The 210,287-nt window shown below is 70.3% G+C and carries 157 protein-coding genes and 1 pseudogene; 81 read left to right on the top strand and 77 right to left on the bottom strand.

Annotated elements, in window-relative coordinates:
• Nucleotides 1-588: 588 nt before the first annotated feature.
• From LXT23_RS12795 to LXT23_RS12780, 4 genes are all read left to right on the top strand, one after another.
• Nucleotides 589-987: a VOC family protein gene (locus LXT23_RS12795; RefSeq protein WP_253980408.1), complete on the top strand. Its 399-nt coding sequence runs from the start codon at nucleotides 589-591 to the stop codon at nucleotides 985-987.
• Between the two features lie 365 nt (nucleotides 988-1,352).
• On the top strand, nucleotides 1,353-1,787 hold the full coding sequence (locus tag LXT23_RS12790) for a hypothetical protein (RefSeq protein ID WP_253980407.1): 435 nt from the start codon (nucleotides 1,353-1,355) through the stop codon (nucleotides 1,785-1,787).
• Between the two features lie 111 nt (nucleotides 1,788-1,898).
• On the top strand, nucleotides 1,899-2,786 hold the full coding sequence (locus tag LXT23_RS12785; RefSeq protein ID WP_253980406.1) for a dienelactone hydrolase family protein: 888 nt from the start codon (nucleotides 1,899-1,901) through the stop codon (nucleotides 2,784-2,786).
• A gap of 155 nt (nucleotides 2,787-2,941) precedes the next feature.
• Nucleotides 2,942-3,970, top strand: coding sequence for a helix-hairpin-helix domain-containing protein (locus tag LXT23_RS12780; protein WP_253980405.1), 1,029 nt, complete (start codon nucleotides 2,942-2,944; stop codon nucleotides 3,968-3,970).
• A 133-nt stretch (nucleotides 3,971-4,103) separates the two neighbouring features.
• On the opposite strand, the gene LXT23_RS12775 is transcribed toward LXT23_RS12780, so the two are convergent.
• Complete coding sequence (locus tag LXT23_RS12775; protein WP_253980404.1) at nucleotides 4,104-6,011, bottom strand: M23 family metallopeptidase; 1,908 nt, start codon at nucleotides 6,009-6,011, stop codon at nucleotides 4,104-4,106.
• Nucleotides 6,012-6,218: 207 nt separating this feature from the next.
• On the opposite strand from LXT23_RS12775, the gene LXT23_RS12770 reads away from it, so the two are divergent.
• Nucleotides 6,219-8,369, top strand: coding sequence for a DUF4082 domain-containing protein (locus LXT23_RS12770; protein WP_253980403.1), 2,151 nt, complete (start codon nucleotides 6,219-6,221; stop codon nucleotides 8,367-8,369).
• Between the two features lie 155 nt (nucleotides 8,370-8,524).
• Here LXT23_RS12770 and LXT23_RS12765 read toward each other — a convergent pair whose 3' ends face one another.
• From LXT23_RS12765 to LXT23_RS12755, 3 genes are read right to left on the bottom strand one after another with little or no spacing between them, the layout of a single operon-like run.
• Complete coding sequence (locus LXT23_RS12765) at nucleotides 8,525-9,970, bottom strand: DUF6896 domain-containing protein (RefSeq protein WP_253980402.1); 1,446 nt, start codon at nucleotides 9,968-9,970, stop codon at nucleotides 8,525-8,527.
• Nucleotides 9,971-9,977: 7 nt separating this feature from the next.
• Nucleotides 9,978-10,532, bottom strand: a complete 555-nt coding sequence (locus LXT23_RS12760; protein ID WP_253980401.1) for a hypothetical protein — start codon at nucleotides 10,530-10,532, stop codon at nucleotides 9,978-9,980.
• 47 nt (nucleotides 10,533-10,579) lie between these two features.
• Entirely contained in the window at nucleotides 10,580-11,686 is a 1,107-nt protein-coding gene (locus LXT23_RS12755; protein ID WP_253980400.1) for a hypothetical protein, read from the bottom strand.
• Between the two features lie 212 nt (nucleotides 11,687-11,898).
• Here LXT23_RS12755 and LXT23_RS12750 point away from each other — a divergent pair, with 212 nt between their 5' ends.
• The 6 genes from LXT23_RS12750 to LXT23_RS12725 all read left to right on the top strand — a co-directional run bounded on the left by LXT23_RS12750 (nucleotide 11,899) and on the right by LXT23_RS12725 (nucleotide 16,479).
• A complete protein-coding gene (locus LXT23_RS12750) occupies nucleotides 11,899-12,336 on the top strand; it encodes a DoxX family protein (RefSeq protein ID WP_253980399.1) in 438 nt (145 codons plus the stop codon).
• A gap of 240 nt (nucleotides 12,337-12,576) precedes the next feature.
• A complete protein-coding gene (locus LXT23_RS12745) occupies nucleotides 12,577-13,476 on the top strand; it encodes a hypothetical protein (protein ID WP_253980398.1) in 900 nt (299 codons plus the stop codon).
• A gap of 5 nt (nucleotides 13,477-13,481) precedes the next feature.
• Nucleotides 13,482-14,030 (top strand): hemerythrin domain-containing protein, encoded by a 549-nt coding sequence (locus LXT23_RS12740; RefSeq protein ID WP_253980397.1) that lies wholly within the window; start codon nucleotides 13,482-13,484, stop codon nucleotides 14,028-14,030.
• A complete protein-coding gene (locus LXT23_RS12735) occupies nucleotides 14,027-15,196 on the top strand; it encodes an NnrS family protein (RefSeq protein ID WP_253980396.1) in 1,170 nt (389 codons plus the stop codon). Before LXT23_RS12740 ends, LXT23_RS12735 begins: the two co-directional genes overlap by 4 nt.
• 187 nt (nucleotides 15,197-15,383) lie before the next feature.
• Nucleotides 15,384-15,887, top strand: a complete 504-nt coding sequence (locus tag LXT23_RS12730) for a CBS domain-containing protein (protein ID WP_253980395.1) — start codon at nucleotides 15,384-15,386, stop codon at nucleotides 15,885-15,887.
• A gap of 178 nt (nucleotides 15,888-16,065) precedes the next feature.
• Nucleotides 16,066-16,479 carry a peptidase inhibitor family I36 protein gene (locus LXT23_RS12725; protein ID WP_253980394.1) on the top strand — a complete coding sequence of 138 codons (414 nt, stop codon included), beginning with the start codon at nucleotides 16,066-16,068 and terminating at the stop codon, nucleotides 16,477-16,479.
• A gap of 65 nt (nucleotides 16,480-16,544) precedes the next feature.
• Here the strand turns inward: LXT23_RS12725 and LXT23_RS12720 are convergent, their stop codons facing one another.
• Both LXT23_RS12720 and LXT23_RS12715 read right to left on the bottom strand, forming a co-directional pair.
• Nucleotides 16,545-17,165, bottom strand: a complete 621-nt coding sequence (locus tag LXT23_RS12720; RefSeq protein WP_253980393.1) for a glutathione S-transferase family protein — start codon at nucleotides 17,163-17,165, stop codon at nucleotides 16,545-16,547.
• 35 nt (nucleotides 17,166-17,200) lie between these two features.
• Nucleotides 17,201-17,542, bottom strand: coding sequence for a winged helix-turn-helix transcriptional regulator (locus LXT23_RS12715; protein WP_253980392.1), 342 nt, complete (start codon nucleotides 17,540-17,542; stop codon nucleotides 17,201-17,203).
• A gap of 102 nt (nucleotides 17,543-17,644) precedes the next feature.
• Between LXT23_RS12715 and LXT23_RS12710 the strand changes: the two genes are divergently transcribed.
• Complete coding sequence (locus LXT23_RS12710) at nucleotides 17,645-18,499, top strand: NAD(P)H-dependent oxidoreductase (protein WP_253980391.1); 855 nt, start codon at nucleotides 17,645-17,647, stop codon at nucleotides 18,497-18,499.
• A 48-nt stretch (nucleotides 18,500-18,547) separates the two neighbouring features.
• Here LXT23_RS12710 and LXT23_RS12705 read toward each other — a convergent pair whose 3' ends face one another.
• A complete protein-coding gene (locus LXT23_RS12705) occupies nucleotides 18,548-19,114 on the bottom strand; it encodes a MarR family winged helix-turn-helix transcriptional regulator (RefSeq protein WP_253980390.1) in 567 nt (188 codons plus the stop codon).
• Nucleotides 19,115-19,230: 116 nt separating this feature from the next.
• Between LXT23_RS12705 and LXT23_RS12700 the strand changes: the two genes are divergently transcribed.
• Nucleotides 19,231-19,767: a carboxymuconolactone decarboxylase family protein gene (locus LXT23_RS12700; protein ID WP_253980389.1), complete on the top strand. Its 537-nt coding sequence runs from the start codon at nucleotides 19,231-19,233 to the stop codon at nucleotides 19,765-19,767.
• A 12-nt stretch (nucleotides 19,768-19,779) separates the two neighbouring features.
• Here the strand turns inward: LXT23_RS12700 and LXT23_RS12695 are convergent, their stop codons facing one another.
• From LXT23_RS12695 to LXT23_RS12670, 6 genes are all read right to left on the bottom strand, one after another.
• Nucleotides 19,780-20,958 (bottom strand): bifunctional methionine sulfoxide reductase B/A protein, encoded by a 1,179-nt coding sequence (locus LXT23_RS12695; protein WP_253980388.1) that lies wholly within the window; start codon nucleotides 20,956-20,958, stop codon nucleotides 19,780-19,782.
• Nucleotides 20,959-21,082: 124 nt separating this feature from the next.
• The gene (locus tag LXT23_RS12690; RefSeq protein ID WP_253980387.1) at nucleotides 21,083-21,580 is read right to left on the bottom strand and encodes a hypothetical protein; all 498 of its coding nucleotides are present in this window, start codon (nucleotides 21,578-21,580) and stop codon (nucleotides 21,083-21,085) included.
• A gap of 161 nt (nucleotides 21,581-21,741) precedes the next feature.
• Nucleotides 21,742-22,002 carry a hypothetical protein gene (locus LXT23_RS12685; RefSeq protein ID WP_253980386.1) on the bottom strand — a complete coding sequence of 87 codons (261 nt, stop codon included), beginning with the start codon at nucleotides 22,000-22,002 and terminating at the stop codon, nucleotides 21,742-21,744.
• Between the two features lie 85 nt (nucleotides 22,003-22,087).
• The gene (locus tag LXT23_RS12680) at nucleotides 22,088-25,189 is read right to left on the bottom strand and encodes a CHAT domain-containing tetratricopeptide repeat protein (RefSeq protein WP_253980385.1); all 3,102 of its coding nucleotides are present in this window, start codon (nucleotides 25,187-25,189) and stop codon (nucleotides 22,088-22,090) included.
• Between the two features lie 71 nt (nucleotides 25,190-25,260).
• The gene (locus LXT23_RS12675; protein WP_253980384.1) at nucleotides 25,261-30,171 is read right to left on the bottom strand and encodes a kelch repeat-containing protein; all 4,911 of its coding nucleotides are present in this window, start codon (nucleotides 30,169-30,171) and stop codon (nucleotides 25,261-25,263) included.
• Nucleotides 30,172-30,276: 105 nt separating this feature from the next.
• Nucleotides 30,277-34,218 (bottom strand): bifunctional serine/threonine-protein kinase/formylglycine-generating enzyme family protein, encoded by a 3,942-nt coding sequence (locus LXT23_RS12670; protein WP_253980383.1) that lies wholly within the window; start codon nucleotides 34,216-34,218, stop codon nucleotides 30,277-30,279.
• A 91-nt stretch (nucleotides 34,219-34,309) separates the two neighbouring features.
• Between LXT23_RS12670 and LXT23_RS12665 the strand changes: the two genes are divergently transcribed.
• Complete coding sequence (locus LXT23_RS12665; protein ID WP_253980382.1) at nucleotides 34,310-35,233, top strand: sigma-70 family RNA polymerase sigma factor; 924 nt, start codon at nucleotides 34,310-34,312, stop codon at nucleotides 35,231-35,233.
• A 22-nt stretch (nucleotides 35,234-35,255) separates the two neighbouring features.
• Here LXT23_RS12665 and LXT23_RS12660 read toward each other — a convergent pair whose 3' ends face one another.
• Nucleotides 35,256-36,311, bottom strand: coding sequence for an ADYC domain-containing protein (locus LXT23_RS12660; RefSeq protein ID WP_253980381.1), 1,056 nt, complete (start codon nucleotides 36,309-36,311; stop codon nucleotides 35,256-35,258).
• Between the two features lie 155 nt (nucleotides 36,312-36,466).
• Between LXT23_RS12660 and LXT23_RS12655 the strand changes: the two genes are divergently transcribed.
• Nucleotides 36,467-37,615: a hypothetical protein gene (locus LXT23_RS12655; RefSeq protein ID WP_253980380.1), complete on the top strand. Its 1,149-nt coding sequence runs from the start codon at nucleotides 36,467-36,469 to the stop codon at nucleotides 37,613-37,615.
• A 33-nt stretch (nucleotides 37,616-37,648) separates the two neighbouring features.
• Here LXT23_RS12655 and LXT23_RS12650 read toward each other — a convergent pair whose 3' ends face one another.
• Together LXT23_RS12650 and LXT23_RS12645 are read right to left on the bottom strand one after the other, a co-directional pair.
• Nucleotides 37,649-39,727: a right-handed parallel beta-helix repeat-containing protein gene (locus tag LXT23_RS12650; RefSeq protein ID WP_253980379.1), complete on the bottom strand. Its 2,079-nt coding sequence runs from the start codon at nucleotides 39,725-39,727 to the stop codon at nucleotides 37,649-37,651.
• Between the two features lie 158 nt (nucleotides 39,728-39,885).
• Nucleotides 39,886-40,782: a DMT family transporter gene (locus LXT23_RS12645; RefSeq protein WP_253980378.1), complete on the bottom strand. Its 897-nt coding sequence runs from the start codon at nucleotides 40,780-40,782 to the stop codon at nucleotides 39,886-39,888.
• Between the two features lie 107 nt (nucleotides 40,783-40,889).
• Here LXT23_RS12645 and LXT23_RS12640 point away from each other — a divergent pair, with 107 nt between their 5' ends.
• The 4 genes from LXT23_RS12640 to LXT23_RS12625 all read left to right on the top strand — a co-directional run bounded on the left by LXT23_RS12640 (nucleotide 40,890) and on the right by LXT23_RS12625 (nucleotide 45,612).
• Nucleotides 40,890-41,774, top strand: coding sequence for a LysR substrate-binding domain-containing protein (locus LXT23_RS12640; RefSeq protein WP_253980377.1), 885 nt, complete (start codon nucleotides 40,890-40,892; stop codon nucleotides 41,772-41,774).
• A 457-nt stretch (nucleotides 41,775-42,231) separates the two neighbouring features.
• Nucleotides 42,232-43,605: a DarT ssDNA thymidine ADP-ribosyltransferase family protein gene (locus LXT23_RS12635; RefSeq protein WP_253980376.1), complete on the top strand. Its 1,374-nt coding sequence runs from the start codon at nucleotides 42,232-42,234 to the stop codon at nucleotides 43,603-43,605.
• A 9-nt stretch (nucleotides 43,606-43,614) separates the two neighbouring features.
• Nucleotides 43,615-44,763 carry a macro domain-containing protein gene (locus LXT23_RS12630; RefSeq protein ID WP_253980375.1) on the top strand — a complete coding sequence of 383 codons (1,149 nt, stop codon included), beginning with the start codon at nucleotides 43,615-43,617 and terminating at the stop codon, nucleotides 44,761-44,763.
• Nucleotides 44,764-44,895: 132 nt separating this feature from the next.
• The gene (locus LXT23_RS12625) at nucleotides 44,896-45,612 is read left to right on the top strand and encodes a hypothetical protein (protein WP_253980374.1); all 717 of its coding nucleotides are present in this window, start codon (nucleotides 44,896-44,898) and stop codon (nucleotides 45,610-45,612) included.
• A gap of 134 nt (nucleotides 45,613-45,746) precedes the next feature.
• Here the strand turns inward: LXT23_RS12625 and LXT23_RS12620 are convergent, their stop codons facing one another.
• The 3 genes from LXT23_RS12620 to LXT23_RS12610 form a co-directional block, all read right to left on the bottom strand.
• Nucleotides 45,747-47,039 carry a serine/threonine protein kinase gene (locus LXT23_RS12620; protein ID WP_253980373.1) on the bottom strand — a complete coding sequence of 431 codons (1,293 nt, stop codon included), beginning with the start codon at nucleotides 47,037-47,039 and terminating at the stop codon, nucleotides 45,747-45,749.
• A gap of 177 nt (nucleotides 47,040-47,216) precedes the next feature.
• Nucleotides 47,217-49,040 carry a serine/threonine protein kinase gene (locus LXT23_RS12615; RefSeq protein WP_253980372.1) on the bottom strand — a complete coding sequence of 608 codons (1,824 nt, stop codon included), beginning with the start codon at nucleotides 49,038-49,040 and terminating at the stop codon, nucleotides 47,217-47,219.
• A gap of 10 nt (nucleotides 49,041-49,050) precedes the next feature.
• On the bottom strand, nucleotides 49,051-49,905 hold the full coding sequence (locus LXT23_RS12610) for a DUF2381 family protein (protein ID WP_253980371.1): 855 nt from the start codon (nucleotides 49,903-49,905) through the stop codon (nucleotides 49,051-49,053).
• A 191-nt stretch (nucleotides 49,906-50,096) separates the two neighbouring features.
• Here LXT23_RS12610 and LXT23_RS12605 point away from each other — a divergent pair, with 191 nt between their 5' ends.
• The 4 genes from LXT23_RS12605 (at nucleotide 50,097) to LXT23_RS12590 (ending at nucleotide 53,248) form a co-directional block, all read left to right on the top strand.
• The gene (locus LXT23_RS12605) at nucleotides 50,097-50,426 is read left to right on the top strand and encodes a hypothetical protein (RefSeq protein ID WP_253980370.1); all 330 of its coding nucleotides are present in this window, start codon (nucleotides 50,097-50,099) and stop codon (nucleotides 50,424-50,426) included.
• Between the two features lie 107 nt (nucleotides 50,427-50,533).
• Nucleotides 50,534-52,264, top strand: a complete 1,731-nt coding sequence (locus tag LXT23_RS12600) for a M55 family metallopeptidase (RefSeq protein ID WP_253980369.1) — start codon at nucleotides 50,534-50,536, stop codon at nucleotides 52,262-52,264.
• Complete coding sequence (locus LXT23_RS12595) at nucleotides 52,261-52,686, top strand: hypothetical protein (protein WP_253980368.1); 426 nt, start codon at nucleotides 52,261-52,263, stop codon at nucleotides 52,684-52,686. Before LXT23_RS12600 ends, LXT23_RS12595 begins: the two co-directional genes overlap by 4 nt.
• Before the next feature lie 106 nt (nucleotides 52,687-52,792).
• Nucleotides 52,793-53,248 (top strand): hypothetical protein, encoded by a 456-nt coding sequence (locus tag LXT23_RS12590; protein WP_253980367.1) that lies wholly within the window; start codon nucleotides 52,793-52,795, stop codon nucleotides 53,246-53,248.
• A gap of 114 nt (nucleotides 53,249-53,362) precedes the next feature.
• On the opposite strand, the gene LXT23_RS12585 is transcribed toward LXT23_RS12590, so the two are convergent.
• The 3 genes from LXT23_RS12585 to LXT23_RS12575 all read right to left on the bottom strand — a co-directional run bounded on the left by LXT23_RS12585 (nucleotide 53,363) and on the right by LXT23_RS12575 (nucleotide 54,776).
• Nucleotides 53,363-53,560 carry a hypothetical protein gene (locus tag LXT23_RS12585; RefSeq protein WP_253980366.1) on the bottom strand — a complete coding sequence of 66 codons (198 nt, stop codon included), beginning with the start codon at nucleotides 53,558-53,560 and terminating at the stop codon, nucleotides 53,363-53,365.
• A 69-nt stretch (nucleotides 53,561-53,629) separates the two neighbouring features.
• Entirely contained in the window at nucleotides 53,630-54,265 is a 636-nt protein-coding gene (locus tag LXT23_RS12580; protein ID WP_253980365.1) for an IS630 family transposase, read from the bottom strand.
• 13 nt (nucleotides 54,266-54,278) lie between these two features.
• Nucleotides 54,279-54,776, bottom strand: coding sequence for a helix-turn-helix domain-containing protein (locus tag LXT23_RS12575; protein WP_253980364.1), 498 nt, complete (start codon nucleotides 54,774-54,776; stop codon nucleotides 54,279-54,281).
• Nucleotides 54,777-55,036: 260 nt separating this feature from the next.
• Here LXT23_RS12575 and LXT23_RS12570 point away from each other — a divergent pair, with 260 nt between their 5' ends.
• On the top strand, nucleotides 55,037-55,531 hold the full coding sequence (locus tag LXT23_RS12570; RefSeq protein WP_253980363.1) for a hypothetical protein: 495 nt from the start codon (nucleotides 55,037-55,039) through the stop codon (nucleotides 55,529-55,531).
• Nucleotides 55,532-55,685: 154 nt separating this feature from the next.
• Here the strand turns inward: LXT23_RS12570 and LXT23_RS12565 are convergent, their stop codons facing one another.
• A complete protein-coding gene (locus LXT23_RS12565; RefSeq protein ID WP_253980362.1) occupies nucleotides 55,686-57,758 on the bottom strand; it encodes a hypothetical protein in 2,073 nt (690 codons plus the stop codon).
• Nucleotides 57,759-57,932: 174 nt separating this feature from the next.
• On the bottom strand, nucleotides 57,933-59,540 hold the full coding sequence (locus tag LXT23_RS12560) for a CocE/NonD family hydrolase (protein ID WP_253980361.1): 1,608 nt from the start codon (nucleotides 59,538-59,540) through the stop codon (nucleotides 57,933-57,935).
• Between the two features lie 368 nt (nucleotides 59,541-59,908).
• Here LXT23_RS12560 and LXT23_RS12555 point away from each other — a divergent pair, with 368 nt between their 5' ends.
• Nucleotides 59,909-61,741 (top strand): serine hydrolase domain-containing protein, encoded by a 1,833-nt coding sequence (locus tag LXT23_RS12555; RefSeq protein ID WP_253980360.1) that lies wholly within the window; start codon nucleotides 59,909-59,911, stop codon nucleotides 61,739-61,741.
• 74 nt (nucleotides 61,742-61,815) lie between these two features.
• The gene (locus LXT23_RS12550) at nucleotides 61,816-63,009 is read left to right on the top strand and encodes an App1 family protein (protein WP_253980359.1); all 1,194 of its coding nucleotides are present in this window, start codon (nucleotides 61,816-61,818) and stop codon (nucleotides 63,007-63,009) included.
• 108 nt (nucleotides 63,010-63,117) lie between these two features.
• Here the strand turns inward: LXT23_RS12550 and LXT23_RS12545 are convergent, their stop codons facing one another.
• Together LXT23_RS12545 and LXT23_RS12540 are read right to left on the bottom strand one after the other, a co-directional pair.
• Nucleotides 63,118-63,972 carry a class I SAM-dependent methyltransferase gene (locus LXT23_RS12545; RefSeq protein ID WP_253980358.1) on the bottom strand — a complete coding sequence of 285 codons (855 nt, stop codon included), beginning with the start codon at nucleotides 63,970-63,972 and terminating at the stop codon, nucleotides 63,118-63,120.
• Between the two features lie 16 nt (nucleotides 63,973-63,988).
• Entirely contained in the window at nucleotides 63,989-67,231 is a 3,243-nt protein-coding gene (locus LXT23_RS12540) for an eCIS core domain-containing protein (protein WP_253980357.1), read from the bottom strand.
• A gap of 541 nt (nucleotides 67,232-67,772) precedes the next feature.
• Between LXT23_RS12540 and LXT23_RS12535 the strand changes: the two genes are divergently transcribed.
• On the top strand, nucleotides 67,773-68,753 hold the full coding sequence (locus LXT23_RS12535) for a pirin family protein (protein WP_253980444.1): 981 nt from the start codon (nucleotides 67,773-67,775) through the stop codon (nucleotides 68,751-68,753).
• A 112-nt stretch (nucleotides 68,754-68,865) separates the two neighbouring features.
• Nucleotides 68,866-69,924, top strand: coding sequence for an SMP-30/gluconolactonase/LRE family protein (locus tag LXT23_RS12530; protein ID WP_253980356.1), 1,059 nt, complete (start codon nucleotides 68,866-68,868; stop codon nucleotides 69,922-69,924).
• A 59-nt stretch (nucleotides 69,925-69,983) separates the two neighbouring features.
• Here LXT23_RS12530 and LXT23_RS12525 read toward each other — a convergent pair whose 3' ends face one another.
• Nucleotides 69,984-71,447, bottom strand: coding sequence for a glycoside hydrolase family 6 protein (locus tag LXT23_RS12525; protein ID WP_253980355.1), 1,464 nt, complete (start codon nucleotides 71,445-71,447; stop codon nucleotides 69,984-69,986).
• Nucleotides 71,448-71,613: 166 nt separating this feature from the next.
• On the opposite strand from LXT23_RS12525, the gene LXT23_RS12520 reads away from it, so the two are divergent.
• Entirely contained in the window at nucleotides 71,614-72,702 is a 1,089-nt protein-coding gene (locus LXT23_RS12520) for an ankyrin repeat domain-containing protein (RefSeq protein ID WP_253980354.1), read from the top strand.
• Between the two features lie 76 nt (nucleotides 72,703-72,778).
• On the opposite strand, the gene LXT23_RS12515 is transcribed toward LXT23_RS12520, so the two are convergent.
• The 7 genes from LXT23_RS12515 to mutS all read right to left on the bottom strand — a co-directional run bounded on the left by LXT23_RS12515 (nucleotide 72,779) and on the right by mutS (nucleotide 85,540).
• Nucleotides 72,779-76,015 (bottom strand): HYR domain-containing protein, encoded by a 3,237-nt coding sequence (locus LXT23_RS12515; protein ID WP_253980353.1) that lies wholly within the window; start codon nucleotides 76,013-76,015, stop codon nucleotides 72,779-72,781.
• A 239-nt stretch (nucleotides 76,016-76,254) separates the two neighbouring features.
• Nucleotides 76,255-78,093, bottom strand: coding sequence for an N-acetylmuramoyl-L-alanine amidase (locus tag LXT23_RS12510; RefSeq protein WP_253980352.1), 1,839 nt, complete (start codon nucleotides 78,091-78,093; stop codon nucleotides 76,255-76,257).
• Between the two features lie 85 nt (nucleotides 78,094-78,178).
• Nucleotides 78,179-78,943: a DUF3592 domain-containing protein gene (locus tag LXT23_RS12505; protein WP_323378913.1), complete on the bottom strand. Its 765-nt coding sequence runs from the start codon at nucleotides 78,941-78,943 to the stop codon at nucleotides 78,179-78,181.
• A 333-nt stretch (nucleotides 78,944-79,276) separates the two neighbouring features.
• Complete coding sequence (locus tag LXT23_RS12500; RefSeq protein ID WP_253980350.1) at nucleotides 79,277-80,329, bottom strand: DUF3616 domain-containing protein; 1,053 nt, start codon at nucleotides 80,327-80,329, stop codon at nucleotides 79,277-79,279.
• 198 nt (nucleotides 80,330-80,527) lie between these two features.
• Nucleotides 80,528-81,499 (bottom strand): formylglycine-generating enzyme family protein, encoded by a 972-nt coding sequence (locus tag LXT23_RS12495; protein ID WP_253980349.1) that lies wholly within the window; start codon nucleotides 81,497-81,499, stop codon nucleotides 80,528-80,530.
• A gap of 17 nt (nucleotides 81,500-81,516) precedes the next feature.
• Nucleotides 81,517-82,698 (bottom strand): SH3 domain-containing protein, encoded by a 1,182-nt coding sequence (locus LXT23_RS12490; protein ID WP_253980348.1) that lies wholly within the window; start codon nucleotides 82,696-82,698, stop codon nucleotides 81,517-81,519.
• Between the two features lie 70 nt (nucleotides 82,699-82,768).
• Nucleotides 82,769-85,540, bottom strand: a complete 2,772-nt coding sequence (gene mutS / locus LXT23_RS12485) for a DNA mismatch repair protein MutS (RefSeq protein WP_253980347.1) — start codon at nucleotides 85,538-85,540, stop codon at nucleotides 82,769-82,771.
• A 151-nt stretch (nucleotides 85,541-85,691) separates the two neighbouring features.
• On the opposite strand from mutS, the gene nhaA reads away from it, so the two are divergent.
• Together nhaA and LXT23_RS12475 are read left to right on the top strand one after the other, a co-directional pair.
• Complete coding sequence (gene nhaA / locus LXT23_RS12480) at nucleotides 85,692-87,035, top strand: Na+/H+ antiporter NhaA (protein WP_253980346.1); 1,344 nt, start codon at nucleotides 85,692-85,694, stop codon at nucleotides 87,033-87,035.
• A 24-nt stretch (nucleotides 87,036-87,059) separates the two neighbouring features.
• Nucleotides 87,060-88,754 carry an ABC1 kinase family protein gene (locus tag LXT23_RS12475; RefSeq protein ID WP_253980345.1) on the top strand — a complete coding sequence of 565 codons (1,695 nt, stop codon included), beginning with the start codon at nucleotides 87,060-87,062 and terminating at the stop codon, nucleotides 88,752-88,754.
• A 15-nt stretch (nucleotides 88,755-88,769) separates the two neighbouring features.
• Here LXT23_RS12475 and LXT23_RS12470 read toward each other — a convergent pair whose 3' ends face one another.
• Both LXT23_RS12470 and LXT23_RS12465 read right to left on the bottom strand, forming a co-directional pair.
• Nucleotides 88,770-89,234, bottom strand: a complete 465-nt coding sequence (locus tag LXT23_RS12470) for a DUF2267 domain-containing protein (RefSeq protein WP_253980344.1) — start codon at nucleotides 89,232-89,234, stop codon at nucleotides 88,770-88,772.
• Between the two features lie 438 nt (nucleotides 89,235-89,672).
• Nucleotides 89,673-90,941 (bottom strand): amidohydrolase family protein, encoded by a 1,269-nt coding sequence (locus LXT23_RS12465; protein ID WP_253980343.1) that lies wholly within the window; start codon nucleotides 90,939-90,941, stop codon nucleotides 89,673-89,675.
• 231 nt (nucleotides 90,942-91,172) lie between these two features.
• Between LXT23_RS12465 and LXT23_RS12460 the strand changes: the two genes are divergently transcribed.
• On the top strand, nucleotides 91,173-92,264 hold the full coding sequence (locus LXT23_RS12460) for a right-handed parallel beta-helix repeat-containing protein (protein ID WP_253980342.1): 1,092 nt from the start codon (nucleotides 91,173-91,175) through the stop codon (nucleotides 92,262-92,264).
• Between the two features lie 68 nt (nucleotides 92,265-92,332).
• Here the strand turns inward: LXT23_RS12460 and LXT23_RS12455 are convergent, their stop codons facing one another.
• The 3 genes from LXT23_RS12455 to LXT23_RS12445 are packed head-to-tail and all read right to left on the bottom strand — an operon-like array spanning nucleotide 92,333 to nucleotide 98,057.
• A complete protein-coding gene (locus tag LXT23_RS12455) occupies nucleotides 92,333-95,455 on the bottom strand; it encodes an efflux RND transporter permease subunit (protein ID WP_253980341.1) in 3,123 nt (1,040 codons plus the stop codon).
• Nucleotides 95,452-96,666, bottom strand: coding sequence for an efflux RND transporter periplasmic adaptor subunit (locus LXT23_RS12450; protein ID WP_253980340.1), 1,215 nt, complete (start codon nucleotides 96,664-96,666; stop codon nucleotides 95,452-95,454). Before LXT23_RS12450 ends, LXT23_RS12455 begins: the two co-directional genes overlap by 4 nt.
• Nucleotides 96,667-96,671: 5 nt before the next feature.
• Complete coding sequence (locus tag LXT23_RS12445) at nucleotides 96,672-98,057, bottom strand: TolC family protein (protein ID WP_253980339.1); 1,386 nt, start codon at nucleotides 98,055-98,057, stop codon at nucleotides 96,672-96,674.
• Between the two features lie 204 nt (nucleotides 98,058-98,261).
• On the opposite strand from LXT23_RS12445, the gene LXT23_RS12440 reads away from it, so the two are divergent.
• The 7 genes from LXT23_RS12440 (at nucleotide 98,262) to LXT23_RS12410 (ending at nucleotide 107,080) form a co-directional block, all read left to right on the top strand.
• Complete coding sequence (locus LXT23_RS12440; protein WP_253980338.1) at nucleotides 98,262-100,217, top strand: MopE-related protein; 1,956 nt, start codon at nucleotides 98,262-98,264, stop codon at nucleotides 100,215-100,217.
• Nucleotides 100,218-100,222: 5 nt separating this feature from the next.
• The gene (locus LXT23_RS12435) at nucleotides 100,223-100,921 is read left to right on the top strand and encodes an ATP-binding cassette domain-containing protein (RefSeq protein WP_253980337.1); all 699 of its coding nucleotides are present in this window, start codon (nucleotides 100,223-100,225) and stop codon (nucleotides 100,919-100,921) included.
• A 109-nt stretch (nucleotides 100,922-101,030) separates the two neighbouring features.
• Entirely contained in the window at nucleotides 101,031-101,804 is a 774-nt protein-coding gene (locus LXT23_RS12430; RefSeq protein WP_253980336.1) for an MlaE family ABC transporter permease, read from the top strand.
• Entirely contained in the window at nucleotides 101,801-102,547 is a 747-nt protein-coding gene (locus LXT23_RS12425) for an MlaE family ABC transporter permease (protein ID WP_253980335.1), read from the top strand. Before LXT23_RS12430 ends, LXT23_RS12425 begins: the two co-directional genes overlap by 4 nt.
• 8 nt (nucleotides 102,548-102,555) lie before the next feature.
• Entirely contained in the window at nucleotides 102,556-103,317 is a 762-nt protein-coding gene (locus LXT23_RS12420; protein WP_253980334.1) for an ATP-binding cassette domain-containing protein, read from the top strand.
• Nucleotides 103,310-104,320 (top strand): MlaD family protein, encoded by a 1,011-nt coding sequence (locus tag LXT23_RS12415; protein WP_253980333.1) that lies wholly within the window; start codon nucleotides 103,310-103,312, stop codon nucleotides 104,318-104,320. Before LXT23_RS12420 ends, LXT23_RS12415 begins: the two co-directional genes overlap by 8 nt.
• A gap of 9 nt (nucleotides 104,321-104,329) precedes the next feature.
• Nucleotides 104,330-107,080, top strand: a complete 2,751-nt coding sequence (locus LXT23_RS12410) for a phospholipase D-like domain-containing protein (protein ID WP_253980332.1) — start codon at nucleotides 104,330-104,332, stop codon at nucleotides 107,078-107,080.
• A 136-nt stretch (nucleotides 107,081-107,216) separates the two neighbouring features.
• Here the strand turns inward: LXT23_RS12410 and LXT23_RS12405 are convergent, their stop codons facing one another.
• Together LXT23_RS12405 and LXT23_RS12400 are read right to left on the bottom strand one after the other, a co-directional pair.
• Nucleotides 107,217-107,498 carry a hypothetical protein gene (locus LXT23_RS12405; protein ID WP_253980331.1) on the bottom strand — a complete coding sequence of 94 codons (282 nt, stop codon included), beginning with the start codon at nucleotides 107,496-107,498 and terminating at the stop codon, nucleotides 107,217-107,219.
• 69 nt (nucleotides 107,499-107,567) lie between these two features.
• Entirely contained in the window at nucleotides 107,568-107,855 is a 288-nt protein-coding gene (locus LXT23_RS12400) for a thioredoxin family protein (protein WP_407692881.1), read from the bottom strand.
• A gap of 1,100 nt (nucleotides 107,856-108,955) precedes the next feature.
• On the opposite strand from LXT23_RS12400, the gene LXT23_RS12395 reads away from it, so the two are divergent.
• From LXT23_RS12395 to LXT23_RS12375, 5 genes are all read left to right on the top strand, one after another.
• Nucleotides 108,956-110,134 (top strand): RNA polymerase sigma factor, encoded by a 1,179-nt coding sequence (locus LXT23_RS12395; RefSeq protein ID WP_253980330.1) that lies wholly within the window; start codon nucleotides 108,956-108,958, stop codon nucleotides 110,132-110,134.
• Nucleotides 110,135-110,217: 83 nt separating this feature from the next.
• Nucleotides 110,218-111,207, top strand: coding sequence for a viperin family antiviral radical SAM protein (locus tag LXT23_RS12390; protein WP_253980329.1), 990 nt, complete (start codon nucleotides 110,218-110,220; stop codon nucleotides 111,205-111,207).
• A complete protein-coding gene (locus LXT23_RS12385) occupies nucleotides 111,204-111,773 on the top strand; it encodes a deoxynucleotide monophosphate kinase family protein (protein WP_253980328.1) in 570 nt (189 codons plus the stop codon). Before LXT23_RS12390 ends, LXT23_RS12385 begins: the two co-directional genes overlap by 4 nt.
• A gap of 20 nt (nucleotides 111,774-111,793) precedes the next feature.
• Complete coding sequence (locus LXT23_RS12380) at nucleotides 111,794-112,072, top strand: type II secretion system protein GspG (protein ID WP_256560807.1); 279 nt, start codon at nucleotides 111,794-111,796, stop codon at nucleotides 112,070-112,072.
• Between the two features lie 70 nt (nucleotides 112,073-112,142).
• Nucleotides 112,143-113,882, top strand: coding sequence for a DEAD/DEAH box helicase (locus tag LXT23_RS12375; protein ID WP_253980326.1), 1,740 nt, complete (start codon nucleotides 112,143-112,145; stop codon nucleotides 113,880-113,882).
• Between the two features lie 50 nt (nucleotides 113,883-113,932).
• Here LXT23_RS12375 and LXT23_RS12370 read toward each other — a convergent pair whose 3' ends face one another.
• The 5 genes from LXT23_RS12370 to LXT23_RS12350 all read right to left on the bottom strand — a co-directional run bounded on the left by LXT23_RS12370 (nucleotide 113,933) and on the right by LXT23_RS12350 (nucleotide 120,167).
• The gene (locus LXT23_RS12370; protein WP_253980325.1) at nucleotides 113,933-114,613 is read right to left on the bottom strand and encodes a Fe2+-dependent dioxygenase; all 681 of its coding nucleotides are present in this window, start codon (nucleotides 114,611-114,613) and stop codon (nucleotides 113,933-113,935) included.
• Between the two features lie 43 nt (nucleotides 114,614-114,656).
• Nucleotides 114,657-116,954, bottom strand: a complete 2,298-nt coding sequence (locus tag LXT23_RS12365) for a TonB-dependent receptor (RefSeq protein ID WP_253980324.1) — start codon at nucleotides 116,952-116,954, stop codon at nucleotides 114,657-114,659.
• A 205-nt stretch (nucleotides 116,955-117,159) separates the two neighbouring features.
• Nucleotides 117,160-118,581 (bottom strand): PepSY-associated TM helix domain-containing protein, encoded by a 1,422-nt coding sequence (locus LXT23_RS12360; RefSeq protein WP_253980323.1) that lies wholly within the window; start codon nucleotides 118,579-118,581, stop codon nucleotides 117,160-117,162.
• A gap of 61 nt (nucleotides 118,582-118,642) precedes the next feature.
• Nucleotides 118,643-119,542, bottom strand: coding sequence for an energy transducer TonB (locus LXT23_RS12355; protein ID WP_253980322.1), 900 nt, complete (start codon nucleotides 119,540-119,542; stop codon nucleotides 118,643-118,645).
• A gap of 136 nt (nucleotides 119,543-119,678) precedes the next feature.
• Nucleotides 119,679-120,167: an NUDIX hydrolase gene (locus tag LXT23_RS12350; protein WP_253980321.1), complete on the bottom strand. Its 489-nt coding sequence runs from the start codon at nucleotides 120,165-120,167 to the stop codon at nucleotides 119,679-119,681.
• Between the two features lie 293 nt (nucleotides 120,168-120,460).
• Here LXT23_RS12350 and gltB point away from each other — a divergent pair, with 293 nt between their 5' ends.
• From gltB to LXT23_RS12305, 9 genes are all read left to right on the top strand, one after another.
• Complete coding sequence (gene gltB, locus LXT23_RS12345; RefSeq protein ID WP_253980320.1) at nucleotides 120,461-125,026, top strand: glutamate synthase large subunit; 4,566 nt, start codon at nucleotides 120,461-120,463, stop codon at nucleotides 125,024-125,026.
• Between the two features lie 2 nt (nucleotides 125,027-125,028).
• Nucleotides 125,029-126,489: a glutamate synthase subunit beta gene (locus tag LXT23_RS12340; RefSeq protein ID WP_253980319.1), complete on the top strand. Its 1,461-nt coding sequence runs from the start codon at nucleotides 125,029-125,031 to the stop codon at nucleotides 126,487-126,489.
• Between the two features lie 142 nt (nucleotides 126,490-126,631).
• On the top strand, nucleotides 126,632-129,448 hold the full coding sequence (locus tag LXT23_RS12335; protein WP_253980318.1) for an ELWxxDGT repeat protein: 2,817 nt from the start codon (nucleotides 126,632-126,634) through the stop codon (nucleotides 129,446-129,448).
• A gap of 61 nt (nucleotides 129,449-129,509) precedes the next feature.
• Nucleotides 129,510-129,926: a nucleoside diphosphate kinase regulator gene (gene rnk, locus LXT23_RS12330; protein ID WP_253980317.1), complete on the top strand. Its 417-nt coding sequence runs from the start codon at nucleotides 129,510-129,512 to the stop codon at nucleotides 129,924-129,926.
• Nucleotides 129,927-130,094: 168 nt separating this feature from the next.
• A complete protein-coding gene (locus LXT23_RS12325; protein ID WP_253980316.1) occupies nucleotides 130,095-130,811 on the top strand; it encodes a hypothetical protein in 717 nt (238 codons plus the stop codon).
• 169 nt (nucleotides 130,812-130,980) lie between these two features.
• Nucleotides 130,981-132,291, top strand: a complete 1,311-nt coding sequence (locus tag LXT23_RS12320; protein ID WP_253980315.1) for a YncE family protein — start codon at nucleotides 130,981-130,983, stop codon at nucleotides 132,289-132,291.
• Nucleotides 132,292-132,302: 11 nt separating this feature from the next.
• Entirely contained in the window at nucleotides 132,303-133,649 is a 1,347-nt protein-coding gene (locus LXT23_RS12315; RefSeq protein WP_253980314.1) for a fibronectin type III domain-containing protein, read from the top strand.
• A 359-nt stretch (nucleotides 133,650-134,008) separates the two neighbouring features.
• On the top strand, nucleotides 134,009-135,145 hold the full coding sequence (locus tag LXT23_RS12310; RefSeq protein WP_253980313.1) for a zinc metalloprotease: 1,137 nt from the start codon (nucleotides 134,009-134,011) through the stop codon (nucleotides 135,143-135,145).
• A 169-nt stretch (nucleotides 135,146-135,314) separates the two neighbouring features.
• A complete protein-coding gene (locus tag LXT23_RS12305) occupies nucleotides 135,315-136,685 on the top strand; it encodes a serine/threonine protein kinase (RefSeq protein WP_253980443.1) in 1,371 nt (456 codons plus the stop codon).
• A 78-nt stretch (nucleotides 136,686-136,763) separates the two neighbouring features.
• Here LXT23_RS12305 and LXT23_RS12300 read toward each other — a convergent pair whose 3' ends face one another.
• The 3 genes from LXT23_RS12300 to LXT23_RS12290 all read right to left on the bottom strand — a co-directional run bounded on the left by LXT23_RS12300 (nucleotide 136,764) and on the right by LXT23_RS12290 (nucleotide 139,574).
• A complete protein-coding gene (locus tag LXT23_RS12300; protein WP_253980312.1) occupies nucleotides 136,764-137,723 on the bottom strand; it encodes a hypothetical protein in 960 nt (319 codons plus the stop codon).
• Between the two features lie 521 nt (nucleotides 137,724-138,244).
• Nucleotides 138,245-138,736, bottom strand: coding sequence for a GNAT family N-acetyltransferase (locus LXT23_RS12295; RefSeq protein ID WP_253980311.1), 492 nt, complete (start codon nucleotides 138,734-138,736; stop codon nucleotides 138,245-138,247).
• A 127-nt stretch (nucleotides 138,737-138,863) separates the two neighbouring features.
• The gene (locus tag LXT23_RS12290; protein WP_253980310.1) at nucleotides 138,864-139,574 is read right to left on the bottom strand and encodes a type 1 glutamine amidotransferase domain-containing protein; all 711 of its coding nucleotides are present in this window, start codon (nucleotides 139,572-139,574) and stop codon (nucleotides 138,864-138,866) included.
• Between the two features lie 109 nt (nucleotides 139,575-139,683).
• On the opposite strand from LXT23_RS12290, the gene LXT23_RS12285 reads away from it, so the two are divergent.
• Complete coding sequence (locus LXT23_RS12285; protein ID WP_253980309.1) at nucleotides 139,684-140,601, top strand: LysR family transcriptional regulator; 918 nt, start codon at nucleotides 139,684-139,686, stop codon at nucleotides 140,599-140,601.
• Between the two features lie 84 nt (nucleotides 140,602-140,685).
• Here the strand turns inward: LXT23_RS12285 and LXT23_RS12280 are convergent, their stop codons facing one another.
• A complete protein-coding gene (locus LXT23_RS12280; RefSeq protein WP_253980308.1) occupies nucleotides 140,686-142,314 on the bottom strand; it encodes a glycoside hydrolase family 2 TIM barrel-domain containing protein in 1,629 nt (542 codons plus the stop codon).
• 199 nt (nucleotides 142,315-142,513) lie between these two features.
• Nucleotides 142,514-142,891, bottom strand: a pseudogene (locus LXT23_RS12275) (SDR family NAD(P)-dependent oxidoreductase); the annotation flags it as partial.
• A 176-nt stretch (nucleotides 142,892-143,067) separates the two neighbouring features.
• Here LXT23_RS12275 and LXT23_RS12270 point away from each other — a divergent pair.
• The 5 genes from LXT23_RS12270 (at nucleotide 143,068) to LXT23_RS12250 (ending at nucleotide 150,157) form a co-directional block, all read left to right on the top strand.
• Complete coding sequence (locus tag LXT23_RS12270; protein ID WP_253980307.1) at nucleotides 143,068-143,886, top strand: hypothetical protein; 819 nt, start codon at nucleotides 143,068-143,070, stop codon at nucleotides 143,884-143,886.
• Between the two features lie 107 nt (nucleotides 143,887-143,993).
• Entirely contained in the window at nucleotides 143,994-144,974 is a 981-nt protein-coding gene (locus LXT23_RS12265; RefSeq protein ID WP_253980306.1) for a hypothetical protein, read from the top strand.
• Between the two features lie 211 nt (nucleotides 144,975-145,185).
• Nucleotides 145,186-146,019 (top strand): MBL fold metallo-hydrolase, encoded by an 834-nt coding sequence (locus LXT23_RS12260; RefSeq protein ID WP_253980305.1) that lies wholly within the window; start codon nucleotides 145,186-145,188, stop codon nucleotides 146,017-146,019.
• Nucleotides 146,020-146,032: 13 nt separating this feature from the next.
• A complete protein-coding gene (locus tag LXT23_RS12255; RefSeq protein WP_253980304.1) occupies nucleotides 146,033-147,625 on the top strand; it encodes a sigma-54-dependent Fis family transcriptional regulator in 1,593 nt (530 codons plus the stop codon).
• Between the two features lie 159 nt (nucleotides 147,626-147,784).
• On the top strand, nucleotides 147,785-150,157 hold the full coding sequence (locus tag LXT23_RS12250; RefSeq protein WP_253980303.1) for a hypothetical protein: 2,373 nt from the start codon (nucleotides 147,785-147,787) through the stop codon (nucleotides 150,155-150,157).
• Nucleotides 150,158-150,203: 46 nt separating this feature from the next.
• On the opposite strand, the gene LXT23_RS12245 is transcribed toward LXT23_RS12250, so the two are convergent.
• Nucleotides 150,204-151,085, bottom strand: coding sequence for a LysR family transcriptional regulator (locus tag LXT23_RS12245; protein WP_256560722.1), 882 nt, complete (start codon nucleotides 151,083-151,085; stop codon nucleotides 150,204-150,206).
• A 143-nt stretch (nucleotides 151,086-151,228) separates the two neighbouring features.
• Between LXT23_RS12245 and LXT23_RS12235 the strand changes: the two genes are divergently transcribed.
• A complete protein-coding gene (locus tag LXT23_RS12235) occupies nucleotides 151,229-152,440 on the top strand; it encodes a serine hydrolase domain-containing protein (RefSeq protein WP_253980302.1) in 1,212 nt (403 codons plus the stop codon).
• Between the two features lie 6 nt (nucleotides 152,441-152,446).
• On the opposite strand, the gene LXT23_RS12230 is transcribed toward LXT23_RS12235, so the two are convergent.
• The 5 genes from LXT23_RS12230 to LXT23_RS12210 form a co-directional block, all read right to left on the bottom strand.
• A complete protein-coding gene (locus LXT23_RS12230; RefSeq protein ID WP_253980301.1) occupies nucleotides 152,447-153,376 on the bottom strand; it encodes a hypothetical protein in 930 nt (309 codons plus the stop codon).
• A gap of 196 nt (nucleotides 153,377-153,572) precedes the next feature.
• On the bottom strand, nucleotides 153,573-154,325 hold the full coding sequence (locus tag LXT23_RS12225) for a VOC family protein (RefSeq protein ID WP_253980300.1): 753 nt from the start codon (nucleotides 154,323-154,325) through the stop codon (nucleotides 153,573-153,575).
• 39 nt (nucleotides 154,326-154,364) lie between these two features.
• On the bottom strand, nucleotides 154,365-156,536 hold the full coding sequence (locus LXT23_RS12220; RefSeq protein WP_253980299.1) for a serine/threonine-protein kinase: 2,172 nt from the start codon (nucleotides 156,534-156,536) through the stop codon (nucleotides 154,365-154,367).
• Entirely contained in the window at nucleotides 156,533-158,194 is a 1,662-nt protein-coding gene (locus tag LXT23_RS12215) for an adenylate/guanylate cyclase domain-containing protein (protein WP_253980298.1), read from the bottom strand. Before LXT23_RS12215 ends, LXT23_RS12220 begins: the two co-directional genes overlap by 4 nt.
• A gap of 132 nt (nucleotides 158,195-158,326) precedes the next feature.
• Nucleotides 158,327-159,259 carry a hypothetical protein gene (locus LXT23_RS12210; protein WP_253980297.1) on the bottom strand — a complete coding sequence of 311 codons (933 nt, stop codon included), beginning with the start codon at nucleotides 159,257-159,259 and terminating at the stop codon, nucleotides 158,327-158,329.
• 71 nt (nucleotides 159,260-159,330) lie between these two features.
• On the opposite strand from LXT23_RS12210, the gene truD reads away from it, so the two are divergent.
• The 7 genes from truD (at nucleotide 159,331) to LXT23_RS12175 (ending at nucleotide 167,827) form a co-directional block, all read left to right on the top strand.
• Nucleotides 159,331-160,959, top strand: coding sequence for a tRNA pseudouridine(13) synthase TruD (truD, locus tag LXT23_RS12205; RefSeq protein ID WP_253980296.1), 1,629 nt, complete (start codon nucleotides 159,331-159,333; stop codon nucleotides 160,957-160,959).
• A 108-nt stretch (nucleotides 160,960-161,067) separates the two neighbouring features.
• Nucleotides 161,068-161,640: an RNA polymerase sigma factor gene (locus tag LXT23_RS12200; protein ID WP_253980440.1), complete on the top strand. Its 573-nt coding sequence runs from the start codon at nucleotides 161,068-161,070 to the stop codon at nucleotides 161,638-161,640.
• Nucleotides 161,637-162,140: a hypothetical protein gene (locus LXT23_RS12195; protein ID WP_253980295.1), complete on the top strand. Its 504-nt coding sequence runs from the start codon at nucleotides 161,637-161,639 to the stop codon at nucleotides 162,138-162,140. The genes LXT23_RS12200 and LXT23_RS12195 overlap by 4 nt, the downstream gene beginning before the upstream one ends.
• 7 nt (nucleotides 162,141-162,147) lie before the next feature.
• On the top strand, nucleotides 162,148-163,665 hold the full coding sequence (locus LXT23_RS12190) for a bactofilin family protein (RefSeq protein WP_253980294.1): 1,518 nt from the start codon (nucleotides 162,148-162,150) through the stop codon (nucleotides 163,663-163,665).
• 228 nt (nucleotides 163,666-163,893) lie between these two features.
• The gene (locus LXT23_RS12185) at nucleotides 163,894-165,240 is read left to right on the top strand and encodes a 2Fe-2S iron-sulfur cluster-binding protein (protein ID WP_253980293.1); all 1,347 of its coding nucleotides are present in this window, start codon (nucleotides 163,894-163,896) and stop codon (nucleotides 165,238-165,240) included.
• The gene (locus tag LXT23_RS12180; RefSeq protein WP_253980292.1) at nucleotides 165,237-166,724 is read left to right on the top strand and encodes an FAD-dependent oxidoreductase; all 1,488 of its coding nucleotides are present in this window, start codon (nucleotides 165,237-165,239) and stop codon (nucleotides 166,722-166,724) included. The genes LXT23_RS12185 and LXT23_RS12180 overlap by 4 nt, the downstream gene beginning before the upstream one ends.
• A 308-nt stretch (nucleotides 166,725-167,032) precedes the next feature.
• Nucleotides 167,033-167,827 (top strand): trypsin-like serine peptidase, encoded by a 795-nt coding sequence (locus LXT23_RS12175; protein ID WP_253980291.1) that lies wholly within the window; start codon nucleotides 167,033-167,035, stop codon nucleotides 167,825-167,827.
• Between the two features lie 34 nt (nucleotides 167,828-167,861).
• Here LXT23_RS12175 and LXT23_RS12170 read toward each other — a convergent pair whose 3' ends face one another.
• Nucleotides 167,862-168,734, bottom strand: a complete 873-nt coding sequence (locus LXT23_RS12170; RefSeq protein ID WP_253980290.1) for an SDR family NAD(P)-dependent oxidoreductase — start codon at nucleotides 168,732-168,734, stop codon at nucleotides 167,862-167,864.
• A 185-nt stretch (nucleotides 168,735-168,919) separates the two neighbouring features.
• Between LXT23_RS12170 and LXT23_RS12165 the strand changes: the two genes are divergently transcribed.
• The 3 genes from LXT23_RS12165 to LXT23_RS12155 all read left to right on the top strand — a co-directional run bounded on the left by LXT23_RS12165 (nucleotide 168,920) and on the right by LXT23_RS12155 (nucleotide 172,317).
• The gene (locus LXT23_RS12165; protein WP_253980289.1) at nucleotides 168,920-169,381 is read left to right on the top strand and encodes a universal stress protein; all 462 of its coding nucleotides are present in this window, start codon (nucleotides 168,920-168,922) and stop codon (nucleotides 169,379-169,381) included.
• A 153-nt stretch (nucleotides 169,382-169,534) separates the two neighbouring features.
• Nucleotides 169,535-170,323 carry an alpha/beta fold hydrolase gene (locus tag LXT23_RS12160; protein WP_253980288.1) on the top strand — a complete coding sequence of 263 codons (789 nt, stop codon included), beginning with the start codon at nucleotides 169,535-169,537 and terminating at the stop codon, nucleotides 170,321-170,323.
• 14 nt (nucleotides 170,324-170,337) lie between these two features.
• Entirely contained in the window at nucleotides 170,338-172,317 is a 1,980-nt protein-coding gene (locus tag LXT23_RS12155; RefSeq protein WP_253980287.1) for a PAS domain-containing hybrid sensor histidine kinase/response regulator, read from the top strand.
• Here LXT23_RS12155 and LXT23_RS12150 read toward each other — a convergent pair.
• A complete protein-coding gene (locus LXT23_RS12150; protein ID WP_253980286.1) occupies nucleotides 172,292-173,290 on the bottom strand; it encodes a hypothetical protein in 999 nt (332 codons plus the stop codon). The two genes, LXT23_RS12155 and LXT23_RS12150, sit on opposite strands and share 26 nt — an antisense overlap.
• A gap of 213 nt (nucleotides 173,291-173,503) precedes the next feature.
• On the opposite strand from LXT23_RS12150, the gene LXT23_RS12145 reads away from it, so the two are divergent.
• The gene (locus tag LXT23_RS12145; RefSeq protein ID WP_253980285.1) at nucleotides 173,504-174,031 is read left to right on the top strand and encodes a bactofilin family protein; all 528 of its coding nucleotides are present in this window, start codon (nucleotides 173,504-173,506) and stop codon (nucleotides 174,029-174,031) included.
• Between the two features lie 18 nt (nucleotides 174,032-174,049).
• Here LXT23_RS12145 and LXT23_RS12140 read toward each other — a convergent pair whose 3' ends face one another.
• The 6 genes from LXT23_RS12140 to LXT23_RS12115 all read right to left on the bottom strand — a co-directional run bounded on the left by LXT23_RS12140 (nucleotide 174,050) and on the right by LXT23_RS12115 (nucleotide 184,204).
• A complete protein-coding gene (locus tag LXT23_RS12140) occupies nucleotides 174,050-174,832 on the bottom strand; it encodes a lysophospholipid acyltransferase family protein (RefSeq protein ID WP_253980284.1) in 783 nt (260 codons plus the stop codon).
• Between the two features lie 18 nt (nucleotides 174,833-174,850).
• Nucleotides 174,851-175,633 carry an exodeoxyribonuclease III gene (locus LXT23_RS12135; protein WP_253980283.1) on the bottom strand — a complete coding sequence of 261 codons (783 nt, stop codon included), beginning with the start codon at nucleotides 175,631-175,633 and terminating at the stop codon, nucleotides 174,851-174,853.
• An 83-nt stretch (nucleotides 175,634-175,716) separates the two neighbouring features.
• Nucleotides 175,717-177,765: a lamin tail domain-containing protein gene (locus tag LXT23_RS12130; protein ID WP_323378907.1), complete on the bottom strand. Its 2,049-nt coding sequence runs from the start codon at nucleotides 177,763-177,765 to the stop codon at nucleotides 175,717-175,719.
• Between the two features lie 171 nt (nucleotides 177,766-177,936).
• On the bottom strand, nucleotides 177,937-178,905 hold the full coding sequence (locus tag LXT23_RS12125) for a hypothetical protein (RefSeq protein WP_253980282.1): 969 nt from the start codon (nucleotides 178,903-178,905) through the stop codon (nucleotides 177,937-177,939).
• 502 nt (nucleotides 178,906-179,407) lie between these two features.
• The gene (locus tag LXT23_RS12120; RefSeq protein ID WP_253980281.1) at nucleotides 179,408-183,478 is read right to left on the bottom strand and encodes a protein kinase domain-containing protein; all 4,071 of its coding nucleotides are present in this window, start codon (nucleotides 183,476-183,478) and stop codon (nucleotides 179,408-179,410) included.
• 84 nt (nucleotides 183,479-183,562) lie between these two features.
• Entirely contained in the window at nucleotides 183,563-184,204 is a 642-nt protein-coding gene (locus tag LXT23_RS12115; protein WP_253980280.1) for an alpha/beta hydrolase, read from the bottom strand.
• 499 nt (nucleotides 184,205-184,703) lie between these two features.
• On the opposite strand from LXT23_RS12115, the gene LXT23_RS12110 reads away from it, so the two are divergent.
• The 4 genes from LXT23_RS12110 to hflX all read left to right on the top strand — a co-directional run bounded on the left by LXT23_RS12110 (nucleotide 184,704) and on the right by hflX (nucleotide 189,897).
• Nucleotides 184,704-186,044, top strand: a complete 1,341-nt coding sequence (locus LXT23_RS12110) for a hypothetical protein (RefSeq protein WP_253980279.1) — start codon at nucleotides 184,704-184,706, stop codon at nucleotides 186,042-186,044.
• 120 nt (nucleotides 186,045-186,164) lie between these two features.
• Nucleotides 186,165-186,794, top strand: a complete 630-nt coding sequence (locus tag LXT23_RS12105; RefSeq protein ID WP_253980278.1) for a hypothetical protein — start codon at nucleotides 186,165-186,167, stop codon at nucleotides 186,792-186,794.
• A complete protein-coding gene (locus LXT23_RS12100; protein WP_253980277.1) occupies nucleotides 186,791-188,353 on the top strand; it encodes a GMC family oxidoreductase in 1,563 nt (520 codons plus the stop codon). Before LXT23_RS12105 ends, LXT23_RS12100 begins: the two co-directional genes overlap by 4 nt.
• Before the next feature lie 143 nt (nucleotides 188,354-188,496).
• Nucleotides 188,497-189,897, top strand: a complete 1,401-nt coding sequence (hflX, locus tag LXT23_RS12095; RefSeq protein ID WP_253980276.1) for a GTPase HflX — start codon at nucleotides 188,497-188,499, stop codon at nucleotides 189,895-189,897.
• Between the two features lie 69 nt (nucleotides 189,898-189,966).
• Here hflX and LXT23_RS12090 read toward each other — a convergent pair whose 3' ends face one another.
• From LXT23_RS12090 to LXT23_RS12080, 3 genes are all read right to left on the bottom strand, one after another.
• Nucleotides 189,967-192,045 (bottom strand): endo-1,3-alpha-glucanase family glycosylhydrolase, encoded by a 2,079-nt coding sequence (locus LXT23_RS12090; RefSeq protein ID WP_253980275.1) that lies wholly within the window; start codon nucleotides 192,043-192,045, stop codon nucleotides 189,967-189,969.
• An 86-nt stretch (nucleotides 192,046-192,131) separates the two neighbouring features.
• Nucleotides 192,132-193,334: an alpha/beta hydrolase family protein gene (locus tag LXT23_RS12085; protein WP_253980274.1), complete on the bottom strand. Its 1,203-nt coding sequence runs from the start codon at nucleotides 193,332-193,334 to the stop codon at nucleotides 192,132-192,134.
• A gap of 79 nt (nucleotides 193,335-193,413) precedes the next feature.
• Entirely contained in the window at nucleotides 193,414-193,821 is a 408-nt protein-coding gene (locus tag LXT23_RS12080; RefSeq protein WP_253980273.1) for a YciI family protein, read from the bottom strand.
• Nucleotides 193,822-194,029: 208 nt separating this feature from the next.
• Between LXT23_RS12080 and LXT23_RS12075 the strand changes: the two genes are divergently transcribed.
• Complete coding sequence (locus LXT23_RS12075) at nucleotides 194,030-195,322, top strand: alkaline phosphatase D family protein (RefSeq protein WP_253980272.1); 1,293 nt, start codon at nucleotides 194,030-194,032, stop codon at nucleotides 195,320-195,322.
• Nucleotides 195,323-195,358: 36 nt separating this feature from the next.
• On the opposite strand, the gene LXT23_RS12070 is transcribed toward LXT23_RS12075, so the two are convergent.
• The gene (locus LXT23_RS12070; protein ID WP_267146690.1) at nucleotides 195,359-197,308 is read right to left on the bottom strand and encodes a carboxypeptidase-like regulatory domain-containing protein; all 1,950 of its coding nucleotides are present in this window, start codon (nucleotides 197,306-197,308) and stop codon (nucleotides 195,359-195,361) included.
• Between the two features lie 161 nt (nucleotides 197,309-197,469).
• Here LXT23_RS12070 and LXT23_RS12065 point away from each other — a divergent pair, with 161 nt between their 5' ends.
• On the top strand, nucleotides 197,470-198,513 hold the full coding sequence (locus tag LXT23_RS12065; protein ID WP_253980271.1) for a glycoside hydrolase family 43 protein: 1,044 nt from the start codon (nucleotides 197,470-197,472) through the stop codon (nucleotides 198,511-198,513).
• Nucleotides 198,514-198,619: 106 nt separating this feature from the next.
• Nucleotides 198,620-200,572, top strand: coding sequence for a WD40/YVTN/BNR-like repeat-containing protein (locus LXT23_RS12060; protein ID WP_253980270.1), 1,953 nt, complete (start codon nucleotides 198,620-198,622; stop codon nucleotides 200,570-200,572).
• Between the two features lie 57 nt (nucleotides 200,573-200,629).
• On the opposite strand, the gene LXT23_RS12055 is transcribed toward LXT23_RS12060, so the two are convergent.
• The 4 genes from LXT23_RS12055 to LXT23_RS12040 all read right to left on the bottom strand — a co-directional run bounded on the left by LXT23_RS12055 (nucleotide 200,630) and on the right by LXT23_RS12040 (nucleotide 204,688).
• Entirely contained in the window at nucleotides 200,630-201,205 is a 576-nt protein-coding gene (locus LXT23_RS12055) for a DUF4256 domain-containing protein (protein WP_253980269.1), read from the bottom strand.
• Nucleotides 201,206-201,262: 57 nt separating this feature from the next.
• Entirely contained in the window at nucleotides 201,263-202,066 is an 804-nt protein-coding gene (locus tag LXT23_RS12050) for a VOC family protein (RefSeq protein ID WP_253980268.1), read from the bottom strand.
• A 17-nt stretch (nucleotides 202,067-202,083) separates the two neighbouring features.
• Nucleotides 202,084-203,988 (bottom strand): coiled-coil domain-containing protein, encoded by a 1,905-nt coding sequence (locus tag LXT23_RS12045; RefSeq protein WP_253980267.1) that lies wholly within the window; start codon nucleotides 203,986-203,988, stop codon nucleotides 202,084-202,086.
• 106 nt (nucleotides 203,989-204,094) lie between these two features.
• A complete protein-coding gene (locus LXT23_RS12040; protein ID WP_253980266.1) occupies nucleotides 204,095-204,688 on the bottom strand; it encodes a biotin transporter BioY in 594 nt (197 codons plus the stop codon).
• A 165-nt stretch (nucleotides 204,689-204,853) separates the two neighbouring features.
• On the opposite strand from LXT23_RS12040, the gene LXT23_RS12035 reads away from it, so the two are divergent.
• Nucleotides 204,854-206,035 (top strand): amidase, encoded by a 1,182-nt coding sequence (locus LXT23_RS12035; RefSeq protein WP_253980265.1) that lies wholly within the window; start codon nucleotides 204,854-204,856, stop codon nucleotides 206,033-206,035.
• A 51-nt stretch (nucleotides 206,036-206,086) separates the two neighbouring features.
• Here the strand turns inward: LXT23_RS12035 and LXT23_RS12030 are convergent, their stop codons facing one another.
• Nucleotides 206,087-206,731 carry a hypothetical protein gene (locus LXT23_RS12030; protein ID WP_253980264.1) on the bottom strand — a complete coding sequence of 215 codons (645 nt, stop codon included), beginning with the start codon at nucleotides 206,729-206,731 and terminating at the stop codon, nucleotides 206,087-206,089.
• Nucleotides 206,732-206,981: 250 nt separating this feature from the next.
• Here LXT23_RS12030 and LXT23_RS12025 point away from each other — a divergent pair, with 250 nt between their 5' ends.
• Together LXT23_RS12025 and LXT23_RS12020 are read left to right on the top strand one after the other, a co-directional pair.
• Nucleotides 206,982-207,587, top strand: coding sequence for a TetR/AcrR family transcriptional regulator (locus tag LXT23_RS12025; RefSeq protein WP_253980263.1), 606 nt, complete (start codon nucleotides 206,982-206,984; stop codon nucleotides 207,585-207,587).
• A complete protein-coding gene (locus tag LXT23_RS12020; RefSeq protein WP_253980262.1) occupies nucleotides 207,584-208,165 on the top strand; it encodes a DoxX family protein in 582 nt (193 codons plus the stop codon). Before LXT23_RS12025 ends, LXT23_RS12020 begins: the two co-directional genes overlap by 4 nt.
• 14 nt (nucleotides 208,166-208,179) lie before the next feature.
• On the opposite strand, the gene LXT23_RS12015 is transcribed toward LXT23_RS12020, so the two are convergent.
• From LXT23_RS12015 to LXT23_RS12005, 3 genes are all read right to left on the bottom strand, one after another.
• A complete protein-coding gene (locus LXT23_RS12015) occupies nucleotides 208,180-208,593 on the bottom strand; it encodes a hypothetical protein (RefSeq protein WP_253980261.1) in 414 nt (137 codons plus the stop codon).
• Nucleotides 208,594-208,757: 164 nt separating this feature from the next.
• The gene (locus LXT23_RS12010) at nucleotides 208,758-209,324 is read right to left on the bottom strand and encodes a hypothetical protein (protein ID WP_253980260.1); all 567 of its coding nucleotides are present in this window, start codon (nucleotides 209,322-209,324) and stop codon (nucleotides 208,758-208,760) included.
• A gap of 13 nt (nucleotides 209,325-209,337) precedes the next feature.
• Entirely contained in the window at nucleotides 209,338-210,225 is an 888-nt protein-coding gene (locus LXT23_RS12005; protein WP_253980259.1) for a LysR family transcriptional regulator, read from the bottom strand.
• Nucleotides 210,226-210,287: the final 62 nt, after the last annotated feature.

Raw genomic sequence — 210,287 nt, 5'->3', positions numbered from 1 at the left:
CACGTACGAGGTCGCAAGCGAGCCGAAGCGGCCTGGTTGCTCGCACTCGTCGCCCACAACCTCCTGCTCGCCATCGCGCAAGGGTGGCTCGGCGAGCCGGAAGACTCATTTTTTCTCACGCCCTGAGCGCTCCCCGGGCGAGGGGGGCAGGCGACAGGAATTTCTGACCCCCCTCGCGCCACCAACTCGAATCGAGCGGCAGCGCTACAAACGCAGATCGGCCGAGGAGAGCGCTGCCGCGCGCAAGACGAAGTCGAAGCGCTGAGCCGGATGCAGGGGCGGCGGTATCGCGGAACCCGTCCGCCGTCCCGCTCCAGCTACCCGCGCTTCCTCAGCCCATTTCGATAGGGAAGATGGAGTGGAGGGTGACGCGGCCCAGTTTTTGCGTGGCCGGCGGGCTGTTGGCGCCCCCCGCCACCGCCACCACCCTGCTCCTGCGAGAACTGCCGGCGTGGCGCAACAGCGAAGCGGTCTGGTGAGCGCCCTCGCAGCGAAAATTCTCTTCGCGCGCCTGTCGATCTCCTGCGTCACCGTTCGTCGTCCGGAGGCAGGACCCGTTTTTCAACCCACCTTTCGACACGGGACGTCATGAACAAGCAGATCATCTTCAACCTGCCGGTCAAGGATCTGGACAAGTCCAAGGCCTTCTTTTCCGCGCTCGGCTTCAGCTTCAATCCACAGTTCAGCAACGAGAGCGTTGCGTTCATGGTCATCGCAGAGGGCAGCATTCATGCCATGCTGATGACCGAAGCGTTCTTCAAGTCCCTCATCGACAAGCCCGTCGTGCAGGCGAAGGAGGCCAACGAGGTCATCATCGCCCTGAGCTGCGAGAGCCGGGAAGAAGTGGACCGTCTGATCGCCAAGGCCGTCGCCTCCGGCGGCCGTACTCCGCATCCGCCCGAGGACCGCGGCTTCATGTATGACCAGGGCTTCGAGGACCTCGACGGCCACCTGTGGAACCTGGTCTGGATGGCGCCGCAGGCCTGATGCGGCCGGCCGGGCTGCTCAGCGCCCGTCCCAGGAGTGCCCCACGGCAGCTTGACCGTGGGGCGCTCGGTGGTCCGGGCGCTTCTGTCTCGCATGGCAGGCGCCCGATGTGAGGCCGCTCAGCGTGCGGTCGTGAGGGCTCTCGGCTCGAAGCGGAGGCGCCTCGCTGTAAGAGCCGCCCGCTGATGCCGGCCGCCTGCTCCCTGCGACGCCTGGCGCCGGATTTCGACCGCTGGCCCTGACCGCCCCGCCGCCCTCGCGCGGAGGTGCCACCTTAGGTGTGCCTCATGGGGGCCCGACCCAACCAAGGGTCACCCCTGACTCACACCGTGGCCCTTTCCATCATCGCCACCGGAGACACGCCCATGCGAACCGCGACCCCCACCACCGCGTACCGGGCCGCCCTTGGCCTCGCTCTCTTTGCCTCGCTCAGCCTCATCTGGCTGGGCCTCGGCGTCGGCATCATCGGCGCGGACGGCGACCGCACCAACCTGCTCTACGGCGGTGTGCTGCTCGTCGGCCTCTCCGGTGCCTTCATCGTGCGCCTGCGCGCGGCCGGCATGGCCCGCACCATGGTTGCGATGGCCGTCACCCAGGCCGCGATCGCCGTAATGGCGGTGCTCGCCGGATGGGGGATGCCGTGGAGCCCGCCGGCCGAGGTCCTGACGCTCAACGCTGGCTTCATCGCCCTGTTTCTCGGCGCCGCCTGGCTGTTCCAGCGCGGCGCGCGCGGGCGCTTCCAACCGGCGGCGTCCGACACGATGCTGCGGACCGGGGAGGGTTCGGGTTCACTCCGCTAGGAACTGAACGCGCCCCCTTCTCCAGGGACGTCAGGCCCGACGAACGCTGTATTGGCCGACCTCGAAGTTGATATGGCCGGCAGCGAAGGGCTCACGTCCACGGAGGAGCACATGGAGATGAAGCGCGCTGAAGATTTCGACCAGGACCTGCTGCTCCTCTTCGATGCGTACGTGCACGGCGACATCGATCGCCGCGGCTTCCTCGAGAGGGCGGCGCGCTTTGCCACCGGCGGCGTCACCGCCGCCATGCTGCTGGGCCTGCTGTCGCCGAAGTTCGCGGAAGCGCAGCAGGTCCAAAAGGACGACGCGCGGCTGAAGACGGAGTACGCGGAGTACGACTCACCGAAGGGCTACGGCAAGATGCGTGGCTACCTGGCGCGTCCGGCGAAGGCCAAGGGCAAGCTACCCACGATTCTCGTCATCCATGAGAACCGAGGCCTCAATCCGCACATCGAGGACATCACGCGGCGGCTGGCGCTGGAGGACTTCATGGCGTTCGCTCCCGACGCGCTCTTCCCGCTCGGCGGCTACCCCGGCACCGAAGACGAAGCGCGTACGCTCTTCCAGAAGCTGGACCAGACGAAGTCGCGAGAAGACTTCGTCGCGGCCGTCCAGTGGCTGATGAAGCGGCCGGACTCGACGGGCAAGGTCGGCGTGGTCGGGTTCTGCTACGGCGGCGCCATGGCGAACATCCTCGCGTCGCGGGTGCCCAAGCTCGCGGCAGCCGTGCCCTTCTACGGCACCTCACCGGCGCCCGAAGAGGTAGGGAAGATCAAAGCGCCGCTGCTGATCCACTTCGCCGAGACCGACCCGCGCGTCAACACGAGCTTCCCTCCGTACGAGGAAGCGCTGAAGGCGAACAAGGTGGACTACCAGGCGTTCACGTATCCGGGCACCCAGCACGGCTTCAACAACGACACGACGCCGCGCTACGACCCCAAGGCCGCGAAGCTCGCCTGGACCCGGACGCTGGAGTTCTTCAACAAGCACCTGCGCTGACGCCTCCTCACGCCGAGGCCCGACGAGGAAGCCTGACCTGCAACGGTGTTACCAGTCTGTGACACCGCCTCCGGGGGCAGTGCTGGGATGGCGCGAGCCGCGTGCGCTAGCATGCCGGCCGCCTTCCCCTCGCCGTGTCCACCAGGAGTCCCCAGATGCGTCGTCTCGGCTCAGCCCTACTCGCCGTGAGCCTGTTCGCGGGCTGCGGTGCTTCCGAATCCGAACCCTCCTCCGAAGTGCTCGGACGCCAGCAGGCGCCGCTCACCGTGACGGACGTGGACGTTGCCCCCGAGTGCCAGGGCATCATCACCTTCGTCAACACGGCTTCGCTCCAGACGCTGGGTGCGTACGTGCCGGGCGACACCGCCAACAACCTCGTCACCCGGCGCACGACGTCGCCCTTCGTCACGCTGGCGGACGTCGCCTCGGTCCCTGGCGTCGGCTCGGCCCGCCTCCAGCAGCTCGAGGGCGGCGCCCGTGCCGGGGGCCTCATCGGCCCCAGCTGCGTCGGCATCCAGGATGAGCTGGCCATCTCCACCGACGACGAGCACGCGATGGTGGCGCTGGTCAACAGCATCAACCCCGGTGAGCTGCATGCCATCCTCCCCTATGCCTGGAATGGCGCGACGAACCTCCTCAACCTGCGCCCGTTCACCTCGGCCCAGGGCATCTCCGGCACCTCGGGCATTGGCCCGGTGAGCTTCCGCAACATCCGCAACGCCGCCACGCTGGGCCGCGCCCTCGAGGCGCTCGTCGACCAGGTGAACGCGACGCCGCTGCCCGTGGGCAATCGCACGGACATGGCGCTCGACTTCGACTGGCAGCAGATCGTGTGGGACCCGACGCACCTGCGCTACCTCGAATCCCTGGAGTGCTTCGGCATCGACCCGGCACTCCTCCCGCACATGCAGGAAGTCAGCATCCGCCCGAACCTGGCGGACGCCGCCGAGGTGCGTGCCGACGTCGAGCACGCCGTGTCCTATGCCAACCGCCAGGGCCACATCTCCCAGAGCGTCATCGACAGCGGCCTGGCGGACCTCGATGCGCGCATTGCCGGGCGCACGTTCAAGGGGTGCTACCTCAGCTGGTCCGTGTGGCGGTACTGGGGCATGAACAACATCGCCTTCTTCATCGACACGCAGTCCGGCTTCAGCGTGATGACCGAGACCTCGTGGAGCGAGTGAGGGCCACGCGCCCTCGGGGACTGATACTCCCCATCAAGCACGGCATCCTTCAGTAGCGCGCCATGACGTGGTCGCCGCCGGGCGCATCCTCGCCTCATGGCGGAGAGGCACCCGGCGGCAGGGCAGTGCGCGTCTACGGAAGGTTCGCGTCCCAGGCAATCAACCGCACGTCGCCGCCCGAGGCCAGGCGCACGGCGGTGATGACGAAGCGGGCGCCCACATAGGTGGAGGTGACCGCCGTCCCGTCCAGGATGTCCCCCGCGAGCTCCTGTCCGGTGCGGTGCAGCTGGCTGTCCGCGTCCACGTCCCAGGTGTACACGCGCAGGTTGCCCGCCGAGTCACGCAGCGAGGTCACCAGGTGCTGGCCCACCACCCGCGCCGACTGCACGTCCGCGATGCTTCCGGCGTCCTCGTCGTCACGGCGCACGAGCTGGCCCGCCGCGGTGACGTCGAAGGAGATGTTGCGCAGCGCGCCCGTGGGCAGCCGGGCGCTGACCACCACCACGTCCCGCACGTTGGAGCCGATGGTGAGGGTGCTGATGGCCACGTCCGCCACGTCGCCGCCCACGTAGGTCCCGCGCTTGAAGACCACGCCCGTCGAGCCGATCTCCCAGGCCGTGACGCTCAGCTTGCCCGCGGGCGTGCGCACTGCCGTGACGACGCCCTGGAAGACGCCTGCATCCCCCGCCACCCGGCCGAAGGCGACGGGCGAGAGCGCGACCTGGGTGGCGTCCTCGCCGAAGCCGTTGCCCCGGCGGGTCATCGTGTCCAGGGTGGAGGAGGTCTCCCAGGTGCTGACCTTCAGGCGGCCCGCCGCATCGCGCACGGCGCTCACCACGCCCAGGCTGCCGCCCGGAATGGACGCGAGCGCCAGCTGGCTGGAAATCTCATCCCCCCCCGCCTCGGCCTTGCGGGTGAAGACGCCCGTCGAGGAGACGCGCCAGGCGATGAGCTTGAGCTTGCCGTCGCCGTCCCGCGCGGCCGTCACCACGTCGCGGCCCAGGCCGGGGTTCGCCACGCCCAGGTAGGTCGCCGCTTCGCCGGTGGAGACTCCGGAGAGCTTCGTGAAGGTGCCGTCCCCGGCGAGCCGCCAGGACCCCATCACGAGCCGCCCGGAGATGTCGCGCGTGGCCGTCACCACCGTGTCGCCCGCGGCCTCCATCGCCACCTCCATGGCGGCGTCACCGGTGATGGAGCCCCGGCGCAGCAGGGGGTCGGGGTGGATGGCGGAGGGGAACTGGTTGAGCGCCTCGGCGCGCAGCGGAACGAAGTCGAGCGACGAGTCGTACGTCACCGCCCCATCCTTCTGCCAGGCCTGGGAGAACGGCAGCGGCAGGGACGGCCCCATCGTCGTCTCGCTCAGCATCGCCTTCAGGTGCACGTGCAGGTGCGGATTCGAGGAAGCGCCGGAGCTGCCCACGCGTCCGATGAACTGCCCACGCTTCACCTTCGCCCGCTGCGTGGCGGGCACCATCGTCTCGCGGGGAAGGTCCCCTACCCGGTCCTCCGCGTTCGCCACGTAGGGGTCGTTGAAGGGGCACAGCGCCTCCGGGATGCTGCCCGGCTGCATGTGCGCGTAGAGGATGACCTTCCCGTCGTTCGTGAGGACGTTCAGGTGGTTGCCGGAGCGAGGGATGATGGGCGGATTCGCGGCGCGGCCCGGGTTGGGCACGTCGTCACCGCCGTGCACCATCGGCTTGAGGCCCTCCGGGGCGTTGCGCCAGCACGTCAGCACCTCGCCGTCCGCGATGGCGGAGACCGGCAGTCCGTAGATGACCCAGTCGGAGTTCTTGGGGTTCACCGCGTAGTCCGCGAAGGGAATCTTCACGCGGGTGAACCGCTGCTCGGTGGCGTCGAAGCGCACGGCGCTGAGGTCGCGGTTCTCCGTGCCGGAGTGGTCGCTGGAGATCCACCAGTGGCTGCCCTCGGGGAGGTCCGAGCTGCTGCCGGGAAAACCGTAGGTCTGCGCGGAAGCACCGACGCTGGCGGTGGCGATGGCCGCGGCGGCGAGCCGGGCGGCGGAACGAAGACGGGACGACATGGGTACTGCTCCTTGGAAGGGGCGCGCCTTCGCGCCTGTCCCCACCCAACGCAATCCCCCCTTTCTTCCCCTCACCCCCCCTCGCAGGGATGCACCGGGAACGGACAATCACGCTTCACACGAGATTCGCATCTTTCACTTAATTTCAGGTCGTCGCCGGGTTACTCAACGCTTCTGCAACAGACACTTTGTTACAGGAGCTTTGACATGCTTCAGCCTCACCATCACCTGCGCTCCCTCCTTGGACTGCTGGCGCTGAGCCTGTTCACCAGTTGTACGGGTGGCACCTCGGACGCGGACTTGAAGGCCGCTGCGTCCAGTCCCCTCGCGGCCGAGGTCAGCATCTTCGGCGCGAGTGTCACCCCCACCACCCTCGCGGACCCGGACACGGCGTCCGTCGAGCTGGGCGTGAAGTTCCGTTCCAGCGTTCCGGGCACCGTGGCGGGCATCCGCTTCTACAAGGGCAGCTCGGCGAACAGCGGGACGCACGTGGGCAGCCTCTGGAGCCGCTCGGGACAGCGGCTCGCGTCCGCGACGTTCACCAACGAGACGGCCACGGGGTGGCAGACGGTGCGCTTCGCCACGCCGGTGAGCATCTCCGCCAACACCACGTACGTCGCCTCGTACCTGTCGCCGCGCGGCCGCTACTCGGCCACGGGCAACGCCTTCGCGAGCCAGGGCACCACGAACGGCCCCCTGACGGCGCTGGCCTCCGGCGTGGACGGCGAGAATGGCGTCTATCTCTACGGCAGCGGCGGCTTCCCCACGCAGAGCTACCAGAGCACCAACTACTTCGTGGACGTGCTCTTCACCTCCACCGCCGACACGAGCGCGCCCACCGCTCCAGGCGCCCTCGCCGCGGCGGCGTCCACGGCGGGCGCCATCCAGCTCACCTGGACCGCGGCCACGGACAACATCGGCGTGACGGCCTACGTCATCTTCCGCGGCGGCACGGAGGTCACCTCCGTCTCCGGGGGCACGCTCGGCTACAAGGACATCGGGCTCACGCCGTCCACGCTCTACTCGTACTCGGTGAGGGCCCGTGACGCCGCCGGCAACCTGGGCCCCGCGTCCAACACGGCCTCGGCCACCACGTCCTCGGAGCCGCCGCCCCCCGGGCTGAGCCTGCCGCGTGTGCCGTGGGAGGGCGGACCGTCGTACTACGCGCGCTTCCCGGCCATGGCGGGCACGCCGTGGACCTCCGAGGACTTCTTCCCCATCGGCTACTGGGGCGCGTACTCCGAAGCGGAGTGGCGCTTCAGCACCGACGCGGCGCATGGCATCAACACGTTCCTCGAGACGTACAACGTCAACGAGAGCTCGGCGGGGTGGATGCGGCAGTACGGCATCTGGAACCTCGCGGGCAACGGCCTGGGCGGTGAGGCCGTCGGCGCGAGCTTCGACGACGAGACGGACATGTGGGGCGGGCCGGGCTGGAATCCCTGGACCGGCTACATCAACCATCCGGAGCACGACACGTGCGTGCCGGACCAGCCGCGCCGCTGCGGCTTCACCGTCTACAACACCCTCTACGAGCGGTTGAACAACCCGAACGCCCTCATCTACGCCAACGTCGGCAAGGGCGCGCTGATGTGGGAGTCGGACGACGAGCGGGCCACGTTCCTCTGCGGCGCGGACGGGCCGGACCCGCGAGCGAAGTGGCGGCTCGGCGTGGCCACGGGGGACATCTACTTCTACACGGACGAGAACATCGGCGCCGAGGCGGTCACCTGGTTCGGCATTCCCGCCGGCGAGGTGCGCCGCGCGGCGAACTACGGCGAAGTCCTGATGACCGGCCTGCGCTCCGGCGCGTCGTACGGCAACAACGGCGTCCCGCGAATCCCCCTGGGCGTCGTCGTCGAGCTCGGCGGACAGGCCACGGGGCGCCTCATCAACGCCAACCAGGTTGAAGGCGCGGTGTGGTCCACGCTCATCCACGAGGCGCGCATCGTCGCGTACTTCTCGCACGTCTTCTCCAACACCACCGCGAACCCGTCGACCTCGGACGTGCTCAATGACACGCGCCCCGCCTACCAGGCCACGCGTGACCGGGTGAAGAAGCTCAACGCCGAGGTGAAGTCGCTCGCGCGGGTGCTCAACACGCAGTCCTACGTGTGGCAGTTCAACCCGAACCTGAGCACGATGCTCAAGTACCGCGACAACGCGGCCTACGTCTTCGCCATGCAGAAGCGGCAGTTCGCCAGCGGGACGTACACCTTCACCCTGCCGCCCGAGCTGCCCGCGAGCGGCACCATCGAGGTGATTGGCGAGAACCGCTCCATCCCCTACTCCGGCGGGAGGTTCACCGACTCCTTCGCCGCCGAGTACACGCACCACAACTACCGCATCCCGGACTGAAGCTGCCGGACTCGGGCCCGTTCCTTCACGAGGGACGGGCCCGCTGGAAGCGCCTCGTTCCTTCCTGGGCGAGCCCTGCCATGGTGTATCTGCGCTACCGCGTCGAGAGCCCGCCCGGAGCGCGGCGGACCTGAGCGACGGGGGGCGCTGCTCTTTCAGGGAAGCGTCTGGGGAACGTGGGCTCCCGCCCGCTCCACCCACTTCCGCGCCTTCTCCACCTCCACGTCGAACCAGCCGGAGGCGTTCGCCTCCTCCACCTCCGCCCAGGTGAAGCCCGGGCCTTCCGACGGAGGCAGCGGGTGTTCCCTGCGCCAGCGCGCGGCGAAGGCGCGTGCCAGGTCCGAGGGGCTCCGGGACAGCGCCACCGCAATCACCAGCGAGCCCGGCTCCCGGTCCGACTCATGAAGGGCCGCCGCCAGCTCATGGTGACACCAGGGCCTGTCCAGCACGAAGAGCACGGCCGCCACGAGCTGCCGCGCCGCGGGCACGCTGGAGCGCAGCGCCAGGCGGACCAGCTCTCGCGCGTGTTCGTGCGCATGCTCCAGCGCGAGCAGCGCGAACTCTCCGATATAGGGGTTGCCCCGGTAGCCCTTCACCGGGTCCACCCGGGCGAAGGCCAGCATCGCCGCGAGCACGCGCTCCCGCTCCACGTTGCGCCGGAGCAGGTACCTCGCGGCGGCGTGCATGGGATAGGGGTGGTGCTGGCAGGGGGACAGCCGGTGCAGGGCGAGGTGCAGCACGGCCTCGCTCCCGGCGGCCCCAGGCATCGCATCCAGCCGGTTCACCGCATCCCCCGTCGCGGAGGACACCGGGCCCTCGAGGACGCGCGTGCAGGTGCGGATCAGCTCCTCGTCCGTGGCGAGCCCCCGCAGGGCGGAGAAGGCCTCCCTCGCCGTCCCGGGCGTCCCGGAGTGCGCGAGGAGCCAGTCGCGCCTGGACCTGCGCATGAGCTCGGCCTTCGCCTGGAACACCTCGCCGCCAGGGCGCGACGCCAGCGCCTCGAAGTCCCGCAGGTGCGCCAGGCACCGCGCGGTGGCTTCATCGCTCGACAGGTCGAGTGCCTCGGCGGCCTCCGCGAGCGCCTCCAGACCGGGTGGCAGCCGGAGGGACATCCCCGGCTCGGGCCGTCCGAAGAGCCCGCCGGCGCGCAGGTCATCGATGGCGTCCACCAGGAGTGCCTCACCGGGCAGGAGCGTGCGCAGGCGGGCCTCGGGGAGCGCGGGCTCGGCGAGCGACTGGATTCGCCGGGCGAAGAAGTACGCGTCGATGGACGCGCCCTCCTCGTCATGGAAGTCCATGTCGATGAGCTCGCCCGGGCCCTCGAAGCAGCAGCCGATGCCATGGAAGCTGTACTGCCAGCCCGCGTAGCCCGGCACGGGGCCTTCGTCCTCGTCGAGCCCGCGGCCGGTGATGCGCTCCCTCACCATCCGCAGCACCCACTGCTGCCGGCGGACCTGCCTCAACAGGCACAGCAGGAGCCAGCCATGCACTGTCGGCAGCACGTCCTCGCGCAGGAGCTCCACCTGCGTGGGCGCGGGAGCCTCCGACACCACGGCACGCACCGCCGCCTCGAGTCTCCGCGCGCTCTTCGAGTCCGTCACCCTTCTCTCACTTCGGCCCCCACGGATTCGGAGACAGGTCGAGGGGCTTCTGGGGCTGCTTGAGGCCCTCCATCTGTTCGGCGGCCCTCACCCTCGCGGCCTCCCCATGGGTCGGCAGGCTCTCCATGGACTTGGACATCCGGTCCAGGTCGTCCTTCTTGCGCTGCTCGGCACGCTGGGAATTGTAGCCCGACATCATCTGCGCCTGCTGCTCGGCGTAGAGCTCGTCGGAGGTCTTCCCAGCGGGCTTCCGGGCAGCGGCCGCCGCTTCCGCCTGGAGTCGCGCCTCCTCCGCCCGGTCGGCACGGTGCTTCATCCAACCGCCACCCGCGAGCACCAGGCCCCCGAGCACCAGCACCGGGAACGACAGGCCTCGCCCTCCCGGTGACTCCAAACCACCCGCCGGCTCCACCGGGGTGGCACCAACGGGCGCCGTATCGAAGCGGGTGCGACAACCCACACACCACTTCGCCTGCGCGGAACACTGCCGGCCACAGCTGGGGCACTGCATCTGCAACTCCTCGTTTTCGTGAAGCAGCTCTCCGTCACGATACCGAGGCATGGCAATTTTTCAACCTGGGTGGATTCAGACCACCCAGGTGCCGGGCGCTACTTCGGCGTGTTGACGACCGTCAGCCGCTGCGGCTCCGGCGTCGCCCAGTTGTTCGGGGTGTTGCCCGACATCTCGATTCCGTCGATCGTCACGTTGCTGTCGAAGAAGTAGAGCGCCCCGCCCGCGTGGGCCCGGTTGTTGCGGAACTCGCCGCCGCGGAAGGTCCAGTTGTTGCTGGCCGGGAGGTGCGCGGTGTTGACCGCCCCTCCCACGCCTCCGAACTGGGTGCGCGGACCGGTGACCGAGTTGTCATGGAAGTTGTTCCCGGTGGCGACGCCCGAGCTGGTCGGCGCGATGAGCATCAGCGCGCCTGCATACGTGGGCGCCTTGTTGAAGCGGAACTCGTTGTAGTTCACGTTCACGTTCGCGCGGGAGCCAATCCAGAGCGCCCCACCGGCGTCCTCGGAGTACGAGCCGTCCTCGCCCATGCCGTTCTGACCGCCATCCTTGTTGCCGTACTCGAAGATGCAGCGCTCGAGGAAGTCCGCACCGGCATCCGACGTCGCCGCCAGCCGCATTCCGGCCCAGCCGGTGGTGGGATTGGCGGCGGTGAAGACGATGGGCCTCGCGGTGGTGCCCTGCGCGGTGATGCGCCCGTACACGGCAAGCTTGAAGTGCCCCGCGAAGACCAGGCGGACGCCGGGCTCGAGGGTGAGCCGGCTCCCCGCCGGCACCGTCAGGTCTCCCGTCACCCGGTACGGCGAGCCCGCGAATGTCAGCGTGCGCGTCGTGAGGCTCCCGGAGATATCCGTCCCACCCGCCGTGCTCACGGCGACGGTGGTGTTCGCGGTGGTGCTGCCACGCTCGTTGGTCGCCGTGAGCGTGTACGTCGTCGTCGCTTCCGGGCGGACCTGCACCGACTTTCCGCTCACCTCACCCACGCCTTCACTGATGGAAACCGTCTTCGCGCCGGTGACCTCCCAGGACAGCTCGGCGGACTCGCCCGAGGCGATGGTCGCGGACGTCGCGTTGAAGCTCACGATGCTTGGAAGGCCCGGCACCGGGTCCGACGGACCGTCCGGGACCGGCTCCGACGAGCTGCAGGAGGCGGCGACTGCCACCGTTGCCGAGAGAGCCAGGACGACGAGAGACGAGCGGATCATGTGTTCCTTACCGTTGCTCAGGGGGCCGTCACCCACGAGGAGTTCAAGGGCCGGGCCACCCTGGAGCCTAGGTCACGAAGCGGGCTCCCAGCCAGCGGCCAGATGTCCGAGGAGCCAAGATATGGTTGCGCACAATTCAATTTGAAACAATATATCCACCCCGCGGCTCACGTCCCGCCGGCCCGCATCCACGAACTGCTCCTGGAGGAGTCATGACTCAAGACGTTGCCGTGGCACGTCCCAGTCTCCTGAAGACCGTTGCACGCATCTGGCTGGGAGCGACCCTGCTCCTCGCGGGCGCGGGCCACCTCACGTGGTCCCGCACCGAGTTCCTGGCGCAGGTCCCGAAGTGGGTCCCCGTCGATGCCGACTTCGTCGTCCTCGCCTCGGGCGTGGTCGAGTTGATGCTCGGCGCGGCACTCATCTTCGCGCGCCGCTGGCGCACCCAGGTCGGATGGGTGGTGGCGGCGTTCTTCGTCGCCATCTTCCCGGGCAACATCTCGCAGTACACCCAGGGCATCAGCGCGTTCGGGCTCGACACCGACAGGGCGCGGCTCATCCGGCTCTTCTTCCAGCCCGTCCTCGTCGCCTGGGCCCTGTGGTCGACCGGCGCGTGGGCCGCCTATCGCGCGTCGAAGCGCTCCCGGTAGCGCCGCGCAGCAGCCGGAGCGCGGGGGCCGTTCGAGCAGTGCGCCTGGCGGGGGAGCGGAGTGGCCGCCGTGGTGCCCGGCGAAGCGGGGCCTGCTCGCTCCCTCGCTCCCGCACATTCTGCGGGGTGGCACTCGGGCTCGCACATCCTGCGCCTCGGAGGTGGGGCGTGCGGGGCAACGCGCTCCCGGGCGACTGGCACGCTCCCTGCTGTGTGACGGGGAGTGCCCCTGGAGAACCGCATGCCCCACTTCGCGCGCCCTTCCCTCCGCCTCGCCATCGCCCTCGCGGCCCTCGCGCCGCTGGCGGCTTCCGCCGCGCCGGCCCCCTACTCTCTACCCTGGCAGCTGCGCCCCGCCGCGCCCGCGAACGTGGCGCGGCTGGACACCTCCGTCGCGGTGTCGCACCCGACGGTCGGCGTGCCGGACACCGTCACCACCGCCTCGCTGTTCCTCCTCAGCTACAAGGTGACGCCGAGCTTCGCGCCCCTCGTGCGCGTGGGCGTGGTGCACAACGCGCCCGGCGCGGGCGACTCTGGCACCGCGTTCGTCAACCCCGTGCTCGGCGGCACCTACGGCATTCCGCTCAGCGAGTCGCTGCGCCTGGCCCTCTTCCTGGGCGTCACCGTGCCGGTCGGCATGGGCGGAGGCGACACGCCGGACGCGACGGCGGCGGCGGCCGCGCGCTCGGGCATCCTCGCGCGCTCGGCCATGGACAACGCGATGTTCGCGGTGAATGACTTCACCGTCTTCCCCGGCGTGGAGCTCGCCTACGTCAGCGACGGGCTCACCGTGCAGGCGGAAGCCACCGTGCTGCAGCTCACGCGGGTGCGGGGCGAGGCGGTGCAGGCGGATGCGTCGCGAACCAACTTCACCGCGGGCGTCCACGTGGGCTACTTCGTCGCCCCCTGGCTGTCGCTCGGCGCGGAGGTGCGCCACCAGCGCTGGCTGTCCACCCCCACCACGGTGACCACGGAGGCCCTGCGCGACAACACCACCGCGGCGCTGGGCACGCGCTTCCATGTGAAGCTCGGCGACACGCTGACGCTGCGGCCCGGCCTCTCCTACGCCCTGCCCTTCGATGCGCCCATGAAGCCGCAGCACTACGGCATCGCGCAGCTGGACCTGCCCCTGAACTTCTGACGGCCATGCTCGTTCCGCTCCGCCTCGCCACGGCCGCGTCCCCCACCGCCCCCGAGACGCCCTTCGACATGTTGCGGGACTGCCACGGCCGCATCCGCACCTTCCTCGCAATGGGGCAGCGGTTGGCGGAGGCGGACGGCGCCCGCGACGAGGAGGTGGCGGACGCCGCCCGGCGCCTGGTGCGCTACTTCACGCTCGGCCTGGACAAGCACGTGGCGGACGAGGACCTCTCGCTCGCCCCCCGCCTGCGTGCGCTGCCGCTGCCCCCGGAGGCCCGTGAAGCCCTGGAGGCCATGCAGGCGCAGCATCGCGTCATCGACACGCGGGTGGAGAGGCTGGTGGCGCGGTGGCGGCAGTTGGAGGCCCCCGCGGCCTCGCGGCCCACCCCGCTCTCCGCCCTGCGCGAGCCCACCGAGACCCTGACCCAGCTGATGGAGACCCACCTCCAGCTGGAGGAGCGCGTCCTCTTTCCCCTGGCCAGCCGCATGCTGGCGCCCCAGGAGCAACAGGCCCTGCGCGCGGAGCTGCGCGCCCGCCGAGGAATGCAGCCATGAGCCCCACGCCCGCCAGCCCCTCGCCTCGCCTTGCCACGCTCCGCCGGGAGCCCTACCGCCTGCTCTTCCCCCTGGGCGCGCTGCTCGGCTGGGCGGGCGTGGGCCACTGGCTGCTGTACGCGGTGGGGCTGGACGTGGGCTGGCGCGCGGCCTTCCATGCGCTGACGCAGGTGCAGGGCTTCATGATGTGCTTCGCCCTGGGCTTCCTCTTCACCTTCATCCCGCGCCGCACGCGCACGGAGGGGCCCGCGCTCTGGCAGCTGGCGCTGGCCCTGCTGCTGCCCGTGGCGGTGACGGCCTGCGCGTGGGCCGGGGCGTGGGCAGTCTCGCAGGGCTTCTTCGTGGCCATGCTGGCCCTGCTGCTGGGCTTCGTGCTGCCGCGTGTGCTGCGGCCCGGAGGCGGCCTGGGCATCCCGGAGGGGATGGTGTGGGTGCCCATCTCGGTGGGGCTCGGGCTCGTGGGCTCGCTGCTGCCCGCGTTCGGGATGGGCTGGCAGCACGCGCTCGGCTCGGCGCTGCTGACGCAGGGGCTCTTCACTGGATTGGTGCTGGGCGTGGGCGGGATGCTGCTGCCCATGTTCCTGCATGGCCAGCCTCCGAAGGTGGAGACGGGCGCGGAGCGGCGGCTGCTCCAGGGACTGCACCTGGCGGCGGCGGGCCTCTTCGCGCTCTCCTTCGTGCTGGAGCAGGGGGTGTCCTCGCGGCTGGGGCACGGCGTGCGCGCGGCGGTGGTGGCGGCGGCGCTGGTGGGCCCGACGGCGCTCTGGCGTCCGCCCTCGCAGCCGGGCCTGCACCGCTGGCTCATCTGGCTGTCGGCCTGGCTGGTGCCCGCGGGCTACGCGGTGGTGGCCATCGAGCCGCTCTGGCGCACGGCGGGGCTGCACGTGGTGTTCCTCGGAGGCTTCGCGGTGATGGCCCTGGCGGTGTCGGTGCACGTGGTGCTCTCGCACGGCGGAAGGCCGGCGCAGCTTCTCGGGCGCCCCTGGCAGGTGGGCACCATGGGCGGCCTGCTGGGCGTGGCGGTGGTGGCGCGCGGGCTGATGGCGCTCGCGCCCGCGCACTACTTCCTGTGGATGGGCCTGGCCGCGGCGTGCTTCCTCGCCGCCACGCTGCTGTGGGCCCACCTGCTGCTGCCGGCCATGAAGGGCGAGCCCGTTCCCCACTGAGGCGGCGACGCCTTCCCGCAGCATCTGCGGCGCTGCGCTCCGGAACGCATGACCTGCGCACCCCGGAGGCCGCCCCCAGGGGAGAAGGGCCCGGCACGATTCCCGCAGTGGATGAAGGAGGTGCCAGACAGGCCCGTCGCCGTGGTGGATGACGCGCCGTCCCTGGCCCGCCGTGAAGGAGCACGCCATGCAATCCATCGCTCAGCCCCAGTCCATCCCCGGTCTTCCCCGGTTCGACGCGCGCCCCGACGCGCTGCCCGCGCCGAGGCTGTGCACCGTGGAGGAGGTGATGACGCGCAACGTGGTGACGGTGCCCTACGACATGCCGCTGCAGGCCGTGGCGGATGTGCTGCTCGACTGCGGCATCAGCGGCGCCCCCGTGGTGGACGACACGGGCCGGGTGCTGGGCCTGGTGTCGAAGACGGACCTGGTGCGCTGGCAGATGGATGGCGGCGACGGCGAGGACCCGAGCGACGCCGATTCCGAGCAGGACGTGGAGGCCGCTACCACGGCCGCGGATGTCATGACCAAGGGCATCGTCGTCGTCCAGGCGGGCTCCTCCCTCCCGGAGGCCGCCGGAGTGATGGCCCGCGCCAGCGTGCATCGCGCACCGGTGGTGGACTCGGCGGGCATGGTGGTGGGCCTCGTCACCAGCATGGACTTCGTGCGCTGGGTGGCCGCCCTGCCGTGAGCCCCACCGCCAGACAACTGCAATAGCAATCCGGTTGAAAGTTTGTCAGGACAATAGATCCGGGGCGTTCACCACAGTATGGATGCCGCGCCCCGTTCGAATCTCCCCGTTTGTTGTTCGCGTGCCGTGCCAGCATCGACTGGCAGCACACGTCCATCTGGGCAGAGGAGACACCTGAATGAACTGGCACACGTTCCGGCAACAGTTTGGCAGCTTCAAGCGTTCCACGGTCCTCGGGCTGGGCGCCGCGATGACGGTGGGGCTCTCCGCCGCGGCGCTGTTGACGCCCGCGGAGGCTCAGGCAGACGAGGACAATCCGTGTCCCTTCTCCGGCGTCCTCTGTCTGTTCGACGGCCCGGACTTCACCGGCGCGGTGTGGAATGTCATGGCCTGGCCGCCGGGCGGCGGAGGGACGTGTGTGAATCTTCCCGAGCACGGCTGGGAGGACCGGGCCGTTTCCGCCATCAACACCGGCGCCTACACCGCCTCGCTGTTCCTCAATGAGGACTGCAACGGCGGCCCCCACCCCATCGGGCCTGGCGAGTGGGTCGGCTCCCTCCCCTTCGCGCCCAAGAGCGTCTGGGTGTACTGAGCACCCGAGCCGGGGGGGCCGACGCGCTCGGCCTCCCGGGCCCGCGTTGCCGCTGAAGCGTGTCGTCAGGGCGTGCCGGGACGGCAGTACTCGGCATGGCCGGGAATCGCCTCCAGGCGTTGCAGGTAGCGCTCGACGGCCGGGAGCTGCGCATGCGCGATGGGCGTCATGCGCCAGCGGTGGACGGACAGCGCCAGCACGACGTCCGCCAGCGTGAAGTCGCCGCCGCAGACGAAGGCGCCCGTCCGGCTCAGCTGGTCTTCCAGGATGCGCATCTTGCCATTCCACTCCCGCGTGCTGGCTTCGACGGCGCTCGCATCCACCTGGGCGCTGCGGCGAACCAGGGCCAGGAAGGCGGGACGCCACGCGGGATTCAGCTCCGTGGCCTGCCAGTCCATCCACTGCTCCACCCGCGCGCGCCGCAGCGGTTCGGCCGGCAGCAGCGTGCTGTCGCCTTGGCGTGCCGCGAGGTAGCGGCAGATGGTGTTCGACTCCCACAGCACCGTGTCGCCCTCGCGCAGCACGGGCACCTGCGCGTTCGGATTCAGCGCGAGGAACTCCGGCACGTTCGGCTCGCGCACGCCGCTGCCCCAGGGCTCCAGCTGCCAGGGCACGCCCAGCAGCCGGCACGTCCACAGCACCTTGCGCACGTTGATGGATGATTCCTTGCCCAGGATCGTCAGCATGTCTTCCCCTGTATCAGCAGGCCACGGCACGCGCATCAGCCGCGCTGCAGCCGGCGCTTGTACTTCTCGCCCCAGTCCCGCAGCCCCAGGAGCACTGGCTCGAGGGAGCGTCCAAAGGCGGTGAGCTCGTACTCCACGCGTGGCGGCACCTCGGCGTAGACGGTGCGCTTCACCAGCCCGTCTTCTTCGAGCTCGCGCAACTGCAGGGTGAGCATGCGCTGGCTGCAGTTCGGCAGCCGCTTGCGCAGCTCGCCGAAGCGGTGGGTGCCCCTCAACAACCAGTACAGCACCACGCCCTTCCAGCGCCCGCCGATGACGCCGAGGGACGCCTCCACCGCGCAGTTGGTCTTCGAGTCGTCGTCGCGCTTCCGTGCCATGGTTCTCTTTTTGTGCGTACTGACCAAACTTGTGCGTACTTGCGAAGCTGCATGCTGAATCGTACCACTGGGCCATGACGGCATGGAGCCGCAGACCTCCCCATGCCGGACCTGAAGGACGTGCCCATGAACATCCTGATTGTCTACGCCCACCCCGAACCGAGGTCGCTCAATGGCGCGCTGAAGGACCTCGCGGTGCGCCACCTGACCGCCCAGGGCCATGAGGTCCGGGTATCGGACCTGTACGCCATGAAGTGGAAGGCGGTGGCCGATGGAGCTGACTTCCTGAATCACGCTTCCGGAGAGCGGCTGTCGTACGCGAGGGCGTCGAGAGACGCCTTTGCTGGCGGGCTGCAGAGCCCGGACATCGTGGCCGAGCAGGAGAAGCTGCTCTGGGCCGATGCCGTGCTCTTCCAGTTCCCGATGTGGTGGTTCTCGATGCCGGCCATCCTGAAGGGCTGGATTGACCGGGTCTATGCCTACGGCTTCGCCTATGGCGTTGGCGTGCACGACGGCGACCGCTGGGGTGACCGCTACGGCGAAGGCACGCTGAAGGGCCGCCGCGCCATGCTTTCAGTCACGATTGGCGGGCGGGCGCCGCACTACACCGACCGCGGCGTCAATGGGGCCTTGGATGACCTCCTCTTCCCCATCCAGCACGGGGTGCTCTTCTATCCCGGCATGGAGGTCCTGCCGCCGTTCGCGTCCTATATGACCGACCGGCTGAGCGAAGCGCAGTGGCCGTCCGTGGCAGAGGCCTTCCAGGCGCGGCTGGACGGCTTGTTCACGGACGCCCCGCTCCCGTTCCGCCTGCAGAATGGTGGGCACTATGATTCCCAGCAGGTGCTGAAGCCCGGCCTCGGCCACGGCGCCTCCGGCACACGCATCCACCTGGTCCTGCCTGGCGAGCCGGAACAGCTGCCCGTCGGCCTGGGGAGCCCCGCTCCGGACGCGTGACCGCTCCCAGGACGAGGCCAGGCCGCACCCCTGGGGAGCACCGGCGCGTCAGGCGCCCGCGGCCTCGTGCTCCCTGCACAGCTGCTGGCTCTCGGCCTGCGTCAGCGGCTCGTCGGTCAGCCCGCAGCGGAAGCGCTCCGGCCCCTCGCGCCGGAAGTGCCTGCATGACGCGCACGCGCCGAAGCTGCGCTGCGTGTTCGCCACCTGCATGGAGCGCAGCAGCCCGGTGAGCGACGCCTCGAGCGTGTCTCCACCGTCGGTCAGCCCGCCCAGCGCCTGGGTGAGGAGCTCGGGAGGGAGCGTGTCACGCAGCACCGCGCGCCCCGCGTCCGTCAGGTGCAGGTGGACGACGCGGCGGTCCTCCGTGCTCGCCACCTTGCGCAACAGCCCCTTGTCCTCGAGCAGCAGCAGCGTCTGGGACACCGTGCCCTTGGTGAGCCCCAGGTACTCCGTCAGCGCGGCGGGCGTGTTGCTGTAGCGGTTGCACGTCGCCAGGTAGCGCAGCGCCTGGAGATGGACCGGCTGCAGGCCATGGCGCAGCCCCGCCGCCCGCTCCTCGGTGCGGAGCAGGTTCCCGATGCGCTCGAGCAGCGCGTAGAGCCGGTCGGTGGCCATGGACAGAAAGGTATCGGCCCGACACGGACTTGACAAGGCGGGGGCGTCCGGCGCATTTAGTATCGAGTCGATACCAGTTCGACGCGCCGTCCAGACCCGCAGTCCAGGAGCACGCCATGACCGTCCCCACCATCGCCCCCGTCACCGCCACCACCACGCCCGCGGCCTCCGAGCCCACGCTCGCCGCGCTGAAGAAGAAGTTCGGGAGCGTCCCGAAGATGTTCTCGACGTTCGCCCACTCGCCCGCGGCGCTGGAGGCCGTGGCGGGCTACTTCAACGCCATGGGCGGCGCGAAGCTGTCGCCCCGGACGCAGGAGGCCATCGCCATCGCGGTGGCGGAGCTCAACCGCTGCACGTACTGCCTGTCCGCGCACACGGCGCTGGCGAAGGGCCACGGGGTGACGGCGGATGAGCTGAGCGGCTTCCGCACCGCCCGCTCCCCGGACGCCCGGGAGCAGGCCATCCTGGACCTGGCCGTGGCCATCGCCCGCACGCGCGCGGCCGACGTGGGCCCGCAGCTCGCCCAGGCGCGCAAGGCCGGCCTGAGCGACGCGGAGCTGGTGGAGGTGGTGGCCGCCGTCGCGCAGAACGTGCTCACCAACTACCTCAACGTCGTGGCCGGCACCGAGGTGGACTTCCCCCGCGTGGGCTGACGGGCGTGCCGCTCAGTCCCGCATGTAGTGGCACGTGTACCCGCCGGGGTTCTTCTCCAGGTAGTCCTGGTGGTAGTCCTCGGCGGGAGTGAACTCGCCGGCGGCGACAATCTCCGTGACGACGGGACGGGGCCACTTGCCGGAGGCATTGACGCGGGCCTTCACCGCCTCGGCCGTCTTCCGCTGCGCGTCGCTCAGCACGAAGATGGCCGAGCGGTACTGGGTGCCGACGTCATTGCCCTGGCGGTTGAGCGTCGTCGGGTCGTGCATCCGGAAGAACCACCGCTCCAGCAGCGTCTCGTAGGTCAGCACCTTCGGGTCGAACACGATGCGCACCGACTCGGCGTGCCCGGTGCTGCCCGAGCTCACGTCGGCGTACGTAGGCGCGCGAGCGCTGCCGCCCGTGTAGCCGACGTCCGTCCTGATGACGCCGGGAATCTTGCGCAGCAGGTCCTCCATGCCCCAGAAGCAGCCGCCCGCCAGCAGCGCGGTCTCCGTCGCGCCCCCGGCGTTGGCGAGGATCTTCTGGGTGCCGGGGTCCGCCGCCTTCGGAGCGCTGGCTGCTGCCGTGCGGCCGAAGTGCGGCAGCCACGCGCCGTACCCCTGCGCCTCCAGCTCGTTGACGGGGATGAAGCGCAGCGACGCGGAGTTGATGCAGTAGCGCAGGCCCGTGGGCTTGGGGCCGTCGTCGAACACATGGCCCAGGTGGGAGTCGCCGTCCTTCGAGCGCACCTCCACGCGGACCATGCCCAGGCCCACGTCCCGCTTCTCGACGACGCGCGAGGCGTCCACCGGGCGCGTGAAGCTGGGCCAGCCGGTGCCGGAGTCGAACTTGTCCAGCGAGGAGAAGAGCGGCTCTCCGCTGGCGATGTCGACGTAGAGGCCCTCGGCCTTGTGGTTCCAGAAGGCGTTGCGGAAGGGAGGCTCCGTCGCATCCTCCCGGGTGACCTCGTACGACTGGGGCGGCAGCGTGCGCTTCAGCTCCTCGTCCGAGGGCTTCACGTACTTGCGGGTGTCCTTCACGGTAGGCCTCGACGTGGAATCGACCGCGCCTGCGCCCGGAGGCGCCCCGTTCGCCGAGGAGCAGGCGGCCAGCACGGCGAAGGCGGCGAGGAGCGCGGGTAGGAGGCGGTGCGCCGCCGTCGGACGGGCGCGGAAGGAGGCGGGAGGAATGAGGGTGTCGGACGACATGGCGGCGGCCTCCGGACCCGCCCGGCAAGGGCGGGTGCTCTCCTGGTACGCACGAGCCGGGAAAGGGTTACCGCCCTGGCTGCCCGCCCTGACGCCTGGCGGGCACCCGGGCGCCCCCGCCGCCTCAGTGCGTGCGCAGCGCGCTCACCCCTCGACTGTCGCCAGGCGGCGAGAAGTCGAAAGGCGACGAGGGCGGAGGAGACGGCACGACGCCGGAGTGCGCGGGTGTGTCGTGGCCCTCCGCCGCACTGGTGGAGCTGGCCCAGGTCGTCAGCCCCCAGATGAGCATGGGGACCCCGATGGCGGCGGGCAGGAAGGTGCCGACGCAGTACGCGCCCCCCTGCTCGCCGCACGTCTCCATCCCCGCCACGATGTTCAGCGCGCCATAGGCGCTCAGCAGCCCGCCAAAGACCGCGGTGCCATTTCCCGGGTGGTCGATGTCGGCGACCTGCGCCCGGGGGATGACGGCCTCGGCTCCTCCCCCCGTCTTCACGAAGAGGGAGTTGCTGTCGCTGCGAGCAATCTTCGCGTCGATGGAGCTGCCGTCGACGCGGGAAATCGTCGCGGTGGTCGAGCATCCGCACAGCAGCGCCAGCAGTGCAGCAGTGAGTTTCGTCGGCATCGGTATGTCCCCCAATTGTGTTCCCGGGGACGGTGACCCGCCCTCCGGCATGACCTGAGCCAGGTGCACGACGCGACGTCGTTCAGCGTCCCGGCTCGATGGAAATGAGCCGGGGAGCTGGAAAGTCATGCACGGATTCGTACAGGCCTCCGGCGCTCCGCTCAGTAGAGCGTCGTGGTCAGGCTGACGGAGGAGTAGCTGCTGAAGCCGTTGAGGCCCGTGTCCGAGCGGGCACCGTTCGACGGCTTCGACGCCCCGGCGCGCGCGGGCGGGGCTGACACCGTCCGCACCGGCAGGCGGGCGGGCGGCGGGCGGGGCAATGCCAGCGTCGGGGTGATGCCTGCCCGAGGCGCATGCGGCGCCGCCCCATTCAGGGAGACTGGCAACGTAACAATGGCAAGCAGCAATATCGTGCGGCTCATGCGTCCTCCCTGGCCATGCAGGCGCGAGCGGAATGCTCGAAGGCAGGTAAAGAAGACGCGGGCGCGAGGTTACTGACAGCGGGGTTCAGTCAGGTTGAACAGTGGATGAACCACCGCTCTCCCGTGCCGCTCCGGGACGCGGAGCGGAGGCGGACAGGGGCGCGTCCTGCCCGAGCGCGATGAAGGGCGCCCAGTGGTGGGGGTGGGTCCGGGTGGCGCGCAGCCCCCGCATGGCCTCGCGCAGCGCGACCGCGCGCCCCCGCCCCGCGAGCAGGTGGCGGTAGTAGCCCTCCATCAGCTCGCGCGTCGTCTCGTCATTCACCTTCCACAGGCTCATCACCACTGTCTCCGCACCGGCCACCACGAAGGCCCGCCGCAGGCCGTACACGCCCTGCCCCAGCTTCACGTCCCCGCGCCCGGTGTCACAGGCGGACAGCACCACCAGTTGCGTGCCCCACAGGTTCAGCCCAGCCAGCTCCAGCGCCGTCACCAGCGTGTCGTCGGGCCGGGGCTCCCGCGCTCCCGGAAAGTCCACCCCGGCGGCTCCCGCGCCAGCGAGCACCAGCCCGGAGCGCAGCAGCGGGTCGGGAGGGCGCGCCACGGCGTCGGCCTCGCCCAGCGCGCCGAAGTGGCCCACGGCGCGCGCTCCCGTGGGCACGGGGGCGTCCTCCAGGAAGAAGCCATGGGTGGCCAGGTGCAGCACGCCCGGCGTGGACAGGCCCAGCAGTCGCTCCTTGCTGGCCTCGGCGCCCAGGAAGAGCTGGGCGTGAGGCATCAGCCGCTGGATGGCCCTCGCCTCCTCGCGGGTGCCGGGCAGCGGTACCCAGGGGCGCTCCGCCACGTCCGCGCGCGAGGTGGAGAAGAAGCGCTCCAGCGACGCGGAGCGCTCGGCGGGCGCCAGTGGCCGGAGGGGAGAGGCCGGAGCCGCCGGACGCGACGCACGGAAGGCCGGGTCCGCGAGGACGACCACCGAGCGGGACGGCGCCTCCTCCACCAGCCGCGGCAGCAGGTCCTTGCCGGAGGTCAGGTAGGTGAAATCAAACGTCTCCACGAGGAACTGGCGGCCGTCATGGAGCGCGGCGAAGGGCACGAGGGAGAGCTGACCGTCCGGTGAGAGGAACAGGCGGCGGCTGTTGCGCAGCAGCGGCAGCAGGGGCCGGAAGACGAGCCCGTGGAGCGCCCTCGCCGGGTCCTGGATGGAGGCGTCGCGATTGGCCAGCGCGGTGCGCAGGCTCGAGGCGGCGCGGTCGATGGGCTCGGCCGGCCCCAGGTCCACGGCGCGGATGCGGGCGTCGGGGAAGAGGACCACCGCCAGGTAGCGGGACTGGCTCGGCAGCTGCGACTTCGGAGTTCCGGGCCGGGGAACCAGCGGGCGGTCCGTATAGGAGATGAACTCCACCAGCGCGCCACCCTTCGGCAGCGTCGCGGCGACGCGGTCGATGATTTCCCCGGGCGCCGGCAGCGCCGCCAGCGCGCGCAGGGGTGCCGAGCTTCGGGCCAGGTGCGCCTCCAGCGCGTCGCCCTGGGCGGCGAGCTCCTCCAGGTGTTGCTGGTAGCCCGCCTCCGACAGGGGGCCTCGGAGCGACAGCGCGGCCAGCCGGGTGCGCAGCCCGCGCAGCCGCTCGAAGGCGTCACGCTCACCGGCGCTCAGCCTCCGGTAGACGACGCGGGAGATGTCGGCCGTCTCTTCCACGGAGCGGCCCTTGCGCAGCAACGCGGCGCTCAGGGCCAGGCGCCGCACGCGGGCATCGGAGGCGCGGGTGCGCAGCAGCGCATACAGCCGCTCCTCGTCGGAGCGCAGGTGCTGGAGGAAGCCCACCAGCCGCGCCTCCGAGAAGTCGAGCGCCTCTCGGCGCAGCCGCTGCTCGGAGAGGGAGAACGCGCGGGTGAAGAGGGGCAGTGCTTCCTCGAACCGCCCCTGCGCCAGCCGGAGCTGGGCGAGGTGGTCGAGCCGCGCGGCGATGCTTGGATGGTTGGGGCCGAGCGCCGCCTCTTCGATGGCGAGCGCGCGCTCGTACAGGGGCGAGGCCGACGCATACTGCCCCTGCGCCTTGAGGAGCGCCGCGAGGTTGCCGAGCGAGGCGGCGAACAGCGGGTGTCTGTCGCCGAGGACGGCCTCGCGGATGGCGAGCGCCCGCGCATGGAGCGGCGCGGCCCGGGTGTACTGGCCCTGGTCCGTGAGCAGCGCCGCGAGGTTGTGGAGCAGCTGCGCCGTGTCCGGATGGTGCCTGCCCTGCGCGGCTTCCTGGATGGTGAGCGCGCGCACGTAGAGCCGCTCTGCCTGGTGGTACAGCCCCTGCTCCGAGTAGAGGATGGCGAGGTTGTTGATGAAGCGGGCGACGGTGGGATGACTGGCGCCGAGCGTGGCCTCCGCCATGGCCCGGGCGCGCTCGTAGAGCGGCTCCGCGCGGCCATACAGCCCCTGCGCCTTGTAGAGGTTGGCCAGGTTGTTGAGCGACGCGGCGACCTGAGGATGGTCTCTACCGAGCGCCGCTTCGCGGATGGCAAGCGCGCGCTCGTGCAGCGGCTCCGCGCGCCCGTACAGGCCCCGGTCCTTGTGCAGCGAGGCGAGGTTGTCGAGCAGGTCGGCGACGGCGGGATGGTGCTCGCCATGGGCGGCCTCCCCGATGGCCAGCGCGCGCTCGTAGAGCGGCTCCGCGCGCCCGTACAGGCCCTGGCTCCAGTAGAGCTTGGCCAGGTTGTTGAGCGCGTGGGCGACCTTCGGGTGGTTGCCACCGGGGGCCTTCTCCCAGATGGCGAGCGCGCGCTCGAAGAGCGGCTCCGCGCGTGCGTACGCGCCCCGCTCCAGGTACAGCCCGCCCAGGCTGTTGAGGGAGTCGGCGACGTCGGGGTGGTCCTTGCCGAGCGCCGCCTCGCGGAGGGCATGCCCGCGAACGAGGAGCGGCTCGGCGCGGTCGAAGTCCCCCTGGAGGATGTGCAGCACCCCGAGCAGGTGGAGCGCGCTGGCCACCTCCGGGTGCGCGCTCCCCAGCGCGGCCTGCCTCAGCGCCAGCGCGTGCTCGCCGTGACGGATGGCGTCGGCATACCGGCCCGCGCCCCGCAGCTTCGTCGCCTCGTCGAAGGCGGCCCGGGCCTCGTGCAGCCGGAGGTCCGTCCCCTGCTCCGGGATGGCCACCGTCGCGAAGCAGAGGACCCCGACCGTCACCCACCCGAGCAGCTGCCGCATGTGCCCTCCCGCTACCTCACGAGGGGCCAGGGAGTGTGAGCTCCCTGGCCCCTCGTCGCCGACGTCTGCTATCACGCCGCTCGGCGGCGGCGCCCCCACATCCACAGGGCCATCAGGCCCACCATGGGTACGAAGCCACCCGTGGGCGAAGACGAGCAGCCGCAGCCGCCCGACTCCACCTGGAAGCCATGCACGGCTTCCGGGCTCACGTTGCCCGCACCGTCCGTGGCGGTGGCCGACACCTGGTGGTCACCCGCGCTCAGGGCATAGGGCGACGTGAAGCTCCACGTGCCGTCCTGGGCGGCGGTGACCCTCCCCATCACCGCCCCGTCCACGCTCACCGTGACGGCGCTGCCCGCCTCGGCCTTGCCCGAGAAGGACACCGCGTCGGCCCCCACCGACTCCCCGCTGGCGGGCGTGAGGACCTGGGGCTTCTCCGGCGCCACGCTGTCCACCGTGAACTCCCGCGCGGCCGAGGCAGCGCTCGCGTTGCCCTCGGCATCTGTGGCGGTGGCGGTGACCCGGTGCGCCCCCTGCGCCAGCTCCGAGGACGGAGTGAAGCGCCAGGTCCCGAAGGCGTCGACGCTCACCGTGCCCGCCTCGACTCCATCCACGAGCACCGTCACCAGGGCGCCCGCCTCTGCCCGTCCCTCGATGGTGGGCTGCGCGGAGCCGACCATCGCCGCCGGGGCCGTCAGCACGGGCGGCGCCGGCAGCGCCGAGGACACGGTGAAGCCCCGAGGTGCGGACGGGAGGCTCGCGTTCCCCGCCGCGTCGGTGGCGATGGCGGTCGCCAGGTGAGCCCCTCGCGACACCGGCGCACCGGGAGTGAGGCTCCACGCTCCCGACGCATTGGCCGTGGCGCTACCGAGGTCGATGCCATCCAGCTTCACCGCCACCCGGCTGCCCGGCTCCGCGGTCCCCTCGAGGGTCGGCGTCGTGGTGGCCACCCTGGACGCCGGGCCCGTGAGGATGGGCGCCGCAGGTGCCAGCGTGTCCACCGTGAAGCCGCGAGGCGCGGAGGCGGCGCTGGTGTTGCCCACGGCATCGGTCGCCGTGGCCGTGGCAGTGGAGAGCCCCTGCGCCAGCGCCTCGTCCGGACGCAGGCTGAAGCCCCCGACGCCATTGGTGACCGCCGTGCCCACCACGAACCCGTCCAGCCGCACCGTCACCGTGCTGCCCGGCTCCGCCTTCCCTTCGATGACCGGCGTCACCGTGCTCACGAGCACCGCCGGCCCCGTGAGCACCGGGGCCTCCGGCGCCAGCGTGTCCACCATGAAGCGACGGTCCGCCGAGAGCGCGCTGGCGTTGCCCGCCGCGTCGGTGGCGGTGGCGGTGGCCACATGCGCGCCGTGCGCCAGCGGAGCGGTCAGTGCCAGGCTCCACGCGCCCGAGGAGGCCGCCCGCACCGTCCCCACCACCGCACCGTCCAGCCGCACCTCCACCGTGCTGTCCGCCTCGGCGGTGCCCGCGACGGTCGGCGTCGCGCCGCCGATGAGGGCGTCCGGGGACGTGAGCACCGGCGCGGCCGGGGCCACCGAGTCCACCGTGAAGTGACGCTCCTCCGTGCCGTGGCCCTCGTTGCCCGCCGCATCCGTGGCAGCCACGGAGACGGTATGCGCGCCCTGCGCCAGCGCCGAGGCCGGGACGAAGCTCCAGTGTCCCGAGGCATCCGCCAGCGCGGTCCCCACCACCCCGCGGTCCACCGTCACCGTCACGGTGCTGCCGGCCTCGGCCGTGCCAGCGATGGTCGGCGTCGTGCTGTTCACGAGCGCGGCCGGGGACGTGAGCACCGGCACGGCCGGAGGCCGCCCGTCGATGTAGAGCACCGTTCCCCCCCGGACGGCGTTGACCGTCACCGTCAGCAGGTAGAAGCCCTCCGTTCCGGGCGGCGCGCTCACCACCGCCGAGGTGTCGGAGAACTCCCGCAGGGTCAGGCGCGTCCGGGAGCCCCTTTCCATCGGCGAGAGGTGGACGATGGGGAAGTTGGTCGCGGAGGAGTGGAAGCCGCCGCCATGCGCCTCGGAGATGCCGCGGAACCGGGAGCCGCGCACGGTGAAGGGCGCCTCCGGCCGCGCGGGAGCCGGCGGTGCCACGAGCGGCCGCCACGCGTCGAGGGCGCCCGTGTCGTCGAAGACCTCCACGCTGGCGAGGCCGCTCGTGGAGCCGGAGCCGCCTGCCACCATCACCCTGCCGTCCGGCAGCAGCGTCGCGGCATGGAGGGAGCGGGCGGTGGCCAGCGGGACGGCCGTGCTGGCGAGGCCCCTCGCCGGGTCATGCGTCTCCACGCTCGCCAGGGCGCCCGTGGAGTCGCTGCCGCCGGCCACCATCACCGCACCCGAGGGCAGCAGCGTCGCGGTGTGGTGGGTGCGGGCCGTGGTCAGCGAGCCCGTGGTGCTCCACCGGCCCGTCGTCGGGTTGAACAGCTCCGCGCTGGCGAGCGTGGCATTGCCGCTGCCCGTGCCGCCGAGGACCAGCACCCGCCCGGTGGACAGGAGCGTCGCCGTGTGACGGGCGCGAGCCGTGAGCAGCGAGCCCGAGGCCGTCCACTGGCCCGTCGCCGGGTCGTACAGCTCCGCGCGCGCCACGAAGCCCGTCGGGTCCTCGCCCCCCGACACGAGCACCCTGCCCGAGGGCAGCGTCGTCGCCGTGTGGTGGGCGCGAGCCGTGAGCAGCGAGCCCGCGGAAGCCCACGTCCCCGACGCTGGGTCATACAGCTCCGCGGGTGCCACCAGGCCCGAGCCGCCACGTCCGCCGGTGACGAGCACCCGGCCATCGGGCAGCAGCGCCGCCGCATGGTGGGTGCGGGCGGTGGTCAGCGAGCCCGTGGCGCGCCAGACGCCCGCCACCGGGTCATACAGCTCCGCGCTGGACAGGGTGTCCGAGGCATCGCTGCCGCCGACCACGAGCACCTGTCCCGAGCGCAGCGGCGTCACGGTGAAGCCGGTGCGCGCGGTGGTCATCGGGCCCGTGGCGCTCCAGCTCCCCGAGGCCACGTCGTGCAGCTCGGCACGGGCGGTGGGCGTGCCGGTGGCATCGATGCCTCCGACCACCAGCACCCGCCCCGTGGTCAGCAGCGTCGCGACGGGACTGGAGCGCCCCAGGGAGAGCGAGCCCGTGTCGCTCCAGGCCGCGGCCCCCGGGTCGTAGACCTCGGCGCTGTTGGACGCGCTGTAGTCCTGGTAGCCCCCGGCCACCAGCACGCGGCCATCGGACAGCAGCGTGGCCGTGTGGAAGTAGTGGGAGCGCATCATCGACCCCACGGCCGTCCAGGTGCCCGTCGCCGGGTCGTAGCGCTCCGTGAGGGTGCTGCCCGCACCGCCCCCCATCACGAGCACCCTGCCGTCCGGCAGCAGCGCCGCCGAGGGATAGGGACGCGCCTCGGCGAGCGCGCCCGTCATGCGCCAGGTCCCCGTGGCCGGGTCATACAGCTCCGCGCTGCTCAGGGCGGACGTCGACTCGTTCCTGCCCGCGGCGACGAGCACCTCGCCATCGGGCAGCAGCGTCGCCGTGTGGAAGTAGCGGGGAGCGTTCAACGCGCCGGTGGTGCTCCAGGAATCCGTCACCGGGTCGTACAGCTCCGCGACGGCGGAGCTCTGGTAGCCCGAGCCTCCCGCCACCAGCACCCGGCCATCCGGAAGCAGCGTGGCCGTGTGGTAGTAGTGCGGCTGCCGCATCGAGCCGGCGGCCTGCCAGGTCTCCGTCGCCGGGTCATACAGCTCGGCGCGGGTGGTGCCGGACCAGCCTCCCGCCACGAGCACCCTCCCGTCGGGCAGCAGCGTCGCCGTGCTGGCGGAGTCGCTGCTGTTCATGCCGCCGGTGATGCTCCACGTCCCCGCCGCCGGGTCGTACAGCTCCGCGCTCGCGAAGGAGCCCGTGCCACCGGCCACGAGCACCTTGCCGTTGGGTAGCAGCGTGGCCGTGTGGATGGAGCGGGAGCTGGACATCGTTCCGGCCGAGCTCCACGTGCCCGTGGCCGGGTCGTACCGCTCGGCGCTGGAGGTGCGGGAGTAGTACCCCTCCCCTCCCGCGACGAGCACCGTGCCGTCGGGCAGGAGCGTCGAGGTGGCGTACGTCCGTCCAATCGCCATCGAGCCCGTGCTGCTCCACGCGGGGCCCAGCAGCACGGGGCCATCGAGCCCCTCCAGGTCCACCTCCAGCTCCACCCTCAGCACGCGGCTGTCGAGCGCGAGTGCACCACGTCCCGTGAGCGCGGCCCCGTGAAGCCTCACCTCACCCCGCCGGCCCTTCCCCGCGCCGTCCCGCGCCACCGGGTAGTGCAGCCGCAGCACCGGCGCGCTCCGGGCGTCGAGGAATTCCAGGTACTCGCCCGCGTCCCTCACCGCGTCGATGCCCTCGGGCACCTGCACCTCGTACGAGGCCCGGTACGGCGTGCCACAGCCGTCCACCACGAAGAAGTCGTCCACCCGTGACGTGAGCCACGGCCCGGCGGCTTCCGCGGCGGCCCCTCCCTCCGCCAGCCAGAAGTGCCGCGCACCGTAGAAGCGCGCACCCTTCTCCTGCTTCGTCACCGGCGCCGTGCCGCCCTGCCCGGGCCGGACCTTGAACAGGTAGCCACGGGTGGCCAGCTCCACCGTCCCACCCTCCGTCTCCGCAAGGCTGACCCGCAGCACGGCCGGGTCCGTCGCCTGTGCCGGGGCGGCGGAGCGCTGCGGGAAGTACGCCCGCGCCAGCGCCAGCGCCCGGTCCTCACTCGGCGCCTCGCGCCAGGCCCGCAGCGCGGGGGCGCGGTCGACGGGCCGTGGAGCATCGGCCAGGCCCGGCACCGACTCCAGCCGGGGCTGCTCCTCGAGCTTGCGTGACGTCCCGACGGGAAGGCCGGCGCCCCTGCTGGAGCGCGCCTCCAGTTCCACGCCCGGGTCGCAGCCCAGTGCCACGCACAGCAAGACGCTCCACGTCAGCCCCCACCGTGCGCCGGGGACGCATGACGCCCCCGGGACCCGCATGTGCTCCACCGTCATGTCGCATTCCCCCTGAAGGACATTGCCGCGGGCTCGAAAACGGAGCCCACGGCTGCAAGGAGCCGGCGACGTGCGAATTCATGCAGCGGTTTCTTCGCTGGGGGCCTACCGGGGCGTGAAGGACGCGCAGACGCGCACGCCAATCGAGGCATCGCGCTGCGTCGGGTCTCCCGCGCCGATGTTCGCGATGTGGGCGGCGAAGGAGTCGTAATAGAAGCCGCCGCCCCGGATGGCGACGCGCCCCAGCTCTGGCGTCAGGGAGCGCACGAGCTCATACGCGTTGCCGGACACGTCCATCAGCCCGAAGGGACTCACCGAGGCCGGGTGCTCGCCGACCATGTCGGGCCCGAAGGCAAGGGGCTGCCGGTCATACGTCGTGTCGATGTTGGCATCGTCGGGCAGGAGTCTGTCTCCATGCGGGTAGCGGCGGCCATCGGCCCCGCGGGCGGCGAACTCCCACTCGTGCTCGCTGCACAGGCGCGCGCCCGGGAGCCGGCCCGTCCGGTCCAGCCAGAAGAAGTAGCCCTCCAGGTCCACGGCGGAGACGCCCGTCAGGGGGAACCGCTGCCAGTCGGCCGTGTGCCGTCGCGCCCTTGCCGGATTGTGGAACGGCTCCCCCACCTTCGCCGTGAAGACGTCCTCGAGGGAGCGGTAGAAGGAGAAGACCCACCCTTCCCCCGGCTTCTTCCGGAGGGTGACGGCGCCGGTGGCGCTGAAGCGGGGCTGCTCCAGGAGCCGTCTCGCGGGCTCCCCTTCGGGCAGGTCGTCGAGGTAGGCCAGCCAGTCCCCGAACGTCACCTCCGTCCGCCCGATGAGGTACCCCTCCCCCAGGCAGAAGCGGTGCAGCGGCGGGCTGAGCATGGAGCCGCGCACCTCCTCCGGCTCCCCGCTTCCCAGGAGGAGACAGCCCGGTGGGACGTAGGCGTAGCCCTCCGGCACGGCCGCGGGGAGCGTGACTCGAACCGGCTCGCGCGCGCCATGGGAGAGCAGCAGAGGCAGGTCCACCGGCGCGCGGCCCGGGTGGGAGAAGCGAAGGTGGTAGGAGCCCGCGGGCAGGCGCACGCTGGCCATGGAGGTGGCCGTGAGCCGGTCCATCCCCGGAACGGGCTCGCGCCGCCGCTGCCCCTGCACGTCGGTGTAGCGCGCCAGCTCGACCCGGGCGTCGGGAGGATCCGTCACGAGAGAGACTTCCGCCGGGACCTGGAGCCGCTGGAGCCACTGCGCGCCCGGCCCCGCCTCGGCCACCTGCTCCAGGTGCTGCATCCGCTCGGCGTGCGCCCGTGGCTGGAGGAAGCGCTCGGCGAGCAGGACACGCTCGTAGGCCACCTCCGCCAGGAGCTCACGCGTGCCCGCGTGGCCCCGGTCGCGGTCGAGCGCCTTCTCCAGGGTCTGGCTCGCGCGGACGTAGGCCGCGTCCGCCTGGTCGCGCAGGGCCAGGGTCTCCTCCCAGCGCTGCTCGGCGACATCGCGGAGCCCGGCGATGGGCAGGGCCTCCGGGCTGGTGGCCGCGGAGGGCCGGCCGTCGAACAGCGCGAGCGCCTCCTCGCGGCGAGCGGCGGCGCGCGCGGCCAGCCCGCGTCCCTCGACGAGCGCCTCGCGCGCCGACCCGGTCCGCGCGGCGATGAAGCGCGAATCCTCGAGGTGCGCCTGCAGCCGGAGTCCGCCATACGAAGCGCCGGCCGCGAGCACCACGGCGAGCACGCCGAGCCAGCGCCCCCAGCGCGCACGCGCCACCGCGTGGCGGGAGGCCAGCAGGAAGTCGCGTTCCCGGGGCCCCAGGGAGGACAGCGTGAGAGGCCGCGACTCGTCGAGCTGCCGCTGCCCCCACAGCGCCTCCGGGGCGCGCAGCAGCCGCACCCACTCGGCGCTCGCCGCCTCCACCCGCTTGCGCAGCGCCCGGTGCCCGATGTCGTCGTCCAGCCAGCCGCGCAGCGTGCCCCAGCTCCCGATGAGCGAGTCGTGGGCAATCTCGTAGCGGGGCTGGCCTCCCGCGGTGCGCACGTGCAGGAGCCGGCCCTCCACGAGCGCGCGCAGGGCGGCACGGGAGGCCTCGTCCGGGACGTCGACCAGCTCGTCCTCGCCGCGCTCGATGCGCGTGCCCTCCGCCGTCACCAGTTGGAGGAGGAGGCGCCGCGCCGCCTCGCGCTCGGACGGGCTCAGCCGCGCGAGCATCCCGTCGGCATGCCGCGACAACGCCCCGGCCACGCCGCCCATCGCGGCGAGCGACGCGTGGGTGATGCGGCCCTCCGCCGGGCTGCGCCGCTCCCACAGCTCCGCGAGCGCGAACTGGAGCAGCGGCAGGCCGCCCGCACCATGCGCCGTGGAGGCCACGAGCGCCTGGACGAGCTCCTCGGACTCGAAGACCACGCCCCGGCTGCGCGCGGGGCCGACGATGGCCTCGCGCACGTTGTCGGGCGACATGGGCCGCAGGATGTAGAGCGCCCGCTCGGCCTCGTCTCCCAGGCCGGGCAGCACGCACACCCGCGTCAGGAAGTCGCCCCGCACCGCCAGCAGCACGCGCACGCCCTCGGACGGCAGGGCCAGCTCCCCGAGGAGGCGTGCCAGGCGCTCCGCCTGCACCGGCTCCGACAGGGTGATGAGCTCCTCGAGCTGGTCGATGCACAGCAGCAGGCCGCGCCCTCCCGGCCGCACCTCGCGCAGCGTACGGCCGAACCCCGCGGGCGAGTCCGTGAGCGCGACGACGAGCTCGGCCTCCTTGCGTCCGAGGACGGGCGCGAGCGCGGCGGCCAGGGCCTCTATCGGGTAGCGCCCCGGCCACAGGGTGACGGTGGCCCGCTCGCGCCCGTCATCCAAGGCCCCGGCGGCGACCCGGGGCACGATGCCCGCGCGGCACAGCGACGACTTGCCCGCCCCGGAGTCCCCCGCCACCAGGACGAAGGGCCGGTGACGCAGGCGCTCCAGGACCGCGCGGATGTCCGCGTCTCGCCCGAAGAAGAGCGCCCGGTGCTCGGCCTCGAAGGGCGCGAGGCCGCGATAGGGATTGCCGTCCACCAGGGGCGCGGGGGCGCTGATGCGCTCCAGGCGCTCCAGGGCCTCGCACAGCGCGTCGGCCGAGGCGAACCGCTCCAGGGGATTGGGCGCGAGGCAGCGGGCGATGATGGCGGCGAAGTCGGGGTCGACCTCCGGCCCGAGCGCGCCAGGCGCGACGCCCTTCCGGGGCGCCTCGCCCGTGCACAGCTCGCGAAGGATGAGGCCCAGGGCATACAGGTCGCTGCGCGGAGTCGCCGGGGCGCGCGCCAGCAGCTCCGGCGCCATGTACGGCAGCGTGCCCACGACGAGCTTCGGCCCTTCCGGCGCGCCCTGCGCGTCATCGAACCGCTCGGCCAGGCCGAAGTCGAGCAGCTTCACCTCGCCGTCCCCGGTGAGGATGGCATTGGACGGCTTCAGGTCGCGGTGGAGCACGCCCCTGCTGTGCGCCGCCGCCAGGCCCCGGGCCAGGCCCACGCCCAGGGGCAGCACCCGCCGCCAGGGCATGGGGACCGGCAGCTCCGCGAGGCTCCGGCCCTCCACGTACTCGGAAACGATGTAAGGGTGCCCGTCGACCTTCCCCACGCGGAAGACGGTGACGACGTTCGGGTGCTGCAGCCGGGCAATCGCGCGTGCCTCGGTCTCGAAGTACGCGCGAACCCAGGGCTCGGGCTCGCTCGAGGCGATGAACTTCACCGCGACGCGGCGCTCCAGCGACCTGTCGTAGGCCAGGTAGACGACCCCCATGCCCCCACGACCGATGAGGCGCTCGCGCCGGAACTCGTCGAACTCGACCGGCGGCGTCCAGTCCGGAGTCCCCGGCGACTCACGCCCCGGCACGGGGGTGGTGCCCGTCCCCCCACTCTTCCCCGCTGACGGAAGGCCATACCGGGAGACGTCCACGAGGAGCTTCCGGCAGGCGTCGCACCGGGCCGCGTGGCCATGGACCCGGGACAGGACCTCGTCCGGCAGGCGCCCTTCGAGCAGCGCGACCAGGAGGTCATCCGTCAGACATTGGGATGCATCCGCCGTGCTAGCGCTGGCATTGGCCGGCCGCATGGGTGCAAAAGACTCCGGGTTGGCAATTGCGTGGGTGGTAATCAATGACACCCTTTGAAGGGCGTTGGAAGCGCATGGTACAGGTTTGCCCATGGAACCGGTGAGGGGGCTGGCGGAGATGTTTCTCGCAACCGCGAAGGTGCGCTTCGCTCCACCGCCGAGTCTGGCCGCGCTCGAAGCACTGCTCTCGCGCTCCTGGGAGGAGGCCCGTGCGCACTGGCCGACCGTGGTGCTCCCCCCTCCGCTGTTCGTGGCGCACGTCGCCGAGCGGCTGCCCGAGGAGGGTCCGGACAGCCCCCCCGAAGCGCTCATGGGCCAGCTCTCGCTGGTGGACCTCTACCTGGCGTGCGCCTGCGTGCATGGGATTCCCTCCGCCATCGAGACCTTCGACAGGCATTACCTCGCGAAGCTGCCGGCGCTGCTCCGCAGGTCCGGCCAGTCCGCCGCGCTGATTGATGACCTGTGCCAGCAGGCCCGCTTGAACCTCCTGGTGCCCACGCCCGGGGGGGAGGCCCGCATCGCCTCGTACTCGGGGCGCGGGGCGCTGACGAACTGGGTGAGCGTCGCCGTCAGCCGGATGAAGCTCAAGATGCTCGACAAGCAGGGACCCGCGCCCGACGGGGATGGGGACAACATCGAGGACTGGGGGATTCCAAGCCCGGAGCAGAACCTGGAGGTGGAGTTCATCCGGCGGCGCCACCACGCCGACTTCCGCCTGGCCATCAAAGAGGCCTTCTCCACGCTGCCGGACGACAAGCGCCACCTGCTCCGTCTCTACTACGGTGACCAGCTCTCCAGCTACGAGCTGGCCCCGCTGTTCAATGTCAACCAGGGGACCATCTCCCGCTGGCTGAAGGCGGCGCGCGAGGCCGTCTATGCGGAGACCCGTCGTCTCCTCCAGGAGCGGCTGGGCCTGTCCACCCAGGACATCGAGAGCATCGGGGGTGACAGCCAGCTGGGGGTGAGCCTCAGCCAGCTCCTGGGAAGGCAGGACGGGACGCCCTCCCAGGACTGAGGCCCGCGACCCCGGGGTCACGCTACGGCACCTGCTTCGGCGCGGCGGTGGCCGCGGGGGCGCCGTAGGACAGGTTGCGCAGCAGCGCCGTGTCGGGCTTCACGTCCGCCCGGCGTGCCGTGCAGCGGTCGCCACCGTCCAGCTCCGTGGGCGCGTCCGTGCGGAAGCGGTCGGGGCACTCCTGGAGGATGGTTGCCAGTGCGCGACCGTCACGGGTGCGCGACAGGCAGGTGGCGCCATCCGGGGCCCAGGCCGCCTCGAATGAGGCCCGTGCGGGGTCCCACTCCGCTGACGCCTCGACGGTGCGCGCGCTCACGCCCAGGCCATCGTACATGTCGATGGCGGTGTTCTGGCGCGTGTGGCTGCGGCCGTTGCCGCAGTAGTCCGCGCGGGCCATGCGGGTGCACGCCTGGTGCAGGCCGGCCAGTGACTGGCCGCCACGGGTCGCCCACGGCTTGTAGCCCCAGAGGATGCACTTGGTGATGGCGCCGTTCTCACACGCGAAGGTGAGCTTGCCCGGCGTGTCCTGGTGGGCGCCGCTCGCATCCCAGACGCCGCGGACCGCGAGCGCCCGGGGGTCCGGGACGCGGTCCAGGGCGACGCAGGGGTTCTCCCACTCCTGGGCCACTGCGTTCCACGCCTGGATGCGGTACCAGCTGACGTCGGGGTCCTCGGCCGAGGGCTCGGCGCCGCAGATGGCGACCTCGACGGGCTGGCCATTGCTCGCCGTGCCCTGGAGCACGGTGCCGACGACACCCCGGCCGGCGGGCGAGGCCGTCAAGCGGCCGGCCTCGAGCTTCAGGGCCTTCACGCCCTCATCCGCCAGGCGCAGGGGCGCGAGGTCGGCGGAGACGAGCACGCTGACGCGCTCCTCCGTGGTCTTCTCGGTGTTCCAGTCGCGCAGGGTGCCCCACAGCATGGTGCCCTGGGGCTTGGCGGTGCGCTGGGGCGCGACGGACTGGCAGCGCTTCGCGTAGCGCTGGGCGTCGGACAGCTGGGTGGGAGGCGGCGCGGCGTAGGCCAGCGGGAGGCCCTGCAGGCACAGCCAGAGGAGAAGGGATTTCTTGATGGCGGTCATGGCACTCTCCTTTGAGTCCAGGGGTTGGGCTCGAGGTGTCGGGCCCGCATGGAGAAGGAGCCGGTGGCCTGGAGAATCATGCAGCGAAATCAGAATCCCTCGCGGCCCCCAGGGGGATGACCGTTGTCAGCTTCTGGTCTATCAAGCGTCGCAGCATGATGCGATTGACGCTGCTGGCAGTCCTCCTGATGTGCGCGGCTCCCCTGTCCACCGCGCGTGCCGGTGAAGCGGAGGCCTGGGCGTCCAGCTTCTCCCCTGCCACCCTCGCGCCGCACCTCGGAGACGCGCCCGCCCGCTACCTGGTCGTCCCCGCGGGAAGCGAAGCCCCCGAGCTGACCGAGGCCCGTGAAGCCCTCGCGAGCGCGCTGCGGGCCAGCGGCAAGGCGCAGCTCGTCATGGACGCGCAGGCGCTCGGTCCGGTGGCGACGCTGGACGATGCGACCATTGCCCGGAAGAGCGCGAACCTGCCCGTGGACCGGGTGATGGTGGTGCGGCTCTTCCCGGATGCCACGGGGGCGCTGACGCAGGCGGTGGTAACGGTCTACGACACGGCGGCGCAGCCCCTGGGGTCCTTCTCCACGACGAAGGCGACGGCACTCGCCGCCGCGCCCCAGGAGCAGGAGCCCGTGGTCGAAGCCCCGCCCCCGGCGCAGGCCCGTCCGGTGCCTCCGCCCGATGCGAGGGAGCAGTACGAGCAGCGAGCCATCGGCTTCGATGACTACCTCACGGTGCGGGTGAGCACCGCCGTGCCCTGGGCCTCTGCGGAGGTCTCCCGGTGGAGCCTGCCCTACGAGGGCAAGTACAAGAAGCCGCTGGAGGGAGACGCCTTCTACCGGAAGGTGGGCCGCGAGGACCTGGTGGAGGCCTATGCGGGCCGGATGCGCATGAAGACGGTGCTGGGCGTCATCGGCGGGGCGGCGATGCTGGGGGGCGGCTTCGTCGCCTACCAGGGGTTCACCGGGAACGAGGAGAACTGTCAGGCCGGCACGCCCGGCTTCAGGGAGTGCTTCGACCGCGAGATGGAGCAGGCCGACAGGAAGTTCGTCACGGTGCTGATTGGCACCGGCATCTTCAGCGCGGGCGCGGGGCTGATTGTGGGGGCCGTCCGGCTCACCCCGCATCCCGTCACTCCCCACGAGGCGCGGCAGCTGGCGGACGTCTACAACAAGCAGCTCCAGGCGGACCTGGGGCTGAGCGAGCAGCCCGCCCCCGAGCCCCGGAAGCGTCCGGGCGTCATCCAGGCGAGCCTGACGCCCATGGTGGGCCCCCAGGGCGGCGGGCTGCTGCTGAATGGGTCGTTCTGACGGACACGTCCGGCCCGGCGCCCCGCGGGGCTGTCAGGGCCGGGGGCCGTAGACCGGCAGCGCCGCGCCCACCTCATGGGCACCGAGGTCCGGCGCGCCGCCGCTGAAGCCATCCGTGACGCCCGGGAGGACCTGGCCCACGTTCTCCGCGGCCGAGCCCGCGCGCAGGCGCAGGTCGGGCGAGGCGTAGAGCGTCATCGGCGCGGCCGGGTACGCCACGGTCGCCGCGAAGACGCCGAGGCCCACCAGCACGGCGTTCTTCTCGCTGGTGTTGCCGCGCAGCGAGGCAAGGTCCGTGAACCGGGTGCTGCCCCAGCTGCCTGTGAACGTGCCAGTGGTGGAGCCGAAGCCATCGAAGTCCATGCTGGAGCCCGCGGTCACCAGGTCGGGGAGGTGCAGCACGCGCCCGGAGCCGCTGCTGTAGCCATTGAAGCTGCCCCCCGGCCCACCGATGAACAGGTTGTTGCGCGAGTAGAGCCGCGACACCGGCCGGCCCGCGTAGATGCCGAGCGCATCCCCGTTCTTCACCACGGTGTTGTGCAGGAGCACGTCACCGGCGCTGCCCCGGTAGAGCTTGAAGGCGAGGTGGACCGGATTGTAGACGGCGTTCCGGATGAACCACGTGGGCCCGCCGAGCCCCGGCTGCGACGACAGCGCGATGAAGTTGTTGGTGAGGCGGTTGCGCACGATGCGGCAGTTGTGGAAGCAGAAGTCCGCTTCGATGCCGTCGTCTCCATTCCCACCGAGGTCGTTGTTCAGGATGTCGATGCTGAACTGGTCCACCGCCTCGTCATCCTCCAGCAGCGAGATGCCGTCGCGGAAGCCGTTGACGCGGTTGTGCAGGATGACGTGCCCGGGGCCGGTGACGAGGATGCCCTCGCCCAGGTTGTTGCCATTGACGCCCAGCGACGCCTCCGCCCAGGCCGTGAGGCCCGTCACCACGTTGTCGGCGATGTACGCGTTCTCCGCGCGCAGGTACGTCACGATGCCATCCCCTCCGAAGCTGTTGCTGGCATTGAGGGTGCAGCGGGTGATGGCGATGTGGTTCGAGCCGTTGAAGCGGATGCGCCCGTTGACGGTGAGGCCGTCGAGGTGCACGTGGCTGCGGCTGAAGAGGTTGATCTGCCCGTTGATGACGGTGCCCGCCGTGCCACGGATGACGATGGGCCTGCCCGCCTCACCGCTCCGGGCGAAGTCGAAGCCGCTGTAGGTCCCCGCGCCGAGCGCAAGGATGTCACCCGGCTGGGCGCTCGCGGCGACGGTGGCGAACGTCCCGGGCGTCACGGCCTTGACGGGAGCCCCCGCCATGGGCGCCGGCACCGCGCGGGTGGTGGCGCTCACCGTGCGCGTGGTCGTCCCTCCGTCGGGGTCCGTGAGCGACAGCTCCAGCTCGTAGGTCGTCCCCGGCTGCAGGTCGAACACGCTGCCCGAGTGGCGCGTGCTCCAGGTGAAGCCCTCGTTGCTCTCGCCGGGCACGCGGCGCAGCGGCAGGGACGCGCGCCACGCGCTGGTGCCCGAGGCACGGTAGCGCACGGTGACGACGCCGTTGGCGTTGGCGTCTCCGCTGAAGCCCCACTCCACCGTCAGGTGATGCAGCGTGGGGTACGGCAGGCGGACCTCTCCAGCCACGGTGGCATTGGCGTTGTTGCTGGTACCGCCGTCTCCAATGCCGGCGTCACCTGTACCGCCGTCACCGGCACCTCCGTCAATGGGGGCCTCGGGCGTGGTCGCCTCTGCCACAGCGGAGGCTGCGCTGACGTTGCCCGCGGCGTCGAAGGCGGCAACCCGATAGCGATAGAGTGTCCTGGCCTCGAGGTTCGGATCCTGGTGGGCGAGCTCTGTCTGGGTGCCCACCACCGCGAAGTCGGTGCAGCCCTCGCCCGTGCATCGCTCGACGCGGTAGCCCGTCACGCCGACGTTGTCGGAGCTCGCCGTCCAGGCCACGCCGAGCATCCAGCTCGAGATGGGGTCGGCGCGAATCACTCCTGGAGTGGAAGGCGCCTGGGTGTCCGGGGTCTCGTCCCCTCCCCCGCCGCCCACGTCTCCACCACACCCGCCCAGGACCAGGAGCCCGACTGCCCACACCCGCTTCCACTGAATCTGTCGCCGCATACACCCTCTCGCGAACTGGGAGGGTCCCGGGTCTGCACGGCCTCCGCGCAACTGGAACCCGTGCTCAACTCAGCATGGGAGCCGCGCCACCTGCAACCCGGTTTCGAGAAGAGAACCCCGTGAGTCGGGCGGCGTCACGGGGCCGCGAGCAGACGGCTTCAGGCGGACTTTCGCTGGCTCAGGGCCACACTGCCGAGGATGAACGTCCCCGCGATGAGCATGGTGGGGGTGAGCGGCTCCCCCAGCAGCAGCCAGGCCCAGGTCACGGCGAACAGGGGCACCATGTACGTGACGGTGGAGGCCTGGGCCGCGCCGATGCGCTGGATGAGGCGGTAGAACAAGGCGTACGCGATGCCGGTGCACAGGATGCCGAGCGCCCCGGCCGCCAGCCAGGACATGGCCGGGATGGGCGTCGAGGGCCAGGTGGCGATGGCGAAAGGCAGCGTCAGCAGCGCCGCGAAGATCAGCGTCGAGGCGGCAACGGCGACGGCCGGCAGGCCGGTGAGCTGGCGCCGCACCATGTTCCCGCCGATGCCGTACAGGAATGCGGCCGTGGTGCCCGCGGCCGCGGCCTGGCCGATGCTCGCGCCCGCGGCCTTGCCGCTGGCCAGGACCACCACGCCCACGAAGCCCGCGAAGAGCGCCACGGCACGCCGCGTGCCGATGCGCTCACCGTAGAAGAGGAAGGCCACCAGCGCGGTGAACAGCACCGCCATGCTGTTGGTGATGGCGCCGATGCCGGCCGGGGCGCGCTGCGCGGCCCAGGCGAACAGGAAGAACGGCACCGCCGAGTTGATGGCGCCAATCAGCGCCAACCGGGGCCACAGCTTCGGCCCGAAGGAGCTGCGCGAGCGCCAGAGGAACGGCATCAGCACCAGCGCGCCCAGGGCGAGCCGGAGCTCCACCAGCGGTAGTGGGCCGAAGTCCTTCGCGGCGACGCGCATGAACATGAAGGACGCGCCCCAGATGGCGCCGAGCAGTCCGAGCTCGAGAGGGGTGACCCAGGAGAGCGGGATGGAGGGGGAGGTCGTACGCACGACTGCGGGAGTGCTCATGAGGCGCCACCAATCTGGCTGTTGTCTGCGCCAGATATTCACCCCTGGCACTTCACTCACAAGCGGATCTTGTTGTAGTCAGCCACAAACCATATTTGAGGCTCACCATGCCCCTGCCCTCGGACTGGCTCAGTGCCCTGGCGGCGTTCGAGTCCGCCGCCCGCCACCAGAACTTCGCCCATGCGGCGGAGGAGCTGCACCTGACCGCGAGTGCGGTCAGCCACCATGTGCGCAAGCTGGAGGCGCAGCTCGGGGTGGCGCTGTTCCAGCGGCATGCGCGGGGGGTGTCGCTGACGGCGGAGGGCCGGCAACTGGCGGACACGGCGGGCACGGCGATGTCGGACATCGACGGAGTGATGCGGGGGCTGAGCGCCGCGAGGGACGAGCGGGACCGGGTGCGCATCACCACGTTGCACTCGCTGACGTACACGTGGCTGCTGCCGCGGCTGCCGGCCTTCACGAAGGCGCATCCGCACGTCCGCCTCAACGTCGACACGGAGCAGGCGCTGACGCGCTTCGACGAGGGAGGGCCGGACCTCGGCATCCGGCACGGCCAGGGCCACTGGACAGGCCTGACGGCGCACCACCTGATGGACGAAGCCCTGTTCCCGGTGACCTCGCCGGCCATGGCGGGGCTGGAGGACGTCCGCGAGGCGGCGGACGTCGCGAAGCTGCCGTTGATCGCGGACCTCTCACGCCAGGGCTGGCAGGACTGGTTCCGTGCCGCGGGCGTGCGCGGAGCGCAGTTCGAGGAGCGCTACAACTTCAGCGACACCACGGATGCGCTGCTGGCCGCGGCGAAGGGGCTGGGCGCGGCGCTCGCGAGGGAGCGGATCGTCCAGCCCTACCTCGCGGATGGGCGCCTCATCCAACTGCCAGGGCCCGTGCTGCCCGGGCGCTTCGGCTACTACGTGGTGTACCCGGCCCACCGCCGGCTGCGGCCGGCGGCGCGGCTCTTCGTGGACTGGTTGCTGGAACAGCCGGGGCGCTAAGACTGACGTCTCTGCAGAGACGGGGCCGCACTTTGGAGGCGGCGGGAATCGAACCCGCAGACAAGGCGATGGAAAGCCCCAGGCAGGACACGCTGTTACCCGCTATCGCCTTGATTCTCCTCGGGTTCGTCATCCCGCCCCGTCCCACGCCGTTCCCGGGTGTGCCTCCCCCAACCACGCTGGAGGGGCACACTGGGGACACAGGGCATTGGCCCCAGGTGTCGTTTGGACGTGCGCCGGCCCGCAGTCCGCCAAACCCTCTGGCAGTTCAACGGCGTTGAGGAAGCACGCACTGCTCGCGCAGCCCTCCACGCGCTTCTAGCCTCAAGCAAATCGGGCAAAACCCGCGACGTCTGGGCCGCTTCCTTCACTCTGCGAGCGCCTTAGCTGTCCTACTACGCACTCCCAGGCCAACTCGGCTACGCTGAAGCCTACGCACCTAAAGCGAGGCCGTCCGATGCCTATCCCTGATGCCCACAAACACCGATTTGCTTACCACTTTACGCATCTCGACAACCTTAAGAACGCTTTGCAAATGGGCTTCCTTAGCTGCAACAAGCAGAAAAGCCTTGGTATTGCCCACCTCTCGGTCGCGGACTCCGAAATCCAAAAGCGACGCGCAAAGATGGTCGTAACTTGCGCGCCGGGGGGCGTCGTCCACGACTATGTTCCGCTGTATTTTACCAAGCTTTCCCCAATGCTATTGCAGATAGTGAGGGCCAAGAATGTCGATCAGATGCTCTTGATCCACTTCGCCTTTCCAATATCTCTCCTTGAGTACGAGGGATCTGTTTTCACAGACGCCGCTGCAAACGGAAACACTTCACCTAGTTTTTATACAGATCCAAGCGATCTAAACAAGCTCAATTGGACGGCGATTGACTCGACGAAATGGAAAACACCAGAAGGCGACAAACAGGCACGAATGGCGGAGTTGCTTATTTATGAGCAACTCGACCCAAAGAACGCGTCCCATATCTACGCTTGGAACGACCACTATGCTGCCCAGATCAAAGAGATCTACAAATCCGTAGGAGTGCAGCCACCTCCGATCCGATTTCATGGTCCCGGGGACTCTCATTGTTTCACGAATTTTGCTGCCGACCTCCCCCAGGACATGCGAAACCGCTCCATCGCTGCAGGGCCGGTGCAAACGAAACTCCATTTCACGAATGCGGTGGAGACCATCACGTCTCAGACGGGAAAGGCCAAGCAGCCTCGATTTGCATCCCTTAACGAGATGCTTGATGCATTCAGAGCAAAAGGCCTGGGAGTCCTACCAGAGACTGCCGAACTCATTAACCTTGAGTCGAAAAACGAGGTGCATAAGCATGATGTTGGGACACACACATTGAAGGTCGTCGAAAAGCTACGGAGTTCCGAAGAATTTGCGTCGCTTAAGTCCTCCGATCAGATGCTGACAGAACTTGCCGCCTACCTCCATGATATTGGCAAAGGCCCCAAGTCTCGATGGGTCGCCTCCGGAGGCAACCAGCTCGTGGACCCCGACCACCCGCTCCGGTCCGTCGACATGCTCATCCGCGCCCTAACTGAAGACGTCGGTACAATCAAGTCGCGCCACATAAGAGCGCTGTGCATGCTCGTCTGCTATCATGACTTGGTCGGAGACATTATTGGCATTGGACGAGGCAGAAAAAAGACGCAGCTTCTTGATATTGTTGAGTCAGAGAGAGAACTCGACATGCTTATTGCCGTCGGCAAAGCGGATCTCTCATCGGTGGCTTCTTCATGGGAAGCCACCGCTTTTGAGAAAATCCCGCCCCTGCGCGAATGGTGCCTCGATGAACTCTCAACAAAGGGCGAGCAGTAGGCTACAGCGATGCTGACTTTCGTGCGCGGCAATCTCTTCGAGTATCCCGCAGACATTCGCGTGAACACCGTCAACTGTGTAGGCGTCATGGGAACGGGCGTCGCACTAGCTGCGAAGAAACTCTATCCCAAGATGTTCCTTGCCTACAAAGAAGCCTGCCTTGCTGGTGAGATTCAGCCTGGCAGGCTAAACATATGGAAGACCGGCAGCGAGTGGATTATCAACTTCCCGACCAAGCGACATTGGAGGGACAAGTCGCGTTATGAAGACATTGAGGCGGGATTACTTGCACTAAAAAGCTACCTCAAGTCTTATGGACAGGTTCGTGTAGCCATCCCCGCTTTGGGTTGTGGACATGGCGGGCTTGAATGGGAGCGTGTTTCGTCAATGATTCGCCACCACTTGGCGGATCTCGACGCGAAGCTCTTCGTGTTCGAGCCAGCAGACTCGGTGTCAGCAGGCGAGCAGTTTTCAAGTCCAAAAAGACCGAATCAGCCGCGTGGCCATAAGGCGAAGCCAATCCGCGTCGACGTTGGGAGCCACTCAAGCTTTTTGAAACACGGAATCAATCAAGTATTCCTGCTTGGCAGTTCCGACCTTCTCTTTCGGACGATGCTCACGCTTGCGACTCCATCGAAGCCGAGCGAGAAAGAAAAAAACGCTGCGGCAGCATGCATGAAATCTATAGCGCGTCATGGACTAACAGTTTCATTCTCATGCGACAGGTCAGACTGGCGAACGCTCAGCAAGTACGCACTCTCTCAAGGGGCAGACGCGCTCCTCTGGACCGCTGGTGGCATAGGTCGTGTCAAGGTCCCTCCCGACTTAGCTGAGTACCTTTCCGATGGTCGGCTTGCTATCGCGTCAATTTTTGACGCCACAATCGCTGTGGATTCGGCAACGACGAAACTGACCAACTCCGTGCAGGGAGCGCTCTCGCAAGCCATCCTAATCACCGCTCGTGGAATGGAACGTTCCGTTCACGAGATTGTTGAACACTCGCGAGGCAAGCCGCTTTTTTTTGTGAATTACCAGGAAGCATTTCCTGAGGACGTCAGATGGCTGAAGTCAGCAGGCGGACAACCTGTTGGCAGACATTCTTCTGACGGCAGTCCGAACGTATCCACGATTCTGCATGCTCTACTCCCACATCAATAGTCTCTCAGGCCCCTTCCCGGTCCAGACGCTTGCCCTTCCGCAGGATCGCAGCGAGGATGCACCCCTCTGCCCGCATACGTTGCGACGCCGAACGGGTTATCCTCGCGGGACGGGTGCGCACTAGGAGGAGTAATGAAGGCAGTCCTGTCAGGTGCAGTGTTGCTGCTTGCGGCTTTGCTCACACCGAGTGCCTCGCGCGCTGCCGAAACGCTCGCAGCACCTACCGCAAAGCCCCGCTTCTCTCTGGAAGACATCAAGGGTGGGGCGCTCTTTCGCCACGGCTTCTCATTCGGCGTTGCGTTCCAGGCACACTTAGCACGCTCATCAGGGCGACAGGCCAACACGGGCTTTGGTTTAACCCCATTCGTTGCTTTCTACCCTCGTGCCCTTTTCTTCGTTGGTCCCGAAACGAGTGCCTACTGCGCCTCAAGATGGGGGGGCTTCGATATAAAGACCGCTTCAGACATAGCCGATGGCGTTGCCCGTGAACGTACTATCAAAGAGACAGGCAAGCAGAGCCCGACGGATTCGGAGGTAAAGGAGGCGACTGGTTGGAACATCAAATCCCCAGGTGCGGGCTGTTGGAAGCAGTGGTTCGGTGCGTACGTGGGTGTTCCTTCAAAGTTTAAGGCGGACGCGGTTCTGACTACAGATGTGCCGGCGTACACCGAGTTCAACCCAATATTCTCTACGGGCCTTATTTTCTCTCCCAGCACATACTTTTCAGTGCTGGGTGGTCTCACTCGCTCGCGCATCGCATCGAGTGGTGGGCAGAGCCACCCCGTCACGTCGATCAGCATCGGGTTGGGCGGCTCCATTGAGGTCGTCAGCTTGCTTGTCGGCAAATGACCGCGCACTAGTCAGTCACTTCCTCTTCGTTCCCAGCGATTCTTAAATTGCAAGCAAGTATCAAGTAGGCACTTTGCCCTGATATGCTCATAGATCCGACCGGGGCAAACCAGTAACGCTGGTGATCGGAAAGCTCAGGCCGACGGCGTCCTGGTATCTCGATGTAGTCCTTCACCTGAAATAGTCGTAACTTCGTCTGGATGACGCGTTAAAGCTGCATCGGCCTGCGGGGATTTTGTGTTTGTAGCCCCCTGGGTTGAGATTCCGTCCAGGCTAGACGTGTCGGTGGTAGGCGGGGTGATGCCTCCCTCGTCTTCCGGCACCTCCAACTCCCAGAGCCGGTCCCCTGCCTCCACAAGCGCCCTTTGAACCTCCCTCACCGCGTCTTCGCCCGTGTAGGGCCCCAACTGCGCCAGCCGTGCACGCATGACGGTTTCCAGCTCGGCGGCCGTGGCGAAGCGCTCGGCGGGGTTGCGCCGCAGCAGCGTGTGGAGGATGTCCCGGAGGGGCACGGGCAATCCTTCCGCCGCGCGCTCTACGTCCTCGGAGCGGTAGGCCATCGCGCACCAGATGGCGTCCTCGGCGAATGGCGGCAGTTCCGTCACCATGGACGACACCGAGGCCGCGAGTGCCTGTTCCCGCTCCTCTTTCGATAGCCGCGCCTCCACGTCCTCAATGAGCAGGTGGCCCGGGTCGTATAGGTGTCGCCCGGTGGCGAACTCCAGCAGGGTGAGGCCCAAGGAGAAGAGATCGGCCCGTGCGTCCACCACCTCACCCAGCAACATTTCCGGCGCGGCGTAGAGGACTTCGCCCTGGGGACGCGGGAGCGAGGTGGCAAGCCGGCCCGCTAGGCGCGAGAGGGCCACCCCGAAGTCCGTGAGCCGCACCTCGCCGTGGGGGCCCAGGCGAATGCGGGCCGGGTTGATGTCGCGATTGACGATGCCGAGCGGCAAGCCCACGTCATCCGTGCGCGTGTGCGCGTAGTCCAAGGCCGCCGCGACTTCCGCGCCCACGTAGAGGATGAACGCCTCGGAGAAGTAGCGCCCGCACGCCTGGGCCACGCTCAGCAGCGTGTTGAGCGTCAGCCCCTCGATGTTCTCCATCGCCACGCACAGGCCACAAGGAATCTCGAAGAGGCCGTGGACGCGAGCAATGCGCGGGTGCTGGAGATACTGCGCTAGCCGGACTTCCTCCTCCAGACGTGCTCGGGTGCGATAGACCTTCTCGGTCAATTCCGCCACTTGCGGTAGGGGGACGCACTTGAGCACCACGCAGGTTCCGAGGCCCTGCGGCGTGCGGGTCTGGGCGAGGAGGACTCGCTCGCCGACACGGCCCGGCCCTAAGTCCCGGAAGAACTCGTAAGAGGTGTCGCCGTTCGTGAATAGGACAACACCCCCGGCACGCCGAGAGTCAGACGGATTGGACATGGACGGGAAGCTCCTGGTGCCCGTGCGAGAGGGACTCGCGCAAAGGCAGACGCAAGGTACTGCCAGCCCACGCCGGGCGGAACGACGTGTCAGGTTGAAAAAACCTGGAATCCTCATCACTCTGAGTGAAAAAGCAGTGCCCTGAATTGCAAAGCAGCTTTACATTGTCCGAGAGAGCTACGGCCAGCGCTCGACGGCGTAGGCCCCAACAGACCTGTTGAGCTGCGCTGCCCCTGGCTTTGAGTCTTGCCACTTCTCCACGTACCCATTGCGGCCCGTGACGATGCAGACTGGGAACGTGCGCCCATCCGGGAGCTGCGCCTCGGTGTAACGGCCCACTGCAAACTCTCCGCCTGTCCACAAGTAGCCCGACAGCAGCGTTCCTTCCGGCAGCCCCTTCAAGTTGCTGATTCGCACGACTCCGGTCACAGGGCCGTCGGTGTAGACCCCGAACTCGCCTAGAGCGCCTGGCTGTCGCCTGTCCAGGGTGAGCATCACCGAGTCACCCGGGTACAAGCGCAGCCCGTCCTTGCGCTTCCAGTTGAACATGACATCGCGCGCCTCGGCGGGGCAGTCAGCGGGGTCTGGGCGAACCTGGGCACCCGGGCAGCCCAACTGGAGCGCGGCAGCAGCAGTCGCGCCCGCGCACGTCTTGAGGAAGTCCGCCCAGGACGATGGGGGCCAGCTCGGGCGGGAGGCGAGGCCCTTCGGCTTCCTGGTGGTGGACTCGGCGGGGTCGGTCATGAGGGCGGGGGCGCGCTTCACGGGAGGGCTTTCCTTCTGGACAGGTGCGGGAGGGGGCAAAGCTACCCCAGGGGGCGAGGTGGTGGGCGCTGGGGGTGAGGTGGGGGTCAGCAAGCCAGCGCCCGCGTCCCTTGCGACGGAAGACGGGGTGGGTACTCGGACCTCCGGCGCCAGCCCCGTTGGAAGCGTGGAGGGGCGCAGCAGCGCGTAGCCGGCGAGTGCCGCCATGATGATCGCCACAGCGGCCACAGCTCCCGCTACGCGCCACCGTGGGTGCCGGGGTGCTACCTGCGGCCCCTCCTCCTGCGGCGCGGCGGGAGCGAGTTGGAGGTGCGGCGCGGGCACATGCAAGGGCACCACCCACTCACCGCCTTGTTGCGGCAGCAACGCTTCCAGTTCCCGGCGCATGACTTCGGCCGAGGGCGCTCGCTTCTCCGGCTGGCGGGCGATGAAGTGGAGAACCGCAGCGCTCAGGATCTCGGGTACTCGCGGATTGAGCGCATGCGGCGCGGGCGGCGACCAGTGGCTCCCCACCACCACACCCGGCGGCTCGGTGGCTGGTTGCGCACTCGTCAGCACGTCATAGAGGCAGACGCCCAGCGCGTATACGTCATCCGTCGCCTTGAACTCGTACCGCGCGTCCTGCTCGTTCCCGTGCTCGCGCAGGAAGCGCGAAGCCTCCGGGGAGCGATAGCGCCGGGTGCCGGGGGGCAACGGCGTGTCCGTCAACTCCGGCGCAAGCGCGTAGTCTCCCGCGCTGAAGTCCAGGATGAAGGGCTCACCGTCCGAGGCGCGTACGAGGATGTTGCTCAGCTTCAAGTCGCGGTGAAAGACGCTTCGCGCATGCACATGGGCCAGCGCCCCTGCGAGCTTGACGAACACACGCACGACCTCACGAGCCGTCGGGTGCACCTTCTCCACCCACTCGCCCAGCGTGTAGCCATCCACGAAGTCAATGACGAGGTAGAGCCAGCCCTTCGTCGGGTCTGGCCAACGCCCGTGGGCATGCATCCGCACGATGTTGGGGTGCCCACGCACTTGATGCAGACAGCCCTGCTCCCGTTGCAGTCGCTCGTCCGCCATTTCCGCGTCCCCGCTGCTCGCACGGTGCATGGCAATCTTCATCGCGAAGCGATGGCCGTCCTTCTCCACGAGGTAGACGGCGCCGAAGGTGCCTGAGCCCAGCAGCCGCACCACGCGCCAGCTGTCCACCAACTGCCCGGGTTGAAGGTGCGCGGGGTTCGTCGCGGTCAGCATGGGCACGCTTCTAGAACGCGAAGCGCGGGATGAGAAGTCGCCGGCTGCCCTCGCTGTCGCGCAGCTCCAACCGGAGGGCCGCACGTTTGGGCCAGTCCGGAGCCTCGGTTTCCACCACCACGACGGCCGTCTCCGCCGGCTCAATCCGCGGCTCCTGCATGCGCATCGCGAGGATACGGATGCGCTCGTCGCTATCGATGAGGGAGAGCCGTGCCTCGGTAGGCGTCCAGGGGCCGGAGCCGGTGTTACGCACTGACACGGCCAACGCTGCCCATGCCCTCGCTCGGTATGTGGCCATCTTTTCGGACACCAACTGGCCATTTCCCCGAGCATCAACTGCGTCAACGCTTCCGGCCTGAACTCCCATGTCGTCTAGCAGGCCCGCGAAGATGAGACCGGCTGGGCCACTCGCCGCGCTGCGCACCCGGAGCGCTTCGAACTCGGCGTCCTTGGCCGCACACGTAGCGCGAACCTCGTCCAGCTCGGCCTGTACCGCCTCTGCCGTGCGAGGCAGACGCGACACCATCACCTGGCCGTCCACCTCGGAGGCGTGCGTGACGAGAGAGAACACGGCGCGAGGCGGGGCCAGGCTATCCGCAAAAGGCACGGTCAGCGCCACGCTCTGCCCGGACGCTACCTCCATGGCCGGCCGTAGCACGATGGTACGACGGGTGGCCTCGAACAGCGCGAAGCGGCCCTCCGAGTCGCCGAGCGTTACCGAGTCGCGGTCCACAGGCGAATCGAACTCCAGGACGGTGAGGTAGTCGGGCGCGACGCGCAGCTCCAACGGCTTGTCGGCCGTGGCCACCGAGAGAGCCACACGACGCCGCTTCAGCTCGCGCCCGTGTGGGGCGTCCTGGGCCATGGCCTTCGCGCCCAGCAGGGGGACAGACAGCAGAACGAGCCGACGTGGGACAGAAGGCACCGGCAGACAACCTCCGAAGAACTTCGCCCAACCTAGCAGGTGAGGCGCCAGCTCTGGTCACCGTTGCACTCCCCGCACCTGTGGACGCCGTTTCGGCAGGGTTTCAGGGGGTCGAAATCACCTATCTCTACATGCCGGGACGCGTGGCGCTAGAGACCCGTCGAAGGTCGTCGGGCGCGTCCTCGAGCGCTACAGGTTCTCCCTCCAGCTTCTGGCACGACAGGACGCGCAGCTGCGCGAGCTCGCGAGCCTGGGAGCACGGCATCCGGCTGCCGAAGGTCGGCTGGCACCGCTCCTTCCCCCGCTTCTACCAGCAGATGCTGGACTCGCTGTACGAGGAGCTGGGTGAGGAGGAGTTCATCCTGCCCCCCGAGCTGCTGGCCATCGTCGACAGCAACCGCGCGGTCATGGTGCCGTTCTTCCGGAACTACTACGCCGAGGTCCGCAAGGCCTGGGCGTGAGCCGGTTCGACGAAATGCCGATGCGCGCGTAGGTTCCGTTGCATGACGGATTGCCTTGCACCCCGGCTCATCGTTCGCCTCGCCGTCTCCTGGCCAGAGGCGCGGCCATGAGCACGGGGCGTGTCCTGCTGGTGGTGGACCTCGAGGGCGTGGTGGGGGTGGACTCGGTCTCCGCCCTGGTGGCCGGCACCCCTCAATACGCGCAGTCCCGCGCGGCGCTCACCCGGGAGATCAACGCCACCGTCGAGGGCCTGCTGGGCGCTGGCTTCTCGCACGTGCGCGTGAGTGACAGCCATATGTCGGGCTCCGAGGCCACCAACGTGCTCGCCGAGTCACTCCATCCCGCGGCCGAGCTTCGCTTCGAGGAGGACTGGTACTCAGCCGCCCTCTTCGAGGGAGTCCAGGCCGTGGCATGCCTGGGCATGCACGCCCCCGGGGGCCTGAACGGCTTTGCTGCCCATACCGTGGACCCGCTCGGCTCCTGGCTGTGCGCCGGCCGCCTGCTCTCCGAATCGGACATCGTGCTCGCCCTGGCCGCCGAGGCCGGGGTGCCCGCGCTCTTCATCTCCGGGGACGACACGCTCCAGGCCCACCTGGGAGACCGGGTGCCCTTCGTCCGCACCAAGGTGTCGCTCTCGCCGACCCATGCGGCCTCCCGGCCCTCCGAGGACGTGCTCGCCGACCTGGTCCGTGCCGCGAGCCTGGCCCCCACCCCGCTGCGGCCCCTGCCCGAGGCCCCCCTGCGTCTCGTCTTCAAGAGCGCCCGGCGGGCCGCGCTCGCCGCTGAGACGGGTGCCCGCCGCGTGGAGCGCCATCAAGTCGAGGTCGCGGGCGCCTCCTTCCGCGAGCGCTACCAGCAAGCCCTGCGCGCCGCGTCGGCCGCCAGCTCCGTGCTCGAGAGCTCCCTGAGAGGCCCGGTCGGCAGTCCCGAGTTCGTCGAGGACGTCTCCGCCCTCCTGTCCCTGTCCGGCCCCCACGCCGCGTCGCCGCCCTCGCGAGCCGAGCCGGCGGAGCGCGCCCTGCGGGCCTTCCTCCGACTCTCCGAAGGGAGCGATGACGAGTCGCGAGCCCTGCGAGCCCTCATCCTGCACATGCTCGAGGGCCATGCGCCGCGGGCCTTCACCCGCTGGGGGCTCGGCCCCATCCTGGAGCAGGCCGTGGAGGCGCTTGCCGCCGTTCCCAGGGACCTGGGGCCCCAGGTGGCGCCAGGGCTGGGCATGGCACGCGTGGATGCCTGGTACGTGCGCCACGTGCGCGGCCTGGAGTCCTCCGCCCCACCGGCCGGGGAGCTGCGCCGCTACCTGGAGCTGCTCGAGGCCGAGGGCTACTCCATCTACGCGTGGCTGCTGGGCGAGCTGGCCCTGGCTTGCGGCGTGGACGTGCGCCTGCCCTTTTTCGAGCGCCCCCGGAGAGGCGACGCGTACCCCGCGGACCTCTACTGGCTCACGCACCTGTTCCTGGTGGACACCCACTACCTGCACCGGCCGCTGCGCGACGCGCGCGCCCACGAGTGGCTCGAGGAGCTGCTGCTGGCCGCCCCACGGCTCATCGCCGAGGGACAGGCGGACCTGGCCGCCGAGGTGGCCCTGTGCCTCCAGTGCGCGGGCGAGGCGGGAGGAGGCGTCCACGAGGCCCTGTTGGAGCTGATCGTCCAGCGGCAGCAGCCCGGCGGCGAGGTGAAGGACGTGGTCCCAGAGGAGGAAGGAGCGTGGGAGGTGGCCCACACCACGGCCGCCGCGATGCTGGCGCTGGCCGGGGCCGAATGGACTGCTATCGACAACGGCGAGACGACGCCTCCATACTCTCCCGCCGCACCGCTTCCCCAGAGGTCCGAATGAGCGATGGCTCCGATATTGATCAGCTCGACGCCCCCCCGCCGATTTCCGCTGAGCTCCGCGCGAAGATCCTGGCGGACCCGAACGTGGCGAAGATTGCCGCCGAACTCGAGATGGACATCGACACGTTCGTCAACACCGTCGGGTACTACCTGAACAACCCGGGCGTGGAGCCCGCCTTCCTCGTCGCCAGCGATGAGAATCTGAGAAAGATGGGGGTCGAGCCGCCCAGCGCCGAGGCCCTCGAGGCCAACGTGCGCGCCAGCGTCGAGGCCTTCAAGGCGGGCCAGTCGCCCAGTGGCTTTGATGCGCCGCGCAAGAAGGCCGTGGACATGTCGTCCATGGGGGGCGAGCCCGTGAAAATCAAGGCCGATCCGGGCCTCGAGGATGCGGTGAAGAAGGGCAAGGGCGTTCAAAAGCCCTGATCTCCCGAGGCTTTTCAGAAATTTTGCTCTCCGCGAAACTTCCTGACCGAGCCTCCGACAATCCCTTCAACGCAGCGGTTTTTCTTCCAGAAAAGAGAGTGACGCCATGGGGCTCCTCAAGGGTATCGGTAAGGCTTTCAAGAAGATCGGCGACTTTGCGAAGAAGGCAGTGGGCTTCGCGAGCAAGATTCTCAATGGTCCCATCGGGAAGATCGCCTCGTTCATTCCGGGCGTCGGTCCCTTCATCGCGGGCGCCTCGAAGATCGTCGGCATCGCGAACAGCGTGATCAACGGTGGTGGCCTCAAGGGCATCATCGGTGGGCTCGTCGGCAACCTCGGCGGCGGTCTGCTGGGCCAGGCCGGTTCGCTGCTGAGCAAGACGGGTCTCGGCTCGGTCATCGGGCTGGGCTCGCAGGCCAACAGCTCGGGTGGCGTGCTGGACCTGGTCAAGGGCCTGATGAGCAGCCGCAAGGGCGACGCGTCCCCCGCGGCCGAGGCCGACAAGTACAACCTGGGCCAGTTCGCGGCGTTCAAGCTCGCCGACCTGATGCGCGCCCGGTAGTCGGCCGGTCTCTTCCAAAGTTCATGGGGTGCACGCTCACGGGCGTGCACCCTTTTTTCGTTTTCAGGGGTGGTGCTCTGCCTCGCGCACGGCGTTTCACCCCCGCCCCTACGGCTACGCCCCGGGCAGCACGAGGATCCGCAAGCGCCCGGTGTTGTCGGCGATGGGGCTGTCGACGAAGCGCACTTGCAGCACGGCGTCCTCCCCCGTCAGGTCGTAGGTGTACTTGTGCTCCGTCGCGTTGAAGCCCGCCGTGCTGGGCGGATGCTTCCAGGTCTTTCCCCCATCCAGGAACGTGGTGGGCCAGAACATGCCGTATCAGCTCCGTGTCGGCTGCTTCCGCAACACGAGCTACAGCGGTACGGCCGCCTACGTCATCTACTAGTCCTTCGACCGCAGCATGTCGCGGCGTGAGTAGTGGAACGTCGCGCGTGCCTTGCGCGAGGTGAACCGCCAGCTGAAGCGCAGGTGCTGGCGGTTGACGCCGCGCCGCCAGGCAGCCGTCTCGCGTTGAAGCATGGGGAGCGTCGCGATGCGGCGCGTGCCCAGGCACTGGCGGGAGAGAATGCTCAGACCGACTTCGGCCTGGTCCAGCCAGCTGCCGTGTTTGGGGGTGTAGTGCACGGTGAAGCGGCCCCAGAGGGCGTGGCCTTTCTGCTGGCCGAAGGTGTCCGTCAGCGTCTTCTCGCAGTGGGTATTGAGGTTGTCCCACACCAGGTGGACGGTGCGCGCCTCGGGGTAGGCGTCCGCGACGTGCTTGAGGGCGCGGGCGGTGCGCGCCGCGGTGCGGTCTTGCGTGGCCTCCACGCGGTGGCGTCCGGCCAGCGGCTCCACGCTGTAGAAGAGGTTGGCGCTGCCCTTGCGCACGTACTCGTAGTCCCTCTGGGCCACATGGCCAGGGCGCGGGGGCTTCGGGGCCCGCGCGTCCTCATGCAGGGGCACCGGCTTCTCGTCGAAGCAGACGACGGGCTCGCGGGCCGAGTAGGGCCTCGCATACACGTCCAGCACGTCCTCCATCCGCCGCAGGTACTCAGGGGTGAGGCGCGGAATGCAGAATCTTTTTTTCCCGCCACGGCTTGATGTCGTGGTGCTTGAGAAGCAGGCGCACCGTCTCGCGCCCGACCGTCTTCACCAGGCCGCGCGCTTTGGCTTCCTGGGCCACCAGGCGCACCGTCCACCTCGCGTGGCCCTCGGGCGGTGGCGAGCAGACGAGCGACACCAACTGCGTCTCGTGCCGAGCATCCAAGAGCCTCGCGCTGCCCGGCCGCTCGCGCTCGAAGAGGGCCTGCGCCAGCCCCTCCTCCAGGTAGCGCAGGCCGATGCGCCGCACCAGGTCCCGCGTGGTGCCCAGCGCCAAGCACACCTGGGCCGAGTGCAGCCCCTCGTCCAGCAACTGCAACACCCGCGCCCGTTTGAAGATGCGCGCCGAGATGAGTCCGTGCGACAGCAGCGCCCTGAGCTGCAGGCGGTCCTCCGCCTTCAACTTCAATTCGATGGGCGCTGCCTGCTTCCTTGCCGTGGGCTTCATGGGCCACCCCCACCTCATGCAACCCGCAGCTCACGCCTTAACTTCGCGCAGCCTGAGGACTAGCACCGTGTTGGAGGTTTGCGCCCTGCTGTCATGGGCACGGCGCCCCTGCCCCAGGCGCAGGTGTACTCCATGGCCAGCACGCTCAAGGACTCCTCGGTCTGAGGAGGCCCGTGGCCTATGTTGGGCATCCGATGACGCGAAAGCAGCCCGGCCACAAGGCGCACTCCACGCACCCTACGGGGCTCGGTGCCTCGTTGATGCATACCGTTCGTGTCTGGCAGCTCGCCCCGATCCGCACCGGGTGGACCGCCGTGCTGCCCGTCCGGGCCGGACGTGAGGAGGCGGCGCGGCGGCTGGTGACCGAGGCGCTGGCGCAGAATCCGGACATGGGAGGGGAGCCGCCGCGCAACGCGGTCGGGCTGCTCGAGCCGGGGGCCGGCCGCCGTGGGATGCAGTTCAACCCGAGCGAGCGCGCCTCGTGGCCGCCCGCGGCGCTCTACCTCGAGTTCATGCCGGCCGGCTCCGACATGGTCTACGCGCAGTACGAGCTGGCGCAGCACATCCTCGAGAGTGCCGCGCCGCTGCTCGAGGATGCGCGCTGGTACGCCATCCTGACGCAGTGTGAGGACATCCTCGACCGTTGGGAGCTCACGGCGGGCCGGCTGCGCTACGAGCGGCAGCTGACCGACGAAGAGCAGGCCCGAGAGCTGCTGCAACAGCTCGAGCCGTCGCTCCGGGGCCGTCTGCGCTGAGGCAACCGCGTCGTCACGGGGATTGTGGCTCGCAGGCCGCGTACACGACGTGGTGGCAGCCCCTGGCGGCGAGTGACAGGGGCTCGGAGTCAGCCGGGTTCAGGACACGGAATCATCCAGCGGAGGGCGGGGACGCGGCCATCCCTGGTGCAGCTCAGTTTCCAATCACCCGGATGTGTCCGTAGGGGGCCGCGGAGGTCGAGGTCGTGCACCTCCCCGGATTGATGTACCAGAACTCGTTCACGTCGCCGGCAGCGAGCGGTGCCGTGAATTGGAAGGCATGGCTCGTGGGATATGGGGCCGTCATGTTGGGAAAGGAGGCACCCTGCTGCAGCGCGATGGCCTTCCGTCGTTGGTGGAGCTGTTGCCCCCACTCATGCAGGTTCTTCTGCCAGGCGGCGCCCTGTGCCGGATGGTACCCCTCCGTGTCCAGGACCGCGGCTGCGGGGCCCGTGCCACGAGTGTGGCCTACGGCCCAGGCAGCCTCTTCGTAGAGCTCGAAGTACATGGCATTGGAAGCCGCGGTCATGTTCCAGAGCGCGGAGTCGAGCTCACCGGGCTCAATGGTGGAGTTCGTGGTCTGATAGCCAATCAATTGTCCGAGGTAGCCTTCTTCAGCGGCCCACGAGTTGGGGCAGCCGGAGCCGACGCCGCTCATGAGGGGAACCAAGCCTGAAGCGTCGTGTCCGAAGTAGTTCTTGCCATTGGCGTCCACGAGGAGTGGATGCACGACGCTCTGCAGGCAGTCTTGCGCCGAGCCCTGGTCGCGAGGATGCACCTGCAGTCCGCTGTGCTGGGAGACGAAGAGCTTCCCGGTAGCAGCGTCGTCACCTATCGTGTTGGGGTCGCCTGGCTGTGCGAACCGTCCCTGCCGGCCGAACTCGAGAACCGCCTCGGTCTGTTCGGAGCTGCCTGGAAACCCGGAGCCTACACTGCCGCCGTCGTCGCGGAAGTAGTTGCTCGGGTCGAGCACCCGCGGAAACCCGTCCTGGATCAGCATGTAATGGAGCGACTTCTCTCCATTGAAAGCAGTCAGGATCGTGTTCTCGATATCATTGTAATACGTGTAGAGCGCGTCAGGCGTGTACCCGTAGGTCGTATCAGCCCAGATTTGCGTGTTGCACAAGCACGCGCCCGGGCTCCCCGCGGCGTCTGGATCCAGGCATCTCCTAGGTAACCGTGCCTCCCCGGTCGTGAGATTGAGACCTGACACCTTGACATATCCCAGGACCTGGAAGAACCGCGCGTCAGCCTTGAGGTGAGTGGCCAGTGCCTCGTAAAGCCCTTCAATCTTCGCGACGTAGTTCGGGTCGGCGGGAGAACCGAGCTTCAGCTCATTCCCACAGGTGTCAGGCGGCGAGCCGTTGCTGCGGAACGAACCGAAGTCCTTGACCAGGACCGGGACGACGTTGCTCTCAGGCGGTTGCTGAAGCCCAGGCATGATGACGGGGAAATGGTCATAGTCGTTGAAGATGAAGGGAGGCGTGTCCTCGCCCGCATGGATGTTGATGCTGACCATCTTCCCGCGCTTGAGGGCTTCCCTGAACGCCTGGTCGACGGGACCCCAGTCCGTGACGACGCTGGAGCCATCATAGTGTTGCAGGTCCTTCCACCGGATCCTGAGCACCACGCCATCGATGTCGGGATTGTCCCAGACGCTCTGCACCACCTGCGAGATGCCTCCCTGGGTGGGGTCCGCGGCAGGGACCCACTCACCGTGCCTGTCGAGAACCTCCTTGGTGCAGAGCAGGTGATTCGTGGGAGGGCGCCACTCGCTTCGTTCGTCGACGTAGCGCACCTCGGGAAGGTTGGCGGGGTTCAGGACGGTATTGCAGTCGGCGTCGGGGTCGGGGTGCGACGTCTCGATGTAGCCGTATCCCTGCGGGCCCAGGACGTGGATCCCGGAGAGCCCCAACCGCGTCGGGCCAGACAGGTTCTCCTCGGGGGCCCCCTCTGCTTCGCTGGGGCCACCCGCGACAGTCCCGCAGAGCTGCTCCCGGGTGTGAGCAGGCCCGGGCTCGCCGATCCGGGCGATTGCGTCGGTGGTGCTGAAGGGGACCCCGTCCTCCCGGACCCACAACACCGCCTCGCCTTCGTTGATGTCGAGGGTCGGGGGGTCGAAAGTCCCGTCCAGGTTCACCTTGATCGTGGGGACACTGCAGGCCCATGGCGATACCCCTGCAACCAGGCTCAACAGCGCGACGTGCTTCCATCCAATGCGGCTCATGGTTCTCCCCACGCGGTTGACCGCTTCGTCAGGGAGAGGGAGCAGACCCATCCAGGTTGTCACGCCGGCCCCGTGCAGCCTGGCTGGCCGGCAGACAGGAATCCGGGACGGCGCGCCTCCACGAGACGCAGCGGAGGCCGGAGCCCTGCCCCCGCTGGCGCCCTGAAGCTCCTGTCAGCGCAGCGGCAGGTCCAGCCAGGACGGGCCGCCAAGCGACAGCGGCGCACCGGTGGTATTGGCGTCGAAGTAGAGCGGGTCCTCCGTGTCGACGACGAGCGCGAGCCGGTGCCACGCCGGGACGTCATGGGCCGTGGCGGGGAACACCACGTCCAGGTCCAGCGGGACGCCGGGCGTGGCGCCGTACCACGAGAAGGGCACGTGGGTGATGAGGCCGCCGGAGTCGCCACTGAGGTCGTACAGGTAGGCGACGACGGTGCCGGAGGCCGTGGACGGGGTGATGCGCAGGCGCAGGGTGGCGACACCCCGGATGGAGATGGCGCGCGTCGTGATGGCCGACGTCCACACCCCCGCGTTGAGCCGGTTGACGCCCGGCAGCCAGACGGTGGGAGGAATGCCGGTCAGCGCCTGGAGCCCATTGGTCAGCAACGCCACGCCCGCGTCGGCCTGGGTGTCGTAGCCCGCCCAGACGGTCCTCGCGCCGCTGGTGGCCGGCGCGCCCCCCAGCGTGCCCGTACCGTCGAGCAGGCGGATGGCGCCGAGCCCGTAGCGCTGCGTCCCCGAGGAGACGTCGGCCCAGGACGTGTAGCCCTCCACCGCGCCGTCGTAGGTGCGCAGCACCACGGGCGGCTCACTGTCGATGCCGGTGTCCACGCCCGCGACGTACTGGTCCATCCAGCGCGTCACGCTGGTCCACACGTGGTTCGGCAGGCCCAGCAGGCCCGTGGCCTCCACGACGGCATGGTCACCCGGCGCGAACTCCAGGCGCCGGGGCCCCGTGAGCTGGCTGAAGAAGGACGCGAGCTGGTTGGGCGGGAAGAGGCTGTCGCCGTAGGCATTGGCCATCAGGATGGCGGGCGCGTTCGCGTTGATGCGGCCGATGTAGGTGGCCGCCGAGCGCACCCGTCCCCAGGCCTTGATGCCCTCGATGTCGCGGTTGGCGAAGTAGTTGTCGACGGTCGTCCTCAGCTCGGGGCTCGGCCTGCCCAGCAGCCGCGCCGCCAGGTCCAGCAGGGCCACCGCCTGCGGCCGCCGGGTCTCCCCGCCGTACAGCGAGGCCACCAGGTCCGTCCAGCCGGAGAGCGCGGCGACCGCCTTCACGCGCGAGTCGAACCCCGAGGCGATGAGGGAGATGCCGGCCCCGTATGAAACACCCGCGAGCCCGATGCGCGAGCCATCCGCCGGGGTATGGGCCAGCATCCAGTCGATGACGCGCGAGGTGTCCGCGATGTCCGCGGGCCCCGCCGTGTCGATGCCGCCACCGGAAGCCCAGAAGCCTCGCGGCGTATAGGAGAGCGCGACGTAACCCCGCTGCGCCAGCGCGCTGGCCTGGGCCAGGTACTCCAGGTCGTTGAGGCCCCAGCTCGAGACGAAGACGATGGCCGGGTGCGGGCCCGGCGTCGTCGGCGCGATGTAGTTGGCCTTGAGTACGGTGCCGTCGCCAACGGGGATGTCGACGAACTTGAAGCCGGTGGTCGGCACCGCGGCCAGGACGGCACGCGTCGCCGTATCCCGGACGGGCAGGGCCACTCCAACGAGAGGGAGGAGCACCGCGACGAGAAGAGATGACAGACGGAGGAATGACGAGGGGAAGCGCTGAGCCATGAGACACCTTGGGGGAAGGTGAACAGGAAGCGCACTCACCGTACTGGTTCATTGACTCTCGAATCAAGGACTGAGCCGGATTTCGAGAAAAACCTGCCCATAGCCATTGGTTGCTGCAACGGACCGCGGCCCGCAGTGAGTTTGCCTCCTTCCAGGTGGGTCTCCACGGAGGACAGGCGGGGCTGACGGGGGTACGCGCAAGCCTGAGCGCCCTGGAGAGGCCAGGCTGCATCGAGGCACCGCGCTGCACGCAATGGAGGTGGGGGTACGGCGTAGACACCACCGAGCCGGCTCCCGCGCTCAGGCGACGGGCCACCCTGGCATCCGGAGCCCGGCCGGGCAGCCGCGCCCCCCTCCTTGGAGAATGGATGAAGCGCCTTGCCCCCCTCTGTGTCGTCGCGTTGCTCGTGCCCACGCTCGTGCTCGCCGCGAGCCTTCCCGGGCCGAATGCACCGGCGTCACCGGAAGAGCTGCGCCAGAAGCTGACGGAGCTGATGCACGAGCAGGACATCCCGGGGGCGAGCTATGCGGTGTTCGACCGGGACGGCACCGTGCTCACCGGGAGCCTCGGCCTGGCCGACCACGGAGCCAGCACCCCGGTCAGCGAGGACACGCTCTTTCGCCTCGGGTCGATTACGAAGACGGTGACGGCCATCGCCATCCTGCAGCTCGTCGAGCAGGGCCACTTCGGCCTGGAGACGCCGGTCTCGGACCTGCTTCCCACCGCGCCCATCCGCAACTCGTTCCAGGCCACCGACCCGGTCCGCGTGCTTCACCTGCTGACGCACACGGCGGGCTTCGACGATACGCATGCCAAGGCCTTCTTCAGCCCCGTGGAGCGCCGCGGGCGCCACCTGGAGAGCAGCCTCGCCCACCCCGAGCCGCTGGTGGTGCGCTGGCGCCCCGGGACGGCCGAGAGCTACAGCAACCCGGGCTACGTGCTGCTCGGCGCCATCCTGGAAGCCCACTACCAGCAGCCGTGGGACGAGGTTGTCTCCAGCAAGGTCCTGAAGCCGCTGGGCATCGAGCAGACCACCGCGCTGACCTCCGAGGCGATGAAGCGGGACCATGCCGAGGGCCACAGCGGCGGCGACATGCACCGGACCGGCACGCCCTTCGAGCTGACGCAGGCGCACGGTGCGCTGTGGAGCAATGCGAAGGACCTGGCCAGGCTCGGCCGCTTCCTGCTCACTGACGGCGCTTCCGCCCCCGGCGTGCTGCGTGCGGAGACCGTCCAGATGATGAAGCGGGCCCAGGGAACGCGCGGCGCGCAGGCGAAGCTGGCCTACGGCCCGGGGCTGGGGCTGCTCCCCCGGATCGTGAACGGCGAGCAGTGGCAGGGCCATGCCGGTGGCGTGCTGGGCGCGAAGGCGAGCCTGCACTTCCACGCCGGACACGGCATGGGCTACGTGCTGCTGGTCAACAGCGAGAACTCGCTGCGCAAGCTCGAAGCCGTGCTCGTGGCCTACATCGCCCGGCAGACACGGTGGAAGGCGCCCACCGCGGCCGCCGTTCCACTCGCGAGCGATGTCGACGGCTGGTATCGCCTCGCGAACCCGCGCATCTCGTTGCTCGGCCTTCCCACCTACCTGCTCAGTACAGGCAGGGCGCGGGCGCAGGGGGACATGCTGAGCATCACCCCCTTCGTGCCGGGCACGGGCTACGAGGCGAGCCTGAAGCACCACGGCAACGGGCTGCTCGCCGACACGGACTACGGCGACGTCGTGGACGGCGTCGTGCTCCGTGACGAGGGCGGGGCCGTCATCGGCCTCCAGCTGGGCAGCGACAGCCTGCAGCGCACGTCCATGGCGTCGGCAGTGCTTCCGCTGCTGAGCGTGCTGCTCGCCCTGCCCCTCTTGCTGAGCGCGCCCTTCGGACGGCGCAAGGCCCTGCGCAACCGCTGGACGCGCCGCCTTCCCACCCTGGCCGTGCTGGTGCTGGTGCTCGGCCTCGTCTGCGCGGCGAACCTCGAGCTGAGCCTGCTGGGGCAGATGAACTGGCAGACCGTGGGGGTGTGGGCCGCCAGCGTCCTCTTTCCCGCGCTGGCGCTGGCCGGTGTCGTCGTCAGTGTCCGCACCTGGCGCCAGGAGACCGCGACGCTGGCCCGGTGGCGCTGCCTGCTGGGGTCCGCGTCCGCCCTCACCCTCAGCCTGTGGCTCGCGTCGTTCCACCTGGTCTCGTTCGCGCTGTGGCGGTGGTAGCCCCTACCGTCATCGACTGAACGCCCGGCATGCACCGGCCGGCCGCCATCCCTACCTTCCCCGAAGGGAGGACCATGGCGAATCCACTCGTTCGTCTCACCCGCCGTACCGTAGGTGGGGCCAAGCGCCTCAAGCGGCGGGCCAAGCAGCGCCTCGGGCTGTTCGACCCGCTGCAAATCCTACCCTTCCGCAGCTACGGCACCCGCGAGTGCCTCGTCGTCAGCGGCCGGCTCCTCGAGCGTGAGGGCGTCATCTACGACTCCGACGACGCGGCGGCCTCGGAGGACGCGACGCGCGCGCGGAACGGGCGGCTGGACAACCTGCGCGCCTCCATCCGGCGCTTTCGCAGCGACGAGATTCCGGACGCACGCATCGCGGTCCGCTTCGGCGCGTCCCGCCAGGAGGTCGTCACCGACGAGGAGGGCTTCTTCCGCCTGGAACTGCAGCTGCCCGAGCCGGTGGAGCCCGGCTGGAAGGAGGTGGAGCTCCAGCTCCTCCAGTCCATGGCCGGCTCGGAGGGCATCCGGGCGACGGCGCACGTCTTCGTGCCCTCCGACGAGGCGGAGTTCGGAATCATCAGCGACGTGGACGACACGGTCATCCGCACCCGTGCCACCCACCGCCTGGAGATGGTCCACACCGTCCTCTTCAACGATGCGCACAGCCGCAAGCCCTTCCCCGGCGTCGCCGCCTTCTACCGCGCGCTGGAGCAGGGCCCCGACGGCAGGGGCCTCAACCCCATCTTCTACGTCTCGCGCAGCGGCTGGAACCTCTACGACCTGCTGGACGCCTTCTTCGAGGTCCAGGACGTCCCGCACGGGCCACTCTTCCTCACCGACATCTCCCTCATCGAGCCCAAGTCGACGGCACTGGGCGAGGGCCAGGACAAGCTGACGCGCATCCGCAAGCTGCTGGAGACCTACCCCGCCCTGCCCTTCGTCCTCATCGGCGACAGCGGGCAGCAGGACCCGGAGGTCTACGGCACCATCGTCCGCGAGCACCCGGGCCGCATCCGCGCCGTCTACATCCGCGACGTCACCGGCCCCCGGCGCGACCAGGAGGTCCGGGCGCAGATGGAGCAACTGCGCGCGCTCGGAGTCCCCGCGCTGGCGGTGCGGGACACCTGCGAGGCGGCGAAGCACGCGGTGGGCGAGGGGCTCATCGGCCGCACCGCCCTGCCCCGCATCGAAGAAGCCTCGCGTGCGGACGAGGCACGGCCCCCAACGGCCCGGCAGCGGGAACCCGAGCCGCACGCCCAGCGCGGCTGAAGCAGTACCGCTCCGACCGCCGGGCTCGGAGCGTCGGTCCTGGCGGGAAGGCCCGAGGTCCGCCTTCCGCGGCCTCACGAGCCACGTCACTCCGCCGGGCTCGGAGCGTCAATCCTGTCGGGAGGGCCCGGGGTCCGTCTTCCTCGCCACCACGAGCCACGTCACTCCTCCAAGCTGGACCTTGTCGCCCGTCCGGTACGGCTCGCACTCACGGGCCACCTCTTCCTCCCAGGCCGGCTGGGACTCCAGCGGCAGCTCCGCCATGGCGCCCGCGAAGTCGCGAATCCAGCGCACGACGCCCGCGGCATCCGCTGCCTCCATCACGGGGACGCGCATCGCCTCGACGTGCTCCATGGCAAAGCCGCAGCGCTGCAACACGGCGCGCAGGTGCTCGGGGTCGGAGAAGCGGAACACGCTCGGGGCGTCGGGCTCGATGGGAGGCAGCGCACGGAAGCGGGCCAGGGTCCTGCGCGGCAGCGACGCGTACTCCACCTGCTCCGGCCCCGCCCAGGTTGAGCACACCAGCAGCCCCGAGGGACGAAGCGCCCGCCATATCCGCTCGAGCGCACGCTCGGGCCGCGGCATGTACATCAGCCCCCAGCGCACGGTGGACGCATCGAACGACTGCTCCGGCACCTCGAGCGTCTCCGCATCCGCGGCGCGGAACTCGACGTTCGCAAGGCCCAGGGCGCGCGCCTGCTCCCGCGCGGCCTCCAGCATGCCGTCCACCAGGTCCGTGCCCAGCACGAAGCCGGAGGGTCCCACCCGCTGCGCGGCGCGCAGGGCCGGCTCGCCCATGCCCGAGGCCACATCGAGCACCCTCACCCCGGGCCGGAGCCGGGCCAGGTCGAGCATCCGCTCGCTGACGGGCGCCGTGAGGCGGGACTCCATGTCGTGATTCCGGCGGACCAGCGCGACGCGCTCGGTCCAGGTGTTCTGCCTCGGGGGTCCCTGGGTCGTCATGAGCGTCCTCGGGACACTACTTGGACTGGCCCGACTTCTTGCCCAGCTTGTCCAGGTAGTCTTTCAGGTACGGGCCGACGGGGACCTTGGGCTGCGAGCCCGGAGCAAAGCCCACCAGGACCTTCGGATTGTCGATCAGCTCGGAGGTGAGCCGCTTGCGCGCCCCCATGGCCGCCACGTCCTGGCCCGCGAACTGGGTCGCGGTGTCGAAGGTGACGGTCAGGTCCTTGTCGGAGTACATGACCGTCGCCTCGTGCATGAAGGTCAGCCACTGCTTGACCACCTGGGGATTGGGCGTGGTCGAGAACTCGACGGTGCACTTGCCATTGGCGCAGTCGTAGGGGTTCGGCATGGCGCGCATGATGGTGGTGACACTGTGCTTGCCGATGAGCTGGACCTGGGTCTTGTAGGTCCAGGGGTTCCGGTTCGGGTCTCCGGCGGCGCCGAGCGGGCCGGTGGCGATGTCCTCGAAGCGCAGGGCCCCGCCGGCGGCGCCCATCGGTGAGACCATGTTGGAGATGTCCGGAAGCTTGCCGGCCTCGGGCTTGAAGGCCCGCATGCCCTGGAGCGCCTTCTTCGCGCTCGCCAGCTGGAGCTCGAGCTGCTTGAGCTTGTCGGACTGCGGCTTGCTCTTCCTGAGGGCCTCCACCTGGGCTTCCAGCTGCTTGGAGGCCTTGTAGTGCTTCATGTACTCCTGCTCCATGGGCAGGTCGGACCACTGGAGCCAGTAGATGCTGGCGCCCGGCGGGAGGTCCGCCGCGCTGGTCGGGCGCTTGAGGAAGGCCCCCGGCACCCGCTGGTCCTGCTGCGACTGGTAGTACATCGCGTTGGCCCTCAGTCCACCCGGCCGGACATGGCCCCGCACGTTCTGCAGGTAGGAGCCGAGCTGGTCGCACACGAGGCTGGACGTCAGCGATGGTGAGAGCGTCTTGCCGTGCTGGGCGCGCCAGCCCGTGGAGTCCTTGTAGAAGGCCTCCTTGCTGAGGACCTTCCGCCACGCGTCCAGCTGCGCCTGCTCCTGGGGCGTGGCGCCCACCACGTCCTTCAGGCCCTTGCTCTTCGTGGCGTCCTCCCAGGTGGGGTCCGCGGTCTCCAGCCGGAGCTGGGTGAAGGCGGTGAGCTCCTTCCACACGGCGTCGGGAATCTGCCCGGCATCCTTCATCTGCTTGAGCAGCGAGAGGGCCTGCTTGTCATTGAGCACGCCGAGCTTCGCCCTGGCGTTGCGCTCGTAGATGGCGAACAGCACCGCCTGGCGGCTCGCGCGCGCCCCGCGGACCTGCTTCAGCCCCTTCGGCGTCAGCTTCGCCTCTTCCGAGGCGAGGCTCGCGTCCTCCTTCGCGATGGCCTGCCTGACACGCTCCGCCTCCGGCGGGTTCGCACCGAGGTGCTGGAGCTCCAGGAAGAGCGACTGCAACCGCGCCTCGATGCGTTGAACCTCGGCGTACGCCTGCACGTCCGCGCCCGCGAGCTTCCGGGTCACCGCGTCGCCCTCCGAGCCGGCCAGGGTCTTCTTCTCCGCGCCCGTCAGCTCCAGCCCCTTCCTGTCCGGGTGGGCCTCCAGGAGCGCCTGCCCTCGGGCCACCATGCCCCGGCGCGTCTCGGGCGAGGCCGCCTCCAGCTCCGACGTCTTCAGCAGCTGCAGCAGGCGCTGCGGGCTGTACCAGCTGCCGTGGGCGCTGGCGTACCGCATGCCCGACAGGTGGATGACGGCGTAGCGGACCCACTCCGGGTAGCGCGTGCCGTCGTCCTTGTCGAACAGCGTCTGGATTTCCCGCAGCAGCTGCTCGTGGCTCATGTCCTTGAGCTGCCGCGTGTAGTGCTGGAGCTTCCACTTGAGGATGGCACCGGCGTTCCCCGCGGTGACCTTCGCGATGTTCTGGAGCTCGGCGCTCAAGACCTTGCTCTCCGCCTCCGCGTCCTTGAGCTCCTTCTTCAGGACCTTGCTCGTCGTCTGCAGCTCCGCCTGCTGCCTGCCGAGCCGCTCGATGGGCTCGTCGAGCGGCCCGATGAGCAGGTCATACTCGGCCTGGGTGCCGGCCACCTTCCCTTCCGCCGCGCCCTTCCTCTCGCTGGCCTGCTGCTTCTTGCCCTCCCAGAACCGGAGCTGCTCCTGGTACTTCTTCTCTCCCAGGGTCGCCTTCGTCTTCTCGACCCAGGCCAGGTTCTGGTCCGCCATGGCGAGGCTCTTGTCGTGGCGCTCCAGCTCCGTGCGGGCGGAGGCCCGGGTGGCCATGAGCTCCTGGGCCCGGCGGTCCTTCCTCAGGGTGTCCCGCTTGTGGGCCTGCGCCGCCTTCAGCTCCAGCGCCGTCTGCCGGAGCTGCGCGTCCGTGGAGGCGAGCTGCGCCTTCTTGTCCTTGATGGCCGCCTGCGTCCTGGTGAGCTGCTCCCGGACCTGGGTGGCCTCGGCGGCGGCAATCTCCCGCGCCTTCTCGTTGGTGAGGTCATCCCCTGTCACCGAGTAGCGGTGATGCAGCGCCGCCTCCTTCTGGATGAAGAGGAATTGCCGCAAGCTGTTCAGGCGCTCGTTCCCCTCCGTCTTCGAGGTGCCGTACACCGTCTCGAGCAGGTTGGGGTCCTGCCACTGATAGTCATACCGGGTCTCCAGCTCGGGCACCTTGGCCGGGTCCTGGACCTCCGGGACCTGCACGCCGAGCCCGGGCTTGCGCTGCAGGGCGCCCGCCGCGCCACCGGTGGATGGGCGCCAGGCCGGAGCCGCGGCTGCGAGGCGGCCGGGGGTCCCCGCCGCGACCTGGGCCTCCATCCGGTCGGCTTCGCGCTCCGAGGCGTGGTGTGCGTCGACCACGCCACCGGGCACGGCGCTGCCCCCGCCGGACTGCTGGACGACATGCGTGAGCTCATGGGCCAGGAGCTGGCGCCCGCTCGGGGTGTGGGGAGCGTACTGGCCCGCCCTGAAGACGATGTCGCGCCCCACCGTGTAGGCGCGGGCATCCACCGCGCGTGCCGAGGTGTCCGCGCCTCCATCGGCGTGTACGCGCACGCGGCTGAAGTCGTGCCGGAAGAGCGGCTCGAAGTCGGCCCGCAGGGCGGAGTCGAGCGGGCGGCCGCCGGAGCGCAGCACCTCGCCGACCACCGGAGGGATGGCGCCCACCCCTCCGCCAGTGCTCGGCTTCCGCTGGAGCTTGAGCGGCTCCTCGTCGTCGCACGTCTCGCATTTGCGCTGGAGCACGGCGTCGCGGGTCGACGGGCCGGCCTCCCTGCTCTCACCGGGCCGGCGCGCCGCCGCACCCGGCTGCTTCATCAGGGAGCCGGCGCCTGGCGGTGGGGGCGCGGCCGATGAAGCCGTGAGCGGAAGCCGACCGAAGTCGACGGAGAGGTGGGCTCCGGGCGCGCGGTCGCCGCCCGCGGTGCCCGGGACGGCGTCGCGCCGCGACTCGCGGGACGCCTGGGAGGTCCGCCTGGACGCGGAGGTCGACTTCGCACTGCGCACACCCGGAGTGAATGGACGCATACTCCAGTTTGTACACCGATTCGCGCCTCCGCGTCCCCTGGTCCAGCCAATGGGGCGGATGGATGTCCTCCAGGAGGCGCGCTCCTGGCTGGCGGGGGACCCCGAAAGGCATGCACACTGGGCGGCCTGGGATTAGTCGCTCCGGGCGGCATCACACACGAGGTGGAGCTTGAGCGGAGTGAGCCGGAGAGCAGCGCTGAAGTTGCTCGCGGCGGCGGGGGCCACGACGGCCACGGCCTGCTCGCGAGGCACCGAGAAGTCGAAGGAGCAGAAGATGGGTCAGCAGGGCAGCGAGCAGCCAGGCGCAATCATCGGTCTCACCCCGCTCGGGATGCAGTGGCCGACGCCGGATCCCTTCCTCTTCTGCGTCCACCACGACGACAAGTACCCGGCGGGCAACGCGCGGATGGGGCCGTCCGCGTCGCTGTCGGGCCGCCAGCTCGGGCAGGACTTCGCCGGGCGGGACGGCTGGAACATGTACCACGGCACCGTCGTCCCCGGCTTCCCGCAGCACCCGCACCGGGGCTTCGAGACGGTGACCATCGTGCGCAGCGGGCTGCTGGACCACTCCGACTCGCTGGGCGCGGCGGCGCGCTTCGGCGGCGGTGACGTGCAGTGGCTCACCGCGGGCGCCGGGGTGCTGCACTCGGAGATGTTCCCGCTGCTCCACTCCGACAAGCCGAACCCGGTGGAGCTGTTCCAGATCTGGCTCAACCTGCCGCGCGAGGACAAGCTCGTGGCGCCGCACTTCTCCATGCTCTGGAACCACGTCATCCCGAAGCACGTCGCGCGCGACGAGGCGGGGCGGACCACCGAGGTCACCGTGGTCGCCGGCCGGCTCGGGGACGTGAAGGCGCCGCCGTCTCCGCCGAAGTCCTGGGCCTCTCGCGCCGACGCGGACGTGGCCATCTGGACGCTCAAGCTGGCCCCCGGCGCCCGGTGGACGCTGCCGGCCGCCGCTCGCGGCAGCAACCGCATGTTGTACTTCTTCCAGGGCTCTGGCCTGCGCGTGGCCGGCCGCGCGATTCCTCCGTCGCACGGCCTCGAGCTGCGCGCCGAGCTGGACGTGGAGCTGGAGAACGGCGCGGACGTGGCGGAGCTGCTGCTCCTGCAGGGCCGGCCCATCAACGAGCCCGTCGTGCAGTACGGCCCGTTCGTGATGAACTCGCGGCAGGAGATCCAGCAGGCCTTCGCCGAGTACCAGCGCACGGGCTTCGGCGGCTGGCCCTGGCCGAGCGACGACCCGGTCCACGCCCGGGAAGAGGGACGCTTCGCGCGGCACGCCGACGGCCACATCGAACGTCCGGCCTGAGCGCCCGAGCCTCGAATCCCTCGGAGACAGGGGCCGGGGCTCCCGCCCCGTTTCACCATCAAGGCGCGTGAGCGCACGGAACCGGGCCTGCCGAAGCGCTAGGCTCCCCCCCATGAAGAAGAAACTCCTTCTCGGGTTGGGTGTGCTCACGGTGGTCCTGGCCGGGTTCGTCCTGAAGACGCTCTCGGACGCAGGGCAGTTCAAGCAGCTCACGCCCCACCATGCCGGCCGCTGCACCCCGGTGCCCGGCATGCCCGGCGCCGAGGACATCACCTTCCACCCCACCCTCGGCTACGCCTACGTCTCCTCGGATGACCGGCGCGCCACCCAGGCCGGGCGCCCCGTGCCGGGCGGCATCTACCGGTATGACCCCACCGGCGCCACGCCCCCCGTGCTCCTGACGGGCGCCTTCTCACGCGACTTCCACCCGCACGGCTTCAGCCTGTTCGTGGCCCCGGACGGCACGCAGACCCTGTTCGTCATCAACCACACGGAAGCTGGCTCACACCAGATAGAGCGGTTCGAGGTCGGCGTGGATGGAATGCTCGTCCACCGCCGGACGCTGAGGGACGCGGCCCTGGTGTCGCCCAATGACCTGGTCGCGGTGGACGCCGAGCGCTTCTACGTCACGAACGACCATGGCCTGGCACCCGGCGCCGCGCGGATGGTGGAGGACTACCTGCAGCTCGCCCTGGGCAACGTGGTGTATTTCGACGGCACGGGCTTCCGTGAGGTCATCCGTGACACGGCCTATGCCAATGGCATCAATCGCTCCGCGGATGGCCTGACGGTGTATCTGGCGCAGTCCATCGGGCGCTCCCTGTCCGTGTATACACGCGACGTGGCCTCGGGTGCGCTGACGGCGCGGCGGACGCTCCCGCTGGGCACCGGCCCGGACAACATCGAGGTGGATGCCCTGGGACACCTGTGGATCGCCACACACCCGAAGCTGCTCGACTTCGCCGCCCACGCGAAGGACGTGAGTGGCGCGACGCGCGCTCCCGCGCAGGTGCTGCGGCTGAAGCCCTCGGGCGACTCGCTGGAGCTGGAAGAGGTCTTCCTCGATGACGGCCAGCGGACGTCCGGCGTCGCCGTGGCGGCGGTCTCTGGAAACCGCATGCTGCTCGGCCCCGTCTACGAGGAGACCCTGCTCCACTGTGAATCGCCATGAGGAAGGCCGTCCCCGTCTGAGCGCGGAGGCGGGCCGGGACCTCCCCGGCCCGCGGTGGCTCAGGTCCCGTCGATGAGGCGGATGGCCAGGTCGGGGCTGAACGTGCCCGCGGGCGTATTCGGGGCGATGCCGCACTGACCGTCCGAATCCCCGGGGACCTTCACCCACAGCAGCAGCTCCGCGCCGCCGCCCACCTGCGACGGGGTGCCGAGCCTGCGGCCGCCGGGGTTGCACCACTCCCCGTTGGAGCCATTGCCGTTGCGGCTGGTGTCCACCACGAACGGCAGCGTGTAGCCGTACCGGTTGTTCAGCGCGGTGTTCACGGCCGAGGCGTACGAGGCGGACGCGGCGGTGGTGTGGAAGTTCGACACGTTGAGGGCGAAGCCGCGGATGTTGCGCGCGCCAGCGGACTCCAGGCGCTGGGCCATGGTATCGGCGGCAATCCACGTGGCGTTGCCGCCATCCAGGTAGGCCCACGTGTTGGGCGCACGGGCGCGGAGCTGCTCGGTGGCGTAGCGCAAGAGGCCCAGTCGCGTCTGGCGCTCGGTGTCATTGGGCAGGCAGTCCAGCTGGGCGACGGCGTCCGGCTCGATGATGACGATGGCCGGGCGGGTGCCCAGGCCCGTGACGAAGTTGGAGATCCACGTGCGGTACGCCTCGGGGCTGCCCGCGCCGCCTCCGGAGTGGCTGCCGCAGTCGCGGCCGGGGATGTTGTACGCCACCAGCACGGGCAGCTTGTCCGCCGCGTCCGCGGCGGCGACGAAGCCGGACACCGCCGAGGCGATGTCCCCGCTCCAGTTGCCGAACCAGCGCGCCCCGGGCCTGCTGGCAATGGCCGACTGGATGCGCGCCGCGCGTGAATCCCAGCTGTTGTTCCGCACCCAGGTGGCGGGGTTGGAGTTCGGGTCCACGTAGAAGCCGCTGGTCATCCCCAGCGGCCCGGAGCCGGTGCTGCTCCCCGTGGTGAGCGAGATGTCGTCCAGGTGCAGGGTGAAGGCCCCACGGCCGCCGACCTGGAACGTCACCTGCCCGGCCCCGGTGCTCAGCGACGAGGTGAAGGGGAACGTGAACCGCCGCGGCGTGCCGTCCAGGGAGATCTGCTGGTCCAGCGGCGCGGTGTACGGCGCGCTCCCCAGCTGCACCGTCGCGCGCACGGTGACGGGCGCCGTGGCCGAGGCGGTGAACGACAGCGTGTAGGCCTGCCCGTTGGCGAGCACGATGCCGTCCTGGCCGATGGGCGCGTCCCACGGGTTGACGGTGCCGCCGGCCACGTCGACCCGCCACCGCCCCGCGTCCACGCGCGACGAGGTGTTGGGCCCGCTCCACCACGGGGCCGTCGTCGTCCCGCTGAACGTGCCGTTGACCACCAGCTCCGTCAGCGCGGCGGACGAGACGCCCTCGTGCGTCTCGGGGGGCGCTTCCGGCGCCGCGCCGCAGGCGATGACGAGGGCCGCCGACAGCGAGCACGCTGCCGAAGCAAGGGACCGACGGGACAGCGGACTTCCATTCAAATGGAGTGACATGAAGCGGGACCTCCGCCCACGAACCCGACGTCAGGAAGTGACGTCCGGATGCACGCGGGCGCGCCCCGACATGGTGCCACCACTTGCTTGATTTGCCAGTGTTACAGTATTTGCGGACTTGCACAGAGTAATGGCAAGCGCGGTGGGTATGGCCTACGACGGAGGCATGACGGACGCGCAACACGAGCTGGTCAGGCTGATGCAGCAGATCGACAACCTGCACTACACCCAGACCTACAAGAAGGCCGAGCTTCCAGAGGCCGAGTACCTCGAACTCCTGGGCAAGCAGCAGGCGCGCAACGCCGAGGTCGTCGGGAAGATCCGCCAGCTCCTGTCCGAGGGCGTGAGCCTGGACTTCAAGACAGTCAACAACCACACGCCCCTGGCCGTCGCGGTGACCCAGAACAACGTCGAGCTGATCCGCCTCCTGAGGGAGTACGGGGCCGACATCCACGCGACGATGGGCTGGGACACGCCCATCCACCGGGCCGCGGAGTTCGGAGCCGACCGGGTCGTCCAGTTCCTCATCGACAACGGCGTGGACCCGAGAGGGAAGGACCCCTTTGGAAGGACGGTCCTGGCCGTCGCGCGAAGCTCGCGGCACAGCAAGAGCGTCGTCCCGCTGCTGGTCGAGCTCCTGAAGAAGACGAAGTCCCAGCGGCCGCCTCCGCCGAAGAAGCTCAAGGAGCTCAGCGAGGAGGCCGTCACCCGCTACCTGGCGGGCGCCGCGCCGGGCCCCCTCGCCGCGCTGGCGACGTTCATGGAGAGCGTCTTCGTCGAGGAGCACTCGGTCACCCTCGACGGGCTCTACGCGAGCATCGAGGAGCACGGCGCCATGCAGCCGGAGCTGGTGTTCGCCTGCATCGGGCTCATCCGCGAGGTGTCGACCCGCGCGCCGAAGCAGAAGACCGTCAAGAAGGTCTCCAAGAATGTGTCCATCCACCACGGCGACCTGGTGGTGGACGGGAACCTGGGCGTGGGCTCGCTGATGGTGACGGGGAACCTGACGGTGAAGGGCGATGCCGCGAACCGCCAGGGGCGCCAGCTCTTCGTGGGCGGCGACTTCGAGTGCAATGCCTTCTACACGGAAGGGCCCGTCATCATCGGAGGTGACCTCCGGGCCCGGACGGTGGAGGCCGTCTACAACGACTACGCCCTGGACGTCCGGGGGACGCTGAAGGCGGACACCCTGACCATCGACCGGCACCAGGTGAAGGCGGGCCGGTTCGACGTCCGCGAGCGCAGCGAGAAGTAGCCCGCGGTTCAGGGCACTGCTGGCCGGGAGTACCGCCCGGAGGGGCGCGTGAAGCCGAGCGCCCCTCCGGCATTTCTCAGTGAGCCATTCCCACCTGGGGCGCCACGTCGGCGTCACGGGCGAGCGGAGACAGCGGCTCCGGGCCGATGAAGACCTGGAGGAATCGCTCCGTGACATTCCCCGCCGCGTCCACGGCGCGGACGAAGATGACGCGGTCTCCCCGGTTCACCAGGTCCACCTGGTGGGTGACGGTGCCCGTGCCGCTCGGCACCTCGCTGTCCATCACCCACTGCGTCCACACCCGCGTGGGCGACACGTCTGTGACAGACGACACCACCTGCACCACGGGGGACGAGAGCTCCTGGCCGGCGGTCGGCGAGAGCACGGTGAGCACCGGGGGGGTGAGGTCCACGGTGATGGTCGTCGTCCGGCTCCTCCGGACTCCCGCCGCGTCGATGGCCACCATCTCGATGACGTGCGTGCCTTCCGCGAGGTCCACCTCGACGTTGTTGTAGCCGCCGACGGGGTTCACCGTGGTGGGCGCCAGGTGCGGGCCCCCATCCACGGTGAAGTAGACCTCCGTGACGGCGGCGCCCGAGACGCCGGGCGTTGCATAGCCCCAGAGCGTGTGGTGCGTCAGCTGCGTATAGCGCGGCTGGTTGCCCAGGGTGACGGTGGGCGGGTTGGGCGCTTCCAGCACCTGGATGGTGGAGTTGCAGGTCGCCTGGTTCCCGGCGCCATCCGTGGCCGTGTACGTCACCGTGTGCGTTCCCGCCACGTATGTCCCGGCCTGCGGCCCGGAGACCTGGGGCGTGGAGCAGGCATCACCGACAGTGGCCGTCCCGGGAGTGACCTGGGCGCCCTCGGGCTCCGTGGCCTGCACGACGATGGGCGCCGGGCAGATGAGCGTCGGCGGCGTCTGGTCCTCCACCGTCACCATCGCGGTACACGAAGAGGACACCCCCTCCGAGTCCGTGCAGGTGAGCGTCACCTGCCGCGAGCCGACGCCGGACGCACACTCCGGCGACTGCACGCAGGTGATGGTGTCGCCCGGGTCCGGGTCATACGAACTCGCATTCACCGAGCCACACCCGCTGCACGTGCCGTTGGCGACCACCGTCACGTCCTGGCAGCGCGCCACGGGCGGCAGGTTCGTCCGGGCCACACAGGCCGAGCCCTCGCAGCTCGGCCCGTCGTTGGGGTCGTCCCAGACGATCTGCTGGGCGCCGGACGAGGCCTCCGGCATCCCCTCGGTGAAGGCGAAGACGCGAATCTCGTTCGCACAGGCCTGGAGCGGCACGGTGAACGAGAAGGTCGGCTCGATGCCGCAGTTCGTGCACAGCGTCACCTCGGGGCCGCCATTGACCTGGTACCAGATGCGGTCCACCTCGGTGCCGCTGCTCCTCACGATGCCCGACACGGGCGCCTCTCCGGTCGCCGAGCACTCGCTGTTGGGCGCGATGGACACCGTGTGCGGAGGCACGATCTTCAGCCGCTGCCCACACCCCAGCACCAGCGGGAGCGGTGAGAAGTTGGCGTTGTTCGTCTGGCCATTGGCATTCACCATCACCGCCGACCGAGCCACGGTGTAGGTGCCCTCCGGGAGCGACATCCGGATGGAGCCCCGGGTCGCGGGCTGGCTGGCGCTCGGGGTGCCCGTGAAGTCGCCGCTCAGCAGCTGATACGCGGCCGGCCGGCCCCGCCAGTCCGTGCCGGTGAAGCCGCCGTTGATGAGAGCCCGGGGATTGTAGAGACGCCCCAGCGCCGTCCAGTAGTCGAGCTGGACTTCGTTGAAGCAATACGCGTGGTCGATGCGACCACGCTCTCCGGCCCCCAGCTGATGCGTGTTCTGGTTCTGGCGGAGGATGAATGCTCCTGCGCCGCCGCCCTGCGGGCCCGCCTCGAACCGGAGCACCAGGGCCTGCGTCCACGTCCTGCGAAGGTTGAAGGGGCTCGCCAGGACGAGCTCGTACTGGCTCGCGAGCTCTCCGGTCGCCGGATTGAAGCGCGCGCCGACACTGCCATTGGTCGCGCTGGGGGAGCTGCTGGCGGAGAGATAGGTTCCCTGGTTCATCAACCTGTCGGGTATCCCGTCTCCATTGGCGTCGAAGTCCGCCGAGAACATGAGCGACTGGAGCGAGCTGGGAGCGCCCGGATGCTGGGTGACGTACGGGTCCACCAGGCGGAGCTCGCCGTGGAGGTACGCGGGCTGCATCACGTAGGGATACCGGCTCACGCCGTCCACCACCCTCGTGACGGGGGTGGTCTGGTTCGCGATGACCGAGATGCCATCCACCGCATACCCGGTGTTGACCTCCATGAAATGCCGGGAGGGCCCGAGGCGCGCGCTGGTCGTCATGCGATAGCCGCTGCCCTCGGCCAGGCTCCCCAGGCTCCACCAGGTGCTCGGCTCACTGATGGGCGCCGAGGGCGTCGTGTCGCTCCTCGTCCGGTTCGAGTAGTCGGGGCGGGGGCCGCCGAGGACGTTGACGCTGCGGGAGATGGGCGTTTCTCCCGACAGCTCCCACGGGCCGCTCAGCCCACCCAGAGGGGGCACCGGCAGCGGGTCGGGCGGAGGCGGAGGCTGCTGCGCGACGATGCAGACGGGAACAATCTCATCACAGCCCGCAGTCGCCTGGACCGTGGTCGAGTTCGAGTACACGGTGGTGCCCGTCCGCACCGTGTAGAAGACACTGATGTTCTGGGGAACGCCGCCACGGACGAACCCGAGGTACTTCCCCTGGCGCTCGAACAGACCGATGCCCGCGGACATGCTCCGCGAGTCTCCAGGCGCGGTGGTGCACGTCGAATCCTGACCGAGCGAGAACTGGAGGACCCCGACGCAGCTGTCGAGCTGCACCTGGGTGGGCGCGGGCTGCACGTCCGGTGTCCTGACAACCACGTTGTCGACGGGCGGGAACTGGAACGAGGAGTTGCCGATGCTGCGCCCCGCGCTGACCCGGTAGCGGACGCCATTGGCGCCGCCCGCGCCCGCCTCCACCAGCATCTCGAAGTTGAACTCCAGCAGGCTCGTCCGAACGCCGTCGGAGCTCGTGGCGGTATACCCCGTGGGCTGGGTGCTGTCCGCGCGTGCGCTGGTGGAATACGACGGCTGGAGCGCTATCAACTCCAGCACCTGCGGATTCTGGTTCGTGAGGAGTGCCCTCACACGCAGGATGTTCGTGTTCAGCTCGCCCGCCGCGCGCTGCTCCTGGGACGCCAGCTCGGTGGAAGCTGACTGCTCAGCGGGAGAACCACACGCCAGGAGCCCTGCACTGGCCGCCGCTGCGACACACCAACGAAACCTCGTCAATCTCATACACCTTCCAGCTCTTGCCGCGTCGTCGCCCTTCCGGAATCGGGGGCGGATCGGGTCACGCGACGGGAGCCACTCCCGCTACGTGCCCGGGGTGTCAGGCTTCTGACACGCGCGGTGCTAGCAAGACAGGTGCCACCTGGAGCTCATGCAATTCCAGGGGGTTGGATGTCAATGAATGGCACGCAGTGGGGTCAGCGCGACCTTTGAGGTCAGCCCATTCCCAGGCATGGGCCTCAGTCCACCTTCGCCACGCGGCGGCGGTCGCTGAGGAACTCCTCCACGCCGTGGGCAATCGCCTTGGCCACCTCGGCCTGGTACTCGCCCGAGGCCAGGCGCTCCTCCTCCTCCGGGTGGGACAGGAAGGAGGTCTCCACCAGGATGGCCGGCATCTTCACGCCCAGCAGCACGTAGAACAGCGCCTCCTTGTGCCCCAGGTCCTTGATGCCCGTGTACTTGCGCGACAGGCCCGACACGAGCGAGCGCTGCACCTGGTTCGCCAGCCGCGACGACTCCTCCGTGTTGGCCTTCGTCGCCAGGTCCGCCAGGATGAACTGCAGGTCGCTGATGCCCTTCTCCGACGACTCGTTCTCACGCGCCGCCAGCCGGATGGAGTAGCGGTCCGCGGACGTGTTCAGCGTGTACGTCTCGATGCCGCGCAGCTTGCGCTTCGCCGCCGCGTTGCAGTGGATGGAGATGAAGAGGTCGCCGTGCTCGGCGTTGGCGAACTTCGCCCGGTCCTCCAGGCGGATGAACCGGTCATCCTCGCGCGTCAGCACCACCTCCAGCCCCTTCTCGCGCAGCGCCTCCGCCAGCTTCTTCGACACGGACAGGGCCACGTCCTTCTCCCGCGTCCCCTCCTTGCCGATGGCGCCCGTGTCATGCCCGCCGTGGCCCGGGTCGATGACCACGCGCCGCACCTTGAGCCCGAGCTGCTCCGCCAGCGTCAGCTCCGCGCTGCGGGACTGCTTCGCCACGGCCTTCAGCCGCGCCTGCGCCACCTGGTCGTCCACCGGACGGGTGATGGGCTTCGGCGGCTCGGGCGCGGCGACGGTGATGTGCGGCTCGGCGGACTTCGCGTCCCGCGCTTCGGTCTTCGCGGGCACCGGCTCGGGCTTCACGTCGCGCGCGGCGACGGCCGCGGACGCCTGCGTGTCCCGCGCCGCCTCGGCCTCGGGCTTCTTCTGCGAGGACGCCACGGCCTGCGACTCGGTCGCCTTCGTGTCCCGGGCCGGCTTCGACTCGGCCCCGGGCTGCGTCACGGGGGTGGCCGCGGCCTGGGCCTCCGAGGGAGCCGCCTTGACCTCCTTCGCCGCCAGGGCCGCCGCCACCGCCGCGTCCAGCCCCTTGCCCTCGGAACCGCCGGACACCGGCGGGGCCGGGTCCAACCGGGGAAGCCTGGGCGACGGCTCGCGGGCAATCTTCTCGATGGCGTCCACCAGCGCGGACCCGGGGCGCTCGGCCGGCGGGGACACCTGGGCCACCATGGGGGCGCGCTCCTCCTCGGTGGGCGCGGGCTTCGCGGGCGCGGGCTTGAGCTCCGGCGCCACCTTGGGAGCCCCCTTGGACGCAGGCAGCGTGGCCAGCAGCGCCCGCATGTCCTTCGCCTGGTCTCCCCTGCCGTTGGTGGCGAGCGTCTCCGTCAGGATGCGGCGCGCCGCGTCCGGCTGGTCCAGCCGGTTGACATGGATGCGCGCCAGCGCCAGCGCCGCGTCGTCCGCCAGCCGGTGCTTCGGGTACCCATCGCGCACCTGCTTGTAGTGGGAGATGGCCGACTTCAGGTCCTCCTCCACGAAGGAGACGCGGCTCAGCTCCTGAAGCAGCTCGCCGGCGGTGAAGAGGGCATCCGGCGCACGGTCCGACTTCGGGTGGCGGCTGGCCACGGCCTCGAACTTGCGCACCACGTTGAGCCAGTGGTGGCGCAGCTTGCGCCGGGACGCGTCGTCCTTCAGCGCGTAGTAGGCCCGGCGGGCGCCCTCGTAGGCCTCCTCGGCCTCATTCCGCTTCGCCGCGCCCACCGCGCCCGGGACGAGCAACAACAGCACGGGGAGCACGAGAGCGAGGCGCGAGGGCATGGGTTCCTCCGGCGGACAGCAAGCTACAGGCGTGTGTCACACGGCCCCATGCCACCGGCAACTTTTCGGCCCCAACGGTCCCCGGTCAGCGCACCCAGCCCAGGTCCTTCGCCAGGTCCTGGTCGATGACGCGCGCCCAGCCGGGCTGACGGGGCAGCACCGCCGCCAGGACCTTGTCCCCGTTGCGCACCGGCGCCCGCCCGGGCCTCACCCGCGCCCGCACCGCGTGCTTCACGTCCTGGCGGAAGTAGGTCGCCGGGAACACCACCTCGCCCCGGGACTCCGGCAGCGGCGCGTCGGGCGTCAGCCACACCAGCGCGCCCAGCCGCAGCGGCTCCACCTCCGCGCGCCACAGCCGGCGCACCTCCCAGGTGAAGAAGCCCACCGCCACCAGCGCCCCCAGGGCCAGGCCCCATGGCAGCAGCCCCACCCGCGAGGCCCGCGCCCGCGCGAAGCCCGCCTCCCGGGGCCGGTCCGGTACCGCCGGGTCCACCAGCAGCCGGATGCGAGCACCCCGCCCCAGCCCCTCCGCGTACTCGGCGAAGGTCCGCACGTTGGCGACGGAGTGCTCCTTGTCCTGGAAGGTGTAGATGACCTCCAGCGCGCCCTCCGCCCCGTCGCGGGCATCCGGCGGCGGCAGGCGTGAGGCCACCACCAGCGCCTCCACCTCCTCCGCGCGTGAGGCGAAGGCCTGCTCCTCCACGAAGAAGCGGCCCGCCAGGGCCGCGCCCGTGCCGAAGAGCATCATGGCCGCGATGCCGAGCACGACGCCGCGCACGAGGCGCCCCATGGCGCCGGGCACCTGGGACAGTCGTACCTTCCGGGGAGCATGAGGAATGGCCAGCTGCATGCGGCACTGAGCCTACCTCAGCTCGGGTCACGGCTCCGCTCGCCCGTGACGAGCAACCCCATTGCGCTCCGGGTGGCGGGCGGGGGTGCCCATCGGACATGGCGGCCGAGGCGCCAGCGCCCGGATGCCGAGCTCGCACGGAGCGTCAGCAGGGCTCGCGGAGGCGCTCCCACCTCCACCTCGAGAGCCAGGGCCTGATGGCGAAGGCTCCAGCGCCCCGATGCCGGATGCCAACTTCGTACCGAGCTCCAGCAGGGGCTCGCGGAGGAGCCCCACCTTACCTTGGGGCCCACAGTCTGACGGCGCCTCGCGGCCGGGAAGTCTCGGCCCCGCTCAGGTCTGCTCGGGCGGCAGCTTGACCCACACGCCACGGAAGCGCTTGCGGGTCGGGTCCTTCAGCTTCTTGCACTCGACTCCGTCGAGCGGGACGGTGCCGTCGTCGCTCAGGAGCAGGATTTCATCCACCTGCTCGGGCGTGAAGAAGGCCTCGGGGTTGAGGCCGGTGAGGTCGATGTCGGGCACGGGCACTGGCGCATCGTCGCCGCCGCGCCAGGTGAACAGGCGCGAGGTGGCCTCGCTCGCGGTGCCGCCGCTGATGATGAGGTAGCGCCCGCGCCACCAGGACAGGGAGCGGATGCCCAGCCCTCCCAGGTCCAGCAGCCGGGGCTCGCCCAGGCGCGCCCGGGTGGTTCCGTCCACCAGCTCCTTCGGGTTCAGCACCGGCACCACCAGCGCCCGCCCCTCGGGCACGGGGCTGCGGAAGCCGATGAGGATGGCGCTCTCATCCGCCGTCGCCGTCATGCCCTCGATGTTCAGTCCCCCCGGAGACTTCGGCGCCAGCGCCTCTGCCTCCGCCAGCCCGAAGCGGGCGAGCCGGGAGTCCGCGAGCAGGTCATCCAGCAGGTGCGAATAGGGCCGCCCCACCAGCTTCGGGCCGCCTTCCGTCTCCTGCGTGGCGAAGAAGCGCAGGCGGCTCGGCTGCTTCTTGCCGGAGCTGTTGCGGCCGTGGGACGTCAGCCAGAAGGACATCGAGCCCAGCCCGGTGGCCGCCTCGATGTCGGCCTCCGGCGGCTTCTTCTTGATGGGCAGCTCCAGGTCGGGCGACAGGTCCACGCGCTGGACGGGCACGCCGCCGCGCCGGGCGTCGTAGACGCGGAGGATGTTGTCCTCGTCGTCGCCCACCACGAACAGCTCTCCGCCGAGGGCCACCGCCCCCGACGCATCACACATGCCCTCGAAGACGACGGGAGCATGCGCCCCCGCCCCGCCCACGTTGGCGGAGGGCGCCGCCGCGCTGCTCATCGGGACGCCAGCGGGTTGCTCGGGCACACCACGGGCCGCACAGCCCGTGGCCAGGACTCCTACACAGATGAATGCCAGCCTCATGGCCCCACTGTTCTGCACGACTGGCGCCTTCGGGGAGTGGCGCGTCACGGACTGTAATCTGACGGACAGGCTCGGAGTCCTCCCCTGCGCGCGACTCCGGTTCCCGGAATGTGGGAGCAGGCGAGCAGGGCTTCCGACTCGAGCAAAGCCTTGCGCCGTGAGCTCGCCGTCCTGCCAGCTGATGCCCGGGGCAGTCCTTCAGGGCCCGCCGCGGGGCCGCGTCCCCTCCACGTCCTTCGCGCAGCGGAAGCCCACGTTGTTGAAGGGGGCCTCGGGCCGGGCCTTCCCCCGGTAGAACAGGCCGTAGCCGTGGCAGGACTTCGCCGAGCACCACCACGAGCCGCCGCGAGTCACGCGCTCCTCGCCCGCCCCGGTCGTCACCGGGTTGCGGACGCCCGCCGCGCGGCGGGCATACGCGCCGGAATCATAGACGTCCGCGACGAGCTGCCAGACGTTGCCCACCGGATCGAAGAAGCCCCACGCATTGGCGGGAAAGGCGCGCACCGGGGACAGGTACACGTGGCCGTCTTCGCCGCTGGGCTGGCGGTGGTCGGCGCCCTGCCAGAAGTTGAGGCCGTAACTCGCGTCGGGCCGCTTCGGCGAGTCGCCCCAGGGAAAGCGGGTGTCCGTGGTGCCCGCGCGCATCGCGTACTCCCACTCCGCCTCGGTGGGCAGCCGCAGGCCGTGCGCGCGGCAGTACGCCAGCGCGTCCACGTGGCTCACCATCGTCACCGGGTGGTCGGGGCGCGGTGCGTAGTCCTTCGGAGGCGAGGCGCCGAACGGCGCGCGCCAGGTGGCGCCCGGGGTGCGGCGCCACTCCCACTCGGCCAGGCCCGCCTCGGCCACCATGCCGTAGCCGAGCTGCTCGGCTGTCGTCTTGTAGCCCGTGCGCTCGGTAAACCGGGCGAAGGCCTCCACGGTGACGAGCGTCTCGTCGAGGAAGAATGCGTCGACGCACACGGCGTGGCGCGGCGTCTCGTCCGCGCGGGGCGAGCGCTTGCGCCCCATCCAGAAGCGCCCCGCCGGGACAACGCGCATGCCCTCCGGAGGGCGCGCCTCCGGTGCTGGCCGCGCGAAGTCGCTCGGACAGGCCTCCTCGGCGTGTGCGGCGGGCAGCGGCGCGGCGGCGCCCAGGAGGAAGGCGAGCGCGACGCGTGCGCTGCCACGCAACGACACCCACCGCACGCTCACTGATACCCGCTGAGGCACTTGTGGTGGCACGAGTCCGGCAGCCGGTTGTCGCAGCGGTCGAGGCACTCGTACATGTTGGTGCCCCGGTCCATGCAGCTCTTGACGCACGCGACGGCGCGGTCGCACGGCGCCTCGCACGTGCGCGCCCACTCGCGGTTCGACTCCTCCGAGCACCGGTCGTACTGCCGCTCGCAGGCGGAGTCCTCGGCGTCGACCGGCGCCTGGCACTCCGCCTCGCAGTCGCGCGTGGCCTGGATGCAGCTGGCCACGCACTCCTTCCGGTTGCCGCGCGAGCCGCACTTCATCCGGCAGTCGCCGCAGGTGCCCTTGCAGGCCAGCTTGCACTCATGACAGGCCTTCCCGGACTCGACCCTGCAGTCCTGGTACGGCTCCCAGCAGTCACTCGGCGAGCAGCTCTGGGCGTATTCGACGCCGCACGACCCGCTTCCGAAGGTGTCCACCGGCTGGCACGCGTCCTGGAAGTCCTTCGCCCCCAGCGCCTCCACCACCGCCGCGCCCGGCACCATGAGGGACTCGAGCTGCATCGTCACGGTGCGCGCTCCGGCATCCACCGCGCCGGAGCGCAGGAAGAGGAGCCCGTCCGCGAACAGCTGCACCAGCACCACGTCCGAGCCCTGCGTCCGCGCCTCCTGCCACACCGGCCCCGCGTCGGGCGCCACCATGCCCGTCACGCAGGCCACGGTGTCCGCGCACCCCTCCGGGAAGCTCCACGGCGCCGCCGTCTTCAGCGTGTCCTTCGCCGCGCGCGCCCGGCCCAGCCGCTCGAACTCGGCCTTCCAGAACAGCTCCCGGAACGCGTCCCGCGTGGGCCCGTCCGTGGGCTTCAGCGTCACCGCGCGCTGCAGCAGGTTGAGCGCGTCCGCCGTGGGCCGCCCCGCCTCCGTGCCCTGCGCCAGCAACTGCGCGTGGTCCGGCGCCGTCGGCCCCAGCAGCTCCAGCTTGGTGAAGCCCGTCGTCTGCAGGCACGTGAGCTCCGCCCACCCGTCCTTCGCCAGGGACACGACGGAGCACGCGGTGCCGATGGGCACCTGCGTGCGGATGGCGGCGGAAGCCCTGGGCTTCGAGCGGAGGTTCAGCGCGCTGGCCTGGACGAACAGCGTGTCACCGGAAGCGGCCTGGAAGACGACGGCGGCGAGGAGCGGGAGCAACTTCAGCATCGTGAGGCCGCAATGTAATGCAGCCGACACTCCGCCCGACAGGCGGGGCCAGAGCGACCCCGCCGCCGCCCTACTCCAGCTCCCGCTGCAGCCGCGCCAGGAGGTTCAGTGCGTCCAGCGGCGTCATCCTGTCGATGGTGACGGCCTTCAGCGTCTCCATCACCTTCTGCTGCGAGGGCGACAGGGCGGGCGTGGCCTGCAGCGCGGGCGCCGGCTCCGCCACGAACAGCCCCAGCTGCCCCGCGGACGCCCCGCGCTTCGACGACTGGCGCACCGCCACCCGGGGCCGTCCCGCTTCATCCAGCTCCCCGGACTCCAGGTTCTGCAGGAGTTCCCGAGCCCTCGCCACCACCTCCGGCGGAAGCCCCGCCAGCTTCGCCACTTCGATGCCGTAGGAGCGGCTGGCCCCACCGGGCACCAGCTTGCGCAGGAAGATGACCTTGCCGCCCTGCTCCTTCACGGCGACGCACAGGTTCTTCACCCGCGAGCGCTCACGGGCCAGGTCCACCAGCTCGTGGTAGTGCGTGGCGAACAGCGCCCGCGCGCCCACCGTGTCGTGCAGGTGCTCGGCCACCGCCCAGGCGATGGAGAGCCCGTCGAAGGTGGACGTGCCGCGGCCAATCTCGTCCAGGATGATGAGGCTCTTGCGCGTGGCGTGGTGGAGGATGTGGCTCGTCTCCGTCATCTCCACCATGAAGGTGGACTGCCCGCGCGCCAGGTTGTCCGCCGCGCCCACGCGCGTGAAGATGCGGTCACACAGGCCGATGCGCGCCGCCTTCGCCGGGACGAACGAGCCGGCCTGCGCCATCAGCGCCGTCAGCGCCACCTGCCGCATCACCGTGCTCTTGCCCGCCATGTTGGGGCCGGTGATGACCAGCAGCTGCGCCTCCTCCGGGTCCATCCGCACGTCGTTGGGGACGAAGGACTCGCCCGGCCCCAGCATGCGCTCCACCACCGGGTGGCGGCCCCCGGTGATGCTCAGCACCTCCGAGGCATCCACCTCCGGCCGCGTGTAGCCGAACTCCGCCGCGCAGCGCGCGAAGGACAGGAGCGCGTCACTGGCCGCCACCGCCTCCGCCGCCGAGCGGATGCGCGGCGCCGCCTCCACCACCTTCGCCCGCAGCTCCTCGAAGAGCTGCACCTCCAGCACGCACCGCCGCTCCTCCGCGGTGAGCACCTGCTCCTCGTACTCCTTCAGCTCCGGCGTGACGAAGCGCTCCGCCCCCACCGTGGTCTGCTTGCGGATGTAGTCCGCCGGCACCAGGTGCAGGTTCGACTTCGTCACCTCCAGGTAGTACCCGAAGACCTTGTTGTAGCGGACCTTCAGCGAGCCGATGCCCGTGCGCTCCTTCTCCCGGGCTTCAATCTGCAGGAGCACGTCCTTGCCGGACGTGGACAGCGCCACCAGCCGGTCGAGCTCCGGGTGGTAGCCGGGGCGGATCATCCCGCCCTCCTTCAGCGTCACCGGGGGCTCGTCCGCCACCGCCCGCCCCAGCAGCTCGGCCAGGTCCGGCAGCGCGGCCAGCGGCCCCGCCAGCGACTGGAGCAGCGCGGCCTGGCACCGCGCCAGCATCATCCCCAGCCGGGGCAGCTGCGTCAGCGACAGCCCCAGCGCGCGCAAGTCCCTGGCATTGCCCGCACCCAGCGACAGCCGGCCGCACAGCCGCTCCAGGTCCCCCACTTCCTTGAGGGTGGCGGCCAGCTCCTCGCGCCACACGCTGCGCGCGGACAGCTCCTCCACCGCGTCCAGCCGCGCATGGATTTCCGGCAGCGCGCCCAGCGGAGACGCCAGCCAGCGCGCCAGCTTGCGCGCGCCCAGGCTCGTCACCGTCCGGTCCAGCACGCCCAGCAGCGAGCCCTTGCGCCCGCCGTCCCGCTGCGAGCGCAGCACCTCCAGGTTGGCCCGGGAGGACTCGTCCATCAGGAGGTTGCCGGCGCGCTCCTGGCGGCTCAGCCGGTCCACGTGCGCCGCGGCTGTCTTCTGCGTGTCCTTGAGGTAGCGCAGCGCCGCGCCCGCCGCCCCGGTGGCCAGGGGCGCGTCCTCCAGCCCGAAGGCGGACAGCGACTGCACGGAGAAGTGGCTGCGCAGGTAGCCCGCCGCCCGCGTGGGCTCGAAGGCCGCCGCCTCCCCTTCCGCCACCGCCGGCGTGCGCGACAGCCGGCCGCACAGCTGTGAGACTTCCGCGGAGGCCCGCTGCCCCTCTGGCACCAGCAGCTCCCGGGGCTCCACGCGCGACAGGGCCTCGGCCAGCTCGGCGGCCGTCGTCGCCTCCAGCGCGAGGAACTCGCCGGTGGACGCCTCCAGCAGCGCCGCGCCCCAGCCCTTCTCGCTCCAGCACACGGAGGCCAGGAAGTTGCTGGCCTGCGGCTCCAGCACCTCGTCGTCCAGCACCATGCCCGGCGTAATCACCCGCGTGACTTCGCGGCGGACGATGCCCGGCCCGCTGCCCGGCTCCTCCACCTGCTCGCAGATGGCGACCTTCAGGCCCTCTGAAATCAGGCGGGCGATGTAGCGGCGCGCGGAGTGGTACGGCACCCCGCACATGGGCACCTTGTCCGCGCCCTTGGCCCTGGCGGTGAGCGTTATCTGGAGGAGCTCCGAGGCCTTCACCGCGTCCTCGAAGAACATCTCGTAGAAGTCCCCCAGCCGGAAGAAGAGCACCGCGTCCGGGTGGGAGGCCTTCAGCTCCAGGTACTGCCGCATCATGGGGGTCAGGGAGGCAATCTCCCGCGCGCCCGCTCCCTCGGCTGCCCGCTCGCTGCCAGAGCCGACGTCCGGAGTCACGTCGCCGGAGAGGTCCACCGCTGCCTTCGCTGCCTTCATCTGCTGCGTCACGGCCATCCCTGCCCTTCTCTCATGACCCGACCTGCGGATCAACGAACCCGCCACCCTACCTGCCGCGTTTCTTTATCATCCGCCACCGACACTTCCGCCCTCCCGGCAGCCGAAAACGGGTGCGCCCGTCCGCCAGGGCGTGCATCTTGCCGGCGCCATGGAGACGCCCCCACCGCGCGCCGCACCGCCGCCTCCCGTCCCCGCGCTGTTCCGCGCCGCCCTGTTCCCCTTCAAGGCCTTCCTCCAGCTGGAGGCCAGCAGCGGCATCCTCCTGGCCCTGTCCGCGGTGGTGGCCCTGGTCTGGGCCAACTCGCCGTGGGCCGGCAGCTACAACGCCCTGTTCGACGCCCGCCTGGAGCTCGGGCTGGAGTCCTTCCGGGCGCACTTCACCTTCCGCGAGCTCGTCAACGACGGGCTGATGACGCTCTTCTTCCTCGTGGTGGGGATGGAGATCAAGCGCGAGCTGTCCGCTGGAGAGCTGCGCACGCTCTCCCGCGCGCTCCTGCCGCTCATCGCCGCGGTGGGCGGCATGGTGGTGCCCGCCCTGCTCTATGTCGCCTTCAACGCCGGCACCCCGGCCATGGCGGGCTGGGCCATCCCCATGGCCACGGACATCGCGTTCGCCATCGGCTGCCTCACCCTGGTGAAGGCCCGGGTGGGCCACGCGCTGGTGGTGTTCCTCACCGCCCTGGCCATCTTCGACGACATCGGCGGCATCCTCGTCATCGCGCTCTTCTACGGCTCGGGCATCCACACGGACTGGCTGCTGTACAGCGCCGGGGTGGTGGCCGTGCTGGGCGTGTGCAACCGCTTCTACGTGCGCAACGGCGTGGTGTACGCGCTGGCCGGCGCGGCGCTCTGGTACGCCATGCACCACGCCGGCATCCACGCCACGCTGTCGGGCGTGGTGCTGGGGCTGTGCATCCCCGCGCTGCCCACCCGCTCCGGGCGCGAGGTGCTGGAGGAGCTGGGCGCCTTCGTCAACAACCTGGTGCGCGAGACGGGCGACGAGCAGGTGCGCGGCGCGCAGCTGCTCTACATCGAGGAGCGGCTGGAGGACCTGGAGCCGCCCCTCAACCGCTTCGTGCACCTGTGGCACAAGCCGGTGGCGTACGGCATCGTCCCGCTGTTCGCCCTGGCCAACTCCGGCATCTCCCTGGAGGGCATGGGCTGGGGCGACCTGCTGCGGCCGCTGCCGCTGGGCATCATCGCCGGCCTCTTCGTGGGCAAGCAGGTGGGCATCTTCCTCTTCACCTGGGTGGCGGTGAAGGCGCGGGTGTCCGGCATGCCCGGCGGCGCGGGGCCGGGGCAGCTGCACGGCGTGGCGGTGGTGGCGGGCATCGGCTTCACGGTGGCCCTCTTCGTGGCGGGGCTCGCCTTCGTGCAGCAGCCGGAGCTGCTGCGGGACGCGAAGCTGGGCATCCTGGTGGGCTCGCTCTTGTCGGGCGTGGTGGGCTACGTCCTCCTGCGCTTCGTGGCGAAGCCCGTGGCACCGGCGTAACGTAGGAATCCGAGGGCAGCCCACGTGATCCTCCAGGACCTCAACCGCGTTCGGCAGATCTCCGTCATCGCGGCGCGCCACGGCTTTGGCGAGCTGGCCGAGCGGGCGGGCCTGTGGCGCATGCTCGGCCGCCGGGAGAAGGTGGAGGTCTCCCCGGAGGTGCAGCGCGCGTCCACCGCCCGGCGCTTCCGCATGCTGCTGAGCGACCTGGGCCCCACCTTCATCAAGCTGGGCCAGGTGCTCTCCACCCGCGCGGACCTGCTGCCCGCCGAGTTCATCGACGAGCTGTCGCTGCTGCAGGACCACGTGGTGCCCATCCCCCTGGAGCAGGTACACGCGCAGATTCGCGACTCGCTGGGACGCGACGTGCAGGACCTCTTCGCGCGAATCGACCCGACGCCGCTGGCCGCCGCCTCCATCGCCCAGGTGCACCGGGCCGTCACGCTGGAGGGGGACGAAGTCGTGGTGAAGGTGCAGCGGCCGGGCATCGGCGCGAGCATCGACTCGGACCTGGGCGTGCTGCGCGGGCTCGCCCGCCTGCTGGAGGCCGTGGTGGAGGAGACGGGCGTGTACACGCCCACCGGCATCGTGGACGAGTTCGACCGGGCCATCCACGAGGAGCTCGACTTCCTCAACGAGGCCGACAACGTCCGCGCCTTCCTGGAGAACCACCGCGAGCGGCCCTTCATGAAGATTCCGCGCGTCTACGCCGGGCTGTCCAGCCGCACGGTGCTGACGCTGGAGTTCATCCAGGGGGTGAAGATCAACCAGGCGCAGCTGCCGGAGGAGGACCGGAAGGTCATCGCGCAGAACATCCTGGAGGCCTCGTTCCGCCAGCTCTTCGACGACGGGCTCTTCCACGGAGACCCGCACCCCGGGAACATCCTCCTGCTGGAGGGCAACCGGCTGGCGCTGCTGGACTTCGGCGTGGTGGGGCGGCTGTCGCGCCCCATGCAGGAGACGCTGGTCATGCTGTGCCTGGCGGTGGCGCTCAAGGACAGCGACTCGGTGGCGCGCATCCTCTACCGGGTGGGCGTGCCGGACGCGCGCGCCAACCTGGTGGGCTTCCGCAACGACATCGACGCGCTGCTGGGCCGGCACCTGGCCACCACGCTGGGGCAGGTGGACACGCGCTCGCTCCTGCGGGACCTGCTGGACCTGGCGGTGAAGTACCGCATCCGGATTCCCAAGGAGTACGCGCTGCTCAGCCGGGCGTCCGTGTCCACGGAGGGCATGCTGCGCAGCCTGTACCCGGAGATGAACATCATCGAGGTGGCGCTGCCCTACGCCAAGGAGCTGCTCGCCGGGCGGTATGACCCGTCCCAGCTCCAGGGCGGGCTGATGCGCACGCTGCTGCGGTTCCAGTCCATGGCGGCGGACCTGCCCACGCAGCTGTCGCAGATCCTCCTGGACATGGAGTCCGGCAAGTTCACCGTCACGGTGCGCGCGGACCAGTTCGAGAAGCTGAATGAGAATCTGCGCAGCGCGGCGGTGATTGCCTTCCTGGGCCTGTGCGCGTGCGGCTTCATCGTGGGGGCGTTCATCGCCTTCGCGCCGAAGCCGTGGATGTACGGGGGCGTGCCGGTGCTGGGCGTGGTGGGCATCGCCCTGGCGGCGGCGCTCTTCGGCGCCGTCTTCACCTGGTACCTCTTCGGCGGGCGGGGGCTGGGCAAGGTGCGCCTGAGCCGCTTCCTGAAGAAGCCGCAGAAGCGCAGGTAGGCCGCCCGCCTGCGGCTACACCGGCCGGCGCCAGAGGTCCGCGAGGCCGTCGGGGAGCTGCGCGGCCACGTCCGCCACCTCGTCCTCGGGGATGCGGTCGCGGATGGCGGTGAACACCGTGGTCGTCACGCGCAGGGCCTGGTCGATGGGGATGCGCAGGTGGTCCGCCACGTCGGTGAGGAACTCGTCGCGGCCCATCCGCTTCGCATGGGACGAGCCCCGGTGGATGGTGCACGCGCCGAGGATGTCGCCGATGCCGCCGCCCAGTGCGCGCATCAACTTCACGTCCTCCCCGTCGGACAGGCGCCGCGCCAGGGTGCAGAACACCGCGGAGGCCGCGTCGCCTGCATCGACTCCGTTGACGCGCAGCTCCTGGCTGTTCCGCAGCTCCTCCAGGAAGCCGTTGAGCTCCGCGGGCTCGTCCCGCTCCTTTACCGGGACCTTGTTCATGTCACCCGTGGGTTCGGTGTGCTGCGCCATGGGGTTGCCTCCTTGCTGGTGCGGGCCGCCGTGCCGCGTCCACCCGGCGACTGTCACGGTGGGCACGGCCCGCGCGCGCATCAGCGGGAGCGTGGCAGGCACCTCCTACAGCGACGCCGGAGCCGGAAGCCCGCAGGGACGCCTGCCCATGCAAGGCGGACACGACGAGCCCGGGGGAGGCTGGGTACGAGCGCACCCCGACACGAGGTGCCCGTCGCCTCAGCACAGCAGGGCTGTGTACGAGCGCCCCCCTTTGCGAAACGCCCGCCCCATCGCCACAGCCGGCCTGCGTACGAGAGAAGCCCAATGTGAAGCGCCGGCCCTCACCGCAGCAGGGCGGCCCCCTCGTCGCTCGGCAGCCTTCACCTGCCCGCCGAAGCTCCCGAGAGCGTCACGCGGTCGGAGGTCCGCCCGCATGCGTGCCCGGGACCTGGCGTCTCACTTCGCCGCCGGAGCAGTGGAGTCCTTCACGGCGGCCGGCGTCAGCTCGTCGCGGACCACCACCCCACCCTTCATGACGAACCGGACTCGCTGGAGCTCGGTGATGTCCGCCCGCGGGTCTCCCGAGACGGCGACGAGGTCGCCGTAGCGCCCGGGCTCCAGCGTGCCGACGTGCTCCTGGAGTCCCACCAGTTCCGCTGCGCGCGACGTGGCCGCGCGGATGACCTCCACCGGGGGCAGGCCCGCGCGCTGGAGCGCCACCAGCTCCATGGCGTTGCGGCCCTGCTGCCAGGCCGTGCTCGCGTCGAAGCCGGCAGCAATCTTGACGCCGAGCTGGTGGGCGAGCGCCACCATCTTCCGGGCCCCCTTCAGCCGCTCCTCCAGCCGGCGTCGCGAGGCCTCGTTGGACTCGCGCTCGATCATCGCCTCGAAGATGCCGACGGTGGGCACCAGGAAGGCCCCCTTCTTCTGGATGGCCTCCAGCGCCGCGCGGTCCGCCTCATGCCCATGCTCGATGGAGTCCGCACCCGCCGCGATGGCATTGCGGATGGCTTCGCTCGTGTTGGCGTGGACGGCGACCTTGCGGCGCGCCTTGTGCGCCTCCTCGATGATGACGCGCAGCTCGTCGGGGGTAAGCGTGGGGGTGGCCCAGTCCGCGTACACCTTGAGCAGGTCCGCCCCCTGCCCCAGCTGCTCGCGCGCGGCGCGGCGGGCCTCCTCCACGCCGCTGACGAACTGCGCGCCCGTGGGCAGGTCCTTCACCTCGGGAGCCACCCCGAACGGGTGATAGGCGCCCACCGCCGCGATGCCCCGGGTGGACACGCGCATGCGCGGCCCCTCCACCAGCCCCTGTCGGATGGCGTCGCGCAGCGCCACGTCGGCGTAGCCGCTGCCTTCGTTCTCCACGTCGCGCACGGTGGTAAAGCCGGCGCGCAGGGTGGCCCTCGCATTGGCCGCGCCCTCCAGCGCCCGGGTGGCCTGGGACTTCGTGAGCAGGCCCTGCTCGTAGCCGCCCGGCGTCTCCGCCCAGCGCGCCATCAGGTGGGTGTGGCAGTCGATGAGCCCCGGCAGCACCGTGGCCGTCCCCAGGTCCACCACCTCCGCCCCCTCCGGCACCGCCAGGCCGGAGCCCGCCTTCACGATGCGCTCTCCCTCGATGAGGATGACCGGCGAGGCCACGTACTTCCCGCTCTTCACGTCGAGCATCCGCGCCGCGCGAACGGCCAGGATGCGGGGAGGTGCGCCAGCCTCAGCGGTCTGGGCCATGGCAACGATTCCAAACACCAGGGGGAGCAGGGACACCGCACGGGCAAGCCGCTTCACGTCGCCTCCATCCAGTAGGAAACAGGACCCTGGCAGCGTAGGCGAAGGCGCCGTCCTCCCCTCGAAACTTTGAGGCGCGGCCTCAGATCTTCGAGGGGCACAGCGAAGGAGGCCTGTGCTTACACTCCGTCGCGCGACACGGGCCGGCTCGCGCACGACAGTACCGGAGGGGACATGTCCTGGAAGCAACGTGGCTCACTCGCACTTCTCACGCTGGGCCTGGCGGCCTGCGGAGGCCCGGCAGGCACCGAGGCTCCTGCTGCTGAAGCCGCCGCGCTCGAGCCCGAGGACGCGCAGCCGGCGCCCTCGGTGGAACCCGGCCCCACGACGGTGCAGGTCGGCCATGCGGAGGAGCCGCCCTCCCCCGGGCCCGCTGGCGAGCCGTGGGTGCCGCAGCCGCCCCCGCCCGAGCACCGCGAGCCCCGCACCCTCGTCGTCCCCAAGCACTACGCCACCATCCAGGCCGCCATCGACGCGGCCTCCCCCGGTGACACGGTCTACGTCGCCCCGGGCGTCTACTCCGAGCACGTCACCCTGCGCAGCGGCATCCGTCTGCTCGGCGCAGGCGCCCCCATCACCCTCTGGGACGGCCAGGGTGAGGCGCGGAACCTCATCGACTTCACCGGCGCCCGCGACGTGGAGATCTCCGGCTTCACCTTCCGGAACGTGGGCTCGAAGACCCACTGCATCATGACCTACAACCCGGGCCGCTGGTGCTCGGGGGACTGGTACGCCGCCGCCATCTACGCGGACGGGCATGACTTCAACACGTCGGCGCGAGTGTGGAACAACGTCTTCGTGCACAACGGCACGGCCGTCCTGCTCTACTTCCATGCACTCGCCGAGGTGCGCAACAACCTGTTCCTGGAGAACGAGCACGCGCTCGCCTTCAACAGCATCCAGGATGTCTCCAGCGCCGAGGGCAACATCTTCTGGAACAACACCTCGCTCGCCATCGGCGTGCTGTCGGGCTTCATCGACCTGCGCCGCAACGTCATCGCGGGCTCGTATGTCGGCCTCAGCCACGCGCACACCCAGACCGGCGACATCCGCTGCAATGTCTTCCTCCGGAACGAGCACCACCTCTGGGACCCCCGCCAGGCCCCGCCGCGCGTGGTCATGGGTGAGAACGGCAACGTGGTCCTGGACCCGTTGTTCGAGGACCCCGAGGCGGGCGACTTCCGCCTCCGGGCCGACTCCCCGCTGAAGGGCGTCGACTGCTTCGGCTCCCGCCTGGACACGGTCGGCCTCACCGCCACGCCCTGAAGAAACGAGAACGCCGCCAGCTCCCCGGAGGGCGCTGGCGGCGCGGTGGAATGGAAGCTCCGTTCCGCTCAGCCGTGCGTGGCGGGCCGGGCCTCGTCGGAGTGCGGCGCGGGCGTACCGGACTCGTCATCCGGCTTCTTGCCCATCATCGTCCCCAGCCGCGTCTTCATCCGGTCCGCCACCACGTAGAAGGCGGGCACCACGACGAGGCTGAGCACCGTGGACACGGACAGGCCGCCCAGCACGGCGATGGACATGGGCGCGCGCGTCTCCGAGCCGGCCCCCAGCGCCAGCGCCGCCGGCACCGCCGCCATCATCGTCGCGGTGGACGTCATGAGGATGGGCCGCAGCCGCACCGGACCCGCGCGCAGCATGGCCTGGAGCGCGTCCGCGCCCCGCTCCCGCTCCTGCAGCGCGTAGTCCACCAGGATGATGGAGTTCTTCTTCACGATGCCCATCAGCAGCAGCAGGCCAATCATGCTGAAGATGTTCAGCGTGCTGCCCGTGGCCAGCAGCGCGAAGGCCGCGCCCGCCACCGACAGGGGAAGAATCGTGAGCACCGTGACGGGGTGCAGGAACGAGTTGAACTGCGCGCCCAGCACCATGTACGCCACGCCAATCCCGAGGAAGAGCGCGAAGAACAGGCTGCTCATCGAGTCGCGGAACGCCACGCTGGCCCCGCCCGGCACCACCCGCACGCCTCCCGGCAGATCCTTGGCGAGCCGCTCCACCGTGGCCAGCGCCTCCTCCTGGTTGGAGCCGGGCGCCACGTTGGCGAAGACGCTGATGGCACGCTCACGGTCTCTGCGGGTAATCGCCTGTAGCGCCGGGCGCTCCTCCTGGGTGACGAGCGAGGACAGCGGCACCAGCGCGCCGCTGGCCGTGCGCACCTTGAGCAGCGACAAATCTTCGGGCCGCGAGCGCTGCCCGGCCAGCAGGCGCATCCGCACGTCGATGCGCCGGCCGCCCGTGCTGTACTTGCCCACGCGCAGGCCGCCCACCAGCGCGTTGATAGAGGAGGCCACCGACTCGATGGGCACGCCCAGGTCCGCCGCGCGCGCCCGGTCCGGGGTGATGCGCAGCTCCGGCATGCCGAGCTGGTAGTCGGTGTCCACGTCCACCACCTTGCCGCTGGCCTGGAGCTTCTCGCGCATCTCCTGGCTGGCGGACACCAGCGCGTCCCAGTCCGAGCCGCGCACGCTGAACTCCACGGGGAAGCCGCGCTGCGCGGTGAAGCCCGCCTGCGACATGTCCTGCACCACCGCGCGCAGGCCGGGGATGCTGTTGAGCTCCTTGCGGAAGATCTGCTGCAGCTCCGACTGCGGCATGCGCTGGTCCGGCGGCGTCAGCGTGAGCATCAGCATGCCCGCGTTGACGCTGGAGTTGCCGCCGCCTCCGCCCACCGTCGCGAAGACGCTCTGCACCTCGGGACGCGAGCTGGCGAAGGCCTCTGCCTTCTGGAAGAGGCTGTTCGTCTCCTCCAGGCTGCTGCCCACCGCCGTCTGCAGGCGCACCATCAGCCGGCTCTGGTCCTGCGAGGGGACGAACTCGCCCGGCAGCGCGCGGAAGGCGAACACGCTCAGGCCCAGGAGCACGGCCGCCGAGGCCAGCACCCACCAGGGGCGCTTCAGGCCCCAGCCCAGGGCCCGCCCGTAGACGGCCTCCAGCCGCGAGAAGCCCCGGTCCACCCACTGGCCCACCCGGCTGCGGCCCTCGCGCGACGTCTTGAGCAGCTGCGCGCAGCGCGCCGGCGCCAGGGTGATCGCCTCCACGTAGGACAGCAGCACCGCCACGCACAGCGTGACGCCGAACTGGAGGAAGAACTTGCCGATGATGCCCTTCATGAAGACGACGGGCAGGAAGATGGCCACCACCGCCAGCGTCGCCGCCAGCGCGGCGAAGGTGATCTCCGCGGTGCCCTCGCGCGCGGCGGTCACCCGGTCCTTCCCCTCCTCCGCGTGCCGGAAGATGTTCTCCAGCACCATGATGGCGTCGTCCACCACGATGCCCACCGCCAGCGCCAGCCCCAGCAACGTGAAGGTGTTGAGCGTGAAGCCCAGGAAGTAGATGACGGCCACCGTCCCCAGCAGCGACATGGGAATGGCGAGCACCACGTTCATCGTGCTGGACAGCGAGCCCAGGAACACCCAGCAGACGAAGGCCGTGAGGATGCAGGCCAAGAGCAGCTCGAACTCGATTTCGTGGACGCTCTCCTCGATGTACTTCGTCGAGTCGAAGCGGATGCCCACGTCCATGCCCTCTGGCGCGTCCTTGGCAATCTGCGCCAGCTCCGCGCGCACCGCCTGGGCCACGGCCACCGCGTTGGCGCCGCGCTGCTTGCGGATGCCCAGGCCCTGCGCCGGCTGGCCGTTGACGCGCGTGAAGCGGCGGATGTCCTCGAAGCCGTCCTCCACCAGCGCCACGTCGCGCAGGTAGACCGGCTGCCCGTTCTGCTCGCGCACCACCAGGCCGCGCAGCGTCTCCAGGTCCAGCGCCTCACCCATGACGCGCACGTTGACCTCGCGGCCCTCCGTCTCGATGCGGCCTGCGGGCAGCTCCACATGCTCGCGCTGGAGCGCGGCGATGACGTCCGCGACGGTGAGCCCCCGGGCGTCCAGCTTCTGCGCGTCCACCCAGATGCGCACGTTGCGCTCCAGCGAGCCGCCCAGCTGCACCTCGCCCACGCCGGGCACCGTCTGCAGCTTCTCCTTCACGCGGTAGCGCGCGAAGTCACTCACCACCTGCTGGGAGAAGGGCCCGGACACGCCCGCCCACATGATGGGCTGGTCCTCCGGGTTCGTCTTGGAGACGACGGGCGGGTCGATGTCGCGCGGCAGCGAGCGCTGCGCCTGGCTCACCCGCGTCTGCACGTCCTGCAGCGCCAGGTCCACGTTGCGCGACAGGTCCAGCTCCACGGTGATGCTGGCGCCGCCCTGGCGCGCGTTGGAGGTGATGCTCTTGACGCCCTCCACCTGCGTCACCGCCTCCTCGATGGGCTCGATGAGGTCGCTCTCCACGGCCTCCGGGTTGGCGCCTTCCCAGGTGACGGAGATGTTGATGGTGGGGAAGTCGACGTCCGGGAACTGGCTGATGCCGATGCGCTGGGCCGCCACCAGTCCGAAGACGATGGTGGCCGCCATGATCATCCAGGCGAAGACGGGCTTCCTGATACACGCTTCCGTCAGGCTCATCTGCGGGCACCTCCGCCGTTGGCCCCTTCGGGCTTCGCGCCCGGCTCACCGTTGAGCGCGGGCTTGGGCCCCTGCGCCACGCGCACCGTCACCCCGTCACGCAGCGCCTCGGCGCCGCGCACGACGAGCGTCTCTCCGGCCTTCACGCCGTCGAGCACCTCCACCAGGCCGTTGGCCGTGCGCATGCCCAGCTCCAGCACGCGCTCGCGGGCCTTGTCGCCCTCCACCACGAAGGCGAGGAAGCCGCGCTCGCTGGGGCGCACCGCCGTCTGCGGCACCACCGGGCTGCCGCCCCGCGTCTCCACCGGCACCGACACCGTGGCGAAAGTCCCCGGGCGCAGCGCCTTCGCGTCCTCGCCCGTCACCTCGGCCGTCACCGGCACCATGCGGCTGGCATCGTCCGCGGCCGCCGCCACGTGGGTGATGCGGGCGCCGAAAGAGCCGCCGCCGTTGCGCACGGTGAAGCGCGCGGACATGCCGGGCTTGATGCGCCCCACGTCCGCCTCCGGCACGTTGAAGCGCAGGAGCAGCGGCTCGCGGCGCACCAGCGTGGCCATGACGAGGCCCGGCTGCACGTACTGGCCCGTCTGCACCGTGCGCGTCTGCAGCACTCCGTCCATGGGGGCGCGCACGTAGGCGTCACGCTGGTTGAGCTGCGCCTGGTCCAGCATCGCCTTCGCCGAGGCCACCTCGGCCTCCGCCGTGAGCGCGCGCGTCTGGTACGTCTCCAACTGCTCGGCGGGCAGCAGGCCCGGGCTGGCCTCGTTGACGGCGGCGCGGCGCTGGGCCCCCGCCTGCGCCTCAGCGAGCGAGGCCTTTGCCTTGGCCAGCGCGGCCTCCGCGGAGCGCACGGCGATGGCGTAGCGCGCGGGCTCTATCTCCGCGAGCGGCTCTCCCTTCTTCACCTCCTGCCCTTCCGTGAAGAGCACCCGCTCCACGGCGCCGGGCACCCGCGCGGTGATCTGCACCCGCTCGAAGGCCTCCACGGAGCCCACCGCGTTCACCATGTACTCCACGTCCATGGCCTCGACGGGCGCCACCTCGACGGGGAACTGGATGGGCCCGCGGCCTCCGGGGCCGCCCTTGCCGCCGGCTGGCGCCGCCGAACCCGCCCCCGGGCCACCACCCTTGGACGCCTCTGCGTCCTTCTTGCACCCGGAGCCCAGGGCCAGCACGGCCAGGGCGAGAGTCAGCGTTCCTGCACGTCGCATTGCCTTCACGGTTCCTTCCCCAGGGGATCGAGTCCGACCGCCGCTCTCAAGCCCAGCAGCGCCACACCCAGCGAGTAGCGGCTCTGCGCCTGGGCCACCTCCGCCTCGAACAGGCGGAGCGAGGCATCCGCCACCGTCAGCGCCGTGGAGAGGCCCTGACGGTAGAGAATCCCCTGCTCCTCGGCGTTCTGCCGCGCGGCGCGCACCGCCAGGTCGCTCTGCGAGAGCGCGGCCTGTGCGTTCTCCAACCCCACCCGCGCCCGCTGGATGTCCACGTCCACGCGCCGCGTGCCCGCCTGCTCCTCCAGCGCCGCCGCCTTCGCCAGCGCCACGCGCTCGCGGCGCTCGGCATAGCGCTCGCCGCCATCGAAGAGGTTCCAGGTGAGGTCCACCGTGAAGAAGCCGTCACCCGTGCGTCCGGTGAGGCCCCCCTCGTTGGTGAGCCGGTAGGTGGCCGAAGCGCCGAGCGAGGGCAGCAGGCGGGCCAGCGGCTCCAGCGCGCTGGCCTCCAGCGCCTCCACGCGCAGCCGCGACGAGAGGATGTCCGGGCGGCGCTCCGCGGCGCCCTGGACCAGGGCCTCGTACACGGTGAGCGGCCGGGCGGCGTCCGTCAGCAGGGTGTCCGGCGGGGCCAGCGCTCCCTCCACCGGCTCCACCAGCAGGTAGCCCAGCTCCAGGCGGCTCGTCTGCGCCGTGTTGCGGGCGTTGGTGAGCTGCACCTCGGCGCTGGCGACCTCCAGCTCCGCGCGCGTCACGTCGTTGGTGCTGGCCAGGCCCGCCTGGGCGCGCGCCTTCGCGTCCTCCAGGGACTTGCGGGCGAAGTCGAGGCGCTGGCCGGCGGCCTGGAAGACCTGCTGATCCGCCAGCGAGATGAGGAAGGCGTTGGCGGCCTCGAAGGACACCTGGCGGCGGACCTCCACCGCGTCCAGCTCCGAGGCCTCACCCTCCAGCCTCGCGGCCCGGTACAGGGGGAAGCCCCGGGCGTCGAAGAGGGTGATGCGCGCGACGAAGCTGGCGCCGAAGGCGTTGTACCGCTGGAGCACCACCTGCTGGCCGCCCACATCGCGCGTGGACTGGCTGGAACGGCGCGTGTAGGTGCCCGTCGCCGTGAGGTCCGGGAAGAAGAAGGCGCGGGCCCGGGACACGCGGGCCGCCGCGGCCGTGGCGCGCTGCCGGGCCGCGAGCGCCGCCTCGTTGCGCTCCGCGGCCAGGGACACCGCGCGCTCCAGCGTCAGGGAAGGCCCGGCCGGGGCGGCCTGCTCACGCGGCGCGGCGCCCGGAGCGGGGGCCGGGGGCGGCGGCGCGGCGGCTTCCTGGGCCAGGGCAGCGGGCGCGGACAGGGCCAGCCAGGCACAGAGGGGCGCGGCGAGGGTGGAGCGGAGGGTCGACATGGGCGGGCGGAGAGGACTCGGACCAGGGAGAGCGGTGCGGCGCGCCATATAACCAGGGTGACGGAGGGGAGCTAAGGCCATTCGCGTGTCTGGACGGTGGCCAGCGCGACGGTCTATGGGTGACTTCCAGGTCTCCTGCGGTTCTGACCTCACTGCGTCATGACGGAAGGCGGGCGCCGGAACGCGCCCGGGAATGCACAGGCAATGCGTTTATTCCTGGTGGGTGCGCTGCTGCTGGTGGTTTCCAACGCCGGGTGTCGGAAGGAGGCGGCCCCACCCTCCGCGGGTGCACTGCGGGTGCTCATCGCCTATGCGACCTTCCAGCCCCGGTGCCTCACGCTGACGGTGGTGGACCAGGAGGACCCGGCCCGCACGGACTCGGTGGAGGTGCGGGTGGAGCCCGGGGTCCGCAGCGACACGCGGACGGTGGCGGTGCTGGGCCGCGAGGGGTGGAGCCGAAACCTGAAGTTGACGGCCGCCGCGTTTGAGCGCTCGTGCAGCGGGGCCCGGGTGGCCGAGCAGTCCCTGGAGGTCCAGGTGCCGACGGAGGGCGTCTCCGAGGCGCGGATGTCGCTGCGGGCCGAGGACCTGGACAACGACATGTACGTCGCCGCCACGGGGCCGCTTCCCGGCACCGACTGTGACGATGCGAACGAGGCGGTCCACCCGAATGCGGCCGAGCCGTGTGACGGCCTCGACAACAACTGCGTGGCCGGCGAGTCCGACGCGGCCGGCACCCGGGACTGGTACGAGGACCGGGACGGGGATGGCTACGGCAACGCGAGCGCGCCCCCCATCCCCTACTGCGTACCGCCCTCGAACTTCGCGGCGCGGGCCGGGGACTGCAACGACGGCGAGGCCACCATCCGCCCGGACCAGGCCGAGTCCCGCTGCGATGGCGTGGACGAGGACTGCGACGGCACGGCGGACGACGACGACTTCGCGGTGGGGGCCACCTGCGCCACGCCGCTGGGCTGCCCGGGGGTGAAGACCTGCCAGGGCGTCTCCTCCGCCGTGTGCTCCAGCCCGCAGCAGCCCGAGCCCGCCTGGTACGTGGACGAGGATGGAGACCTGCAGGCCGGCACCGATGTGGGACCGGGCTGTACCGCGCCCGTGCCGGGGGCGACGACGGTGCGCACGGACTGTGACGAGAGCTCGCGCTTCGCGGCCGGCGACGCGCCCGAAGTGTGCGACCGGCTGGACAACGACTGTGACGGGCAGACGGACGAGCTGCTCGTCACGTGCGGCCTGACGCCGTGGAGGACGGACCCGGGCGTGGGCGCCGCGGACGCGACGTGGAACGCGGTGGCGCCCTACCCTGGCAACCGGGGCTGGCTGGCTGGGACGGAGGGGCGCGTGGTCCACGTGGACGGGACGGACTTCGCCCCGGTGACGGACTGTCCCGGCACCTGGGAGGCGGCGTGGGCGACGGCCAGCGGGCGGGTGTTCCTCGGCTCGAGCGCGGGAGTGTTCGCCACGGTGGCGCCGGGAGCGCTCGCCACGTGTGAGCAGGTCAATGGCCCGGGCTCCAGCAGCCTCAACGGCCTGGTGGGCTTCGAGCGGGGCACCAGCGTGGCCCTCTTCGCGGTGGACAGCCAGGGCCGCGTCATCCGGTGGGATTATGTCGAGGGCGCTCCGACGCAGGCCGCGCCCCGGCTCGTCACCCAGGTGGCGGCCAACCTGCGCGCCATCCACGGGGTGGGCCCCGAGGTGCTGCTCGCAGTGGGCGCGGAGACTGTCGACGGCGTGGCGCGCCCTGTCGCGTGGGGCACGCCCGGGAGTGGGAGCACGTGGCTGAAGGAGGACCTGGGACTCGCGGAGGCCACCGGCTTCCTGCGAGGCGTCCAGGTGCTGACGCCCCGGCTGGCCTATGTGGCGGGAGACGACGGGCTGCTCCTGGAGCGCGCGGGAGGGAGCTGGAGCGCGAAGCCCCGGCTGACCCTCCCGGGAGGGACGCCGGATGTCCGGGCGCTGCTGGCCTTCGGTCGCACCGCGCTCTATGCGCTGTCCTCGGACGTGAGCGACATCCACTTCTTCGACGGCACGGCGTGGCGCAGCGTCACGGCGCCGCCGCGGACGCTCGAGGCCCTCGGGGGCACGGGCCCTGGCGACGTCTGGGGCGCGGGCGCCGGTGGCACACTCGTCCGCTGGCGGCACTGACTGCCATGGACCTGCGCGCTGAAGGCCTCACAGTCCGGTACGGGGCGCGCACAGTGCTCGCCGCGGTGGACTGCGCCCTGCCGCCGGGGACGCGGGCGCTGGTGCTCGGGCGATCGGGCTCGGGGAAGACGACCTTCCTGAAGGCGCTGGCGGGGCTGGTGGCGCCAGCGACGGGACGCGTGCTGTGGAATGGGCAGGAGGTGGCGCGGCAGTCCGCCACCGAGCGCCGGGCGAGCCAGGCCGCCTTCGGCATGGTGTTCCAGACGGATGCGCTCTTCGACTCGCTCAGCGTGCGCGACAACGTGCTGCTGCCGCTCACGCGCCGCCGGGTGCCGGAGGCCGAGGCACGTGCGCGGGCAGAGGAAGTCCTGCGCGCGGTGGGCCTGGCGGACGCGGCGGACACGCTGCCGGAGCGGCTGTCGGGAGGCATGAAGAAGCGCGCGGGGCTGGCCCGGGCGCTGGCGGCACGACCGTCGGTGTTGCTGGCGGATGACCCGTTCGCGGGGTTGGACCCCGGCACGGCGCGGCAGGTGGCGCGAGTGCTGCTGGAGGTGTCCGGGAACGGCACGCTGCTGGTGGCGGCTCCCGAGGCCCCGGTGGACCTTCCCCTGCCCCGCTGGCTGTACCTGCGCGGCGGCAGGCTGGTGCATGACGGGCCCCCGGCACCCGAGCTGGAGCACGCACCGGACGAGGTGCTGCCATGAGGGCCCTGACGTGGATGGAAAGCGGCGGGTCTCCAGCGCCGGCCCTGGAGCGTGCCAGGCACGACGGGCCTGCGGGGCTGGAGCCGCCGGTCCCGGATACAGTGCTGACATGAGGGCGCTCGAATGGCTCGGCCGCACGGGCCTGGATGCAGTCCGCGGCGCGGGCGCGCTGGGACTCGTCGCGGGCCGTACGGTGCTCGGACTCCCGAGACTGGAGCGGCGCGAGCTGTCCCGGGCCCTGGTGCAGTTCGGCTACGCGTCGCTGCCGCTGGCCCTGGCGACGGCGGCGCTCGCGGGCGTCATCGTGGTGCTGCAGGCGGGGCTCTACATCCAGCGCTTCGGTGCGCGGGCCTTCCTCGGGTGGGCGGCGGGGTACGGCGTCCTGTGGGAGTTCGGGCCGCTGCTGCTGGGGCTCATCATGTCGGCGCGCATCGGCGCGAGGAACGCGGCGGAGCTGGCCACCATGCAGGTGGGCGGGCAGATTGAAGGTCTGCGAGGCATCGGCCTGGACCCGTTCGCCATCCTCGTGGCGCCGAGAGTCGTGGCCATGGAGCTGAGCATGCTGGCGCTGAGCACCTTCACGTTCCTGGTGGCCATCCTCTTCGAGTCCGTGGCGGCGCTCTTCACGCTGGGCCTGCCGCTGCGCGTGTTCTACGGGACGTTCGCCACCATGCTGAGCCCGCTGGACATCCTGGGAGGCGTGGTGAAGACGGGCGCCTTCGGCCTGGCCATCTCCCTGGTGTCCACGACGGTGGGCCTGGCCGCGCGAGGCGGAGCCCGGGCGGTGGGACAGGCGGCGGCGAGCGCGGTGGTGCGGGGCTGCGCGGCCATCTTCGTCCTCGACTTCCTGCTCACCTCCCTGCTGGCGGGGTGGATGGCATGAGCGCCGTGCTCTCCTTCTTCGGTGCCCCGGCGGTGATGCTGGCGCGCACCGTGCGGGCCTCGGTGCGGGACGGCGTGCCCTGGCGCGAGTCGATGGCGCAGCTGAACGAGCTGGGTGGGCGCAGCGTGTGGCTGGTGATGTCCGGAATGGCCTTCTTCGGCGCGGTGCTCGTCACCATCGCCAACAGCCAGGCGAAGCGCTTCGTGGGCAACGTGGCCGTGCTGGGGCCCGCATACTTCGAGCTGCTCATCCGCGAGCTGGGCCCGGTGATGTCCGCGCTGCTGACCGCGTCTCGCGCGGGCGCGGGCCATGCGGCCGAGCTGTCCACCATGAGCGTCAACGAGCAGGTGGAAGCACTGGAGATGTCCGCCGGAGACCCGTACGCGGACCTGGTGGCACCCCGGGTGATTGCGGGCGTGCTGGGCGTGCCGCTGTTGAGCATCCTTGGCACGGTGGCCGCGACGCTGTCCGCGGTGGTGGTGGCGGGGACGGCGTTCGGCGTGGACGGGCGGGCCTTCATGGACCCGCGCTACGTGGACGGGTGGGACCTGCTCGCGGCGGCGCTGAAGGCGGGAGGCTGCGGCCTGTACATTCCACTGGCGGCGGCGGTAGCCGGCCTGAGGGCCCGAGGCGGCGCCGAGGCGGTGGGCGAGGCCACCACCGCCGGCGTGGTGGCCGCGAGCCTGGGGTGCCTGTTGATCGACTTCGCCGTGTCCCTCGCCTTCCAGCTGCTGCGCCTGTGAGTCCGAGCATGCCCGCCGCAGTGAGCCCCGCCCCCGCCGATGACACGCTCCGCTTCACGGACGTGCAGGTGAAGTTCGAGGCGGGCCGGCGGCGCGTGCTGGACGGGCTGACGGCGGAGGTGTCCACGCGGGAGCTGACGTTCATCGCCGGAGCGAGCGGCTCCGGGAAGAGCGTGCTGTGCCGGATGGCGGTGGGGCTGCTGCGGCCGGATGCGGGAGGGGTGGAGCTGTGGGGCGAGCGGGTGGACACGCGGCCCGAGCGCGAGCTGGTGCGGCTGCGGCGGAAGGCGCCGTACCTGGTGCAGGGCCCGGCGCTGCTGGACTGGCGGACGCTGCGGGAGAACGTGAGGCTGGCGGACCCGGAGGCGCCCGCGGAGGACGTGGAGGCGGCGCTGGCGCAGGTGGGGCTGGTGGAGTGGGCGGACCGGCTGCCCCCGGAGCTGGGGCCCGGGGCGAAGAAGCGCGCGGCGATTGCCCGGGCGCTGGTGTTGAAGCCACGCTACCTGTTGCTGGACGAGCCCACCACGGGGCTGGACCGGCGGGCGGCCTCGCAGGTGGAAGAAGTGCTGGCCTCGCTGAAGCAGCGCGGCCTGGGAGGGCTGGTGGTGACGCACGACTACCGGCAGCTGAAGGGGCTGGCGGACCGGGTGCTGGTGGTGGCGGGCGGCAGGTGTGCGTACCTGGGCCCGCCGGCGGGATTCCTGGAGTCCTCCGCGCCCGAGCTTCGGGTGCTGACGGCGCCGTTCATGGAGGGCGCGACGGATGGATGAGCGACGGCTGGAGCTGAAGGTGGGCGCCCTGGTGCTGGCGACGGTGGTGGGCGTGTTCGCGCTGCTGTGGCTGATGGGCGAGCTGACGCTGGGCTCGGACACGGGGCTGGCGGTGGACTTCGGCCACACGGGCAACGTGGTGGAGGGCGCGCCGGTGAAGCTGGGCGGCGTGCAGGTGGGCCGCGTGCAGGCGATTCGCCTCCTGCCCGAGCGGCGGGACGCACAGGGCCGGCCGATGCCGGTGCGCATGGAGCTGGCCGTGGCCCCGGAGGCCGTCGGCGCATTGCGCACGGACGCGCGGGTGACGGTGGCCACGGTGGGCCTGCTGGGAGAGCCGTACCTGGAGCTGAACCCGGGCTCCGCGCAGCAGGCGCTGGGCGCGGGAGAGGCGGTGCGCGGGACGGATGCGCCCCGGTTGGATCTGCTGGCGGAGCAGCTGTCGCGCTTCGTGGAGATTCTCTCCGCGATGCTGGAGAAGGACCCGGAAGCGGTGACGGAGCTGGCGTCGAACGTGTCGAGGCTGACGAAGACGTTGGACCGGATGCTGACGGAGAACGAGGGTGACGTGAAGGTGCTGGCCTCGGAGCTGGCGGCGGCATCGAAGGACCTGCGGCAGCTGGCGGCGCTGGCGCGCGAGTCCTTCCAGCCCGGAGGCAAGGCGGCGCGGCTGCTGGATGACGCGGCGGCCACGGCGGCGGTGATGCGCAGCGAGCTGCCCGGCCTGACGAAGTCGGCGGGGACGACGATGGAAGGCCTCGCGGCGGTGACGGGGGCCCTGGGCCCCGAGGACGGACAGCGCGTGAAGCTGGCGCTGGAGCGCTTCACGAACGCGGCGGGACAGCTGGAGGGCATTGCCGGGCGCGCGGACCGGGTGCTGGCGAAGATTGAGGCCGGAGAGGGCACGGCCGGCGCGGTGCTGCAGGACCCGACGCTCTACGACGAGCTGCGCACGCTGGTGACGGACCTGCGCAAGCACCCGTGGAAGATCCTCTGGAAGGACTGACGGCCCGCCATGTTCCAACGCCTGCTCATCCTCTTCGATGCCACCGCGGCTCCGGAGCAGGTGCTGATCGCGGCCCGCCGGCTCGCTCCGACTCCCGAGAGCGTCCACCTCTACGGCCTCTCCCCCGAGCGTCGCGACCTCGAGCCTCCACGCCCCGCGAGCCTCACGGCCCTGGAGCGGCTCTGGGAGGGCGTGCGGGAGTGGCACGTGGAGTCCGGCGCGGGCTACCAGCTCGAGGACCACCTGGAGACCGATGCCATCCTCCAGGCGGCCCGGCAGCACGGCTCCGAGCTGGTGGTGGTGGGCCCGCTGCTCGCCGCATCGCCCAGGGCTCGGATGGGCGTCATCCTGTCGCTCGCCATCCGGGAGCGGCTCCACGTGCTCTCGGTCGGCGCGAGCTGTCCTGGGACGCCCTCCCCTACTGCTCGCCTCGCCATCGCGGTGGCGTCCGATGGCAGGGGCCTGGGCTCGGTAGCGGAGTTCCTCAGGAGGCATGAGCGCCCCGCCGAGCTCGTCGCACTGACCTCGACGGAGGCCCCCGAGCGGGACGGCGAGCTTCAGACCCTCTCCCATGCGCTCGGCATCACGGAGACGCTGCGCATCGAGGCGCTCTCACAGGGACTGAGGGGCCGGGCGGAGGCCTTCGACAAGGCCGCCTCGCAGTGGGGCGCGGACCTCCTGCTCGCGCCCACGGACGCGGTTGACGGCATGCACGCGCTGGCGCTCGGCCTGCTGGGTGCCAGGGCGATGCAGGACGCGCATGTCCCCGCGCTGCTGTTGCCGCGCACGCTGCCCGCCGCCGCGCTGTTCGAGGAGCGGCATTCCGTGTCGGACTCGCTGCTCCTCCCCGGGAGGGAGCTCCGGTTCGCGGTGGAGCGTGTGGGAATCCTGCCCGGCGTCTCGGTGCCGGAGCCGGGCGTCCTGACGGTGTTCGAGGGCGGCACGCCGCTCGGTGGCGCGCAGCACCAGGGCGGCACCGCGGTCCTTCCGGCGTCCTGGTTCTCCCACGTCCGACAGGGGCACGCCCTCGCCCTCGCCTTCGCGTGTGACACCGCCAGCGGAGCGCTCGCGCCCTGCCATGTGCTCGCGCCCGACAGGCCGCTGGCGCTCATCGACAGCCGGCTCGCCCCGACAGCGCCACGGGATGGCCTGGCCACGCTGGGCGCCGCGTGTCACCTCGTCTTCGTCCGTCTGCGCGACAGCGAGCCGCTCGACACGCACCGGGAGCACCTGCGCAAGCTGGCACCGGGACTCGGGACGCCGCTCCTCATCGACGCCAGTGCCTGGCTCGACGACGCACGCGCGGATGACGTCCCCCGGCTGGTCGACGCCCAGCGCCTGCTCCGGGTGGCCACCCGTCTGGCCATGGCCGGCGCCGCCATTGCCGCGGTGGTCACCCGCGACGAGCACCCGCTCCACCATCCGTTCCTCCGCACGCTGACGCCGAGCGAGTGCGGCCTGCTGCCGGACGGCCAGGCACCGGAACCCCTGCCGGTGCCGGAGGCGCCGGACACCTTCGCACGAGAGCTGGCACTCGCGGGCGGCAGCCGGTGTGTCGGTGGCCATGCCATCGACTTCGAGCTCGACAACGGGCGGGCCCGGGAGACGCTGCTTGCCGCCATCGAAGGGGCCCGGAGCACCGTGCATTGGCAGTGCTACATCGTCGAGGACGACGCGGTGACGGCGCGGTTCTCGGAGGCGCTCCAGCGGGCGGCGAAGCGAGGCGTGCGCGTCCGCCTGCTGGTGGATGCGCTGTACAGCGGGCATGACTCGTTCGGGGTGATGAATCCGGCCCTCGTCCGCCTGTCGGGGACGCCGGGCATCGAGGTGCGTGCCATCGCGCCGCTGTCCGGGCTGCCGAGCATCCTCGAGCTGAAGCAGCGCAACCACCGGAAGCTGCTCGTGGTCGACACGGAGCAGGCCTTCATCACGGGGCGCAACATGGGGGCGACCTACTTCACGGGCTTCGACGAGGTCGCCCTCCGGCGGACGTCGAACTACCGCGAGGTGCCCTGGCTGGACTGTGGCGCACGGCTCGCCGGCCCCCTGGTCTCGGACATCGAGCACGCCTTCCTGGCGGAGTGGACCCGGGCGGGCGGTGAGGCCTTCCCGGTCCGCGCCGCTGCGCCGGCGGGAGAGCTGGAGGCACGGCTCGTCCTGCACGAGGGGCTCAAGGACACCCATACGCTGGACACGCAGCTCGCGCTCATCCGCAGTGCCTGCTCGCGGCTGGTGCTGGTGAATACCTTTCCGCTGCTCCTCGAGCTGCAGCACGCGCTCGTGGCCGCGCTCCGGCGTGGGGTGAAGGTGGACATCCTCTTCGGGAGCGTCCGGCCCTGGTATGGCCAGCAGATTCCGTTCCCGGGAGGCGCGCTGCGCGAGGTCGCGGACCGGTACGTCCGGAGCCGCCTCGACGCCGTCATCGCCGCGGGAGGTGTCGCCTACGAGTTCGCGATGCCACCGGCGCCGGAGTGGGAGCCCGAGCTGGAGCGGGTCTTCCCGCACGTGCATGCCAAGCTGCTCGTCCGAGACATGGATGCCGTGGCGGTGGGCAGCGCCAACCTGGATGTCACCGCGGCCTACTGGGAGAGCGAGGCGCTGCTGGTCGTCCACGACACGGCCTTCGCCGAGCGCATGCTCGCGGCGCTGCAGTCCCTGCTCGCCACCTCACGCAGGGTCGACCGCGACGACAGCCAGTGGCGCACCGAGGCCGAGCAGCGCGCGTGGGTGGGACGCAACTGGCCCTCGCTCGTGGGTTGACTGCCACCCCACGCGGGGCTCACGGCGTGCCCGTCGCGCCACGGAGCGCCGGCTCGGACTCCCTGCCCGGCGCATACAGGACGCGTCTTGGGTCGATGGGCCTGGGCGAAAGCCCACCCGGGCTCATGCTCTGCGCTCAGCTCTCGGCGGCCGTGGTCTGCTCGGCGTCGGGCCGTGCCTCGCGGCATACCAGGTCGGAATCCTCCGCCTGCTGGGACTCGGCCTCGGCGATGGTGGGCGCGGCGGCGGAATCCAGCCCGCAGTAGCCTGCTTCCCCACAAGTCGTGAGGAAGATCTCGATACAGGGCGTGTTGCAATTCGAGCCGTCGCAAATGCGCCCGCAAGCGACCGCCGCGAAACTCGTGGCGGGGATCATCGAGAAGACGGAGACAGCGGCCAGCAAGAGACGTCGGTGCATGGGGACTCCGGGTGAGGGGTGGAGTGGATGATCGCCCTGGACAGAGGGCCCGGAAATCGTGGCTAACCGCTACACTTGGCCGCTGGCGTCAGACCTGGGGGCGCCGCCGGGCTTCTGCCCGGCCTCGCACGCCACGAGCTGCCTGCGCACCTCGTTCATGTCCAGCGCGTGACGCTGGCGGATGAGGTCCTTGAGCGCCGCCGCTGGCAGCGTTCCGGCCTGTTCGAAGAGCATGATGCCGTCGCGGAAGACCCTCAGCGTTGGGATGGAGCGGATCGCGAACGCGCTGGAGAGCTCCGCTTCCTGGTCGGTGTCGACCATCCCGAAGGTGATGTCCGGGGTATCCGTCCGACACATGTCACGGGCAGGCTCTCGGGAAGGCTGACTCGAGACCTGGAGGGAGCCCGCACCGCCTGAACCCGCGAGGGGCCTTCCGGGCTCTTGCGCGCCGTGGTCTTGAGCGGACCTGCCCGGTTGTCCGCCGTTGGCATGTCAGCCCCACCCGGTAGGAAGGTGCTGGCGGAAGGAACGTTCCTTCCACGGGCGGGTCGGTCCGGCAGGGGGTGGGCAGATGATGGAGCTGTACCCGCAGTTCGTGGCCACGCGGATGGAGGAGGCGGCGGCGGTGATGGCGCAGCGGGGCTACGACAAGACTCCGGCCGCGGAGCTGGGGCGGGTGGCGGCGAGGTGGGAGGGTGCAGTCACGGAAGAGGACGCGGACGCGTCGGCGGAGGCGCTCTGGCGGGCCCTGGGCCCAAGAGAGGAATCGACGCCCCGGGGGCCCGGAGGCATGCCGCCTCCAGACGGCGGGGAGCTCTCGGAAGAGACACCCGACAGCGAACCGGCGGAGGCAAGGGAGGATGACGCGGGGGCGCATCCGTCAGGCGCTCCGCCCGCGGAAACGAAGCGTCCCCAGGCCATGGCGGAGGGCGGTAGTCCGGCAACCGCCGCGCGCGAAGCCCTGGGGCTGCACGTGTTGAGTGATTCACCTTCGGGCGAGGGAGCGGCGCGGGCCGAAGCCATGACGGATGGAGAGGCCCTCGCAGCAGCTCGCGATGCTCGGGCGTTCGGGCACTCGATGCACGCCAGGCCTCGTGACGTTCTTCGATGCGGCCCTGCCGGGATGAGGAAACCGCACTCGGGAGGCCCCTGCCGGGCTGCGGGGCAAGCAACGCGCTGGAGGCGATGGCGCTCGCTGCGTTCGCATGCGGACGTCGACCGACTGCTGACACAGACGGAGGGTCGAGCCCTGCGCGCGGGCCTGCGGGCCGTGTCGTGAGACGTGGCCAGGGGTCACGAAAGACAGTCACCCGGGTCTGAGACAACCTCCAGTCCAGGATTCACCAGCGACTTGGCCAGACTGCTAGTGTGGCTGCCAAATGACAGGACAAGCCTCACCGGGGGATGGAGGCGCGCCACCGCGACGCACGCGTTGGTGGCAATTCGCGGTGTTTGCCGTGGCGCTGGTGATCTTCGCCTTCAACGTGCTCATCCCCATCGAGGGGCTTGCCTTCTTCATGACGGCGCTGACGGGGTTCTTCGGAGCCGCGTACCTCCTCGAGCGACTGGGCGCGCTGTCCTCGGGCATCTTTGACGGCGCGGTGTACCTTGCGTCCGCGCTCTTGCTCCTGGGCGCGATGCTGGCCGCCTCCGTGACGGCCTGGAACCTCATCCGCCGACTCGCGGGGCAGACGAAGCCGCCTCCCCTACTACTGCGGTGGCCCTGGCTCGTCGTCGGCGTCATCTTGGCGCTGGCCTGCCGGGCCATCCTCCCTCCGGACCTTGGCCGAAGTCAGCAGCCCGTGCTGGCAGGTGCACTTGTACTGGCCGCGTTCACCTGGGCGGTGCTGTACTCCGCCTACCTCCTGTACGCGCTTGGCTGGGGAGGGCTCTCACTGTCCTGGCGCATCGCGCGGACATCGCCTTTCGGCGCGGGAATGCTCACCTTGGCGTGTCTGGGCAGCACCGCCTTCGTCTTCCTGCTGGGCGCCCTGGCCGACGAGCTCGAGTCCAGTGCCGGCAGGCTTTCCGCACCCCGGGCCTCCGCGAGTTGCAATTCACCCTCCGTCGAGTGTTCGCGCCAGTTGCTCCTGGCTTCCGCGACGATGGGAGCGACACCTTCCCTGTCGTCCGGGCCGTCTCGCACCCAGAGCTTCCGCGACTGCATGGAGAGCCGCTACCAGGACCACACCCTGCTTGCGAAGGCGCGGAGCATCGCGGCCGAGATCGTTGGACCGGCTGACGCACCGGATATCGTCTATGAATCCCTGCTCAGCGTCTGCCTGCATTCCGACCGGTATCGCGACTTCGAGCAGTTCTTCCTGCGTTCCGTCCGGAATCGTGCCCTCAACGGGTTGAGAAGCGCCAGGTCATGCCCGATTGACCTCGAGCCAGAGCCCTCTTGCACCCTGCGGCCTGACGACGACTACGTTCGGCGCGAGACCCAGCTCGCCTTGCAGAAGTCCCTGTGTGCCCTGGGAGCTGAACACCGTCAGGTTCTCTTGATGCATTACTTCGACGACATGAGCGAGCTGGAGATCTCCCAACAGCTCGGTATCGAGTACGCAGCCGCTCGGAAACGGGTCCAGCGGGCCCGGGACAAATTGGAGATCGATTTTCTCCAACGTTGCCGCTGACTTACGTCACGCGGTCACAATTAAATGGCTGGTGGGTGTGGAGCGTCGAACCGCCTGCGAAAGCGGGCCCGAACGGAGGCTCCATGCATCAGCCCACAGTCGATGACCCCACCCTCTCCCCATTTGAGCGCCGCCTGGCATCGCGCACGCCCAACGCATCGGGTGGGAGCATTCCTTCCGGGTCAAACCGCACCTCCCAGCAGCACGAGTTGCCGCCCTCGGTCAACTTCCACCTGTGGGAGCCGTGCAACATGCGTTGCCGCTTCTGCTTCGCAACCTTCCAGGATGTCCGCGCCCAGGTCCTGCCTCGCGGACATCTTCCAAAGGAGGCGGCGCTGCGGATTGTGGAAATGCTTTGCTCCCACTTCCAGAAGATCACTTTCGCGGGAGGCGAGCCGCTCCTGTGTCCCTGGCTGCCCGAGTTGGTCCAAATCGCGAAGGAGCGCGGAGCGACGACCATGGTGGTGACCAATGGCAGTCAACTCACTCCCGAACGCATCGCGCGGCTCAAGGGCGCCCTCGACTGGGTCACGCTCAGCATCGACAGTCCCTTCCCCGCGACTCACGTGGCGATGGGCCGCGCGGTGCAGGGCCGGGCCATCGATCCGGAGGTCTACATCGCCACTGCGGACCGCATCCGGCAGGCTGGCATGCGCTTCAAGGTAAACACCGTCGTCACCTCGCTCAACGCAGGCGAAGACCAGGGCGCCTTCCTGCGTGCACTCCGTCCGGAGCGGTGGAAGATGCTCCGGGTCCTGCCCGTAGAGGGACAGAACAGCGGCAAGGTCGACTCGCTCCTGTGCTCCGACGAGGACTTCCGTGGCTTCGTCGCACGACACCAGGGGCTGGCCGCACACGGCATTGCCCTGATTCCCGAAGACAACGAGGACATGCGCGGTAGCTACGCCATGGTGGATCCCGCTGGGCGCTTCTTCGACAACGCTGGGGGTGGACACCGCTATAGCGGGCCCATCCTGGAAGCGGGCATCGAGCGAGCCTGGTCCCAGGTCCACTTCGAAATGGCACGCTTCGACCAGCGCGGCGGCCGGTATGACTTTGGAGGTGGGCGATGAACCCTCGGAACTTCATCTGCCTGGCGGGCGTGTCTGGCGCCGGCAAGGACACAGTGGGCAGCCTCCTGACACGTCACCATGGCTTCGAACGGGTCGCCATTGCCGATCCCATGAAGGCCATCTTGATGACGCTCTTCCAGCTCAGCCCGGACCAACTGTGGGGCGATGGGCGCAACAGCGTCGACCCCCGATTGGGCAAGTCGCCTCGGGAGCTGTACCAGCGATTCGGGCAGACCTGCGTCGAGCTCGATGCCGAGGTATGGCTCCGCCCCTTCCGCCTGCGTGTGGAGTCGCTCCTGAAGGCCGAAGGCAGGGTGGTCTGCACGGATCTGCGCACCAGCCGTGAGTGGAAGCTGGCGCGGGCCCTGGGAGCAGAGCTGTGGCTCGTGGAGCGCCCGGGTGCAGGCGCCCCAGGGGCGCTGGCGAGCCATGCCACCGAACGAGAAGCGGCGGGAGCGGAGCGAGCCCAATTCGATGCCGTCATCCTGAATGACGGGTCGCTCGAAGCCCTGCGCTCCCGCGTGGAAGAAACCCTGTGCCGAGCACCCGCACCGCGCAGCCAGTAGCACGGCGGCAGGCACGGTAGCTGCAGCCGCCCCGCTGGAAACGCGGTCACTATCCGGACGCCGCCCAGGGCCTTGGCGCCCTGGTGGATGCCGGGTTCCTCGAGGTCGCCCCCCAGGACCCCTGGGAGCATGACTACATCTACCGCCTCGAAGGCGGCCTGCCCGTCCTGCGGTCCTACGGCGAGGATGGAGCGCCCGGCGGGGACGGCATCGACGCGGACATCGTCGTCCGGACGTCCCCTCCGGCCGTCGGCGAGCCGCTCCAGGGCGGCGTGCCTTCACCTGCCACGGCCCCGTGATTTCAGGTGTGGGACAGAACCTGCATTCTTCGCGGCCATCCGGAGAGTGCTGGTGGTACAAGCCCGGACCGTGAAAGCCTCTCCGCCTCCTCCCGTCGCCCCCCCTCACGCCACTTTCGACTCCCTGGGCCTCAAGCCCGCCCTCATCGAGGCGCTCAGCGCCCTCGGATATGAGGAGCCCACGCCCATCCAGGCCGCCGCCCTCCCGCCGCTGCTCGCGGGCAAGGACCTGCTCGGCATCGCCGCCACCGGCACCGGCAAGACGGCCGCGTTCGCCCTCCCCCTCCTCAACCGCATCGAGCCGGGCACCTGCCGCCCGAACACCACCGCCGCGCTGGTGCTCGTCCCCACGCGCGAGCTGGCCATGCAGGTCTCCGAGGCCATCCACCGCTACGGGCAGAAGCTCGGCGTCACCGTGCTGCCCCTCTACGGCGGGCAGGTCATCGGCCAGCAGCTGCGCGTCCTCAAGCGCGGCGTGGACGTCGTCGTCGCCACCCCCGGCCGCGCGCTGGACCACCTGCGCCGGGGCACGCTCCAGCTCGACGACGTGCGCACCGTCGTCCTGGACGAGGCCGACGAGATGCTCGACATGGGCTTCGCCGAGGACCTGGAGGCCATCCTCTCCGGCACGCCCGAGACGCGGCAGACCGCCCTCTTCTCCGCCACCCTCCCCCCGCGCATCGCCAGCATCGCCGAGCGCCACCTGCGCGAGCCAGTGCGCGTGAAGATTGCCCGCGAGAAGGTGGAGCAGGGCGAGATGCCCCGCGTCCGGCAGACGGCCTACGTCGTCCCGCGCGCCTTCAAGATTGCCACCCTGGGCCGCCTGCTCGACGTGGAGTCCCCCACCGCCGCCATCATCTTCTGCCGCACCCGCACGGAGGTGGATGACCTCACCGTCTCCCTCAACGGCCGCGGCTGGCGCGCCCACGCCCTGCACGGCGGCATGACGCAGGAGCAGAGAGACCGCGTCATCAAGCAGCTCAAGTCCCAGGGCACCGACCTGCTCGTGGCCACGGACGTGGCGGCGCGCGGTCTGGACATCCCCCGGCTGTCCCACGTGGTGAACTTCGACGTGCCCAACGCCCCCGAGGCGTACGTGCACCGCATCGGCCGCACGGGCCGCGCCGGCCGCGAGGGCGTGGCCATCACCCTCGTGGAGCCCCGCGAGCACCGGCTGCTGCGCAACATCGAGCGCGTCACCGGCCAGCGCATCGAGGTGGCCACGGTGCCCACCGTGGCGGACCTGCGCGAGAAGCAGCAGGAGATGCTGCGCTCCGCCCTGCGCGAGGCGCTGGTGGCCGGTGAGCTGGACTCCTTCCGCGGCGCGGTGGAGGCCCTGGCCTCCGAGTTCGACGCCATGGACATCGCCGCCGCCGCGGTGAAGCTCCTCCAGGAGGCCCAGGACGAGGGCCGCGAGGGCAAGGAGGAGGAGATCCCCACCGTGGCCCCGCCGGTGGACCGGCCCCCGCGGCCCGGAATGGCCGGCGGCAGGCCTGGAGCGCCCGGTGCGCCCGGCGGCAGGCCGGGACGCCCGGAGCGGGGCACCAAGAGCCGGGGAGGCCCACCGGCCTGGGACATCACCCGCCTGTGGATTGGCGCGGGCCGGCGCGCGGGCATGCGCCCGGCGGACGTGGTGGGCGCCATCGCCGGCGAGGCGGGGCTCGACTCGTCGAAGATTGGCGCCATCCAGATTGGCGACAGCTTCACGCTGGTGGAGGTGCCGGAGCCGGACGCCAACCGCATCATCGCCGCGCTGAAGAACGCCACGGTGCGCGGCAAGAAGGTCCTCGTCCGCAAGGACCAGGGCTGACCTTCAGGCGGGGCGGGCTTCCGAGCCCCGCCCACGCCTTCGGCCGGGCTTCAGGGCTCCGCCCACTGCCTCAGGAGGTTGTGGTACACGCCCGTCAGCATCACCAGGGCGGGGCTCTTGGGCACCTCCTGGTTGAGCTGGGTAATCGCCGTGTCCATGTCGAAGAGCATCGCGCGGCGCGACACGTCCCGCACCATGCTCTGCACCCAGAAGAACGACGCGAGCCGGACGCCGCGCGTCACCGGCGTCACGTGGTGCAGGCTGGACGCCGGGTAGATGATGAGGTCCCCGGCCGGCAGCTTCACCGAGTGGCTGCCGTAGGTGTCCTCCACCACCAGCTCGCCGCCGTCGTAGCTGTCCGGCTCGGAGAGGAAGAGCGTCGCCGACACGTCCGTGCGCACGCGCAGCGGCGTCCCCGTCACCGGGCGGATGGCGCTGTCCACGTGCGAGCCGAACGTCATCCCCGGCTCGTAGCGGTTGAACAGCGGAGGGAACACCCGCTGCGGCAGCGCCGCGGAGATGAACATCGCGCTGCGCTCCAGCCCCGACAACACCAGGTCGCCCAGCTCGCGCGCGGCCGGCCCGTCGTCGGGGAGCTGGAGGTTCTTCTTCACCTGCGCGGACTGGTAGCCGGAGGTGACACGCCCGTCCGTCCAGGAGGCCCGCTCCATGACCGTGCGGCAGTGGGCCACCTGCTCGGCGGTCAGCACGCTGGGGATGTGCAGCATCATGGAGCGACTCCTGGAGGACGGTGGCCCCGCTGGCGGCCCGCGCCTAGAAGCGGTAGCGCGCGGTCAGCAGCGCGGAGACACCCTCGGCCGGCACGGCATGCCCGGCGTAGAACTGGTCGTAATAGAGGGCGTCGGTGAGGTTGTACACGTTGAGCTGGAGGTTGGCCTTGCCCCACTCGTAGCTCGCGAACGCGTCGAAGCGCCAGAAGTTGGGCACGTTGTTGGTGGCCGTGGCCGCGGAGGTCGGGTTGCTGACGCTCGTCACGTCCTGGTAGACGGCGCCGCCGCCCACCGACAGGTTCTCCAGCACCTGGTACGTCGTCCAGAGCGAGAGGCTGTGGCGCGGGGTGTTCGGCAGCCGCTGGCCGACGAGGTACGGGTTGGTGTGCTCGGTGATGGCGGAGTCCATCAGGGTGTAGTTCGCGAGCATCTTCCAATCCCGGGTGACGGTGCCCGCCACGCCCACGTTGTAGCCCTGCACGCGCTGCTCACCGGCGAGGATCTGCGGCGGCCCCTCCGGGTCCGTGTTGGGCACGCGCGCGTCCGTCTTGGTGATGCGGAACACGGCCGCGGTGAGGCCCAGCCGGCCCTCGATGAACTCACCCTTCGCGCCCACCTCCACGATGGCGTTCTTCTCCGGATCCAGGCTCACCGTGTCGGCGGAGAGCGTGGCCAGCTCGGCGGAGGGGTTGGCGGACGTGCCGTACATGCCGTACACGCTCGTGTTCTCCATGGGGTGGACGACGACGCCCGCGCGCCAGTTGAACAGCTTGTCGCTGCTCTCCAGCCGCGTCTTCGTGCCGGCGGCGGCCACGGCGGTGTAGTCCGTGTTGAAGACGTCCCAGCGGATGGAGCCAAGCACCTCCACGTACTTGCCGATGGCAATCTGGTCCGCCGCGTAGAGGCCCAGGGTCCGCTGGAGGCTGGTGTTGGCGCTCTGGAACGTGGGCGTCACGGCGGACAGGTCGGGCCGCGGGTCCGGGTTGAACAGGTCCGCGGGGATGTTGGGGCCGGTGGGCAGGCCCACCGCGCTCAGGTTCATGCGGCCCTGGGCGCGCTTCTCCCACGACAGCTCCACGCCAGCGTTGGTGGTGTGCTTCAGGAAGCCCGTGTCGAACGTCCCGCGCACGTCCGCGAGGTTGGACAGGTACGTGCCGTCCGTCTCGATTTCGAAGCGCTGCCGGCCGATGGTCTCCGGGATGCCCGTCGTCGGCGCGAGCCCGCGAGGCGACGTGGGCCGGAGGAACCGGTCCACCCGCCCGTAGCGCAGGGTGTTGGTGAAGAGCACGGCCTCTCCGAAGCGCTGGAGCAGCCGGCCGCTGGCGACGTGCGCGTCCACCCGCGTCTGGTCCGAGTCCGCCACGCCGTAGAACGACTCGCGCGGCACGTCGAGGCTGGTGGAGACGGGGAAGCGGTTGAAGTACGGCTCGCCGTAGTCCGGCACGCCGTCCTCGCGCTGGAAGAGGTAGTCGAACTCGAACGTCGTGTTCTCGCCCGTCTGCAAGCGCAGCGAGGGCGCGAAGCCCAGGCGGTTGTCCTCCACCACGTCGCGGGCCGCGGCGCCGCCGAGCTCGCCCATGACGTTGAGCCGGACCTGGAGCGCGTCGGAGACGGCCTGGTTGAGGTCGGCCTCGAGGCGGCCGGACGGGGCGGTGCCACCGCTGATGGAGACGTCCTGGAAGGAGGTCTTCTTCGGCTTCTTGGTGACCAGGTTGACGGCGCCGCCGGTGGAGCCGCGGCCGAAGAGGACGGCGGACGGCCCGAAGTAGGCCTCCACGCCCTCCAGGTTGAAGGTGTCGCGCGAGTACCAGCCCAGGTCTCTCGCGCCGTCACGGGAGATGTCGTTCTGCGCGGAGAAGCCGCGGAGGATGAACGTGTCACCCTGGCGGCCGGCCTCGCCCGCGCTGATGGTGATGCCGGAGACGTTGCGCAGCGCCTCGCGGACCGTCGTCACCTGCTGCTCCTCCAGCACCTCCTCAGGCACCACGGTGACGGACTGCGGCGTGTCCACCAGCGGCTTCGGCAGCCGCGTGAGGCTGCTCTCCTTGGCCTGGTAGCCCTTCTCCGCCTCGGCCTCCACCTGCACGGTGGGGAGGACGAAGGTGTCCTGCGCACCCTGCCCGGCTTCCTCCGTGCCCGGGGCCTGGGAGGTAGCGGCGGGAGCGCCGGGGCTCTGCGCCTGGGGCGTGCCGGGGTTCTCGGTGCCCTGCACCTGCGCGGCGGGCTGAGTCGCCGGGTCCGCTGCGGGGCTCGTGGGCTCCTGGGCCACAGCGCCGCTGGCCGCCAGCGCGGACGCGAGGCCGACGGCGGCCTGGCCCCAGGGGCGCAGTGCGGCGCGCACGCCTCCGGTGTGACCGACTGCAGAGCGGATGCCTGGGGTACGGGAAGTCTTGGGGGACATGGGGGTCTCGTGCTCCTGGCCGGGGTGGCCGGTTCAACGCGCTGCCTTGAAACCGATTTTGATATGCAAAGTCAATTTCGAACTACAGCCGGAGTGCGGATTTCCGGCCCCGCACGACACACGTGCGGGGCCGAGGCGGTGGGACTCAGGCCGCCGTCTCTTCCGGGGTTGAAGGCGCGGGTGACGCCACGGGCTCGGTGGCGGCGCGGGCCTGCCGGCGCGGGAAGAAGCGCCTCCAGGCCAGGGCGAAGCCGGTCCACACGAGGACGGCGCCGCCGAGCGAGGCGATGGCCGCGATGAGCTGCCCCATCCACCCGAGCGCCTCTCCCGTGTGCAGGAAGCGCAGCCACGTGCGCAGCTTGCGGCCGCTGTTGAAGTCCGCGTAGCCCTCCTGCTTCGCCACCTCGGCGGTGAAGGGATTGAGGGACACCTGCGTGGACGAGAAGAGCGGCCACGCGTCGCGGGCGCGGACGGTGAAGGTGAGCGCCTCCGGACCACCGCCGCCTCCGCGGCCTCCGCCCTCGGCACGCGGAGCACCCTCGACACGAGGAGCACCCTCGGCACGCGGAGCACCCTCGGCACGCGGAGCACCCTCGGCACGCGGAGCACCCTCGCTACGAGGAGCACCCTCGCCACGAGGAGCGCCCTCGGCACGCGGAGCACCCTCGCCACGAGGCTGCGCCCCGGGTCCCTGCTGTCCCTGCGGCCCTCCGGGACGCGGAGCACCACCGAGGCGCAGCGAGACGGAGGTCCACTCAGGCGTCCCCTTCCGGGCCTCGGTGAAGAGCGCATCCAGCTTGAGCCGCTCGGCCCCCGGCGGCGGCGCGGGCAGCTTCACCGAGGACTGCCCCGGCGGGCCCTGGTTCGCGGGCGGCGTGTTGCCGGTGACCTTGAACACCAAGTCCGAGGCCCACTTGTACGAGATGACCATGCCCGACGCCGTCAGCACGACGAGCACGGGCAAGGACCAGAAGCCGATGACGTTGTGCCAGTTCCAGTCGCGCGCCTTGCCCTTCAGCCCGCGCCGGAACCACAGGGAGGGCCGCATCGCGCGCAGCGTCCACTTGCGGGGCCACCACAGGTACAGGCCGGACAGGGCCAGGAAGAGGAACGCGGCGTTGCTCGCCCCTGTGATCGCCTTGCCGATGGGGCGGTTGTCCCCGTGCGCGGCGAGCCACCGGTGCAGGTCCTCCATGAAGTGGAAGAAGTCGCGCCACCCCTGCGCCCCGCCCTCCTTGACCTCGCCCGTGTACGGATTCACGTACACCAGGGCCTCGCGCCCCAGGTTCACCAGCACCGCGGCGCCGGGCTCGGCATACACCGTCACGCCCGAGGGCTGCGCGTCCGGACGGGCCGCGCGCACGCGGGCCACCAGCTCGTCCACCGGGAGCCGCGCCGCGTCCGCGGGCACCTGCACCTGTCGGGCGTCACGCTCGGCCCACTCGAGCAGCTGCGGCTCGAACGCAATCGCCACGCCCGTCACGGACATGACCGCGATGACGAGACCGGCGACGAGGCCGGCCACCAGGTGAATCCAGAAGAACGTCTTTCGAAGAAGGCTGCTCATGTGGCGTCTCCACGCACGAGCCGGAGCTCGCGCACGAAGCCTGATGCGAGAAGAGCGCCCTTCACTTCAGGGCGAAGTTGACGGGAACCTCGATGATGACGCGGACCGGCCGCCCCTCGCGGCCGATGGCCGGCGAGAAGCGCCACCGGTTGACGGCCTCCACGGCCGCCGCGTCCAGCGCGGGAACCGAGCGGATGACGCGCGTGTGCGCAGGCTCCACCTTGCCGTCCGTCCCGATGATGATGCGCACCAGCACCAGCCCCTGGATGCCATCCGAGCGCGCGCGGCGCGGGTACTCGGGAGCAACCTGCTTGAGCACGCCCGGCGGCTGCGACACCTGCTTCAGTCCCAGGGCCTCGCCCGTGCCCCCCACGGCGGTGGCACCCACGATGCCGCCCTGCTGCCCACCCACCACACCGCCCACCACGCCACCGACGACGGCGCCGACACCCGTGTTCGCGGCGACCGGGGTCTGCTCCTGCGGTTGCTCGGCCACCTCGGTGGGCGGCTCGGGAACCGGCTCGGGCTTCGCCTCCACGGGCTCCGGCACCGGCTTGGGCACGGGCGGCGTCAGCACGCGCTCCGTGGGCCGGGTGACGCGGGCCTGGCGCGGCGTCTTCGCGGGCACCGGCGTGGCGGCAGCACCGGCGGCGGGCGCGGGCGGCGGTGGAGCAAAGGTCATGAACACCAGCTCGGGCTCCGGCGGCGCGGGCGCCTTCTCCGGCCGGGAGGCCGGAAGCGCGAGCCCACCAACGAACACGCCGGCGTGCACCAGCACGGCGACCAGGGCGGCCTGGCCCCACCGGCTCCGAGGCCCCTCGCCGGGCGTGGTCTCGCCCATCCGGAAGAGCCCCGTGGCGACGCCGTTCGGCTGGGACGGCTCCGAGGCGGGCATCACCACCACCGCGTGCCCCGGGCTCCCGCCCGCCGCCGAAACGTCGAAATTGAGAATCGTTCTCATTTTCACCCGGCACTACGGATACTTCCTCGGCAGGCCGCCCGTCAACGTACGGGGGGTGACATGGCGCATCCGGCCATAAGGACGTCTGGCGCCAACACCCACCCTGTCGACTGGAAAACCCTGGAGTTACGGGCACCTACAGCCGGGTGAAGGACCAACTCACCGCGCGGCCGCCCTCGTAGGGCATGACGCCGTGGAAGGGCCGGGGGTCCGCGTCGAAGACGAGCGGCAGGAAGTGCCGGTCCCCGTCCCAGAGGTTCAGCTTCGGCACCTCCGCCACGGGCACCCAGGAGAGGGAGCCCTCCGGGTTGCGCTCCAGCGGTGTGCCCTCGAAGCGGTCGATGCGGAAGACGAAGCCGAGCCAGTCCTCGCCATGCTTGCCGAAGCCGGGCCAGGAGATGGTGCCGCGAAGGCGCATCTCCAGGCACTCGATGCCGGCCTCCTCGCGAATCTCTCGGCGCATGCACGCCGCCACGTCCTCGTCGCGCTCCATCTTCCCGCCCAGGCCGTTGTACTTGCCGAAGTGCGCATCATCCGGCCGGGCGTTGCGGTGGACGAGCAGCACCCGCTGCCCGTCTGGCGACATCACGTAGCCCAGCGTTCCGATGATCGGGGTGTACGGCATGAAGCCCTCCTGGCGCGGCGCGGCAACGGCTCCAGGCACTGGAGCCCGCCCCGACGGAATGCCACGAAGCCGGGGACTGTAAAGCTCCAGACGCTGCAACCGCTCCGACTCCGCCCCAGCTCCGGCAACTGCCCGGCAGGTGACGCCCCCTCCGCCCCGAGGGTCGGCCAGCTCACCCGGCATGCCACCCGACAACCCCCCGCACGGGACTTCCTTTACGTGAGCCGACGCAACGCGTTAGCGTGCCGCATTACAACAATGACCACCCGCGTCAGCGGGAATGGGGGAAGTTGATGTCCGCAATCCTCCCCGGCCGGTACGGCCTCTACGAGCCCGACACCGAGCATGACGCCTGCGGCGTGGGCTTCGTGGCCCACCTGCGAGGCGAGCGCTCCCGCGGCATCGTCGAGGACGCCCTCGAGCTGCTGAACCGGCTGAGCCACCGGGCGGCGGCCGGGAGGGACCCCCGGACGGGAGATGGCGCGGGCATCCTGGTGCAGCTCCCCCACCGCTTCTTCGAGCGCGTGGTGCCGCAGCTCGGCTTCGCGCTCCCCGCGCGCCGCCACTACGGCGTGGGCCAGGTCTTCCTCCCGCCCGACCCGGACGCGCGCGCCGCGTGCGAGGCCGCCCTCGAAGAGGTCGTGGCCGAGGAAGGTCAGCGGGTGCTCGGCTGGCGGGACGTACCCGTGGCCCCGGAGCACCTGGGCCCCGTCGCGCGCGAGGCCGCGCCCGTCATCCGGCAGCTCTTCATCGCCCGGCGGCGCGTGGTGCCCAGCGCCTTCGAGCGCAAGCTGTACCGCATCCGCAAGCTGACGGAGAACCGCGTGCAGGCGCGCGGCGTGGACCCGCGCGGCCTCTTCCACGTGGCGTCCCTGTCGTCGGAGACGCTCATCTACAAGGGGCTGATGCTGCCGGTGGACCTGCCGCGCTTCTACGCGGACCTCCAGCAGCCGGACTTCGTGAGCGCGCTGGCGCTGGTGCACTCGCGCTTCTCCACCAACACCTTCCCCACCTGGGAGCTGGCGCAGCCGTTCCGCTTCATCGCGCACAACGGGGAGATCAACACCCTGCGCGGCAACCGGAACTGGATGAACGCGCGGCGTGGCCTCCTGCAGACGGCCCGTCTGGGCGGGAGCCTGGAGCCGCTCCAGCCCATCATCGTCCCCGGCAAGAGCGACTCGGCCCAGTTCGACAACATGGTGGAGCTGCTCTACCTCGGCGGCCGCACGCTGCCGCACGCGCTGATGATGATGATTCCGGAGGCGTGGGAGGGCGACGCGCTGATGGCCGACGAGCGGCGCGCCTTCTACGAGTACTCCTCCGCCCTGCTGGAGCCGTGGGACGGGCCCGCGGCCATCGCCTTCACGGACGGGCAGCTCATCGGCGCCACGCTGGACCGCAACGGGCTGCGGCCCGCGCGCTACCTCGTCACCGAGGACGACCGCATCATCCTCGCCTCGGAGACGGGCGTCATCGACGTGCCCCCCGCGCAGGTACGCCGCAAGGGCCGCCTGACGCCGGGCCGCATGCTGCTGGTGGACACCACCGAGGGGCGCATCCTCGAGGACGACGAGGTGAAGCGCGACCTCACCACGCGCTGGCCGTACCGCCGCTGGCTGGAGCGCAACGTCTACACCTTCGACGACCTGCCCGCGATTCCCGCCCCCGAGCGCCTGCGCGGCGAGGAACTCTGGCGCCTGCAGCGCGCCTTCGGCTTCACCGCCGAGGACGTGCGCACCGTGCTCACACCCATGGCGGAGACCGGCAAGGAGCCCGTGGGCTCCATGGGCACGGACACGCCGCTCGCGGTCCTCAGCGACCAGGCGCCCAGCCTCTTCTCCTACTTCCACCAGCTCTTCGCGCAGGTGACCAACCCGCCCATCGACCCGCTGCGCGAGTCGCTGGTGATGACGCTGGCCACCGCGCTGGGCCCGGAGAGCAACACCTTCGAGGAGACGCCGGAGCAGTGCCACCGGCTGTCGCTGCCCGGCCCCATCCTCACCAACGGGCAGCTCGCGAGGCTGAGCGTCATCCACGGCGAGGGCCTCTTCGAGACGAAGCGGCTGTCGCTCCTCTACCCGCTGGACGGCGGCGAGGGCGCGCTGGAGGCCGCGGTGGAGCGGCTGTGTACGGAGGCCGTGGACGCGGTGGACTCGGGCGCCAGCATCCTGCTCCTGAGCGACCGCGGCGTGGACGCGGCGCACGGGGCCATCCCCGCGTTGCTGGCCATGTCCACGGTGCATCAGCGGCTGGTGCGCGACGGCATCCGCATGCACACCGGCCTTCTGCTGGAGACGGCCGAGGCGCGCGAGGTGCACCACTTCGCCTGTCTCTTCGCCTTCGGGGCCTCGGCGGTGAACCCGTACCTGGCGCTGGACACGCTGCGCGCCATGGCCGACGGCGGCGAGCTGGCCGTGGACGCGGAGAAGGCGCAGGAGCGCTTCATCCATGCGATTGAGGAAGGGCTGATGAAGGTGATGTCCAAGATGGGCATCTCCACGCTCCAGTCCTACCGGGGCGCGCAGCTCTTCGAAGCGGTGGGACTTCAGCGAAGCCTCATCGAGCGGCACTTCACCGGCACGTCGTCCCGCGTGGAAGGCGTGGGGCTGCCGGAGCTGGGGCGCGAGGTGCAGGAGCGGCACGCCCGCGGCTTCGGCCCCGAGGCGGACGCGGAGGCCGGCCTGCTGCCCGTGGGCGGCCAGTACCGGTGGCGCCGGCTGGGCGAGCGGCACAAGTGGAACCCCGCCACGATTGCGAAGCTCCAGGCGGCGGTGCGCGCCAACGACGCGGCCGTCTTCGCGGAGTACTCGAAGCTGGCGGACGACGAGACGCGCGAGCACTGCAACCTGCGCGGCCTCTTGGAGCTGAACACCGAGGGCCGCACCCCGGTGCCGCTGGAGGAAGTCGAGCCGGCGCTATCGATTGCGCGCCGCTTCGTCACCGGCGCCATGTCCTTCGGCTCCATCAGCGCGGAGGCGCACGAGACGCTGGCCATCGCCATGAACCGGCTGGGCGGACGCTCCAACAGCGGAGAGGGCGGTGAGGAGTCGCGCCGCTACACGCCGGACGAGAATGGGGACCTGCGCCGCAGCGCCATCAAGCAGGTGGCGAGCGCCCGCTTCGGCGTCACCACGGAGTACCTGGTCAACGCGGACGAGCTGCAGATCAAGGTCGCCCAGGGCGCCAAGCCCGGTGAGGGAGGCCAGCTCCCCGGGCACAAGGTGGACGAGCGGATTGCGCGCGTGCGCTGGTCCACGCCGGGCGTGACGCTCATCTCCCCTCCCCCGCACCACGACATCTACTCCATCGAGGACCTGGCGCAGCTCATCTACGACCTCCAGTCCGTGAACCCCCAGTCGCGGGTGAGCGTGAAGCTGGTGAGCGAGGTGGGCGTGGGCACCATCGCCGCGGGCGTGGCCAAGGCGGGCGCCGGCGCGGTGGTCATCTCCGGGTACGAGGGCGGCACCGGGGCGTCCCCCATCTCCAGCATCCACCACGCGGGCCTGCCGTGGGAGCTGGGGCTGGCGGAGACGCAGCAGGTGCTGGTGCACAACGGGCTGCGCTCGCGCATCCGGGTGCAGGCGGACGGCGGCATGCGCACCGCGCGCGACGTGCTGGTGGCGGCGCTGCTGGGCGCGGAGGAGTTCGGCATGGCCACCGCCAGCCTCGTGGCCGTGGGCTGCGTGATGCTGCGCAAGTGCCACCTCAACACCTGCTCGGCCGGCATCGCCACGCAGGACCCGGCGCTGCGCGAGCGCTTCCAGGGCAAGCCCGAGGACGTGGTGAACTTCTTCCTCCTGATTGCCGAGGACCTCCGGAAGAAGCTGGCGGCGCTGGGCGCGCGCACGGTGGAGGAGCTGGTGGGCCGGGTGGACCTGCTGCGCCAGCGGACGGCGGTGGACCACTGGAAGGCGAAGCGCGTGGACCTGTCCGCGCTGCTGGCCGCCCCCGCCGCTCCGGCCGAGGAGCCCCGTCACTGCAAGGTGCCGAGGACGAAGGACGTGTCGGACCACCTGGACCACACGCTGCTGCGCGACGCGAGCCAGGTGCTGGATGGCGGGCCGCCGCTGCTGCTCACGCAGCCGGTGAGCAACACGCACCGCGCCGTGGGCGCCATGCTGTCCGGCGAGATTGCCCGGCGGCACGGAGGCCGGGGACTGCCGGACGGGCGCATCCACGTGCGGCTGAAGGGCTCGGCGGGCCAGAGCTTCGGCGCGTTCCTCGTCTCCGGCGTGACGCTGGAGCTGGAGGGCGATGCCAACGACTACGTCGGCAAGGGCCTGTCCGGCGGGCGCATCATCGTCTACCCGCCGCAGGCAGCCCGCTTCGCGGCCGAGGACAACGTGCTGGTGGGCAACACGGCCCTCTACGGCGCCACCGGCGGCGAGGTGTACCTGCGAGGCCTCGCGGGTGAGCGCTTCGCGGTGCGCAACAGCGGCGCGCAGGCGGTGGTGGAGGGCGTGGGCGACCACGGCTGCGAGTACATGACGGGCGGCGTGGTGGTGGTGCTCGGCCCCACGGGACGTAACTTCGCGGCGGGCATGAGCGGCGGCACGGCCTATGTCCTCGACCGGGAGATGGCCTTCCGGCAGCGCTGCAACCTCGAGATGGTGGAGCTGGAGTCGCTGGTGGACGAGTCGGAGATCTGGCTCGTGCACGGCATGGTGGAGCGGCACCTGAAGCACACGGGCAGTGCGCTGGCTCGGCGGGTGCTGGACAACTGGGAGCTGACGGTGCCGCGGTTCGTGAAGGTGATGCCCACGGACTACAAGCGCGTGCTCCAGGCGCGGCGGGCAGCCCGGCGGCCCGCGCAGGCGAACTCCGAGCAGCTTCAGCAGACCGCAGGCGGGAGGGGCTGACCATGGGCAAGCCGACGGGATTCATGGAGTGGCCCCGCGTCCACGCGCAAAAGCGGGACAAGCAGGAGCGCGTAGGGGACTTCAAGGAGTTCGCCCTGCCGCTCGCGCCCGAGGAGGCGAAGCGCCAGGCGGGCCGGTGCATGGACTGTGGCGTGCCCTTCTGCCACCAGGGCTGTCCGCTGGGGAACCTCATCCCCGACTTCAACGAGGCCGTGTACCGGGGCCGCTGGCGCGAGGCGTACGAGCTGCTCAGCCGCACCAACGGCTTCCCCGAGATGACGGGGCGGCTGTGCCCCGCGCCCTGCGAGGCCGCGTGCGTGCTGGCCATCGACCAGGACGCGGTGACCATCGAGCAGATGGAGAAGGAGATCGCCGAGCGGGCCTTCGCGGAGGGCTGGGTGAAGCCCCGGCCTCCGGCGCGGCGCACGGGGAGGACGGTGGGCGTGGTGGGCTCGGGCCCCGCGGGGCTGGCGGCGGCGGCGCAGCTCAACGCGGCCGGACACAGCGTCACCGTGTACGAGCGGGATTCGCGGCCCGGTGGGCTGCTGCGCTACGGCATTCCGGACTTCAAGCTGGAGAAGTCGGTGCTGGACCGGCGGCTCGCGGTGATGGAGGCGGAGGGCATCGAGTTCCGCAACGGCGTGGACGTGGGGGGCTCGGTGAGCTTCCGCGAGCTGCGCGGGCGGCATGACGCGCTGGTGCTGGCCATGGGCGCGCGCAAGCCGAGGGAGCTGGAGGTGCCGGGGCGCGAGCTGGCCGGCGTGGTCCAGGCGATGGAGTACCTGGAGCACCAGAACCGGCTGCTGGAGGGCACAGGGCAGAAGGACGCGCGCCTGGACGCGGTGGGCCGGCGGGTCATCGTGCTGGGCGGTGGCGACACGGGCTCGGACTGCCTGGGCACGGCGCTGCGGCAGGGCGCGAAGAGCGTGCACCAGGTGGAGCTGCTGCCGGCTCCGCCCTCGGTGCGCGCGGCGGGCAATCCGTGGCCCCGGTGGCCGCTGGTGTTCCGTACGTCGTCGAGCCAGGAAGAAGGCGGCGAGCGCGCCTTCGCGCTGATGACGAAGCAGCTGACCGGGCGCGACGGGAAGCTGGAGGCCCTGCACGCCGTGCAGGTGGAGTTGCTCCGCGAGCCGGGGGCGCTGCCCCGCGTGGTGGAGGTGCCGGGCACCGAGGTGACGTTCGAGGTGGACCTGCTGGTGCTGGCCATGGGCTTCACGGGGCCGGAGCCGGGGCGACTCTCCGAGGAGCTGGGGGTGAAGCTGTCACCCCGGGGCACGGTGCAGGTGGACGCGCGCTTCGCCACGTCGGCGGATGGCGTGTTCTGTGCGGGCGACGCGAGCCGGGGCGCGAGCCTCATCGTCTGGGCCCTGTCCGATGGCCGCGAGGCGGCGAAGGCCGTGGACGCGTGGCTGTCGAGCGGGAAGTCGGTGCTGCCGACCCGGGGCGCGGACTGCGCGTTCTGACGAGGCCTCTCTCCACAACGAGGCCTCTGTAGGCAACCCTCCACTTTCCCTGCCCTGACGGACGGCTGCCCATCCGTCAGGGGCAGCCCAGCTTTGGCGCCCCACCCGCGCGTGCTCCCCGGCGCGAAAGACGGTGCCGCTCATGGCCTCGCAGCCCGTACGTCCGACGCTTCTCCTGCTGTGCCTCGCTTCCACCCTCGCATGTGAGAGCTCGCTGCCCTCCCTCCCCGAGGATGGCGCGCTGGAGAGCACCGATGCCTCGCTCCTCTCCACCCAGGCGTACCTCGTGGACGACATCGCCGGTGGACGCCTGGGCAGTGCGCCTCATGCGCTGACGGACGTGGGCGGCCTGCTCCTCTTCGGCGCCACCGACCACTCGCGAGGCACGGAGCTGTGGAAGAGCGACGGCACGGACCCGGGCACCTCGCTGGTCAAGGACATCCGCCCCGGCCCCCTGGGCTCGGACCCGAGCGAGCTCACCGCCGTGGGCCACACCCTGTACTTCGTCGCCAATGATGGAGAGCACGGAGAAGAGCTCTGGAAGAGCAACGGCCGGCCGTCCGGGACGCAGCTCGTCGCGGACCTGCGCGCGGGCATCCACAGCTCGGGCGTCGAGGAGCTCACCGCCGTGGGCTACACGCTCTTCTTCGTCGCCGATGACGGAGCGTCCGGCAGGGAGCTCTGGAAGACCGATGGCACCCCCGGTGGCACCCACGTCGTGAAGGACCTCGCGCCCGGCCGCGCTGGCGCCTATCCGCACCTCCTCACCGCCTCGGGCGGGCAGCTCTTCTTCTTCGTCGACCGGGTCCTCTGGAAGAGCGACGGCACGCCCGAGGGCACCGTCCCCGTCCGGACCATCGATGCGCCGCCTGCCGTCATCGTCCGCCCGCTCGGGCTCACGGACGTGGCCGGGAAGCTCTTCTTCTTCGTGCGGTTCGAGGTCGATGAGAACGACGACCTCCCCGTGGAGCCGCCGCCCCTCACCCTCTGGAAGAGCGACGGCACCGCCAGCGGCACGGTGCGGCTCGCGGACCTGCGCGACCCCGGCCTGAGCGATGACCCACGCCCCACCTCCGCCCGGGGGCTCCTCTTCTTCATCGCGGGCACCCCCGAACACGGCGACGAGCTGTGGCGCAGTGACGGCACGGCCCTCGGCACCTCGCGCATCTCGGACATCGCGCCCGGCCGCGCCAGCTCCAACCCCCGGGAGCTGGCCGCCGTGAACAACTTCCTGTGCTTCTCCGCGTACTCCCCCGAGCACGGAGACGAGCTGTGGCGCAGCGATGGAACGCCCGGCGGCACCGTGCTCCTCAAGGACATCACTCCCGGCCCGGAGGGCTCGGCCATCGCCTTCATGAAGTCGCAGCGGGGCCGGCTCTTCTTCGCCGCCCGCGAGCCCGGAAAAGGCCACGAGCCGTGGACGAGCAATGGCTTCGCCGCGACCACCTCCCGCCTGCGAGACCTCGCGGGCGGCGCCCTCTCCTCCTCGGCGCGAGGCTTCACCGCCAGCGGCTCGCGGCTGTTCTTCACGGCCCAGCACCGCGACTCCGGCGCCGAGCTGTGGGCCGTCCGCCTGGGGGACTCCATCAGCCAATTCCCTCCACCCCTGCTCTCCTCGGCCAGCGCGGCACCGCGCACCGATGCCGTCACGGCGCCCCTGGAGGGCGACCTCGCCCGGATGGTGCAGGACCTCCACCCGGGTGGAGGCCGGCCTGGCACCTCCTCTTGGACGACGCTGGACGGAACGCTCTTCTTCGACGCGGACGACGGCAGCGTCGGGCCGGAGCTCTGGCGAACGGACGGCACGCCCGAAGGCACCTGGCTGGTGAAGGATCTGCACCCGGGCCCCGCGGGCTCGGAGCCGTCCCAGCTCTTCGTGCTCGGCTCGCACGTGTTCTTCTTCGCCGACGACGGCCTCCACGGCCGCGAGCTGTGGCGCACCGACGGGACTCGCGCGGGCACGGTCCTCGTAGTGGACCTCCACCCGGGCCCCTCCGGCAGCGCCACCTTCGAGCGGCCCGTCGTGCTGGACGGCGTTGCCTACTTCACCGCCTCGGACGGCACCCACGGCGAAGAGCTGTGGCGCACCGACGGCACGGCGGCAGGCACCCTCCTCGTGAAGGACCTGTACCCCGGTCTTCCGGATGGCTCCCCCGTCAACCTCACGCCCGTGGGCCACCGGCTGTTCTTCTCCGCCTTCTTCGAGGACGTGGGCTGGGAGCTTGGCGTCACCGACGGCACCGAGGCGGGCACGGGGCTCGTGAAGGACCTGCGGCCGGGCCTGGGAGGCTCCTTCCCCAGGGCGCTGACGGCGCTCGGGACGAAGCTCGTCTTCGCGGCGGATGACGCGGAGCACGGCGGCGAGCCCTGGGTCAGCGACGGCACCGAGGCGGGCACCCTGCTGCTGCGAGATATCTCCGATGGCTGGAATGGCTCCTTCCCGGACACCTTCACCGTCGCGGGCGGCAGGGTCTTCTTCGCGGCGAGCAGCCCCGACACGGGCCGTGAGCCCTGGCTCAGCGACGGCACGCCTGGAGGCACCGTGCTCGCGGGGGACGTGCGGCCCGGGCCGGAGGGCTCGTATCCCCTCTGGTTCGGCGCGCTGGGCTCCGGCGTCCTCTTCAGCGCCGACGATGGCACCCACGGGCATGAGCTGTGGCGCTCGGACGGCCTGGCGGGCGGCGCGGCCCTGGTGCGAGACCTCCGTCCGGGCCCGGGGCACTCCGAGCCGCGCTGGATGTCGGACGTGGACGGCACGGCACTCTTCCACGCGGACGACGGAGAGGACGGCGCCGAGCTGTGGCGGACCGACGGCACCTGGGCCGGCACGCAGCGGCACCAGGCCCTGGCCCCGGGGCGGCAGGGCTCGCTGCCGTACTTCTTCACGCGCTCCGGTCCCCGCGTGTTCTTCCTCGCGGACGACGGGGCCCACGGCATCGAGTGGTGGGTCCGGGAATAAGGTCCGAATTGAATGGTTGGAGTGGGTTTCGCCCTATTTCCACCCAGAGGAGCCCAGCGACATGTCCACCGAGCAGCCTCTCATCGTGACCGAAACCGACCTGGAGCGCCTGCGCCAGGTCATCGACCACAACGGAGGCGGCCGCACGGCCGAGTTCGCGGAGATGCTTGACGCGGAGCTGTCCCGGGCGCGCATCGTCGCCTCGGAGACAGTTCCCCCGGACGTGGTGACGATGAACAGCACCGTCGTCTTCGAGGACGAGCAGTCCGGCGAGCGCCGCGAGGTCACCCTCGTCTACCCGCGCGACGCGCGCACGGACGACGGCCGCATCTCCGTGCTCGCTCCCATCGGCAGCGCCCTCATCGGCCTGTCCGTCGGGCAGTCCATCACCTGGCCGCTGCCGGGAGGCCGCACCAAGCGCCTGCGCATCGTCGCGGTGCCGTACCAACCCGAGGCCGCGGGGCACTACCACCTCTGACCGGCTCGCGGACGGCGCCTTCATCCCTCCCAGGGAGAAGGCGCCGCGGCGTGTCCGAGCCGGGGGCGGGGGAAGCAGCGCGTCCGCATTGGAATCGACCTCCACGCGCCGCCTCCGCGTTCCCGACTACGATGCGCCGGCGCAGTGCTCCCACCGGAGGCCTCTTCCATGAAGACCCAGTCCCCCGCCCTGGCCGTGGTGACGCTCACCCTGCTCACCGCGCCGCTCGGGCACGCGCAGGAGCCCACGAACTCCGCCTCGGTGGACCTGAATGGTGACGGCAAGCAGGAGGCCATCTCCCTGACGTGGGACGAGCCCCGGGACGAGTTCGTCCTCAAGGCCGGCAGCGCCACCATCCGCGGCGGGACGGATGGCAACGCGCCTCCGGGCTTCGTCGTGGTCGACCTCGACAGCGGCGACAAGCGCAAGGAGCTCGTCGTCACCACCGGGCAGACGGACTACGACAAGCAGCAGCACCTCTATGCCTTCGACGGCAAGGCGCTGAAGGCCATCGGCAACGTCCCCGCGCTCACCGAGGCGAAGGGCAATGGCATCATCCTGTCCGACTCATGGCAGGGCTTCTGGAACCGCCGGGACAAGTACGCGCTCGACAAGGCGGGCCTGGTCACCGAGGTGCCCCAGGAGCTGTACGCCGTCGGCGTGGAGGCCACCGTGAAGCAGTCCTTCCCGCTGGCGCGCAGCCGCACCGACAAGACGGCCGTCGCCACGCTGGCGCAGGGCTCGAAGATCCAGGTGCTGGCCGCCGCGCCCCTGGGCCCTCCGGGGGAGTACCTGTACCTCGTGAAGTCCTCCACCGGGCTGCTCGGCTGGGCCACCGGGAAGGACCTGACGGGGAAGACCCAGGGCCTGCCCGTCGCGGGTTGAGCCGCCCGGGTCGCGTCGTTGGAGAAAGCCCACATGCGAGAGCCAAGGCGATACAGCACAGCGGGAAAAGTGTAGAGTGTCGGCCCAGCGAGTGGCCGGACTCCGTACTCCCAGTGGGTGCTGCATGTCGCGTTGGACTCCTCTCCTCTCCTTGGTGGCGGCCGCGTGGATGGCCTGTGGAAGCCCCTCGGATCCGAAGAACGTGCCGGAGACGCCAGAGGTGCCGGCGGCTCCAAGCGAAAAGACCCATCTCCGCGCGACCTACGCGGATGGGCAACCGGTGGCGGATGCCGCCGTGAAGCTCAACGGGGCCGAGGCGGGCCGCACGGACGCCGCTGGCGAGCTGACCCTCGAGCTCTCCTCGGGGCAGCACCAGCTCGAGCTCCAGCTGGGTTCGGGTGACGGCACGTTCTCCCGCGTCGTGCAGACCGTCGAGAAGGGCGCGGAGGCCCAGGAGGTCAACGTCAGCCTGCCGCGGCCGGTCCGCATGCTCGAGCCGCGCGAGGTGACGACGTCGAGGGTCCACCTCGCCTGGGAGAAGAGCGAGGACAAGAAGTTCCGCGAGTACAAGGTCTACGCCAGCCACATCTCGCCCGCCTTCGACGAGACGAACGGCCTGCTCATCCACGTGGGAACCGAGGTCTCCCAGACGGACTTCCTGCTGACGGAACGGCACATCGGGGGCAGCCCGCTCGTCAGGGCCGACGCCAGGCTCTACTTCCGCGTCTTCGTCCTCGGAGAGGATGGCACGCTCGCCGGCAGCAACGTCCTCCACGTCACGACGCCCAAGTGGGCCAACGAAGCCAACTTCACCCGCGCCTACAAGCTGACCCTCGAGCGGACCTTCGCCGGCGCCTGGCCCATCGCCGGAGTGGCCTACGACGGCAGCGCGCTCTGGTTCCTGTATCAGGAGTTCGTGGGGGGCTACTACACGCCTGACAAGCTCACGCTGGTGAAGCGCGACCCCGACACCCTGGCAGTGCTCGCGGAGTTCGCCTTCGAGGACTACCGCGTCACCAATGGCCTGGCCTGGGACGGCACCTCGCTCTGGGTGAGCTTCAGCAATGACATCCAGCAGCTCGCGAGCTTCAACCCCGTCACGGGAGCCCGCGAGCGGACCTTCGTGACGACGGAAGGGACGGAATCCCTGGCGTGGACGGGCACCCATCTCCTGCAGAGCAAGGGATACATCAATGGGCGCATCCAGCGCGTCGACCTCGCGACAGGGGGAATCGTGGGGAGCTTCGCCAACCCCTTCACCCAGCGGGGCGGATACCGCGGGTCGGGCATTGCCTACCGGCCCGGGGAGATCTGGGCGAGCGACATGTTCGAGCCCGACATCGTCATCCTCGATGACGCCGGTGTGCATATCGGGGTCGTGGCGGACACTTCCAACTACCGGCACATGACCTTCATGGGCCAGAAGCTGGTGGGAGTCACCGGCGGCTCCCAGGTCCACATCCTGAAGGTCGAGCAGTGAGGGAGGGCTCCATGCCACGTTCGATTCCTCTGCTTGCCCTGTGGGCCGCGGGGTGGATGGCATGCGGCAGCCCGCCGGAGACCGCGAAGGCGCCAGAGGTGACGGAGGTTCCTCGCGAGCAACTCCACCTCCGCGCGACCTACGCGGATGGGCAGCCGGTTGCGGCTGCCGCCGTGAAGCTCAACGGGGCCGAGGCGGGCCGCACGGACGCCGCTGGCGAGCTGCTCCTCGAAGTCCCCGAGGGGCAGCACCAGCTCGAGCTTCAGCTGGATTCGGCTGATGGCACGTTCTCCCGCGTCGTGCAGACCGTCGAGAAGGGCACGGAAGCCCAGGAGGTGAAGGTCCACCTGCCACGGCCGGTCCGAATGCTCGAGCCGCGCGAGGTGACGACGTCGAGGGTCCACCTCGCCTGGGAGAAGAGCAAGGACCAGAAGTTCCGCGAGTACAAGGTCTACGCCCACCAGCTCACGCCCGCACTCGACGAGGCGAACGGCATGCTCGTCCATGTGGGGACCGATGCCTCCCAGACGGACTTCCTGCTGACGGGGCTGTACACGGGAGGCAGCTTGCTCGTCGCGGCCAACGTCAACCTCTACTTCCGCGTCTTCGTCCTCACGGAGGATGGCAGGCTCGCCGGGAGCAATGTCATCCAGGTGAAGACTCCCACCTGGGAAAACGAGCCCCACTTCAGCCGGCACTACACGCTGAGCCGCGAGCGCGTCTTCGCGGGCGCCCATCCGATTCAGGGCGTGGCCTATGACGGCAGTGCGCTCTGGTTCCTGTACCGGGAGGTGGGGGGAGACCCCAACGCTCACACGCTCACGCTGGTCCAGCACGACCCGGAGACGTTGAGCGTGCTCAGGAAGCTCACCCTGGGGAACTTCCGGAGGGGCTGGGGCCTGGCCTTTGACGGCGCCTCGCTCTGGTTGCTCCTTCGCGGCTCCGACCTGACCCGGCTCGTGAGCGTCAACCCCACCACGGGGGCTCGTGAGCGAGACTTCAGTGGGGACCCCGGGGTGTCATCCATGGCCTGGACAGGCACCCATCTCCTCCAGAGCAGGTACGCCCACAAGGCGCCCATCTTGCGCGTCGACCTCGTGACAGGGTTCAACGCAGGGACCCTCACCAACCCCTTCACCCAGATGAACTCGGACCTCGCCGCTGGCATCGCCTATCGGCCCGGCGAGCTCTGGCTGAGTGATACCTGGAAACCCGGCCTCGTCATCATCGATGACGCCGGTGTGCATGTCGGGGTCGTGGCCAGCGATTCCACCTACGCGCACATGACCTTCATGGGCGACAAGCTGGTGGGAGTCACCCGTGATTCCCAGGTCCATGTCCTGAAGGTCGAGCCGTGACGGACGGACGCGTCACCGGGTGACGCGAGGCCACCCTCTCGGGAACACAGCGGCCCGCTGCGGGAGCATCCGCGGCGGGCCGTTGGTTCACACGCCGCAGCGCTCCTGACGCACGGGTGAGCGCCTGGCTGGGCGGTCTGCCCCGCAGGCAGCAGGCGCCCCCTTGGAGCGCGGGACGGAGCATCGCTTCGAGGCCGTGGCTCACAAACGCAGACACCTCCTTCAGCCCCCAAAGCCGGGTGCTCATTCCGCCATCGGGAAGAGCCCTTGCCGCCGCAGCCATGCGGTTGCGGGTACCCACTACGTGGAGGCTGCAGATGAAAGCAGTGTCATATCCTGGGATGGAACAACGAAGGCGCATGGCGCGAGTGCTTCGCGGTGCGCTGCCCCTGTTGCTGGTCGTCGCGGGGGCGTCGCCCGCGCGGGCCTCGGTCTTCCACAACGGCTCGAAGTGGCCCCAGGCCCAGGACGGCACCACGCCCATCCGGGTGTGTGTCATTGAAGGAAGCTCCACGGGGGCCGACGAGGACCCAGTCCTGCTCCAGGAAGTGAAAGGGCACGTCCAGAAGGCGTTGGCTGAAAGCTGGGAAGCCGTGAGCTCGGTCCGGTTCACGGATTGGAGGATGTGCAACGAGCTGTCGGCCCAGGAGCGCCAGGAGGCAGTCGGTGTCCATTTGACCCACAAGGACGTGGTGAACACTGGGACACCTGGACCCGAGCTGGCCAGGGGCCGCACGACTGTCGGAAATATTGGTGTCCAGATTTCAATCTGGGGGAGGAGCTTCGGGGGCAGCAAGTTCCCCTGCGTAGGAAAGCGCTTCCCAAGAATCATCAACAACAAGACGCACGAGGCCGATCGCGAGGAGGAGGAGGTGGTGCGTTCCTTCCGCTGCGCTGAGGAGTATGCGATTCATGAGTTCGGTCACGTCCTCGGTTTCATGCACGAGATGATGCATCCGAACGTTCCGGCCTCGTGTACGAAGCCCGAAGCATTGAACGGAAGCTTCTCCACCGTCTTCGATAGGAGCAAGGGCTATACGATCGTGAATCCGGGGCAGTACGACTTCAATTCCATCATGGCGTATGAAGATGGGTGTGTGCACGTGACAGGAGTCCGCTTCGGCAGCAGCACATTGACCCAGACGGATATCGAAGGGGTCAGGGCTGTGTATCCCCCTCCTGGCTCGCAAGCACCGCCGGCTCCGCCGATTCCGTCCACTCCAGTGCCGCCAGTTGCCTCATCGACTCCAACTACCTCGCCAAACGAATCTGGGGCGGTGGCTGATTCGGGCGATGTGGCTGACTCGGGTGAGATGGATGACTCGGGTGAGATGGATGACTCGGGAGAGATCGACAACTCGAGTGAGATGGATGACTCGGGCGAGGTGGCTGACACGGGAGAGATCGACAACTCGGGTGAGATGGATGACTCGGGTGAGATGGATGACTCGGGCGAGGTGGCTGACACGGGCGGGATGGGCAGCGCGGAGGAATGAGCTGTGGCAAGCCCCACCCTGGAGATAGCGCTGACACAGGCCCATGCAGGAGGTAGGCTCGCCGCGATCGCAGCGAACCTCCTTCCCTCCTCGTGGACACTCCATGCAGCCTGGCCTCCTGAATCCGGCACGCCTTCCCCCGGGGACACGGGTGGGGCCTTGGCGCGTGATGGAGCGGTGTGGCCTGGGAACCTACGGCGCCGTCTACCGCGCCGTCGCGATTCAGGGCAGCTCAAGGCCCGTGGCCCTCAAGCTGGCCCTGCATCCCGGAGATGAGCGCTTCGCGCGAGAGGTGGAGCTGCTCTCCCGCATCCACCACCCGAGCGTCCCGCGCCTCCTGGACCATGGAAGCTGGCTGCAACCGGGGGCCCTCCCCCACCCCTACCTGGTGATGGAGTGGGTGGAAGGCGTGTCCCTGTACGAATGGGCCCACGTGCGGCGCCCCACCTCCCGGCAGGTGCTCCACGCCCTCGCCAACCTCGCGCGGGCCCTGGCGGCCACGCATGCCGCAGGCGGCGTGCACCGAGATGTGAAGGGAGACAACGTGCTCGTGCGCGCCGAGGATGGACGCGTCTTCCTGACCGACTTCGGCTCCGGGCACTACGTGGGTGCCGCCACGCTGACTTCGCCGCCGTTTCCTCCTGGCACTCCGCCCTACCGTTCGCCCGAGGCGTGGCGCTCCGTGCAACTGCCCTGGCGTGCGTCGACCCCGCCCTACGCCCCGGGGCCCGCGGATGATGTCTTCGCCCTGGGGATGACCGCCTACCGGCTGGTGACCGGCGACTACCCGCCCACTCCGGCGCCGATGGACGCGGAATCGCGCGTCTGGAGCCTGGAGGGCCCGGGCCCCCAGCCTGTCCGTGCCGTCAACGTCCGCTGCTGCGCGGAGCTGAGCGAGCTGGTGTCGCGGATGCTCTCCGTCCGCCCCGAGGCGCGTGGCAGCGCACGCGAGCTGGCCAAGGCACTGGAGCACGCGGCGAGGAAGGCAGGGCCGCAAGCGGATGTGCCGCTCTTCGATCGGGAGGGAGCCCAGTCCGAGGATGCAGAGGTCGCCCACCGGCATGACGTGCCTCGGGCGACTGGACGTCTCCTGCCGTCCTGGCTCGTGGCCGCCAGCCTGGGAGGAGCGGTGGCGCTTGGAGCCGGGTGGCTGCTGAGCGCGCAGCCTGGCGAGGAGGCGGAGCCGCGACACGCGTCAGCGCCTGACGATGGGAAAGATGGCGGCACCGTGGCTGTCGGAGACACTGCTCTGACGGCTCCGGTGCCTGTTGTCCGGAAGCCCTCCGCGTGGTCAAGCATCGCCGTGGAGCCATTCCCAAAGCCGATCCCGGGACAAGTGCGGCCAGACGCAACGGGACGCTGTCCTGGCAAGGAGCAGGTTCCCATCAATGGTGGGTGCTGGGTGAAGTTGGCAATAAGCGTGAAGGACTGTGACGAGGACTACTACGTGTACAAGGGCGCGTGTTACGGCCCCGCAATCCGAAAGGCCCCCCCCTCAACCTCAAGTCCCGCGGCGGACGCTGGGCACGACATCCCTTGAGCCGATGAGCGAATTCGAGTCCCACGGACAGCCCGGCTCGGCCCGATGACCGTAACAGGGCTGTCCGTCGACCTGTGCTCAGTTGGCATCCCCCGCGACGCCAGGCGGCGCATCGAGATCGCGAAGCACATAATTCCCGTCGAAGGCCATGACCAACTCGAGCAGGACGTCCCAGTCCAGTGGGAACTCCCTCATCATCTGCTTCTCCCACCCGGAGGGGATGTTGGATTCGGAGGTCCAGAGAAATGCGGGCGGGTGGTCGTGGCTGTCCAGCCATTTGTGGTCTCCGCCACGCACGAGCTGGTTCCGCTCGTTCACTTCGAGTCGATACCCGAAGGTCTTCTTCTTGGACCGGTCGACGCCCGTCGTGTCTGCATCCGCGACTTCCAGAGTCGATACGACCTTGAGGAACCTCCTCCCCGACTCCTGCGTGACCGGCTCGTACTGAAACGAGGCTCCAATCACCGGGTAGTTCCAGATCTGTCCCTTTACTGGCGAGAGATTCGCCACGAATCGCCTCTTGGGCATCATGCGGGTGGCCGCCAGATGGTATGCCTCAGGCGTCAACGCACGGTCCTTGCCCCCGACATATTGCGTGATGTGAACGACGTCATTTGCCGGAAGGCAGTTGCCCGACGCTCCTCGGTAGCAATTGGCTGGGCACTCGCCGTTCGGCCCCTTGGTGCAGATGTGGTATCGCTCTGCCTGGAGCTCTTCGTAGTAAGCGGCCAGCAGCGCCTTCACGTCTGACGAAGTGAACTCCACTCCGCGAAAGGTGGCTTGCTGCTTTCCCAGCTTCGTGAACATGGCGGCATCGCTCCAGCCATTGCACAGCCCCTCCCACCCCTGCCAGGTCTCGGGCGGGTTTCGCTTTGCGATGTGATTCTTCACGTGCCGGGTGATCGCGTTGTCGTCAGTAGGCTTGCGCCCGACGGCCCTGTCGTACTTCGCAGCCGGAGAGTCGTTGCCGCCGTCAGTGATTCCGCCGTCCGCATAGGGCCAATGATATCCGGACCAGGGGACGTGGTGGGACTTCACCGCGGTGATTTCGTTGACGGGCCCCTCTGCGGATACGCGAAACCAGCAAGCGTCACTCGCGTCGGCGCCAGCGGGGCATTGCACGAATGCCGGTTGCGCGGACGGCGGCTGAGGAGCGGGCTGGGCCGTCTGGCTTGAAGATGCCAGAGCCGACTGCTCCGAAGCTGTCCGGCTGTCAGACAGGTTTGCGCCGCGTTCCGTCGACGCGGCCTCCTGCCCGGAACTCCCTCGCTCGGGATGAGCACGACACCCGGACAGCAGGCTCGCGAGCAGCACGGCCGGAAGAAGAAACTGAATTGCAACGGTTTGACTCCGCAAGCTGGCCCCCGATTCGGGCGCGTGCACAGGAAGAGGCTCCTGGCGAAGCAGCGCCCGTTTCGTCAGCGTACTGGTGCTCGCAAGAGGGGCTCAAGCTCTCGGAGCGTCGAGCTGGCACCCTCGCTCGAACCCTTTCCGATTGGGCAGCCGAGGACGTTGGAGTGCATAGGATGACGTGCATGGCTGGAGTCTTCACGGGACGCCTACGGGGAGCCGCGCTCCAGGATGAAGAACTCGAGGTCCTCGTCCTCCAGCACCCGCCGGGAGCTGGGGTTGCGGGAGAAGCAGTTGGCGCGGAGTGACGCCAGCCCGAGCGTCTCGAAGCCGTAGCGGACCAGGGCCACGGCCGCCTCGGTGGCGAGGCCCTGGCCCCAGTACGCGCGTCCGAGCCAGTAGGAGAGCTCGGCCGTTGGGGTGCGAGCCTCTGCGTCCTCCAGGCCGCCCTCTTCGTACGCCGTGAGAGCCGCGGCCCGTAGCGCTTCGCGGACCGCCTCGGCGACCTCGCGTCCCGCCTCGTCGCAGCGCTTGCAGTCGAGCTCGACACCCAGGCGGCTGCGTCTCCCCTCCTCGGTGAGTACCCAGGGACGAACCATCCAGGGTGGCTCGTGGCGCATGTGCTGCCGGTGGCCGCATTCCAGGTCGGCGACCCAGTGGCCTTCGCGGTCGAGATGAAAGCCGGTGATCTTCTGCCTCATGGGTCGCATGTCTTAGCTCACGCAGCGCCGGCCGAGCCGGAGGCCGGCGCGCCCATGCGACGAACCTGACATGTCTCGACCAGCAGTCGCATCGACGAGGTGGAAGTGGGCGCCTCGCAGGTTCCGGCTACGGGGTGCTCTTGGACTCCGCCGAGCGCAGCGCGGCGAGGACCTCGCGCGCGACGGCCGCGGACGAGGCGGGGTTCTGCCCGGTGATGAGCCGCCCGTCACGCACCGCGAAGCTGCCCCACATGGGGCCGGACTCGAAGCGGGCGCCCTGCTCCCGCAGCCGCGTCTCCAGGGCGAAGGGCACCACCGTGTCGAGCTTCACCGCCTGCTCCTCCGCATTGGTGAATGCGGCCACGCGCTTGCCCGCCACGAGGGGCTTGCCATCCGGTGCCTTCACGCCCACCAGCGCCGCCGGGCCATGGCAGACGGCGGAGACGACCGCGCCCCGGGCATACGCCGTGGTGAGCAGCGTGTGCAGCGGCGTGTGCGTCGCCAGGTCCCACATCACGCCGTGGCCTCCCACCACGAAGTAGGCGTCGTAGGTGTCCTTCACCTTCTCCAGCGAAAGGGTGTTCGCGAGCTTCTTCTTCGCCTCGGCGTCCGCGAGGAAGGCACGCGTGGCCTCGGAGGACTCCTTTTCGCTCTTGGGGTCCGCCGGGGCCTTGCCGCCCAGCGGCGAGGCGATGTCCACCTGCGCGCCCGCCTTCGTGAACTCGGCATAGGGCGCCGCCAGCTCCTCCAGCCAGAAGCCCGTGGGCTCCTTCGTGTTCCCGAGCTGCGTGTGGCTGGTGACGATAAGCAGGACCTTCACGGCGGTCAGGGTCTTCATGGTGCGTGCTCCTCCAGCGGGCCGCCCGGAAGGGGCGCCTCACGGAGCCATGAGGTACCGCCGCCCCAGGCTGAAGAAAATCGAGGGCCACTTCGCATAATGTGAAGCCATGCTTGGCAATCATGAGGCGCTGTGGACGCTCTGGGAGGTGAGCCGCGCGGGGACCCACGCCGCCGCCGCGGCGCGGCTGGGCATCACACCGTCCGCCGTCGGGCAGCAGCTCAAGGCGCTGGAGGCGCGCGTGGGCGTGGCGCTGTTCGAGCGGGTCGGGCGGCGGGCCCGGCTCACGGCGGCGGGGGCGGCGCTCGTCGCGCGGCTCGGAGAGCACCTGCCCGCCCTGGATGCGGCCGTGGAGGAAGCGTCCGTGGCCCACCGGGCGGTGCGCGGAGAGGTCTCCCTGGGCGGGCCCTGGCCCTTCTTCCGGTTCTGGTTGCGGCCACGCCTGCCAGGGCTGCTGGAGCGCCATCCGGAGCTGCGGCTGAGCGTGCGCTTCGACGTGCCGAGCCTGCTCGTGCGCCGGCTGCTCGCGGGCGAGCTGGACGTGGCCCTCCTGGGGTTGCTACCCGAGGCACCGGGGCTGGAGGTGCGGCGCGTCGCGCAGGAGGAGTTCGTGGCGGTGGCCTCGCCCGCCTATGTCCGCCGGTGGGGCACGCCTCGGACGGCGCGAGACTTCGGGGCCCATCGCTTCATCGCGTTCGATGCCGACCTGGCGATGCTCGGCCCATGGTGGCGCACGGCCTTCGGGGCCCGCGAGCCGCTGCCCGCTCGGGTCGTGTGCCACATCGCGAACCTGGACGAGATGCTGGCGCTCGCCGAGGCGGGCAGCGGCATCGCGGTGCTGCCCGACTACCTCGTGGAGCCCGCGGTCCGCGCCGGAAGGGTGGTGGTGCTCGCGCCGGAGTCCGGGCGGCGCTCCATTCGCCGGCCGAGAGGCACCCTCTGGGTCGCCTGGCGCAAGGCCGCCGCGCCCACGGCGCGCTTCCTCGCGGTGCGGGACTGGCTCCTGGAAGAAGCACCGGAAGGCTGAGCGGCGCCGCCCTGTGCTCCCCGGCCCACGCGCAGGCCGAAGCCTCCGCGTGAGCCAGGGCGCCGCGGCCCGGCGACGCCTGCTTCAGAAGCAGTAGCTGGAGCAGCCGGCCTCGCAGTTGGAGGTCCCCTGGGGCGCGCAGGTGTTGGAGCAGAAGTAGTACGCGCAGTTCTGGGTATCGTTCGCCTTGTTGGTGTCAGCGTAGCCGTGCGCGTCGCACCCGCTCACGTTGCCGTTCCAGCTGTTGCAGCTCCAGGTCTCGCTGTTGCTCGCGGCGCAGTACGAGGTGCAGCCGGCCTCGCAGTTGGAGGTCCCCTGGGGCGCGCAGCGGTTGGAGCAGAAGTAGTACGCGCAGTGCTGGGTGTCATCCGCCTTGTTGGGGTCGGCGTAGCCGTGCGCGTCACACCCGGCGACATCGCCGTCCCAGGTGCTGCACGGCAGCGATTCATTCCTGACGCCGGGCGTGGTCTTGACGTTCCACGCGTGCGTCCACTCCCCCCACTTCTTCGCGAGCGCCACGTACTCGGGCAGCTTCTGCTGCTCGCACGGCCCGAACTCGCAGTCACCAGCGCCCCAGTCGTTCGGATCGGTCGTGCAGGTCCTGGCGCACTTGCAGAGGCTGCACGTGAACGTCACGCCCCACTGCATCACCGCGTCCACGCCGCGGTTGACGTACAGGTCCTGGTACTGATTCGCGAGGACGGAGTAGTTGTTCCGCGCCTCGGTATGGCCGAGCTCCTCGACGATGACCGGCTTCGCGTACATGTTGTCCGCGCGCCAGAGCTCGTCCAGCGCTCCCTGGTGCTGCTGGGCGGGGTCCGTGTTGTACATGTGCACGGTGAGGTAGTCGATGTTGGCATCCCGGTAGACCAGGTTCCGCTGGGCGTCTGTCATTCCCGCCCATCCGGTGTGGACCATGCCCGTGGTCACCATGTGGTTGGGATCGGCCGCCTTGAGGGCCGCGGCCATGGTTCTGTAGAACGCGACCAGGTAGTCGACCATCCCCGGGCCGCCGGTGGAGTTCACCTCGTTGGCGATGTCCCACGCGAAGATGGCATTGTCGTTCTTGAAGCGGGTCGCGATGTCGACCGCGAAGCTCTTGTAGTTCGCGGTATGCCCCCAGTGAATCCAGCGGTCGTCGAGCATGTTCCCCTGAGAGTAGGAACGGCTGTAGAAGCCGACGTTCCCCGACACGCCCGTCGGGTTCCACGCGGGATCCCGGTCACCCCGGACGGCGTGCATGGCGGCGGGGTCACCCTTCTCCCACCCCCACACCTCCTGGCTGTAGTTGTGCGTGAGCGCCACGGTGACGAACATGCCGCGGTCCCGGGCGCGGTTCAGCACCTGCTGGAGCCGGTCGCCAATGGCTTGCGTGGTCAGCTTGTCATTGGGGAGCAGGACTCGCACGTGCTTGACACGCGCGTCCCGCAGCTTGTTCAAGGTCTCGTCGACCTGCCACAGGGGCTGATAGACGAGCTGGGGCGTGTTGGCCCCCACGTGCTTGAACCGGAGGTTCCTCAGGTAGAAATACCCATCCCGTGCGGAGACGAACCCGAGGCTGGGATCCGGCGCCAGCGACTCGGAGACCTCCGCTACCTCGGGAGCAGGGACTTCGTCACTGACGCCCTCGCTCCGGCAGGCAATGAGCTGCACCGCGCAGAGCGCGGCCACGGCGAGACTGGTGACACGTCGATTCAGGAATGATGGCCCCAAGGCACACCTCGACTCTGGGTTTGGCGAGCGGTGTCAGTCTATTGAACATTTGACTTGTTGGAAATACGCCAAAATCCAGAACACCTGGAATGTTCTATTGCCTTTAGGCGGGCGGTCACTTTGGCGCGGTGCGCGGGCGATGCGCCCAGACGTGCAGCAGCTGCGGCGCACCCTCACGCGCTGAGCGACGCCTCCGGCCCTACATGCCCATGCCACCGTCTACCGGCAGGCCGATGCCCGTGATGAGCCGCGCGGCGTCGGAGGCGAGGAACACGGCGGCATCCGCCATGTCCGACACCTCGCCGAGCCGGCCGAGCGGCGTCTGGCCGATGACGTCGCGGACGGCGGCCTCCGCGCTCGGCGCGAGCCCGAGCGTCACCATGCTCTCGGCGAGCCTGGCGCCCATCGCCGTGGGGACGAGCCCGGGGTAGATGCAGTTGACGCGCACGCCGTAGCCGAGCTTGCCGGACTCCTGGGCGGCGATGCGGGTCATGCGGTCCACGGCCGACTTGGTGCCCGAGTAGCCGGCGATGCCCGGGAAGGCGATGGTGGCCGCGACGGAGGAGATGTTGATGCGGCCCGGGCGCCTGTCTTGCGCAAAGCGTCCACCGTGGCGCGTTCCTCCTCTTCGAGGAGGTCGGCCACCATCACGTCCGCGCCCGCGCGCGCCATCGCCCCGGCAATGCCAGCTGGCCTGGTACCTCGGGGCAGGCTCCCGGGCCCGACGTGACCTCCGGAGCCCGGGAGATCAGAATGGAGAAGGTGCGCGCCCTGGTCTCCCGTCTGCTGCCCCTCGCCCTCCTGGCGAGCCTCGCCGGCTGCGCGGGGAGCGCGCGTCCCGCCTCGACCTACCGCGTGCTGCGCACCGAGTGCGAGCGGTGCGACCTGGAGGCGCTGACCCGCGCGCTCTCCGGCCCCGAGGCCCGCGACTGCGGCAGGGCCATGGACCCCAGCGACGCCGGCGCCCGCGCCCGGCTGGACCTCTCCGCCTGTGTGCAGGAGGCCCAGCTCCAGGGCCGCCCCTTCCATGCGACCTATGCACTCGCGGGAGCCGACGCGGGGCTGAAGGCGACCCTCGCCCGTGGACCGGATGGCACCCTCACCCTGCTCTGGTACGACCCGGACGCCGACGGCAGGGGCCCGACCTGTGGCGCGCGAATCTGGAGGACGCCCTGCGCACGCATCCGCCCGGACGCCCAGGACGGCACCCTCCTTGCCTGTGAGCCGCAGGGCCCGCGCGAGGACGCCTGCTCCGAGCCCGCCACGCGACGGCAGGAGCAGGAAGGGCCCCTCGACGCCGCCTTCCTCGCCTGCGAGCCCACGCGCAACCGCGACGTCTCCTGCGAGGAGCGCGTCACTGGCGGAGACGCCATCCGCTACAAGCACTGTGGCCCTACCCGCGTTCCGGCCTGGCGCTGCACCGCGACTCCGGAGCGCCGCGCCACCTTCGCCCCGGGCTCCGACCTGAGCTGCACGCCCGAGCCAGGCGCCGCGCTCCTCTGCAAGGGCGGCCAATCCGTCACGCCCGAGCCCGAGCCGCCCACCCACCGGTCCGCCACCCCGCAGCCGTAGGTCCCGGAACCGTTGGCCCTTGAACAGCCGTGGCGCTCAGGTGCGCGCCGGTGGCCGCTGTAACCGATTTCCGGCGAATTACGTACAGGTGGGAAAGGAGGGTTCACATGCTTTCGAAGCTCCAGAGCCGCATCCGGCAGTTCGCCCCGTTCGCCGCGCCCCCGTCCCAGGCCCCCGAGGCCGCCAGCAACCCCCGCCCGGACGCGATGTCGGCGCCCAGGCTCACCGAGTCCCGGAACCCGGCGCTGCGAACGATTGGAGGCACCAGCCTCTTCGAGGCGGACCCGGCGAAGCCAGGACAGAAGGCAGCGAAGTCCACGCAGGAGCCCGCCCCCGCCGCCGACGTCCAGGAGCAAGCCGTGACGTCCGACGCCCAGAAGGACGCCGTCAAGCAGGCCCTTGCCGCGAACGGCGAGCCCGTCGAGTTCGTCAACTCCGATGGAACGAAGGAGGAGATCGTCATCGAGCGGGCAAAGCGCTCCGACTCGGACAGCTTCGTCGTCCACGTCGGCGACGACTCCTTCCGCGTGGACTTCAAGGACGGCACGCCCGCCAACCGGGAGCGCTTCCTCGCCAAGGCCATCGATGCCTACAGCGAGACGCCGCCCGCGCAGCGCAGCGCGCTCTCGAACTTCGTCGTGACCTCGGAGGCTGGAGGCAAGACCGCCACGGGAAGTCCGGCGGCGGCGAGCGCGGGGGGTGGAACCATCACCTTCTATAACGATGCGGAGATCCTGAACGACAGCATCTTCCACCACGAGCTGGGGCATCTCATCGGCGCGCAGCAGGATGCGAAGAGTGACAGCGTCGGGGAGCGCGCCGGCGAAGAGCTCTCCGGCGAAACGGGCCCCGTTCCCGACGGATGGCGGAACGCCGCGCTTGCCGATGGCGGCTTCTTGACGCCCTACGCCGAGGCCGACTTCAACCAGGACAAGAACTACACCGAGGACTTCGCCGAGGCCTGGGCGGAGTACATGAACGTCATCGACGAAGGTCCGGAGGCGCTGGCCGCGTTCAGGCAGATGTACCCGGAGCGGACGCGCATCCTCGAGGAGATCGCCCCGCCGCCTCAGATGCTTCAGGGATAGGGCCTCCGTCCGAGAGCCGCCAGCCCCGCCAGCCCGGCCGATCCGGTTTGGGGCGCCCGCCCCATCCGGGACCGCTCCAGAATGGTGCACCGCCCGACACCGGGCGGAGTCTCCCCAGTAAATCCAGACACTTGGATTTGGCATCCCACGTGCTGTAGCTCCCGGGTGTCAGGGCGTCCGAAGAGGATGTACCCCACTAAGGAGACTCATCATGGAAGTCCGCTTCTACGGGGTTCGGGGGAGCATCGCGGTGTCGGGGTCGCGCATCGGTGGCAACACGGCGTGCGTGGAGGTGACGAGCCAGGGCCACCGGCTCATCCTCGACGCGGGCACGGGCATCCGGACGCTGGGCGAGGTGATGATGCGCGAGGGCGCGCCCCAGAAGGCCACCATGTTCTTCTCGCACCTGCACTGGGACCACGTGCAGGGCTTCCCCTTCTTCACGCCCGCGTACCTGCCCACGTCGGAGCTGACGATGTACGGCCCCGGCGCCAACGGCGCGCAGGCGCTGCAGACGGAGCTGGCCGCGCAGATGCAGCCGCCGCACTTCCCGGTGCCGCTGACCACCATGCGCTCGCGGATGGACTTCCGCTCCGCGCTGCACGCGCAGCCCGTCGAGGTCGGCCCGTTCAAGGTGACGCCCATCGACGTGCCGCACCCGCAGGGGTGCCTCGCGTACCGCGTGGAGGCGGATGGCCACTCGTTCATCTACGCCACGGACGTGGAGGTGCGCATGCAGGACCTCGCGCCCGAGGTGGCCCGCCTCTTCGAGGGCACGGACGTCCTCTGCCTGGACGCCCAGTACACGCCTGACGAGTACGAGGGCCGCAAGGGCATGTCCAAGAAGGGCTGGGGCCACTCGACGATGATGGACGCGGCGGGCGTGGCGAAGCTGGTCGGCGCGCGCCGGCTGTGCCTCTTCCACCACGACCCGGCGCACACCGACGACGTGCTGGAGGACATGGCGGAGCAGGCCCGCTCGCTCTTCCCTGTCGTCGAGCCGGCGCGTGAGGGCCAGCGGCTCGTCCTGGGCCACGCGGCCTGAGAGGGGCGGCCCCATGCCCTCCGGATGCTATGGTGAGGCCGCGGCCTTCGTCCTCCCGCCGCTGCCCGCCATGCCCCACCCGCCCGCGACGGACGTCACCCAGGTCCTCCTCCCCTTCGGGGGACTCGTCGGGCGCGAGGTGGACCTCGACGCGTTCCTGCAGACGCTGATGGACCGCATCGCCATCACCATGCAGGCGGACCGGGGCACGCTGTGGCTGTTGGACCCGGCCCGCCGCGAGCTGTTCAGCCGCGCGGCGCACCTGCCGGAGGTGAAGCAGATCCGCGTGAAGCTGGGCCAGGGCGTCGCCGGCACCGTGGCGGAGGTCGGTCAGGCCATCAACGTGCCGGACCCGCGCGGCGAGCGCCGCTTCTTCGCGGACATCGACCGGATGACGGGCTACAGCACCAACAGCCTGCTCGCGGTGCCGCTGCGCGACGCGGACGGCGCCCTCTATGGCGTGCTCCAGGTCCTCAACCGCCGGGGCGGCGACACCTTCACCCCGGAAGACACCGAGCGGCTCACCGCCATTGCGTCCCAGGTGAGCACCGCGCTGCAGAGCACCAGCCTCTACCAGGAGCTCCAGCGCGCCAAGGACCAGCCCCAGGCGCCGGTGGGCTACTTCTTCAACCGCATCATCGGCGAGTCCCCCCAGCTCCAGGCCATCTACCGCCTGGTGCGCAAGGCCGCGCCCACGGATGCCACGGTGCTGCTGCGCGGTGAGAGCGGCAGCGGCAAGGAGCTCTTCGCCCGCGCCGTCCACGTCAACGGGCCGCGCCGCGACAAGCCCTTCGTCAAGGTGGACTGCGCGGCGCTGCCGGCCACGCTCATCGAGAACGAGCTGTTCGGCCACGAGCGCGGCGCCTTCACCGGCGCGGACCACCGCATGCCGGGCAAGTTCGAGGCGGCCGACAGCGGCACGGTGTTCATCGACGAGATTGGCGAGCTGCCGCTCCCCGTGCAGGGCAAGCTCCTGCGCGTGCTCCAGGACCGCGAGTTCGAGCGCGTGGGCGGCACCCAGGCGGTGAAGGTGGACGTGCGCATCGTCGCCGCCACGCACCGGGACCTCACGCGCATGGTGGCGGAGGGGCGCTTTCGCGAGGACCTCTACTACCGCATCAAGGTCGTGGAGGTGGTGCTGCCGCCCCTGCGCGAGCGCGGCGCGGAGGACATCGAGCGGCTGGCGCGGCACTTCGTGGCCACCGTGGCGAAGCGCCACCGGCTGCAGCCGCCGAAGCTGAGCGCCGCCGCGCTGGAGCGCCTCAAGCGCTACCGCTGGCCCGGCAACGTGCGCGAGCTGGAGAACTGCATCGAGAGCGCGGTGGTGCTGTGCGAGGGCGAAATCCTCGAGGAGCACCTGCCGCTGCCCAACCTGGAGCGCGTGTCGGCCCCCGTGGCCCCCGAGCCGGAGGCGCGCGCCGAGCCCGCTCCGACGGGAGCCACCGAGGCCGGGCTGCTGCCACTGGCGGAGGTGGAGCGGCGCCACATCCTGCGCGTGCTGGACGCGGTGAAGGGCAACCGCACGGCCGCGGCGCGGGTGCTGGAGATTGGCCGCAACACGCTGGCGCGCAAGCTCAAGGAGTACGGCCTGGGCGACGAGGTCTGACGCGCCGCGCGAGGGGTCTTCGGACCCCGTCCCCCGGGGCAGGCCATCCGGCGACTGTCGGTCTTTTCCGCTCCGTCGCTTGTTCCTTGCGTTCGGTCGGCGTACGACCAGAGGGCTCCATGCCGCAGGGCGGCGGGGCCATACCCCAGGGGGACGCGCATGAAGGTGGTCAACAAGGTGCTGGCGAAGCTGCCGGACGAGGTCGCCGGGAAGATTCCCGACGTGAAGCTGCTCGACCAGGACATCAAGGTCTCCCTCGCGCAGGGCACCTTCGCGAGCGACAACATCCTCCCGCCCAAGCTGAACCTGACCGACTTCACGCTCTCCTTCGAGGCAGGCGGCGAGGCCTCCATCCGCAACTTCAACTCGCCCGGCGACGTGGACGAGAACCGCGTGGTGGGCGAGGCGGCGGCGGAGCCCGCGCAGGACGCGCCCCGGCCCCAGCTGCTGCTGGGCGGAGACCACGGGTGGATGCGCTACCAGGTGACGGCGCGCGTGAAGTCCGCGGCGGGCGTCAACCTGTCCTTCCTGGCGGCGGACGTGGGCGGCGAGCTGGCCGTCACCCTCAGCGACTACCGCGTCCACCCGCTGGCCCGGAACATGCGCGAGGCCGCGCGGATGGACCTGGCCGACCTGCGCCTCATGCAGGCCACGGACATCGCGAAGCTGGCCACCGGCGACGCGCTGGCGTGGCAGGCGCGCGGCAACCTCCACACGCGGCTGGAGCTGAACTGGGCGGACCTCCTCACCGCCAACCTGGGCAGCCTGGCCTTCGTCCGCGGCGGTGAGCTGCTGGGGCTGAAGACGAGCCTCAAGGCGGCCGTGTCCGCGAAGGTGTCGCTGACGGACGACTACCAGCTCACCTACTCCCGGCCGAAGCCCGGGCGCATCCAGATTGCCGTGCGCAAGGCGAAGTCGCGCGAGGCCACCCTGGGCGCGGGCCTCAGCGTCTCCGTGGAGCTGCTGGACGTGGGCGCGGTGAAGGCGCAGCTGGGCAACGTGCTGGACGCGCTCGTGGGGGCGAAGCTTCGTGAGCAGCTGGCCGGCAAGCTGGGGACGCCGGCGGACGCCACCTCGCTGCAGGTCATGGACGCGCTGGTGGACAAGGCCAGCAAGTCGAAGCTGGAGGACTGGCAGAAGACGCTGCTGGCCGAGGCCCTGGACCGCATCGGCCTGGACGCGAAGCTGGCGGACCTGGCCAACCTGAAGGCGGCGTGGGACGACTTCAAGAAGAAGGTCGAGGGCAAGATTGACGCGGTGGCGAAGACGCAGATCGCCGCCGGCTTCAAGTACGAGTACCTGCGCCTGGCCGAGTCCTCCACGCTGCTGGAGGTGGTGGTGGACGACGCCAAGGCGATGCACTTCCACGGCTCGCTCATCAAGGGCAACCTGGTGGAGCTGCTCAAGTGGATGCGCGAGCTGCCCGCCAACCAGAAGTCCTACGAGCTGAACAACTACCTGCACAGCACCACGCTCACGCGGCAGCAGGCGTATGGCTTCTCCCTGGGGCTGGGCTCGTTCGAGGTGCTGAAGGTGGCGGGCACGAAGAAGCAGACGTGGGTGACGCAGGAGAATGCGCAGGGCGCACGGCGCATGGCCTTCCTCGGCCAGCGCGGCTACGAGGACAAGCTGCTGGGCAACCGCGGCCAGTGGGTGGTGGACCTCAAGGCGGACATGGAGACGTTCTCCCCTGCCCCGGTCGCCTCGGACTTCCGCTACGGCCTGCACCTCATGCTGTGGGGCCGGCAGAAGAAGATGAACCGCAAGGAGCTGCAGGCCGCCGTGGATGACGCCGTCGTCTGGGGCGTGCTGGATGCGGCCGATGCGGCGTCCGTCATGAGCACGCTCCAGGCGGACCTGGGCAAGGAGCCGATTGAAACGCGGCTCGAGCTGAAGCTGGCGGACGACACGTTCCGGGCCATGGTGCCGAAGCTCCAGGGCCTGGACCTGGCGCTGTTCTCGCGGGCCCTGGCGCGCGCCATGCCGTGGGGTGAGCAGACGCCGCGCGCCTCGGCCGAGTTCCGCCGCGCCATCTACGCCCCCATCTGGGAGGCGTACCTCCGCGAGGTGCAGGACAAGGGCAGCATGCTGACGACGGACCTGTCGCCCACCCGGGCGGCGGAGATCGCCGAGTGGTACTTCAAGCGCGACCCGACGGTGAAGGAGCTGGGCAAGGACCTGCTCGCCATCGAGAGCACGTGGCGGCCGCCGGGCGGCAACTTCTCCTTCGCCGAGGTGACGGACAAGAACCGGGGCACGCTGGGCAAGTGCCAGGCCTTCGTGAGCGGCATGGTGCGCCTGCGCCGGGCCATCGACGAGCGCAAGGCCCCGGACGAGCTGCGCACCGTGTTCAGCGAGCTGGAGGGCATGTGGAACACGGGCTTCCACCTGCGCGCCGCGGGCTCGCTGCTGGCGGAGCTGGCGAAGGCCACCCCGATGGGCCTGGCCACCGTGGAACGCACGTTCACCGTGACGATGGCCGACCGCGGGGAGCAGCTCGTGTTCTCCACCGCGAAGGGCACGGGCGGCTGAGGCGCTGCGCGGGAGCCCGGGCCGCCGTGCCCGGGCTTCTGTCGCCTCAGACCGGGTTCAGCTCGGGGGCGCGCTTCGCCAGCTCGCTCACCGCGAAGTCGATGAACTCGCGGACGCGCGGCGTCTCCCTCAAGTCGGCGTGGACGCCCAACCGGAGCGGCAGCACGGGCTCCGGGAGCGGCGTCTCGAGGCGACGCAGCGCCAGCCGACGGTCCGCGAGCACGCGTGGCAGCACAGCGAGCACCTCGTCCGTGTCGACGGCCGAGAGCAGCGCGTGGATGGTGTTCGTTCGCAGCGCCACGCGCGTCCGGGGCGCGATGCTCTTCAGCCACTGGCTCAACGGTGACCGGGCGGGCGTGCGGCCTTCTCGCAACGTGACGGCCGTGTGCCCGGGACAGCCCGCCGTGAAGTCGGGAAGCCCGTACCGGTCCAGATACCCGGCTGAGGCGTAGAGGCCATACGCGATGTCGGCGACCTTGCGCTCGATGAGGTCCTCCTGCTCGAACGACCCGGGGCGGAAGGCCACGTCCGCTTCGCGGCGAGACAGGCTGTAGCGGCGCTCGTCGTTGACGAGCTCGAGCGTCACCAGCGGGTGCCGCACGCCGAACTTCGTGAGGATCGGCGCCACGACGGAGTCCCCGAGCCACTCCAGGCTGGTCACCGTGAGGTGCCCCTGGAGGCCGGTGTCGCGCGCTGCAATCCGCCGCTCGACGGCCAGGGCCCCTTCATCCATGCGCTCGAGTCCCTCGAGCAGCGCCGCGCACAGCGGCGTCGGAGTCAGTCCGTTCGGTCCGCGCTCGAACAGCTTGACGCCGATGCGCTGCTCGAAGGCATCGAGCCGACGGCTGACGGTCGGCTGCGTCGTCCCCAGCGCCCGCGCGGCCGCGCTCAGCGAGCCCTGCCGGGCCACCGCGAGCGCAATCCTCAAGTCATCCCAATCCACCGTCGTGCGACCTCTTCAGCGGAAACCTATACGAATTCGTATGGGGCCCATACGAAACCGTGAGCTGCCACCGAGGACGCTGGCTCGTAGATCCTGCCGGTCGCTATACGAAAAAGGAGCAGCGAACCATGCATTCCGCCATTGCCGCCCTCATGGTGGCCGTCACCGTCGGACTCGCCCCCGCCACCCCGGAACCCGCCGAGGAACGTGCCCTCCAGGCACGCGTGGACGGGGTCATCGACCGCGCCCTCGCGGAGAAGCGCATCGTCGGAACCGTCGTCCTCATCGCCAGGGACGGCAAGGTCGTCTACCGGCGCGCCGCCGGAGCCGCGGATCGCGAGGCGGGGCGTCCCATGCGGGAGGACGCGCTGTTCCGCCTCGCCTCCCTGTCCAAGAGCGTCGTCTCCGTCGCCGCCCTGGCGCTCATCGAGCAGCAGAAGCTGGGGCTCGAGGACCCCGTCACGAAGTGGATTCCGACCTTCCGCCCCAGGCTCGCGGATGGCAGCGAGCCCGTCATCACCGTGCGACACCTGCTGACGCACACCGCGGGCCTCTCCTACGACCTCATGGAGCCGCCCGACGGCCCGTACCACAAGGCTCGCATCTCCAGCGGCCTCGACCAGACCGGGCTCTCCATGAAGGAGAACCTCCGCCGCATCACCTCCGTGCCGCTGTCGTACGCGCCCGGGAAGGGCTGGGGCTACTCGGTGGCCACCGACGTCCTGGGAGAGGTCGTCGCCCGTGCCGGTGGGGCGCCGCTCCCGAAGGTCGTGGAGCGGCTCGTCACCCGTCCTCTCGGCATGGCGGGCACGGGCTTCAATGTGAGGGACGCCGCGCGGCTCACGACGCCGTACGCGGATGGCAAGCCGGAGCCGGTGCGCATGGGTGACTCGCACTTCGTGCCCTGGGGCCCCAATGGCGTCACCTTCGAGCCCAAGCGGGTCTTCGACGCCCGCTCCTTCCCTTCTGCTGGCGCGGGCATGGTGGGCTCGGCGGGTGACTACCTGAAGTTCCTGGAGTCGCTGCGCACCGGCGGCGCGCCGGTCCTGAAGCCCTCCACCGTCGAGCAGTTGAGCACCGTCCAGGTGGGCCCGGAGGCCCAGACGCTGGGGCCAGGCTGGGGCTTCGGCCTCGCCTCGGGGCTCCTCGTGGACCCCGTGCAGGCCCGGAGTCCGCAGTCCGCCGGTACGTGGCAGTGGATGGGCGCCTACGGCCACCACTGGTTCGTCGACCCGAAGCAGCGCCTGACGGTGGTGGCGCTCACCAACACCACGTTCGAGGGCATGTGGGGCCCGTTCGCCACCCAGCTCCGTGACGCCATCTACGACGCGGGCAGGTGAGCGGCGCTACAGCGCGCGCGCCAGGACGAGGGCGGCGGCCATGGACAGCGCACCCGCGGCCGCGAAGTGCCTCCACGCCCGGCGCGCGAGCGTGCCGCCCGTCACCGGAGCCTCGGGGCCGAGCACCATCAACGCCGGCCCTCCACCGCGTCCGCACAGCACGTAGGAGCCCTCATGGGCGCCCCGCCGGAGCTCGCCCACCACGAGGCACGTCTCTCCCGGGACGCCGACGCGCTCCCAGGACAGGGCCTCGGGTTCGCTCGCGGGGACCGCACCGGCCGCCGTCGCGGGCGCGTCCTCGTACCAGGACGCAGGCACCGTCCCCGGCAGCGCCCGGCACCGTCGCACCTCCACCGGGGCCATCAGCGAGGACGGCGAGAAGCGCACCGACGCCCTCACCCGCTCCCCTCGGAGCACCAGCGCGGGGGCATAGGCGCGCTCGCTCGACAGCAGCGCGCCCTTGCGCCCGTCCTCCGCCACCTCGCGGACCTCCGCCTCGAAGAAGGCGCAGGGCACACCGCCCGGGGACGTGAGCGACTCCTCCGCGTCCAGGCTCCCCCGGTACACGCCCCAGCCCGGAGCACGGCCTTCACGGAGCGCCGCCACGGCCTCGTCCAGGGAGCGGGGCGCCGAGGCCCGCAGCAGGTCCGCGCGCAGGCGCGTGCGAGAGCCCCGCAGCGCCAGCCCCGCCGCCACCACCAGCAGCGCCGCGCCCGCGGCCTTGGCCGCCGCCTCCGTGGGCAACCCCAGCCCGAGCCGCCCGGGAAACTGCAGCGCCACGCAGAACGAGCCCACCGCCAGCACCGAGAACCACACCAGCGGCAGGCGCCACGACGGCGCGGACGGGTCCTTCCGTCCGAAGGCGAACGCCATCACCACCAGCGCCGACAGGCACGACGCGTACAGCGGTGCCAGCAGGATGCGCCACGCTTCCATGCCGTCCCCCGCGAGGCTCGGCGCGGCCCGGACGTGACAGGCCACGACCGCGACAAGGTGGGGACGCACCCCGGGACGCGCAAGGCCGCATCCCGGGGCACGGCCGTGTCCAGCAACCGACAGCTCAGGGACTTCGGACGGCCTCACGCAGGACGGCCGGGGCAACGCCCCGCACGCCGACGGACGGCCGCCGGGCTCACGCGCTTTGGGCCGCCTCACGCAGGGCAAACGCCGCGCCCTGCGGGTCCTCGCACTGCGCAACGCGATCACCACCGGGGACCTGCATCGGTCCGTTCAGCGCCCGGCCTCCGAGGGAGCGCACCCGGACGACCGCGGCCTCGATGTCCTCCACCGTCAGGTAGAAGAGCCAGTGGGTATGGACGCCCGGGAGCCGTGCCGTGTTGACCAGGCCGCCCACGTCCTGCCCGGCCCCGTCCCAGGTGAAGCGCTGGTACGCCCCAATCGTGGGCCCCAGCTCCATCGTCCCCGTCGAGCGCCAGCCGAACAGCTCCGAGTAGCAGGACCACGCCTGCTCACGGTCGGTCGTGTTCAGCTCGTGCCACGCCACGGCTCCGAGCCTCGCACCAGCCCGTCCGCTGCTCAGCGCGAGGACCGCGCCCTGCGGGTCCTTGAGGATGGCGACGAGCTGCCCGGGCGCGGGCTGCTGCACCGGGCCGAGCTGCTGGCCCCCGAGCGCCACGAGGCGGGCCGCGGACGCCTCGACATCCTCGACACCGACCTGGCCCAGCCAGTGGGCCGGAGCCCCCATGGAACGCGCCCGCTCGGGCAGCGCCACGAGTGCCCCCACGCGCTGCTCGCCCGCGCGAAGCTCCCGCGAGTCCGCCGGACCGTGGACCGTCCAGCCCAACAGGCCCGTGTAGAACGCCTGGGCCGAGTCCACGTCCAGGGTCCTCAGGTCATACGCAACGAACGCGCCGCGAGTCGCCATCGCCTCTCACCTCAGGAGCTGACTTCGAGACGGCGGGCCCTACTCCACGCCCCCGGCGACCCTGCGCTGCGGGCGGGCCTCCAGCGTGCCGCGGACCTTGAGGTCGTCGAACGTGCAGGCCAGGTTCCGGCAGCCGAGCGCCACCTTGCCCACGCGGTTCTCCAGCCCGGGCAGCAGCTTGCGCGCGAAGCGCTGGTTGTTGAGGAAGGCCTCCACCAGCACGCCGCCGTTCTTCGCGCGCTGCATCTGCAGGCGCACCAGGTAGGGGCCATGCGCCGGCAGCGGCATCTCGTCCTCGACGAGGTCGTCCGTGTCCTGCGCGCTGTTGCCCACCACCTCCTGGCCGTCCTCGGTGAAGTAGCGCCAGGACAGCCGCATCCCCGCCTCCGGAATGGCGAAGGCGGACACCTGGAGGTCTTTGATGCGGAAGGCCAGCTCCCCGTAGTGCTGCGCGTCCGGCTCGGAGGGGTACTCCTTCCCGAGCGGCTTGACGTTCATCACCACCTCGGCCCGGAAGTCGTTGATGGAGAAGTAGCGGTGCGCGACGTACGCGCGCGGCACCAGCCGGTTCCCATCCGTCTCCTTGCCGCCCTGGATGGCCTGGAGCTGCCCCTCCACCAGCGTCCACTTCCCGCTGTGGACGTTGATCTCCTCCTCACCCTTGTCGAAGCCCACCTCGAACCGCGAGGGAGCCCCGGGCTTCGTCGGCTCCACGATGTTCACCGCGGCGAAGACCTCGCCGTACGTGTTCGGCGGCCACTGCCTGGCGCCGGTCCGCACCGTCAGGCCATTCGTGCCGATGACGACGCGGTCGTCCTGGCCCAGGTGCAGGCTCACCGGCCCCACGAAGGCGCGCACCGCGAAGCCCAGCAGCGCCAGCCCGCCCACCACCGACAGGCCCGTGCGCACCTTGCGCCAGCCCAGCTTCACCTGGCGCGACAGCCCGCTGGCCGGGCGCGCGTTCGCCGGCAGCAGCCGCGTGTCCACCTCGCCGAGCGACATCCCCGGCGCTGACGACGTGGAGATCATCGCCTCCAGCGCGGTGCACAGCTCGCCCGTGCGCGCGTAGCGCGCGGCCGGCTCCGTCTCCAGCAGCCGCTCCACCACGCCATCCACGCGGGGATCCAACCCCGGCACCTTCGCCGAGGGCAGCTTGAAGCGCCCCAGCGGCAGCTCCCCGGTCAGCACCTCGTACAGCATGACGCCGAGGGAGAAGAGGTCCGCGCGCCCGTCGACATTCTTGGCGTCGCGCCGCTGCTCCGGGGCCATGTAGTTGAGCGTGCCCATGGCCACCGCCGTCGCGGTGAGCTGCAGCCGCGACTCCGGTCCGCTGATGCCCGCCAGCCCGAAGTCCGCCACCTTCACGTGGCCCCGCCCGTCCAGCAGGATGTTCTCCGGCTTCAGGTCGCGGTGGATGATGCCCTTGTCGTGCGCGCACTCGATGGCCCGCGCCACCGACAGGAGGATCTTCAGCCCCTTCTCCGGCGTCAGCCCCGCCGCCATCGCCTCGCGCAGCGAGCGGCCCTCCACGTACTCCATGACGAAGTAGTAGTGCTCGCCCGCCACGCCCCGGTCGATGATCTGGATGATGTGCGGGTGGTTGAGGGCGGCCAGCGCGGTGGCCTCCTTCTCGAACCGGGTGACGAACTCCGGGTCCTTCGCCAGCTGCGGCGGCAGCAGCTTCACCGCCACCGTGCGCCCGAGCGACTGCTGCCGCGCGAGCCACACCTCGCCCATGCCGCCCCGGCCCAGCATCTCCATCAGCTCGAAGCCCGGCAGGTCCACCTTCGCGCCCGCCACGAAGGTGCTCAGGTCCTGCTTGTCCAGGTTCGAGTGCTCGCTTCCCTTCCCCGTCTTCACCGAGGAGCGCACCACCGTCGCCTCCACGGGCGCGCCCGGCTCCGCCCCGTCGGACGGCAGCGCCACCCCGCTGACGACCTGGATGGGCGGCGCGGAAGCCTCCTCGGCGTGGGCCCCGTTGGAGCCCTCGGCCGAGGCCGGTATCAGGGTGAACCCGTTCCGGGGCTGCTTGTCGTAGACGCCGCTGCCGCCGGGCACGACGGTGTTCCGTGAGCCCGCGGCCGCGGCCGACTCCGCGCGGCGCACCTCGAACCGGATGCCGCAGCGGCAGGCCACCTTCTGGCCGCTCACGTACACCCGGGTGTCATGCTGCAACCCGCAGTTGGGACAGGTCTGCCGGGTCGTCATCATGCGCGGCGCGGGGAAGCGGCGGTGGTGTATTCCAGCCCGTGGACCCGGTACGTCGGGACGGCCTTCTCCTTGCCCTTCACCTGCATGGCCGGGAGTCCTTCCACGTCGAAGCCGTTGCCTGCCTTGCGCACCGTCGACTCCGAGGCCAGCACCTCGCCGCTCTTCGCCATGCCGCACAGGCGCGACGCGGTGTTGACGGTGTCGCCAATGGCGGTGAACTCGTGCCGCTCGGCGCTGCCCATGTAGCCCACGACGGCCTGGCCGGTGTTGACGCCGATGCCGACCTCGATCGGCTGCTTGCCCGCGGCCACGCGCGCCCGGTTGAGCGCGCCCACCGCGTCCTGCATCTCCAGCGCCGCGCGCAGCGCCCGCGCCGCGTCGTCCGGGTGCGACAGCGGCGGGCCCCAGACGGCCATGACACAGTCGCCGATGAACTTGTCCAGGTTGCCCTCGTAGCGGAAGACCACGTCCGCCATCGCGGTGAAGAAGGCGTTGAGCATGGACACGACTTCCTGCGGCGACTCGTTCTCCGAAATCGTCGTGAAGCCGCGGATGTCCGCGAACAGGCAGGACACCTCCGCCAGCCGGCTCTGCGCCAGGTCCTCGGCCTCGCCGGCAATCACCGCGTCCGCCACAGCCTTGGACAGGAAGCGGCTCAGCTCCGCGCGCGTCACCGCCTCGTTGCGGATCTGCTCGGCCAGCACCGAGTTCTCCAGGGCGATGCCCGCCTGCGCGGCGATGCCGGAGAGGATGGCGAGGTCCTTCTCCGAGAAGGCGTTGATCTGCTGCCGGCTGTCCAGGAAGAGGACCGCTTGAATCTTCTCGTTCACCATCAGCGGCACCGCCATGGCGGAGCGGATGCCCTGCGCGACGATGCTCTCCGCCGCGGAGAAGCGCTCGTCGATGATGGCGTCCGCCGTCAGCACCGCCTTGCGCGTCTCCACCACGCGCTTGAGCACGGTGTCGGACAGCATGACGTTGACGGGCTTGCCCGTGCGGTGGTGCACCGCCGCCGGGATGAACTGGCCGTCGTCCGCGACCTTCAGGATGACGCCGTGGTCGGCGGCCAGCAGCTTGAAGGCCACCTTGAGGATCTGCTCGAACAGGCCCGTCTGGTTGCCCTGGAGGCTCACCTCGCGGTGGAACTCGTGGGCGATGCGCAGCTTCTCGTAGTCGCGCTTGAGCGCCTCCACGTCCGTCACCATCTCCACCGGACGGAAGTTCTGCGGCACCTGGTCCATCTGCGCCAGGAAGGCCGGCATGGACACCGACTGCGCCACCACCGTCACCCCGGGCGCGGTGGGCGCGGTGTGGTTCACCGCCGGCTCGCCGCTGTGGAAGATGAGCCGCGACGAGCCCAGGGCCACCTCGTCCCCGTCCCGCAGCTTCAATTCCTTCACCCGCCGGCCATTGACGAACGTGCCGTTGGACGAGCCCAGGTCCTTGAGGACGAAGTCCTTGCCCACCCGCTCGATGATGGCGTGTTCCTTGGAGACCTCGCGGTCCACCAGCCGGAGCGTGTTGGACGGATGCCGGCCCAGGGACGTCAAAGGTCCCAGGGGGAACTCCCCAAGGCTGCCGTCCGCGAAGCGCCCGGTCAGACGGGGGCCGCGGATCTGCCCGGGCTTCGGGGCGAATGGGGCGGGGGCCTGGCTCACGCGCGAATCCTCACCGGCCCGGACACTATCAGAGCCGCTCGAAACCGGGGAACGCTCGCCGACATCCCCTCGTTCCACCAGACACCCGAAGGCCTGCACGCCCGGTCAGCGTCCGGCCGCCGGGACTCCCCCTCAGCGCCCCCTCCCACCCTGACGGCCCTCCGGCGCCCGGTCCGGCCCGCCCGTCTTCACCGCCACCCCGAAGGCGGGAAACACCGTCACCCCGCCCAGGTTGCGCTCGGCCCCGAAGAGCACGGGGTTGCAGGTGATGTACCCCCCCGTCAGCTCCGCGAAGACGTGGACGTACCGGTAGCCCACGGCCAGCCCCACGGTGCTCCCCAGGAAGTGGCTGCCCACCGTGGCGGGGAGCGTCGCGTCGAAGCCCGTCACCGGCTTGCCCTGCCGGGAGTAGTCCACCAGCCGCTGGTCCAGCCGGGTGCGGCTGTAGACGTACTTCGGCGCACCGTAGAGCTTGAAGATGTCGCCGAAGTCCATGCTGAGGTACAGCGGCACCTCCACGTCGTAGCGGCTGAAGTCGTCCAGCTCCACCACCTCCAGCACGTCCAGGACGGGGCTGGAGAAGAAGTGGCGCGCCGCGCCCACCCCCAGGGCCACGTCGTAGGAGCGCTGGCCGGGCTCCATCCGCCGCCCCAGCTCCGCGTCCCCGCCGTGGAGGAGGAGCACCTTGGCGTCCGCCCTCAGGGAGATGCCGCTGTAGCGCAGGCCCACATCCACCCGGTCCACCACCCCCACCCGCACCATCAGCTCCGGGTTGGCGCCCGGGGGGGCCACCATCAGGGCCACGCCGGCGGTGAGGAGCCGCTGCTGGGCCTCCTCGCTGAGCGAGTACGGCCGGCCCTCGTCCACCGCGTCCCGGGCCTCCTCGCCCTGGTCGATGCCGAGGTCCACCACCTCCACCAGGGTGCCCAGGGGGATGAAGACCCCCATGCCCCCGGACACCTGGACCTGCCCGGGCGCCAGGGTCCGGGCGGTCTGCAGGGTGGACAGCGTGGTGGCACAGCCGGTGGCCAGGAGCCCGGCGAGCAGGGTGGGAAGAAGCCTCATGAAGTCAGACGTTATGCCCTTCCTGGCGCTCGCACTTCAATCCGCGGGCCCACGCTGCTATGGGGGGCGCCGTGCGAATCAAACAGAAGCCCGAAGATTTCTCCGTCAAGGAGTCATACCGTTTCGATGAGGTCGACACGGGACGTCACCGCGTCTACCTGATGGACAAGCAGAAGCTGTCCACCTTCGACGCGGTCGCCCGACTGAGGGACGCCTTCGGCCTCAAGCCCGGCGCCATCAGCTACTGCGGCCTGAAGGACAAGCAGGGCCGCACCGAGCAGATCATCGCCGTGGACGGCTCCGACGTGGACATGCAGGAGCCCGACCTGCGCCTGAAGTACCTGGGCCGCACGGACAAGCCCCTGTCCTCCGCCAACATCACCTCCAACCGCTTCTCCGTCACCGTGCGCGCGCTGCGCCCGGAGGCGCTGGGGCCCCTCAACGTCGCGACGGCTGAAGTCAACCGCCTGGGCGTGGTGAACTACTTCGACAGCCAGCGCTTCGGCTCGCTGAAGCATGGCCAGGGCTTCATCGCCAAGGACCTCATCCGCGGCGACTTCGAGGCCGCCCTCCACAACTTCCTCGCCGCGCCCTCGGAGCTGGACCGCACCGAGGACGCGAAGATCAAGACCTTCTGGCGCGAGAACTGGGGCCGCTGGGACGCGCGCGTCCCCTTCGAGGGCACGCGCAAGTACCACCGCATCCTCAAGTCCCTGCGCGACGACCCGAAGGACTACCTCAAGGCCTTCATGCAGATCGACTCGGACTACCGGGCGATGCTGCTCTTCACGTACCAGAGCTACCTGTGGAACGAGGGCGTGCGGCGCTACCTCCAGCTGCTCCTGCCGCGCGAGCACCTGTTCCCCATGCGCTACCAGGCCGGCACGCTGCTGTTCCACCGCGACGCCGACCCGGACGTGCTGCGCCTGCTGCGCGACGCCACCTTCCCCCTGCTCGCCCCCGACTCCGTCATCACCGACCCCCAGAAGCAGGAAGCCATCAACTGGGTGCTCGGCAAGGAGAAGCTGAAGCTGGAGGACCTGCGCATCGCCAAGGAGCCGCGCCGGCTCTACTTCAAGCACGAGGAGCGGCCGCTGCTCGTCTTCCCGCACAAGCTCGTCATCGGCCGCACCATGCCCGACGACATCAACCGCGGGGACGTGAAGGTCAACGTCGCCTTCACCCTGCCGCCGGGCGCGTACGCCACCCTGGTGGTGAAGCGGCTGTTCCACTTCGACTACTCGGAGGACTCCCCGGCCGTCATCCGCGAGTCCCAGCGCGCGCGCTTCGTCGAGGCCGGTGACGGCCCGGACGAGGACGCTCCCCGGGCAGGCCGCCGGGACGAGCGCGAGGACGGCGCCCGCCGCCGCGCCCCCGCGGGCCGCGACGACCGCCGGGGTGGCGCGCGCGAAGCCGCCCCCGAGCGCCGGGGCGCCCGGGGTGCGGAAGGACCCGAGCGCCGCAGGCCCGCCGAGGCCCGCGAGGCCCGCGAGGAGCGCGCTCCCGCCGGGCCCTCCCGCAACCGTACCCTGGCTGGACAGGTCACCCAGGCGGCCGAGCGTCCGGCCGAGCCCCAGACGCCCGTGGGCTTCCGGGAAAGACAGCGTCAGCGGAAGGCGGCGCGCGAGGTGGCGCGCGCCGAATCGGAGGCCAGCCGGGCGGCCAAGGCTCCCAAGGCTCCGAAATCACGGAAGAAATAGAGATGTCACCGCTGGACGCAATGGGCGGACGGGCGCGCCGTAGGACAAGGCGTGAACGCTCTTGCCCTCGACGATACCGGGTCGCTCGCCCACGCCATCGGGATGCTGATGGCTGAGGAGGCTCCCCCGCTTCCCTGGAAGGCGGACGTGCAGGCCGCTCGCCGCGGCGACCCGTCCGCTTTCGAGTCCCTCGTGCGCAGCGTGCAGCGCCCCGTGTACGGCCTGGCCCTGCGGCTGCTCCAGCGCGAGGCCGAGGCCGCGGAGGTGGCCCAGGAGGCCCTGCTGCGCGCGTACCAGAACCTGCACCGGTACGACGACTCGCGCCCGTTCGACCTCTGGGTGCTGGCGATTACGCGCAACCTCTGCCTGGACCTGCTCCGCCGCCGCACCAAGGTGCGCACCGAGGAGCTGGAGCCCATGAAGGAGGTGCTCCCCAGCGGCGACGCGTCGCAGGAGGACCGCGCCATCGCCCAGCAGGAGCGGCAGTCGCTCGAGGAGGCGATGGCCACCCTGTCCGCCGATGACCGTGAAGTCCTCGCGCTCTACTACGTCCAGAAGCGCACGACGAAGGAGATCGCCCAGGTCATGGGCTGCGCGCCTGGCACCATCATGGCCCGGCTGTTCCGCGCCCGCGAGAAGCTGCGCAAGAAGATGACGCCCACCGAGGAGGCTCCCCGATGACCCCGCACCCGTGCCCGGACCTGGAGCTCCTCTTCGCGGAGCTGGAAGCGGGTGAAGGCCCCGCCCTGGACCATGCCGCCGAGTGCGAGGCCTGCGCGGCCGTCCTCGAAGAGCACCGGCTGATGGAGAACGACCTGTACCGGCTGTCGGACCCGCTGCCTCCGCCCAGCTTCGTGGCCAACGTCATGGCGCGCGTGGCCGCCGAGCCCGTGCCCCAGCGGCGAGAGGTCTGGTCCGGCGTGGCCATCCTGCTGACGTCGCTGATGGGCGGGCTGGGCTACCTGTTGATGAACGACCAGGCGCTCGGCCACCTGGGCACCGGCGTCGCCTCGTTCCTGTTCGAGGGCCGCCTCTTCGTCGAGGGCGTCCTCAGCGGGGCCCACGCGCTGTGGGCCACCGCGGGACTCGCGGTGGCCACCACCCTGGCCTTCCTCCTCCTGTCCTCGCTGTATGGCCTCAAGCGGCTCGCCGGCAGCGTCCCCACTCCCTTCGAAGCGTGAGCGACCCATGAAGATCTCCACTCGAATCCTTCTTCCCGCTCTGCTCCTCGGCGCCCCCCTCGCGCTCGGCGCCGAGCCCCAGGCCACCCCGAAGGCGGAGGCCAGCGCGCCCGCCGCCCGCACCATCGACGTCAGCTTCCGCGGCAGCCTGCGCGACGCGCTCAAGACGATTGCGGACAAGGGCGGCCTCAACCTCGTCGTCACCGGCGACCTGGACACGCCCGCCGAGGTGCACCTGCGCGGCGTCACCGCCAACCAGGCGCTGCGCACCGTGGCGCGGGCCTACTCGCTGCGCATGGAGCAGGACAACTCCATCATCACCCTGCGCCCCATGACGGCGAAGGAGCAGGAGGCCGCCGAGGCCGGCACCGCCGCCACTCCGGACACCTCGCCCGCCGCCACTCCGGCCCCCGAGGAGGCCGTCGCCGCGCAGGCCGCGCCGCCCACGCCGCCCATGCCTGACGTCGCCCCGGTGCCGCCGGTGCCGCCGGTGCCGCCCATGCATGAGCAGTTGGGGAACATGGACCCCGAAGAGGCGCGGGAGACCGCGCGCGAGGTGCGGGAGCGGATGCGCGAGCAGATGGACCGCACCCGCGAGGAGCTGCGGCGCAACCGCCGCTCCGGCGGCCGCAACGTGGTGGCGCGCGGCCAGTCCCTGGAGGTGAAGGAGGGGCAGAACGTCCAGAGCGCCGTGGTGTACGGCGGCAACCTGGTGGTGAAGGGCCACGTGGAGGATGACGCGGTCGCCTTCGGCGGCAACCTGGAGATCGACGGCCACGTGGAGGGAGACGCGCACGCCTTCGGCGGCAACGTCATCCTGCGCGACGGCGCGCACGTGGAGGGCGACGTGTCCTCCTTCGGCGGCGTCGTGGAGCGGGCGGACGGCGCGGAGGTGGAGGGCAGCATCGAGAGCTTCGGTGGCGCGGGCATCGGCACCGCGCTGGCCGGCGAAATCAAGAACGGGATGAGGGAGGCCCGCGACAACGAGATGCACACCCGGGACAGCGAAGATGACGACGGCAACGGCCTGGCCGCGTTCATCCTCACCTTCGCGGTGCTCTTCGGCCTGGGCTTCCTGGGGCAGATGTTCTTCCCGGCGCGCATGAAGCTGCTCGGCGAGGAGGTCCGCCGCAAGCCGGTGGCCACCGGGTTGACCGGGCTGCTCGGGCTGCTGGCCATGGTGCCCCTCACGGTGGTGCTGTGCATCACCCTCATCGGCATCCCCGCGGCCATGGTGCTGTGGATGGCGGCGCCCCTGGCGGCGGCGCTGGGCTACGCGGCGGTGGCGAGCGAGGTGGGCACGAAGCTGCCGGTGCTGCGCGGCCGCAAGACGCAGGCGGTGGTGCTCGCCCTGGGCCTGCTGGTGCTGATGGTCATCGGAGCCATCCCCATCTTCGGCGTCCTCGTCTCCCTGTTCATCACCCTGATGGCGCTGGGCGCGGTCATCCGCACCCGGTTCGGCCAGCGGCCGCGCGGCTCGGGCATGCCGGAGCCCATCTTCCCGTCGACCGAGCAGCCCGTGTAACGGGCCCGTGCCGGGCAGCCCTGCCCGGTGCATTCCTTGGAAGTCCAACGGGGATCGTCGCGAGGCCCACACGGCCCGTGACGGTCCCCGCGGTGTTTTCGCGGGGCCCGCCTTAGCCAAGGTCTCACGCCCCATCACCGCCACTGTCGGCCAGGACCCATGGCCACGGTGCGTCATGCTCGGACAGGCTTTGACCCACCGGTTCGGGTGCGCCATTTTGGGCCACCCATGCGACGCCTCCCAGACGCACCCCCGCGCGGCAGGGCCATCACCGTGGACCTCGAGGGCGAGAGCATCCCCGCCATCGAAGGCGAGCCGGTGGCGTGCTCCCTCCTCGCGGCCGACGAGCCCATGCTGGCCCGCTCCGTGAAGTACCACCGCCCGCGCGGCCCCTTCTGTTTCGCCGCCGCCTGCTCGCACTGCCTCATGCGGGTGGACGGCCTGCCCAACGTCTACACGTGCCGCACGCCCGCCCGCGAGGGCATGAAGCTGGAGCGGCAGAACGCGTACCCCTCCGCGAAGGTGGACGTGTTCGAGACCATCGACTGGTTCTTCCCGCGCGGGTTGGACCACCACGAGATGTTCGCCGGCGTGCCGGTGGCCGAGCAGGTGATGGCCAAGGTGGCGCGGCAGCTCGCGGGCCTGGGCCTGCTGCCGAAGGAGCCGGCCCCCACCGCGCCCCCTGCCCGCACGCTGCGCACGCGGGTGGCGGTGGTGGGCGGCGGCGCGGCGGGGCTCGCGGCGGCGCGCGTGCTGGCCGACCGGGGCGTGTCCTTCCTCCTCTTCGAGCGCGAGGCCCACCTGGGCGGGCGCCTGGCGCACGGCGCCCCGGAGGCCGGGGCCCCCGGGGTGCAGGACGCCGCCGCGTTCCCCAAGGGCAGCATCGTCACCCGCGCCGCGGCGCTGGGCCTGTATGACGACGAGGGCGGCCGCTTCCTCGCCGTGGGCGTCTGGGAGCCGGAGGGCCCGCGCCTCTTGAAGGTCTACGCGGAGCGCTTCCTGCTGGCGCCGGGCGGCCACCCGCCGATGGTGCCCTTCGAGAACAACGACCTGCCCGGCGTGTACGCGGGCCGCGCGGCCAGCCTGCTGCTGCGGCGCTACGACGTGGCCCCGCGCATGGCGGCGCTGGTGGGCTGGGGCCCGGAGCTGTACGCGCTCGCGCACCTCATGAAGGAGCGCGGCGTGACGGTGACGGCGGTGGTGGACCTGCGAGGCCCGCCGCCCGCGGAGGCCTGGCCGGGCGCGGTGCAGGGCTCGGAGCCCAAGGCGCACGGCATGCGGCGTGTGAGCGCGTTCAGCTACACGGAGGCCGGCGGCGCGAAGAAGAAGGTGAGCTGTGACGCGGTGCTGGTGTCCGTGCCCGTCAGCCCCAGCTTCGAGCTGGCGCGGCAGGGCGGCGCGAAGGTGGACTTCGACGCCGGGCGCGGCCTCTTCGTCGTGGGGGCGGACGCGGACGGACACACGCAGGCAACGGACGTGTTCGCCGCCGGGGACGTCACCGGCGGTGGCACCGCGAAGGAAGCGGCGGCCGCGGGCCGACGCGCGGCCGAGGCGCTGGTGGGAGGGCTGTCATGAGCAAGGCGATGATCTGCTCGTGTGAGGACGTCACCGTCGACGACGTCCGGCACGCGGTGTCCCGGGGCTACTGCGACGTCGAGTCGGTGAAGCGCTACACCGGCTTCGGCACCGGCATCTGCCAGGGCAAGAGCTGCCTGGCGGCGGTGGCCTCACTGCTGGAGCGGGAGAAGGCGCTCAAGGCCCCGGCCGTGGTGCCCTTCACCCCGCGCCCGCCCCTGTACCCCACCGAGCTGCGCCTGCTGGCCACCGCCCCGGTGGACGAGTCCCAGCCCCCCGTGGGCGGAGTCCCGCAGGAGGTGGACGCCTTCCCGGCGGCGCTCAAGCCGGAGGGGCCGCTGCCCGCCAGGGCCAAGGTGGTCATCATCGGCGGCGGCATCATGGGCCTGGCGCTGGCGTACAACCTGGCGCGCGAGGGCGAGACGGACGTGGTGGTGCTGGAGCGCGGCTACCTGTGCGCGGGCGCGTCCGGCCGCAACGGCGGCGGCGTGCGCATGCAGTGGGGCACGCCTGCCCTGGTGGAGCTGGCCAAGCGCTCCATCGACCTGATGAAGGGCTTCGCGAGAGACCTGGGCATCAACGTGTGGCTGCGCCAGGGCGGCTACCTGTTCCTCGCCAAGACGCAGCCGGTGGCGAAGCGGTTGGATCGGAACGTGGCGCTGCACAACAAGTTCGGCGTGCCCACCCGCATCGTCAGCCCGGACGAGGCGCGTGACATCGTCCCCGGCCTCACCATGAAGGACTGCCTGGCGGCGTCCTACAACCCGGAGGACGGCGTCATCTTCCCCTGGCCCTTCCTCTGGGGCTACGCGCAGGGCTGCAAGAAGAAGGGCGTCCGCGTGGAGACGTACACGGACGTCACCGGCTTCGAGACCAGCGGCGGCCAGGTGCGCAAGGTGAAGACGACGCGCGGCGACATCGCCTGCGACACGGTGGTGCTGGCCACGGGCGCCTGGAGCCCCGAAATCGCGAAGCTCGTCGGCGTGCAGCTCCCCAACGAGCCGCACCGCCACGAAATCCTCAGCACCGAGCCCCTCAAGCCCTTCCTGGGGCCGCTGGTGTCGGTGCTCGACACGGGCCTGTACTTCAGCCAGTCCATGCGCGGCGAGATTGTCGGCGGCATGGGCGACCCGAAGGAGCCCGCCGGCCTCAACATGGGCAGCACGCTGCGCTTCGTCTCGCGCTTCGCCCGCGCGCTGATGGAGCAGCTGCCCCAGGTGGGCCACGTGAAGGTGCTGCGCCAGTGGGCCGGCTGCTACGACGTGACGCCGGACAACAACCCCATCCTCGGCCGCACCCCGGGCCTGGACAACATGCTCCAGATGTCCGGCTTCGTCGGCCACGGCTTCATGATGGCCCCCGCCGTCGCCGAGCGGATGGCGAAGTGGATGGCCACCGGCGAGTCCGATGAGCTCTTCACCCGCTTCAACCTCCGCCGCTTCGCCGAGGGCACCCTCGAGCGCGAGGACATGATCATCGGCTGAAGCCCCCCGCCCTCTTCGCGGCCCTTGTCATTTTCCAGCCCCTGTCCTGTCCCGAGACACCCGGGCGCCTCCCCCTGCCCACGAAAACAACAGTCCCGGGAAAGCCCGCAAGTCACGATTGTTGCGGGGGATTGGGTTCCCGGGCGTGAAGGGACTTTACACACGCAACTGAGTTACAGGAACAGGCACGCACCACTCTGGAGGTGGCCGCGTGTGCCTCGCCAGAGGGGACGCCCCGCCCCAGGGCCGGTGGCACGGGGCGTGCCTTGGGCCCCACGCCGCGCAATCCCGCGCGTGGAGGTGTTCCGATGTTCGCGAAGAGCGTTCGTGCGCTGTTCCTGGTGACTGCCGTTTCCGCCTGCGGTACCGAGGCTCCTCCGGATGTCCCGGACGTGGAGGCCAACGAGCCGCTGCAGTCCCAGGAGTCCAACGTCATCGTGGGCTCGGTGAACTGGGTGAGCGCCACGACGCTGACCGGCACGCAGCGCACGCGCTCGCGCGCGGTGGGCTACCTGTCCATCCCCGCGGTGGGCTCGCGCTGCACGGCGTGGCTGGTGTCGCGCGACGTCATCATCACCAACAACCACTGCATCGGCAGCGCCTCGCAGGCCTCCGGCGCCCGCGCGTCCTTCAACTACGAGGACGGCGTCGCCTCGGCCTCGCGCGTCTATTACAACTGCGGAACCTTCATCAAGACCTGGTCGGGCGACGACATGACGGCGCTGCGCTGCTCCGCCACCAACGGCCAGCTGCCCGGTGACGTGTACGGCTGGCTGACGGTCTCCAGCACCAACGCCGCGACGAACGCCAGCATCTACGTCGTGCACCAGAACTGCGACTACTACACGACGAGCGGCTGCGCGCCGACGAAGAAGTCCTCGCCGGGCGTGGTGAAGAACGCCAACTACAGCACCACGGACCTGTCCTACGACGCGGACACGCTGGGCGGCTCCTCGGGCTCGCCGGTCATCTCCTCCTCCACGCACGAGGTGGTCGGCCTGCACCACATCGGCCTGGGCGGCAACTCGTCGGGCCGCGGCACGGCCAACACCGGCGTGAAGGCCACCCGCGTCAAGGCGCGCCTGGCGGAGATCGGCCTGTAGTCCTCAGGAATCCTCAGGAGTCCTCACACGCGCTTCACGCGGGACTCGGCTCACCGGCCAGCAGCACCTGCCGGCCAGCCGCAAGCCCGGGGGCCTGTGGCGACAGCAGCGTCTCTCGCTCCAGGCCCCGCAGCGCCAGCCGGCCCAGGCTCCGCTTGAGCCGGCGTGGCAGCAGCGGCAGCAGCCGCATCACCCACCGGTGTCCGAAGCCCGGGTACACCAGCGGCGCGCCCCGCTCGAAGCCCACCAGGGCCTCGCGGGCGCACCGCGCCAGGGAGATGTGGAAGAAGGGCGCCACGCCTCCCTCCCAATCCTCCACGCCGGCCTCCCAGAGCGGCCCGGGCGCCACGCGGGTGACGGCGATGCCGCGGTCCTCCACCTCCAGCCGCAGCGCCTCGGTGAAGCCGTCCAGGAAGCGCTGCGTGGCGGCGAAGGTGGCGGAGCCGGGCAGGAACAGCTGCGCCGCGCCCGAGCCGATGTTCAGCACGCCCCCCCTGCCCCGCTGCAGCATGGGCCCGAGCAGGCGGTGCGTCAGCAGCGCGGGCGCCCAGACGTTGGCCTGCAGCGTCTCCTCCACCTGCCCCCAGCGCTCCTCGGCATACAGCCCCCGGTTCCCCACGGCGGCGTTGTTCACCAGCACGTCCACGCGGACGAAGTGCGCCTCCAGGAAGGCGAGCAGCGCGTCCACCTGGTGCGGGTCGCAGATGTCGCACTGGTGGACGAGCACGCCGAGCGTCGGGTTGCGGGCCAGCAGCTCGTCGCGCAGCGGCTCCAGGCGGCCGGCGCGGCGGTCCACGAGCACCAGGGTGCGCACCCGCCGTGAGAGCTGCCGGGAAAGCTCCCGGCCGATTCCTTCCGTCGCGCCGATGATGAGGACGGTACCTTGATCGATGGGAGGAGGAAGCATGGAGGGGTCCTCGTCGTCGTTAAGCTGCCCATGCTGCGCATCCCTTGCGCGATGCGCTGCCTGCCCTGCAAAGCCTGCACGTCGGCACAGCGGCCCTCCGTGCAGGCGCTGGCACGCCTCTTCCATATCCTCCGAAGCGACCCCAAGCCCTCGTGTGGGGGCCCACCCCATCAGGAGAAAACGCGATGCCTCCTCCGTCCCGAATCCTCGTACCCGTGGACCTGTCCGAAGGCTCCCGGAAGGTCATCGACTACGCCGTGCAGCTGGCCCGGCCTTTCGGCGCCTCCGTGGACGTGGTGCACGCCTGGGAGCCGCCGCAGTACGTGGCGCCTGACCTGCTGGTGGCCGCGCCCGGGTGGAACTCGCTGTCCCTGGAGCAGGTGGCCGTGGAGACGGCGACCAAGGACCTGACGAAGCTGGTGCAGAGCCTGGAGAAGCCGTCGGTACCGCTGACCCAGAAGGTCCTGGTGGGCGAGGCCTCCTCCACCGTGCTCGCCCTGGCCGAGCAGGGGAAGTACGACCTCATCGTCATGGGCACGCATGGCCGGCGCGGGCTGCCCCGGCTGCTGCTGGGCAGCGTGGCGCAGAAGGTCGTCTCGCGTGCGCACTGCCCGGTGCTGACGCTGCACCTCGCCCCGGAGGCGTAGCCGTCCGGCTGGCGGGGGGCCTGGTATGGCGGGCCCCTGATGTCCACCACCGACCGTCCAGGCGGATTGCCTTGAGATGGGTAGGCGGCGAGGCCAGAGTGTGGGAGCACCGACGTCCTCCCTCGCCCGCCCACCTCCGGAGCCCGCTCGTCCATGACCGCCGTTCGTCGGAACAACGTGAAGGTCCTGGGCCAGGGAAAGCAGGCGATGATCTTCGCCCACGGGTACGGGTGCGATCAGAACATGTGGCGGTTCATCACCCCCGCCTTCCTGCAGGACTACCGCGTCATCCTCTTCGACCACGTGGGGGCCGGGCGCTCGGATGCCAGGGCCTACAGCCGTGCGAGGTACGGCACGCTGAAGGGCTACGCGGACGACGTGCTGGAGCTGTGCCGCGAGCTGGACGTGACGCGGGGCATCTTCGTGGGCCACTCGGTGAGCGCGATGATTGGCGTGCTCGCCGCGGCCGCCGAGCCGGAGCGCTTCGAGAAGCTGGTGCTCGTCGGGCCCTCGCCCCGCTACATCAACGACGGTGACTACGTCGGCGGCTTCTCGCGGGAGGACATCGACGGGCTGCTCGAGTCGCTCGACAGCAACTACCTGGGCTGGTCCAGCGCGATGGCGCCCGTCATCATGGGCAACCCGGACCGCCCGGAGCTCGGGCAGGAGCTGACCAACAGCTTCTGCCGCACGGACCCGGACATCGCCCGGCACTTCGCGCACGTCACCTTCCACTCGGACAACCGGGCGGACCTGCCGAAGGTGAAGGCCCGGGCCCTCATCCTCCAGTGCTCCCAGGACGTCATTGCTCCGGAGGCGGTGGGGCGGTACGTGCACCGGAACATGGCCGACAGCCAGCTCATGGTGCTCGAGGCGACCGGCCACTGCCCCAACCTCAGCGCGCCCGAGGAAACCGTCGCCGCGATGAGGCTCTTCCTCTAGTGGCGGGGCGTATCGTGAAAGAGCCACCGCGCGCCACGAGCCAGGCTCCAGAGGACCTGCTCGAGGAGAGCGCGGAGGACCTGTACGAGAACGCGCCGTGTGGCTACATCTCCACGCGGCCGGATGGCCTCATCGTCAAGGCCAACCAGACCTTCCTGACCTGGCTGGGGTACACGCGCGAGGAGCTGCTGTCCGGCAGGCGCTTCCAGGACCTGCTGTCCGTGGGAGGGCGCATCTTCCACGAGACGCACTTCGCGCCCCTGCTGCTGATGCAGGGCTTCCTCAACGAGGTGCAGCTCGAGCTGCTGACGCGCGCGGGCACCCCGCTGCCGGTGCTGCTCAACACCGTCCAGCGCAGGGACGCCGCCGGCAGGCCGCTGCTGAACCGGACCACCCTCTTCAACATCTCCGACCGGAAGAAGTACGAGCGGGAGCTGGTGCTGGCGCGCAGGAAGGCGGAGCAGGCCGCCCGGGCCAAGGCGGACTTCCTGTCCATGGTCAGCCACGAAATCCGCACGCCGATGAACGCCATCATCGGCATCTCCAGTCTGCTGCAGCGCACCGAGCTGTCGCCCCAGCAACAGAAGTACGTCCGCATCCTGGAGTCGTCCTCCGAGAACCTGCTGGGCCTCATCAACCACATCCTGGACTTCAGCAAGATAGACTCCGGCAAGGCGGCGCTGGAGGAGCGCCCCTTCAACCTGCGCCAGCTCGTCTATGGCACCATCTTCGCCCTCAACATCAAGGCCGAGGAGAAGCAGCTCCCGGTCATCGCGGAGATCGACGATGCGGTGCCGGAATGGCTCGTCGGGGACCCGGTCAAGCTCGCCCAGGTGCTCACCAACCTCGTGAGCAACGCCATCAAGTTCACCGAGCTGGGGGCGGTGACGGTGACGGTGGGCGTGAGGGAGGCGTTCCAGGGCGGCGTGGCGGTCGACTTCGCCGTCACCGACACGGGCATCGGCATCGCCGAGGAGCGCCTGGACCAGATCTTCGAGGAGTTCACCCAGGCCGACTACGACATCGGCCTGAAGTACGGGGGCACCGGGCTGGGGCTCGCCATCAGCCGGAAGCTGGTGGAGCTGCACGGCGGCAGGCTGGGCGTGAAGAGCACGCCGGGCCAGGGGTCGTCCTTCTCCTTCACCCTGCGCCTGAAGCTCGGCCAGGAGGTCCCCAGCGCCGGGGGCGCAGCCGAAGGCCGCGTCTCCACGGAGGCCCTCCAGGGCCTTCGCATCCTGGTGGCGGAGGACAACGCCATCAACGTGTTCATGCTGTCGCAGTTCCTCCAGAAGTGGGGCGCGAACTTCGACGTGGTCGGCGATGGGCAGCAGGCCGTCGAGCGCATCCAGACGGCCGACTACGACCTGGTGTTGATGGACGTGCGGATGCCGGAGCTGGACGGCTACGCGGCCACCCTCGCCATCCGGGCGCTGCCCGGCGCGGACTACCGGCGCATTCCCATCATCGCGGTGACGGCGTCCACCCGCCTGGGCCTGGAGCACCGGGCGAGCGCCGCCGGCTTCACGGACTTCATCGGCAAGCCCTACAAGCCCTCGGAGCTCGCCGCGATGCTCGTGAAGCACAGCGCCTGGCGGCAGGCGGTGGCGGCTCCTGCGGCTCCGCCCGCCCCGTCCGTCGCGTCACCGGCGTTCAGCCTGCGGCGGCTCCGGCGCATGCTCGACGACGACCCGAAGGCCCTGGTGGAGCTGAGCAGCATCACCCTGGCGAGCTGCGAGCAGTACAAGGACGACTTCCAGCAGGCGCTGGAGACCGGCAACCGGGACGCCTTCGTGTATCAGTCCCACAAGATACGGCCCACCCTGGAGCTGCTGCAGGCGCACTCCCTGCGCGCGGCCGTGAAGGAGGGCCTCGCCTGCTTCCCGGAGGCACCGTCCCCAGGGCCGCCGGCCAGGGTGGCCGCTGCCGTCCAGGCCCTCCACCGCGAGCTGGACGCCATCATTGCCGCGCTCAGGGAAGAGCTCCGGACGGCCTAGGACGCCGCATCGCGAGCACCGTGGGCACGGCGAGCACCGCCATGGCGCCGACGAGGAGCGAGGCCCCCGCCAGCTCGCCCACTCCGACACCGGGCAGGCCCACCCAGGCCGACAGCCCCCACGTGGCCAGCACGCCCGCGAGGACGCTGGAGGCGCGGTTCACCGGCACGGTGAAGGCATTCTCCCGCGAGTCCAGGAGGATGAGGCCGCCGAAGATGCCCGTCCCCTGGGACAGCAGCCCCACCAGCACCTCCTCCAGCAGGTGGCCCCGAGACAGCACGCCGGTGAAGCCGGCGCGGATGTCGCCCAGAATTCCATCTCCCCCGAGCAGCGCCAGGAACGCCAAGAGGGCCACGAGGACGGGCGTGGCCACCATCTGCTCCTCCACGAAGTAGCGGATGGACACCGCCGGGTCTCCGGACTTGGCCAGGTGGCTCATGGCGCGCAGCCGGAAGAAGTAGCTGGCGAGGTACACGCCCACGTCCAGCGCGGCCACCAGCGTGAGGGTGAAGCTCACGTTCGTCCCCGTCGCCACCACCAGCGCGCCCAGGCTCAGCCCCAGCGCCACCCACGAGGGCCAGCGCACCCGCCGCCCGCTCAGCACGTCCACCAGCGGCGCGAGGACGAGCACCCCGCCCCGCATCAGCAGCATCATGAAGACGATGGACGCACCCGGCAGGGTGTACGACAGCGTCGTCGTCCCGATGATGGCCGCCGAGCAGAACCCGGACAGCAGCGTCCAGCGCCCCGGGAGCGGCACCCGCAGGCCGAGCACCTCGCGGTGCCCCGCGTAGCGCCACCACCGCTTGAGGGTGATGAAGACGAACATGCCCACCAGCGAGGCCATGGCGCTCACCGGCAGCAGCGTGAAGCCGGAGATGCCGTGCGTCATGCCGGGCAACAGCCCTCCCGACAGCGCCTTCGTCAGCGCGCTATAGGGGGCGTAGGCGGCGAAGTAGCCGAAGGCATACACCCAGATGGTCAGGTCGTGAGAGTCGTCCGACGGCGTCGACGCGGGAGCCAGGGGTACCTCCGGAAACAGGCCGGGAAGCCGTGTTGCGAGTTCCGGGCCAGCAGGCTCCGTCTAGCAGGAGCCGCCCCGCCGCGCATCCGCTGCGCCCGCGGGCCGGCAATCGCGCTGGCGGACCTCCGTATCAGAAGCAACTCGGAGCCTCCGGAGTCGTCCATGCGCCTGCCTCCCGTTCCCGCCCTGGCCCTCACCTTCGCCCTCGCCGCCCCGGCCTTCGCCGCGGATGACGCCGCGAAGAAGCCCAACGACTGGCGGGTGGTGTGCGCCACCAACTCCAAGGATGGCAGCCGTGCCGTCCAGGGCACCGACCTGGTCATCGAGGCGGGCGAGAAGGTGAAGGACGCGGTCGCCATCGAGGGCAACGTCATCATCCGCAAGGGCGCGGTGGTGGAGGACGCCATCGCCATCCGGGGCCGCGTCATCATCGAGGCCGGCGCCCGGGTGAAGGGCAGCGTGGTGTCGCTCGGCGGAGAGGTCCGCGTCCACGACGGCGGCAAGGTGGACGGCAACGCGGTGGCGCTCGGCGGCAGGCTCACCCTGGACAAGCAGGAGTCGGTCGCCGGCGACAAGGTCGGCCTGTCCTTCGAGGTGGGCGGCAAGGACGTGGTGCGCGGCCTCATCGAGGACGTCCTCGACAAGGACATGCGCTGCCACATCGTCGACGACGCGCAGACGGACGTCTGAGCCGGAGGGACGGCCCGCCTACGCGGCGCTGGCGGTGCCCGTGGAGGCCGGGGGCTCCGTGCCGGTGCGGGTCAGCGGCATCAGCGAGGCGCGCAGCGAGAGGATCTGCTCGCGCGCCAGGTCCTTCAGCCGCTCCACGTCCGCCAGCGTCATCCCCTTGGTGGAGATGGGCGTGCCCACCGTCACCAGCCCGCGCGACACGGCGAAGCGCCACGAGTGCTTGGGCAGCGCCCGCCGCGTCCCGCTCACCGCCAGCGGCAGCACGTCCGCCTGCGCTTCGATGGCCAGCCGGAAGGCGCCGTCCTTGAAGGGCAGCAGCTCGTCCGTCTTCGAGCGCGTGCCCTCGGGGAAGATCATCACCGGCATGCCCTTGGCCAGCCACTCCTTGCAGCGGGCCATGGCGCCCGTCGCGGAGTCGCGGTCCCCACGGTGCACGGGGATGTCCCCCGCCATCCACATCATCCAGCCGACCACCGGAATCTTGAACAGGCTGGCCTTGCCCAGCCACTTCATCTCCCACGGCAGGTGAGAGATGAGGAACGGGTCCGCGTTGGACTCGTGGTTGCTCACCACCACCGTGTTCGGCGCCACCTTCGCGGGCACCGGACCATGCACCCCGAAGCGCCAGAACGGCGTCAGCCTGGCGGCGGTGACGCCTATCAGCCGGAAGCAGCGCCCCGTCACGTGACGCACCCGGTCGAACGGCCAGGTGAAGATGGCCAGCGTCAGCTGGACGAAGAAGCCCAGCAGGGCCACCAGGCTGATTTCAATCCACGTCCAGATGGAGAGCAGTGCGTTCATGAGAGCCTCTGACAACGTTCAGCGGACCGCCGGGTCCAGGTCCACGCTCACCGGACAGTGGTCCGAGCCGAGCACGTCGGGGTGGATGCCGGCCTTCTGGACGTATGCCATGGCCGCCGGAGAGGCCAGCACGTAGTCGATGCGCCAGCCGATGTTCTTCTCCCGCACGCCCACGCGCTGGCTCCACCAGGAGTAGTGCCCGGGCGCCTTGTGGAAGTGGCGGAAGGTGTCCACCCAGCCGGCGCGAATCCAGCGGTCGAACTCCTCGCGCTCCTCGGGCCGGAAGCCGCTCGTCTCGCGATTCTCGCGGGGCCTCGCCAGGTCGATGTCCTGGTGCGCGGTGTTGAAGTCTCCCACCACCAGCACGCGGTGCCCGTCGCGCAGCGGCTTCTCCAGCCGCTCGAAGAGGCGCCGGTAGAAGGTCAGCTTGTAGGGGATGCGGCTGAGGTCGCGGTCCTTGCCGTTGCCGTTGGGGAAGTAGCCGTTCACCACGGTGAGCTTGCCGAAGCGGGCAATCTGCAGCCGCCCCTCCACGTCCAGCTCTCCTATCCCCAGCACCGTCGTGACGTCATCCGGCTCGAGCCGGCAGAACAGCCCCACGCCGCTGTAGCCGGGCCGCTCCGCCGCGACGAAGTGCGTCTTCCACCGGGGCGGAGCGCGCACCTCTTCGGGGAGCTGGTCGGCGCGGGCGCGCACCTCCTGCACGGCCACCACCTGCGCCCGGGCCCCCTTCAGCCATGGGAGGAAGCCCTTGCGGTGGACCGAGCGCAGCCCGTTCACATTCCACGACACGACTCGCACGGGACGCTTATGGCCCGGCCCGAGCGGTATTTCCAGCCCCTACCGCGCGCACTGGCGGTAGGGGCGCCATGAGGCCCCGGCTCCTACGGCTCGCTGGGGCTCGCCTTGTTCTGCGGGTCGCGCGTCGTCCGGAGGATGAAGTCGGCGGCGTTGTTGTCCGAGTCGTACGCGTTGCCCTTCAGCGCGTCCGCGCCACCTGACTGCATGGTGGTGGCGGTGGAGGCAGCCGTCGCCTTGCGCTCGAAGCTGCCGGCGGCTGCGGGGATGGACGGGATGGCCGAGCCCTCCGGCCGGTTGGCGGTGCCGTAGCCCACCGTGTCCACCGCCGTCGGGTCGTCGGGGTCCGTGGTCAGCGCCGCGGTACCGATGCGCACGTGGCCGCCGCCGCTGGCGCTCAGGAGGAACGTCGTGCCCCAGTTCGCGTCCCGGGCCGGCCCCCCCGTGCCCGGCGAGTAGCTCTGACCGCCCACCAGGAAGTAGCCCCTGGGCGCGATGCTCGAGCCGGAAGGCAGCGTGAAGCTGAGGTAGGTGTCGCCCGCGGCGCTCTTGTACTGCACCTTCCATCCAGCGAGGTTCACCGTGCTGCTGGTGGGGTTGTAGAGCTCGATGAACTCGTCGTTCGCGTTGCTCGGGCCCGCGGGCGCAATCTCGCTGATGACGACGTGGCCCGTGGTGGCGACCTCCACCCGGACGCTCGCCACCGCGGTGACGCCGTTCAGCGTGGCGACCACCTGGCCCGCGCCGCCCGTGCTGCCGGCGGTGAAGTCGAACTTGGCGGACAGGGTGTTGGCGGGCACCGTCACCCGCACCGGCGCCGTGCCGAGGGACGCGGGCTGCACCGCGATGTCCACCTGCGTGTCCACCGCCGGGGGCACGTCCAGCAGCACGGTGAAGCCGTGCGCCCCGCCAGCGCCCACCACGGCCGCCTCGGGGGACAGCTGGGACAGCGTCGCCGGCTGGTTCACCGCGAGCACCCGCACCGTGGCCTCGCGCGTCTCGGTGCCCAGCGTGGCCGTCAGCACCGCCTTGCTCACGCCCGGGTCCGCTTCCAGGTCCGCGCCCACCACCACCGCGACGGACGTGGAGCCCTGCGGCACCCGCACCAGGTTCCCACCCGCCACCTTGACGGCCGGGGTGGAGGACGTCATCTCCACCCACACCTCCGTGGGCGCGGGCTCCTTCAGCGTCACCGTGAGCGCCTCCGGGAAGGTCGGGCCCGTGAAGCCCGAGCGCGCGAAGGTGCCCGTCGGGCCGAAGCTGGCCAGCGTCACCTGCGCCGTGCCGGCGTCGGTGCCCGCATCCGTGCCCGCGTCACTGCCAGTGCCCGCGTCGGTACCGGCATCCGTGCCCGCGTCACTGCCAGTGCCCGCGTCGGTACCGGCGTCGAACTCCGAGCCGGCGTCGGTGCCAGCGTCGATGCCAGAGCCCGCGTCGGTACCGGCGTCGAACTCCGAGCCGGCGTCAGTGCCAGCGTCGATGCCAGAGCCGGCGTCGGTGCCGGCGTCGAACTCCGAGCCGGCGTCAGTGCCAGCGTCGATGCCAGAGCCCGCGTCGGAACCCGCATCGGTCTCCGTGCCGGCATCGCTGCCAGCGTCGCTGCCAGAACCCGCGTCGATGTCCGAACCGGCGTCGGTACCCGCGTCATTGCCGGAGCCTGCGTCGATGTCCGAACCGGCGTCGGTACCCGCGTCATTGCCAGAGCCTGCGTCGATGTCCGAACCGGCGTCGGTACCCGCGTCATTGCCAGAGCCAGCATCGACGTCCGAGCCCGCGTCGGTACCCGCGTCATTGCCGGAGCCAGCATCGACGTCCGAGCCCGCGTCGGTACCCGCGTCATTGCCGGAGCCAGCATCGACGTCCGTGCCCGCGTCGGTACCGGCATCGCTGCCAGAGCCGGCATCCGTGCCCGCGTCCGTCTCGCTGCCGGCATCCGTGCCCGCGTCGGAGCCCGCATCTGCGCCGGCGTCGGGCACTGGCGCGGGCGTGGGACGGCAGGTGCTCTCGCAGCCGTCACCGTTGGTGGTGTTGCCGTCGTCGCACTGCTCCCCGGCCTCCACCACACCGTTGCCGCACACCGGGTCGTCGCCACCGTCATCGCCGCACGCGGACATGACGAGGAGCAGCGCAGACAACGGCGCCAACAGTTGTCGGAAGGACACATGCAGCATGCGAGGGGACTCCGTTACGGCGAGCGGGGGTCCCCTTCCATCCCACAGGTGTCCGCCTGTACGCAATCAGCGGCAGGTTACATCAACATCAAACTCAACCTACAATCCCCTACCTCCGCCACGCCAGGGTCGGCGTCACCGGCAGAGGCCGCAGTCCGCCCGACAGCTGTTGTACCAGTGGGCCGTGCCACACGACTCGGTGACCTGGCAGGAGCCATCCCCACATCGGTAGATGTCCTGGTCTCGCAGCCGGGTGACGAGGGGCCGGTACTCCACGCCCGCGTAGCGGCACTTCGAATAGAACAGCCCCGAAGGGTCCAGGGTGCAGTGTCTGGCGCACTCCCCTACGAAGAAGAGTGGTGCGCAGGACTTCCGCTGGCTCCCGGAGCTGTCCACCACCGCGCATGCACGGGCGCTGCTCTGGTCCTGGCCCAGCAGCGTCCCCCGGCTTCCCGCGTGGAGCCCCTGGCCGGTGAAGAGGTTGCCGAAGAAGCAGGACTCCTGCTTGGGAAACGCGTTCAGCTCCTCGGACGTGTACGGGATGGGCTGGCCCTGCGCACCCCGGCCCAGCACCGAGATGGGGACGCTCACGCCATAGGGATTGACGTGCGCGGCCAGGCACGCCGAGACGAGCTGCTGCTCAAGCAGCGGCGCCGACGAGCCTCCGGCCCACGCCGGCGCCAGCCCCAGCGCGCCCGTCCAGGTGTACGTCACTCCTGAGGTCGGATGCGTGTACGTGCGCGTCTGTCCGGCGGGCACGGCGCAGCGGACGATGTAGCGCATCACCTCGTCGGCCACCGCGGGGTTCGACTGGAACCATGACCTGAAGGTGGACGTCGACAGGCCATTGAAGGACAGCCCGTTGAACGACAAGCCATTGAAGGACAGCCCGTTGAACGACAGCCCGTTGAAGGACAGGCCATTGAGCGACAGGGGGTTGTGGCTCTCCGACGCCTGGACCTGGGCCTGAAGCACGGGAGGCTCGGAGGCGTCCTCCACCGGCCCGCAGGCACTTGCCGTCGCCAGCAGCAGGCACGACACCCGGGCCCACGCACCAAGACGATTCCGCATGCCACGGCAGCGGTCGAGCTCGACAGTTTGCATGTGCTTCCCCTCGGAAGACGGACCGGAGGGGAGCGAAGGCAACCGGGCGCGGTGGCCCCTCACACGTAAAAGTGTGAACTCACTGAACCCATCAGGCGAGCCTCCGACCTGCAGCGCCCTGCCTTCGTCTGAAGACAGACATTCCAATCATCCATGACTGAACGCATGGGCGCGCCAGCATCCAGAAGCGGATGATTGGCCTTGGCTGCCCGTGGCCGCTCTGAAGGCCACCGGCGGGCGATGCTCCGCCCGCCGACGGCATTGCATCAGTTCATCTCGGTGGACGTGGTGCCGCCGCCACAGCTACGGGGACCGCCACGGACCTTGGTCTGGATCTTCATGTCGTGCTCCTGGTGTGTGCTGCGTTGACTCCAGCGCGTGCACGGGCAAGCCCGGTCCGCGTGGAGGCCAGGAGTAGACGGCGCAATGCGCAGGCGGGTCAACCCGCTGGCATCCATTGGATTGCAGCCGCAACGCGTTGGCGCGCTGCGGCGCACCTCGTCTACACGTGCCCCGGGCCTTCCTCCCGCATGCCCAGGTCGGGCTGTGGCAGGTCCAGTCCCCGCAGGGCGTGCTGCTCGAACCCGTGCGCGCCCTGGGCGTACGCGATTCGCACGCCCTGCAAGAAGCTGTCGTGTGCCTCCTGCGTCCGGCCCAGCGCCCGCAGGGCCTCGCCTTCGAGCCGGTAGAGCTCGGACTCGAAATAGGACTCTCGCGACGCCGCCACCCACTTGAGCCCCTCACGCACGGCGGTCAGGGCCTCGACTGGCTGCTTCAGGCGCAGATGCACCTCTGACAGCAGTGCGATGTTGAGGGGCATGCCGGCCCGGATGCCCGCCAGTCGCCACTGGCCCAGCCACTTGCGCATCACCGCCAGCCCCTCGTCCGGATGCCCCAGCTCGGAGCGGGCCCAGCCGAGCAGCAGGCCCGACCACACGAGCCACAACCGGAACCAGTGCTCGCGCGCGAGCGCATGGGTCTCTTCCGCCAGCTTCAGCGTGCCTGGCACGTCCCGGCGCATCATCCGGGCGACGCCCGTGTGGGTCAGCACGAAGGCCAGGGTGTGGGGGTGGCGGATGCTCCTGGCCAGCTCCAGCGCCTCCCGCTCGAAGTGCCGCGCCCGCTCCTCCTGACCGACGACCGAGTGGATGACGCAGGCGTAGGAGAGCGCCATGGCCCGTGGGTTCGTCCAGTGACGTAAGGCCAGGGCCCGATGCTCCTCGAGGGTGAAGTCCGAGCAGGCCAGCGCGCGCTCCACGTACTCCAGCCCCTGCTTCATCCGCCCCCAGGTGAAGAAGTCGGTGCCCATCATCCGGTAGCCCAGCGAGAGCAGCTCCCGGTTGTTCTGGCGCTGGCCCAGGTCCACCAGCTGCTCCGCCAGCTCGTGGCTCTTGGCGTACTCGGCGCGCGCGAAGTAGTAGGCGAAGGGCCCCCAGTAGGACAGCTCCAGCCGCGGCAGCGACTCGCCTACCTGGTGGAAGAGCTCGCGCGCCCGGGAGTACGTCTGCTTCACCTCGTGCGAGCGGTAGCCCTGCTCCTGGGAGAGCGGAATGCCCAGGGCGATGAGCAGCTGCAGCTCCTCGCCCATGCGCTGGTCCCGGTCCGGCAGGGCGCGTAGCAGCTTCAGCGCCTGTTGCAGGTGGCTCACCGCCTCGCGGTTGGCCGAGCGCAGGCTGGCGCGGATGCCGGCCTGGGCCCAGTAGTGCACCGCCGGTTGGAACTCGCCGGCCTCCGTGTAGTGATGGGCGAGCAGCTCCGGCTGCGCTTCCACCCAGTCAGGGAACTGCTCCACCAGGGCCTGGGCAATGCGGCGGTGGTGCTGCCGGCGCGTGCCACGCAGCTGGGATTGATAGGCCGCCTCCTGGAGGAGCGCATGGCGGAACTGGTAGCAGGGCTCGGCGGCGTCGACCTCCTGCAGCAGCCCCGCGGCCACCAACGCCTCCACGTCCCGGCGCAGCCCGGTGGGACTGCGCTGGGTCAGCGTGGCCAGCAGCACATGGGAGAAGCTGCGCCCCACCACCGAGCACAGCTGCGCCAGGGCCTTCTGCCGGGCGGGCAGCATGTCGAGCCGGGCCAGCAGCAGCTCGTGGAGCGTGACGGGGATGCTCCGCAGCGTGCCCAGGGACGGAGGGCCGCCGGGGCCGGCGCGCTCCAGCATCATGTACGTCAGCTCCTCCGCGAAGAGGGGGACGCCGTCCGTCTTGGACACCAGCTGGCGCACCATCTCCTCGGAGAGGGCGTGCTCGCCCGCCGCCTCCTTCACCAGCGTCCCGGTCAGCTCCGCGGACAGCCGCTCCAGCACCAGCCGGTGCAATCCGGGCTCTCCCCACCACGAAGGCTTGCAGCCTGGGCGGGCGCTGAGGACGAGCAGCACTCGCGAATGGCCCAGCTTCTCCAGCAGGTAGCCGAGGAGCGCGAGCGTCGACGGGTCCGCCCAGTGCAGGTCCTCGACCACGCCCAGCACGGGGCGCTCCCGCGAGATTCGCAGCAGCAGGTCCGCCAGCGCCTCGAAGGTGCGCTCCTTCTGCCGCTCGGGTGAGAGCTGGAGCGGGGGGAGGTTCTCCTTGACGGGCAGTGAGAGGAAGGCCGCGATGAGGGCCATCCGCTCCGGGGACACCCCGAACGTCCCCAGCCGCGCCTCGAGCGCCCGCAGGTTCTGCGGCGGCAGGCCCTCCGGGTCCAGATGCAGCAGGTGCTGCACCATCTCGATGATGGGGTAGAAGGCGCTGTTTGCGAACTGCGACCAGCATTGGCAGCGGAGGTGGATGCTGCGCTTCGGACATGCCCGCTCCCGCAGCTCCTGGATGAGGCGCGACTTGCCGATTCCCGCCTCGCCGGTGATGAGCACGAGCCCTCCCTGGCCCTGCTCGGCGTGCGCCCAGCAGTCCAGCAGCTGCCCCAGCTCCTGCTCGCGGTCCACCAGCGGCGAGAGCGTTCCGATGGCCAGCGCCCGGTCGAAGCGGAACACCGCCTTGCGCGCTCGCACCACCCGCCAGCACTCCATCCTCCGCTCTCCGGCCAGGCCCTGGAACGTCCGGGGGCCGAGAGGCTCGGCATCGAAGGAGCGCTTCACCAGGGTGTGCGAGGTGTGGCTGAGGAGCACCTCGTTGCTCCCCGCCTGCCTGGCCAGCCACGCGGCGATGCGCGGGGCTTCCCCCTGGATGGCGGGCGTGCGTCCGCGCAGCTCCGGAAGGATGTCGTCGAACGCGACCATCTCCGTATGCAGCCCCACGCCCACGGCCAGCGTCCCCAGCGACAGGTGGGGCAGCCGCTTGCGCAGCATGTCCGGCAGCGCATGGCTCAGCGCCATTCCCGCCCGCACCGCGTGCTCCGAGTCTTCCTCCTGGGCGACGGGATAGCCGAAGCACGCCAGCACCTCGTCCCCCACGCAGGTGGTCGTCGAGCCGCCATGACGCTGGATGATTTCGGAGCAGCTGAGGTGGAAGGCCGCCTCCAGCTCGCTGAAGTCCTCGGCATCCAGCGCCTCCGCCAGCCCGCCCAGCCCGGCGAGCTTGCAGGACACCAGGGTCACCTGCCGCCGCTGCGGGGGCAGCGCGAGGGGCTCCTCGCGCCAGGGCCCCAGCCGCTCCTCCAGCAGGCGCAGCCGCTCGCGGAGCTCCCACGCGGAGGGCAGCCGCCGGCGCGGGTCCTTGGCGAGCGCCGTGGCCACCAGTGAGTCCAGCTCCTCCGGAAGCCCCGGCATGAGCGTGCGCACCGAGGGGACGGGCTCGGCGGAGAGCACCTCCCGGCGCAGCAGCTCGAGGGAGCCACTGCGATAGGGCTGCTTCCCGGTGAGCATCTCGAACAGCATGATGCCGGCCGACCACACGTCCGTGCGGGCGTCCTGCTTCTCGCCGCGCCACTGCTCTGGAGACATGTAGGAAGGCGTGCCGGCCGTGGGCAGGTGGGGCAGTGGCGCGCTGCCGGCGGCCAGCAGGTGGGCCAGTCCGAAGTCCAGCAGCTTCACCGGCCCCTGGCGGGTGATGAAGACATTGCTGGGCTTGAGGTCGCGGTGGACGATGCCGCGCTCGTGCGCGTGCGCCAGCCCCGCGGCCACCGCGCTCATGATCTCCAGCGAGCGCCGCAGCCCGAGCCGATGCACCCGACTCAGCAGCGCGTCGAGCGACTCTCCCTCCAGACGCTCCATGACGAGACAGGGGACACGGGGCTCCTCGGGGGCCCCTGCCAGCTCGGACACGTCGAAGATGCGGACGATGTTCTCGTGGTTCAGGTGCGCGATGGCCCGGGCCTCCCGCTGGAGCAGCGAGACGCGCGACGTCTCATCCGGGCCCTCCGCCGTCATCAGGAACTTCAGCGCCACCTCCCGCTGCAGCTCCTCGTCCCAGGCGCCGAACACCTGCCCCATGGCACCGCCACCCAGCTCCTCGATGATTTCGAAGCGCGACCCGTCCAGGCCGCCCAGCCGCTCCCCCACCACGGGCTTCCGGAATGGCGGCGGCATGTGCGCCACCTCTCTCAGGAAGGAGTCCCCGAAGTCCGACTCCTCCGGTTGGCGCGCCTCACCGGAGGACGAGCCCTCGTCGCTCCGCCTGTCATCGGTCTCCGCTGGCATGCCTCCCCCCGAGCATCGACGGGCCTCTGGCGAGGACCCGGCTTCATGAAGCTAGGAAGCCGCTCTTCGGGGTGCATCTCGGGCTCAGCGCGCCCCAGAGGCCACGGGAGGCACGGCCTGACCGCTCAGAGCCTGCCGGAGGAAGGCGCGCCAATCCTCTATCAGCGCCGGTGACACGTCATGGCCGAGGCCCGGGTAGCTCATCATGTCGATGGGGAGGCCCTGCGCCTTCAGCGCCTCGACGCGAGCCGACGTCTGCCGGGCGTCGATGATGGCGTCGGCTTCGCCGTGAAGCACCCGCACGTGGCTCGTCGCGGGCAGGGGCTGGGACGTGTCCCCGAGCAGGCGCGAGCCCATGGGCACGGCGAAGTCGACCAGGTCCGGGTAGCGGATGGCGAGCCACCAGGCCAGGTCTCCGCCATACGAGAAGCCCGTCACGGCCACGCGGCGAAGCTCGGGATGGGTGCGCCGCACGCCGCGAATGAGGTCGGCGACACGCGCGCCCATCTGCTCCAGGTCGGCGAGCTTGCCGGCCGCGGCCTTCTGCTCGTGGTCGGGATGAAACCAGGTGTAACCCTCCCGGCGCGGGAGCGGTCCCTGGGGCAGCAGCACCCGCACCGGAGCGCCCCAGTCCTGCACGTACTCCCTCCAGAAGGCGGGGGTGCCCCCGGAGGAGTGCAGTGCCACGAGCAACGCTTCGGGCCGCGCGTCGCCCTGGGTAGACATCTCGTAGGTGAGCGCCTGTGGTGGGGGGCTTGCCGTCGCGGACGCGGACCGTGAGCCCGCACAAGCAGTCATGAGGGCTGTCACCGCGAGGAGTGCGGCACCGACGACACGCTTCATGTTGGAACCTCCACCTGGCATGCGGCGCGGAGGAGCTTCGCAAGGAAGCCTCCGCATTCCGCGCTTTCATGGATAGGCACAGCTGACTCACGGCGTGACACCCGCCCCACCGATTGCGGCTCCCCGCACTTCTGATAGGTTTCTGCGACTCGATTTCGCGCGGGGCTTACGCCCTTTCGTGGAAGCAGGGACGTCGCAGGACTCCTTCGACACGCCGGGCCGGCAGTGGTCGACACGTCCCGAAGAGGGGGTTCATATGCAGAAGGTACTTCACCAGGCAGGTCCGCTTTTGCGGGGGGCGCGGAAGGTCGTGGGTCTCCTGCTGCTCGGATTGGCGGTGTCCCATTGCAAGGGGAGCCCGGCAGAGGACGTGGATGCCGGCGTGCCAGAGGATGCAGGGCGCCCGCCCGTCCAGATGTTGCTGCGGGATACGACCTTGCTGGACGTGGATGTCCAGCAGCGCTTCCTGGCCGGGGCGGCTTTCGACGGCGGCACGGTCGTCCAGGACCTGTCGACAGGTGAGACCTGGCCCGTTGCACCCAGGGCCGAGTTTGGAGACTTCACGCGGGAAGGCAGCGTCCTCTTGCTCCGGGGACGCGCGACGGCGGACGTCCGCACCCTGTGGCTCTGGCAGCCCGGGCAGGCGCAGGCCCACGAGGTCGGCCAGGACTGGTCCTCGGCCGTCGTGTACGAAGGCACCCGTCGCTATGTGGCCTTCACCGAGAAGACGCCTGACTCCGCCCTGGCCGTGCGCATGGTGCCCCTGGAGACCTGCACGGCCGAGGCGTGTCCGGTCCGCACGCTGTTCCGGATTGAGCTTGGCGCCGCCTACCCCACCGTGAGCATCAAAGCGGGAGAGCGATTCCTCTGGCTCACCAAGAGGGAACGCGTCTGGCTCGTCGACCTGGAGTCGGGCGAGGTCAAACCGATGGAACACGCCGCGGACTTGACGCGCTTCTCCCCTTCGCGCACTCGCTTCGCGGAGCTGACGCTGGGGCAGAATCTCCGGGTGCGAGACACCGCCACGGGAGACCTGTTGTGGGAGGTGACCCCGGAGGCCAGCAAGTTGGGGTACACCTTCTTCTTCTTCGATGAGGACTCGGTCATCATCAACGTGAACCAGACCGAGGAGTTCGGCGCATACCCTGAAGACCGGAAGTCCTTTCAGTGCAGCGCCCAGGGCTGCGTGCAGGTGGCTGCCGCGCAATGCGAGCTCGAGCCGGGCGGACCGCCACGGCTGTTGAAATGTCGCCGCCGCAACTCCCCCACCACCGCCTTCGCGCATGAGGTCACCCTGATGAGCACCCCCGGAGTGGTGCTCTCCCAGCGCGCAGATGTCTTCTCGAACTCCCACGTGAGTGCAGACGCCAGGACGGTGGTGTGGTTGACGGGAAAGCCGCTCGAGCCGGGCTACAAGCTGGAGTGGGAGGGATTGCAGCCGTCCCAGCCCCTCCTCCTGCCGGAGCCGTACTTCGTCCATACCGGCTTCTTCGTGGAAGACCCCCAGCGGTTCGTCTTCATCTTCGTGAGGAAGACGTCCGCCGGTGAGGAGAACGTGCTGGCCACGTGGGACGGGCAGACCGTGCAGGAGCTGTCCCTCGTCGGCGGCTCTGTACTCTTGGGAAAGGTACGGACCCGGCCGAACGCGCTCTACATGAATGGGTTTGTGCCCGGAGAGGACGCCGCTTCCGGCCCCTCCGACATCCTGCGCTTCTCGCTCTGACGTCGCGGTTTGACGGAACGCCCCCCTGACGAAGACGCGGCCGCAGGGGAGGGATTGAATGGGAGTGGCGGGCTCTGCCACCATGTGTCGACGCCCCGCGCGGTGGCACAGGAGGATGGGATGAGCCCGCCACGACCTGCACCGGAAGCGCTGACGCGCCGACGACTCCTGAAGCGAGGACTCTTCGGCGGAGCCCTGCTGGCCCTGGGAGGCAGCGCGGCGCTGGCCACACGTGGGGGCCTGTCACTCCCCCTTCCTCCCGAGGGCCTCCAGGTCCTGGGCCCGCGCGAGTACGCCACGCTCCAGGCCCTCGCCCGCCGCGCCTTTCCCCCGCGTCCAGGCTGGCCGGACGCGGACACGGCCCGCGTCGCCCTCACGGCGGACGGGCTGCTCGCGCGGGGAGACCCGGCCGTCGCGAAGGAGGTGAAGGACCTGCTGGGCCTCTTCGACAACGCGCTCGCCGGCTTCCTCTTCGCCGGGCGCGTCACCCCCTTCTCGCGGCTGGCACCCGAGGCCCAGGACGCGGCCTTCGAGGCCTGGCGGACCTCGCGCCTGGTGCTGCTGCGCACGGGGCACCAGGCGCTGCGCACGCTGGTGTACAGCGCGTACTACGTGCACCCGGCGGCAGCGGCGGCCACGGGCTACGTCCCGCCGGAGGGCTTCCATGACGCGAACGCGGTGGCCTGGAAGGGTGAAGGCCCCCGCCCTGCCCCCGGGCCCGTGACGCGGAAGGAGGGCTCCACGCCATGAGTGGACGCATCTTCACCGGAGACGAGCTCACCGAGGACCGCGTCGTCACCTGCGACGTGTGCGTGGTGGGCAGCGGCGCGGGAGGCGGCGTGCTGGGCCACGAGCTGGCGCGGCGCGGCCTGGACGTGGTCATGCTGGAGGAAGGCGGCTACCGCACCCGCCGGGACTTCGACATGAAGGAGGCCACGGCCTACCCGGCCATGTACCAGGAGCTGGCCAACCGGGCGACGGACGACCTGGCCATCAGCATCCTCCAGGGCCGCACGGTGGGCGGCGGCACCACCGTCAACTGGTGCGCCAGCTTCCGTACCCCGCCGGAAATCCTCCAGCGCTGGCGCGACGTGCACGGGGTGAAGGGGCTGGACGAGGCCACCCTCGCGCCCCACTGGGACTGGCTTGAGGAGCGGCTGCACATCCGCGACTGGCCCATCGAGCAGGCCAACCGCAACAACCAGCTCCTCTGGGAGGGCCTGGGCAAGCTCGGCTACAGCCGGGGCACGGTGAAGCGCAACGTCAAGTCGTGCGCGGCGCTGGGCGTGTGTGGCCTGGGCTGCCCCACCGACGCGAAGCAGTCCATGCTGGTGACGCTCATCCCGGACGCGGTGGAGCAGGGAATGCGCCTGTTCGCCAACGTCAGCGCGCGCCGGCTGGAGCTGGACGGCAGCCGCGTGGTGGCGGTGCATGCGGACGTGCTGGACCCGCGCACGGACCGGCCCACGGGGAAGCGGCTCACGGTGAAGCCGAAGGTGACGGCGGTGTGCGGCGGCGCCATCAACTCGCCGGCGCTGCTGCTGCGCAGCGGGCTGGACGGGCGCGGGCTCGTGGGCAAGCGCCTCTTCCTGCACCCGGTGGTCATCTCCACGGGCCGCTTCCGCGAGCGGGTGGAGGCCTTCTTTGGCGCGCCGCTCACCGTCTACTCACGCCAGTTCATCGACCGGGGGCCCGGGAAGCTGGGCTGGCTCATCGAGGTGCCGCCCATCCACCCCGTCCTCGCCTCCGTGACGATGCCGGGCTTCGGCGCCGCGCACCAGGAGCTGATGGCGCAGCTGCCGTATGCCAATGCCGTCATCTCCATCACCCTGGACGGCGTGCAGCCCGGAGACGTGGGTGGCACCGTGTCGCTGCGCGGCGAGTCCGAGTACTCACGGCTGAAGGTGGAGTATCCGCTCACGGACTTCCACTGGGAGGGCTTCCGCGAGGCCTTGAAGGTGGCCGCGCGCCTGCAGTTCGCCGCGGGCGCGGAGCAGGTGCTCAGCCCCCACTCGTCGCCGGTGGTGATGCGGAGCGAGAAGGACGTGGCGCTGCTGGACCCGGCGCCCTACGCGCCGTTGATGTGCCGCGTGGCCAGCGCGCATCAGATGGGCGGCTGTGCCATGGGAGGCAGCCGCGAGACGAGCGTGGTGGACAGCACCCTGCGCTACTGGGACGCGGACAACCTCTTCGTCGTGGACGGCTCGGTCTTCCCCACCGCGCTGGGCGTCAATCCCATGCAGACCATCCTCGGCGTCGCGCACTGGGGCAGCCAGCACGTCGCCGCCGCGGTGGGCGGGAGGTCCTGACCCGGACGCCACCGGACCTGGCGCTGAATCGCGGCTGGATGCTCGTCCCTCGACGAAGCAACCGCTCCGTATCCCACCTGCCGGAAGCCTGGAGCGGGCGACCAGGCCACTTCCCCGGGCTGTGACGTGGTACGAGCGTCGGCATGTCGACCACCCTCCCCGTCCGCCCTCGTGCCGTCCTCGTCGGCGTCCAGTTCCCCAGCGTGTCGGACGCGGAGCACGCCGCGGACCTCGCGGAGCTCCGCCGGCTGGTGCACACGCTCGGCTACGACACCGTGGCCACGCTGTCCCAGCGCCGCTCCGCCCTGGCCTCGGGGACGGTGCTCGGCACGGGCAAGCTCAAGGAGCTGGCCGCGCTCACCGGAGGGCCCGGGGTGGTGACCTCCGGAGCCCAGGACCGGACCACCAAGGCCCGCGAGAAGTGGGAGGCCGAGGACGAGGCCGACGGTGAAGAGGAAGCGGAAGAAGCCGCAGCCGCGCCGCCCGAGGAGCCGGCGGACCTCAGCGAGCAGGAGGAAGCCCCGCCGCGTCCCACGGTGGTGGTCGTCGACCACGAGCTGTCACCGGGCCAGCTTCGCAACCTCGAGAAGGCCACCGGGGTACAGGTGATGGACCGCACCGGCGTGATTGTCGACATCTTCCACCGGCACGCGCGGAGCCACGAGGCGCGCATGCAGGTGGAGATTGCGCGCCTCAACTACCTCGCCCCCCGGCTGCGTGAGTCCACGGGCGGCCGCGAGCGCCAGCAGGGCCGAGGCTCCGGCGACTCCGCGGTGGAGCTCGACCGCCGCAAGATTCGCGACCGGCTCGCGGAGCTGCGCGAGGGGCTCGCCGCCATCCAGAAGGAGCAGGACCACCGCCGGTACGCCCGCAGGGACCAGCTCCGGGTGGCGCTGGTGGGCTACACCAACGCGGGCAAGTCCTCGCTGATGCGGGCCCTCACCGGCAGCGAGGTGCTGGTGGCCGACCAGCTCTTCGCCACCCTCGACACCACCGTGCGCGCGATGCAGCCGGAGAGCCGGCCGCGCGTGCTCATCTCCGACACGGTGGGCTTCATCCAGAAGCTGCCGCACGACCTCGTCGCGTCCTTCCGCTCCACGCTGGACGAGGCGCTGGAGGCCTCGCTGCTGCTCTACGTGGTGGATGCGTCCGACCCGACGTGGGACTCGCAGCTCGAGGTCACCCGCGCGGTGCTCCGGGAGATTGGCGCGGACGTCGTCCCGAGCAGGCTGTTGCTGAACAAGGCGGACCGGCTGGATGCGGCGGCGCGAGACGCGCTGCTGGCCCGGCACCCGGATGCCATCCTGCTGTCGGCCCACCGGCCGGACGACGTGGCGGCGCTGCGGCGGAGCATCCTCCAGTTCTTCGAGGCCTCCATGGTCGAGGCAGACCTGGTGATTCCGTACGCCAGCCAGGGACGCATCGGCGAGGTGTACGAGCACACCACCGTGGTCTCCCAGGCCTTCGACGAGCACGGGAGCAGGCTCCGCGTCCGCGGCCTCCCAGGCGCCATCGCCCGGCTGTCGCAGGCGTTCCAGGCGTAGCCCGTGGAAGAAGAAACCCGACGCGCCGTGCGCTGGCGCGTCGGGCTCTCGAGACAGGTGGCGAGCTGGCTAGCGCTTCAGCCACATCGGCTCGCCGGGGCACATCCTGCAGCGGGCCTCGCCATTCGCACACGACGTCGCGCATGACGGGAGCGCCGCTCGGCTCGAGCTGCCAGCCCGGTACAGCAGGTCCTGGTACGCGATGGAGCCGACGATGCCGTGCATGCTCTGGAATTGCACGACGGTGGCCCCCGAGCGCTTGAGCCTGAAGGTCGGCGTGCCCACTGCCAGCGCCGTCCTGACGACCTGCACGCCACCCGCGGTCTTGTCCTCGCCGTAGGTCGTCGCTCCCTGCGTGATTTCGAGCCGGCCGGCCGACCGCAAGAAGCCCACCAGCTCGACGTCGTTCGTCGCGGGGCAGCCGGCCTTGCAGGCCGCGAGATTCGCCGAGGTCTGCGTCGTCGGCACGAGGGACTGATGGTGGATGCGATGGTTGTAATACAACACGTCGCGCTCGATGGTCGGCTTGATGCCGGTCTTGAACCACTGGATGTAATACGCGGTCATGTCGTACGCGGGCCACTGCTTCCCTGTCGAAGGCCGGATGTTGTGGTGCTCGTGCTGGTCGTTCCAGGTGACGATCTGGACCTGGTCCAGCCCGTCGGCAATCACGTTCTCCCAGATGGAGCGGAGCGTCAGCGAGTTCCGGGCCTCCCAGAACGCCCTGTCCTTGGGCCGGTAGTCCTGGCTGCTCATCGGGTGGATCCACGCCTTCCCGTACCCGGCGGCCTTCGTCTTCAGGCCTCCGGAGTACCCGGCCGTCGTCACGGGGACGGCGGTGCCCCACCCGGCATAGGCGTCTCCGACGGTCTTGTACGCGTCGAAGAGCGCGGTGCTTCCCGTCCCGAGGAAGACAGGCACCAGGTACAGGTTCATGCCCAGCTCGGTCGCTGCGCGCTGCTTGAAGGTGCCGTAGAAGCTGGCCGTCCGGCCATGCGCGGCAGGATTGAACAGGCCGACGACGAACTTCCCATCGGGGCGCTTCAGGAGCGCGGAGTAGCCCTTCAGCTTGCCCAGGATGCGGACCATCGCGTCCAGGTCCCCCGTCTGGCTTCCCGTGTTGAGGATGGTCAGGTCGAAGTTCGGGACGATATCGAAGCTTCCGACCTGCGAGGCTGCTTCGACGAGGGTCTTCGCCCGCGTCCACACGGCGCCGTTGCCCACGTCGCTGTCGGTCCACAGGTTCAGGTAGAAGCCGTCGATGCCGATGCGCGCGGCCAGCTCGATTTCGTCCTTCGCGTCGCGCAGCTGCCAGTCCGTCTCCGGGCGCGTCGGCCTCGGGATGGGACGCTCACGCATCATGCCGCCGTAGGCCGAGTGCGAGCCGCCCTCGCCCGTGGAGGCGATGTAGTTGCGCTCGTAGTAGTCGTTGGACGTCGGGTTGTAGTTGTCGAGCGACACCGGGTAGTAGTGCCAGTGCGCGTAGACCCGCCTGGCCGACTGCCGGAGGACGGTGCGGGGCACCGCGGTGAACGGCCACTCACACGGACCACAGTCGGGACCGCAGTCGACCCCGGTCTCGGTGCCGTTGCGGACCCTGTCTGAGCAGGTCGCGCTGGCCGTCACGCTCAGCTGGGCGCTGTACTCATTGTCGGTCTCGTCCGTCTCGCTCGGCATGCGATTGACGTCATCGACCCTGGCGAGAAGCGTATGCGTGCCGGGGGTGGCCGACGCGGTCCACACCCGGGTTCCCGTCGGGCCATGGTTCGAGGTGAGCGTGACGCTCGCGCCAGGGGCCAGGGAGTCCGTGTGGGTATCGGACCACGACACCTGGGTGCCGTTCACCCAGAAGGACACGCCGTGGATGATGCCCACGGGAGTTGCGACAGTCCCCGTGTTCTTGATGCTTGCGCTGAAGACGACGGCACTCCCCGGCGCCACGGTGAGCGGGCTCGTACCCGTCACGACGAGGTTGTAGCCGTCCAAGAGCGCGTCCTGGGAGGTCAGGACTTCTTCGGTCGTCCCGGTGTCAGCGCCCCCGCACCCCATGAGCGTGAACGACAGGCTGGCGGCCAGGACGACGAGAGTGCCCTTCAACGAGGAAGGCACAGGTTGCTTGCGGATGTTTCGCGAGGTCTTGCTGGACATGCAAAACCTCCTAGAGCCGCCAAAACCGACTGTCCAGGAGGATTTGCGAGGCAGCGGGGCCCATGGGCCACGGCACGGAGCCGCCGTCAGGGAGCAAGCTCGCGATTCAACGCCTCCGCCATTCGCGAAACCGCTCCCGGCAACGTGCCGAGGTCGTGGCTGCCGCCGTCGTACTCGAAGTAGGTGAAGACGTTGCTCGGTGAGACACGCCCGGCGTCCGCCATCGCGGCGGCGAGCGCGCGCGAATACAGGACCGAGGCCGAGGGGTCGGCGGCTCCATGGTGGACCTGTGTCGCGGGCAACCTCGTCGGCGCTGCCAGCGCGCTGGTGGCCGCCATGCGCCGCCGCATCTCCACGTAGCCGGCCTCGGTGATGAAGAGTCCGGCATCAGGACTCACCGTGACCTGATCCACCGGGATGAGCGAGCGGAGCAGCAACGTGGCAGGGTCTTGAGGAGAGGCCACCGCGCCAGCCACCGACGCTTCGAACAGCCCCGGTGGCAACCCGGCGAGCGCAACCCGGAAGTCCGTGGGGCCGTAGGCGTCGATGACGAGGTCGAACCGCTTGTCGAGCGCTCCCACTGCCAGCGCCACCATTCCGCCGCGGCTCTCCCCGAAGACGGCCACGCGGCTGGCGTCCGCGAGCGGCGTCGTGGCGATGACCGCCGACAGGAACGCTGCCGTGTCCGTCAGGTCGGTGGTACCGAAGAGCGTGTCGCCACTCGAGCTGTACGTCGTGTTGGCGATGCGTACCCGCTCCCCTCGATAGGAGGGAATGACGTAGATGAGCCGCTCGCGGAGGGGCTGCCCGGGAGTCCGGGACGCGAGGTCCTCCACGGTGAACGGCGGCAAGCCGCCATCTCCCGTATACCCGCCATGCGTGTACACGAGCATGGGCGCGGGCGCCGTCAGTGAGACGGGCACCAGCACGACACCGACGTGGCGCGCACCGCCGACGACGTGCTCGAGCACCCGGTAGGCCATCGGCACGGTGCCGAGGGTCACCGTCCCGCTGGCGAGCTGCGTGACGTCGCGCGCCGCGAGGTCCCGGGAAGCCCACTCCTGCTCCAGGTACTGGAGCTCCGCGGCCGTCACGGGCGCCAGCAGGTCCCCGAGCACGAGGGGCCGTGGCGTCCCTGAATCGACACCGCCCCCCGCATCCACGATGGGTTCGGTGCCGGCGTCAACTCCGCCGTCACCGCCCGGTGAACCACTACACGCCAGGGGCGCGCCGACGATTCCGAGCACCGCGAGCCCGAACGCCGCCAACACCCGTGTCTGTTTGCTCATCGGCTCGTGCTCCTGCGCAAGGGGTCGCAATGCAGTGCATCTGACCACGGCAGGAGGGGCGACGCGCCCCGTCAGCGCATTACATGTCAGCCAGCTGCCGGACCTCGCACTCGATGTTCCACTCCTCGCCGTGCACCGCGAGGAAGCGTCGGGTCAGCTCGAGCGCCTCCTCCATCGAGTCGGCCTTGAAAAGCGCGTAGCCGCCGACCACTTCCTTCGCCTCGGTGAAGGGCCCGTCGGTGCGGCTGAACCTGCCGTGGTCGTTGCGCAGGCGGACGCCCTCGGACGTGGGACGCAGGCCGGCGGTCTCGAGCAGCACTCCCTTTGCCGTCATCTCCTCGATCAGCTTTCCCATGTCGGCCATCAGCTTCTCGCTGGGCTGCTGGGCGGTGTTCTCGCGGACTCGGACCATGGACAGGAAACGCACGTGGAGCTCCTTCAATTCGTCGGATGGGTAGACGAAGCCGGGCGGAAGTGCCCGCTTCATGGGGGCGACGAACGATAGGGGGAAGGATCGACACGGCATTTCCGAAGTATCGACAACGCGGCGTGTCACCAGGCAGGGAAAAAGGGAGAGATATTTCTTTTCAAGACGACCGGTGGGCGCGGGCCCTCCCTTGAGCGGGAGAAGACCTCCCTTCAATCGGCACCCCGCCCCCCGTGGGTCCCTCGTGGTGGTGCCAGAGGAGAAGACGATGATGAAGCGTTCCGTGCCCGGCATGCTGCTGGGCGTGTGGGTGGCCAGCGGCCTCGTGGTTCCCGGTGTCGCGCAGGCCCACGAAGCGCCCCTCGTGCGAGCCCCCATGGTGGGCCGCACCTGGACGACGGGTGCCAGCATCTGGGCGGGTACCTCGGTCAACTTCGGGGACGCCGCAGGTGAGAAGCTGGTCCTCCGAGCCCGGGAGGCGTCCGCCTGTGCGACCTGCTGGGTGTCCACGACGGACATGACGGAGGCGGGAAGCGGAGGCGGCTTCCGCTCGTGGAAGGGCACGGTGGACGGACTGAAGGCCAACACCCGGTACGACTATCGAATCTTCGTCGCGGGCCAGGCCGCGGAGCGCGGGGGCGTCAGCTTCAAGACCGAGCCGAATGCCGGTGCACGCTTCAAGGTCGGCGTCGCGTCCTGCATGAACGGCGAGAAGAACCCGAGCCAGCCCTCGTTCGACATCATGCACGAGCAGCTCGACACGGGAGAGGCCAACATCCAGCTGCTCGTGGGCGACAACATGTACACGACGCAGACGCCCCCGAACAAGGAGCACTACTGGTTCAAGTACTTCCAGCAGCGCAACGTGCCGGAGTTCGCCAGGGTCTTCCGGGCGTTCCCGACGTTCGCTGTCTGGGATGACCATGACTACGGTCCGAACGACGAGGACGGAACCTTCGCCCAGAAGGACGTGGCCCGCGACACGTACGCGGCCCTCTTTCCCCACCCGCCGTTCGCGGGCGGCGGCATCTTCCACAAGTTCACCTGGAGCGACGTGGAGTTCTTCATGATGGATGACCGCTGGGGACGCGACTGCCCCAGGTCCATGCCCGCGGGATACTCGCCGCAGATGTACGGCGCGGACCAGTTCAGCTGGCTGAAGTCGTCGCTGGCGGCGTCGACCGCGACCTTCAAGGTGATTGTGAATGGCTCCACCCTGAACAGCGAATGCTGGGGAAACCAGCGGCAGGCCCTCTTCAATCACATCGCCGACAAGAAGATTGGCGGGGTGCTCTTCGTGACGGGTGACATCCACAAGAGCCAGCTCACCTCGCGCACGCCCGGCGTGGGCTACACGGTGTGGGAGCTCACCTCTTCTGGCATTGGCGTCGGCGCGGATCCGGCCGAGTACAGCTTCGGCATCATGGAGTTCAACACGAACCTGGATGACCCCACCGTCACCTTCAAGGTCATCAACAACCCTCAGCGGCGGTCGAGCATCAACGGAGCGGGCGTCACCGTCTCCACCAGGACCGTGAAGCGCTCGGCGCTGCGGCCCTGAGGAGGGCCTCGAGCGAGGCCGCCCGTGCTGCTCGAGTCAGTCCCCTGCCCCGGGGCCCTCGAGCAGCAGCTCCACGCTCGACGCGGGCACCAGCACCTCCGCGTCCCGCGTCCGATGGCCGAACTTCTCCACGCGCAGCCGGAGGCGTCCCGGGACGAGGCCCGACAGGGTGAAGCGGCCTTCGGCATCCGTGCGGGCGCTGCTCACGGCCGTGCCCTCCTCCAGGACGCCCACCTCCGCCTCGTTCACCGGCATGCCCCGGTCATCGCGGACGCGGCCGGACAGCGTGAGGCCCTCGCGCAGCACCAGGGTGATGGGCGCGGCGTCCTCGGTCCACGCCTCCACCGGGAGGGGCGCTGACGTGATGTGGCCGGGCGCACGCGCCTGCACGATGTAGCTGCCCGGAACGAGCCCCCCGAAGTGGACGCGGCCCTGAGCGTCCACTTCCTCCTCCCGCACCGTCTCGCCGCGCCCCTCTCCCACCAGGGAGAGGGAGACGGACGCCGCCTCCACGGGCGCTCCCCGCGCGCCTTGCACCTTCACGTCCAGCGCCGCCGCGGGAAACAGGGTCAGCTCCAGCGGCTCGGTCCGTGGCAGCCTCAGCTCGCGCGTCACGGAGAGGTACCCCGGGCGCTCGACGCGCAGGGCATAGGTGTCTCCCGTGAGCTCACGTACCTCGAAACGCCCATCGGCGCCCGTGCGCTGCTCCGCCGCCCCGCTGCGTCCGGCCCCCGTGAGCTGGATGCGCGCTCCCTCCAGCCCGAGCCCCTCGGGGCCCAGGACCCGCCCCGCCAGCACGCTCTCCGACTGGAGCGCAATCTCGACCTTCGTCTCGGGCCCGGCGTCCACGGTGACGGTCCGCTGCACGGCCCCATGGCCCGGCGCACGGACGATGAGGGAGTGGGAGCCCGGCAGCAGGGGCACGGCCCGGAAGTGGCCCGCCCCCTCCTCGCGCCAGCGCGCCTCCGGTGAGGCGGGAGACTGGACGCTCGCGCCCGCAAGCTCCCGTCCCGACGAGGCCGAGACCACCCGCACGAGGAGCCCACCCGCCGCCTCCAGCTCGAGGTCGAGCCCCGACGTGTCCTCGCTCAGCGCCTCGAGCACCCGCTGGCCCACGCCCGTGGCGCTCTCCGCGTACAGCTCGGCGCGTCCACAGTCGACCTCCTCCAGCACGAAGCGCCCCGCCTTGTCGGCCTGGGCTTCCAGGTCTCCCGCGCGCAACCTCACCCGCGCCCCCGGCGCGGCGACGCCGCGCTCGAGCACGCGCCCCTCCACGCGCAGCGCACAGGGCAGCGGCACGGTGGCGGGCCGGGACGCGGGTACGACGAGCACCCGCTCGCCGTGCGCCTCCGCGCGGGCCCACACGCCATAGCGCGCCTGGGCGGGCAGCCCTTCCACCTCGAAGGCGCCGGTCTCGTCGGTCTCCACCTCCCGCAGGGGCCGCACGGGCGCCAGGCTCATCACGGTGACGCGGGCCCGGGCCACCCCGCCCACCGCATCCACCACCCGGCCCTTCAGGCGCTCACCGTCCGCCACCACCAGGAACACCTCGGAAGGCCCCGGCTCCACCGCCAGGGCGAGCGCGGCGGGGCGGCCCTGCACCTCGGCCAGCAGGTGGTAGCGGCCCTCAGGGACTCGCAGCGCGAAGGCTCCGTCCGGGCCCGTGGTGGCGGTGGCCCGCGCGGGCGCCTCCAGCAGTCCCGAGGCCACGCGCTGCTCCAGTCCCTCCTGCGTCTCCTCGGGCCCCTCCTCGAAGGCGAGCACCCGGGCGTCGGCCACGGGCCCTCCCCGCGCGTCCTGGACCTGACCGTGCAGCACGGCACTCCCGTGGGCCATCGGGTCCAGCGCCGAGGCGCTCGAACCGGTGCCGGCGGCCCGTGCCTGCGCGGACGCGCTGCTTCCATCGAAGCCGCCAGGTGAGAGGGCGACCCCGAGGAGCGCCAGCAACAGGAGCAATACGCCTCCCGCAACGAGCCCATACCGCATTCGCAGACCTCCTCTTCCGGCGCGTGGCCGCATGCTCCCTGGAGGGCGTTGCCCCGCAAGAATCTCAAAGGAATTCGATCTTCCATTTCCGGTGAGATGCCGGGGAAGCGCGTCCCTCCAAGGAAATGCAGTCGCGTCTGATACCTCACCCGGGAGACCCCATGAAGCCACTCCGCCGCCGTGCCACCAGCGCGGCCGTCGTCCTCGCCGTGTGCCTGGGAGGCGCCGTTCCCGCCCGGGCCGCTCCTCCGCGGCCGGTCTTCGCGCCCGTCAATGGCTTCCCCGACCCCTCCGTGGTCAACAACAACGATCAGTTCTACGGCATGGCGACCGGGAGCAACGTCCCCTCGGCCCAGGGCAACATCGCCACCGGCCCGTGGACGGGCGAGGGCCCGGCCCTCAATGAGAAACCCTCCTGGGCCACCCACAGTGGCATGTGGGCACCGGACCTCGAGCGCATCGGCCCGAACGAGTGGGTGCTATACTTCGCCGCCCCTGTCGCCGGGCTGGACAGCGGCCAGCGATGCATCGGAGCGGCCACCGGCACTTCGCCCCTGGGGCCGTTCACCCCGGTCCCCGGCGGACCGCTGGTGTGCCCGGGTCGGGCGGACACGCCCACGGCCGACGACACCGTCCCGAACCGCCCCATCGCGACCGCTGGCGTCATCGACCCCTCCGGCTTCAAGGACAACGATGGCGCCCGCTACCTGCTCTACAAGACGCAGCAGCTGCCGTCGTCCCTGCGCATCGTCCGGCTCAACGCGGCTGGCACCCATGTGCTCGGTGATGCCACCAGCCGGCAGCTGCTCCGCTCGGACCGCATCGTGGAGAACCCTGTCGTCGTGAGGCACGGCGGCGCCTACATCCTGTTCGCCTCGCGCGGCCCGTACAACAAGTGCAGCTATGAGACCATCTGGATGCGGGCGCCCAGCCTGGCCGCCAATGCCTTCAACAGCGTTGCCCAGCACCCGCTCATCACGCCTGGAAGCACGGATGGCGTGTGCGGCCCCGGTGGCGCGGACATCGCGGCGGCAATCGACACCGGGCAGCGCATCTTCTTCCACGGCTGGCTGTGCGGCAGCAGCCCCTGCCCGTCCGGCTTCGACGCGATGTCCGACCCCGGAGGCCGCCGGGGCATGTACGTGGGTGTGCTGGGCTGGAACGGCGGCAACGACCCAGTCGTCAACGTGTTCCTGAGCCCGTGAGACGGAACGGCGCGAGGGGCGGCGAATGACAGACACAGGGCGGAGGCCTGCCGCCCGTCCCCTGGCGGATGGCGCCCGGGAGCGTCCCGGGCTTTAATCCGGGGTCATGACGCGCACCTTCTCTGTCTGCCTCTGGCTGCTCTGCGCCTCGGTGGCCGGAGCAGCCCCCCGTGGCCACCGCGAGGACCCGCGTGAGACGCTCCGTATCCAGCGGTGGCTGTCGGGCGTGGAGACCTTCCTTCGCTCGCGGGACGTGTCGCACCTGACGTCCGTCCAGCGAGAGCGCCGGGCGCTGCACCTGCGCAACCTCCACGCGTATCGCGTGGCGGGCCGGTTCCCTCACAACCACGTCACCTGCGAGCCCACGCCGGTCTTCATCGACGAGCATGGCACCGCGTGCGCCGTGGGCCACCTCCTCCTCCAGGGCGGGGCACCGGAGCTGGCCCACCAGATTGCGAGAGAGCACCTGCTGGCGCGGCTGCCCACGCTCGACTCGCCGGCGCTGGGCCAGTGGGCCCGGGAGAACGGGTTCACCCTCGAGGAGCTCGCGCTCATCCAGCCCACCTATCGGCCCGAGCCCCGCCGTATCTGCCTGGAGGAGGCCCCCATGCTCTTCAGCTTCAACCGGGGAGCCTGGCAGGAGATGAGAGGGCCCGGCGACAGCAGCCGCTGGGACGTCGACGACAGCGTCGCGTACCCGTGGTTCGTCGACAGCGAAGTGCGCAGCCCCTGGCTCATCTCGAGCCATGGAATGACCTATCAATGGGATGGCCGCTACTTCCAACCCCGCCCGAATGTCACCTTCCACGAGGTCCTCGGCGCCGCCGCCCTGCCGCTCTCCCCGGACGAAGTGCTGCTCGCGCTCCCGGCGGATCCGGGGACGCCCTCCCCTCTCCCGCAGGGCCCTCGTCGACGGACCGGCGCGGAGGAGTCCGAAGGCGGCGTGCAGCCGGAGCTCTACTCGCTCTGGAGGGAGCGCGGCGCGGGGACGGTCTTCGGGGTGGGACGGGACGGGCGCATCTTCCAGCGGACTCCGTATGAAAGCTGGGTGGCCCTCACCACTCCGTCCACGCAGGCTCCGCTGCTGTCGATTGACGGCACTGGCCCGGAGAACATCTGGGCCGTCGGGGGAGGCGGCGTCGCGCTCCACTTCGATGGAGCCCGTTGGCGCCGGGTGGAGACGGGCACCACCGAGGGGCTCATCGCGGTGAGGGCCGTCTCGCCGGATACCGCGTGGGCCGTGGGGACCCGCGGCACCGCGCTCTACTTCGATGGGTCGGCCTGGCAGTCCATTCCCACGGGCGTCACGGGCACCCTCCGAGCGGTGGCCGTGCGGGACAACGAGGTGTGGTTGGGCGGAGACAACGGCCTCCTCCTCCACTCCCAGGGGGGCGCCTGGAGGCGGGAGGACCTGGTGACGCCAGCCTCCATCACCTCCTTCGGCACCACGAGCACCCACCTGTTCGCGGCCACGAACGCACAGGTGGGCTGCACGGCCCACTTCATCGTGACGGCGGTGCAAGGCTCCCCCGTCATCAGGCAGACCGAGCACGTGCTCAAGTCCCTGCGCGTCTACACGGCCGAGCGATACTGGAAGCTGCTCAACGGCGGTACGGCGTTGCTCGCCGCGCTGCCGCTGGTGCTGCTGCCCCTGGGGCTGCTGCCCTTCGGGCGGGGACGGTCCTGGCGCAAGTGGCTCGTCTGGGGCACCCTGGCGCTCTTCCCGGTGAACATCCTGGCGGCGCTGGCCCTCCACTCGCACGTCAAGCAGCTCGTCCGGTTCGGAGGGGGTATCACTCCCGACCCGGTCGAGGTGACGCGGATGCAGGACTGGCTCCTGCTGGAGCATGACCTGTCCAGCGTCGCCATCGTCCACGCAGAGGGTTCGCCCCCGGTGGCGTCGAGGGACAGCGTGTCGGAGTTCATCGAGGCCGCGGACAGCCTGACGAGCCCCCGCGACCTCGAGCTTCGTGAGCGCTACGCACGGCTCATCGCCTCGGGCGCCCAGTCTCCCTTCGTGACGACCGAGGCGATCCATCCCGTAAGCTTCATGAGGTAGGACACCTCGTACTGGCGCGCCCGTCGCGTCCTCGGATGACGCGCCCCTGAAAGGAAGTCAGACCCGTAGCGAGCCACGGAACGCCCTGGCGCCATAATAAGACTGTGCACCGTTGTGATACACGAAGACATTGCCGTAGCGGAAATCGCAGAAGAGCGCACCGCCGAGCTTCCTGATATCAGCAGGCGTCTTCACCCAGCTCGATGTCTTCGCATCGAACTCTCCAAGCTTCTGCAGCTCCCGATATTGCTCTTCCGACAAGAGCTCGATGCCCATGGCAGCAGCCATGTCCATGGCGCTGTTTTCCGGTCTGTTTTCCTTCCTGGATTCCAGCCCCTCGCGGTCGAAGCAGACACTTCTGCGACCTTTGGGACTTTCCTCTGAACAATCATAGAAGCTGTATTCGCCCGTCTTCTTGTCGTGACCCACGACATCCGGCTCGCCGCCGGTTCTTTCCATCTCATTGAGCGACCACAGCTTCTCGGGATTGGCCTCGAGCCTTGCTTGTACCTTGGCCCACTCGAGACCTTTGTGGCGGCTCATGTTCTTCTCGAACCGGGCCTTCAACACCCCGAGCAGCTCGTCACGTTGCGCTGCCGACAACTTCTTCTTGTTGCTGTTGGCACTGGCCATTCTTTGGTCTCCTCTATTGGATGGATGTGTTGAGTCAGGCGCCTCTCCCAGGCACCCTCACCGCGACGTTGGCGGAGTGGTGAGCGCGAACGCGGCGCCCTGCGGATCCATGAGCTGCACGATGCGCTGGCCTCCGGGGACTTCCATCGGACCGTTGAGCACGCGCGCCCCCTTCGCCGTCGCGCGGGCGAGCGCGGCGTCCAGGTCCTCGACCGTGATGTAGAACATCCACGACGGCGGCACGTCGCGGCCATCGGGTGTCTTCATCCCCTTCGGCAGGGTCATCATGCCGCCGAGCTGCTTGCCGTTGCGGCCCCACAGCAGGTACTTGCCCATCGGGCCCAGGTCGAACTCCCCGAGGCGCTCCCAGCCGGCGATGCGCTCATAGAAGGTGAACGCAGCCTCCTGGTCGGTCGTGTACAGCTCGTGCCACGAGAACTCGCCCTGCTTCGTGACGTCGTGCGACGGCATGTCCGTGGCGGGCGTGAAGACCGCGATGACCGCCCCCTGCGGATCCGCAATCACCGCGAAGCGCCCCACGGCGGGAACGTCCTGGTTCACCAGGACCTGGCCGCCCAGGCGCTTCACCTCCGCCATCGTCTCCTCGACGTTCGCGACCTGCACGTTCGCCTGCCAGTAGGACGGCACGCCCAGCTTCTTCGCCGGCTCGGGCAACGCGGCCACGCCGCCGAGAGGGCCCTGGCTGGCGACCCACATCCGGTAGTCACCGCCGCCTTCTGCCGCCTGGGGCGTCCAGCCCACGACCTCGGGATAGAAGCCGAGCGCGCCTTGTGGATCGGTCGAGAGGAGCTCGTACCAGACGAAACGGCCGGTGTCGTTCTTGCTCTTCGGGTCGGTCATGGCCCGAGAGCCTAGCGCTAGCCCGGACGGAAGCGGCGCTCGATTCGCGAGCGCAGCAGCGCCACCAGCTCCCGCTCGCCCTCGGCCAGCTCGGACGCGAGCGAGTCCCGGTCCGCCTTGCGGATGCCGAGCGTCAGCACGGGGGCCTCGACCCGGGCCTCGTCCTTCAGCACGCGTGTCCCCTGCTTCACCACCAGGTCCGCGTGCTCCGCCGCGATGCCGTACGGCTTGAGGTACAGGTCCGAGAAGAGCTGCTTGAGCGCGCCGACCGTCAGCGCCTCGCGCGACACGGGCAGGAGCTGGAAGGCAATGCCCTTGCCCGCGAGCTTCACCACCACCTCGTCGACGAGGCCGACCTTCAGGGCGAAGGGCAGGAGCGCCTCCTGGCCCTCGGACCAGTTGAAGAGGAAGTAGCTCTTGGCGACGTGGCCGCAGGCCGGGCACATCAGCCCGTTGAGCTCATCCAGGCCCCGGGTGCGCAGCAGGTGGACGAGGAAGACGCCCGCGCCACAGCCCTTGCACTGCTCACGCGGGCCGAGGTGCGCGAGCACGCGCTGCGCCAGTATCGCCACGGTGCGGCGCTCGAGCGCGATGGGCACACCGGCGAGCAGCTCGACCGACTTGAGCTGGAGCCCGAAGCGCACCTTCCCGCCCTGGAAGCGGAGCCCGAGCTCGAGCGGAGGCGGCAGCCGGGTGAGCAGCTCCTCGAAGGAGGGGGCCTCCGGCCACGCCGCGGCCACGGCGGCGTAGCGCGCGGCCCAGCCCTCCTGGCTGGAGAGCGCGTCGGGGGGACGCCCCGCGCGCTCGGCGAAGAAGGCCATCAACACCAGCGTGGCCTCCCACGGCGCCTGCTCCACCGCCTCCTCCAGCGTCTGCGCGAGCGTGCGGGCCTGGGACGAGGCCCGCTGGCGCTCGAGACGCTCCGCGCCCTTGCGCACGAGAGGGCTCTCGAGAATGGGGTCGAAGGTGCGCAGCGCCCCTTCGGGCTTCGCTTCGGTGAGCGATTGCTTCAACGCGGTCAGCTCCCGGGCCGCCCGGTCGAGCCGGCCCATGCGCGCCAGGGCGTCGCGCATCGTGCGCTCGGCGTCCTCGGCGAGCTCGGTGAGGGTCTCCTGGAAGTAGTCGCGGCCCAGCTCCTGGAGCCCCGTCCATTCGGCATGGAGACGAAAGGTGGACGACTCGCGCAGGCGGCCAAGGTCCGCGAGCAGCGAGCGGCGCACGGGTGCCAGGGCGGTGATGCGCTTCTCCAGGTGCGAGAGCCGCTCGTCCACGGACACCGCCGCGTCGAGCATCTCGCCCCGGTCCACGCGAACGAGGAAGAGCTCCAGCGCGGTCCGGTCACCCTTCTCGAAGGCGAGGTTGACCTGGATCATCAGCTGGTGGAGCCGATGCCGCTCCTCCTCCGTTCGGGCGAGGTCCGGGTGGAGCAGTCGCGCGAGCTTGCGATAGAGCCGCTTGAGGCTCTGCGCCTCGGAAGCGAGGTCCGGAGGGGGCGGGAGCGGCTCGGGCACCTCGTCGTCGAGCGTGGCGCCGGGCGTCCAGGGGCGCTCGCCTTCCGTCTCGTCCTCCGCCGCGTCCCTCAAGAGCCGATGCGACCGTGTGGGCTTGCGCGACTTGCGCACAGGCGGCTTCGGCGTGCGCAGCTCGGCGTCGAGCCGCACCAGCTCGTCCTGCAGGGCCTGGAGTCGTCGAACCACGCGCTCATGCCGCTCGAGTCGGGCAAAGGCGGCCGACAGCTCACGCTCGTAGCGCGCGGAGAACGCGGCCAGCTCCGAGGCAAGGGTCTCCACCTCCAGGTCGAGGGCGGAGATCTCGTCGAGCAATGCGAGCAGCCGCCGCTCGGCATCAGCGACGGCCCCATCGGAATCACTTTGGGTGCGCGCGAGTGCGACGGAACGCACCAGCGCGTCGGAAGCGCTCATCCGCCTTGCTTCTACCACCAGCGCCCTCCTCCCGCTTCCATGCCAGCCCGGTATCCAGGCGAGCGGGCCGCCTCTACACCAAGGCGCCACCGAAGCACACGCACCTTCATGGCTCGCGAGTCCTCACGAGCCTCCAGGCGAGGGGCATCCCCAGGCCTGCGATGGCTGCCTTGAGGGCCCCACCGGGGAGGAAGGGCAGGAAGCCCTTCTGGAGGGCCGTGGAGAAGTCGAGTGAGGCCGCTACGCAGAGCCAGGGCACGCCGATGGCCAGGATGACGAGCTGGCCCGCGAAGAAGAGCGGTACCGCCTTCCACGGCAGCCGGTCGAAGCCGTGCCGCGCCGCGAGCCCCACGAGGAAGGCCGCGGGGAGGAAGCCCACCAGGTAGCCGCCCGTCGGCCCGAGCACCGGCGCCAGGCCGCTGGCCCCCTTGGAGAAGAACGGCAGTCCCACCACGCCGAGCAGGAGGTAGGCGAGCTGCCCGGCCACGCCGCGCACGGGTCCGAGCGCGGCGGCCGTGAAGACGACGGCGAGCGTCTGGCCCGTGATGGGCACCGGGGAGCCCGGCACCGTGATGGCGACCTGCGCAAGCAACGCGGTGGACAGCGCGGCGCCGAGCACGAGCGCTCCATCATGGATGCGCGTGCGTGCGAAGACGTCGGCCAGGACGCGACGCGGAGGGGAACCCGTGCCTGCGCTCAAGGCCAGTCCACCGGGGACGCGTGAGAGCAGCGGAACGGCTCGAAGGGACGCGAAGACACGGGTGGATGCTCAGCGAGGACGCGCTCCGATGCAAGACGTCGGCGAGTCGAGGGGCGCATGGCTTCAGGGGGCGGCCTTCCCCACCGCGTCCGGTACACTCCGGGCATGACGATGGATCCTCACGGGGCGTGGGCGTACCGCCCGGATGCTCCCCTTCGTGGCGCGGCGGAAGGGCCGCTCGCGGGCCTGACGTTCAGCGCGAAGGACCTGTACGGGGTGCCGGGCTGGCCGCTCCGGGGCAGCTCACGGGCCGTCCTGCCCGAAGTGGGTGCCAGTCCGCTGGTGGCCCGCCTCCTGGGGCTCGGGGCGACGCTCCTCGGCAAGACGCACCTGCACGAGGTGGCGCTCGGCATCACCGGTGCGAATGCCTTCGGCGGAACGCGCAACCCGCTGGACACGACGCGGGTGGCGGGTGGCTCCAGCGGCGGTGCGGCCGTGAGCGTCGCGACGGGCGAGGTGGACTTCGCGCTCGGCACGGATACGGGGGGCAGCATCCGCGTGCCAGCGGCGTGGTGCGGTGTGGTGGGCTTCAAGCCCACGAAGGGCAGCGCCGCGTGGCCCACCGAGGGCGTCCTGCCGCTCAGCTCCACCTGCGACCACACGGGCCCGCTCGCGCGGGACGTGCGCGGAGTGGTTCGCGTGCACAGCGCCTTGACGAGCGAGGCCGTGGCTCCGCGGGAGTGGGCCGGCGTGCGCGTGGGCGTGTGGGACGTCTCCGCCTGGGTCACCCCGGGCGTCTGGGCCGTGGTGGAGGCGGAGGCAGCGAGGCTTGCGGCGCTCGGCGCGCGAGTCTCACGGGTGTCCTTCCCCGACGTCATGGATGCGTACACCCCCATCGTGTTGAGTGAGGCGGCGGCGGTGCATGCGCTGGCCTTGAAGAGCGAAGCGCCAGGCTTCATCGCCGCCACGGAGACGAACCTGCGCGCGGGCGCGGCGCTGAGTGAAGCGGACGTGGCCGCCGCGCGCGCCCGGCGGGAGGCGTACCGCACGCGCCTGGGGGCGCTGTTCAACGAGGTGGACATCCTGCTCGGCCCCGCGGTGCCGGACGTGGCGCCACGGTTCGACCAGGAAGAAGTCGACGTCGCGGAAGGAGCGCTGCCGGTGCGGCGCGCGGTGCTGCGCATCACCGCGCCGTGGAGTCTGCTGGGCGCGCCGACGCTGTGCCTTCCGCGTCCGCTCGGTGCGCTGTCGGTGGGCGTTCAGCTGGTTGCGCCATGGGGGCAGGACGTGGCCCTGCTGGGATGGGGACTCGGCGTGGGGAGCCGTACACCTTCCGGCCCCGGCTGACACGGGCTTCGTCCCCCGGACCACCGACGTCCGGGGGCGAAGTCTCAGCGGCTACTCGCAGATGAACTCGGGCGGAAGCTCTTCGATGTCGATCATGCAGCGAGTGGCTTCGAGGACGCCGAAGCGCTGCTGCTGCGAAGAGAAGGACACGTAGTACGCACCCTCGCCTCCTCCGCCGGTGCTCATGTCGAGCGAGTGGAGGTAGACGCCGCCATTCAGGGCGGAGCCGAGGGTGCTCGTGTTGTTGCACGCGCCGTCACGCTCGGTGGTGAAGACGATGGTCCAGCGGTCCTGGAAGGGACCCGACGAGGTGTCGTCGTGGTGGACGACCTTGTAGAAGCCCGCGTCGAGCGGGAGGGCATTCGCCTCCATCTGGTCCTCCGTGTAGCCATCCGCCTTGCCCAGCTCGAAGGTGATGCCCTTCTCCCACCGGGCCAGCTTGCCCTGCTGGAACCGGGCGCAGGCTCCCGGGGTGTCGGTGATCATGAGCGCGCCGAAGCGGGGGTCTCCGTCGAAGGACAGGAGAATGGCCTCCCTGGGGTGGAAGCCGCTGGCCTGGAGCTCCTCGCTGGTGAGTGACTCGCCCTGCTGCGAGGGCACCTCGGCCACCTCGCCAGAGGTGGGAGGAGTCGCGACGTCGGTGCCGCAGCCCCAGACAGAGAGGGACAGGACGAGAAGGGACGCTTGAAGCTTCATGATGTGCTCGCTTGTGGTGTGGATACGACCTGGAAGTCAGGCCGCCAACCGCTACGACAAGCCCTCGCCTGCGGCGTCCCAGCAATTTCATCCCGTTCGTCCCAAGCCCGTCCCTGCCCACCTTGGAGTCCATGTAACCGGTAGCAGTGCCCGCGCGGAGCCCCCACCCCAACGACTCGTACTTGACCGGCCGTATAACAATCGGTATTTGAACGAGCGTTCAAGAACGAGCCACCGCGGAGGCCGCCTCATGGGAAGACCGAAGACCTTCGAAGAGGACGAGGTCCTCCAGCGCGCGATGATGCAGTTCTGGGAGACGGGCTACTCCGCGCTCTCGGTGAAGGACCTGGAGCAAGGCACGGGCCTGCTCCGGGGAAGCCTGTACGCAGCCTTCGGGGACAAGCGGGCCCTGTTCCTCGCCGCGCTCGAACGCTACGCGGACCTCAGCGCGGAGGAGCTGGAGACGCTGCTCGCGTCGGGCCCCACGCCCCGGGCCGGCATCGAGCGCTACCTGCGCAACATGCTGAAGAACTGCACCGGAGAGCTGCGGCACCGAGGCTGCCTCCTGGCCAACACGGCCGCCGAGGTGGCGCCCCGGGACCCGGAGGTTCGCGCCCTGGTGGGGCGCCGCTACTCGAAGATGGCGGCCATCCTCGAGACCGCCATCAAGGCCTCCCAGGACGCCGGAGAAATCGACCCGGCCCGTAACGCACGGGCGCTCGCCCAGCACCTCATCGTGCTGGTGCAGGGCATGAGCCTGGTGGGGAAGACGGAGCCGGAGGCCCCGCTCGTCCGCTCCGCCCTGCGCATGGCGCTCACCCTTCTCGACAGCAAGGAACAGGAGGACCTGGAATGACACGCGGCATTGCGCAGCTTCTCTTCGGTCGTCACACCCTGGATGGCCCCGCTTCCACGGGCCTGCTCGTGTTGAGGGTCCTGGCGGGGAGCGCCATGGCCCTGCATGGTGCGCCCAAGATGCTCACCCCGTTCAGCTGGATGGGACCGGACAGCCCGGTGCCCGGGGTGCTCCAGCTGCTCGCGGCGGTGGCGGAGTTCGGCGGGGGCATCGCCTGGGTGCTGGGGCTCGTCACGCCGCTGGCCGCGCTGGGCGTGGTGGTGACGATGCTCGTCGGCATCGTCCTCGGGCACCTCTCCGTCGGGGACCCCTTCATCCGCCTCAGCATGGGCGGAGTGCCTCCGGGGCTCGGCATCCCCTTCGCGGGCCTGCCCACCTGGCTGGTGCGCGCGGGAGGCCGCAGCGCGGCGGCCGTGGGCTCCGGCTCGTCCGAGCTGGCGACGCTGTTCACGGCCATCTCCCTGGTGCTGCTGCTCGCGGGGCCCGGCCGCTTCTCGCTCGACGCCCTGCTGTCACGCGCGCTCGCTCGCCGTCGCCCGGACCCGCGCGCCCCTGCCCCGGCGCAGGCGGCGACGTGAACCGGTGAGCCGCGTCAGCCGGCGCTTCGCTGCTGCTTCGCGCGCTGTCGCTCAATCCACTCGCGCGCCTGCTCCGCGGTGTCCACGTAGATGATTTCGAAGGAGGGCCGGGCTTCGAAGAGGGGCTTCGCCATCATCCCCTTGGTGTTGACCCTCTGGATGGAGCCCGCGCCGATGTAGACGACGCCCCGGGTCCACCGGGTGCGCGTGTTCTCGACCATGTACCTCCGGGCCTCGGCGGTGATTTCAGAGTCCTTCACGTCGATGGCGCCGAAGAACGGCCCGGAGGCCGCCACCTCGCGGTAGACCTCCACCGACCACTTCATCACCTCGAGCGTCACCAGCCCGCGGAACCGCTGCCAGAGGATGTCCGGCGGCTCGAACCACGAGCGTTGTGCGCCACTCAGCCACTCTCGCGACTGCGACATGTAAGGGCCCCCTCCCGGATTCGATTCGTCGGGCACGGCACGGAAAGCCTGCCATCAGGGCAGGGCCACCTCATCCCACCCGGGCCTCTCAGGGCCGTCATGTGTTGAATTTTCCATCTAATGGCAGGCCCGAGCCAGGAACCCGCCCTCGAACGAGGTCTCGTTCATGGGAGCAGGTCTGCATGGTCGACGCCGAGCCAGAGCGCCAGGTCTCTGCCGAGCGAACTCGCCCATGCGGCATCGAGCGCGAGGTTGTCGCGATTGTACGTCGGGTCCAATGCTGAAGCCGGGTCGCGCTCCTCGACGAGCACCACGGGCGGCTCGCCCGCGCGCTCGACGCTGATGCCGCGGTGCCCGAGGTCGACGGGGTCGACCCACGAGGTGACGCGGGTGATGTTCGCCGCCGGGAAGACGCTCGCACCGACCTGCACCGTCGAGCGGTTCGCCGCGAACAGCCGCGCGTCCAGGTTCCACGCGACGAGGTTGCGCCCGTCGACAATCGCCCACACGTACTCGCCGCCGTACGTCTTGCCAATCCTCACGCCGCGTGGCTCGAGCGCGGCAATCCGGCGAAGGCGGCCGGCGCGGTCCGTGCGCTCGAACGCGAGGAGCTTCACGCCCGCGTCGCTCGCCGCGTAGATGCCGAGCCACTCGTGTCCGACAGCGCCAGCATCCCAGGCGGCGACCCGCTCGCCCGGGTGTCTCGAGGCTTCTTCGACGGTGATTGCCATGGCACGTCCAACCCTACCCGCTTCGACTTCTGCCATGTGCCAGCGTCTCCCGCAGGAAGTCCTTGAGCACCTGCACCCGTGGCGGCACCGGCCTTCCAGGCCGGGACACGAGGAACAGCGGCGCATCGCGGAAGGCCTGCTCCGGCAGGAGGCGCACCAGCGCCCCCAGGGCAACGTCCTGGGCCGCGAGGAAGGTGGGGAGCAGCGCCACCCCTCCTCCTGCCCGCGCCAGCTCCACCAGGAAGCCGAAGTCGGAGCACTGCACCGAGGCGGCCGGCGGTGGCCTCCCTCCCCCCGCGCGGAAGGGCCCCCGCCCTCGCGGGGGCGCGGGCCACAGGCACTCGTGGCCCGCGAGGTCCGTGAGCGCGGTGGGAACGCCCCTGCGCTCGAGGTACCGGGGCGACGCGAAGAAGCCGGCCTCCAGGTCCATCAGCTTGCGGGCGACGAAGCTGCCGGCGCCCGGCCGGCCCACGCGCAGCGCGAGGTCCACGCCTTCCTCCATCAGGTCCACCACGTCGTACGTCAGCACCACTCGCACCCGCACCCCCGGCTGGCGGACCCGGAAGTGCGCCAGCACCGGCGCCAGCAGCGCGCGCCCCACATCCGGCGGCGCGGTGAGCGTCACGTCGCCAGTGGGAATCGAGGACGTGTCGGGCGCGCTCTCCACCGCGGCCCGCAGGCCCGAGAGCAGCGGCGCCACCTGGCGCAGCAGCGCCTCGCCCTCGGAGGTCAGCCGCACCGAGCGCGTCGTGCGGACCAGCAGCGGGGTCCCCAGCGTGTCCTCCAGGGCCCGCAGCGCCCGGCTCACCCGCGACTTGTCGAGCCCCAGCCGCCCGGCCGCCTTCGTGAAGCTCCGCGTCTCCGCCACGGCCTGGAAGAAGGTGAGGTGGTTCAGGTCCATTGTTGCATCTCTACAACAGTGCGTTGGAAAGAGGCTGGATTGTTGTCCGGGCCATCTGGGCG

Source organism: Pyxidicoccus xibeiensis (genome assembly GCF_024198175.1).
GTDB classification, from domain to species: domain Bacteria; phylum Myxococcota; class Myxococcia; order Myxococcales; family Myxococcaceae; genus Myxococcus; species Myxococcus xibeiensis.
This window is presented reverse-complemented; position numbering and strand designations above follow the sequence as displayed.

What these genes read in the sequence shown, in the direction of transcription:
- LXT23_RS12080 (WP_253980273.1), bottom strand. Translation starts at nt 193,821, where the DNA reads ATGAAGCGGGCACTTCCGCCCGGCTTCGTCTACCCATCCGACGAATTG.
- LXT23_RS12680 (WP_253980385.1), bottom strand. Translation starts at nt 25,189, where the DNA reads ATGCGGCAGCTGCTCGGGTGGGTGACGGTCGGGGTCCTCTGCTTCGCG.
- LXT23_RS12030 (WP_253980264.1), bottom strand. Translation starts at nt 206,731, where the DNA reads ATGAAGCTTCAAGCGTCCCTTCTCGTCCTGTCCCTCTCTGTCTGGGGC.
- LXT23_RS12250 (WP_253980303.1), top strand. Translation starts at nt 147,785, where the DNA reads ATGAAGGTGGTCAACAAGGTGCTGGCGAAGCTGCCGGACGAGGTCGCC.
- LXT23_RS12500 (WP_253980350.1), bottom strand. Translation starts at nt 80,329, where the DNA reads ATGAGGCTGGCATTCATCTGTGTAGGAGTCCTGGCCACGGGCTGTGCG.
- LXT23_RS12670 (WP_253980383.1), bottom strand. Translation starts at nt 34,218, where the DNA reads ATGCGGCCGGCCAATGCCAGCGCTAGCACGGCGGATGCATCCCAATGT.
- LXT23_RS12635 (WP_253980376.1), top strand. Translation starts at nt 42,232, where the DNA reads ATGCCTATCCCTGATGCCCACAAACACCGATTTGCTTACCACTTTACG.
- LXT23_RS12435 (WP_253980337.1), top strand. Translation starts at nt 100,223, where the DNA reads ATGGACCTGCGCGCTGAAGGCCTCACAGTCCGGTACGGGGCGCGCACA.
- LXT23_RS12795 (WP_253980408.1), top strand. Translation starts at nt 589, where the DNA reads ATGAACAAGCAGATCATCTTCAACCTGCCGGTCAAGGATCTGGACAAG.
- LXT23_RS12425 (WP_253980335.1), top strand. Translation starts at nt 101,801, where the DNA reads ATGAGCGCCGTGCTCTCCTTCTTCGGTGCCCCGGCGGTGATGCTGGCG.
- LXT23_RS12560 (WP_253980361.1), bottom strand. Translation starts at nt 59,540, where the DNA reads ATGGCTCAGCGCTTCCCCTCGTCATTCCTCCGTCTGTCATCTCTTCTC.
- LXT23_RS12420 (WP_253980334.1), top strand. Translation starts at nt 102,556, where the DNA reads ATGCCCGCCGCAGTGAGCCCCGCCCCCGCCGATGACACGCTCCGCTTC.
- LXT23_RS12465 (WP_253980343.1), bottom strand. Translation starts at nt 90,941, where the DNA reads ATGGCCCAGACCGCTGAGGCTGGCGCACCTCCCCGCATCCTGGCCGTT.
- LXT23_RS12590 (WP_253980367.1), top strand. Translation starts at nt 52,793, where the DNA reads ATGGGGCTCCTCAAGGGTATCGGTAAGGCTTTCAAGAAGATCGGCGAC.
- LXT23_RS12685 (WP_253980386.1), bottom strand. Translation starts at nt 22,002, where the DNA reads ATGAGCCGCACGATATTGCTGCTTGCCATTGTTACGTTGCCAGTCTCC.
- LXT23_RS12690 (WP_253980387.1), bottom strand. Translation starts at nt 21,580, where the DNA reads ATGCCGACGAAACTCACTGCTGCACTGCTGGCGCTGCTGTGCGGATGC.
- LXT23_RS12315 (WP_253980314.1), top strand. Translation starts at nt 132,303, where the DNA reads ATGCCACGTTCGATTCCTCTGCTTGCCCTGTGGGCCGCGGGGTGGATG.
- LXT23_RS12010 (WP_253980260.1), bottom strand. Translation starts at nt 209,324, where the DNA reads ATGGCAATCACCGTCGAAGAAGCCTCGAGACACCCGGGCGAGCGGGTC.
- LXT23_RS12640 (WP_253980377.1), top strand. Translation starts at nt 40,890, where the DNA reads ATGCCCCTGCCCTCGGACTGGCTCAGTGCCCTGGCGGCGTTCGAGTCC.
- LXT23_RS12490 (WP_253980348.1), bottom strand. Translation starts at nt 82,698, where the DNA reads ATGCTGAAGTTGCTCCCGCTCCTCGCCGCCGTCGTCTTCCAGGCCGCT.
- LXT23_RS12225 (WP_253980300.1), bottom strand. Translation starts at nt 154,325, where the DNA reads ATGGCGACTCGCGGCGCGTTCGTTGCGTATGACCTGAGGACCCTGGAC.
- LXT23_RS12415 (WP_253980333.1), top strand. Translation starts at nt 103,310, where the DNA reads ATGGATGAGCGACGGCTGGAGCTGAAGGTGGGCGCCCTGGTGCTGGCG.
- LXT23_RS12715 (WP_253980392.1), bottom strand. Translation starts at nt 17,542, where the DNA reads ATGGCACGGAAGCGCGACGACGACTCGAAGACCAACTGCGCGGTGGAG.
- LXT23_RS12355 (WP_253980322.1), bottom strand. Translation starts at nt 119,542, where the DNA reads ATGAGAACGATTCTCAATTTCGACGTTTCGGCGGCGGGCGGGAGCCCG.
- LXT23_RS12505 (WP_323378913.1), bottom strand. Translation starts at nt 78,943, where the DNA reads ATGCAGCTGGCCATTCCTCATGCTCCCCGGAAGGTACGACTGTCCCAG.
- LXT23_RS12665 (WP_253980382.1), top strand. Translation starts at nt 34,310, where the DNA reads ATGGAACCGGTGAGGGGGCTGGCGGAGATGTTTCTCGCAACCGCGAAG.
- LXT23_RS12035 (WP_253980265.1), top strand. Translation starts at nt 204,854, where the DNA reads ATGACGATGGATCCTCACGGGGCGTGGGCGTACCGCCCGGATGCTCCC.
- LXT23_RS12015 (WP_253980261.1), bottom strand. Translation starts at nt 208,593, where the DNA reads ATGTCGCAGTCGCGAGAGTGGCTGAGTGGCGCACAACGCTCGTGGTTC.
- LXT23_RS12790 (WP_253980407.1), top strand. Translation starts at nt 1,353, where the DNA reads ATGCGAACCGCGACCCCCACCACCGCGTACCGGGCCGCCCTTGGCCTC.
- hflX (WP_253980276.1), top strand. Translation starts at nt 188,497, where the DNA reads ATGTCGACCACCCTCCCCGTCCGCCCTCGTGCCGTCCTCGTCGGCGTC.
- LXT23_RS12595 (WP_253980368.1), top strand. Translation starts at nt 52,261, where the DNA reads ATGAGCGATGGCTCCGATATTGATCAGCTCGACGCCCCCCCGCCGATT.
- gltB (WP_253980320.1), top strand. Translation starts at nt 120,461, where the DNA reads ATGTCCGCAATCCTCCCCGGCCGGTACGGCCTCTACGAGCCCGACACC.
- LXT23_RS12615 (WP_253980372.1), bottom strand. Translation starts at nt 49,040, where the DNA reads ATGCTGACCGCGACGAACCCCGCGCACCTTCAACCCGGGCAGTTGGTG.
- LXT23_RS12440 (WP_253980338.1), top strand. Translation starts at nt 98,262, where the DNA reads ATGCGTTTATTCCTGGTGGGTGCGCTGCTGCTGGTGGTTTCCAACGCC.
- LXT23_RS12585 (WP_253980366.1), bottom strand. Translation starts at nt 53,560, where the DNA reads ATGTTCTGGCCCACCACGTTCCTGGATGGGGGAAAGACCTGGAAGCAT.
- LXT23_RS12025 (WP_253980263.1), top strand. Translation starts at nt 206,982, where the DNA reads ATGGGAAGACCGAAGACCTTCGAAGAGGACGAGGTCCTCCAGCGCGCG.
- LXT23_RS12775 (WP_253980404.1), bottom strand. Translation starts at nt 6,011, where the DNA reads ATGTCGTCCCGTCTTCGTTCCGCCGCCCGGCTCGCCGCCGCGGCCATC.
- LXT23_RS12160 (WP_253980288.1), top strand. Translation starts at nt 169,535, where the DNA reads ATGACCGCCGTTCGTCGGAACAACGTGAAGGTCCTGGGCCAGGGAAAG.
- LXT23_RS12140 (WP_253980284.1), bottom strand. Translation starts at nt 174,832, where the DNA reads ATGAACGCACTGCTCTCCATCTGGACGTGGATTGAAATCAGCCTGGTG.
- LXT23_RS12710 (WP_253980391.1), top strand. Translation starts at nt 17,645, where the DNA reads ATGCCGGACCTGAAGGACGTGCCCATGAACATCCTGATTGTCTACGCC.
- LXT23_RS12565 (WP_253980362.1), bottom strand. Translation starts at nt 57,758, where the DNA reads ATGAGCCGCATTGGATGGAAGCACGTCGCGCTGTTGAGCCTGGTTGCA.
- LXT23_RS12295 (WP_253980311.1), bottom strand. Translation starts at nt 138,736, where the DNA reads ATGAGGCAGAAGATCACCGGCTTTCATCTCGACCGCGAAGGCCACTGG.
- LXT23_RS12085 (WP_253980274.1), bottom strand. Translation starts at nt 193,334, where the DNA reads ATGAGCAAACAGACACGGGTGTTGGCGGCGTTCGGGCTCGCGGTGCTC.
- LXT23_RS12580 (WP_253980365.1), bottom strand. Translation starts at nt 54,265, where the DNA reads ATGGAGGACGTGCTGGACGTGTATGCGAGGCCCTACTCGGCCCGCGAG.
- LXT23_RS12510 (WP_253980352.1), bottom strand. Translation starts at nt 78,093, where the DNA reads ATGCCCTCGCGCCTCGCTCTCGTGCTCCCCGTGCTGTTGTTGCTCGTC.
- mutS (WP_253980347.1), bottom strand. Translation starts at nt 85,540, where the DNA reads ATGGCCGTGACGCAGCAGATGAAGGCAGCGAAGGCAGCGGTGGACCTC.
- LXT23_RS12060 (WP_253980270.1), top strand. Translation starts at nt 198,620, where the DNA reads ATGACGCGCACCTTCTCTGTCTGCCTCTGGCTGCTCTGCGCCTCGGTG.
- LXT23_RS12745 (WP_253980398.1), top strand. Translation starts at nt 12,577, where the DNA reads ATGCCCCACTTCGCGCGCCCTTCCCTCCGCCTCGCCATCGCCCTCGCG.
- LXT23_RS12760 (WP_253980401.1), bottom strand. Translation starts at nt 10,532, where the DNA reads ATGCCTCGGTATCGTGACGGAGAGCTGCTTCACGAAAACGAGGAGTTG.
- LXT23_RS12005 (WP_253980259.1), bottom strand. Translation starts at nt 210,225, where the DNA reads ATGGACCTGAACCACCTCACCTTCTTCCAGGCCGTGGCGGAGACGCGG.
- LXT23_RS12100 (WP_253980277.1), top strand. Translation starts at nt 186,791, where the DNA reads ATGAGTGGACGCATCTTCACCGGAGACGAGCTCACCGAGGACCGCGTC.
- LXT23_RS12165 (WP_253980289.1), top strand. Translation starts at nt 168,920, where the DNA reads ATGCCTCCTCCGTCCCGAATCCTCGTACCCGTGGACCTGTCCGAAGGC.
- LXT23_RS12550 (WP_253980359.1), top strand. Translation starts at nt 61,816, where the DNA reads ATGGCGAATCCACTCGTTCGTCTCACCCGCCGTACCGTAGGTGGGGCC.
- LXT23_RS12650 (WP_253980379.1), bottom strand. Translation starts at nt 39,727, where the DNA reads ATGCGGCGACAGATTCAGTGGAAGCGGGTGTGGGCAGTCGGGCTCCTG.
- LXT23_RS12115 (WP_253980280.1), bottom strand. Translation starts at nt 184,204, where the DNA reads ATGTCTACCCAGGGCGACGCGCGGCCCGAAGCGTTGCTCGTGGCACTG.
- LXT23_RS12525 (WP_253980355.1), bottom strand. Translation starts at nt 71,447, where the DNA reads ATGTCACTCCATTTGAATGGAAGTCCGCTGTCCCGTCGGTCCCTTGCT.
- LXT23_RS12450 (WP_253980340.1), bottom strand. Translation starts at nt 96,666, where the DNA reads ATGCGACGTGCAGGAACGCTGACTCTCGCCCTGGCCGTGCTGGCCCTG.
- LXT23_RS12430 (WP_253980336.1), top strand. Translation starts at nt 101,031, where the DNA reads ATGAGGGCGCTCGAATGGCTCGGCCGCACGGGCCTGGATGCAGTCCGC.
- LXT23_RS12185 (WP_253980293.1), top strand. Translation starts at nt 163,894, where the DNA reads ATGCGACGCCTCCCAGACGCACCCCCGCGCGGCAGGGCCATCACCGTG.
- LXT23_RS12520 (WP_253980354.1), top strand. Translation starts at nt 71,614, where the DNA reads ATGACGGACGCGCAACACGAGCTGGTCAGGCTGATGCAGCAGATCGAC.
- LXT23_RS12200 (WP_253980440.1), top strand. Translation starts at nt 161,068, where the DNA reads ATGGCTGAGGAGGCTCCCCCGCTTCCCTGGAAGGCGGACGTGCAGGCC.
- LXT23_RS12605 (WP_253980370.1), top strand. Translation starts at nt 50,097, where the DNA reads ATGCCGGGACGCGTGGCGCTAGAGACCCGTCGAAGGTCGTCGGGCGCG.
- LXT23_RS12230 (WP_253980301.1), bottom strand. Translation starts at nt 153,376, where the DNA reads ATGGAAGCGTGGCGCATCCTGCTGGCACCGCTGTACGCGTCGTGCCTG.
- LXT23_RS12755 (WP_253980400.1), bottom strand. Translation starts at nt 11,686, where the DNA reads ATGATCCGCTCGTCTCTCGTCGTCCTGGCTCTCTCGGCAACGGTGGCA.
- LXT23_RS12340 (WP_253980319.1), top strand. Translation starts at nt 125,029, where the DNA reads ATGGGCAAGCCGACGGGATTCATGGAGTGGCCCCGCGTCCACGCGCAA.
- LXT23_RS12675 (WP_253980384.1), bottom strand. Translation starts at nt 30,171, where the DNA reads ATGACGGTGGAGCACATGCGGGTCCCGGGGGCGTCATGCGTCCCCGGC.
- LXT23_RS12320 (WP_253980315.1), top strand. Translation starts at nt 130,981, where the DNA reads ATGGCCTGTGGAAGCCCCTCGGATCCGAAGAACGTGCCGGAGACGCCA.
- LXT23_RS12620 (WP_253980373.1), bottom strand. Translation starts at nt 47,039, where the DNA reads ATGTCCAATCCGTCTGACTCTCGGCGTGCCGGGGGTGTTGTCCTATTC.
- LXT23_RS12120 (WP_253980281.1), bottom strand. Translation starts at nt 183,478, where the DNA reads ATGCCAGCGGAGACCGATGACAGGCGGAGCGACGAGGGCTCGTCCTCC.
- LXT23_RS12705 (WP_253980390.1), bottom strand. Translation starts at nt 19,114, where the DNA reads ATGGCCACCGACCGGCTCTACGCGCTGCTCGAGCGCATCGGGAACCTG.
- LXT23_RS12125 (WP_253980282.1), bottom strand. Translation starts at nt 178,905, where the DNA reads ATGCAAACTGTCGAGCTCGACCGCTGCCGTGGCATGCGGAATCGTCTT.
- LXT23_RS12260 (WP_253980305.1), top strand. Translation starts at nt 145,186, where the DNA reads ATGGAAGTCCGCTTCTACGGGGTTCGGGGGAGCATCGCGGTGTCGGGG.
- LXT23_RS12470 (WP_253980344.1), bottom strand. Translation starts at nt 89,234, where the DNA reads ATGGCGCAGCACACCGAACCCACGGGTGACATGAACAAGGTCCCGGTA.
- LXT23_RS12540 (WP_253980357.1), bottom strand. Translation starts at nt 67,231, where the DNA reads ATGAAGCAGCCGGGTGCGGCGGCGCGCCGGCCCGGTGAGAGCAGGGAG.
- LXT23_RS12335 (WP_253980318.1), top strand. Translation starts at nt 126,632, where the DNA reads ATGGCCTCGCAGCCCGTACGTCCGACGCTTCTCCTGCTGTGCCTCGCT.
- LXT23_RS12310 (WP_253980313.1), top strand. Translation starts at nt 134,009, where the DNA reads ATGGCGCGAGTGCTTCGCGGTGCGCTGCCCCTGTTGCTGGTCGTCGCG.
- LXT23_RS12210 (WP_253980297.1), bottom strand. Translation starts at nt 159,259, where the DNA reads ATGAGGCTTCTTCCCACCCTGCTCGCCGGGCTCCTGGCCACCGGCTGT.
- LXT23_RS12460 (WP_253980342.1), top strand. Translation starts at nt 91,173, where the DNA reads ATGTCCTGGAAGCAACGTGGCTCACTCGCACTTCTCACGCTGGGCCTG.
- LXT23_RS12750 (WP_253980399.1), top strand. Translation starts at nt 11,899, where the DNA reads ATGACTCAAGACGTTGCCGTGGCACGTCCCAGTCTCCTGAAGACCGTT.
- LXT23_RS12785 (WP_253980406.1), top strand. Translation starts at nt 1,899, where the DNA reads ATGGAGATGAAGCGCGCTGAAGATTTCGACCAGGACCTGCTGCTCCTC.
- LXT23_RS12730 (WP_253980395.1), top strand. Translation starts at nt 15,384, where the DNA reads ATGCAATCCATCGCTCAGCCCCAGTCCATCCCCGGTCTTCCCCGGTTC.
- LXT23_RS12725 (WP_253980394.1), top strand. Translation starts at nt 16,066, where the DNA reads ATGAACTGGCACACGTTCCGGCAACAGTTTGGCAGCTTCAAGCGTTCC.
- LXT23_RS12255 (WP_253980304.1), top strand. Translation starts at nt 146,033, where the DNA reads ATGCCCTCCGGATGCTATGGTGAGGCCGCGGCCTTCGTCCTCCCGCCG.
- LXT23_RS12065 (WP_253980271.1), top strand. Translation starts at nt 197,470, where the DNA reads ATGAAGCCACTCCGCCGCCGTGCCACCAGCGCGGCCGTCGTCCTCGCC.
- LXT23_RS12270 (WP_253980307.1), top strand. Translation starts at nt 143,068, where the DNA reads ATGGAGAAGGTGCGCGCCCTGGTCTCCCGTCTGCTGCCCCTCGCCCTC.
- LXT23_RS12770 (WP_253980403.1), top strand. Translation starts at nt 6,219, where the DNA reads ATGCTTCAGCCTCACCATCACCTGCGCTCCCTCCTTGGACTGCTGGCG.
- LXT23_RS12400 (WP_407692881.1), bottom strand. Translation starts at nt 107,855, where the DNA reads ATGTGTCGGACGGATACCCCGGACATCACCTTCGGGATGGTCGACACC.
- LXT23_RS12265 (WP_253980306.1), top strand. Translation starts at nt 143,994, where the DNA reads ATGCTTTCGAAGCTCCAGAGCCGCATCCGGCAGTTCGCCCCGTTCGCC.
- LXT23_RS12570 (WP_253980363.1), top strand. Translation starts at nt 55,037, where the DNA reads ATGCATACCGTTCGTGTCTGGCAGCTCGCCCCGATCCGCACCGGGTGG.
- LXT23_RS12780 (WP_253980405.1), top strand. Translation starts at nt 2,942, where the DNA reads ATGCGTCGTCTCGGCTCAGCCCTACTCGCCGTGAGCCTGTTCGCGGGC.
- LXT23_RS12325 (WP_253980316.1), top strand. Translation starts at nt 130,095, where the DNA reads ATGAAGACCCAGTCCCCCGCCCTGGCCGTGGTGACGCTCACCCTGCTC.
- LXT23_RS12050 (WP_253980268.1), bottom strand. Translation starts at nt 202,066, where the DNA reads ATGACCGACCCGAAGAGCAAGAACGACACCGGCCGTTTCGTCTGGTAC.
- LXT23_RS12020 (WP_253980262.1), top strand. Translation starts at nt 207,584, where the DNA reads ATGACACGCGGCATTGCGCAGCTTCTCTTCGGTCGTCACACCCTGGAT.
- LXT23_RS12220 (WP_253980299.1), bottom strand. Translation starts at nt 156,536, where the DNA reads ATGATGACGACCCGGCAGACCTGTCCCAACTGCGGGTTGCAGCATGAC.
- LXT23_RS12410 (WP_253980332.1), top strand. Translation starts at nt 104,330, where the DNA reads ATGTTCCAACGCCTGCTCATCCTCTTCGATGCCACCGCGGCTCCGGAG.
- LXT23_RS12545 (WP_253980358.1), bottom strand. Translation starts at nt 63,972, where the DNA reads ATGACGACCCAGGGACCCCCGAGGCAGAACACCTGGACCGAGCGCGTC.
- nhaA (WP_253980346.1), top strand. Translation starts at nt 85,692, where the DNA reads ATGGAGACGCCCCCACCGCGCGCCGCACCGCCGCCTCCCGTCCCCGCG.
- LXT23_RS12385 (WP_253980328.1), top strand. Translation starts at nt 111,204, where the DNA reads ATGAACCCTCGGAACTTCATCTGCCTGGCGGGCGTGTCTGGCGCCGGC.
- LXT23_RS12075 (WP_253980272.1), top strand. Translation starts at nt 194,030, where the DNA reads ATGATGAAGCGTTCCGTGCCCGGCATGCTGCTGGGCGTGTGGGTGGCC.
- LXT23_RS12530 (WP_253980356.1), top strand. Translation starts at nt 68,866, where the DNA reads ATGAAGAAGAAACTCCTTCTCGGGTTGGGTGTGCTCACGGTGGTCCTG.
- LXT23_RS12600 (WP_253980369.1), top strand. Translation starts at nt 50,534, where the DNA reads ATGAGCACGGGGCGTGTCCTGCTGGTGGTGGACCTCGAGGGCGTGGTG.
- LXT23_RS12290 (WP_253980310.1), bottom strand. Translation starts at nt 139,574, where the DNA reads ATGAAGACCCTGACCGCCGTGAAGGTCCTGCTTATCGTCACCAGCCAC.
- LXT23_RS12625 (WP_253980374.1), top strand. Translation starts at nt 44,896, where the DNA reads ATGAAGGCAGTCCTGTCAGGTGCAGTGTTGCTGCTTGCGGCTTTGCTC.
- LXT23_RS12105 (WP_253980278.1), top strand. Translation starts at nt 186,165, where the DNA reads ATGAGCCCGCCACGACCTGCACCGGAAGCGCTGACGCGCCGACGACTC.
- LXT23_RS12370 (WP_253980325.1), bottom strand. Translation starts at nt 114,613, where the DNA reads ATGATGCTGCACATCCCCAGCGTGCTGACCGCCGAGCAGGTGGCCCAC.
- LXT23_RS12390 (WP_253980329.1), top strand. Translation starts at nt 110,218, where the DNA reads ATGCATCAGCCCACAGTCGATGACCCCACCCTCTCCCCATTTGAGCGC.
- LXT23_RS12360 (WP_253980323.1), bottom strand. Translation starts at nt 118,581, where the DNA reads ATGAGCAGCCTTCTTCGAAAGACGTTCTTCTGGATTCACCTGGTGGCC.
- LXT23_RS12455 (WP_253980341.1), bottom strand. Translation starts at nt 95,455, where the DNA reads ATGAGCCTGACGGAAGCGTGTATCAGGAAGCCCGTCTTCGCCTGGATG.
- LXT23_RS12190 (WP_253980294.1), top strand. Translation starts at nt 162,148, where the DNA reads ATGAAGATCTCCACTCGAATCCTTCTTCCCGCTCTGCTCCTCGGCGCC.
- LXT23_RS12055 (WP_253980269.1), bottom strand. Translation starts at nt 201,205, where the DNA reads ATGGCCAGTGCCAACAGCAACAAGAAGAAGTTGTCGGCAGCGCAACGT.
- LXT23_RS12535 (WP_253980444.1), top strand. Translation starts at nt 67,773, where the DNA reads ATGCAGTGGCCGACGCCGGATCCCTTCCTCTTCTGCGTCCACCACGAC.
- LXT23_RS12090 (WP_253980275.1), bottom strand. Translation starts at nt 192,045, where the DNA reads ATGTCCAGCAAGACCTCGCGAAACATCCGCAAGCAACCTGTGCCTTCC.
- LXT23_RS12630 (WP_253980375.1), top strand. Translation starts at nt 43,615, where the DNA reads ATGCTGACTTTCGTGCGCGGCAATCTCTTCGAGTATCCCGCAGACATT.
- LXT23_RS12045 (WP_253980267.1), bottom strand. Translation starts at nt 203,988, where the DNA reads ATGAGCGCTTCCGACGCGCTGGTGCGTTCCGTCGCACTCGCGCGCACC.
- LXT23_RS12145 (WP_253980285.1), top strand. Translation starts at nt 173,504, where the DNA reads ATGCGCCTGCCTCCCGTTCCCGCCCTGGCCCTCACCTTCGCCCTCGCC.
- LXT23_RS12405 (WP_253980331.1), bottom strand. Translation starts at nt 107,498, where the DNA reads ATGCACCGACGTCTCTTGCTGGCCGCTGTCTCCGTCTTCTCGATGATC.
- LXT23_RS12555 (WP_253980360.1), top strand. Translation starts at nt 59,909, where the DNA reads ATGAAGCGCCTTGCCCCCCTCTGTGTCGTCGCGTTGCTCGTGCCCACG.
- LXT23_RS12175 (WP_253980291.1), top strand. Translation starts at nt 167,033, where the DNA reads ATGTTCGCGAAGAGCGTTCGTGCGCTGTTCCTGGTGACTGCCGTTTCC.
- LXT23_RS12305 (WP_253980443.1), top strand. Translation starts at nt 135,315, where the DNA reads ATGGAGCGGTGTGGCCTGGGAACCTACGGCGCCGTCTACCGCGCCGTC.
- LXT23_RS12170 (WP_253980290.1), bottom strand. Translation starts at nt 168,734, where the DNA reads ATGCTTCCTCCTCCCATCGATCAAGGTACCGTCCTCATCATCGGCGCG.
- LXT23_RS12740 (WP_253980397.1), top strand. Translation starts at nt 13,482, where the DNA reads ATGCTCGTTCCGCTCCGCCTCGCCACGGCCGCGTCCCCCACCGCCCCC.
- LXT23_RS12285 (WP_253980309.1), top strand. Translation starts at nt 139,684, where the DNA reads ATGCTTGGCAATCATGAGGCGCTGTGGACGCTCTGGGAGGTGAGCCGC.
- LXT23_RS12070 (WP_267146690.1), bottom strand. Translation starts at nt 197,308, where the DNA reads ATGCGGTATGGGCTCGTTGCGGGAGGCGTATTGCTCCTGTTGCTGGCG.
- LXT23_RS12180 (WP_253980292.1), top strand. Translation starts at nt 165,237, where the DNA reads ATGAGCAAGGCGATGATCTGCTCGTGTGAGGACGTCACCGTCGACGAC.
- LXT23_RS12195 (WP_253980295.1), top strand. Translation starts at nt 161,637, where the DNA reads ATGACCCCGCACCCGTGCCCGGACCTGGAGCTCCTCTTCGCGGAGCTG.
- LXT23_RS12720 (WP_253980393.1), bottom strand. Translation starts at nt 17,165, where the DNA reads ATGCTGACGATCCTGGGCAAGGAATCATCCATCAACGTGCGCAAGGTG.
- LXT23_RS12735 (WP_253980396.1), top strand. Translation starts at nt 14,027, where the DNA reads ATGAGCCCCACGCCCGCCAGCCCCTCGCCTCGCCTTGCCACGCTCCGC.
- LXT23_RS12695 (WP_253980388.1), bottom strand. Translation starts at nt 20,958, where the DNA reads ATGTCGTCCGACACCCTCATTCCTCCCGCCTCCTTCCGCGCCCGTCCG.
- LXT23_RS12575 (WP_253980364.1), bottom strand. Translation starts at nt 54,776, where the DNA reads ATGAAGCCCACGGCAAGGAAGCAGGCAGCGCCCATCGAATTGAAGTTG.
- LXT23_RS12445 (WP_253980339.1), bottom strand. Translation starts at nt 98,057, where the DNA reads ATGTCGACCCTCCGCTCCACCCTCGCCGCGCCCCTCTGTGCCTGGCTG.
- rnk (WP_253980317.1), top strand. Translation starts at nt 129,510, where the DNA reads ATGTCCACCGAGCAGCCTCTCATCGTGACCGAAACCGACCTGGAGCGC.
- LXT23_RS12610 (WP_253980371.1), bottom strand. Translation starts at nt 49,905, where the DNA reads ATGGCCCAGGACGCCCCACACGGGCGCGAGCTGAAGCGGCGTCGTGTG.
- LXT23_RS12645 (WP_253980378.1), bottom strand. Translation starts at nt 40,782, where the DNA reads ATGAGCACTCCCGCAGTCGTGCGTACGACCTCCCCCTCCATCCCGCTC.
- LXT23_RS12660 (WP_253980381.1), bottom strand. Translation starts at nt 36,311, where the DNA reads ATGACCGCCATCAAGAAATCCCTTCTCCTCTGGCTGTGCCTGCAGGGC.
- LXT23_RS12700 (WP_253980389.1), top strand. Translation starts at nt 19,231, where the DNA reads ATGACCGTCCCCACCATCGCCCCCGTCACCGCCACCACCACGCCCGCG.
- LXT23_RS12655 (WP_253980380.1), top strand. Translation starts at nt 36,467, where the DNA reads ATGATGCGATTGACGCTGCTGGCAGTCCTCCTGATGTGCGCGGCTCCC.
- LXT23_RS12350 (WP_253980321.1), bottom strand. Translation starts at nt 120,167, where the DNA reads ATGCCGTACACCCCGATCATCGGAACGCTGGGCTACGTGATGTCGCCA.
- LXT23_RS12235 (WP_253980302.1), top strand. Translation starts at nt 151,229, where the DNA reads ATGCATTCCGCCATTGCCGCCCTCATGGTGGCCGTCACCGTCGGACTC.